This window comes from Bacillus cereus (genome assembly GCF_002561295.1).
Lineage (GTDB): Bacteria > Bacillota > Bacilli > Bacillales > Bacillaceae_G > Bacillus_A > Bacillus_A cereus_S.
In genome coordinates, this window is the sequence record NZ_NTUG01000010.1 from 1 (window position 1) to 216,463 (window position 216,463).

Genomic DNA, 216,463 nt, shown 5'->3' on the forward strand with positions numbered 1-216,463 from the left:
TTAAGTTGATGGATGTGTGGAAAAACCCCTATAAGAACACATTTATAGAAAGTACTACATTACAAGTAAGATGGAGAAATGGAGATTGTAGTTGTAGCAATAACGATGAGAGAATTGGAAAAGTTACTTATATTCCGCAAATGTATATCAATTCCTTATCAGAAGATACAGCAAATGATGTTCTTCAAGCTAAAATAAGAGAAATCTTATTACAAAATAGTGAGAGTAGGAATTTTTGGGATAGCAAGAAAAATGAAGATAGCAGATTAAAGAGCGGATTAAGTAGTAAAGTATCGAAGTTTTTCGAGCATATACGGAAATTTGAAGAATTAGAGAATCAGATAATTGATATAGGTAATCTAGATTCTATTATAAAAGAAAAAGACAAACTTCATTCGCAAATCGAAGAAAAAATTAAAGCAGCAAACCTTACACAAGAAGATGAAGAAGCCATAAATATAAAAGAAGAAACTAAAGAACAAATCAATCAGCGAATAGATATTACGAATAGACGTAAAGAGAAGGCGGATGAATTATCGGGAAATTTATCAGTAGCATTTGAATTAGTTAATGATAAATTGAAAGGGACAAGTAGTAATGATGATGATTTCGCACAAATAATTGAAGAACTTAGGTTAGCAATTAGTAATGCTTTTGTAAATGCACAAAATCTAATCACTGAAAAAGCACAGCAATATAGTGTAGAAATAGGACAACAGAATGGAATGTTGAATCAGGTCAATGAAGAATTAACGCCGTTATTGGAAAAGCTAAGAGGAGCTACAGAGATACAGGGGCTTAGAGATAAGATGGAAGAACAGGAAAGCTACATAAAACAGATTGCGACAATTGAAGAAGAGAAAAAAGTATTATGTGTAGAACTGTCATCAATACAAGAAGAAATTGTGCATGATATTTCTAAAATGTTTGAATTGAAGAGAGAGATAGCAAGATACTTTAATTCTAGGCCTTATTTTCAGGATATAAAACTTAATGCATATATAACATTTGATTATGTAGGCTTCGAAGAAAGATTTTTATCTATGTTTAATAGACGAGGAAAGTTAACAAAAATATTCCCTGGTTGTGACGAACATGAGATTTTTGATGAAGATTCACAGTTTATTTTTAAGGAAGAGAGTTATATACAAAAATTAATATTTTTATTCGAAACTTTATTGGCTCAAGATGAAAATAAATTAAGACGGAGTTATGCCAAACAACAGGCGGTAGAATATCTACTAAGTACATATACAAATGTAGTTTTTGATTTGGAACGAGATGGAGATACATTAACCAAAATGTCACCTGGAAAAAGAGGTTTAGTGCTATTAGAGTTATTTTTAGATATGAGTAATGAAAAACATCCAATTTTAATAGATCAACCAGAAGATAACCTTGATAATAGGACTATTTCAACAGACTTAGTAAAATTTATTAAGAAAAAAAGCCCTCAAAGGCAAATTATTGTTGTAACACATAACGCAAATTTGGTGGTTTTAACGGATAGTGAAAATGTTATTGTAGCTAATCAAGACGTACAATTAAATGAGAATGAATCATATCGCTTTGAATATATAACTGGTGCGTTGGAATGTGATTTTCTAGAAGAAGGTAGTAAGAAGCTAATCTGCAAAGGAATAAAATCGCATGCTTGTGAAATTTTAGAAGGTGGCAGAGAAGCTTTTGAAATGAGGGAGAAAAAATACGGATTTTAATTTGTGTGTTCTACTTGGGGGTGTTTAACATCTCCGAGTAGAACTTGTCTTTTTTCATCCTAGTAATGACCCAACAACAGGCCGTGAAAATATTGAAGTAACAAAACATCTGGAAGAATCAGGGGGAATATTGATGTTGAATTGTTAGACCATGTTATAGTTTGCTCTGATAGTTTTGTTTCTTTAAAAGAAAAGGGATATATCTAAATTATATGGAAAAGGAGGGAATAATTAATTTTATTCTCTCTGAATTTTATTTTACTCTATCTAATATTACGGTGAATGGTATCATAAATAACGGCAAACCAAATTGATCCAGGTAGATGATTTATTATCTGCCTGGATCAATTTGGTTGTTTGCATTCGATGTCCACTGTATTCCTGCTTTTTCATATGCATGGATTAGCGACTGATTATATTTTTCTGCTTTTTTATTTATATCATCAATAGATTTGGAAAATTTATTACCACTGTTTACATCCTCGTTGTTTATAGCTAATTTAGAATACTCAGCAGCTTCATTTAATTTATTAAAAATTTCAAGTAATAATGCTTGTGGCTCGTTCATATTAGGGTTAAATTCTTTCTTAGAAATCTCATTAATAATTTTTTGAACATTGTCTTCATTTTGTTCTATATTGATCAAAAATCGTTCTTTTTCTGCCTTGTTTGATATCCCTTGATTATAGTTGTTTATTAATTCATTCATAAGAGGATAAATGTTCTTATATTTTCCATTAAACCAATTCACATCATTAATAAGTTCTGTTGTATTAGTATCTGACGCCTTAGTTACTTTTCTTACAATTGTATGATTTTCTTGATAAATAATGTATCCACACAAGATTACAAGGGAGACTATAATAGGAGCGAGATAAATTGTTGCAATCTTTCTTGATTTTATTAATAAGGTGGATAGAAAAAAACCTGTAATCAAGCCTCCGAAATGCGCGGGTATACTAATATTTTCCCCAGTAAAAGTATAAATCACATTTATGGTTGTTACGACAAAAATATACTTTTTTGTCGTATTATCAATATATGCATTTCTTTTATAAATTAAAGCTAAAAATGTTCCTAGCATACCATAACCTGCACCAGAAGCTCCACCTACTACGACTTCAGGAGTAAAGTATATTACAAATAGTCCACCAACTATACCTGATAATAGAAAAATAATGCCTTGACGGAAACTCCCAATAATCCGTTCTAGGGGAGGAGAAAGAATTAAGATAAATGAAATATTGCATAAGAAATGAGGAACTCCTCCAACATGCGGAAATAAATATGTAACTAATCTAAAGTATTCGCCATTTGAGAAAAGCGGTTGAGATAGTCCTCCATATTTAATTACAGTATGGATATTGGTGGATCCTCCGTCTATGCACGTGAAAATAAATATTAGTGTGGTAATAAAAACAATAATAGATGTAACTGGATATCTTTTTATAAAGGTGATTAAATTTTCATTCCGTACAAAAATCGACATAATTACCTCCTTTTCAATTATTTAAAAAGCTGATGATAAAAAAGTAGATTGGTACAATATTCCTACTCGTATTATGATACTTATTTACTGGATTTTTTACAATACTGTTCTAATGCACTAACGTAAGGATCTTGCAATTAATCTTCAACACTTAGACATACTGATACCATTACTCTAGAAGAGGGATATGATCAGTATGGAATAGCAACATTTGTTCAAATTAAAACATTATCAGCCTAATATTATTTTATTAATGGTGAGATGGTATCTAGCATACATTCTTACTTTTCATGATTTAGTGGAAATGGTTGGAGGGGGAGGTGTCGATAGTTCATATAACAATTATGCGTGAGATTTATCAACATAGATTTGAATTGTATAAAAAATCACCTAAAAAAGACATGAAAGATGAAACGCTTTAAGTGTAGGACAAGTTATTATTATACAGAAGATAACAAGTGTACGGTAAACTCCAACTTAATAAATATATATTATTTATATGAATTAATACAAGAGGGGTTGCTTTTCAGATGAAGAGCAGCCCTTTTTCTTATGATTGGAGGAATAAAAAATGGTATATCGTGAAATTAGGACAGGGAAGCAAGGTGTATTAGAGTCACCTGTTGGGATGAATCAACCAGCAAAACGAGTCGACATCGTAAAATTAAAAATGGTCAAAGAGAGTAGTCTTCTTTACAAAGAAAGAAGAGTAAAATCACCAGAAGATGCAAGTTTGTTGTTTAAGCAATTTCTAGATGGGGCTGATCGAGAGTATTTTATTGTACTCTGTCTGGATATAAAAAATCAGCCTACTGCTATCAATGTTTGTCATATTGGTAGTTTGAATTCTAGTATTGTACATCCACGTGAAGTTCTGAAACCAGCAATAATTTCAAACGCAGCTTCAATTATTGTTTTCCATATAGGTAAACTATATATGGGGCGTAATTAAACTTTGTTGTAATGATGGGCATATATATATTTCGCCCATTTTTTGATGAGCGAAATTAAGAGCTGTATACAAATGTATATCTTCTTAATTATAAATAGGCTAATTTTTTTCCTCTTGAAATAAACTAAATTCTTTAATCAATTCATTTAAGACAAAATCTATCGATTGTATTTGTCTTAATAAATTGTCTCTAATACATGAAAATTCATTTTTATTTATTTGACTTTTAAATCCTAGTTTTAATACATTAGCAGCAGCACCGTATTATTCTGCAAAATCAACTTTTACTTATGCTAATGGAGGAATTTCTACTTCAGACGCGTATACTAGTAGTAGTAAGACCAGTAAAAAGCAAATTAATTACATTTACGCTAAAGCAAAAGTATATGTAAATGGTGTCTATAAAAAGTCAGCAAGCGAAGGGAATTATAATTCTTCACACGCTGGGGCTCAAACTTTTGCAGGTGAAACTTGGTTTGAAGACGGTGAGACATACGGAAATCACAAGTTCCAACATAGTGGTTACCAGACTTGGGAGCCAGAAACATACGGAACTTGAAAATAATTTCCCAGAGCAAATTAGGAATGTTTATCTAATTTGCTCTTCCTATTTTATTAATTAAAAAGGGGGGGATTTAGTGAAAAGGAAGATTCTTTTTTTTACAATGTTATTAATCGTTATGTTAATTAGTGGTTGTACTCAAGGGAACGAAAAAGTGGGGAATTCAAAAAATAGTAATATTAAATTGGAAAATACAAGCTTTAGCTCAAAAATTGAAAGTACTGCCGATAGAGATAAATTACCAAACGCAACTAGTGGTGGAATTAGTTTAGGGTTGTATAACTCAAATGGAGAAATTGAGACAAAATATAACTTTGATATTGAGGAAAATCAAAGTATAAAAAAATTTCTTTCACTTGGTAATCTAATTGAGAATGACAGAGTATACAAGTTAATGTTATTTATTGATTATAAACAAGCGGACTTTAAAGTAGATAATAGGGAGGCTAGTAAAGAGTTCACCTTTAAAATGAAGGCAGGACAAACCTTAGAAATACCATTTGAAATCGCACCTCAAAAAAAGGGATTACATGATATGTTATTTGTAATTGCTAAGTATCCAGATAATAAAAGTCTTGATGAAGATTTTAGAAAGAAAACAGATTTATCAAATCTTTTATTTTTTAGGTTTAGTACAGTGGTTGGAGGAGATGAATCATTACCAGAAAACATTAAGTTTAATGAATATGGTGAAGTAAAAGCTTCTGACGATTTGGATGGAGTATTCATGTCTAAAACTGGCGATTTTAAGCGTTGGTTAACAGAAGATGTTTCCAAAAACGAAACATTATCATTCCATACAAAAGTCGGGAACAACAGTAATCAAAAAAGTACTTATGCATTAATTACACTTATGGATTGGAAGGCAGTTAATATTGTAGGAGACAAATCAACGGTATTTTTCGAATTACCTACAAATACAATTGTGGATCTTAAAACTGAAATTCCAATAAATAAAGAACCAGGAGTATATGATTTAACCCCAATTTTAGTACATAATCCTTTTCAAAAGTCAGATGTGACTAATGGACAAGTAGAGACTGCGATAAGAGTAGGAGTTAATGTGCAGAAATAATAATAGCGAAGTATATTAATTCCCAGTAAATTTATTACAAAATGAGCTTGTTCAAATTAAATAAGAGCATGTTTTGATTAAGTTTTTTCAAAACATGCTCTTTCTATTTGTTATTATATCAGGGTTATTAGTGTTAATTTGAAAAAACTTTATTTAAAAGTTACATTTAACGCCATTTTAGATTCCGAAATGCTTGTGGATAGGGATCAGGAATTTGATCTAAGGATAGGAGAGGTGGTACACGGCCATTATGATTATTCGTTCGGGATATCACTTGTTCTAGGGTGATGATTTCAGGATGATTAGCAGAAAGAATTGCTTCGATATATCTAGAAAAGGGTAATATTATTCCCTGACACTTTGGCCGGGGATAATTAATTTCTTTCTGTAATGTCACCCAATATATAATATGTTTTAATTGTTCAAGTGTAACCGTAGTGCCATTGAGAGTCAGACTGTTAAGGTTCATGGACATATTGTGGTTTGTGCGCAGGCTATAATGATAGATTTCGTATAAGAACTTTAGAATTATTCGCTCAGAGTTTTGTTTTGATACGTAAACGTATAATTCCCTGGGATACCACGAACAGAATATTGCGCATGTGCAATATTATAATTCAAATATTCGTTAGATTCGACTGCCTTGTCATATTCTTTAACAAGTCCATCCATAACCTCATTAATATTGGAGTTTTTGGATTTGTATGTCATTGTTATATTTTCTTCTTGATTATTAATATGCACTTTTATTTCCTTTTGAAATGCATCTAACAGCTGTCCATCAGGTCGTGAACTATTATTTGTGGATTTAGCATTTGGATTCCAAACACCATTACTTTCCAAGTAGTACTTTTTACCATTATCTTGGATCCAGTCTGTTTGCATCACTCTGCTTCCGTTGAAGTAATACCATGCTCCGTTTATCTGTTGCCAGCCTGTTTGTTTCACACCTTTTACATTATAATAACTCCATACTGAGCCCGTTTGTTTCCAACCTGTATCAGCACTAACATAAGTAGCTACTGTCGATCCCATAACTGTTAGACGGACTGCCATAGCTAAAACTTTTATATTCTGTTTCATAAATCCAATATTCCCCTTCTCTTGATCTATTTATCTATCAAACAGTAACACTAGGGGCGTTGCAAAACTAAAATAAATATTCATAATTATAAGTCGCTCAATTATTATAGACAATAAAACGAGATTTGAAGTCTATAATTATGTTATTATAACAAAAATGATTGGAAAGAAAATAGCTTTTATCCCGCATTAACGGGCTGTAATACTCCCACCTCAAAACTTAAGAAAATGCGAAGAAATTTAGGTGGGAGATAAACAGCCCATAAAAGCCCGATTGGTTCAACTAACAATCAGTGGTGGATGGAAAAACCCCCACTGATTGAAGTTTCACTTTATCATTCCCTTGTGTGTCAATGAATTAACTATCTAAACTAATTAACTGGATTGTTTTTTTCTTATCTTTTTCCCTCACTGTCATCTATATCCCAAACTTTCTCTGCATATTGCTCCTGGTGAATTTCTGAAGGAGGAATAATCGTTATAATATCTAGCAACACTCCATTGGGATCACTTGTGATAAAGTGGCGTTGACCGAATTCTTCATTTCGCAGTGGAAGGTGCAGGGGAAGTTTTTCCTGGATGATTAATCTCTCGTACCATTTATCAACATCGTCAACTTCAAAGTTGAGAATCAGCCCATTTACAAGTTTGCGAGAATTTGAGGGGATTGTTTCATGGAAAGCGTTCAGTATTGCAAGCTCAAACGGAATCTCATTTTCCGTTTTTCGCAAACTAACATACCAATCGGATTCAAATACCGCTTCAAATCCAAAGTGACGTTTGTAAAAACTTGCACTTTTCGCAACGTGATCCGTCGTTATTACAGGGTAAAAGCTATTAACCTTCATTTAAAGCCCCTCCTTTTAATGGTGAATTCTTAATTTTCTAAATATCATCATACATATTATATGAGTAAACGTCAAATAATACCAAAATATACAATAAAAGTTGATTTTAGTGTTATTTGACGTTTATCACATCACAATCAAGCTAAGAAAAGCAAATACCCCAAAACGATAAAATTGGCATCTCCCGGTGAAAATATACAATTTTTTGTTTTGGGGACGTTATAGAATTCTTAAGTTGATGGGCATGGGGCTATTTCAGAATCTTAGGTCGATGGGTATGGACGTTTACTTAGATAAGGAAGAAGATGCTGATAAAATACAACAACTTCGTGATAGAAGGTTTATTTTTACAGAGGAAGACAGAGAAGTACATCTTGTTGACAATGATACGAATAAGCGATTATTGGTACAACTTTTGGAAGAGAGATTTCCAAGTATACAAATTACAGGAATGGAAACTTGGAGTGGGAGAAGAAACAGGGAAGCGCACATTCGATATGTTACAGCCTATATTGGCGAATTACATGAAATTTAAACAAAAAGGCTATTTGAATAAAGGCTAGTGAACCAGTTTTTAACACTCACTGAAATTAAGAATCATAACATACTTTGTAATAACTTATATGGAAGTGAGTTGAATAATAATGTTTTATTCATATTTTGATACCCAAGCTAGAATGCGTCCGTATGGTACGGCGGGTATTACGTATAGCGGAGCACAAAGTACAATTCAAGCTGTTCAACAAGCGTTGCAAATGCAACAAATGCAACAAGGTATACAACCGTACTATTCATCCACGGAGTATTATTACCCGATGCATCATATTACGCCATATGAAATGTCTTTTTCAACGATCCCATATGGAACTGTATACAATTTATAAAAAAATATGTAGGGAATGAGGTTAAGTATTTAAATAAGGGCGCAAGGAAATAGCGCCCTTCTAATAAATTTATATTAAATATATAGTTTTTAATTTTAAATGTGTGATGAGGATAGAAAGTTAGCCACTAAGATTAGAAAAGAAGCTATGAAGCAATGCGGATTAAAAGATAAGTAATTTAAACAAAATGATCCTTTTAATAGAAAGTGAGGAATAACAATGGCATTAGGAAACCGAGGAATGCATTTTGAGAAGCTTATCAATCTATCAAATGAAATGTACCAACGTGAGGGAGTGGCGCTTATAAACAAGCGTCCGACTCCTGTGAAGGTAATCAAAAGTAGAGGGGGCCAGGTAACAAATGGATTCTATGAAGCTAAAAGCACAATAGACTATGATGGCGTGTATAAAGAACGAGCTGTCGCATTTGAGGCAAAATCAACTAAGAGCCTTACACGATTTGATTTAAGTAACATTGCGCAGCACCAGTTAGATTACCTGGAGAAAGCAGGGAAGATGGGAGCGGTGTGTTTCTTCCTTATAGAATTCAGTAAGGACCATACAATATTCTTGGTGCCTGCATCAGTGATTCAATCTTATGTAAGGATGTCTCATCAACCGAATGGCAAGAAGTCTATATCAAGAGTAGATTTTGATATTTATGGATACTTAGTGGATCAGACAGAACGGGCACCAGTTGATTACTTACAATACATTGATGAAGCAATAACCCCAGTTATGTTTGATGGCATGATTCAATTTGATCAGGATCATAAGAGAGTAACAGATAACATAGAAGCGGCAAAAGAGAAGATGGCCAACAAGAAACGTAAATTATTAAAGGCTTAATGGATAGCGGAACAATGCGCAATAGTGTAGTGGGGGCTATGTTAATGCGCACTGTTCCCTTATTCAGAAGATAGGTATTTAAATTTCACATACCTAATAGAAAGTAAAAAATAACAAAATTGAAATAGGGGGATTCGGACATGGGGCAATTATCATTCTTTCCAGAAATCACAAATGAGGAATACCCTTATGGTCAAGTGAACCGTGGAATAAAAAGTGTAGGACGGGACCCCAGGAAAGGGCAAAAACTAAGAGTGTTATCTCAATCAAAAATGAGAGCAAAACGCTATAAATAAAGAAGATATTGAATCATAAATCAATATCTTCTTTACTTTCAAAAGGACCTGCTCAATTAATACGTAAAAGCATAAAGTAAAGTGAACCCGTTAAAATACATGAGTGACACCCCTTGTTTCCCCTCTTATCAAAAGGAGGAATTATCATGGGCTTTGGTGGTAGTTGTGGCCACGGCGGCTTTGCAGGAGGATTTGCTTTATTAGTTGTATTGTTTATTTTATTAATCATAGTTGGGGCTGCTTGCTTCTGCTAAAAAAACTATCAGAAAAGACACTCTTATAAGAGTGTCTTTTTTTTATGGGGTAGCACCACACATCCATCAACTTAAGGTTTTGAATTATCTCCATAACGAGAATTTTATACATCGCTGACTTTTTTAAAATTGTGTTAGTTAATTTAAAGATAATTAAGAAAGCCACCCCTATAGCTAAGAATGGCTCTTATATATAAAACTTAATGAATTGGTATATACTTCTTGAAACCCTTACTTATAGTTCCATTATAACCATTTTTAGCAAAGAATTTATGTGCTTCTATTCTAGTTGTACTACTTAATAAAATAATTCTTGTGGATCCTCTTGCAATTGATAGCTGTTCTACATGTTTTAGTAATTTTTCACCTATCCCATTACCTCGAAAATCTTCATTTACAATCACATACTCTAAAACGGTATATGGCCTAAATTGATATCCAGGATCAAGGCAAAAAGTCATAAATATACTTCCTTTAACCTTACAATCTTCCTCATATACAAATAAAAAATTATTAGAATCATTCCTTATCTGCTCAATTCTTTCTGGTAAAACCTTAATGTTTTTACTATGTGGTGCTAATTTTTTATATAGATTTTCAATTACATTACTATCTTTTGGTTCAGCTTCACGAATCATATAATTACCCCCGCTATTAATATTGATACATCAATGGTTCGAGCTATTCTAATATTACATCTTTTGACTCCATTGTATCCTAGAACAATACTTTTTTGGTGCAATTTAGATAATAAGAGGGTTAAAAAAGAGAATAGGAGGTATGGCGTTTTTTAATTTTATGGATACAATTTCTCTTAAGTTGATGGGTATGGACGTTTACCAACAAAAAGTAAACTAATAACAAACTTATTCTTCATAATGTATTCTCCATAATGAATTTGTAAAAATCACTCCCTTTTATATTCTGATAATAAAGAAAAATAACAACATTATAAATAATAGCTTGTATATGACATATTTGTAAGTTATTATAAAGTGAATGTAATATTTATACGAAGAGTAGGGTATTAGTTCTAGGTGAATAATTTCAAAAATGGGGGAATAAGTATGAAAAAGTTACATGCATTAGCATTATCAATGGGTTTAATGATTTCAGTTGCTGTTGTACCTACTGCTACCTCTGCAGAAAATACAAATTTACCTTATTTGAATGAAATTAAGAAAATGCAACCTGACTTAAGTACATCGGAAATAATTTCAAGTATTAATGAAATGGCAAAAAATACAGGGAATACAAATGAAGCGATAGCTAAACAGATTTTTAAGGAACTTAAAGCAGATGAAGAGCAAGGTAAAAAAGATGCAAGTAAAAAAGTAAATACATTAGGAGGAAGTGGTGGCACCGTTCCAGTAGGGAATAGTAGTACAGGTAATTTCTTTTACACTGGTTCATATACTGCATATTTGAACCATGGACATGTTGGTATGTACTATAGCTCAAGTCAAATTGTAGAGTCGGTACCGCGTTCTGGAGTACGTACAATTAGTACAAAGTCCCGTTTAGTTGATAAAGGTGACGCTGTTGTAAAATCTGTAAAAACCACTTCACTAAATAAATCCAAAGCTGCAGGGTGGGTGAAGAGTCGAGTAGGTAAAGATGGATATTCCTATAATTTTGCTACAAATAGATATACATCTCATTATGGAGATAAAAATTGTTCAAAACTTATTTGGTCAGCGTATAAACTTAATGGTGGTTTAGATTTGGATAAAAATGGTGGTGCTGGTGTATATCCGAGAGATGTTCGTGATGCAAAACAAACTTCAGTAGTTCGTTATATTTAATAAAAAGAAGTGCAACGAACCAACTTGTTGCACTTCTTTTTGTAAGAAAGGAATAATAATTTTATGAAAAAGGGCTTATTTATTATTTTAAGTTTAGGCTTGATCGCAATTTTAATTTATTTTTTCTTTTTTCGTAACGCTAATATAAACTCTATATCCCAAAAGGAGATTCAACAAACAGATTTTTTGAAGGATAAACAGGCTGTAGTATATCTATCTTCTACAGCTGATCAAGATATGGATGGTCAAGGGATTAGTTACGCAATATTTATCGATAAAAAAGGAAGAGCAAGTGGTTATAAAATGAATGGCTTAGAACTTGGCGGTATAAGTGTTTCCGGAAATAAAAAAGAAATTTTGTTAGAGAGTAAAAATAAACTAAGGGTTATAGGAGAGAATTTTAAAGAATTTGAAATGAAATACCAACATACAGGTGAACAGAGAGGCTATTTAGATAAAGAAAACTTATTTGTAAATATTTATAATTCGGGTGTTAATGTTGATACTGGAGGATATAATTCAAATGTTGTATATCTTAATCAACAAGGTATTCATACAGGGAACATCCCACATTATCTTATGAGTTCTGGAATGGTTGAAGACGCTGCGTTAGTTATAACTGCAGACTTAGATGAAAAACAATATAGTTTAAAAAAGATAACTTTTAATAATTTAAAAATGGAAATTGAAGATGTTAGCTCGATTGAATTGAATAAAAACAAGGAATATTCGAGTTATTCATCCGTTTTAAGTGATTCAAAGTATTATTACAATGTTTTAGTTGAAAGTGATGGTGCAAATAATGATAAAATTTACCTTTTACGTATTGATAAAACAACATTAAAACAAGAGTTAATTTTATTGTCTCCTAAAGCAGACCCAACAGCTTCCATACCGTTTACAAAGAACAACTCTACACATCTATATAATAATGAACTCTATTTTATAAATGGATTAGGGGAAGTTACTACGTTTCATACACAAACTAATTTGATAAAGACTAAATTTAAGATTGATTACCATGTAACTGATGGTGTTAGATACAATGAACAAACATATTTCAAAGACGATCAGTTATATGTATTACGCTATGATGAAAATAAAACAAACAAATATTATTTAGAAATTTATTCTTTGAAAAGCGGTAAAAAAATGAAAGAAATTGAAGTTACAGGAATGAATGAAATTATCAATTCTGTTCGAGGAGGAAAAAAAATTTACGCTTATGATTTTAAAATGCTATCTTCAACAAATTAAATCAATAATCTAACACACATTATTTTTCATCATGTTACTTGTAGGTGTACGGCAAAATGCCCATCAACTTAAGAATTTTCATTACCCCAAGTACAAAAAACGTTATTCTTTCTAAACAATCTAAATTAGAAAGAGTGACGTTTTTTATCGTTTCAAAAGGTAAGTCTTTATATTTGTTTTGATACTAACATATTTTATGACATATCAGAAAGAGTTAACAGCTGAAAACTTCAGAGATTGAACTACCCCCACTTAGCTACGCTTAAAGTGTGGGATTCCTACGAATACCAGCGTAACCGCTAGTTATTTAGAAGGCAATTCCTGTAGTCCCTACGGTTGATACGAAATTCGTATGGTCTTTCAGTCTTGTTTTCAGTTTGACACTTGGTTTTCGTGTCATAAGTTTGATGCTTTTTTTCTTTTTGCGACTCTTGAATGTTATAAGCAAACGACAGCCAACAGACGAATTCTATTTACAAAACTAGCACCACAATAGAATTCGTTCAAAGATAATTTATTGAAAATATACAAAAACACTTAGTTTTTCCATTTCACCTATACATACTTAAAATAGCAACTTCTTGTTTTGGAAATCTTTCAATAGACCATCATTGAAGAAAGGGGATATTTCATGGATGTTAAAACCTTTGAAAAGCTTCAGACATTACGTAGATATAAAGAGCCGATACCAGCAGTACTGCGGACAGTAAAGCGAACTGATAAGGATAATCCTGATACTGAATATGCGGAGTTTGCACTTGAGAGTGGGAAAATTATAGGGATTTGTAAAAAAGAAAATTTTTCAGATCATGCGTTTAAAAGTATTACCCAGTTTACAGGTCATATCTTTCCTGTCATTATTACACAAATGTCTGATGAGATAGACGTAAATAAAGTACAAGTTTCTGTAAAAGAGGCAAACCGAAGAGCTGCGGATTCCTTTATTCGTGAATTAATCGAATTAGAAGGAAATGATAAGCTACAGGAACCAACCTTTGAAGCTGAGGTTACTGGATATAACATGAACGCACAAGTACCAACAATCTTCTTGCGTATCAATGGAGCAGAGTGCTTCATGAAATTGCATGAATTAAATTATGGGAGAGTTTATAAAAATGAGGTAGAACGCTATGCGCAAATTGGAGAACGTATACCTGTTAAAGTGCTGCAATACAATCCACAGCAGCGTCTCATTCATGTTTCGAGAAAAGCAGCAGTAGAAAATCCATATCAACTCTTAGCAGATTTATCGGAAGGCGACACAATCGTTGGACGTGTTGCAAATGTAGATCCAAGGTTCGGCGTTTTTGTAGAACTAGATCAAGGCTGCACCATTAAAGGAATTGTCCCTAAAAATATAGAACAACCAATCCTAGGTGACGTGGTTAGTTTGAGAATTGTTAACGTAGATATTGAAAAGGAGAGAGGGTCGGGTGTTATCTTTAAATTCCCATTTGGGCGTAAAAAAGTTAACGATCCAACGGCCTTTTTATTTTCCTAATGAATCCTCCTCAAGTAGCTGTACAAGGAAATGGCAAGGCAATTCAATATTGGCTGAATAGGGACAATACGTTATCGCTTTGGGATGACCCATCCTTACGGGGAGGGCCTATCCTACCGAATAAATTCAAACCATTAACTGACTTAAGGAGTATTTATGACCGATTAAACTCTGGATTTATTAATGAAAAAGATAATTTAATACTAAAGTTAATTTGGGATAGTTTGGCGATTACGGAAGCACAAATTAAAAATTTTGTGGAATCTAAAATAAGTCGCAACCAAGTATCAGAATCTCTAAAAAAATTAGTTCTATATGGATTTGTGAGCCGCTGGGAAGTGCGTTCGGAATTATTCCCAGATCAACCGAAACCATCTGCACCTATTACATTAAATACAGCAGGTCACTTAATGATGTGGGCTTACCATAATCGGAATACGAATTATTCTTTAAAGCCTGAACAATGGATGAAATTAGGTGTTGCAGGTGTGCAGCGATTTGTTTCATTAAATCAAATCAAATATGAATTCGCGGTTGGTCAAAGGCTATTAAGTAGTTGGCATTGGTATCCGAAGCTAAAAGCAAATACGAAAGGGTACAATCCAATCGCTGTTGGAGCAGTAAAGACACCAGTTGGCGAACAAAATTTTATATTTGAACGTGTACAACAAGGACAACAATACGTAAAGCATATAAAGTCACGATTAAATATTTGGGAAGAACAGATAGGATCTGAGGGTCTATTACATTTTGAAAATATCAATACAATCCCTGGAGTTTTTATATTATCTATATCAAATCTTGCTTTAGCAGAACATGTTCGAAAAGAGCTTATGTTAGATTTACGTAGAATTCCCATCATGCTTTTAATCGATGAGTGTATGCAAAATGAAGGGTTTGCTAAAGCGTTCTATATTGCAACGCAAAACGGCATACAACAAGCACCTTTACCATTTTTGAAATAAGATAAGCTGTATTTGGTGACTTTGCCAGAGCAGCTTATCGCATTTTATCTCTATTTGCAAGGCAATAAGTTATTCGAAAAATTATACGGATTTTTTATATTAGATTTAATATTTTATTTATTTCAATTGTTTTAATGTGGTAATATCATCTAAAGTAGTATGAATTTACCAAAAAAACTTATCGATATTATCATAGGGGGATACATATGAAAAAAAGAGTTGTTTCAATTATTTTATCAACTTCATTATAACCATCCGCAATGAAGGCTTGCTTTTGTTCTTCTGATAACTCTTCAAATGTCACTCTTTCAGAATTACCTTTTGTTATAAACAACTCTTCTGTTTGCTCTTCTGCTTTAGATGTTGTAGCAAACAATCCTCCAGTTGATACTAACAATACGACAGACAGTAATAGCTTTAACAATTTTTTATTTAAATCTCTCCTTCACTGATAACATGTTAAAACCTCTTATCTATTAGAATGTTAATAGTATAACATTGAAGATAGGGAGATATTGGTATGTTTTTCATTTCACAAATGATAAAATATGAAATGTTATATTTAGGTTTCAAAATATTGAGTGGAGAGTGATTATAATTTGTACATTTAATATAGCAATTTATGAATCATATAGAATGGGGTACTTGAAATGAAAAATCATTTTAAGAGGGATGATGAAAGAGAGAAAAATAGTTTTGAAAAAACACTAATTGTTATCATAATCGTCCTTATAGGAATAGCGATTTTTGGTACGATGACTTATTACACAATCGGGGAGGATAAAAAGAAAGAGAAAAGTACTAAGAATGTAGATGATAATACGATAAAGATATCAACAACCGAATCAAACATAGCCTTTATTGGAAGAGACATTTTTTATCAGTATGTATCAAAAATGTCTAACAAAGAAGATGAAACTGGGAGCTGGCAAGGTACAGCTCAAGTAATGGATCAAATGGTAGTAGGCGAAGAAAATTACTATTCTGTAGCCATTAAATTTAATGTTGATTCCTTACAAGAAAAAAATAAATACCATGCAGAGTGGGATGCGACTGATAATGATGGGAAAATTACAGATAATCAATGGATTATCAAATTTAATAAAGAAGATCCATATACTTATACATTTTTAAGTAAAGAGAAGGCACCAGCCAATTTAAAATGGGAGAACGGTCTCGAGGATAGTCAAATAGAAAATGTAAAGATAAAGAAACATGATAAAAATTATGTGATGGAGAATTCCATTTTAAAGGTGACATATGATGAGAAGAAAACGTTTAAAAATGTTCCAATTACTATTGATCAATTTATGCGTGAAGATGGCCGAGTAAATGAAGAAGAATTACAAGAAGGAAGTTACTACATTAGTAAGGAAAAAACTGCTTTTGTACATGGTGGTCATCATAGTCCAGTAAAAGTGACTATGTCTGATGATGAAGGAAAGACATGGAAGACTGTAACAGTGGGGGATGATATTGATAATCGAAGGCTTAGTTTTATCGGGTTCACATCACAAGAGAATGGTTACATCGTTATAACGGGTGATAGAACGATGAGCTTTGAAACGAACGTTGTATATCAAACGAATGATGGCGGGAAAATGTGGACGAAAATGGGAAGTACATATGACCTTACACAATTTCTTGCGACAGGAGTAAGTTTTGCTACCGATCAAATTGGATTTATTACGTTTAAGACTACAAATGGAGATCCTGACGTTTATCGTACAGAAGATGGCGGGAAAACATGGGCGAAGCTAGATATTAAATTGCCAAATAAATATCATAGTGTTTTTACATCTGTAATGCCTCCTTTTTTTGATGGGGCAAGAGGTACGTTACTTGTATCGCAAGACGAGGGCGGGATGGATCGAGAAGGAAAGATGGCAAGGCTTGTATCAGAAGATTTTGGAGCTACATGGACATTTGAAAAAATAGTTAACATTTCAAATGAAAAATAAATCGAAGTAAGGAGAACATTACATTGTGTTAATCATGATATTTCTATTTCTGCTGGGAACGCACTCCAAAATGTCATAAAATCATTCGTGATTTTTACGATAAATATGGCTATCCAATTAGTAAACATATCAACACAAAGTGGTCAGCAGATTTCATCTATATCATAATGAAGCCGTTAGAATGGTTTTTCTTACTCGTATTGTATACAGTAGATAAAAAACCTGAAAATAGAATCTATATTCAGTATAGTGAACTGAGGAAATAATCATTTTATTTATATACATAAAGTAGATCCCTCACTCTAAGAGTGAGGGATTTTATAATTATTTCGCTATTATAGTAGTTTTGCTAGAAGGGATACTCTCGTTATGCAACCGATCCAAAGCAGTCACCGCATACGTATACGTCTCACCAGACACAGCTGTCTTATCTACATAAATTTCCCCAGGTTTTGTTTTTCGTACAGTAGTAAGTAAGTTTTCAGCTTTTTGAATGTCAACGTCATTCTTTTCATCTACTCGATAGATTGCATAATACGTAGAATCATTGTTTCTATTATCGATGATTCCTAAGGCAATACCATCATTTCTTGCAATGGCACCTTTTAAAGTAGGTTGTTTAGGTGGATCTTGATCTAGCCAAGGCATTGGTGGAATTAATGCAGGGTGTTTATAAATATCTTTTTGTAGTCGATCTTTTATTCCCAATGGATTGTTATTAATATCTTTTAAACTAAAGTGCATGCTACCTTTTATTTGTGAAAATTGATGATTTAATGTGATTTGTCTTGGATATTCTTCAGGGTCTGACCAAGCAGGGACTGAGTTATTATTAATTTTGTATGCAGCTTGTCCAATGTATAAGTGAATTGGTTTGTTTTCTGTTTCTTTTACCCACCAATCTAGTAAAACGTCATATGCTGCAGGTGTAAAACCGATATTCCAATAGATTTGCGGTGTAATATAGTCAATATATCCTTTTTGGATCCATTCTCGTGTGTCAGCATATAGGTCATCGTAATTTCTTTGTCCAGCAGTTGTATTAGAACCGGTTGGGTCATCAGCTATATTCCTCCATACACCAAATGGACTAATTCCAAATTTGACATAAGATTTTTCTTGTTTAATAGCGGTATTTAATCCACTTACAAGTTGGTTGACATTATCGCGACGCCAATCTCCAATATTAGAGAATTTTCCATTATTGTAAGTCTTATAGGTGTTCTGATCTGGGAATTCTTCTCCGGTTACCTTATAAGGATAAAAATAATCATCCATGTGAACGGCATCAATGTCGTAATTTTGTACGACTTCTAATATTCCTTCGGTTATAAAGTTTTTCACTTCTGGAATACCGGGATTATAGTATAGTTTTCCTCCATAAGATACAACCCAATCGGGATGTTGCTTAGCGGGGTGATTTTCTGCTAATTGATTTAAATTAGTGTGGTTCATGGTTATTCGATAGGGATTAAACCATGCGTGAAATTCAAGGTTTCTTTTATGGGCTTCTTCAACCATAAATGCAAGCGGATCATAGCCAGGGTCTTTACCTTGCACGCCTGTAAGGTATTCGGACCAAGGACCATATTGTGAAGGGTAAAAAGCGTCTGCGGTTGGTTTAATTTGCATAACAACTGCGTTCATACCTACATTTTTAACATCGTCTAATAGTTTGATAAATTCTTGCTTCTGCTTTTCGATAGATAATCCTGGCTTAGAGGGCCAATCAATGTTGAGCACAGATGCAACCCATGCGGCGCGTAACTCATGTTTTTGATACGTAGTAGGTACTTCAGCTTGTGTGGACCTAGAGGTTATGAACAGGAAGGGAATAATCAAGATGACGCTACAACAACTCATTAATAATTTTTTGAAAATCATCGTACGCCTCCTTACATATTCTATTATTGAGACTACTATATCACGTGAATATAAGGTTCACAATTGAGAAAGTAGAGCGCTGAAACTTTTATTTCAAATAAAAAATATTTTCACTGAAATTTCATTTCGTCAGAACTAATTTGTCTACATTCTTCATATGATTTTTAATAACGTGAAACTTCTTTTTGTTGGCTGTTTGACAGTCCTTGAAAAAGGCTGGAAATTACTTAAAGCATATAGGAGGATTATGAAATGAAAGTTCTGTTTGTATGTTCTGGAGGAATGTCCAGTTCAATTGTTGTAAACGCTTTAAAAAAAGAAGCGGAGAAAAAGGGGATTAGTGTGGATGTACACGCAATTGGAACAAGCGAAGTGGAAGAAGAGGTGAAAAATGGTTGGGATGTAGTAATGGTTGCTCCGCAAGTAAGGCATAGATTTAATGCAGTGAAAAAAATAGCAGATGAGCAGTCTGTTCCTTGTGGTGTGATTCCGCCACAGGCTTATACACCACTTGGTGGTCCGACGTTATTAAAAACAATGCAAGAACTCATTCATTAGGGGGGAGAGTAGTATGAATAAGTTTATCTCGTTTCTTGAGAATAACTTATCTAGCCCGATGGCGAGGCTTTCTGAGCAAAGGCATTTACAAGCAATTCGTGATGGGGTAATTTCAGCATTACCGTTTATTATTGTAGGAAGTTTCTTTCTAATAGTAGCGTTTCCGCCTCTTCCAAAGGATAGTTTTATTTCACTATGGGCAGCCAAGCATATAATGAGTATTTTAATACCATATCGATTAACGATGTTTATTATGTCGCTTTATATCGCCTTTGGTATTGGATATAATTTAGCGAAAAGTTATAAATTAGATGCCTTATCAGGAGCGCAGCTTGCAGTTTGTTCCTTGCTTCTTACATTGACGCCCGAATTAATTGATAAAAAAGGGTTTATGCTCCCAATGACAAACCTTGGGGGACATGGGTTATTTGTTACAATGATTGTTTCCATTTTATCGGTTGAGATTTTAAGATTCTGTAAGACGAAAAATGTGATGATTAAGATGCCAGAACAAGTACCGCAGTCTGTATCGCGTTCTTTTGAAGCACTTATACCTGCTGCTTTCGTTATTATTATTATGAGTATTATTACTGTTGTTTTTAGCATTGATTTACACCATTTAGTTGATAAGCTAGCTGCGCCATTGGTAAAAGCTGGTGATAGTTATTTTGGAGTTATTATACCTGTGTTTCTCATTACATTCTTCTGGTCATTTGGTATACATGGTGTTTCTGTTGTTGGGACGGTTGCTCGTCCTTTATGGGAAGTGTATCTTGGGAACAACTCTGCTGCAGTTGCAGATGGAGCGAGCAGTATACCATTTATTGCACCAGAACCATTATACCAATGGTTTATATGGATTGGTGGTTCCGGAGCTACACTAGGGCTTGTATTAGCCATGATTATTTTCGGTAGATCAAAATATTCTAAAGCGCTGTCGAGAACGTGTATAGTACCTGGTATCTTTAATATTAATGAGCCAGTTATATTTGGGCTTCCAATTGTATTAAACCCAATCTTAATTATTCCTTTTATTATTACACCACTTGTAACCGCAACCATTGCTTATACCGCAACCGCTATGGGACTTGTTACAGCGACTTATATTATGCCGCCGTGGACATTGCCAGCTCCAATTGGTGCATATTTAGCGACGGGTGGAGATTGGAGAGCTGTTGTATTAGTCTTCATTAATATAGCAATCTCATTCCTTATTTATCTGCCATTCTTTAAAATGTACGATAAAAATATGATTGAAATCGAAAAGAGTGGTGATGGCGAGCAAGGTTCTGTGAATGTGTAAGAATGAGAAATACGAAGCAATTATACAGATAGGTATTTGAGTGATAGGCAATGAGTCTATCACTTCTTTCATGATTAAAGATGAAACTAATTCATTTTATTAATAGAAGAGGGTGAAACAAAATGGGGATAAAATTCAGTTATAAAGGTGTGTTTTTACTTCTATTTGTAGTGATTTGTTCAAACCTTCTGTTTACACCTTTTTTAAGAATGTTAGACGTATCACAAATGCATAGTATATGGATTGTGACGAGCATTTCGGCAAGTATGATGCTGACAATTGTTGTATCTTTTATAGATGGTACGTATTCATCAAAAGTACAACTAATTGTTAGATTCGTATTCTTTCTAGTTGGTTGTACGTTGCTTACACATATGATTGTCTTTTAAAGAAGTATAGAGGTGATACTATGTATATTGTTGGCTTAATGTCTGGTACATTTTTAGATGGTATAGATGCTGCTCTTATGCATATTGAAGGGGGGGCGAGAGGATACAGAATTAAAACTACTTCACTTTATTACAGAACCATTTTCAAAAGAAATAAAAAATGAAATTCAGCAAGCATTATCGATAGAAGCTTCTATTGTAAAGCCTCTATGTAGTTTGAATTTTAAGCTCGGATTATGTTTTGCAAATGCAGTGAAAACCGTCTGCCAAAAAACTAATTTTCCGATAGAACAATTAGTTTTTTGGGGTTGGCATGGTCAAACTGTTTTTCATCATCCTATCCAAGAGGGAATGGTGGGATTTTGTGCTCTGTACCAGAAATATACGCTGAATTTAAGAGAGGTTGTGAAAAGAATATGAATAAAATAAATTTTATTCATATGGAAATTTCATCAACAAAAGGAGCTTATTTTTTAGCTACAAAAAAATCTACTATATTTTAAACATAGTTTTCAATATAGTAGTCTCGTTTTAAAAGTGAACATTTGGTATTATTTACAAAAAAGGAGGTGTTATATGAATTTTGGGATTAGAATATGGATTTTTTTATTTAGAACTTTATTTCCGATCTTCTTGCTTATCGTATGTATGAACATTATAGCTATTATAGGAATCGATAAAGTTCCGGTACATAAAACGCAAGTTATAATAATTGTAAGTTTGTTTATAGCTTGGTCAATAGGATATATTTTACAATATATTAAATCTGTACGTGTTATTGCATGGAATTTGATAGGGTTTACAACGGTAGCAGGCTTTATATTTTATTGCATTGTTTACTTCTTTGCTACTTACACTTAAAAATAGTAATTAGAAAGCGAATGATTATATGATTTATATCAACCAGTTTCTGTACGTAATAGGAGCTTATATGGTGGGGAATATATTAACGGCATATATCATTATAAAATGGAAATACGGGATGGATATTCGCGAGGTTGGTAGTGGAAACCCTGGTGCACGGAATATGGGGCGTTTATATGGAAAAGGATATTTTATCGCTACATTTTTAGGGGATGCGTTAAAAGGAGCAGTTGTTGTTTATATAGCAAGAATTTTATTTGGAGAGTCTATATTTTTATTAATATCTTTACTAGCAGTTGTAGTAGGTCATATATATCCAATTTTCTTTAAATATAAAGGTGGAAAGGGAATTTCGACCTTTATTGGGGGCCTCATTGTATTCAATTATTCGATAGCACTTACTCTAGTGTTTGTATTTATTTTGTTTTATTTCATTTTTAAGAGTTTTACAAAGGCAGGCTTAATTACAATCGCTTGCTTACCACTTTGTATGATTGCATACTCGTATTCTATGATAGCGATTTTATTAAGTGTTTGTATAATTCTATTGATTTTGTACGCACATAGAAAATAAAGGGGATTAAAACATGGGGTTAATGTATAAAATTGCTAATCAAACTTGGGAATTTGAAAGTATTCATAAATTAAATTATAAAACATTCGTAGAAGAGATTCCGCAGCATGAACAAACAGAAGAGCACAAACGTATAGATTTGTTCCATGAAGAAAATACGTATTTAATCTGTTTAGATGGTCAAAGATTAGTAGGAATGGTTGCGGTGCGAGGGACAAGGCCATTCTCCTTAGATAATAAAGTACCTCATTTAGATGAGCGGTTACCAGAACGTGGTGATCGTGTATATGAAATTCGTTTATTAGCTGTGGAGCAAGAATATCGAAGCGGAAGGGCTTTACTAGGATTGATTCGATTTCTACATCGTTATTTGCTTCTAAATGGATATGATTCAGCGCTCATTTCAGCAACAACACGTGAACTATCACTTTATGAACAAATGGGCTTTCGGCCTTTTTATACATTAGTTGGGACAGAGCAAGCTGCATTCAAGCCGATGTATATCACTCCAAATATGTTTGAACAATCTAGTATTATAAATGTAGTAAAAAAAGAATATACTTTTTTACCAGGACCTGTTGAGATTAGTGAAAATGTCCAGCAAGCATTTGCTTCTAATCCAATTTCGCATCGTTCCAACCAATTTAAAGCTGTGATGGAGAATGTGAAAAGACGACTTTTGCAAATGACAAAAGCTAAGCATGTACAAATCATGCTTGGGACAGGTACATTAGCAAATGATTCAATCGCTTTACAGCTGAAGTTATTACGGGGACATGGATTAATTTTAACAAATGGTGAGTTTGGGAATTGTTTAATCAAGCAGGCAAACCGAGTAAACTTATCATTTGATACATATGAACGAGAAATGGGAACACCATTTTTATACAATGAAATAGAGGAGGTAGTGAAACATCAAGAGTATGATTGGATATGGTTTGTTCATCATGAAACGTCCACCAGTATGTTAAATGATTTAGAAGTGTTAATTGGAATTGGTAAAAGGTACGGTATTAAATTATGTGTAGACTGTATTAGTTCTATTGGAGCAATCCAATTCTCTCTAGAAGATGTGTATTTTGCCAGCGGAGTTAGTGGAAAAGCGATTGGAGCATACACGGGGCTTTCTTTTGTACTTTACAATCATATTGTGAATGCAAATGAAGCATTACCTGCGTACATGGATATAGGAATGTATGATGATAACGGAAGTGTACCGTACTCTCAGTCTTGGAATTTAATGTGCGCCTTACAAGAGGCATTAAAGAATTTTGAAGATGAAGACAAATATAAGAAAATATATGAGACGTATACCTTTATTGAAGAAACTGTTACCAATATGGGATTACAACTTGTATCTCCAAAAGAGCATACCTCATCTATCATTCTTACAATTGCATTAGATAAAGAACTTTCTTCTAAGGAAATAGGAGATTCATTAGCTTTACAAGGGTTTATTATTCATTATGAATCATCCTATTTACAACAAAATAACTGGATTCAAATCGCTTGCCTAAATCATTATAAAAAACGTGAAATAAAAAGGATGCTAGATTGCTTACAAATGCATGTAGAACAAGTGTATAGTTAACAGAAAAGACGGTTATGAGGGCCGTCTTTTCTGTTTTTTTCCTATGTATGTGCTGTTCTAAATAAGGATTCCATCTTCGCTTTTCCCTTTTTTCGAATTTCTGCATCTGTATGTACCATGATGTATCTATGTGCCCAAGCAATTGCGATAACGTCATCTAACAAGCCAATTCCGATGAAAGCTGCTAAATCCGGGATGAAATCGATTGACCATACATAATAGGACAGTGCAGCTAATGTAATTATCTTGGCTTTAGCGGGTAATTCGTCCTTTTTTAAGGTGTAATATAAAATAATACTTTCATACACACCAGATTTCCCTAATTTTATTGCGCCTTTTTTAAATTTTTTCCATAGTTTCTGTTTCTCCATATAATTACTCCTTATTTCGTTTTGATATTCATTTTATAAAAGTTATGTCAATGCGCTTAAAAATATAGATTTTTTAAAAGGATAGACAAACAATCGACAAAATAACCCTTTTTATCATTTCTTTCTTGTTGTTCATCCTCATATGAATAGAAAAGAAGAAGATTGGGGGAGAAAACATGTGGCTTTTGTTGGATATAATAGTTGATATTATTCTGTTTTATCCGAGGAATGACGCGAAATTAAAATATCATATTGCGCAGTTAAGTGAACAAGAATGGTTCCAAGAGGTACATGAAGATACAAGATATATAGAGATCATTTGGAATAATCGGAAAATCAAGAGGCTGATTTTGTCACCTTCAAATATGAAATTGCTAATAAAATCAAAAGAGAAACAGAAAGAACTACTCGAAATCATTCATAGTGAGTATGAAAAAAGGAGATAAGAATTATTTTATTTTTCATATTTAGCGTAACAAATGGTACAATGAGAGCTTAATGTGAAAAATAAGGAAAAGAAGTGATCTGTTTGAAAAATTTTTTAGAGTTAGGAATTAGTGAAACATTTAATCATACATTACGTGAGAACGGAATTGCTGAAGCAACACCAATTCAAGAGCAAGCAATCCCTGTTGTTATGGCTGGAAAAGATATAATTGGGCAAGCAAAAACTGGTACAGGTAAGACGCTTGCATTTGTTTTGCCGATTTTAGAAAAAATTGACCCCGAGTCGAGTGATGTCCAAGCTTTAATTGTTGCGCCAACTAGAGAATTAGCACTGCAAATTACAACTGAAATTGAAAAAATGCTTGTTCATAAAGAAGATATCAATGTTCTTGCGATATACGGTGGTCAAGATGTTGCACAGCAAATGAGAAAGTTAAAAGGAAATACACATATTGTTGTAGCAACACCAGGACGTTTATTAGACCATTTACGCCGTGAAACGATTGTATTATCCAATGTTTCTATGCTTGTATTAGATGAAGCGGATCAAATGCTTCATTTCGGCTTTTTATACGATATAGAAGACATTTTAGAAGAAACACCTGAGAGTAAACAAACAATGTTATTCTCAGCGACGATGCCAAAAGATATTAAAAAGCTTGCGAAGCGTTACATGAAAGAGCCTGAGATGATTCGGATTCAAAGTGAAGAAGTAACGGTGAATAATATTAAGCAACGTGTGATTGAAACGACAGACCGTGCAAAACAAGATGCGCTGCGCCATGTGATGGACCGTGATCAGCCATTTTTAGCTGTTATTTTTTGCCGCACAAAGCGTAGAGCTAGTAAGTTATATGATGATTTAAAAGGGTACGGCTATAATTGTGATGAGCTTCATGGTGATTTATCGCAAGGGAAACGTGAGCGAGTAATGAAGAGTTTCCGCGAGGCGAAAATTCAATACTTAATCGCAACAGACGTTGCTGCTCGTGGGTTAGATGTAGAAGGTGTAACACACGTATTTAACTATGATATTCCTGAAGATGTAGAGAGTTATATACACCGAATCGGGCGAACTGGACGTGCTGGTGGATCAGGACTTGCCATTACATTTGTTGCACCAAAAGATGAAATGCATTTAAAAGAGATTGAAAAAGGTATTGGTACAACATTGCAGAGACAAGAGTTAGAACTACCTGCGCACCAAGTAAATGCAAAAAATGAACAAAATAAAAAAGAACATACAAAGAAACCAAAGAAAACAGGTCAATATCGTCAAAGAGATAATCGCGAAGGATCCCAAAACGGCAAACAGCGATCATTTCATAAACCAAGTAAAAAGAAAAGTAGTACAAAGCAAGGACAGCAAAGACGAGGGCGTTAATGCAGAGTATATGTTAAGAATGAAAAGTCGTTATTCTTTCTAGGAAGGCTAACGACTTTTTTATTTTTATGATTCAAAGCGGCAGGATAATGTAATTAGGATGTTGTATACATTAGGTTAAGGAGGAACTGTTTCTGGTGTGCAATAAATTATAGCAGTAAGAATGAAACTTTTTAAAGGAGACACATATACTTATATTAGACCGACAGTCGGTCTAGATGAAAGGAGTTTCTTTATGAGGATTGTAAAAGAATACGAAGAACGTAGAAATGAAATTTTGGATATAGCAGAACAACTATTTATTTCTAAAGGATATACGAAAACAACTATAAATGATATTTTACGAGAAATCGGTATCGCTAAAGGAACTTTTTATCACTATTTTAAATCAAAGGAGGAAGTAATGGATGCTATTATCATGAGGATTGTAACTTCTGATGTAGCGGCAGCAAAAAAGATTGCTTCAAATTCAAAGATTCCAGTAGTTGATAAATTATTTCAAATTTTAATGGTGCAAGCACCAAAATCTGGTGGGAATAAAGAAAAAATGATCGAGCAATTTCACAAGCCAAATAATGCAGAAATGCATCAAAAAAGCTTAGTGCAAGCTATTTTACATTTAGCGCCTGTTTTAACGGAGGTAATTGAACAAGGAATTGATGAGAAAATTTTTGCGACTGCATATCCAAGGGAAACAATAGAAATTTTAATTGCTTCAGCACAAGTTATATTTGATGAAGGATTGTTTCAATGGCAGCCTCATGAAGCAATGCAAAGAGCAAAAGCGTTTATCAATATGATGGAAACGACGCTTGGAGCAAAAAAAGGAACATTTAATTATATGTTAGACATTTTGAAGAAACAGTCGTAGCATAATTTTTTTAGAATTAATTAGACCGACAGTCGGTCTAATATTCTGCTGAAAGGTGTGTATACAATGAAAAACAATGCAAGTATAAAATCTTTCCCTAAAGATTTTATACTTATGGTAATTGGGCAAATTGTATCAATCTTAGGAGCTACTCTCTTACGTTTTGCTTTATCACTCTATGTGCTAGATATAACGGGACGTGCAGATGTTTTTGCCACCTTATATGCCATATCGAGCATACCTCTTTTGTTGTCACCTCTTGGCGGAGCTATTGCTGATAGATTTAACAGGCGTAATTTGATGGTAATCTATGATTTGATAAGTAGTGCTGTTATATTGTGTTTTATTTTTGTGTTATCGATTGGAAACGTTTCTGTAATACTCATTGGTGTTGTTATGATTTTGCTAGCATTTATTAGTTCGATGTATTCTCCCGTTGTTATGGCAAGTATTCCGCTGCTCGTTGCGGAAAAGAAATTGGAACAGGCAAATGGTATTGTGAATGGTGTGCAAGCATTGTCAAGTGTAGCAGCTCCTGTTTTAGGCGGAGTGCTATATGGTATTGTAGGCTTGAAAATCCTTGTTGTGATGAGTTGTATTACCTTTTTCTTATCAGCTATATTAGAGATGTTTATTCAAATTCCATTTGTGAAAAGGAAGCAGGAGGGTCATATTGTACCGACAATAATAAAAGATATGAAAGACGGGTTTACTTATGTTGTCAGAGCACCTTATATTTTGAAATCTATGATCCTTGCAGCATTGCTTAACTTAATTCTTACACCAATTTTTGTTGTGGGAGGCCCCATTATTTTACGGGTAACGATGCAAAGTAGTGATACGCTGTATGGCATAGGGATGGGGCTAATAGATTTTGCTACAATTTTAGGGGCTTTGTCTATTGGCTTCTTTGCGAAAAAGATGAAAATGAGCACAATATATCAGTGGCTACTTATGATTGCTCTTTTAGTTGTCCCAATGGCTGTCTCTATTATGCCTTTTGTGCTTAAATTTGGATATTACCCATCATTTATTCTCTTTATCTTATGTGCAATTCTGATCGCAATGGTAATGACGATTATCTCTATCTTTGTCATTACAGTTGTGCAAAAGAAAACGTCAAACGAAAATTTAGGGAAAGTCATGGCAATTATTACAGCAGTTGCGCAATGTATGGCACCGATAGGGCAGGTTATATATGGATTCATGTTTGAAATCTTTAGTGTAAAAGTCTACTTACCTATATTATTTGTAAGTTTCATAATGATAGTAATAGCGGTTGTAACAAAGCGAATATTGAGAAATGAGGGGGAAACTGCGTGATATGATTGGGAGAATGCTTAAAAGAGACCTTTTACGAAATCGAATGATATCGTTCATCTTATTTATATTTATTATGTTGTCGTCTGTATTGATTGCTAGTGCTGCTGGTATTCTAGTCGATTTATTTGGTTCGATGGATCGACTATTTAAAAATTCCAATGCACCTCACTTTGTACAAATACATGCCGGAGAAATCGATCAGAGAGCCATTGATACTTTTGTATTTCGAAATAAACTTGTTAAAAAGCAACAAACAGTAGAGATGATTACAATTCATGGCTCTAATGTTTTTATAAATGATAGAAAGCATGCGGAAAATAACAGTGTGATGGACATGAGCTTTGTGAAACAAAACCGTTCCTTTGATTTTTTACTAGACTTAGAAAATCAAGTAATAGATGTTTCACGAGGGGAAGTAGGAGTTCCAATTTATTATATGAAAGAAAAAGATTTAAAGATTGGAGATAAAATATGGATTATAAATGATCATTTTAAAAAGGAATTTAAGATAAAGGCATTTGTCCGAGATGTTCAAATGAACCCCTCTATTGTCAGTTCGAAGCGATTTGTCATTCATGATGCAGATTGGAATTTATTAAAGTCGAACCTTGGAGAAAGCGAGTATCTTATAGAATTTCAGTTACATGATTTAGAAAAAGTAAATGAGTTTCAGGATATGTACCAGGCATCGAATTTACCTCAAAAAGGAACCACAATTACGTATTCCCTCTTTAAGACTTTGAATGCTTTAAGTGACGGCGTCGTGGCCGTTGTTATTATTTTCATTAGCTTGTTATTAATCGTCATAGCACTTCTTTGTATTCGATTTACAATGATTACGACTATGGAAGAAGAGTATCGAGAAATCGGTGTCATGAAAGCAATTGGCATTCGCAGTAAGGATATTCAGAAGCTGTATCTAACAAAAGATTTTGTCCTGGCAGTGGTCGCCAGTATATGTGGATATATTCTTTCGCTATTTATTGGAGAGTTATTTACGGACAACATCGCTCTATACATGGGGGCAGCTGAAAAAAATTAGTACATTATGTTGTGCCATTAATCGGTACGACATCGGTCTTTATAATCGTTGTCTTTTTCTGCCAGTTCGTGTTGAGAAAATTCCGGCGAATTAGTGTTGTTGAAGCAATTAGGAAAGGGAATTTAGCGGGTAATGTACGAAATAGGCGGACATTTATACTTTATAAAAGTCGACTTCTACATGTAAATATATTTTTAGGTATAAAAGATGTGTTCAGCCGCATGAAAATATATAGTGTGTTATGTTTTGTTTTTATAATCTCGTCATTCCTTATGATTGTCCCAGTAAACTTTCTAAATACAATGCAGTCTCCGGATTTTGTTACTTATATGGGAGCTGGTAAGAGTGATATAAGAATAGATTTGCAGCAATCTAGTGATGTAAAGGAAAGATTTAATAAAATGATATCCTATATTCAAAGGGATAGCGATGTAGAAAAACATACAGCACTCATAACTAGCACGTTTAAGGTGTTAAATCGTGATGGTGCTTTTCAAAATATGAATGTAGAGATTGGGGATTTCACAGCTTTTCCTTTGGAGTATTTAAAGGGAGGAGCACCAAGATATGAGAATGAAATTGCTCTTTCTTATTTGAACGCAAAAGAAATGAAGAAAACGATTGGTGATGACCTGGTTCTTATCGTAAATGGGGAAAAGAAGGAATTAACTATATGTGGGATATATCAGGATGTCACCAATGGCGGAAAAACTGCTAAAGCTCTTTTACCGTATGATGTTGATCAGATATTATGGCATGTAGTGAACTTAGATATGAAATCGGATGTCGATATGGAAAGAAAAATAGAAGAATATAAGAATGTATTTTATCCCGCAAAAGTTACAGACATGGATGAATATTTGTCGCAGACATTAGGGACGACTATCGAACAGTTAAAGTTTATTACAGTATTAGCAATAGGTATTGCAATAGTTGTATCGGTATTGATTACATCTATGTTTTTTAAGATGTTACTGGCAAAAGATTCTTCTCATATTGCTACTTTAAGAAGCCTCGGGTTTTCTTATAAGGATATTCAGGTTCAGTATATGACCCGGTCAATTTTTGTTTTATTAATAGGCATTATAGTCGGAACATGTATGGCTAGTACTCTAGGGCAAGGGGTAATTAGCGGATTAGGTTCATTGATGGGTGCTTCACATATTGAGTTTGTTGTCGATCCTTTTGTTTCTTATTTTATTTGTCCACTTTTGTTCATGATTGCAGTGACAGTTACCACATTTATAAATAGCACACTGATAAAAAATATAAGAGATTTAAAACAATAAGGTGGGAACAGAATGAAAAATATTTTAGAAGTGGAGCGTTTAAATAAATTCTATTCATTGGGAAAAACAGCAAAACATCATGTATTGAAGGATATTAACTTAAGAATTGAGATGGGTGAATTTGTATCTGTTATGGGTCCATCTGGATCAGGTAAGTCTACGCTACTTTATACTGTGAGCGGGATGGATAAAATGACTTCAGGAAGCGTGAAACTCGCTGGCAAAGAAATTGCGGACCTGTCTGAGGAAGAGCTAACGAAACTACGTTTATATAAAATGGGTTTTGTTTTTCAGAAAAGTACTTTGATTAGAAATCTGAATATTTTTGATAATGTTATTTTATCTGCTTATTTAGCTAAAACTGACAATCGGCAAAAAATAAATAAACGAGCGAGTGAACTGATGAAACGAACAGGAATTGCGGATTTATCAGATCGTGATATAACTCAAGTATCAGGGGGACAGTTGCAGAGAGTGTCTATATGCCGAGCACTTATTAACAATCCAGATATTATATTTGGTGACGAGCCGACAGGAGCGTTAAATTCACAAGCAACAAATGAGGTAATGGACATTTTATCGAATATCAATCAATCGGGAACAACGATTTTGCTAGTTACTCATGACGTAAAAGTGGCTGCAAAGACTGGGCGAGTACTTTTTATGTTAGATGGAAGGATTAGTTGTGAAAAAAATCTAGGTAAATATCAGAAAGAAAAAGATGACATTAGAGCAAGGGAAGAAGAGTTATTACGTTGGCTGTCCCAAATAGGGTTTTAACAATAAATATTTAATTGAAAATGGAGTGGGTAAAAGAAATACAAAAGAGCAGCTAGCAAAAGCTAACTGCTCTTTTCTAAGGTGGATTCAGGAGAAAGTAACTTAATGGGGATCTACATTATTGATGGAATGTTGAGTTTTATTCAGAGGGATGTTTGTTAGGAAGTCACACTAAAATCCTTGTTATTAACCAAGTAGCTCCTATAAGCACTAAAAATTCAAAGAATATCAGAAATACGCTTTTCTGTGGCTTTTTAAATTCTCTTATTAAAGCAAAAAACGCACTAATTCCTGCAAGAATAAAAATAATGAGTTTCAATGTATCTGGCATGTTCAACGCTCCTAAAATTTAGTTAATTCAATTATACAGTAGATGTTTTTTATATTAATAAATATTATTTAGAATTAAGAGGAATTTAAGCCCGATTTAAACAAAATAATCCTTTGCATATAGTCTGGATAGAAAATTAGAAGACACCAAATCATTAGAGTGGTATGAACTATGAATGGTGTTCTTTTTATTTTAATAAAAGGACATGCGTGGAATGAAAGCATGAACAGATTAATTAGGTAAATGGAAAAAGTAAAGCAATCAAGTAAAATAGAAGAAATGAGAAGTTAAGCGCATGGAATATCGAGAATTTGAGATAGAGTATTCTAAAATTGAAGGGAAATCTAAATGGAAATTTTTATCTCACTACAATTATTTATAACCATTCAGCTCATTTTTTTGTTTAGGGGTTAATTTTTTTGAGTTGATGGTAATGGGCAATACCCCTATATGGATAAAAGGTAAAAAAGTAGCGAGATAAGCGACTAAAATAGCAGTACCACCACTATAAATGTGTTGGTACTGCTATATAGAGTAACAAGTTTTATATTAATTTAGAACGTACTTGCTACTTTAGTAGCTTTTTCAAGTCCTGTAGCAATAATTTCTTCTGCTTTATCAGGGAATTGGTTGTGACCTTCAATCACTACTTTTTCTATATCTGATACACCAAAGAAGCCCATCATACTTGCTACATATTTAACAGCCATTTCCATCTCAGCTTTTGGTCCTTCAGAATATACACCGCCACTTGCGTTTAATAATGCAATTTTCTTATTTCCAAGAAGACCTACTGGACCTTCTGGCGTATACTTAAATGTTTTACCAGCACGGTTTAAGTAATCGATATATGTGTGTAGTACAGCTGGGATTGTCAGATTCCATAATGGGAAACCAAACACAACTTTATCAGCTGCAAGGAATTGATTTAAATAATTATCAGCAACAGATACTGATTTTGCTTCTTCTACTGTTAAATCAAGTCCTCTACTAACCTTAAATGTACCGTTGATCATATCTAATCCTACATATGGCAATTCTTCATTGTATAAATCAAGCTCTACCACTGTATCATTTGGGTGCGATTCTTTATAGCTTGCTAAAAAAGCCTCATATAATTTCACACTAACTGCCTGATCTGCTGGACGATTGTTTGCTTTTACAAATAAAACTGTTGTCATGTTTTTTCCTCCTGTTACTCGCTATTACGTTGTTATATATTCACTCAAAACGGCGTTATATTGCCTTTACAATATTTTTTTAAAACTATACTCCATTTCTCCACCTAGAGCTTCAGCTGTATCACCAGTTTCTCTGAAATCATGTGTATGAATTTCTTCGAACGGACCAAAATCTGTTTGTTTATAAAGTTCATAGCAAGGGAATCCGTCATGTGTACCTTCAATATCAATAGTACCATCTTTTTTAACATGTACAGTTAATAGGTAGTCAGCGGGAGGTGCATATACATTTAATGGGTTACTAGCACTTGCACTCATTTGAAACTTGACGTCATCAGAACTCCATACAATATTCGTACACAAAATATTTTCTGTACTCGCTTTTCCTGTTCTTTTATGAACGGAACCATCTGGAGTTGTGATTCTTTCTGTTGTTAAGCCCGTATTCGCATATGTGAAAATTTCTTTTTTGTAAAAATCTACAACTACTTCTTGTTCAATTCTGGAACGCATAGCATTTACAGCATAAGGTGTAAATTCACGTGAATCACCCTCGAATTCAATTACGTTTCCTGTTTGAATATCTTTCTTAGGTTCAGTCCAAGACATTGGAATAAATGCACTTGCTCTAATTTTAACGATACTAGTCATGAGGACCCTCCATAATTTATTAATTTTTGTTTCGGTAAATTTTATTACTTTTTAAATTAAAATATAGTCAATTTGATTGACTATATCCCGTATAGTACAATAGGATTGAATTGTAGTCAACCCAGTTGACTTCATTTGAGGAGGTTTTATGTATGAAGCATCAAGTATTTAGTGAATTAGATCTTACATCGCTTTTATCATTATCTTTTAGTGCATCCATTAATGAATTACATGAAAAATTAAATGAATTGGGATTTGGAGATATTAGACCTGTACATGGTTTTATGTTTAAATGTATCACTCCTAATGGAGCAACAGGTATAGAACTAGCCGAATATTTAGGAATTACGAAGCAGGCTGTGAGTAAAATGGTGGATTATCTTGAGAAAAGTGGTTATGTAATGCGCAAAGCTCATCCTACTGATAAGAGAGGGAAAATTATTGTTTTGACTGAACGAGGTTGGTTAGTTGTAAAAGCAAAAGAGAAGATACTAGCTGAGATTGAACAACGTTGGATTACAAATATAGGTACCGAACGAATGCAAATGCTCAAAGAGGATTTAACAAAATTAGTTTATGAAGCTAATGAAGGTAATTTATCACCCAGGTTAAGACCTGTTTGGTAAATATTGATATTAAAAGGTGGACTAGCAGTACGCCAATTAACTTAAAAAGTATATAATCCCCATAATAATGAAAAAGTACGCTATTCTTTCTGTAGAATTATAGGAAAGGATGGCGTTTTGTATGTCAATTTCTGTGATTCTCCTTTTTAAGTTGAATAGACGATTTAATATTCCTGAGATAGATTGTGGTATAATTTACATATAGGGGGAAAGTAGATGACACAACATAAAGAAGAACAAATGAACCAAGCGCTTGCATTGTTTTATTTTGCATATAAAACATTTACAGAAAAACCAGATGAAATTATTAAAGAATATGGTATACAGCGCGTGCATCATCGAATTTTATTTTTTATCGCTCGATTTCCAGAGCTTAGTATAAATGAATTGTTATCTCTGTTAGAAATAAGTAAACAAGCTCTTCACGGACCACTTCGTCAACTTCTTGAAAAGGGGCTTATTGAAAGCAAGGAAGCAGAACATGATCGCCGTGTGAAACAGCTTGTCCTAACGAAAGAAGGGGCAGAGTTAGAGAGAAAACTAAGCGATGTGCAAAGAGAACAAATGGGAAGTATTTTTTCAAAATTTGGTGAAACATGTGAAGAACATTGGCATCAGGTGATGACGGAACTAGCAAATAGCCGTTTAGGTTTTGATGCATGGTTATCAAAGCGTGAAGAACCAGCTGATCAAAAATAAGGAAATGATTCATTTCTCTGTTTTTAGAGTTTGAAAGAGAATTGGTTGGATCTCTGTATTTTGGCAAGTATGGGTGAACCATAGAAATACATGAATAAAAAATGGATAGTACCAGATACTTTATGACGTGTACGTATTACAAAACTTAAAGTGTTATTTCCGAAAGGGGAATTATGATGATAAAACTTGTACTTATTCGTCACGGACAAAGTTTATGGAATCTTGAAAATCGCTTTACAGGATGGACGGATGTAGATTTATCGAAAAATGGATTAAACGAAGCACGAGAAGCAGGTGCGATATTAAAAAACAATGGATATACATTTGATGTTGCGTATACTTCTGTTTTAAAGCGCGCAATTCGAACACTCTGGATTATTCTTCATGAAATGGATTTAGCTTGGGTTCCCATACATAAATCATGGAAGTTAAATGAGAGACATTATGGAGCATTACAAGGTTTAAATAAAGATGAGACAGCAAAGAAATATGGAGATGAACAAGTTCATATTTGGAGACGAAGCATGAATGTAAGGCCGCCAGCTCTTACTAAAGACGATCCAAGGTATGACATGACTGATCCAAGGTATAAACTTCTTAAAAAAGAGGAATTTCCTTTAACAGAATGCCTAGAAGATACAGAAAAAAGAGTGCTGGACTTTTGGCATAAGGAAATTGTACCAACGTTACAATCTGATCAAAAAGTAATTATTTCATCACATGGGAATACAATTCGTTCTCTCGTGCAATATTTAGATAATTTATCGAACGATGGTGTTGTATCATTGAATATTCCAACGAGTATACCACTTGTATATGAATTAGATGAGAATTTACAGCCTATTCGTCATTATTATTTAAGCATGGATGGAGAAGTACCTAAAGGTGTAATTCCAAAGCATATGTCTTTGTAAAAAAATATTTTTGAAAATTTGAAATGCAGGCTTGTCTACATATACAATGTAGATTCATTGTAAAAGACGTGGTTTCCTTCTCATGTATATGCAGCATAACTTACTTTAGAAGGTTGTCCATGTCTTTTGTCATAATGAGAGAAAATTGAGCATGTAATGATATCGTGGGAAGTTTTTGAATGGAGGGTGATGTGATTGACAGTCTCTAACATTCGAATTGGTTTGTTTTTTCTCGTACTAGTCTTTCTATTTCTTATTTTCTTTTATTGGAGAAATGAAGAATTGTACGAAGAGAAAAAGCAACTTATTCGAAAAACATGGTATGGCGTGTTTATTACTTCAGTCACAATTTATTTCATGATTGAAGGTATTGATTTAACCCTCTGGAAAAACATTTTAATGTTTGTTGCGATGGTGGTATTTGTTGATATTGCATTTATTTTAACTCCAAATATTTCAGAAATATGGGGTGCGAAATTTAGTGATATCGGAAAGACCGTCCAATCTATTAAACGCTCATTAATTGCTTCAAAAGCACGAGGAGAGATTTATACTACCATCATTCAAAATGTAAATCCTGCAGCATTTGGTACGATGGAGTGGAGGACAGAGGCAGAGTATGCACAAAGTTTAAATGCATTCCTTGATACGTATGCCGAAAAAATCGGGGCAAAAATCGTTGTATTTGTGACAGCGGATGAATTAAATACAAATTTCCGTGGTATTCGCTCTCAATTTAGTATTACAGTACCTTTAGAACATATAGAGCAATTAAATGAACAAAAAGCTGTTCAAGTAGAAAATGTTGGTATCATACCAGCGAAAATAGTAAAAGATGTTTGTATTGTTATTGATGGTCAAAAAAACAATCTTCAAGATCGAGATTTTGAAAATGTATATAATTTAACGATTCAGCATAGTTATTTTAATAAGTAAGGACAGAATATAAATTCTGTCCTTTTCTCCTATACATAATTTGGTGCAAATTATGAGGAAATTGGACGAAAAATGAATAAAATTGGACAATCATCCCTACACTAGCAGGTAGAGGTGATTGTAGTGGAAAAAGAATATAACAATGAATTTTTCAAAGAAGAAACTGAGGATACAACAGATTTCTCTTTAATAAAAGGAGATACAATGCAGCAAGTAGAAGAGTTAGAAGAAGAATTAAAAAGAAAAGGATAACGTCTGGTTTATATTTGAGATATAATGAAGAGAGAAAGATTGTATCTTTTTTATAAAGGGGGAGGAAAAAATGCAAGAAATGAAACAACAAAAACTTGCTTTTTTTAAAGAAAAAAAAGAAGCACCGAATACAGATTTCTCTCTTGTGAAAGGTGCATTAACAGAAAATATTAATCGACTAGAAAAGCTCATGCATGGTGATGCATCAAAATATATACAAGGGAAAAAATTAAAAGAAAATGTATAAAAGCATTTTCTTTTTTTATGTCTTCTTCATTTCTGCTCCGAATTCCTCAAAATCTAGTAACTTACGAAGTAAATAAAGGAGCTTTGATCTGAAGGGCTTTGTTATCTAGTAAAAAACGAAAAGCGTTTTGTATCGTTTTTCGCTTTTTTGTATTAAAATTAAGTTGTCTTAAAATTAGTATTTTACAGATTACTAAAAATAGTATAATGAATGCAATCACATTTTAGAAAGAAGGTATTCCCTTGAAAAAGATTTACGTTATTCATGAAAACACAGAATGGACAAGACATCTAACGAGAAGATTGGAAGAACTCGGTCTTCCGTATGAAGAATGGCATTTAGACAAAGGGAATGTGGATCTTTCGTCTGTTCCGCCGCAGGGCATATTTTATAACCGTATGAGCGCTTCTTCTCATACAAGAAATCACCGATTTGCACCAGAGTTTACGGGTGCTGTCCTTGCTTGGTTAGAGAGGCATAATCGAAAAGTGTTCAATGGAAGCAGAGCATTGCAGCTTGAAGTAAGTAAAGTCGGGCAATATATGGCACTGAATGCACAAGGAATTCGGACACCTAAGACAATTGCGACTGTTGGTAAGGATTATATTATAGAAGCGGCAGCGCAATTTGAAGGACAGCCATTCATTACGAAGCATAACCGTGCTGGAAAAGGATTAGGCGTTCAACTGTTTCAGTCTGTTGTTTCTTTACAAGAATACGTAGAAAGTACAGCATTTGAAGAGCCAGTAGATGGTATTACATTAATTCAAGAATACATTCAATCTCCTGAGCCCTACATTACACGTTGTGAGTTTGTAGGCGGGAAATTTGTATATGCAGTTCAAGTCGATACATCGAAAGGCTTTGAATTATGCCCAGCCGATGCTTGTCAAATTGGTGATTTGTTCTGTCCTGTTGGAGAGAAAGTCCCGGAAAAACCGAAGTTTCAAATTATTGAGGGCTTTGAGGATCCCATTATTCAAAAATATGAGGCAGTTTTGGCTGCAAATGATATCGCAATTGCTGGCATTGAGTTTATTCGAAATGCCGATGGTGAAATTTTCACTTATGATATTAATACAAACACAAACTACAATGCTGATGCGGAAGCAGTTGTTGGAAAATACGGTATGCTAGAGATTGCGAAGTTTCTTGGTAGTGAATTAGAGAAGATATAATAGATGGGAAGAAAGCTGCTGATGAAGCAGCTTTCTTTGCTAAATTCCATTCGAATAAAAAGTAAAATGATGAAGCGTGGTATAATGATAACGAATAGAATGATTTAAAATTCAAAGATTTATTTAAGAGAGGAGCTTCACAATGTATTCTAATTTAGAACAATTAACAAAGCACCCGGTATTTTACCATTTTGCAGAAATTTCAAAGATTCCAAGAGGATCTGGAAATGAAAAAGAAATTAGTGATTTCCTAGTGAAATTTGCAAAAGATCGTAATTTAGAAGTAATGCAAGATGAAGCTTTAAACGTAATTATTAAAAAGCCAGCAACTGACGGTTATGAAAATGTTCCAGCAATTATTATCCAAGGTCATATGGATATGGTTTGTGAGAAGAATCAGGCAACAGTTCATGATTTTGAAAAGGACCCGATTGAGTTACGAATCGTTGGGGACATGCTGTATGCAAATCAAACGACTTTAGGTGCTGATAATGGCATTGCAGTTGCATATGCATTAGCACTATTAGATTCGTCTGATATTCCGCATCCAGCTCTTGAGGTTGTAATTACAACTGAGGAAGAGACAACGATGGGTGGAGCTTTTGCTGTTGATGCGAGTCACTTTGATGGGAAAATATTTATTAATATTGATTCTGAAGAAGATCATAAATTATTAGTGAGCAGTGCAGGCGGAGCGAAAGCAGTTGAAACCATTTCTGTTGATTGGGAAGAGGCACCTGCTGAACTAGAAGCATACCGTCTATATGTTGGTGGGCTAAAAGGTGGCCATTCTGGTATGGAAATTGATAAACAACGAGGAAATGCCAATAAAGTATTAGGACGCGTTCTTCATGATTTATCAAAAGAAATCTCATTTAACATAAGTGAAATTCATGGCGGATTAAAAACAAATGCGATTCCACGTGAAAGTGTTGCAACAATTTTATTATCTGTAAATGATGTACACAAGGTAGAAGAGAAAGTAGCACAATGGACACGTATTTTCCAAGAAGAGCTACGTGCTGTAGATCCTGATGTATATGTTTCTCTTACAAAATTAGAAGAAAAAATAGAAAAAGTATTTGCTAAAACAACACAGAGCCAACTTATTTCTTCTTTATTCTTAATTCCAAATGGTATCCAAAGTATGAGCATGGATATTAAAGGGCTTGTAGAAAGTTCAACAAATTTAGGTGTTATTGAAACATTACATAATGAAATTAAATTACGAAACGAAGTAAGAAGTTCTGTAAGTAGTTTAAAACAGCACATTACAAATGAGATTAAACATATCGCAGAGTTAGTTGGTGCAACGTTCGAGAAGGAATCAGAGTATCCAGAATGGCCATACAGTCCGAATTCACCAATTCGTGATTTATTTGAAAACGTGCATAAAGAAAAATATAACAAGGATATTGAAATCTTTGCAGTACATGCTGGTATTGAATGTAGTGTATTTGTTCAAAAAATGCCTGAATTAGATGCGATTTCATTTGGACCAGATATTTTCAACGTTCACACACCAGATGAGCATATTAGTATTTCATCAGTTATCAATAACTGGGGATTCTTTGTTGATGTAATGAAAGAAACGAAGTCTTTAGCATAAATAAGAATGAGCTGAACCGCCTAAGGAAAATCTTAGGCGGTTTTCTGTTGTATCTTTATAAAAAAAGATTGATCATTTTAAAAAAGGTGAAATAACGACTTTTGAAATAAATTTATTTGTTTACGAAGGTCGAATATAACTAACTGTAAAAATATGAAAAAAATCCCTTCATCAATATTGACAATGGAAACAAATTACAATAAAATTTGATTGATCAATCAATCATTTTTTGTGAAAGGAGTATCTAAATGGAACCTATACTTACTAATGATGAAAAAAAGAAAAGAAAAAGATCTGCTATCTTAAACGCCGCAATTAAATTATATAGTGAGAATGGTTTTGCAGAAACAAAAGTTGCCGAAATAGCAAAAGAAGCAGGAGTTAGCTTTGGTACCGTATTTACGTATTTTGATTCAAAAGAAGCACTTTACGAATCAGCGATTTTGGAGCCATTGGAGGAAATCAAACCATATTTTATTGAGATAGAAAAAAACTTTAAAGGTGATCCTCTTGAAGTTGTGAAGGAAATGATAGATTGCCATGTAAAACTCTTTTCAATGAGAAGTGAATACCTACGTCTAATTCAGCAGGTTCTTGCGAGACCTGATCGATTTCCAAAGCTTTTTAAAGAACTAGACGATTTCGTAAATACATTTATAGACTGTATTCATCCGATTATTGAAGCAGGGCAAAAGCTGGGTTACTTTTATGAAGAATCGCCTTCATTAATTACTGAGTCGTACTTATCTATCTTAAACGGAATGCGTTTAACGTTTATTGATGAATATACAAACTTGATGTGGAAGGATATAACGATACAAGCCCTGAGATTATTTGGACCTATCTCTAATAAATAAGGAGTGATTTATATGAAATTGAGGGATATTCATCCCAACATCAAACTTCGTCTGGTCATGCAATTTCTAGGCGGCCTTATTTCCATGGCTGTTATACCTTTTCTGGCAATCTATTTTGTTCAGAAAATCGGAGCTACTGAAACAGGTATTATTCTTATAATAATTGTGATTAGTGGGGTCATTGGAGGGTTTATCGGAGGGCATATCTCAGACAAAATAGGTCGGAGAAAAATAATGATTTATTCTGAACTTGGTATATTGTTTTCGTATCTGTTTATAGCACTTTGTAATTCTCCTTGGTTTAACCTTCCTTATATTACTGTAGCATTCTTTATCATCAATATGTTTTGTGGAGGAATGTTTCAGCCAGCGGCACAAGCTATGATTATTGATGTTACTAATTCTGAATCGAGAAAGCTAGTATTTACTATTAGCTACTGGTTGGGGAATTTAGCAACTGCTATTGGAGGAATCATTGGAGCATTTCTTTTTAAAAACTACTTGTTTGAGTTATTTATTGGGATTTCATTCATCTCTTTGTTATCTGTCTTCATGACCGTATTCTTCATCACAGAAACCTACACACCAGAACCTTCATCTAAGTCTTCTAATTATAAGAAAAAATTTTCAGCAATAGAGATGTTTCAAACTTATTCGACCGTTTTAAAAGATAAGCTGTTTATGTTTTATATTTTCGGAGCGATCTTGATCTTTTCCTTGGAACAGTCTTTAACAAACTATATTGGGATTCGTCTTGAAAAAGATATACCCCATCATTCAGCCTCATTGTTTGGAATAGATTTCATGCTTGATGGCACAAAGATGCTGGGTTTTCTCCGAACTGAGAATACAATTCTTGTAGTTCTCCTATCAAGTATTGTATTATTTTTATTTAAAAAGTTGAGTGATCGCTGGACCCTAGTTACGGGGATGTTGATTTTTTCTATATGTTTTAGTGTTTTTGCTTTTACAAATAGCGTGTTGTTACTTTTTATTGCCATGTTTATTGGAACAATTGGTGAACTGATGTATGTTCCTATTAAACAGGCGATGATAGGGGAACTTGCACCATCTAACGCTCGTAGCACCTATATGGCTTTTAATAGCTTGACTTTCTACGGAGCAATGATTGTATCTTCGTTGTTGATCATCGTTGGAGAGTGGATTCGTCCTATATATATGGGGGGATTGCTTCTTATTCTAGGGTTAACTGGTACATTTTTGTACTACATAATAACAAAAACGCTAGACTCTAAAGTTAGTGAAAAGAATGAAAAAAAAGTATCTGTTTCTTATTAAAGGGTTGTTTTTTCCCTAATGCATGAAAAAAACTAGCTGGAAAATGATTTTCCGCAATCAGGCGCGATTGTGAAGCAACATAGATAGGAAATGATTAAACTTTTTTATCAAAGAATGAACCAACTGAAAATAGTAAGAGCGTGTTTTGAACAATCTTTTTTTCAAAACACGCTCTTTTCTATGATCTTTTATCAAGGTTATTCGTATCAATTTGATCAAACTTTATTTTTAAGTAACATTTGTTGATGCGGTATAGATAAAATAAAAAAACTTACAGAGCGACAATACAGTTGGTATCTGTAAGTTTAGTTAAGGAGGAAGGAAACATAAGAAATTTCATATACCGTATTAAAAATAAAAAAATACAAAACAAAACATTTAATGAAGTGTACATAACATAGTTAAAAAGAAATGCTAAAAATATATTTAACAGAACTTTTATAAGGATTTTTAACAACCAAAAAATAGTAGTCGTGTAATTGAATTAAGTTGCACGACTCTTTTATTTATCTAATGTAACTATTTTGATAGAAAATAAAAACCAAAATATATTAGTAAAAGGAACTATTTGTATGAAAAATAGGTGTTTTTAAGTACAAGTATCCATTACAATTTTGTTAAATTTGTTCTACATTACATAAAATAACAAATTTTGACGTCCTTCCTTTGATATAGTGTAAATAATTAAAATACTCAGTTTTTAATTAGGTTAGAATGTTTATGGTTTGTGCATTTAAAAAACTTTTTGTAAAGGGGTGTACACATGCATAAGGAATTTGAAATTGAGGAATACACTGCAATTGAGGAGCAAATTCATTATTATAGTCAGAGCTTATTAGTGAATCATCCAGAGCAAATTGTAAAGTATTTAGAAAAGAGGTTAGAAAAATATACAGAAACATTGAAAAATGCACATTTATATCCTGAAAAAGCTATTTTGCCTGTACAACAATTAATCATCGAATATTCTTTAGATGTTGCTAGAATTAGAAAATATTTAAATCTAGAGACGTAGTTTGTAAATAATGATTTGCAATGAAACAGAGTCGGCAATGAGAAATTCATTCTATCGTCGACTCTGTTTCATTGTTTTATGCCGAAGTAAGTTGTTAGAAAGAAGAAAAATAATACTTATAAATAAAGTTTGACATATAATACCCTAAGAGTAAAATAAAAGTGAGTACTCACTCATTTTGAAGGAGGAGGAGATTTTATTGCAACAACCTTCTATTATTTTACGAAATGTATCAAAAAGCTTTGGTAAAAAAGAAGTACTGCACAATATTTCATTATCTGTAGCAGATACAGAAATATTTGGTTTAGTAGGTCCCTCGGGATCTGGGAAAACAACGCTTATTAAAATGATTGCTGGTATTAGTGAAGCAACGACTGGTGATGTAATAGCTGTAGGAATGAAAATGCCTAACTTAAATGGAATGAAGCAAATAGGGTATATGGCACAGGCTGATGCGCTATATGAGGAGTTATCAGCTTATGAAAATGCAGATTTTATTGCGACGATGTATGGATTAAAAGGAAAGCGAAAGAAAGAGAGAATTGAAGAAGTATTTACATTAGTTCAATTATCACAGCATGCAAAAAAACAGGTACAACATTTTTCGGGGGGGATGAAGAAGCGGTTATCCCTAGCTATGGCACTTTTACATGAACCAAAGCTTTTAATTTTAGATGAGCCAACGGTTGGTATTGATCCGGTTCTTCGTAAATCAATTTGGGAAAAGTTTTACGAGCTGAAAAAACAAGGAACAACGATTATTGTGACAACACATATTATGGACGAAGCTGAATTTTGTGAACGCCTTGGGCTAATTAGAGATGGGAAGCTAATTGCGACGGGAACCCCAAATGACTTAAAAAATCGAACGTCATCTGGACGCATAGAAGACGTTTTTCTATTGGAAGGAGCGGTTGAATCATGAGAGTTCGTGGTGTAATTATACGGATTATTCGTCAGTTTTTCCGAGATAAACGATCACTTGCAATGATGTTTGGAGCCCCGATGTTACTACTGTGGTTATTATCTCTTGTATTTACACAAAAGGATTATACACCCCATATTGCATTAGTAAATGTTCCAACACCTGTAGTCGAATCTATGAAAAAACAAGATGCTACTATTTATGAGTATAATGAAAAAAAAGCAAATACTAAGCTAGAAAATCAAGAAATAGATGCCATTATAACTTTAGAGAATGGAAAAGTGAATGTGTTGTTAGAAGGTAGCGATTCTTCAAAAAATCGAGCCGTGCTACAAGTGTTACAAAAAACCAATGAAAAAAATAATATACCTGATATGAAACCAGTAATTGATTTTTTACATGGTTCCGCAGATTTTACGATGTTTGATGGACTCGGACCGGTATTAATTGGCTTTTTCACATTTTTCTTTGTCTTTATTTTATCAGGAGTTTCTTTTGTAAGGGAACGTTTAAGTGGGACGCTGGAAAGACTGTTATCTACTCCAGTACGCCGCTGGGAAATTGTTGTTGGTTATATAGTTGGATTTGGTATTTTCGCGTTTATACAATCCGTTATTATTGTAAGTTTTTCTGTTTATATTCTTGATTTATATGTAGCAGGATCCCCTTGGCTTACGTTATTGATTACGTGTATGCTGTCACTAACAGCATTAACACTAGGTACTTTTTTATCGGCGTACGCCAATAATGAATTTCAAATGATTCAGTTTATCCCACTTGTCATTGTGCCACAAATCTTCTTTTTGGGATTGTTTCCAATGGAATCAATGAATAAGTGGCTGCAAATGCTTGGGAAATTATTCCCACTCACATATGGTGCTGATGCGATGAGACAAGTGATGATTCGTAATCAAGGATTTACTGAAATTGCAGGAGATCTTGGTGTGTTACTTTTATTTGCGCTATTATTTGCAGTAGGGAATGTATATGCTTTGAAGAAACATCGCAGCATTTAATTTTTATATAAAGGGGCATGATGAATGAAAAAAGATTGGTTGGAAGAATTAATCGCAAGTGCAGATACAGATAAGCGTAATGAACGACAACTACGTATATTAGAAGCTGCGGTTGATATGTTTGGAGAAAAGGGATATGCATCCACTTCAACAAGTGAGATTGCAAAACGTGCGGGTGTAGCGGAAGGAACAATCTTTCGCTACTATAAAACGAAAAAAGATCTACTATTAGCAGTTGTCATGCCAACTTTAACAAAGTTTGCTGCTCCATTTTTCATACAGGCCTTTGCAAAAGAAATATTGGAGAAGACGTATGAAACATATGAAGAATTTTTAAGAAAAGCCATTCGAAATCGATTTGAATTTGCTAAAAAACATTTTCCAATGTTAAAAATCTTAATACAAGAAGTACCATTTCAACCAGAATTAAAAAATGAAATACAACAATTAGTAGAGAAGGAACTTTTTTCTCGCTTTAAAAAAATAATTGTACATTTCCAGGAACAAGGACAAATTATTGAAATGCCAACCCCTTCAGTTATCCGTTTTACTCTATCAGCTATAATGGGGTTAATTTTAACTCGATTTTTATTATTACCTGAAGAAAAATGGGATGATGAAGCAGAAATTGAGAATACAATTCAATTTATATTGTATGGATTAACACGACAAAGGTAATAAAATTCGACAAACTATCGCATTTTAGCATTCGTGAACATTTCTGTATGTAACAGTTTACAATCACATATGATTTTGGCGATTGTTTACAATGCAATTTAAAATAAAAAAGACTCATCTTTTAATGAATTGTCTGTTCCCGTTAATAATTACTTTTTATCGGATCTTTTCTATTTAACATTTGTAATGCATCAAACATTTTTTATGTGTTTTGTATGATAGAGGATTATTTACATAGAAAATAGGGTTTTTGTTCTCTCGCATACTACTAAGTGATGATTTGAAAAGAAGCTGTTTTTATAAAAATAGCTTCTTTTTTAAGGAGAATAGAAGAGTTTTTAAATTTTTTTACATAATTCGACATGATTATTCCTATGTTGTTGTAGAACAATGTAGGAATTTTTTTGTGCATGAGTACAGATTCTGTTTTAAAATTAAATTATGACAGAATTATAACAATTATCTAACTACTGATCTTGTCTTTTAAAAGCAATGTTTGTAGCACAGACTCGCACGCTGTCGAAACTCAATATTCGATAAGGGGTGTGTAGCGGAATGGAATTTACTCTAACTCGCGAAAAACAAATGATTAAAGAAATGGTACGTGACTTTGCTGAAAAGGAAATTGCACCAAAAGCTGTATATTATGACAAAACAGCTGAATTTCCATACGAAACGTTTCAAAAAATGGGCGAACTAGGATTATTAGGAATCCCATTCCCAGAAGAGTATGGAGGTTCTGGCGGCGATACTTTATCGTATGCGTTAGCTGTTGAAGAAATTGGACGCGCTTGTGGCGGTACAGGTTTAAGCTATGCTGCAACAATTTCATTAGGTGCTTCCCCAATCTATTACTTTGGCACAGAAGAACAAAAACAGAAGTACTTAGTTCCAATGGCATCAGGTAAAACACTAGGTGCTTTTGGGTTAACAGAACCGAATGCTGGATCTGATGCAGGTGGCACACAAACAAAAGCATTTTTAGATGGCGATGAATATGTGATTAGTGGCGAAAAGTGCTGGATTACAAATGCTGAGTATGCAAATACAATTATTGTAACCGCTATCAACGGTGTTGAAGAAAATGGTAAAAAACGTATTTCTGCATTTATTGTGCCGACAAATAGTGAAGGTTTAACGATTTCAAGTCCATACGATAAGATGGGTGTTCGTGCTTCGAATACTTGTGAAATCGTACTTGATAGCGTTCGTGTACCGAAAGAAAATATCCTTGGTGATGTGAATAAAGGATTTAAGCAATTTTTATATACACTTGATGGAGGTCGTATTTCCATTGCAGCATTGGCTGTAGGGATTGCACAGTCTGCTTTTGAACGTGCACTTCAATATGCAAAAGAGCGCCAACAATTCGGAAAAACGATTTCGAATTTCCAAGCGATTCAATTTAAACTAGCAGATATGGCTACTGAAGTGGAATTGGCGCGTAATTTAGTACATAAAGCAGCTTGGTTAAAAGATCATGATAAACCTTTCGGTAAAGAAGCGGCTATGGCAAAGTTATTTGCATCTGAAGCAGCAAGTCGTATTGCGAATCAAGCAGTGCAAATTCACGGTGGATATGGTTATATGCGTGAATATGAAGTAGAGCGTCATATTCGTGATGCAAAACTTTTAGAAATTGGTGAAGGAACTTCTGAAATTCAACGTCTCGTAATCGCAAGACATTTAGGGTGTAGATAAAAGGAGGACTCACTATGTTTCAAAAAATATTAATTGCTAATCGCGGGGAAATCGCAGTTCGAATTATTAAAACTTGTCAAAAACTTGGAATTCGTACAGTTGCTATTTATTCCGAGGCAGATGAAAATGCACTTCATGTAAAACTCGCAAATGAAGCTTATTTAGTTGGTGGCCCGCGTGTTCAAGAGAGTTATTTAAACCTCGAAAAAATTATAGAAATTGCGAAGAAAACAAAAGCTGAAGCAATTCACCCAGGATATGGATTGTTATCAGAAAATCCTTCCTTCGCGATCCGCTGTAAAGAAGAAGGAATTGTATTTATTGGTCCTTCTGAAGAAATCATTGCTAAGATGGGAAGTAAAATTGAATCACGTCTGGCAATGCAAGAAGCGAATGTTCCAGTTGTACCAGGTATCACAACAGATATTGAAACTGCCGAGGAAGCGATTGAAATCGCAAAACAAATCGGTTATCCATTAATGTTGAAGGCATCCGCGGGCGGCGGAGGCATTGGAATGCAGTTGATGGAAACTGAGCAAACGCTCACCAAGGCATTTGAAAGCAATAAAACACGCGCTCAGAACTTTTTTGGTAATGGTGAAATGTACTTAGAACGATATATTGCAGACGCACATCATATCGAAATTCAGCTTTTAGCTGATACTCATGGAAATACAGTGTACTTATGGGAAAGAGAGTGTTCAGTGCAACGCCGAAATCAAAAAGTAATTGAAGAAGCACCATCTCCATTTTTAGATGAGGCAACGCGTAAAGCAATGGGAGAAGTTGCTGTACAAGCAGCAAAGGCTCTTGGCTATACAAATGCAGGTACTGTTGAATTTCTTGTAGATGATCAGAAAAACTTCTATTTCTTAGAGATGAATACGAGATTACAAGTAGAGCATCCTGTAACAGAAGAAATTACTGGTCTAGACCTTGTGGAACAACAATTACTCATTGCATCTGGTGAAAAACTTTTCTTTACACAGGAAGATATAAAGCGTAGTGGTCATGCCATTGAAGCGCGTATTTATGCGGAAGATCCAAAAACATTTTTCCCATCACCTGGGAAGATTACGGATCTAACGTTACCAGAAACAGTACGTATTGATCACTTTTTAGAAAATAATGTGACAATCACACCGTTTTATGATCCGATGATTGCAAAAGTGATTGCTCATGGTGAAACACGTCAAGAAGCTATTGAAAAACTACAAGATGCACTTCAACACTTGAAAGTAGAAGGGATTAAAACAAATACATCCATGCTACTCCAAGTGCTAGAAGATGAAGTTTTCCAAAGTGGTATTTATACAACAGGTTTTGTAACAAAACAACTTGTAAAAAAATAAGGTTCATGAATATTAAAGGGGGAAAAAATGATGACAAAAGTGTATGCATCGATGGCAGGTAATGTTTGGAAAATTGTTGTGGGAGTAGGAGATACAGTAGAAGAAGAACAGGATGTCGTCATTTTGGAATCTATGAAAATGGAAATTCCAATCGTTTCAGAAGAAGCTGGCACAGTCATGAAAATTAATGTGCAAGAGGGCGATTTTGTAAATGAAGGAGATGTATTAGTAGAGATTGAATAGGGAGAAGAAAGGGTGAAATGTATTGAAGCTACCTACTTTTGCTGTCATTAAAGAAGTGGGACCACGTGATGGTTTGCAAAATGAAAAGAAAATTGTTGGCACAAAAGATAAAGTGAAATGGATTCAATTACTTTCAGAAGCTGGATTACCATATATTGAAGTTTCCTCTTTCGTTCACCCAAAATGGGTTCCTGCTTTAGCTGATGCGGGTGATGTATTTGCAGAGTTAAAGCGGAATTCAGATGTTACATATGCTGCGCTTGTTCCAAATCAAAATGGTTTGGAACGAGCTCTTTTGCAAAATGTAGATGAGGTGAATGTTTTTTTATCAGCAAGTGAGTCACATAATAAGAGCAATATTAATAAGTCGATTAAAGAAGCGTTATCTGTCGTGCAAGATATTACAAAGCAAGCACAATTTGCAGGTAAAAGAGTGCGAGGTTATGTTTCTACTGTATTTGGTTGTCCTTACGAAGGAGACGTGAGCATTGATGCTGTAGACGAGTTATGTAATCAACTCTTCTCATATGGTATTTATGAAGTCTCTCTTGGGGATACGATTGGTGTAGCAAATCCATTGCAAGTAGAGCGTGTATTAGAACATCTACTTAAAAGGTATGATTCTTCTCAATTTGCAATGCATTTCCATAATACGTACGGGATGGCACTTGCAAGTGTTGTTCAGTCATTGGAATACGGTGTTACGACGTTTGATAGTTCTTGCGGCGGTCTCGGTGGTTGTCCTTATGCACCAGGAGCCTCAGGAAATGTCGCGACAGATGATTTAGTACATATGCTCCATAAAATGGGCGTACAAACAAATATAAATGAAGAAAAGTTATTAAAAGCTAGTCAATTCATTCAAGGTAAGCTGAATATTCAATTACCAAGTCATGTGTATAAAGCATTGCAACATAAAACAATAAGTAGGTGATAAAATGCTACAATTACAAAACATTTCAGTAGATTATGTAACACCGCACATTGTAAAAATAACATTAAATCGCCAGCGCCAAGCAAACTCGTTATCTCTTGCTTTATTAGAAGAATTGCAGTCTACATTAAGCGATTTAAACGAAAGGGCCGATGTTCGCGTCATCATCTTAACAGGATCTGGTGAAAAAGCATTTTGTGCTGGAGCTGATTTAAAAGAACGTGCCAATATGAATGAGGAGCAAGTACGTCATGCAGTTGGAATGATTCGTTCTACAATGGATATGGTCGAGCAATTATCGCAACCGGTTATTGCCGCAATAAATGGAATTGCACTTGGTGGTGGTACGGAATTAAGTTTGGCGTGTGATTTTAGAATTGCAGCAGAAACAGCAAGTCTTGGACTCACTGAAACATCTCTAGCTATTATCCCAGGAGCTGGTGGTACGCAGCGTTTGCCAAGACTAATTGGCACTGGTAGAGCAAAGGAATTAATTTATACAGCGAGACGTATTTCAGCGCATGAAGCGAAGGAATATGGAATGGTAGAGTTTGTGGTACCAGCTAACTTACTAGAAGAAAAAGCAATTGAAATTGCAGAGCGTATTGCTAGTAATGGCCCAATTGCCGTTCGATTAGCAAAACAGGCAATCTCAAATGGTATACAAGTAGATTTGCATACCGGATTACAAATGGAAAAGCAAGCATATGAAGGGGTAATTCATACGAAAGATCGATTAGAAGGATTGCAAGCATTTCAGGAAAAACGTAAACCAATGTATAAGGGGGAGTAAATGTGCTAGAACAAAAACAACAATCTCATTCGTTTGCAGAGCGTGTTGAAACAATTAAGCAAGGCGGAGCACCGAAATATCATGAACAAAATAAAGAAAAAGGAAAAATCTTTGTTCGAGATCGTTTAGCTCTTCTATTTGATAATGGCGAGTATGTAGAAGATGCTCTATTTGCAAATTGTGAGCAAACAGGCTTACCAGCGGATGGCGTTGTAACAGCAACAGGAAAAATACATGGTCGTACTGTATGTGTGATGGCAAATGATTCAACCGTTAAGGCAGGATCATGGGGGTCTCGTACTGTTGAAAAGATTTTACGTATACAAGAAACAGCCGAAAAATTACGTGTACCACTTTTCTATCTAGTTGATTCTGCAGGTGCACGTATTACTGACCAAGTTGAAATGTTCCCAGGCCGCCGCGGCGCGGGACGTATTTTTTATAACCAGGTGAAGCTATCAGGTAAAGTACCACAAATTTGTTTATTATTTGGTCCTTCAGCAGCTGGAGGCGCTTATATCCCTGCTTTCTGTGATGTTGTCATGATGGTGGAAGGAAATGCTTCTATGTATTTAGGCTCTCCGCGTATGGCCGAGATGGTCATTGGTGAAAAAGTAACACTAGAGGAAATGGGCGGCGCTCGCATGCATTGTTCCGTATCAGGGTGCGGTGATGTGTTATGTAAGACAGAAGAAGATGCAATCGCTCAAGCAAGACAATATATTTCATATTTTCCAAGTAACTATCAAGAAAATGCTCCTACGACTATACCTCAAGAACCAAAGCAGTTCGAAAAAACGTTAGAACAAATCATTCCAGAAAATCAAAATGCACCTTTTAACATGAAAGATCTTATTAATCGTATTATCGATGAGGGCTCTTTCTTTGAAGTGAAAAAATTATTTGCGCAAGAACTGATTACAGGATTAGGACGAATCGATGGAAAACCTGTCGGGATTGTTGCAAACCAACCACGTATGAAAGGTGGCGTATTATTCCACGATTCTGCTGATAAAGCAGCGAAGTTTATTAATTTATGTGACGCGTATCATATTCCATTATTATTCCTTGCTGATGTACCTGGATTTATGATTGGAACAAAAGTTGAGCGAGCTGGTATTATTCGCCACGGTGCGAAAATGATTTCTGCAATGAGTGAAGCAACAGTACCGAAAATTTCAATTGTTGTTCGTAAAGCATATGGCGCTGGTCTATATGCAATGGCAGGCCCAGCTTTCGAGCCTGATTGCTGCCTTGCATTGCCGACAGCTTCTATTGCTGTAATGGGACCAGAAGCTGCCGTTAACGCGGTATATGCAAACAAAATTGCTGCGTTGCCAGAAGAGGAACGAGCAAGCTTTATTGCTGAGAAGCGTGAAGAATATAAACAAGATATTGATATTTACCGCCTAGCATCAGAAATGGTGATTGACGGTATTGTTCATCCGAATGATTTACGTGAAGAATTAAAGAAACGCTTTGATATGTACATGAGTAAATATCAAGTGTTTACAGATCGAAAACATCCAGTTTATCCAGTATAAAAGCCCTATTTAGGGCTTTCTTGTTCGAAAAATGAGGAGGGGAAAACATTGAAGCAAGCCGTTTGGTTTCCAACAGAAGAATATAAAGACAAAACACGTTTATACGGATGGATGAAATCGCTTGGTTACGAAGATTATGAAGCATTTTATGATAAGTCAATTGAAGAAACTGCATGGTTTTGGGGAGAAGCAGAACGTGCAGTTGGCTACCAATGGATGAAGCCATACACAGAAGTGTTAGATTTAGCAAACGGCACACCATTTGCTCAGTGGTATAAAGATGGGACGTGCAATGTAGTCGAATCTGTGTTATCTCGTTGGCTTGCAGATGAAGAAACAAAAAAACAACCTGCCCTTATGTATGAGGGGGAAAATGGAACAACAAAATCATTTACATATGAAGAGCTCGATAACTGGGTAAGTCGTGTTGCCAATGGACTCAAGCATTCTGGAATTGAGAAAGGTGATCGTGTAACGATTTATATGCCGATGATTCCAGAAACAGTTGTTGCTATGCTAGCAGTAATGAAAATTGGTGCAATTATTTCTCCAATCTTTTCTGGTTTTGCAGCTGATGCAGTTATGACACGCGTACAAGCAGCAGGGTCAAAAATGATTATTACAGCTGATGGATTCTCACGCCGTGGTAAAAGTGTTTCATTAAAAGATGAGGTTGATAAAGCGTGTGCACAATGTCCATCTGTTGAGAAAGTTGTCATTGTCCGTCATGCTGGAAATGATTTTACACCTCATCATTATGACATTTCATGGAGTGTTTTAGAAAAGGAAAAGCCATTTATCCATGCTGAAGAAATGAAAAGTGATGATCCACTCATGCTTATTTATACATCGGGCACGACAGGTAAGCCAAAAGGAACTGTACACACCCATGCTGGATTTCCACTAAAATCGGCATTTGATGCAGGATTTGGTATGAATATAAAGCAAGGTGACCGTGTATTATGGGTGACTGATATGGGCTGGATGATGGGGCCATTTTTATTATTTGGTTCTCTTATTAATGGGGCAACAATGGTGATGTATGAAGGTGTTCCAGATTATCCAGAGGCAGATCGATTATGGGCAACTGTTGATCGATATCAAATTACTCATCTTGGTATTTCGCCAACATTGATTCGAGCATTGATGGCAAAAGGTGATGAGCATGTAGTAAAACATTCTTTAGCAAGTTTAGAAGTTTTTGCATCGACGGGTGAACCGTGGAATCCAGATCCTTGGATGTGGCTCTTTGAAACGGTTGGAAAAGGAAAAGTGCCGATTTGTAATTATTCAGGTGGAACAGAAATTTCTGGTGGAATATTTGGGAATGTTTTAGTTAAACCAATTGCACCGATTAGTTTTAATGCAGCTTTACCTGGGATGGCAGCAGTTGTATTAGATGAACAAGGAAATCCAATTCTTGATGAAGTTGGCGAATTATGTTTAGAAAAACCATGGGTTGGAATGACAAAAAGCTTCTGGGAAGATGACGAGCGCTACGTGAATACGTATTGGTCACGTTTTGAAAATAAGTGGGTACATGGTGATTGGGTAATTTATGACGGAGAGCAATATATTATTACAGGGCGTTCTGATGATACGTTAAATATTGCTGGAAAACGCATTGGACCAGCTGAGTACGAGTCAATTCTTGTAAAACATCATGATGTAATCGAAGCAGCCGCAATCGGTGTACCAGATGAAGTAAAAGGCGAAGTTTGTCATTGCTTCATCGTTTTACGAGAAGGAACAATATTTACCCATGAATTAAAAAAGGAACTATTAAATTTAGTAAACTCTCACATTGGAAAAGCATTATGTCCAAAAGATATTCATGTTGTAGAAGACTTGCCAAAAACACGGAATTCTAAAGTAATGAGGCGAGTAATTAAAGCTGCCTACTTAGGAAGAGAACTAGGGGATTTATCTTCGCTAGTGAATCCAAAGGTTGTCTCATATATTCAAGGCTTACAATCTAAACAAATATAACGACAAGAGATGGGCTCTTTATAAAAAGGGCTCATTTTTTTATTGTTTTATATGAAATAGAGTATAGGACAACCGTTTGTTTTCTTTCATCTATGTAGTTGTCCCTATCATTTTGTTCATTTTTACATACTGTATAGTAAAAGAACAAAGGGGTGAAATTATGAGTTGTCGTGAAGATTGGTCTAGCAAAAAACATTCTAAATGTTGGGATCACAAAGGTGACGAGTGTTGGAAGGAGTTTAAAGAGTGCAAAAAAGATCATAAAGAAAAATGTGATTGTTGTTGCACAACTGGTATTTTCCAAACTCTGAGAGCATTAAGAGGTCGAGCAGTCATTATCGGTGTTAGAGGTCTGGCTAGTACAATTACTGGTACGATTGTATCAGTAAACTGTGATGTTGTTACATTAACTGTAACAGGAAATGCAACACTTACACTATCTATTTGTGATATTTTTGCAGTACTTGCAGCACCACCAACTACTGTGAGTGACATTCCAGAAGAGCTTTTAAATATTTTTAAAGGCTAATAAATAGTTTGTTCTATATAGAAAGAGGTTGTTTACGTGGTAAATGGCCTCTTTTTATATGAATTTCTAAGTGGTGAAGTGGAAGTCTTATAGCCCTTTAATGCGAGATGAAATTATTAGTTACTATATGAGTGAGATACATATTTTACTTATTCTTATAATTGTACAAGCATTTTTCATCTTTTTACATATGGTATTAAATAGAGTTCATTCTTTTAATGGATTCTATGACAGTTTCACCCCTTGACACGTGATTTACCTTAGTTATATCATCAAATTCTTTTATGTATGACTAATGGTAAGAAGTAAAACTCGCAACCTTGTAGTATAAGGGAGCGAGTTTTCTTCTGTATATTGGAATCAATTTTTGGGATGAAAGCTTCAATTTATAAGAAATGCGTTACATATTTGTTGTTCTCCTAAAATGAAGACGGTACAACAAATGCTTCAGGTAACCATATTATTTTAGGTGTTGAACTTGAAGGGAATTCAAGTGAGAATCTTGAAAGGAATAGAGGGTGTGTTATTAATTTACTTTCCTTTCCTCATCGCAGTGGAAACATGTAGAAAAAGTTGCGTCTTATACAGGGAGGGAGAGTTACTACTTCTGCAAAAGGAATGATAACAGATGATATTGGTACATAATTGCTATTTGCGACCACCTCAAGATTCAGAGGGAAACAAGGGAGATAGGGGATGTTAATGAGAAAAATAGTATTATATAGTGATCAGATACAGGAAGATAGAAAATTGGACTATGAACTTTTAAGGTTATTGAATAAAGAAAATCCTTCAATAGCATATCTTCGTTCATCTTCAGATATAACAGGAAAGTATTTTAATTATGTGGTTAAATACTATGGAGAAATAGGGATTAGTAATGTGAAATATTTTAATTTAGATAAAGAATACGATGAAAGAAAAATTAATGACATATTTAATTATGATGCTATACATCTTTCGGGTGGAAATACATTTCACTTTTTAAATTCCTTAAGAAAAAGAAATTTAGTGCATTCGTTAAAGTCTTATTTAGAAAAGGGGAGGATTTTGATTGGGGTTAGTGCAGGTAGTATAATAACAACTCAAAGTATTGATACAGCTCAATTTATAGACGAGGATATTATAGGGATAGAGGATAGAAGTTCATTAGGTTTTGTAGATTTTGATTTTATGCCTCATTGGAGTGAGAAACTAAGTGAAGAATATTTAGATTTGTTAAAGGATTATTCCAAATTGAACCATAGGACAGTTTATGGTTGTAAAGATGGTGATGGAATAGTTATTGAAGGAGAAGATATTAAACTGATTGGAAATATTATAAAAATCTAATTCGGTTTCTTCTAGGTTTTAGGTGTAAAAATCTGATCATCTTTAAAGTGAATATTCTGTTGGTATGTTTTTAGATAGTGCCGTTATAGAGAATAGCATCATTAAGTAAAAGAATTTCCTGTGTAAGTAATATCACGGTATTAATTGGGTACATATACAAAAGGAAATGTCTTAGTAAGAAAATGAATATGAGTAAAGAGAAGCATATTATAAATAATTTATATATGAAGGCGCGTATGTAGAGTTTATGTGTAGATTAGATGAGACAGATCTTCATTGTAAATCAATAGGAAATATTCCACTTATTATAGTTGCTAGTGGGAAAGAAGCATTTTATTCTCCTGACAATCAAGTGAAGTGGTTATAAATGTAAAAAGAATTATTGCAATTATCAAACGACAATGAATGGATTATTGCACCCAATAGCGGTCTTATATTCAAAGAACTGAGCCTGAGTATGTGATAGAGGCCGTAAGATGGGTATTAACTCATATGTAAAAGGAGCGAAGTTGATTGAAAACTTTATTTCGATACAATTGGCAAGTTAGAGAGCAATGGTTTGAATGGTGTAAACAAATTTCAGAAGATGATTTACTCTGTAAACGTGTTGGAGGAGTAGGGAGTATTTTGGAAACTTTGTTTCATATTGTTGATGTAGAATATAGCTGGATACGTGCTCTTCAAGGAGTAGAAGATGATTTAAATCTGCAATTTCAAGACTATCAATCACTTGAAAAAATGAAGGATCTTTCGGACTCTTTTAAAAAAGAAATGGAAAACTTTTTGCAAACATGGTCGATTGATTTAGAGAATAAAATATTAACAGCCTCGTGGACTGATGAAACATTTAAATATGGTGAGATAGTACGTCATGTAATTGCACATGAGATTCATCATATTGGTCAATTATCTATTTGGGCAAGGGAATTAGGCCTTCAACCTGTGTCAGCAAACTTGATTAGAAGAGGTTTAATGTAAGTAACTAGAAAAATATGACATTGTATAAAGTGGAGGTTGTTTTGAAAAGTATTTTACCTAATAAAATTTATAGCCATTGGTTCTGTGGGAAGTGGAAAAACAACCTTAGCAAGCAGATTGTCATCTCATTTAAATATTCCTTTGAGTTATATGATGAAAAAGAAGACAAACCGACCTGCGTTTTCAAAACAGGTCGGTTTGTTTGTAAAAGGGATAGTTTTTAGTTGAAAATCCTTTGAATCTTTCTTTCTTGTATGTACGAATAGTAAAATAGCGATAATGAGAAGGATAATTATTGTTTGTAAAAAAAAATTTTTAAACTGAAGTAGGGATATCCAAGATTTGATATAATCTTTAACAGATTGAAAGGAAGGAGGATGCGTAGGTTCAGAACCATAAGTAAACAGTTTTTTCGTTTCGATAAATGTACTATTTTCTCCGTTTGTCCCCATTACAATGGAAATAAATCTTTCGTTTCCTTGTAGTTCTTCATTATTAATATAATAACAAACATTTAGGTATTTTGGAGTCAAGATTATGAGTGAAATTTCATGTAACGTATTGAAAAGGATTTAAAAAACATATCACGAATAAAAATAATAGGATGTTTTCTTCCTTATGGTAAATAGAATATAAGTTTTATTAGGAGAGAAAATGAATGGCTTCCATGTTATGAAAAGGAAAATATTGATGAATGATTCAAATGAAAATAGGAGGAAGTGAAAAGTGTAATGAAACGTATTGCAATTGTATCTGCATGGGAACCAGAGCTTACATATCTGCATCAACATTATCCAAGTCATCGTGTAGAAAAACGAGCAGCTTGGGAATTTCATTTTCATTCTATAGATGAGTTAGAAGTAATATCTGTAATTACGGGCGTTGGAAAAGTAAACTGTGCGAGTTGCGTACAGTTACTAATAAGTGAATTTCAACCTGAACAGTTATTTATGACAGGCATTTGTGGAAGTTTATCCGAAAAAGTAAAAAATGGTCAAATTGTTGTTGCACTTAATACTCTACAGCATGATGTAACTGCTGCGGGAACAGGATCCGATAGTTTTGACTTATATACTGGTAGAACAGCTCCTATTGAAACAACGAAATATCTCGTAAGACAAATAAAAAAAGTACGTTCTTATGACCCGGTACATTTCGGAACCTTCATATCCGGAGATCAGCGTATTCGTAGTACGGAAATGAGGTATTTATTACATACTGTATATGGTGCAATAGCTGTCGATCAAGAAATCGCAGCTTTTGCATACGTATGTCATGTGAATAAAAAGCCTTTTCTCTGTTTAAAAGCAGCCTCAGATCAAGCGAATGATAGAACAGTAGAAGAACAAAAGATTTTTAAAATGTTCGCTTGTGAAAGAGCATGTGAATATTTACTTACATTTTTACGTGTATATGAAGTAACGACAGCTCGTCAATAAATTAATATGCTATTAAGGGAGCCTAACTTTAGCCATGCAAAGAATAAATAAAATAGCAATAATCGGTGCAAACGGAAAAGCTGGTAAATATTTTGTAACTCAAGCACTACAAGAAGGATATTTTGTCCGTATTCTTACACGAAACCCACAAAAGTTTAAAATCTCACATAAACTTTTGGAAGTTGTACAAGGAGATGCTCGCGATATTTCTGCAATACGTCAGTTACTGCAAGGGTGCAATGCTGTTATTAATGCAGTGGGTCAACCTAAAAAAGAGTCATATATATTTAGTACAGTTACAAATCATATTTTAGAAGTAATGGAAGAATACAGGATCAAGCGATATATTCTTATTTCTGGTGGATCCATGGATGTACAAGGAGACGTTAAGAGTATATTAAATAAAATAGGGGCGATGTTATTTCGTCTGTTTCTTTCAGATATGATGAAAGATAAGTATAAAGAATTACAACTAGTGCGAGATAGTGGTGTAAATTGGACGATTGTACGATTACCTTTTGTTATAGACGGGGAAGGTATCGGTAAAATAAAAGAGAGTCTCAGAGATTTACCAGGAATTACAATTCAAAATGGAGATATTGCGCCGTTTGTTATAAAACAAATTCAAGATGAAATGCATATTGGAAAATGTCCCTTTATTTCAAATTAGTAGGAAAGGTAGATGAAAGTCTTACTATGATTCATTATAAAAAATGTAGTGAAGTAAATATAGATTTCATATACGAAGCTTTTCGAGATGGTTTTTCTGATTATATTATAAAGATGGAAGTTTCGAAAGAAGACTTTATAAAAAGATTTTTCGGTCCGGAAGGAAATAAACTTGAACACTCACATCTAGCACTAGATGAAAACAAGCCAATTGGAGTTATACTTGGTGGAATCAAAGACTATGAAAGTATAAAAACAATGCGATGTGGAACATTAGCGATTCATCCGAGCTTTCGTGGAACTGGTGTTAGTCATACATTATTTGAACTTCATAAAGAAGAAGCGATAAAAAATGGATGTCAGCAGCTTTTTCTTGAAGTCATTGTCGGTAATGATAGGGCGATTCAATTTTATAAGAAGTTAGGTTATGAAAAAGTATATAATCTGTCTTACTATAATTTGAAGGACCTTTCTAATTTGACAAGTAAGAGCCTACCAAATATAGAAATAAAGCAAATTAAGTTTGCCGAATTTCAAAATGGAATACAAAAATGGTTAAACTTCCATATAAATTGGCAAAATGATATCGATTATATAGAAAGAACTGAAAATAATACGTATTATGGGGCTTATATTAATAATGATTTAAAAGGATGTATATGTATTAGTGATAATGGTAAAATTAGTTTTTTATTTGTGGATAAAGAGTATAGAGGCGTCGGAATGGCTACAAGTCTATTACAAACAGTAAACAAAGAATTACAGCTTGCCAGTCTTTCTATTGGATTTCCTAATAATGGTTTACTTGAAGGGTTTGTAAAAAAGTGTGGATTCGAAAAAAGTTCGTTAGCTCAGTATGAAATGTATTATACATTATAACTGTTAGAGGAAAATTTGTGATTTTAAATGGAGGTATGACAATGTTAGCTTTAATAGAAAAAATAGATAATGAATATGTAGCTCAATTTAATCGTCCGTTACATTATTCAGTAGAGCAAGTTTGGGCTGTATTAACAGAGAATGAGAAGCTAGCTAGATGGATGCCAAACCTTCACATAGAGGACTTGCGAAAGGGAGGCATGATAAAATTTGATATGATGGATGGTTCTGGAAAATTTATTAATATTGATATTTTAGAATGTCAAATGAATTCTGTATTGGAATTTACTTGGGGCGAAGATCGTGTTCGATTTGAAGTACATAAAAATCCAGATGGCTGTCTATTAATTTTAAAGGAGTTTATTCACGAAATAAATGATCACACGCCAAAAGACTTAGCTGGATGGCATATATGTTTAGAAATGTTTTCTTCTGTAATAGATGGACATAATATGGAGTTTCCAAAAAGTGAATGGGAAAAATGGTATGAAAGATATAAATTAGTGGTTAGTAAAATTGGAGATAATAATGTGGAATGATTGTATTATTGTGTAATAATTACAGGTTAAAAATGTGTTTTAAGTGAAATTTTTGTGATATAAGTTGCTCTGTATATTCGCTTAATTCTCATTTCTGTATTGCTTGGCAACAAACTGGAGGGTATTATTTTGTTCTTTTCGAAAGTTATAGATTTATGCGCCTTATACGATATGCATAGGAAGAGAAGTAAAGAATTTCAATACAATTCAAATTCAGTGGTTATATTGAATGAGGATATAAAGAGTTTTTATAAGATAAATGTAAATGATGTTGATATTGAATTTGATATGGCTCGTTCAGAAGATAAACATTATGAAGTTGGTAAGTTTAAATATAAAAGTTCAATTCAATTGGACGATCAAAGTAATGATATAGTGACAGGAGAAGTATTTATACATAATAGAGAATCGCCAAATATAATCTTTGTTCATGGCTGGCGAATGGATTCTAATGAGCGTGTAAAAAAAATATTTCACGATAAAATGCTAGATTTAACGTGGAACATGTATTATTTTACACTTCCTTATCATTTTGAAAGGGAACCAAAGAATTCATTGTACAGTGGTGAATTTATGGTAAGTGCTAATATTGAAAGGACCATAAAATGTACACAGCAAGCAGTAGTTGATTTGAGGGTTTTAATACAATGGATTAAGGAAAATAAAAAAGGACCAGTTATTCTAATTGGTGTAAGTTTAGGTGGATTTATTACCAATTTAACATCGTTGGTTGAATCAGAAATTGACGGATTGGTATCTGTATTTTATGCAAATAGACTTTCTTATTCAATTTGGAATACAGTTCCAGGAAAATATATTAGAAAAGATTTAGAACATCATGGAGTTACATATGAAGAATTAAAACAATTTTGGAAGATTACAGAACCTAGTCAAGCGTTACCAGTGACTGATAAAGAACATATTTTATTGATTTCTGGAAAACATGACCAATATGTTTTAGGTGAAGATACTGATTATTTATGGGAAACATGGGGAAAACCAACCAGATATATATATAACTGTGGACATGCAGGTATCGTTCTTAAAAGAAATAAAATCGTGTATGATACGATCCAATTCATCAGAAAACGGATATTGGAGATTTAATTGATAGTGTAGGTGCTTTTGTTGAGGATGATCACTGCATGCTTCTACAAACTGTTGTCGAGCATTAAAATTTACTTGATGAGAGTGAACAGGATATTACGATAATTACATTATGTAAACTTATAATAATCTCAGACCCTAATTATAAAATTAGAGTCTGAGGATTAATGCAGTGCAATGTAGTCTTAATTGCTTATTTTTTTAGTAAGTCTAATTCTTCTTCTACAAAACACATTACTTCTCTTATCGTTTCACCAGAAAAGTCAAATCGAATGCCAGCTGCCTCATATACTTCTTTTACAGATTTAGAACTACCTAAGGATAACGCTTTTTTATAGTTTTGCAATACTTGCTGAGGATTTTCTTTATATTGTTTATACATTTGTAAAGCACCAATTTGTGCAATTGCGTATTCAATATAATAGAAGGGTACTTCGAAAATATGAAGAACAGATAACCATTTTGTGGCGATTAAACTTGTATAGCCATCTGTATTTACTATACTTGAATTATATTGGGAATAAAGTTCTAAAAACTTAGTATTCCTTTCTTCGACAGTATGAGTTGGATTTTCATATAACCAGTGTTGAAATTGATCAATGATGAGTGTAATTGGTAAATACTCTACAATCTGTGTTAATTGCTCTTGCATAGCTTGTTTTAAATCTTCTTTGTTACTATAAAAAACATTCCAGTTATCCATTGTGAATAACTCCATTGTCATGCTTGCTAGTTCAGCAGTCTCCATTGGTAAATGTTGATATTGATGTATCAAAATATCTTTCATTAAATCATGATGAATACAGTGACCCATCTCATGTAAGAAAATAACAATATCATCTTGTGTTTTTGTTAAATTCATAAAAATAAATGATAACTTAGAAGCAGGCAAATATTCACAAAATCCGCCTGGTGCCTTTCCTGTTCTGTTTTCTAAATCTAGATGATTATACATTTTTTCTAAAAGAACTGAAAAGCTTGAATCAATCCTAGAAAAGATTGTTTTACTTTTCTCTATTAATTCCATTTCATTTTCTACAGGTTGTAACAGTTTATGGTCTGCAGATGCAGCATGTATATCCCAAGGACGTAATGAATCAACCTGAAGTTTTTTCTGTAATGCTTTATGCATTTTTTCTTGAAGCGGCACAAAGTATTTACGAATAGATTCAGCGAATTGATTACATTGCTCAGCAGTGTAATCAAAACGTTCGTATTTTTTAAACATATAGTCACGATAATTCGCTAAATTAACATTCCTAGCTTTGTTTGTTCGAAGAATTATTAACTGATTTAAGATTTCTTGAATTTCATTTTCTACGGATAAAAATTTTTCAGAGATAGCAGTCATCGCTTTTTGACGAACATTGCGATCTCGATCCTGTAGATAAACATTTAATTCAGAAAGATTTACTTCTTCACCATCCCACATAAAAGAGAGGTTACCAGTGATTTCAAAATATCTTGTAATTAACTCATCTTCTGTAATTTCTAAACTAATATTTTCTTCACTAAAGAGTTCTCTAGTGTTTTCAATTTTTTTATCTAAGAATCCAAACCGAGAAGGGTTTAACTGTAAGCGATAAGGTGATTCATAATATTTTTGATCAAATAGATTTTTATAACGCTTTAATATAGGTTGTACGTGTTTTTGATTAAAGTCAAAGGTGTTTTTTGCCTCTATATCATTCGTATTGCGTTGAAAGGCGATATAATGTTTCATAAGTTGTTCATTAATAGAATTTAAAGTTTTTGATTGTTTTACTAACCAATTTTCAAGTTCTTGACTAGATGATATGGATTCGTTTAATAGTACATCCAATTCTTTTACTAATTCATCTATGTTACTAATACTGATAGGCGTTGTCTGCTGCATGAAATATCCCTCACTTATTATTTACTACTAGAGGTATTCTTTTCTTTTGCATGAATTCCTTTTTTACCTAAGAAATTAGTGCCTACTATACCAAAGATAATCATCATGGCTCCAACGATATGATAGTGTGCGATTTGTTCATGTAAAAATAATACACCTGCAATAATCGTGATAAGTGTAGATAGATTACTAAAGACACTCATCTTAGCTGCTTCTATATAAGACAATGAGTAATTAAGTAGAAACGCTGTTAGTAAGGAAGAAAATAATCCTAAATATAAAATAGATATAAGGAATGTTCCGTTTGTAAAAGGTATAAAATATTCATTTACTGTACCTGTATTTATATGATTAATGATGGCGATTAAATTGAAGCTAAGAAATCCAATGGCTGTCATTATATACGTTAAGTCATGCAGCTTGAATTTTTTTGTCATTTTCCTAGCTAATACATTGTAGCAAGCAGAGGATAATGCTGATAACAGAATAAGGGTAATTCCAATAAAGCTAATTTCATGAGTTTCTATGCCATTCATTGCAAATATATAAATGACACCAATGACAGAAATGAGTACAGATATTTTTTGCCATGTATTTGAATGCTCTTTTAAAAAGTAAGAAGCTAAAATCATTGTAAATATAGGTATGGTAGCTTGGATAATTCCGGCTTCAGATGAGCTTGTATACACTAAACCAAATGTCTGGAAAGCAAAAAATAGTGCAGGGTAAAATATTGCTAATGGCAAAAGTGTAAGTATATTTTTTAATGAAATATTTAATTTTACAAACCCAAAAAGGACTGGGATAGTTGCTATTAAGAAAGCTACAGTAAAACGATGAGCAAGTGTATCAAGCGGAGTTGTAACTGTTAATGCTAATTTCACAAACATAAATGAAAAACCGATAATAAAAGAATATACGAATGCTGCTGTATATGCTTTAGTTGTATTTTTCATAATTTCACCTCAAATAGTTGATTTGTTACTGGCCAGTATATGTACATGGTAATCTTTCTGAGTCAGTGCTACAATGTTAACAAATCTAAACTGTACCGGTACAAAATGGATATGAGGTGTAATCGTGTATAAATATTTAAATGTATTAAATGATTTAGAAAGCATGATTCAAAAAGGAGAGATAAAAGAAGGGAAGAAATTACCGTCTATACGTTCACTTGTATCACAATATGAGTGCAACAAAGCAACAATTATACGTGCGCTTCATGAATTAGAGAAGCGTCATATTATTTATTCCGTACCTCAAAGTGGGTACTATGTGGTGAAAAGAATGGGGAATCATGAAGAAGATGAAGCAGAGAAAATTGATTTTGCATCTTCAGCTCCAGATCCAGATGTATTTCCGTATTTAGATTTTCAACATTGTATTAATAAGGCCATTGATACGTATAAGAATGATTTGTTTATATACGGTACACCTAAAGGATTACCATCTCTAATTTCAGTTGTGCAAAAACAACTAGCAAACTATCAAGTTTTTACAAAAGAAGAAAACATCTTCATCACCTCGGGAGTTCAGCAAGCTCTCGCTATATTAACTTCTATACCCTTTCCAAATCAAAATGAAACGATACTTATTGAGCAACCGAGTTATCACTTATTTATTGAATATATAGAAACAAATCGTATTCCTGTAATTGGAATAAAACGAACTGTTGAAGGTATTGATTTAATTGAGTTAGAAAAGATATTTCGAACGGGAAAGATAAAATTCTTTTATACCATTCCAAGACTCCATCACCCACTAGGTACTTCATATTCTAAGAAAGAAAAAGAAAAGATTATTTCCCTCGCGAAGAAATATAATGTATTTATAGTAGAAGATGATTATTTAGCAGATTTAGAACAAAATCCAAAGGTGGATCCACTATATAGTTACGATGATTCTTCACATATAATCTATCTAAAAAGTTATTCAAAGATTATTTTCCCTGGGTTACGTGTAGGTTTGGCAGTTATTCCTTCTTCTATTGCAGAAGCGTTTCATAAATATAAAAAACTATTAGATATTGATAGTTCAATGATTTCCCAAGCTGCGTTAGAAATTTACATAAAAAGTGGGATGTTTGAACGACACAAACAAAAAATCCAATTGTCATATTACATTAGATCTAAAGTGTTATCTGAGGTATTAGAAGAGGCTTATAAAGAAAATCAACATCTGTTTTATAAAACAGAAAACAATATAGGAATACATACGTGCTTATCATTACATAAAAATATTATGGTGGAAACGCTTATTCACAACTTAAGGCAAAATCAAATATTTATAGAGACTGTGGATAAAAATTATTTATCTTTTTTTCATAAAGAAAAACTTTTAAAACTAAATGTATCAAATGTGAAAGAAGAAAAAATCCGGGTAGGAATTCATAGAGTAATCGAGGAAATGAAACACGTAAGTCGTGCAGATTTCCATTTTAAGAAAGATTAACAATTTATAGCTCCCGCTTAATATTGTGACAATGATTGATACCAAAAAGGGGTAGAGTCAGGCTTATGCGGATTTACAACGTTAATCGGAAAACCTAACGGGGCAAGTTAAGTTAGTAAGAGGATGAGATAAAACTGTGCCGAATATATTTTATTTGGTGAAATTGAAGTATTGGAGGATACATTTTGAAGAAATATGAGATTAAAAATAACATTCCAACATTGGAAGAATACAAATATTTGTGTGATTCTGTGGGATGGACTAATTATATGAATTTTGAAGTAGTGGAAACATCACTTCAAAATTCTATTTACTGCATCACAGTCAATGATAATGATCAAATTGTGGGTATGGGGAGAATTGTGGGCGATGGAGCTATCTATTTCTATATTCAAGATATAGTGGTTCATCCAGATTATCAAAAGAATGGCATTGGAAAGGAAATAATGAGTATTTTGGTTGAATACTTAAATCGGAATGCCCCAGATAAAGCGTTTATTGGTTTGTTTGCATCACAAGGTAAAAAATCATTCTATGAAAAATATGATTTTAAAGATTACTCACCCAACATGACGGGGATGTTTACTGTGATTTCAAAAAAATAGACATCATACATTAAAAATTTTAGAAGAAGAAATTAATCAACATAAAAGCCATTATTCTTCTAGTAACCTTTTTTCTTATTAAGCTAACGGGGGCTTTAGTTCGATAAGCATACATAAAAAAGTCGATTTTCGGGTTAAGAAGTCGACTTTTTTTATGGGTTGAAACTTCCTTAGCGTGCTACCCCATATAAGATAGTTTAAAGAGTATACAATATTTTTTGTAAATGAATAAGCACGCAAAAAGAAAGACTTTTTCTTGATTGAACAAAATCCAAAGAAAAGAGGTCTTTCTGTGAATCAGCTTACATTAGAAATCATCAAAGCAATAATCAAAAAAATAAGAACAAAATAGTTGTAAAATTCAGTTTATTCAGTATAATTAACTTGTAACTGGAATAACATTTTTAGTTACAAGGGTTATATCGCTTGATTTTAAAGGGAAGATTCCCAGTAAATCAAGTAATAGAAAAAATTTGTACACCTTTGTATTTCGTATTCTCCACTAAAATGGTTCTTTCAAATGAACAGGAAGAAGGAAGTGAAAAGATGAATCAAATGAATACACTTTCTCTATGGTCATCGACTGCAAATAGCTATAAGAAAGGAAAAACTCTAGAAGGAAATGAAGAGGCGGATGTTGTCGTTATTGGCGCTGGTTTCACAGGTCTCTCCTCTGCTTATCATTTGCAAAAGTTAGGAAAGAATGTCATTGTCCTAGAGCAAGAAACAATTGGATACGGCGCCAGCGGGCGTAACGGTGGGATGGTATTGCCCGGCTATAAGCCAACAATGCAGCAACTTGCCAAAAAGTATGGCCCCGAAGAGGCTAGACAGCTAAACGATCTCTCTTTATTTAGTATTGAACTGGTAAAAAACATGATTGACGAACATCAAATTAACTGTGACTTTAGGAATACAGGTCACATTGTAGCGGCTTACAAAGCTAAGCATTTTGAAGAATTGAAACTTGAAAGCGCATACTTAAACGAAAACTTCGGATACGAATCAAGAATGCTCGATCGAAGTCAATTGCATCAAGAGATTGATTCTCCGTTTTATCATGGTTGCTTAGTCGACGACTTAAGTTACTCATTCCATCCACTGAATTATGCAATTGGTTTGGGAGAAGCAGCTAAATCGATCGGTGCTAGAATTTTTGAGCATTCTAAAGTATTATCCATCGAGTACGGTCGAAATAGTGTGAAAGTGAAAACAAAAAAAGGTTCTGCTATTGCGAAAGATATTATTGTGGCGACGGATGGTTACTCGGGAAAAATTATAAATGAACTGAATAAAGGAGTACTGCCAATTTCGGCACGTATTATTGCAACTGAACCACTGCCAGAGTCATTATTGAATACTGTCATTCCTAAAAATCGCATGGTTTTTGATACCAGTAGTTTTCTGTACTATTTCCGTCGTACACCAGATAATCGAATCGTATTTGGCGGTGGCGACATTCGTCCAAACTTAGATGATGGCGTGTATCAAAAAGTTTACGATGCGATGGTAAATTTGATGCCAAAACTGGCAGGAAGCAAAATTGAATACCGTTGGGGTGGATTTATCGGAGTTACAATTGATACATTTCCGGTTATCGGCCGATCCAAAGAAGGCGCATATTTTGCAACAGGTTATACGGGACACGGCGCTTCTCTCTCAACATTGTTTGGAAAGTTATTGGCACAATGGATTGTTACAGGGAATGCAGGCGGGTATCGATTTGAAAAAGAACGCCTAAAATCATTCCCGTTCCATAATCAGAAAAATATGCTTGTAAATCTAGCGCATATTGGTTTCAAATTGCATGATATTTTTGCCTAAAGGAGAGATGCCTTGTGAAAATTAACATGTTCATTGATGGGAAATGGGTAGAAGCGTTATCTGGAGCTAGAAAAAACGTTATAAATCCTGCAACTGGAGAGGTGATTGCATCATCTGCTGATGGATCAGCAGATGATGCAAAGGTGGCAGTAAAGGTGGCTCGCAAAGCGTTCGACAGCGGGATTTGGTCAGATTTATCGGCTGATGAAAGAGCTGAATATCTTTATAAGATTGCAGATCGTCTTGAAGAGAAGGCGGATGAAATTGCACGTTTGGAAACTGCAAATAACGGTAAGGTTATACGTGCAACAACCTATGCGGATATTCCGGTGTCGATTCAATGCTTCCGCTATTACGCTGACTTAATTAAAGATATGAAAAAAGAATCTTACACTCGTGCTGATTCTTCAGAAACAATTATTATACAGGAGCCGGTTGGTGTTTGTGGGCTTATTGTCCCTTGGAACTTCCCTCTTATGTTAGCTGTTTGGCAAATTGCCCCTGCACTCGCTGCTGGAAATACAATTGTAATTAAGCCTGCGGAAATCACTCCTGTAAGCGTATTCAAATTATTTGAAATTATTGAAGAAGTCGGGCTTCCAGCCGGAGTGGCAAACTTAGTATTGGGACCAGGATCAAAAGTTGGGAATGAGCTTGCTAAGAGTCATGATGTTGATAAGGTTGCTTTTACTGGCGGAACAAAAACAGGCCAAAGTATTATGCGCGCAGCTGCGGAAAATATGAAAAAAATCACACTTGAACTGGGAGGTAAATCTCCATTTATTGTGTTCGACGATGTAGATTTTGAAACTGCAGTTGAGAATGCTATGTTCGGTATTTTCCATAATGCTGGGCAAGTTTGTTCAGCTGCATCCCGCCTGCTTGTACAAGAGACAATTTATGATAAGTTTGTTGAAAGACTGGCCGAGCGTGCAAATAAAATTGTAGTTGGCAACGGAGAAAGTGAGACCATTGAAATGGGGGCCATCACAAGTGAGGCTCATATGAATGACATTTTAGATTACATTAAGAGTGGAGTCGAAGAAGGTGCAAAATTAGTTTGTGGTGGTAGGCGCTTAACAGAAAATGAGCTTGATCGAGGATTTTTTATTGCACCAACGATCTTTGCTGATGCTAATGCGAATATGCGTATTGTTAAGGAAGAGATTTTTGGCCCTGTCCTTGTTGTCCAGAAATTTAAAGATGAGGAAGATGCTATTCAAAAAGCGAATGATTCCATTTATGGATTAGCTGGTGCTGTATTTACTGAAGACATGGAACGGGCAAAACGTGTTGTTAGTAAATTGCGTGCGGGAATTACTTGGATTAATAGTTATCACCTCGCCTATGTTGAAGGGCCTTGGGGCGGATATAAGCAAAGTGGAATTGGCCGAGCGTTAGGTGCTGTTGGACTAGAACACTTTATGGAAATGAAGCAAATCAACATCCACCAGCATGCCAAGCCCGTAGGCTGGTATGCAAATTAATTTGGCTTAACTTGCTGTATAAATTATTTTTAGGAGGATATGGTCATGGAAATAGGAAACCGTCCCTCATCAAAGTCAGAACAAATAGAAATAATGAATAAGTCAGCAAATGCTTCATTGCTAGGAAGCAAAAGTATTCCGTTGCTATATTTACGGTTTGCTTTGGCAGGAATTATGGCTAATGCGGTTTTTGGAGTGGTAGCGGTTGTTGATGGCTATTTCGTAAGCTACTTTCAGGAGGTGGAGGTGGAAGGAATCGGAATTGGATTTACGGTTATGGTTATTACCCGTATGCTTGGCGTACTTTTTGGTATAGGAGCCGGAGCGGTCATTTCACTTCGACTTGGAAAGGGGAAAATCGAAGAAGCTAGGAGTATTATGGGACAAACATTATGGTTTACTCTTTTTTTCTCTATTTTGCTAGCTGTACTTGGATTGGTCTTTGAAAATCAAATTATGATTTTCTTCGGAGCAAGTCATGATGCACTTCCATATGCGGTACAATACAGTCGACTATTGTGGCTTACATTGCCAATAACGATATTGGCGGTTGTACTAAGCATTTTAACGAATATCGATGAAAAACCTGTATTATCAATGAGTAGTTGGTTAGTGGCAGCAGGTGTTGCCGCGATTACGGAATGGATTATGATAACGAAGTATAACATGGGGTTGATTGGCTCCTCATGGGCGAATACGATTGCACAATCTATTCCTATTTTACTAATCTTTTATTTTTGGTTTGGTAAAACAAAACTCAAACCAAAAATAAAAGATATGATGATTAATCTTAAGACAATTGGTGAGGTAGCTTGGACAGGCTTTGCATCTTTTTCGAGCCAGTTTATGATGTTTTTTGCCATTATTATCTTCAACAATTTACTGCAAAGCTATGGTGGTGGGCTGCACGTTGCTGCTTTCACGATTCAAAATGGGTATATTACAAATCTGCTCGCCTTAGCGGCAATCGGTGGGATGACGGGACTTCAACCGATCATTAGTTACAATTACGGTGCAGGTAACTTTGATCGTGTTAAACAAGCAATAAAGATAGGACTCATTTTTACGGTTGTCTTCTTTATGATTATGACAATCATACTAATTATTTTTGCAGATCCAATTGTATCATTCTTTTCCATGGGTAATCCTGAATTGCAGAAACTGGGCATTTGGACGACAGTTGTATTCAACTCTTTATTTATGCTTAATGCAGTCAGCTTACTTATATCCGGTTATTTCGAATCTCAAGAGAGAAATTGGATCGCAACGTTTATTAATGTTAGTAAAATGCTGTTGTTCTTGTTCCCGTTTCTATTTATTTTCCCAAAATTTTGGGGTGTGGAAGGTATATGGTACGCAGGTCCTGCTGCAGAAATTCCAGGTGTTCTCATTGCACTATACTTTATGAGAAAAGAGTTTAAACGTTTAAAAGATCCGAATGTTAAGGCAGTAGGTGTATAGAAACTGTTCCTTTAAAATTATTTACAAGAAAGAGAGAGGATTATCATGTTTGTTGCGAAAAAAATCACAGCAGAAGAAGCACAACAATTAGGTGTTGATACTTGGGAAGAAGGGGTAGGTGAACCGAATAAAGGAACTTGGCATGTAGAAGAGCAGGAAGTTTTCTATGTGACAGATGGTGAAGTGTTTATTACTGTTGATAGAGAAAAATACCATATTACAAAGGGGTGGATTGTTTCCTTGGCAAAAGACCTTGTTTGTGAATGGGATTGTCCAGTATTTTTGACAAAGAATTATAAAATGAACTATGAGATCAATTTGAAATAATGTAAAATTAGGGGCAGCATTCGCTTATTACAACCGTATACTTTACTGAAATATTTGCGTTTCATAGTACACAGCATCGTTATCCGATTGTTACCTTACTTTATACAAATTAAATTCAGAATATTCAAAATAATTGTTATTTACTAATCTTAATGATAGTTGATGGACTATCATTTTTCAGGATAATACAGAAGGCGAGAAGGTCTAATAAAAAAACGGGTGGAACGAAGGTTCCTTTACCCGTTTTTTTATTAGACCATTATTATGATTTGCTTTTGACTAAGCCGAACAATAATACGTCTACGATAGATGAGAGTGCTTCTGGTAAAGTAATATTATTTTCCATATAAAAACGTTGATCAAAGACAGAATTTGTAGCATCTATGATCAATTTTACAGCGAGTGTTGAATTGATTTCATTGAGGTCACCTTGCCGTATACCTTCTTCAATTAACAAGCGTAGCGCTTCCCACTCATTCAAAGCGTCATTCACTTTTTTCCATTGCTCTGGATAATAGCGCTTCATTTGTTCCAATACTTTGTAGTCGTAAAATTCGAAATTAGGTAACACAGTACAAATCTGTTTAATTTTTTCAATCAGGCTTAAAGATGTATTATTCATAATTTGTTCTGTTTTTTCATCAAATTCCGACAATGATTGATCGATAATTAATTCTAAAATTTCAACTTTTGAAGAAAAATGTTGATAAAGGTATCGTTTGTTTATACCAATGCGTTTCGCTAAATCATCCATTGTAAACTTCATGCCTTTATCATGAATCTCTTCAATAAAAGCGCTTATAATACGTTCTCTCATGCCTAATACCCCTTAAATTAGAAATTTGTTGAAGTTGTGTTAGTTCCTTTATTAACATATAACATCTTTCTTTTTAGCGGACTGGAAGCAACTAAACTTCCAATTACAAACAGAGCGGTACATATCTTCCATCATACAGCACAATTCTTTGTCCGAAAAGGTATTTACATAGCACAGGATCTTTTTGAGCCAACATAGACACTGCATACGTTCGAGAATGCAGTGTCTATTAAGTCATCTTAGTAGGTGCGCGATACTATTAATCGGATCAAACACAACACGCTGGTCACGTTCCTCAAAGGTCTCTCGTGTAAATGGGAAATTCCGCATTACAGCATTGGTAATTAAAGAGCGAAAGAGTAAACTGCTGCTCATATTCATATGGGAATAAAGGTGGAAAACTGTCTGGTTGTTACATGTCTTTTTGGAGCAACAACGCTTGGTAGTAGTGTCGATAGAGATGTGACAACAAGAATGATTGCAGAAAATAATTTTGTCGATCCTTTTATAAGGAATGTTTTTATTAGAACTAGTGGGAAAGAAAGGAAACGGTGTGCTTATGTAAATGTTCATACAGAAAACCATTCAAAAGGAGACATACGGGGGCGAATAAAAGGTTGATAGGTAGTTTGGACAGATTATAATTCTATATTTTTTATGACTAAAGGTTTTGGTTGTGGGGAAATGTATACAAAACCAACAATTTTAATTTTATGGGAGGTAAATTTCATGGAATATAATAAAAAATCAATCCTCGCTTTTATCGTATTAGTTTTAGGTTTAGTGTTCTTTGTTGGAGGTATGGTTTATAGCTTGTGGGGGCCATTTTAAATTTGTTCGTGACTAACTGCCCCTTAGATTATCCATTCCTAAACTGCTTTTTATTTATTAGGTGATTGGTTTCTGTATATTTCTGAAAATAAAGGAGAACGTTCATAATGAATTATATACTATTTAAAGCGATTAATCGTCTCGCTGGACGAGGAAATACTATGGATACAATAATGGTTTTTATCTCACAGAAGACCCGATATTTATACCTTTTCATATTGCTATGTATGTGGTTTAGAAACAATTTCTACAAAAAAATTATTTTGTACGCAGGAATATCAGCAGGAATCACTTTATTTATAAACCGTATCATCCAATTTTTTTATTTTAAACCTCGTCCTTTTATTGTCCATCGAATTCATTTGCTTATTCCATCAAAGAATAATTCTTCATTCCCAAGTAAACATACTGCTTTAGCTTTTGCTGTAGCAACTTCCATTTTGCTTCGTGAACGTCTTATTGGATCTATTATGTGGGTATTAGCAGTTTTGACAGGTTTTTCACGTATTTGGGTCGGGCATCATTATCCATTTGACATCATATGGAGTGCGGTTATAGGTAGTCTAACAAGCATAGTTATTGATAAAAATACATATGCATTTCAATCTTTTATTACTTGGATTATAAATATATATTCATCGTTTACAAAATTATTTAAATGAAAAAACATAGATCTATTATGCCATTTTGGGGAATCAGAAATTTTATCAAATTAAAACATTCACCTTTTTGTCATTATCTACTATAACGATAAATCATTATTCAAGGAATGGATTGTAGATGAATATTTTTTTTGAAAGCATAATTCTAATTATTACAGGCATCCTTGTTTTAAAATTAACCGGGAGTAAATCAGTTAGTCAGATGACAAGAGCTGAGATTATTATTGTTGTTTCCATTGGGCGTATTATTGTAGAGCCGGTATTAAGTAGAAAAGTAGTTCCGTCGATCCTTGCTGCTTGTATATTTTCAGGTGTTTTACTTATTATTCATTATTTAGAAATGAATTCACGAGGAATTGAAGAGTTTTTAAATGGTAATAGCATTGTTATTATTGAAAACGGAAAAATTTTAAATAATAATTTGAGGCGGGCAAAAATGACTGAACAGCAATTGCTTATGTGCTTAAGGGAACAAGGAATTCATGATATTAAAACATTACAACAAGTAACGGTAGAACCGAACGGTCGCGTTGGTTATCAACTAACAGCTGGAGCACAACCAGTTACTTGTGAAATGTTAGAAAAGATATTACACCAACACATGTTGAAAAAATAGTTAATATGGAGAGATGTTAACTATTTTTTGCTGTTTTAGGAAATTCAGTAATACGCTATGCAGTCTTGTTAATCTGATTAACATGTCTTCCTCATTCAACATGGAATAGTTAATTCGTATATAGCTATAGTCTGATTCCTGATTCAAAATATAGGCTGTTCCCGGTAGGAAACATTCATAAGTAACAAAAAACGAATTATTAGGAAGAATTAGAATTATTATATGTTATAATTATATATCATTTTAATAAAAGAGCCCTATATATGATAGGGCTCTTTTGAGTTATGAAATAGACGATAATACATATTAAGGGGCAATGGGAATTTCAATTCAGCAAACGGATTGGAGAGATATATGTGAAACAAGCATTAGTCGTTGTCGATTTGCAAGAAATCTTTTTTTCAGAAGAAAAGAATTACTTATATCATCATGAACAGTTGCTTAAAAATGTGAATACAGTCATTAACTGGGCAAAAGTAAAGGAAATACCAGTGATTTTCATTCAGCATACAGACCAAGATCCATCAGATGAAATGGCGAAAGGGAAATACGCCTGGGAATTACATAAAGGATTGTGCCGAGAAAGTAATGATATTGTTATGGAAAAAATCACATGGGATGCCTTCTATAAAACTACTTTAGAAGAAATGTTAAAAAAATTAGGCGTAGAGCAATTGGTTTTTGTAGGCGCTCAAACTGAATTTTGCTTAGATACGACTATACGAATTGCCTATAGTAAAGGATATCAACATAATTTGCTAGTAAAAGGCGCGCATAGTACTTTAAATAGCAATCAACTTAGCGCAGAGCAAATTATAGAGCATCATGAATCTATATGGAATAATCGTTTTGTACAAGTACAGCCACTTGATTTATATAAGTTATAAGAGGAATCACGAAGTTTTTCCAATTTCATTAAAACAATTTGAATATATTGCTTAGGAAGGGGATTTTTATGGAGATAAAAATAGATGATTTAACCGGTACTGAAGTAGAAAAATTATTGATGGATCATCTGCAAAGCATGGCATTACATTCTCCTCCAGAAAGCAGACATGCTCTAGATTTAGATGGATTGCGGAAAGAAGATATTACATTTTTGAGTGCATGGGAAGGGAAAGATTTAGTTGGATGCTGTGCACTTAAGGAACTCAATAGTCAACATGGAGAAATAAAATCAATGAAAACATCTTCAACGCATTTAAGAAAAGGTGTTGCCAAGCGGCTTCTTCAACATATAATTGAAGAAGCAAAGCGACGTGGCTATCAGAGGCTAAGTTTAGAAACAGGATCTATGGGTGTGTTCATACCGGCTAGAAGTTTGTATACAAGCATGGGGTTTCAATATTGCAAACCGTTCTCGGAATATAAAGAAGATCCAAATAGTGTGTTTATGACACTGGAATTTAAATAGTTTCTTATATGTATATTGTTGTTTTTCAAAGTTATATAAATTAAATATTAGTTTAAAATAAGTTTCAACTGTTTATAAAAAACGTACCGAAAATACCCCTTTGGATAAAATTATCTAAAGGGGTATTTTCGGTAACAAAGGTATTTAGTTATATTTACAGCAGATCATCCCATGAACTTTGACCATTATAGGATATACCATGCTGCTCTTGCGCCATTTTCATAGGGTCCTCGTGAGAAAGAGTAAATACCATTTTAGGTTTCTCATCTTTCATGTACAAGATGTAAATAGTATCATGGATTAGATCTACTGGTTGACCCGGTATTTTTTCAAGGCGCATCGTACCCTTTGTTTTCACCATCGTATAGTAAGGATTGAGGGGGATTTCTTCTACTGGGGTCGTTTTGACGAATTGAAAACCCAAGGAATGTAAGTATTCCTGACTTTTTTCAGTCCCTGCCAGATAATCTTCTTTCGAGACTATTTGAAGAGCGCCACTAGGATCGGCACCCACAAGGGGATTACTCACATGAGGAGCCAGAAGGTCTGGCTCAAACGCATTATGTGCCCGATTGAACTCCTCAAAGTATGTTCGGATTTTATCACTTACTTGATTCATGGCTTTTCACCAATCCTTTCTTGATCACTAAAGTCTTCTTTTACCTATTTTTATCCAATCCTCTCTTTTTCCTAATCATTCGATTTGAGAGAGGGGGTGGTTGAGAACTTTATATGTGTATTCTATTTTTGTAAGGTTTAGATTATGTAACAATATCGAAATTCAATATATCTACGAATCTTTAAAAATCAAAAATGGATTTTTAAATTTATAAAAAATTTTGATTGGGCTTTATTTAAAAATATGTGATCTGTAACTATTAATCTTTTTTTAAAAAGAAAACAAATCCTTTCCGATAACTCAATATTCATATAGTTAACCTATTTTTTAGAGCAATATGAAAAACCCTCTCGTATATAACGAGAGGGTTTCATTATGCCTAGTTTGTATGTATAAAGCGTTAGTTTACTTTTTTTATAAATCCTTTGTAATGACGTTTTACAAGCTGACTTTCTAACGTTTTCATTGTTTCTAATGCTACTCCTACGATGATGAGTAAGCTCGTACCACCAATTTGAGCAGAAGGTGGTAAAGTAGCAACCTTTGTGAAAACAAGTGGTAAAATTGAAATAGCACCTAAGAAGAGAGCGCCAATAAATGTTAAGCGATACAAAATCTTTGTTACATATTGCTCTGTTGATTTTCCTGGTCGGATACCTGGAACATATCCATTTTGCTTTTTCAAGTTTTCTGCCATTTGTTCAGGATTTACTTGAATAAATGAATAGAAGTATGTGAAAGCAATAATGAGACCAACGTAAAGTGTCATGCCAATTGGATGGGCGAAATCTAGATTTGTACTTAACCATTTGGAAACACTAGAATCCGGGAAGAGCTGTGCGATTGTCCGCGGTGTCATAAGAAATGCTGAAGCAAAGATTACTGGGATTACACCAGCACTATTTACCTTTAAAGGTAAATGCGTATTTTTTGCTCCTTGATATTGATTGTTTCCTTTGACAGCTTTTGCATATTGAATCGGTATTTTTCGAATTGCCTGTTGAATATAAATAACGCCGACAACGATTGCTAAAATAACTAATCCAATCAATACAATTTTTATAATATGCATAAAGAGTTGATCTCCAGCATTTTGGAATTGCTGTAAATAAATTTGATTTACGACATTTGGAATTGCTGCAACAAGCCCCGCAAAGATAAGCATTGAAATTCCGTTCCCTACGCCGTTTGCAGTAATTTGTTCACCTAACCAAAGTAAAAATGCAGTACCGGCAGTTAATACTGTAGCAATAAATAAATATGTAGTCCATCCTGGATTAGAAATTAATTGCCCGCCTGCTATATTGTTAAAGCCAATAGACATTCCTATAGCTTGAATGAATGCGAGAATGATTGTAAAGTATCGGGTAAATTGAGCTGACTTTTTGCGGCCCATTTCTCCTTGCTTTGCCCACTCTGTAAATTTTGGTACAACATCCATCTGTAATAACTGTACAATGATGGAAGCTGTAATGTATGGTGTGATACCTACAGCAAAGATTGAGAAGTTTTGCAGTGCTCCTCCGCCAAATACATTAAGCATACCTAAAACATTGGCTTGATCTTGTACTTTTAATACCTCTGCGTTAGTATGAGGAACTGGTATAAACGTGCCAATTCGAAAAACAATTAACATCGCAAGTGTAAAAAGGATCTTCCTTCTTATCTCAGCTACTCTCATAAAGTTTGAAATCGTACGAAACATCATGTCGCCTCCTGTATTTTTATCAGCTACCTAAAAGGAAAAACTGAACATTATATCCTGATGAATAAACCACAAACCTCCTTCCCTGTCGAATTCATTTGACAAATGAACATTCAAAAATTTTGTAGTTTTATCATGGATATAAGAAATACAAGTATTTATATAAGCGATAGATGGATAATTGTAATCATTCAATAACCATAATATATCTAATAAATAAAAAAATGTACATAGATAAGACTGAAAAGAATGAAAAATTAACGGGAATGTTGAAGATTTCCCTGTTTTTCATAAATAGTTGCTTATATAAATTGGTAATTGTTATAATTTTCTTAATAATAAAAAGGAGGTGAGTAGATTCCATGATGCATTTACTCAGTAAACGTGTGGAAATAAGCCTGGATCTTTCTCACTCATATAGCTGGTGTGATAATTCATTTTAAAAAATACAATCTACATGAGATAGATACATTTCCACATCGTTTATGTGAAAAATAAAATGAGGTGGATTGTATGATGAAATTGAGTTCTATGCTAAAGGTAGTAGAAACTGTTGATGATGAATGGAGAAGCCCGTTAGCAGAGAGAATTCTAGAAAACTGGGAATATGATAAGAAGTCATTATATTATTTTCGTTCAAGTGCAAATTTCATATTTGTATTCAAAAAGGATGAAGAACGTTATTTTCTTAGGTTTGTAGAAAAACAGGAAAGAAGTATAGAAACGATTACAGCTGAAATTAATATTTTGCAGTATATATTTAATCATTCTGTAGAAGTCGCAGTGCCAATTCTGTCCAAAAATAAGCGATATATTGAAGAAGTTGAGACGGAAGTAGGAACTTTTTATGCAGTTGTTTTTAAGGGACTTGATGGTAGGCAATGCGAGATTGAAGAGTTATGTGCAGAGCAATTTTTATTATGGGGAAGAGCTTTAGGTAAGCTTCATCAAACTTTGAAACATATGCCGAAAGATTTATATCAAAATCGCGCAACCTGGAAAGATCATCTTCATTTTGTAAGAAAGATATTGCCTGAAAGTGAGCGGGCTGCCTATAAAGAATTAGAGCGCATTTCTACTTGGGCAAATGAGCTACCTATTACAAGTGATAACTTTGGAATCGTTCATTATGATTTTGAATTAGATAATCTTTTTATAAATACAGACAAAGTTGGAATTATTGATTTTGACGATTGTGCTAACTATTGGTACGCTGCGGATATTGCATTTGCTTTACGAGACATATTTCATGAGAAAGTGGATATCAATCATCCGTCTTATCAAGTTTTTCTGCAGGGATATACAATAGAAACATCAATTGATGAACAAGTTTTAAAAAATTTACCATTGTTTATGAGAATGCATCAATTAATGATGTTTACGAAAATACTTCAAACGGTGGATATTCCAGAATTAGAGGAATATCCGAAATGGTTAAAGAATTTACGAAAGAAGCTTGTAAACTATATACAAAAAACGAGAACGGAATTTGAAAAATTACACTCTTAAATTGTTATAAAAAGCGTGCTGAAAATTTGTCAGTATGCTTTTTTATGTATGGCTGTATAGCTATTTTTATTATAGTGACGATACTCAGATGGAGGAAGAATATGAGCAACGATTTCTTTTTGAAGAAAGTGAAATTACTAGTACAGATGCATTCTGAAGGATTGCTTGGTGGTGAAGTAATGCCTGAGGACGTTTTAATCGGAATTGTACCAACTCATGATTTACCAAACGTGTTGACATTAGGAATGTTATTAAACTATCAAAGAGATTCATATAAGTTGTGGCAGTCGATTGTACAAGCCTATCTTGATGAGGGTTCTCCGTGGGTTTTTCATATAAATACCGTATCTAAGTGTAATTTAGATGAGTTACGAAACGTGTTGGTACATTATAGGGTAGCATTACAACCTAATCGTCATCCTGAAATTTGGAAACGGGTAGCAACGGGGCTTACTCACTCTTCTTCTAATGGAGATGTTATGGGGTTAATTGAGTCTGTACAATTTGATATTTCCTTATTAAAAAATATAATGCAAAAAACGAGAAAATCAGAATTTCCTTATCTTTCTGGACCGAAAATCTTTAATTATTGGTTATACGTGATGGAGAGTTACACAGAAATAGAATGGAAATCTCGTGAACTTATTACAGTAGCTCCGGATACACATATTTTAAAAGCTACTGTCAAATTAGGATTATGTTCAGAGGCGGTATTAAATGGTACAGCTGATAGTCGTCAAACTGTAGCTCATGCATGGGAAAGAGCTTTATCTGGTAGCGGGATTGCTCCGATTGATATCCATACACCTTTATGGTTGTGGAGTAGAGCGGGATTTCCTGAACTTGTAATATCAAACTAAAGATAAAAAACGAAGGGAGAATCGTATAGAAATCATACTAAAATCACTTCGTTTTTTAATTGAAATTATTTATTTGGCATCGTTGCTATATATTTTTTTACTACTTCATAAACGTATTCTTGATTTGCCGCTGCTGTATTTGGATTGTATTTCCCATTATTTGTTTTATTATTTGATAGTACTCGAATGCCTAAGAAGGGAACGTCATAGGCTTGTGCAATTTGTGCGGCTGCAGCGCCTTCCATTTCTTCTACAGATGTTCCGTATTTTGTATGGAACCACTTAATTCTATCCACTTCGTTATTCCATAGATCTGCTGAACCGATTGTTCCTTCTACTACTTTACCTTTTGTATATTTATCTTTTACTGCATTCGCTGCTGCGAGTAAATCCTTATCACCCTCGTAGTATCTAATCTTTTCGGCATTTGGATCTTCTCCTGCACTTCCTTCAGAAGCCATTAAATCCATCGATATCCATTTCGATGGATCCATCCCTTGGTTTTCATTCATATTTGTTGTTTTAAGAGAGCCGATGTTAGCAACTTGTTTTCCTAAAACGATATCAAATACATTTAAATTCGGATCATGTCCACCTGATGTCCCTTGATTGATAATTGCCTTAGGCTTATATTTTTCAATAGCAATTGCTGTAGCACCTGCTGTATTTTCCATTCCTTTACCTGTTTTTGCAACGATTACAGGATAGTTATCTACCGTTCCTTTATAAAATACAAAAGTTCCTGATTTTTCTTCTTTCACATCTTTTAATCTTTTTGCAAATTTTTCAGCTTCTATTGGCATAGGCCCTTGAATTAAAATAGGCTTTTGAGTTTCTTTTGATTTTGCCTCGCTTTTCGAAGGTGAGCTACATCCTGCAAGTGCCGATAATAACAGTACACTCGTAGTCGCTAAAACAGAGCATTTTTTAACGATTTTGTTCTTCATAAAATAATCTCTCCCTTTTCTCTTGGTGTCTGTATTTCGTATACTCGGTATTTTGGTCCAAAGAAAAAAGTTCTAGAACATGTAGAGTGTTTTCTACTTTCTAGAACTACGGAAGTCAAAGTATCGTTAATTAAGCAAGAATGTTCATGCAAAATTATAAAACGGTAGTGGTAAAATAAATCGCACAACCGATTACTTTAACCCGTAGTCTAGTTCTTTCATTGGGAACTAGGTAGAAACGCTCGGACCATATTACCGAGTATATACGAGTAATGATATTTAAGATGATTACATTTATAATATAGCAAACTTATAATAGGTATTCAACAAAAACTGAACTTTATTTTATGAAAAAATAAAAAAGTTCGGTTTTTTATGGTTTTTAAAGTAAAAAACGGTTAGTTTTTAGGAGTTTAACAATAAAACAATGATATCTAATTTGGAATACAGTATAGCGAAAGTATATTTCTAACACTTTTGTACCGGTACAGTTTTGTTAAATGTACATTGTTTATAAGTCATTTGATTTTTAGAATGAGTATATAGTAAAGAAGGATATTAGATCATGATTCTATTTTACTCAATACCCTTTAAGGTGAGATGGTACTCTCATTTTTTCTTGATAATGAGCAAGTTCTAAAAATACATATTCATAGTACAAAAAATTGTAGAGGAAGTGTTTTATATGACAGAATTACAGAAATTATTCTTTTCAAGATTGAATCTTGAGGAACAAAAAACACTTGAAATTGAAGACTTAAATATAATAATGCAGGCAATGGCTTACGAAATTCCCTTTGAGAATTTGGATATTGTAAAAGGTGATACAAAAGAAATTTCAAAAGAAAATTTACAAGAAAAAATATTAATAAATTCCCGTGGTGGACTTTGTTATGAGCTGAATTCAATTATGTATTACTTTTTAAAAGATTGTGGTTTCGATGCTAAATTAGCATTAGGTACTGTTTATGATAGAGAAGCAGAAATTTGGGCTCTTGAGGAAGGGCATGTTACAACCATTTTAAATTATAATCATGCATTATATCTAATTGAAGTAGGGCTTGCTTCTGTTGTGCCTTTGGTGCTTGTTCCATTCACTGGTGAGGTTGTTAAGTCAATAAATGGTGAATATCGTGTTAGGAGAAAAAATACGGATAAAGGGTCCTACGTTTTAGAGAGGAGAGACGTTAATATATTACCTGAATCAGATGAGAAGAGAGAATGGAAATTATGTCATGCTTTTCATACAGATACTATTGATGAAAGGACCTTAAATCGAGTGCAAAAGAAAGTGGTAGAAGATGGAAATTCCCGCTTTAATAAAGGAGCAATTGTTGTGAAACTTATGGATTCTGGCTACATTTCTTTAACAAAGGAAAGTTTAACTCAAACAATAAATGGTCAGAAAGATAAAAAGTTACTTACAGAACAACAATATACAGAGATATTACAGGATAAATTTAATATTAAACTGTAAAAACAATGTAATTGAGAACAAAGAAATGCTTAAGTTGATGGTGTTACACGATCCTCAACTTAAGCATTTCGGCTATTTTTAAAGTTGAAAGTACATTACTATTCTTTTACATTAACGAGAAATAGTGACGTACTTTTTATGAATAATTTTAGTTTACACAATGACATCATTTTTTACATTAGAGTCAAATTAATTACTGGCGCGCGAAATTAATGTCCACTTTCTTTATTATTACAAGTTAATAATGGCTCGTACATCATTATAGCGTGATTCTCCGTTACATATTGATCTTCTATAAACTGTTTCTGTTGGCTATATACTCTACGTTGAATAACATTATGTCGTATATAACCACCCCAGTATGCAGGTTGAATTGAGTGTTCTTTTTCGTAAACTTCATATTGATAAAGCTGCGGATAGGTTGTTCTCCATTCGCCAACTAAATGTGTATCTGTGATATAAAGGTGAAGTTGATACGATTGGTTCGTTTCATTTTTAATTTGTAAGTCCAAATAGTTATAGGAACAAGTTGCTCCGCTTCCAAATGGTTGGGTCCGCTTGGAATCAGGAAAGACATCAAAGCTATGACGATAGCGCTCTGTTACTGTAAGTGGTGTATGTAAGGTCATCCAATATATTAAATTTGAGAGTTGACAAAGTCCTCCTCCAATGCCTGCTTGAAAAGACCCATAGTGTAGTATCATACCTTCTACATACCCTTTTCTCTTCGTAGGCTTACCTATTAAACGCCAGTAAGAGAATGTTTCTCCCGGTCTAATAATGATACCATCTAGCTGTTTAATGGCAACCTTTAAATTAACAACTTTATTCTGTTGATACCACATATCTACATCCTTGAGCTTACGAAGTAATATCGTTCGGTGCTGAATAGCTGTGCAGGGTAATTTTTCTTGTTGTAAAGTCTTTGCGTATGTTTTTTCATCTGTTAACCACTGGATGTACCTCTTTGTAGAGTAATACCATGTTCCTAGCATAATACGATACTTAGATCGCTGTTTAGGACGTAAGTTCACTATATTCATTTTATTTCCTCTCTCTGACATGTTATAAAATACATTTGTATCATAAAAACAAGAAAACCGTATATTATAATATTTTTGATAAAATAAAAAGAAAGCATTTGGCTCTCTTATTACATGTTTAAATAGGGTTTACAGATTGCTCTACAACAAGAATTATACCTTATCCTTTGTGGAAAATATACAATTGCACGGTTTGAAGGGTGCTCTATGTCCGAGACAGAGCGTGAGTTTCGGGAGTTTTTCGTCCAGAATTTTACTAGATTACCAAAGCGATGGACCTTTAATATCGATTCGAACTTTATGAGTCTGTAACTATAAGGAACTGGCAGTAAACATATTCGATTTACCGCCGATATCGCTTATAGTAATATTGTACTATAAAAACAACAATGAATTAAAAAAGAAGGAGTTAGCAATGACAATTATCGCTAAATTAAATCTAAATAAGTATACAAATATGGTAGTAGTCAACCAGCCAAATGATTATGATATTTTTACTGAACAAGCAACTACACTTTCTACAGACCATGATGCTATTTTCATTTTTGTAGAAACAATTGATGAGATGGTAAAGCACACACAACTTATTCTTAATAAACAGCTATTACTCGAAAAAGGCTATTTATTTTTTGCTTATCCGAAAAAAGGTAACACGCGTTATGAAACTTTTATTCATAGAGATGAAATATTTCCAGCAATGAACGTTGGAGAAGATGGATATGTAGGTAATAGCGATATTAAATTTGCACGAATGGTAAGTATGGACGATGTCTTTACTGTCGTTGGTTTGAAACGTGAACAAAAGAAAGCTAAGAAGACATCAGCTGCTAGTCAATGCGTTTCGGATTATGTAGAAAACATTAAAGATGTAGAAATGTTATTAGCGGATCATCCTAACGAACTTCAATTTTATCAAGATTTAACACCAGGATATCAAAAGGATTGGGCGCGTCACATATTTTCAGCAAAACAGCAAAAAACACGTGATAAACGTGTTCAACAAATGGTGGAAATACTTTCGCAAGGATATAAAACAATCGATTTATTCCGCAGAAAAAAGAAATAAAAGAGTTTCAAAAACACATCTTTGTTATATAAGGATGTGTTTTTTATGTGAAATTTACGATGGAAATGTATAAGAATAGCATAAATAATAGAATGAAAAAGTTGAAAAAGCGTCTCCGTCAAGTATACTGAATATGGTTCATCATTTATGAAATTTGCTATTTTGACTAAAAATAGCGATGGTATGTATATAAAACTTATTAGAAAGAAAAAGAAAAGGTGTTTGAAATGAAATCGTATATTGTAGTTGGATCTGGAATTTTAGGGGCATCTACTGCTTATCATCTGGCAAAAGAAGGGGCGAATGTTACTTTAGTTGACCGCCAAGATTTAGGGCAAGCAACGGATGCGGCGGCTGGAATTGTATGTCCGTGGCTTTCGCAGCGACGCAACAAAGCTTGGTATAAAATTGCAAAAGGTGGAGCGCGCTATTACGCTTCTTTAATTCAGCAATTAGAAGATGATGGCGAAACGGATACAGGTTATAACCGAGTAGGTGCCATTAGCTTACATACAGATGATAAAAAGTTAGATCAAATGGAAGAGCGAGCATATAAAAGGCGCGAGGATGCACCCGAAATTGGTGAAATTACTCGTCTATCGCCAGAGGAAACGAAAAAATTATTCCCAGCGTTATCTGAGGAATATGGATCTGTACATATAAGTGGTGCTGCCAGGGTAAATGGACGAGCACTTCGTGAGGCGCTTGTAAACGCTGCGAAAAAACATGGTGCTACTTTTATAAAAGGAGATGCGGTTTTAATTCATGAAAATAATGAGGTGAAAGGTGTTCATGTAAATCATGAAACACTTATGGCAGATCAAGTCATTGTCACTGGAGGAGCGTGGGCAAATGAATTGCTAAAACCTCTTGGTGTTAACTTTCTTGTGACTTTCCAAAAAGCGCAAATTGTTCATTTACATATGCCAAACATGGATACTGAAAATTGGCCAGTTGTGATGCCGCCAAACGATCAATATATTTTAACTTTTGAAGATGGCCGTATAGTTATAGGGGCAACACATGAAAATGATACTGGTCTTGATTATCGCGTTACAGCTGGTGGCTTACATGAAGTATTTGATAAAGCATTGTCTGTGGCACCAGGATTAGAAAATAGTACAATGCTTGAAACAAGAGTTGGTTTTAGACCATTTACACCAGGTTTTCTTCCAGTCATTGGTCCGTTACCTCATTTTAAAGGCATACTCGTTGCGAATGGCTTAGGAGCTTCTGGATTAACAGCAGGTCCATATTTAGGTGCTGAACTTGCGAAACTTGCTTTAGGACAACAAATTGAATTAGATTTAAGTCATTACGATGTAGCTGGTGCAATTGAATAGTTATTAGATATAGAAACAAAAAGATTAGGGTGTTATTCCTAATCTTTTTTTGTTTCTTTGTACATTGTACGCAGTGAGTTCCTTTTGTAAAGCTTCAGTCATGTTATTCCACTAAAGGACCATTTTCTTGAATGAAAGAAGGGACTATTCGTAAGTAAATCGAAGTTAATCAAAGGAATGAATGTTCAAAGCACTTTTGAAAACATATTCATTTCCACTGACATACTGTTGTCAGCATTAGACGTTTACAATAGCTATAAGAACAGCAACTAGAAAATTACTCGGCGACTCTAAATATTGATTATAATTACTTACTCAACATTGAGGAGGAAATCGATTATGAGTGACACAAAGACATTACGAGGACTCACTACCGTCAGTTTTTGGGCGGCTGATCTAATGGCGGCAAAGAAGTGGTACGCTGAACTATTGGGCATCTCTCCATACTTTGAGCGCCCAGGATATGCCGAGTTTCGCCTCGGCGACTACCAGCACGAGTTGGGCCTGATCGATAGCCGCTATGCGCCCGGTGGTTCGACGACCGGACAAGCCGGTGGTGCTGTCGTGTACTGGCATGTCGACGATGTAACAACAACTTTCGAGAAGCTGCTGTCTATGGGAGCGAAAGAATATGAAGCACCCACAGTTCGCGGTCAAGGGTTCATTACTGCCTCCGTGATTGATCCTTTTGGAAACATCCTAGGCATTATGTACAATCAGCACTACTTGGAAGTTCTGGGCTCGACTAGGAAAGAGTGACCCGTGCTGTTGGCATGCAGCTTAACCTATGTTCAGTACATACCATTCTTAATCGTTGTAGAGAAGAAATCTATATTGATTGTACTTTTGAAATTTAGAGAATGAAGGAGTTGCCTGAGGTGGATGATATTGAAATAAGAAGACCAATCATTGGTGATTATGAAGAGTTAAATCATTTTTTTCATGCAGTTATTATTGATACGTTTGCTAAAGAGGGCTTATCGGAGTTGACTGATGACATAGAAAATGAAATTGAAATAAAAAAGCAGTATTTGAAATGCGATTTTGATAGCAATGGGAAAAATCGATATTTTTTGATAGCTGTAGATAAACGGTGTAATAAAATTATCGGTACGATTGAATTTGGTCCATCAAGTAAGCTGATTCATACGTGCACAGAGGGCGCATTAAAAGGCTTGTATGAGATAGGTACTGTATTTGTACTTCCGAATTATCAAAAACGCGGCATAAGTAATTTACTTTTAAATGCAATTTTCCTTACTTTATTGGGTAAGGGGATAAACGAATTTTGTTTGGATAGCGGATATACGAACGCACAGAAAATATGGAAGAAAAAGTTTGGAGAGCCTAGCTTTTTGCTAAAGGATTATTGGGGCAAAGCGTATGATCATATGATTTGGAGAAAATACATAAATGATATAGTTATAACATTTAGGATATAGCAAAAAACAATATTTTTACGTAACACGAATAGCTTTTCTTACCTACATGTGCTATTATTTACCTTTACAATAAAAGAGGACGTGAAGTAACTTGATTAAAATTGATTTACCTGCAGTTGATGTTTCTATCACAGAAAGAAAACAAGTAATAAAAGGCGATGAGCCAAGAATCACTCCAATTCATGGATTTATTGATTTTCACCTATTCCCAAGAGATAAAGGCGGCATTTTTATGTTTTATAACATTAATGACGAACTTCTTTTTGTTGGGAAAGCACGTAAAGTAAGACAACGTATTAAAAAGCATTTTGAAGATAATGTATCACCAATTAAAAATCATCGTGATGAAGTGTATCGTATTGATGTATGTATTGTAGAAGATCCGATGGAAAGAGAAATTTACGAAACATATGTGATTAACGAATTTCAAGCGAAGTATAATGTGGATAAAGTATTTTATAAATAAAATCAATGTAAAACATGATCTTGGTACTACATCAAGATCATGTTTTTTTATATGTAATAAAAACATCGGATTATTCTTAATCATTCGACAAAATGTAACAATCTGAGATCGTGTTTTTTGCTATGATAAGTAGGAAATTTGTATATCGTGTTATTGGGGGATAAAAAGAGATGTTGAAAAAATTTACTACATGTATTTTAGGTGGCACTCTATTATTCAATTTATCTGGTTGCGGCAATACATCTGACAAAACTTCTTCAGAATCTAAAGAAGCCAATTCTAAACAAGAAGAAAAGAAAGTGCAAACAACTGATGAGGCGAAAACGAAAGAGAATACAAAGCAGAAAAATACAGAACAAACAAAAGAGAAATCAAAAGTAAAAGAAAAAGAGTATGTTGTAAACAAGGATTTTCAGACACCTAAATTTGATGTAACTGTAAAAAGAGTTGTAGAAAGAGATAAGGTTGGTAAAGAAAGTATAGGGATCCAAGAACCTGAAGATGGACATGTCTTTATTGTTTTAGAAGTAGAAGGGAAAAACATCACAAACGAATCGATGAAATTATCCGTTTTACCATCAGTGGATTTAGTGGATGAAAATGATAATGCTTACCAAAGTGATGTGTGGGCAACTAGTAGTTATGAGGTTGAAAAAGGCGAGACTTCTACTATTAATAAGGAATTAAAACCTGGAGATGTAAAGAGAGAAAATAAAGTTTATGTGATTAATAAAGAAAAATTCGATACAGGAAAATGGTATGTACTTGTTAACCATGAGTATAAGGAACAAATTAAATAGTGTTTATATATTAAGAGGAGATGACTCCTCTTTTTTTGTTGTCAAAAAAATCTTTTAAACTTTGAATATCTAGTTCTTTTCCTCATAACAACTAAAAACAAACATATACTGGTACAAGCAAACAAGAAAGGAGACAATCATGAACTGGTTAGAAGCTTTTATATTAGGGATTATCCAAGGGTTAACCGAATTCTTACCTATAAGTAGCACGGGTCATTTGTATTTAGGAAGGCATTTATTTAACTTAGATGAAGCAGGGCTTTTCTTGGATACGATGCTTCATATCGGTACCCTACTAGCAGTGTTTATTTATTATAAAAAAGAATTTATTTATTTAATAAAAAATCCCTTTTCAAAGCTTACGTTTTTACTCATTGTTGGCACAATTCCAGCCGTTATAATCGGTCTATTATTTAAAGATTTCTTTGAAGAGATTTCAAAGACAGGTGTAACAATCGGATGGGAGTTTTTAGTGACAGGTTTGTTTTTATATATGGCAGAGAAACAAAAAAATGGGCGTAAGAAAATGGATGATATTACATATCAAGATGCCTTTATTATTGGTTCGTTTCAAGCGTTTGCTATCTTTCCGGCAATCTCGCGTTCTGGTATGACAATTGTCGCTGCACTTTGGAGGAAACTAGATCGGGAAACAGCCGCATATTTTTCATTTTTGTTATCTACGCCCGCTATCGTTGGAGCTATCGTTTTACAGTCTGTAGACGTATTTCAAGGAAAAGCTGAAACGATTTCAAGCACATCATTAATCATTGGTACTTTATCTGCTGCATTTTTTGGATATATTGCAGTATCTTGGATGATTCAATATTTAAAACATCACTCTCTTAAAGTATTTGCCTATTACGTATGGGCTTTAGGCATTTTTATTTTAGCGTTACAATTCACTGGTGTATTTTAAGGGAAAATCCGTAAAATACAATCAAGTAGTAAGTGAATTTGTGGATATTATTAGATAAACCTAACACCGCTATTTTTTTCTACAATTAATTAAATCATCTTACTATGTCTTATTAAACAAGCAAGGCCCGATTGGCCCTGCTTGTTATTTGACTATTACTTGTCCATCCATTCCTTTCTGGAAATGGTACCGACATATGAGTTCGTATGTACCGGGCTTGTTAGGTTTCACGGTAATGTTTTTTTCTTTTCCCGGCTGGACTTCGACGTCAATTCCGAGCTTTTCCACTGTGAAGGTGTGCTCTTTCTTACCTTGGTTTTTCAATATCAACGTTGTCTTTCTTCCAATCGGAATAGTGATGACTTTCGGATTAAAGTAATCATCGTTCAACTCGACCTCAATCACTTTCTCTGACTCAATAGGCTGTGTTACGACGCCGGATTCGGCAAATATACTGAGTGAGCCTAGCGTTGTCACAACCACAATCATTGCAAGCAAAATGACCAATCCAGTTAACCACTTTTTCACAGACATTCGCAATCCCTCCTTTCCTAAGCACTATTGTTTTCCAATTTGTAAAATATTATCACTACAAATAGGATTCCAACGTGCTTCAAATAATAACTCTTTTATCTGAAACAATGACAAAGAAAAAAGATCGACTCTAATAACGACCTTCCGGAATCCATTCTTCTTCAATTAACCTGCACTATTAGTTTAAGTGTAATACTTCACATTCAAACAAAATATTTTCATTATCTTCAAATTGATCTCCCATAATTTTGACCTATTGTTGAACAAAGGAATGCTCTACAAAAAAGATCTTTTTATCAATCTTTATTTTTATAAATTATTGAATTTTATTTTAAATTCATAGAAATATCTATCAGGAGGTAAAAGAATGTTAGAAAAAGCAATCGTTATTGGTGGAAGTATAGCTGGAAAACTAGCAGCAAAAGCTTTATCTGATTTTTTTCAAGAAGTAATGATTTTAGAAGCAGGCGAAGAGTGGAATGAAAAAAGCCCTCGAAAAAGAGTCCCTCAAAGCCATCATCCTCATGTGTTATTAAAAGGTGGTGAAAGAGCAATAGAGAAATTATTCCCGGCAATTATGAGCCAATTAAAAGAAGATGGTGGTATTGTAAATAACTTTACGGGAGATTTGAAATGGCATCATTTTAGTTTATGGAAACAACCATTTATTGGAGAGTTGAATGCGGTTCAACAGAGTCGTCCTATGCTTGAGTCGCATATACAAAAAAGAATGAGTGAAGTAACTAATATTACGACGAAATATGAAACAGTAGTTGAACAATTGATAATCGATCCACTCCGTAACAAAATCTCTGGTGTGAAAACAAAGTGTTTAATAACAGGAATGAAAAAAGATCTTCACGCAGGCATAGTTGTTGATACGAGCGGATTTGGTTCGAAAAATATAGAGTGGTTAAAAGCACAGGGCATAGAAATAAAAGAAGAAAAAGTATGGATTCAATTGTTTTACGCGACTAGGATATTCCGTCTAAAACAGAATGAGCGTCCTGATTGGTGTAATTTACTTATTTCCCCTAGTTTTCCCGAAAACCCTTATGGTGCCTTTATTCAAACGATTGAAGACAATCAATATTTCGTGACTTTTAGCGGGTATGCCAATGAAAAGGCACCAAAAACAGATGAAGAGTTCCTTGCATTTGCTCATAAGTTGCCCGCCCCAGACGTCATTTATTTTCTTGAACAAGCAGAACCGATTACAGATATAAAAGTACATAAGATCCCTTACCAAGTTCGTCGGCGTTTCGATTTAGTGAAAAATATGCCAGAAGGATTTTTAGTAATTGGAGATGCTCATTGTCGCTTTGATCCGGTTTTTGGACAAGGAATGTCTGTCGCTGCTATGGAAGCTGAAGAATTACAAATGTGTTTAAAGGAGGGGAAAGCATTAGAGAAAGGATTTACTCGTGGCTTCTATAAGCGAATTTCGAAAATTATTAAAATGCCGTGGGAAATGGCTACTACAGAGGCATTCCGTCATCCTAAAATAAAAGGAGATAAGTCTTTTATACAACCATTTCAACAATGGTATACGAAAAAAATATACCAGCTTTCTGCGAATAATCCAGACATTTATATTCGTTTAGTTAGAGTAATGAATCTTATGCGTAGTCCTCTACATCTTTTTCATCCTAAGGTATGGTTTGCTATTCTTACAACTCGACAAAAATAAAGAAGGTTAATGCTATTACTTTATAGTAGGAAATTAACTACTAAATGGCGAATTTATAATAGTTAATTGAATACAAAAGGAATGAATTATGAATGGAAATATACATAGAAAAAATAAAGAAACAAGATGCAGAAGAATTATTTGCTTTTGAGTGTTATAATAGAACCTTTTTTGAAAAAACGGTACCTAGTCGCGGAGAAGATTACTACGTTTATGATACTTTCCTGTATAAACTTGATGAATTGCTCCAGGAACAAAATGAAGGGATTTCTCACTTTTATCTTATACGAAATACTGAGAAACAAATTGTAGGTCGGATAAATTTAATAGACATAAAAACAGAAAAGCAATTAGGTTACCTTGGTTATCGAGTAGGAGAAAAATGGATCGGAAAAGGAATTGCAAGTCATGCCGTTCGATTATTATTAGGCAAAGCAGAAAACTATCATATTCATGAAGTTTATGCCAAAACGACAAATAACAATATCGCTTCACGAATCGTATTAGAAAGAAATCATTTTTCTCGTATTAAAACGGATCAAGAAACGATAGAATTAAATGGGCAGAAAAGCAATTTCGTTCATTACGTTTGGAAACATAAGTAAGAATTTAAAGTAGAAGGGAAAATATGCTATGAAAGATTTACAATATCCAATTGGACAATTCACTTATGAAGAAAATATTACAGAGGAAATGATAGAAAAATGGATTCGAGACATAGAAAATCTCCCTGCAGAACTAACAAGGGCAATTAAAGATTTAGATAAAGAGCAATTAGATACACCATATCGAAAAGGTGGATGGACAGTACGACAAGTTGTTCATCATGTAGTTGATAGTCATATGAATAGCTATATTCGTTTTAAGTTAGCTCTTACAGAAAATAATCCAACTATTAAACCATATATGGAAGAGAAGTGGGCAGAACTCCCTGATTCAAAATTACCTGTAGATGTTTCTCTTGTATTATTAGATTCATTACATAAAAGATGGGTAAATTTATTAAATTCTTTAGAACAGGAAGATCTTGAAAAAACTTTTAATCATCCAGAATCAGGTGAAACAAAGCTAGAGGCAGCAATCGGCTTATATGCGTGGCATGGTCGTCACCATACTGCACATATTACTTCTTTAAGGGCACGATTAGGTTGGTGAAATGTATGAATATTACGCTTGAAAAAGCGACAAATGTTGATGCAGCATCTATTTTTGAAATCCAATTACAAGCATTCAAACCATTAATAGAAAAATATAAGGACTACAATACAAATCCTGCTAATGAAACGATGGATAAACTAATCGCAAGAATAAACAATCCTTTTGGTGGAATGTATAAAATACTTGTTGATCATATTCTCGTAGGAGCGATTTGTGTATTTCAGAAAGAAAAGACGATGCAATTTTGGATTAGTCCTATGTTTCTCTTGCCTAGTTATCAAGGAAAAGGAATTGCTCAGCATACAATCAATTTAATAGAAAAGATGTTTCCAGAAGCAACGAGTTGGGAACTAGCTACAATTTTGGAGGAAGAACGTAATTGTTATCTATATGAAAAAGTAGGTTATATTAAGACAGGTGTAACAAAGAAGTTAAATGAACATACAACACTTGTTTACTATAAGAAAACTTTATAAAAATAAATCTAAAGGGATAGACAAAACAGAAATAAGTCTGCGGAGTCTATCCCTTTATTCTATCTAAAGCGTATTTTTAAACGAAAATATTGAATGTTGTTCCAAAATATACGGGGTTTATACTTTCAGGAATGCATAAAAATACAAATTACTTATTTTGCTGTGTATTTTACTAATGCTTTTTGAACACTTAAAATGCTATCGTCACCCTTGAATTCTTTTATGATTGGATCATGCATACCAGATATCCAAATTTTAAGTTCTGCATCCAAATCAAAATGACCTGCTGTTTCGATACTAAATTGTGTAATACTTTTATAAGGAATAGAATGATATTCTGTTTTTTTACCAGTTACGCCTTGTTTATCTACTAAAATCATTCTTCGATTTGTAAATACAAATAAATCTCGAATTAATTTATATGCATACTCAACTTGTTCATCATCCAGCATAATCTTTTCTAAGTCACGCTCAACATTTTCTACACTCGTATCAGATGCATTCCCTAAAATGCCACTAAATAAACCCATATAAAATTCCTCCTTTATCATCTTTGGAATGAGTTTCTTTTATTGTATCACGTTATAGGCAACAAGATTCTGACAATGCAGCAATAGCTTTTTGGACGGAATGCAATGAATTTATTAATACTTTGTCCTAATATCTTATGCTAAAATATAAGTGCTTATAGAATATAGAAATACACGTAGAGGGAGTATACATGAAAAATATCGGTCTAGTATTAGAAGGTGGAGGTATGAAAGGTCTATATACGGCAGGTGTACTCGAATACTTTATGGAAAATGATTTGTTTTTTCCGTATGTAGTTGGAGTATCAGCTGGAGCATGTATGGGAGCAACTTATGTATCTCGGCAAAAAGGAAGAAATAAAAAAGTAAATACGGAATTAGTATCTGATCATCGGTATATATCTTACCGAAACTTCATACGAAAACGAGAATTGTTTGGAATGGACTTTTTATTTGATGAGGTACCTAACAAAATTGTACCATTTGATTTTCAAACTTTTTTACATGCAAACGAGCAGTTTGTAATTGGTACAACAGATTGCGAGGCAGGCCAAGCTGTTTACTATAATAAAAAAGAACACGGGGATGATATTTTAAAAATCATTCGTGCCTCAAGCTCTGTACCATTTATCGCTCCAACTGTGGATTATGATGGTAAAAAGCTTTTAGACGGAGGGATTATTGATCCAATTCCTGTTCGAAAAGCGCAAATGGACGGGTTTCAAAAAAATGTTGTCATTATGACAAAACCAGAAGGATACGTGAAAAAACGGAATAAGTTTTCATCTATGGCAAAATATTTATACAGAAGATACCCGAAAGTCTCTGAGCTCTTAGTAGATCATTATCGATTTTATAACGAAACCATTTCCTATATGTCATCAGATCTACAAAAAGAAAACTTTTTCGTCATTCAACCAAGTGTACCACTGCCTATTAGTGGGATTGAACGAAATAAAGAAAAGCTAGTAAATTTATATAATCTTGGATATGCGGATGCTAAGAATCAGTATGAGCAGCTAGTAAAATGGACAAAGAAATAATTACTATAGGAAACGCACAGACTCTATTGTTTGTGTGTTTTTTGTTCATAAAATATACAACATTGGCACTTTCTTTATATAGGAATTTACTCAAAAATACAGAAGTGCTTAATAGAATGTAGCAAAGGAGGTAGGAGACGGAAATGAATTCAATTATAAGTCCTAAGATAACCAAACTGCTGAATCAATTAAATAACGGAAATGCAGAGGTGCTACAAACATTTTTACATGAACTTAAAACAAATGCGGCGCCACTTATAGAAACATGCCCAATGAATGAACAATATAATCTTATTACGTACATTTGGCTAGGTGATGCAGATACAGAAAATGTATATGTATTTGGTAGTTACCCTGGCTGGGATCTTAATTCTAATCAATTAGAACGACTTTTAGACACGAATATATGGTACAAAACATTTAGAACGAATAAAAAATTTGTTTCCACTTATCATTTTTCGGTTAATGATCATTTTGAACACGATTGGATAGCGCGTAGTAAACAGTATCAGTTAGATCCATTTAACAATACTATATTTGGAAAAGAAACAGATAAAGCAGCTGTATTAGAAATGGGAATGAACATACAGTATGATAAAAAGTTTCCTCAAAATGATGATTTCCAAGGAGAAATTGAAACATATTCTTTTTATAGTTCTATTTTAGGTAATACACGAAAAATATACGTTTATACACCTTGTAATTATTCTTACAACTCCAGTCCTCAAGACCTTCTGATTGCATTTGATGGAAATACGTTTATGCAAAATCTTTCAGCGCCAATGACACTCGATTATTTCATTCGTAAACAAGAAATCCCTTCGTGTATTGCTGTTGGAATCGATCAAGTAGATCGGTTAGCTGAACTTACCTATAACGATAATATGAACGCATTTTTAACAGAAGAGCTTCTACCTTGGATGCAAACAAAATACCATGTTCATAAAGAGCCTTCACATGTAACAATTGCCGGTTTAAGTCTCGGTGGCCTTGCAGCGTTTTATGCAGCACTTCATAACCCTCATGTTTTCGGGAATGTACTATCATTATCAGGATCTGTGCATTGGAAAAAGGATGGATACGAAGACGATCTTCCTTGGACAGAGAAACAATTTTTATCGCTTCATCACGTATTACGATTACGTATGTATATGGCAGCTGGCACGCTTGAAAATGAACCGCTTTTAAAGGCTAATAGAAGCCTTTCTAAGACATTTAGAGAAAAAGAGTATCAGATTACCTATAATGAGTTTCAAGGTGGTCATGACGAAATTTGGTGGCGAGAACAGTTTGTAGAGGGGATACTAGCTCTAACTCATTCAAAAGCAACACTTTAAAAAGAAGGAGAGGAAGAAATTATGAATGAAAAGGATATAGATAAAGCGTTGAAAAAGCAAGAGATTTTAGTAAAGGATGAGAAAGTTTGGTCTTATACATATGAAGATCATATTAGTTCTATCATTAAACGTGCAGAAAAAGCAGGGGCTTTCGATGATTTACCTGGCAAGGGAAAGCCACTTCACATTGATAAAAACCTTTCTTATAATCCTGAAAAGCAACTTTATAAAACGTTGAAAGATAACCACGTTTTACCTAGATGGATTGAGCTTTCGAAGGAAATTGATCATTTAAAAGAGAAACTGAAAGAGATTACAGATTCTGTAGAAGCAGAGCAGTTAATTGAAACGATTAATAAAAAGGTAACGGAACATAACCTTTTGTGTCCAACAACTGCACAAAAAATGAGAGTGAAAACGGATTTTTAGCGTTTTTCTAAAAACCTTTCGCTCATTGTATAATTGAGATAGGCTTATTTTACTTATTATGTAAGGGGGAAATAGAGAATGACAAAGCTACATCATTTACAAATACCAAAGCAGTTAGAGCCGTATAGAAATATAATAGAGAAAAGTGTAAAACCTTATATTAAAGTTACAGGGGAACTAGGTGAAACAACACTATTTCAAAGTAAATTTGGTGGGCATCCATATTTACCTCTTCATCATGATCATCCAAAAGATTCAAACGGGAAACCAATGATATTACTAGCCCAGTTAAATTTTGAAGAAATCCCACAAAATGAGTATATGCCTACAAAAGGAATGTTGCAGTTTTTTGTAAATGGTGAAGATGACATTGTTGGTGCTAATTTTGATTGTCCAACAGAACAAAAAGATTTTCGAATCATTTATCATTCTGAAGTAATGTATGACGAATCGCAGCTTGTAACAGATTTTAGTTATTTACATGCTCTAGATTTAGAGTATTTCGTTATACCGAAAGCAGCAAAATTAACCTTTCAACAAGCTTATCAACCTATAACACTAGGAGATTATCGTTTTGAATCGCTTTTCCAAGATGTAGTTGATATAGAAGATATCATTGATCACGAAGAAGAAAAAGAATTCGGTGAACTGTATGAGGAATCTTTTGGAGGTCAAGGACATCAAATAGGTGGATATCCGTTCTTTACACAAACCGATCCAAGAGACTGGCAAGAATCTTATCGAGAACACAACATTTTATTGTTACAAATTGATACAGATAATTCGTTAGAGATTATGTGGGGAGATTGCGGTGTTGCAAATTTCTTCATTAGAAAAGAAGACTTAATCAAATTAGATTTTACAAATGTACTTTATAATTGGGATTGCTGTTAGGGGAAAATGTAGGGCCACTTTCTGTATATTTATATAGAGGTGGCTATATTATTCGTTTAAAAAGGATTATTCCATCTAAATTAAAGTTATTTTTATAATAAATGTATAATAGCTCAAAAATATTCGTTCTAAATGGATTTTGTATGTATTGCAAGTGTATAATAAATTATATAAACATAAAGGAAGGAAGTGAGAGATATGCATTCACAATTTGTTGTGCAGAATATGAATCAATATATCGAGGCGGAAGGACTGAAAAGAAAGCGTTTAGCTAAGAGGCTAGGTATGTCTGAATCAAACTTCTCGGATTATCTAAACGGAAAAAGAACGAGCGGAATTTACGATTTTGCTGCAAACTTAGCTGATTGTTTAGGGCATGAACATACATTTTTTATGAAAGAGGATTTTCATCATATTGTTACAGATCAAACAGATTATGCTTTTCTATTTTCAGCAGGTGAAAGGCTATCAGATAGTGGGGAAGAGGGGCTACGGCAATTAACGAAACTTTGTGACCTTATTGAAATTTATAATAGGGGGCAATCGCATGCCTGAACTTCATTTTGTAGACCTTCCTCAAGTTATGGAAGAAAATAAAGAGAATAAATTAGAAGTAGAAAACTTAATGAGAAAATATTTGCAACATTACCATCCAAAAGGCTGGACAATGATTGAAGGTGCTAAAAAATACATTGCAACGCAACATTTTTTGATTGAGGCACCAATTCAAGATCAGTCTTTGGGTGGTTTTATTCGTTCTACCGATACAGAGAGATATATTTGTTATGTGAATACGTATCAACCTAGAAATTATCAAAATTTTAGTCTGTTTCATGAATTATATCATTTGATTTCACTTCAAGAGCGAAATCAAAAATTGCACATTGTACATGCAGGGCTTGATAAGAGTCAAACTGAAAGAAAAGCAGATTATTTTGCGTCATTGCTACTCATTGATCAACATGAATTAATGAACTTTTACACTAGTTTTGAAACGAATGATGAAACAGCATTAAATAAGATTTTTTTATGCATGAGTCGTTTTAAAGCACCATTTAAGGCGATATTAATTCGTTTATATGAACTACAACTAATTGATTACACTACAATTGAAAAATATTTTGATCAGGAGTTTGACTATCATAAAGAATTTGAAGCACTAGGAATTGATCCATATATGATAGAGCATAGCAATGTGATTAATTTAGGGAAAATAGAAAAAATGATGCAGCAGTATGAATTACCAGAAGCAGCACAACAAGCAAATAAACAAGTCTTTGAAGAGATTACACGATACTTTCATCAATTGAAGGGAGATGCAATTGGTTGACATCTCCAAATTTAAAAAGTTACATACAACAATACACACACTTTATCACGGATTTAGAAGAAATAGTGGATATTATTATTGAAAAGCAACACGTTTACTTTTATGATACATCCGCTATATCCAGTCATGAAAAAGCGTATTTTCATCATAACAAAACGCTATTTTTGGATTTTATTAAAGATGTTCCTATTGTAATTACGGATGTAATTGTACGGGAGATGCGTTTGCTAGAAGATGAGGACAGGCGCTATTTAAATTATTTATTGCAATTTCAAACGGTTTTATATGTTGAAGAACAACAATTATATGAATTGCTAAAAATTGAATTTAATTCTAAACAAGCGAAACAAAAATTCTTAATCGCATGTGAACATGCATTCTCATGTATACAACCATTAAAAGAATCTGTCAGAAATGCTAGGTCCTCATTTGCGAATGCTGAGAATATCATTTTTGATGATTATATAAGCTTTTTTGTAGCTAATCATCAAAAAAATCATGGTGAAATGTCATTATTATGGACATCTTGTATCATCAATCAATTGCGCTGCAAACTAACTGTTACATTTATGGGAATTGATCGTGATCTATTTTCATATGTAGAGAGTAGCTATTTTTTAGGAAAAAAGAAAGCTGATAACATATATATGATAAGTAATGAAACATTGTTGCAAAGCGATTATATACAGCATCAAAACGAGAAAATAATGTATCAACTTGTAGAGATTTATCGAAATGAAAAACGTAAAGTCATATATTATGATAAAAAACAAAATATATTACAGCTAACAAGGCAAAGCAATAAGCTGTCCAATGATGAAATAATAGCAAAAATTATTTCAAATCAAATACAAATCATTTATTAAAAAATTCTTCCTAAAATATTAGGGAGGATTTTTTAATAAATATAAAAATATTATGTTAACTGAAATAGAGATTTCAAGTTTACAGCAAAGGATAAGTAGGTTAAGAAAAATATATAGTGAAGCAAAAAAATCATTTTATATTCAATAAATAAGATATATATAAAGATTAAGACATAGAGAAAATTTATAAATGGATTGATCAATTAAAATTGTAATTTGTTTATATTTTTTTGTTCGTACATTATCATGAATGCATCAATAAAATTTCAGCGGAGTTTGCTGTAACAAATCTAATCGAAAATTTCCAGCAAAAACTTAGTGAAATCTACAAAGATTATAACGAGATGAAAATCTTACTAAAATCTTCACTTCATCTCAATATGTATAGTTTACTTGGGTTTTGATACAGATAAACTGTTTGTTTATATAACTGCCGATAATATATATTATGTTAACTGTAAAAATTAAAGTAACTTACTATTTCTTTCATATTATTCAACATGTCTTCCCCTGTCTAGCTTATGTATATAATACATTCAACTAGATTTTAAATCAGATCGGTAAAGAATCAAAAAAGANNTAATCTTTTTTGATTCTTTATTTTAAACTAAATTTCTCGAATTGCTTTTTAAATTCTAAATCTGTTTTTAGCCACTTTTTGAAAGTTGAATTTTTAATGCTAATATATTTGCAAGATGTATCGATACATTTATGTTGTTGATAATGATTGAGAAAACCTCTTTTTCTTTGGGCTACTGCGTTTTTTGTTCTTTTTAATTTTCGATCTTGTAATTCTTCTAAACTAAGTGTTTCTTTTTGAAATACATTATATTTTCTTTGCAAAAATATTTCCTTATCTTTATAAATCCAATTCGCAAAAAGTTGAATAGTTCTTCGTCCACTCAATATTACACGATAATATGATTTTTTGTTCACCAAACTTGATTTTAAATTTTGTTCTTGTAAAATTCTGTTTAAAGAGTTCATAAAACTAGATGACCCACCGACAAAACTAACAGTATAAGTGGGATAGTTTATATAACCATCACCATCAAAATACCCCCTAATAAAATGATGTAAATATTCTTTTGGGACATACGGGAATTGTACATCGTATGATTTGCAAGGCGTGATTCCGTGTATGTTTATCAAATCGTTTTTCATAATTTTGCTATTTAAATTCAACATATAAACGCCGGTATGTTTGTTTTGATATAATGGTTGATTCGAAGTTAATTCTGTTTTTATAGCATCTAAAATTTCGGAGTCCTTTTGAGAAATACTTACTGTTTGATTATCTTTCGGAATGACACCATCTGCAATGAAAAAGCCTAAGATATATGCCATATTATTAGACCAGTACTTAAAATAGTTTTCGTTTAAATGATACTTTCGCTTCCAGCTGCCCCTCGTCCTTGTTTCAACGTTGTTATCTGCTAAAATCATGCGAATGTATCTAGCAGAGACATTTGCTAATTTCGCGATATTCGATGTGCTCTCTCCTTTTAAATAAAGCTTAATGATTTCCGACTTTTCTAATGTACATTTATAGTGCCGTTTACTCTCTTCTAACATTTTTATCGCCCCCTTTTAATCAATCTCCCCCCTTCCTTTTTATTCTATCACACTAAAAGAACGTATGTTTGTGTTTTGTTTTTTATAGTTATTGATTGCGCATACTTATATATTCATTCAAAATGACCATACTTGGATCTATTTGCTGCTGGCCTATAGTGAATGGAAAGTCAATTTGTATCGTTCCACAGAGAAGTCCTAACATTTTTGTCGCAAGTTTAGTGAAGTGGCACCGACAAAAATTCTGCTGACGCATACTGCATGGGCATTCCTACGGTCAGGAGCTAATAAATCTCATTCATAAGTGAGCTACTTGATTAAATTCATTGATTCTCCATTGTTTTTGATTATATTGAATCCGACTTATACAAGCTGTCATTAGTTTTGTTTTTCCTGAACCAATCTTACCGTTTGATAAATGAGCAAGTATAGCATTTATGACCGCACCGTGAGCAACTAAAATAACTTTATTATTAGGATGTTTTCTCTGTATTGTATCCAGACCACTTATAACTCTTTTTGTAAGTAATTCTCTTGGCTCTTGATTTTTGTAGTCTCGCTTTGGAAATAATTTTTCTCGTTCATCTACAGTTAATCCTGAAGCTTCACCATAATCGCGTTCTATAAAATTCTTCATTTCGATAAAATTCTGAATAGGTACATGTGTGTTTATAATTTTAGCTGTCTGTTTCGCTCGTTTAAGAGGGCTTGTAATAATAATGTCCCAGTTTTCTTCTTTTAAATATACACCACAATTCCTGGCTTGTAGTTTCCCATTTTCGTTTAATTCAATATCTTCTCGTCCTTGTAGTCTTCCCTCGACATTCCAATCTGTTTCGCCATGTCTAACTAAACATACTACAGTCATATTAACTCCCCCTGTTCATTTCGAGTTACATAATTATTTCTTTAAATATTGTATACCTCTTCCCTACTTACATTGATAAATGTTTTTTATATCACGATTTCATCATGTGTTACTTTGAGGATTAAGTATCTTACAAGGTGTTTTTTATCGATAGTCGTAATTTTGTGTTTAACCCTTTCATAACACTTTTTTCCTGATAAAAATACATTTAATCCTCTTTCTTTACACCATTTTTTTTGGACCTGGATTTGTTGCATAGTCCGTTCATAGTTTAAGTGTTGAGGAAGCACTTCATTTTCTTATTTTACTTCTATGACCTCTTCCCCCATCTTGTTTTTGGAGCCACATATCAAAAACAGATTGACGAATTTCACCTTGAAAACTATATGTTGTTTGCAAAAGCGAAGAACATCTGCGTCTGTTTTTACAGACAACTAGTGATCGTATTATAAGTTACTAAATAAACGAACATTTCTTTTTAATTTTGAACTGTGTGCCATCCAATGATTACTACCGTATTTTCGTCCTCTAGGCCTGGGTATTGGAAAGTACATCTTTCATCACTCCAGCTTATTAGCATTATCTTTATAGCTTGCAAGAATGTTCTGTTAAGGTGTGGAAATTTATCCAAAAAACTTCGAATTGGTTTTTTTTAACAATAGCAGGATTTCAAAATTTTGAATCGAAGACATTAATTAATTACATATTGATTGGAGTGATAACAATGATGAATATTAACAACACTTTCACATTGAAAACAGAGGTAGATAATTTATAAAGAGAGGAATAATATTTGCTTCGTACGTCTGAAACTACACAAAAACTTTTTGATGATTGGGCGCGAACATATGATGAAAGTTTAGAGAATCCAAATGGACCACTTTTTGGATACAATCATAGTTTGCTTGAAGCTAAGCAAATGCTTAATGCTAGCGATAAACATGTAATTCTTGATATTGGAATTGGTACAGGTGCTTTCGTATCTTTAGTTAGTAAGAATGACTATAATATTTGGGGAATTGACTTGTCAGAAAAAATGTTAGAACAATGTAAAAATAAGTATCCTAATTATCATTTAAGTACTGGTACATTTACGAATACAGGACAAAAAAGTGAGAAGTTTGATGCTGTTATTTCAAGTTTTTGTTTTCATGAGGTTTTACCTGAGGAAAGAGAAAAGGCTTGCAAGGAAGTGTATCGTATCCTTAAACCCGATGGGAAACTTCTCTTATTAGACATTATGTTTGCATCAAAATTAGCTATGGAGGATGCGAAACAACGAATAGGAAAAAGGTGGGATCCTACAGAGGATTATCCGAAAGTAAATGACCTTGATACAATGTTACGAATGAGCGGTTTTTCTAGCGTAACTTGGAGACAAACAGCTCCATGCCACTAGTCTGCGTTAGCATATAAGTAAGTTGCAGATTGAAAAGGTGTTTTCTATATATGAAAACACCTTTATTTACTATAAATACACTTATCAACTATGCATAAATCTATAAAAGAAACTTTTTAATAGTCATCGCGTAAGCTTCTGTTTCTTCCATGTCTGGAAAATGAGCGCTATGTTCAAAGAGTGCAAAGGTAGCATTTGGCATATTGCTAGCAAGCTCTTTTGTCATTTCTATCCCTGTATTACGATCATGCATTCCGACAAGGAATAGAGATGGAATAGTAATTTCGTAGGTACGCTCTTTCAAAGGAATAGATGGAGGAGATTGAAATAAAGCTTTCGCCATCAATCCTGGGTTGATTAATCCACTTTCTTCCCAAAGTGAACGATTGTATTTCGCATATTTTTCATCCTGAAAAAGCAAACGATCGACTGTTGCTGTGTCTACAATATTCCATACCATATCGTACCGTTCTTTTAAAGATACAGGAAGTTGTAGAATGTGTTGAATTTGTTGTTTTATGTCTTTTTGAGCAACCTTTTCGAATCCAGTAAGCTGAACGTGATACGAATGTTCAGAGTCACCTGAAGATGGAGCTTGCAGAAGTAAAGTTGCTACTCGCTCTGGGTAAGCTAACGTATATTCTAAACTAAGCTGCCCGCCAAAAGAATAACCGAGTAAGTGGAACTTCGGAATTTGTAGTTCTTCTCGTAGTTTTTCAAGATCATCCACTAGGGTAGGAATGGAGTAATCATTTTTGTTCTCAGGAGCATCAGAACGTCCACAGCCGCGCTGTTCATAATATATGACAGTTGTAAATTCTTCTAGCCTTTGACCAATTGTCCGTTCAAATACATAATGATTTCCACCTGGACCACCGTGAACAACAACAATTGGTATTGTTTTATGCTTTGTACCAGCAATTTTGCACCAATGACGTATGTGATTGACTGTTATGTAAGTAATTCCATTTTGAAGCATTATATTTGTTCGCTTCCTTTCTTTCTACGTTAACAATACACGCAAACTTCCCTACAAAAAAGTAGCTAATGTGTATTTTCTACAAAGAAAAAGTATTCTCCTTTATTAACTATTTTTATAGTAAAGTCCCTTTTGTTTTTTCTTCTCATAGCAACATATCAGCATGGGAGATATTTTTTGAATGAATGTAAGTATGAGATTGGTAAACTCTCTGCGTCTTCTTTATTAAAAGTAATTAATGTATTACGCATATCGTGCACAAGACAGGCTATCCTCTTAGCACTTTCTCTTTCTTCTCTCATTACAATAATTTCATGGATTTTTAGGCGAAGAATAGTTTCTTGTGGGGTTTTCTCTTTGTTCAATGAGGGTGACTTTTGATCTATGTCAAGCTTAGATCCTACAGAATAAAACATGTCACGCTCCATGTCCCAATATACCCCACTATTTTTGGATACATTCCAGCCGCCTTTTTCCCAGGATAGAGTATCTCCCTCTAGTATCTCACCTTCGTGATTTTAACAGGCTTTTTTGAAATATTTGTAGAATAGGTATATATAACGAAAGAAAAAATAGTATGCAGAAGGAGTTAATCAAATGTTAGGATTACCTCGTGGGGAAGTTTTTTTAGTACCTTGGACTAAAGAATGGGAAATCGAATTTTTAAAAGAGAAGCAATTAATTGAATCTCAAATTGGAGAATATATTTTTGCAATACACCATATTGGAAGTACTTCAGTTCCATATTTGAGTGCAAAACCAATTATTGATATTGCTATCGAACTAAAGAATTTTGATGATGGTTTGAAATGCATTGCGGAGTTAGAAAAGTTAAATTATAGATATAGATATAGAGATAGAGTATTACCTGAAAGATACTATTTCAATAAAGGTGAACCGAGAACACATCAGATTCATATGTATGAAAAAAAGCATAAATATTTAATTGAACAATTGAGTTTTCGGGATTACTTAAAAAATAATGATGCAGCTCGGATAGAGTATGAACAGTTAAAAATTCAGTTATCTAATGCGAATCCAAATAATAAACATAAATATGCTGATGATAAAACGCACTTTGTAAAAGAAATACTGACTAACATTAATTTTTAAATGAGATTATTAATTATTTGCTATTCGAATATGCTTTTTAATTTTGGCGCTGTTAAATTTTAATGTTGATTCAAATTAAAATTCAAGGAAACTCAATATTATGGGTTTCCTCTATTCTTGTTGAACATATAGTATTTAATTCTCTAAAAGACCTAAATCAATATATGTTTTATTTAAAAGCCTGTGGGTTATAGTTTATCGTTTTAGAAATCCCATGATTCATATCACTTAGCAATCCTTTGTACATTTCTTCATCGATTTGACCATTTTTTAATGCCAAATCCATTTGTTTTTGTTGTTGAATTGCAAAATAATGAATTAACTTTGACTCACTTATTCCTTTTTTAGATGCGAACTCAGCTAAAGTTACTCCTTTTTGCATCGCATTCGTATATTCCTGGGAAGTTGCATTTAAAAAATGCAATAGTGCTGGTTGATCTACAATAAATGTAAAGACTTGTCCTTCTTCCGCATAAATTACAGGGGATTTAATATGACAATAAGTGATTAAAAAACAAAAACTTAATAACCAAACTATTTTCTTCATAAAATCATCTCACCTTCCTTTGATTTAAATGGATAATATAGTTTTATCCCCTATTATAGAAAATACTCTATATTTTCCCTTCATGGTTTATATTTGTCGATTTTATAAATAGTAAATCATAAAATGTGCAATATAAAACGTTATAATATAAACTCAGAAGACTAAAGTGAAAATCTATATATTTCTAAGGAGAACCAATGAAAAAGAAATATCAAAATCAAATTCCTACTGATGTCAGTTTTCATACGAAAGATATTATCGGTTTAATGACGGATTATTTTAAGATGAAAACTAAACTACGTCCTATAAAACAATTACCCATTGTTTTACCGCATAAAGATAATAATTATTTAGAAAGTATTACATGGTTTGGTCATTCTGCTTCTCTTATAAAAATAGAGGGTAAAAATCTTTTATTAGACCCAATGTTTGGTGAGGCCTCTTCCCCGTTTCCTATCTTTAATAGCAAACGTTACAGTGGCGCTTTTTCTTTAGAACGTGAAGACCTTCAAGAAATTGATGCGATTATCATTTCTCATAATCACTATGATCATTTAAATCACAAAAGTATTATGCAGTTAAAAGATCGTGCAAAGCATTTTTATGTTCCAACTGGAGTTGCGCGTTATCTTATTAATTGGGGTGTTTTACCTAGTAAAATTAGCGAACATAACTGGTGGGATGAAATTATGTTTGATAATATTAAGTTAGTTTGTACACCTGCAAGACATTTCTCAGGACGAAGTATAACAGATAGAGATCGTTCGTTATGGTGTTCATGGGTTATCCTTGGCCAAGAAACGAAAATCTTTTTTAGTGGTGATAGTGGATATGCTGCTCACTTTAAAGAAATTGGTGATCAATACGGGCCGTTTCACCTTACTTTAATGGAGTGTGGACAATATGATACGAGATGGTCTGCTATTCATATGTTGCCAGAAGAAACTGTGCAAGCTCATATCGATGTTAAAGGAGAATTGCTTGTCCCTATTCATTGGGGAGCTTTTACATTAGCATTGCATGAATGGAGTGATCCGATTGAACGAGTTATAAAAGAAGCAAATCGTTTAAGGATTAAAATTGCAACGCCGCAAATTGGAGAATCTATTATGTTAAAATCTAAAGATTATCCTACATCTTCTTGGTGGCAAGAAATTTAATTATAGTAAAAAGCGAACTGCTCTTAAATAGAGGGTTCGCTTTTTACTATAATATCTATATGAGTTGTCCATATAAATGGCACTCTAAGCGTTCTTTTTTAAATTCCTTGCACTTTTTGGTTTGATGGATTAAGCTACTTTTTGATATGGATTTTGTGTTGTTTTCTTTTTATCCTTGCTTGGTGGTCGAATGAAAATAGCAATAATAAAGGAAACGATACATAGTATACCGATTGTATTGAAAGTTGGCTGGAATCCGCCTAATAGTGCTCCAATAAATGAACCTGCAAGCGCTCCAAGGCCAAAACCTTGATATACGATTCCGTAATTTGTACTATGATTTTTTAAACCGAAGAAATCACCCACGATTGCCGGGAATATCGTAATATTGCCTCCGAAGCAAAATGCTACACTTGCAACACAAGTAAAATAAATGGCATAGTTTAGATCCATAAAACTCAGTGTGAAAACAGATAAGCCAATTACGACAAAAGTTGCGGATACAATTTTCAATCGTCCTATTTTATCCGATAATGTCCCGAGAATAATTCGGCCAATAGTATTAAAAATTGCAATCATCGCAACAGCGTTAGCAGCGGTAGCGGCGCTAAGTCCTACAAGTTGAACGCCAATATCTTTTACCATACCGATTAAATATAAGCCGCTCATACATGATGTAAATAACATAAAAAACAATAAATAAACTTGTTTTGTACGTAACATTTCTTTCGTTGAGTAATCATTACTTACTGTTTCAGATACTGTTTCATGCGTAATAGCTTCACGTAAGAAGAAAGATCCTGTGAGTATGATAATTAAAACGATTATACCCCAATATAAAAAAGCTTCTGATACACCTACCGTATCAATGAGCTTTCCATTTACGTATTTAAAAATTAAACTACCCATTCCATATGCTGAGACTGATATCCCAGAAATGAGACCTTTCCGCTTTGGAAACCATTTAATTAAATTTGATAATGATGTGATATAAGCTGTTCCATCTGCATAACCTACCACGACGCCAGCTAGTAAATACAGCAATGGTAATGAGGAAACTTGTGAGCTAAGTATTAATCCAATCCCAAGAATGATACCTGCCGTTGCGATAAGTTTACGAAGCCCCAACTTTTTCTGCAATTTACCTGCAAATAAAGTTGAAAATGATAAAGAAAAGCTTGTAATTGAGAAAGTTATCGCCACAGCATTAAGTTCCCAGCCAAATTTACTTACTAAAGGTTGATTAAATAAACTCCATGTATAAATGGTTCCAAGACCAATTTGCACAATGACTGTACCTAGAACAATCAGTAATGGATTTATAGATGTTTGTTTCACGCGAACTGTCCCTCTCTTATCATGACATTACTTATCACAATTTAGTATATCCGCACTGAAATACAAGATACTGTTTTAAAATTGGAAATTACTATCTTGTATTAAATAAACAAAAAGACGCTTCTTTAAGAAACGTCTTTTTGTCGATTAGATTATATACGGATGTATTGTAACGAAGCTGTGTTAAGATAAGCCATTTTCAAATGCTTATATACACATAGTATCAAATATTAACTTTATTTTTATGGGGCTTAAGATGTATTTTTTTTCATAAAAAAGTCTTATAAAGAGAAAAATCAATATTCGATTTCCTCATAATCTTTTGGCTGCGGAACAGTTTGCATATTTGCAGCGTCTTTTGGATCACTATATATAGCATTTTGCTCCGTGTTCGTATCTTGGGTGTTTTGCTTTTTAATTTTATTTGTCTGCTTTTTCATAAGGGATCACTCCTTTTCTTTATAAAAGTAGTTATACCCTAATTTAAATGTTTTTACTGGTATGTAAAAGAGGATGTCGAGAATGTATCGGCGACTAAATTGCTAAATTCTCGTAAATAATACAGATAGTTATCTCCTCCATAGTTATATCTTTTATTGTACATTTTGGCCACGACAACATTATATTTTGGGATAACTAAAATAGTTGGTCCTGTAATGCCTAAAATTTGATAGGAACCTTTAGGTACCCTTTCTCCAAGCTCACTTTGTAATGCGGGTGTGTTTTGAACAAACCAAAAACATCCGTTTTGCGGTAGGTCCATGTTTTCATATTTTGGGCTTTGAAAACTTGTTGCAATTTTAATGACCTCTTTCGGTACGATCTGTTTTCCGTTTATAACTCCTTCATTTAAATGCAAATTTCCCCAATAGGCAAATTCTCTAGCGGAAACAAAAAGATTTTTTTCTGTTCCATCATCTAATATACCAGTGCTACATATTGCTTCTTCATAAGGATTTACGATTACCTTTACTAAATTCTCATAATCCGTCTTTCTCCACCCGGTTTCTTTAAATCCACCTGGTATGAAGATGCGTTCATTTAATAACGCAGGAAAAGGTTTATCGTATAGCTGATAAATAAGGTGTGTCATCATACGTACGTTAATATCCCTGTATGCCCACCCTTGCCCAGGTTCAAATTCCCGATAAATTGTTCCGTCTTCTTTTTCATTTAAACCATGTGAATGCGTTACTAAATGTCTTAAGGTTGTTTTACCAAGTAAATGCTCATCATAATCATTGAAATAATCTACTGCATAATCATCAAGATGTTTTATCTTCCCTTCATATAGTGCATAAGCAACTGCTAAGCCTAAGTAACTCTTTCTAGCGGAGGCGACATTAAATTGTGAAGACGCTGTTATAGGAGCGCTATTTTCAGCATTAGAATGATTCCCGCTATAATGTTCAAGTACGACTTTATTATTTTTCATCATAAAAAGTGCTGCTGCAGAACTATGATTCTGTTCTTTTATATTTTCTACCCATGAAATTAATTTTTGGTATGCATGCAATGTCTCATTCACCTCTGTATGAAATTCTATATCAAATAGTAATTTCGATGAAAATAGAAGATATCCTTTTCATTATTTACTCTACAAAATGAAAGAAAAGTGTCTCTACAATATAAACATGTATATACACTTTTCTTTCATATAATAAATTTATTTATGCTAAAGTGTTAAATGAACCACCAGCTCCAACAACTAAAGCAGCTAAAGCATCTGAAACATCCGCCACCACAACCGCCGCATCCGAAGCAGCGTCCACCGCATCCACCACAACGTCCGCAACCGCCACAACCACCGCAGCGACGAGCATCTTCTTGTGCATAATAATATGGATATTGATTTTGATTATCCCAGTACACAACATTTCCAGAATGATAATCATTTAAGTTCAATGATTGCAGTTCTTGTTGAAATTCATTCATTTTTATAACCTCCGTTTATAAATTAGAGCTTCTACCCAGCACAATTTATCGCCGTTTTTCTATATTTATTTCTATACTAAACGGTGATAAATATAGAAACTATAAATCAACTTCAATACGTACAACAACAAAATATGAATTTTTACTGGGTGATGTACCTTGTTCGGTTGCCTATTTTTAGAAGGCTGATATATTGGATTTAATTTTATAAACGGAGCACTGTCTGAGGTTTAAATCTTCTGTACAATAAAGGTGAATTTATTATTTTATTTGAAGGGGATGAAACTTTCTAATGTTTATTAAGGATAAGTTGGGTACTATGCCTTATTATTAACACTTAAGTACCCAATACTCTTCAGCAATACTTTATAAATTGCTAATCCAACAATCTGATAAATCTTCTTTTTGTACTTTTTCTATTAACTTTTGAACAGAGGGTTCAGGCATTATTTTATATGTAATTAGATTTTCATGATTAAGAATAATCCAATGAAATTCCAAATGAGATTCTTTAGAAATCGGTGTTATATCACTATGTAAGTCTTTACTATAGACTTCGAAAACATGATTAATTTCATAATGAAGAGTTTCGCTATCTTGCCACTCGTTTTCAATCACCCCTAAAAAACGCTTAACTTCACACTCTATACCTATTTCTTCTTTAAGTTCACGAATTAATGCACATTCTGCAGGCTCTCCTAATTCTACATGACCACCTGGTAGAAAAGAATGATGCCCTTTATAATTTGCTATTAAAAGCTTGTTATCTTTTATAATGACGCCTCTTACAATATGATGAAATTTTGTTTTCAATTGGGTTCCACCTCTTTATGTATTTTTCAAATTAAAGTTAAACGATATACTTGTTCTCCATCATAAACATGCCCAAGATCAACAAAGCCATAGTTTTCATATAACCTTTTTGCCCGAATGTTCTCTTTATGAACAGTTAGACGAATCTCTTTGCATTGAGGAAAATGGCTGGTAATCCATTTAATCATTTCTATTAACGCTGATTTTCCGCATCCTCTTCCCTGATATTTTTCATCGATCATAAAGCCATTAATCCAATACATGTTTACTGTATTTCTATCGAAAGCATGCATAATAAATCCGACCATAACATTATTATCGTATATAGCAAACGGTATATATTCTACATTTTCGCCATCTGGTTTGATATATACTTTTGCAAGCGATACAGCTACAGCGGGGACAAACTGATTTTGCTCCTTGGATACTTGTAATTTTAATGCCTCTTCCCAGTTTTCTCTTGTTACGATTTTCAATTGTATGTTTACCATATTTAACTCCTTTTGAAACATTATATTGATCAGGAAGATATTTTTTTAAACGGTTGATTTAAGTCAATGAACTGTCATGATTTTCCTATTAAAATGAAACCAACATTGTATTAGGAGGGGATATTATGGTTATCTCAATAAAAAAACAATCATTTCAACGAAAATCGGCTTTGATTGCTGGCACATCACTTCTCATCATGGCCCTTGCTGCATTTTTCTCCTATGGCTTTGCACACGGAAGTCTTGTAGTACAAGGAGATGCCAGCGCCACTTTTCATAACATTAAGTCATCGAATCTGCTTTTCAAAGCTGAAATTTTAGGCTGGGTCATCATTTTGATTACTGACATTGTGGTTGCGTGGGCTTTCTATGTTTTTCTGAAGTCAATTAATAAAAACCTTTCATTACTTGGGGCATGGTTCCACCTTACTTATGTGACGATATTAGGCATTGCTATACTGAATTTGATCTTTGTATTATTTCTTACGCAAAGTACAGACTATTTATCATCATTTAAAACCGATCAACTTCAGGCACAGATGCTGCTTTTTCTTGAAGCGTTTGAATGTATGTGGTCTATAGGATTGATAATTTTCGGCGGACATCTCATGATTGTAGGTTATTTGGTTTTCAAGTCACATAAAATACCTAAAATCATTAGCGCCTTGTTATTGCTTGCTTCAATAGGCTATATTGTTATTAATGTATTAAACACGATTTTTTCACAATATGATGTATTAATTTCAATTCTTGAAATTGGATTTAATATACCAATGATTCTAGGAGAATTAGGTTTTGGCATTTGGCTGCTATTCAGAGGAGGAAAAGTATAACATCTACTTAAAATTTATCTTCTTTGATTCGTTTCTTGATTCTACTTAATGATTCCGGGGTGATACCAAGATAACTCGCCAATTGATGTTGAGGTACACGATCGACTAAATAAGGTCGTTTTCGTAACAGTGCTTTGTAGCGTCCCTCTGGAGTTGATGCAAGAAATGAGGCCAATTCATCTTGTACCTCACCAAAATTAAGCTCAATCATCGTGCGTGTCATTGTTTCCAATTGTGAGTATTTATTATACATGTCCTTTTCGAACCCCAAATCACCAACGACTAGTACACAGTTTTCTAGACAAATTAAAGAGCACGTGGATGATTTATCCTGTCTATGATGATTAAAATTCGAAATTGCTTGTTCTTCAGTATAAAAATTGGATGTGATTTCTTTTCCTGCTTCATCTATAGAATACTGTCTAACACATCCCTTCAATACAAAATAACATCTTGTTGGAACATCTCCTTGTCTAAGGAGTATTGTTCCTTTTTTATATTCTTCAATTTGTATTTCTTCAAGTATTGCCTGTTGTGCTTCTTCACTTAGTGTTGTAAATCTGGTCATATACTTCATTAATATTTTTTTCATTTCCCTCTGCATTTAGCTCCTTTAGTTAAGTCATTATGATCACCAACATCTTTGTATCACAAAACTAAGCTATTCAATATATTCGTCTTATACCATGAATCACCTCTTTCTCTTAAAAATTTGAAAACGAATTGAACGATTATTTTAGGTATAAAAATGTAAACAGATTATGGCTCTAGTTTTTTTATCATAAGGAGCTGCTGTAAAGTGGTTATCTAGTAGTTTATATCAGGAGCATATAGAATCCACGAGAGTTCACAGACTCATAGTAAAAAATCCTCTTCTTTAAAAGAAGAGGAAACTTCCATTATGTTCTTCGCTTAACCTTGAGTTTTTAGCTGGGAGTTTACTGTTTGTTAATGCAGGGTAAATTGAATTCTACAAAAACACCATAATGATCACTTGGAACAATTTGCGCTCTAGTAGTGGGCTTATTTCCAAAAATCTTTACATTTCGTATTTGTAAATTTAGTAGTTTGTATGTTTTTAGCAATATCCAATCATAGCGACTTGGTATTTCGGAGTTATGTAAGTAAGGATTATTTTTAAAATCTAAAGTCGGTTGCACCTTCATGTTACATTGCTTTTCTTTAAATTGTGCGATATCTAACCAATCATGATGAGTTAAGAAATGATGTATACTGGATTCAGGATTGTCATTAAAATCTCCACAAAGGATTTCATATTGTCTGTTTATATTTTCTTCTAAAATCCAGTCATGTACGGCTTTCATTTGTTGTTCTCTAATTTCGTAGGACTTCCAGTTTAGATGAACGTTCGTTACACCAAATTCAAATCTTTTATACTGAAAAGTAATTCTAATAGCGCAGTAGTTTGTTTCTTCAATATTTGCATCCCAAATGACGGATTTTTTAGAAATAGGGATTTTACTTAAAAAGGCAAGCCCTTCATCTGGAGAATCCGGATAGTTTTCAAAAATACAATATGGATAATTCGTTTGATTCGCAATGAATTGTGCCACATTTATATTTTTTTCTGCATCTATTTGGGTTCTGACTTCTTGTAAGGCAAGAATATCTGCGTTAATTGTCCTTACTTCTTCACAAATAGCTCTAAGCCGTTCTTTCCATAACGTTTGCTTATTCCAAATATTAAAAGTAGCAATTCTCATGTTTATTCCCTTCTAATTTTTATAAAGTGTTTTCTCTAAAGTCCTTTTTATAAAATTTGTTTTCCCTTCACAATATCGATCAATATCATATCGATAGTTTTCAGCTAATCTATATTTCAATTCTTCATATTCTTGACGTGCAGCCTGATTTGACGATAAATAATCACGTAAAGCAATATGCTCCAAATAGCCTTTACTATTCATTGGACAAACATAAAGATGATATTTCATGAAATCATCTTTATAGGTTCTTTGAAAAGCTTCACGTCCTTCAATTCCTAAATTTCCTTGGTGTTGATAGCCTTCCTTTTCTAATCGTTGTATGATATTAGGCAAAATATCATAACTCTCTATAACCACATCAATATCAATAATTGGTTTCGCGGCTAAGCCTTCAACAGAGGTACTTCCTACATGCTCAATTCGTAAAGTTAAATCACCGATATAACCTTCAAGCATCATTTTTATTTTCTTGAATTCTGTTTTCCATTCAGGATTATAAGGCATAATTTCTATCGTTCTCGTTTTTTCAGCCATTATGGTTTCCTCCTTATCGGCATTTCTTTCCCTTACGCAATAAAAAGAATCCATTGAGATAAAAGATCGCTCAAAATGGATTTTAGCATTCACATTTTAAATACAAATACAAGTGGTCGTAAATAGCTTGGTGATACTTGACATAAGTAATGGTGTATCTATATTTTTCCCTTCATACCCATTACTGTATAAAAAGTTTCCGTTTGTATTTTCTACAATCTTTTCATCCACTTCAGTTAAAAAAATCCAATTATATCCATTATAATTTCGAATTAATGTTATTGGCAATAAAGAGCATGGTTTGAAAAAAACTGTTCAAGACGTGCTCTTATTTCATATAATCGATTCATTTCATTATAAAATGGTTCTTCCCATACAAGACTTTCTTTGGATTTATAGCAATTATTAAAACAGCTACGACTAAATAAAAAATGGCATTATACATGATTAAATCGATTAAGTTTCCGTTTATGATACCAATAAAAAAATTGAAAAATTGATGAATGATGATTGGGATGATTAAATTTTGATTTAAGTTATAAAATGCTGTCATGACGATCTTTATGGTTATGATTGAAATCATAAAGAATAGAATATATTTGATTAAATCAATGCCTGTATATCCTGTAGTAAACCATATGGGGAGATGCCATATCCCCCACCAAAAACCTATGATTATTGAAGATTTTAGTGGAGAATACTTCTTTTGGAGTTCAATTTGAGCGAAACCTCTCCACCCTATTTCTTCTCCTAATGGTCCAGCAAGAAAGTTTTTAATAAAGAAATAGCTTAACATTCCCCATGAAGATATGTTAAAAATAGAATCTGCTCCATCATTATCGGATACAAGAAACAAAGTTATCAAAAATATGAAGATTTGAATCATACCTGCAGTAAGAATTACAGAAAACTGAAGTTTATTCTTGAACTTATCTTTAACAAAGTGTATAAAATACTGCTCAGGATAAATTTTTTTAAATAGTGCTATAAAAGCAAATGTTGAGGACCAAGATGATATACAGAACATGATATCAAAGACCCATGCAGGAAATCCTAACATACTTATAGCTCCTACAAGAAAGAAAAGTGGCAAAAAAATGATATTGGTTAGTAGAATAAAACTTACTACTGGTTTTTTTAGTTTCTTTTCGCTATTCATGCGTAATCCCCTTTTTAAACGAAGTATTTCGTAAATGTAATAACTTCTATACTTACGAATACCTTCAGCTTAAACCTGAGGGTTACTCACAGGTCAATACATGTATGGATTATTTTATAGGGGCATAGATTTCTAAAAATATACGTTCAAGTCCATCTTCATAAGTGGTAAGTAATAGATTTATATAAACTAACCCTAAAAGTTCATAACCTTTTTCTATTGCTACTGTTCTTAAACTAGCTTCCACGTTATGATCGATACTTTTCCCACCAGTTGACCATCTTCCGTCTTCAATAACTGTATAAATACATTTTGGGTGAGAGAGAATTTCACCTTCTATTTCTTTATCAGAGTCTTCTATTTTCCTTACAATTACAAACTTCTCTTCTACAACACCTTCTTCATTGAAACTTATGATTCTTCTTAAAGATGTTAGAGTGACTGCCTTTTTTAAGTTGTCTGTATTCGTTTTTAGAGTTTCATATTCATCATACGCAGTAAAATGTTCTATCTCACCTTTTATTTCTAAAGGCTTCATTTCTTTTACTGTGTATCTTCCTAAAAATTGTCTAATTTTTTCACAATCTTCTTTTACAATTTGAAGCTTTTTTAAAAGAAGCTTTTTATATTCTATTTCCTTTAATACATCCCGTTCTTTCTCTTCAAATAATGTTTTAATCTCTTCTATCTCTTTCCCTTTTCTTAATTCTTGAATTTTTTTAATTTCAATATCAATTTCTCTATAGAAATTGACTGTTGTTATGTCATATATATCAAAGTGGTTATATTTTCTATATCCATTCTCAATATTTTGTTTAGGCTTTACTAATTCTTTTTCTTCATAAAATTTCAAAGTATCTCTAGATACACCTAAAAATTTAGCAACTTGTCCAATTGTGTACATGATATTCTCCTTTATCATTGCTACATATTCTTTCTCATAGTTCATATTAGAAGTACAGCGAAAAATAATTATAAAGGGTGTGTTATACGAACTAAGTTAGGCATCAAAAAATAATCTAATCTTTTTTGTAAAGCTACACTTACTTATAAACTGTTGAAATTACATGCTGCAAACGATCTGGATAATTTGTAAACATTCCATCTACGCCCCATTTAATCAGTTTTTTCATATCCTGCTCGTTATCCACTGTAAATGGATGAACTGCTAATCCTTGTTTTTGTATGTTTTGGACATCAGTAGCAGTTAGAGACTTATAGTTCATACCTAATCCTACACAATACGTTTTATACTCCTCTAAGTCTTCGTCAGTTACATACTTTGCTTTTTTGTATGTTAATAATTGAACTAGAGGAATATTAGCATTTAGACCATGAATCTTTTTTAAGCTTTCTTTACTAAAGGATTGAATGATGACTTTTTCCTTTGCAAAAGTTGGATCGTTTCGTTCGTATCGACTCAGTATTTCTAGTAGTTTCTCTTCCATTCCTGGATAATCTTCTGGTGATTTTGTTTCGATATAATAACGGGCATCATGACCAAACGTTTCAATAATTTCCTCAAGTGTTGGTACTTTTACATTTTGAAATTCTTCTTTTACTAGATTGGGATGCTTTTTATTAAAGGAGCCGCTAGCATCAAGCCTTTTTATTTCTTCTAAGGTATGATCTTTAACAAGTCCTGATCCATTTGTCGTTCGATTCAATGTATCATCATGCATAGCAATTAAGTGCCCGTCCTTTGTCATTTGAAGGTCAATTTCGATATAATCGCCTTTTAATTGTTGGCCAAGTTTATAAGCCGGTATTGTATGTTCTGGGGCGTAGGCAGATGCTCCTCTATGGGCAATTGTTATGATGTGATTGGATTGATTCTTAGCTTTTATAGATTTCGTTTCGTTTATTTGCTGTAAAATAGCAATTCCTAATAAGAGACAAATAGTAGTCGTAATAATTCCTTTTTTCATAATGATGTTTCGACTCCTCGATATATACTCTATTAATATATTACACGACACAATCGAAGCAGTATAAATAAGTTTATTAAATTTTTGCATATGTCATCTGTTTTATGAATTACTACGTAACAAAATAACCATTCTTTAAGGCCTGACAATACCTTAAAGAATGGTTTGTTTAATTGAGTTTATCGGATCCTTCTCCAATACCTTTAATCGGTAGACAAGTCCCGATTAGTGCAATTACAGCACATCCCATGAACATAATAGATAGTCCGTATACAGCAAGTAAAGATAATACACTGAAAATAAGTAAATCCAGTACAGAATCAAGAACCGATAACAATGAAATTGTTGTTGCACGTACATGTGATGGAATTATATCGTTACTCAGCTGTGAATAAATTGGATATCTTATCGCTCTTACAAATCGCAAAATGATAAATGCTCCTAAAACGATCCCTAATGTATTTCCAAAACAAGCTGCTAATAGTAATCCACCAACAGCAAGTGCACCTGAAAGATTTAATAGTAATATACGAGAAAACTTTTTGGTTAACCACCCTATAGAAATAGATGCAAAGTAACCACCTATTGCAGCGAATGCATATAATATCCCAATTGCAAATACCGGAACGCCTGCATTTTTTAAAAGTAACTGATCATAGTTGTCAAAAACTGCACTTGCCGGAATAAATACAAGAGATATATTTAAGAACATGATAAGTAATTGAGGCGCTTTTTGAATCACTTGTATCCCTTCAATCACTTGTGAATACGATGATTCATTATATTCAAATCTCACCGCTGGATTTTTGATAAATAGAAGTAAAATCAATTCTACGACATGAAGTAGTAGCCCGAGTGTAATTAAAATTAGGAATTGCTCTTCCTTTAAATCTCTTGCAAAATACGACCCGAAAACAACAGCAATCAACATTGAGATAAAACTCGCGGATTGTATTTTCCCCATCGCTTTATCCATCAAATGTTGTTCATCCGTTTCTTTTAAAGATTCATATAGTAAGGCTTCATCAGCACCTGAAAAGAAAGTCACTGATAAACCATTCAATACGCTATATAAACAAAAAAGCCATATGTTATCAGCAAAGAACAATATAGAAATACTTATAATCTTTATACAAGCGCCTGTTATAAAAGAGAATTTTAAACCGAATCGATCTGCAAATACACCTGCTGGTACTTCACCTATTAGAACAGCTCCGCTCCAACACATTAACACGATAAAAATATTTGAAGGAGTTAAACCTCTCTCTACATAAAACAGCGTCATGACTGCTTGTAAAAAGCTAATTGTCCCAAAGAATTGGGCCCAAAATAAAATAGAAATATTGTGAGATGCAATCGTATGCTTTTTCAAATCTTCTCCTACTTTCCGATTATTTGTATGATTTTAGGAAGTAGGAGTGCAAAACTAGCTTAAATGCTATTCACTCCTCTTCCTCCATTTAAGAATGTTTTTAAAGTTTTTGACATGTTAATTCCTCCTTACATATAGTTAATTTAATTATAACGAATATTCTCTCTATTAACAAAATAAACTTATGAGGTTGATAAGATTGTCGGAATGAACAAAGTGGTATATAATAAGCAGTAACATTACTAGTAATTATTTTAGGTATTCCTAGAATAAAGGAGCGATACATATGAAAATTACTATTTATTTCGGAAGTCATGAAGATCAAGATGTACGTACAATGGATTGTCATTTAGATGTAGACGATGCAGAAGAGCTTGTCTCTGTTTCATAATATAAATTACAAATTAAGTGGGGCGAAACCTCTTCCCTATCACGTTTAAGACACCTTTTAAAGGTGTCTTTTTTATTGTTTTTTGGCGAAAATCTCTTTACTTTGGAGCAATTAAATAGTAAAATATAAATACACGAACAAACGTTCTTTTATTTTAATCGTACTTGAAGGGATGATTTTTACAATGGCTCAAAGCAAGCGCAGAGGAAGAAAAAAGCATACACCTACTATCTCAAATACAGGCTTTATCGGCTCTGTGTTTATTGATACATTGGAACTACAAAAAAAATCCTATTATTTTGCCCGTAAAAGGTTGCAAATTGTCCATTATGTATTAGATGGGCTTGCAGGAGCAACGAGTTCGTTATTTAAAGAACATAATATATCTGCACATATGTCTTGTGTATATTTACATAAACAAAAGAAAATTGGTTTCGTTCTTTCAACAAAACCTTTTGAAGAAGTTGATGGTGTTGCTTATTTTAAAAATTACTTAATCGAAAAAAACTTTTATGATAATCAAGATGCAGAATTTCAAGAAGTATTTAATACAGGCTTTATTGGTGTTGTATTTGCTGACCTATCTAGTATTGATCGCTTTAACTTTGATTTTGAAATGAGCATGCTATCAAAACTAATGAAAGATATGATTATTCCTGTTAAGGAGCTATTCTTACGTCATAATACCCCTGCTTATATCTCTACTTCTCATTTAGAGGAACAAAACAAATTAGGATTTGTTTTATCTGTAAAACCTTATGATGAACGTGCAGAAGCAGATTTATATTTTGAAACATACTTAAAAGAACGTGGCTTATATATTGGTGATGAAGAAGATGATATTGATAAAATTGTGATTCGAAAAAAAGTAGAGTTGATATAGAAAAAAGTGCAGGATTGCAATATATCCTGCACTTTTTATTTGAAAGTTTCATTTTCTAAAATAACGACAGGATCATCAGTCAGTCTTCCAGCCTCTTTTGTATAACTAACAAGTCGTTGTATATTATCACAACATAATTTCGCTCCCCATACGAGTAATGGTACACCAATGAAATCGATATGCAACCTTCTTGAAAACAAACCTCCAAATGTCATGGGAAGCGGAACTGTTGGTGATGTATTCGAGAAAATGATTTTTTCTTTGTTTTGATATTGCTGTTGAAGAATCTCTGCTAAGTTCTTCATAGCTGGAACGACTAGCTTTTCTGTTCCATGTCCGATTGTGTAAACCGGATTTCCGCCCTCGTCTCGCCCTCGCAAAATTATTTTCCCCATATCTGAAGTTTTAAGTTTATTGAAATACTCTACATTTAAAATCTCTTCTTTTGTTAGTATGCGATCAGTTGGTAACTTATTTAAATGATATGCTGCTGCAAGTGAAGTTGTATGGGTTCCGCCAAAATCAGTATAAATAAAAATCATAGTCTCATTCCTTTGTTATTTACATTCAATAGTTATTAGTATCGCCACTTTATCATTTACTAATCAAGGGATACTTTGATTTTACAACCTACTTAGGGTACCGCCACATCACAATCAAGCTAAGAAAAGCAAATATCCCAAAACGATAAAATTGGCATCTCCCGGTGAAAATGTACAATTTTTTATTTTAGGGTGTTATAAAATTCTTAAATTTAGGGGCATGTGGTATCGTCAGGAAAATGAGGATTTACAACACTAAGGAAATGTCACTTATTAAAAAAGCCGATTTCCATCTCAAGAAATCGACTTTTTTAGTTATTCTTAATGAACTAACGCATGCGTTAGTTGCATAAGTAAGAGGTTTGAAAAAATAGCCTGTATATATTTGAACGATGAATAACTTATCTATTTTTTTGTGTTTGTTTGCACCATATATAGAAAATTAGGGAAAACGCAACCAAAAACGTAACATATTATTTATCTGTTTGTTTTTGCTTCTTTTTCAAATACTCCGCACGCAATTTTTCAATTTGCTGTTTTTTATCAAATTTGGCAGGCGTTTGTTTTTCATGAAACTTTGCCACAGCTACCTGACCTTTGTAATCCAATTGATATTTCCCCACTTTGTTCACCTACTTTTCTTGTCTTTAAAGAGAATCTATTCAACAAATATAATATACCTTATTTTACTGAAATAAACCAATTTTGTATGAATCTATCATAAACATCTACATAATCAAAATTTCCATTTAGGGGGTACTTTAAAAGCTTAGCTTGACGGCAATATGGCGGTACCCCTACTCGTAATGCAATAATAATGACATCTATATTCCCCTCTCAGTCTAGATGGGATATAATAATATCTTACTGAAAGGATGGTGTATTTCCTTTGAATATTCTTGAAACGGAACGTCTTACGCTTCGCCTACAAACAACCGATGATGCAGCTTTTATCCTTGAACTTTTGAATGACCCTTCTTGGTTGCGATTTATAGGCGATCGTGGTGTGGAAACGTTAGAAGATGCAAGGAGCTATATTTTGAATGGACCGATTCGCATGTATGAGCAATTTGGTTTTTGTCTTTTTTTAGTAGAACGAAAGACTGATCATCTTCCAATTGGAATTTGTGGTTTGGTGAAAAGAGATACTTTAGAGGATGTAGATATTGGATTTGCCTTTCTTCCTAAATACTGGGGAAAAGGATATGCTTATGAAGCAGCTTCTGCAGTGATGGCACATGGAAAAGATACGTTAGGATTAAATCGTATTGTGGGGATTACAACTCAAGACAATTACGCTTCAGCTAAGCTTCTTAAAAAAGTAGGACTGCAGTTTGAACGATTGATTCAGTTTCCCAATGATCCTGAAGAACTTAACTTATTTGTATTTGATAAACAAAAAGAAAACTAAATAAAAAGTAATCACTAAAATAAAAAGACGCTTCTAAGTGGAGAGTCTTTTATCTTTAAAAAATAATTTCGTTGCACTTTCACCTAGTACTTGTTTTATTCGTTCACTGTCATAGCGCTTTTTGTTTAACGGGCTTTTCTTTTTAATTGAATTCTAGGTGATTGTGTGTAAATTTTTTAGAATGGTTTATTTCATGTGTTTTTTCTTTCCAATACGGTAAGTGAAATTGCCTACTCTGCAAGAATTTTAAATTCGTGTTTTCCATTCTCTTTACATATATTTGTAAAGAGAATGGAGGGATATTCATGCGAATCACGTACACAGAAACTGATGTGGACTTGTTAGCTCGCCTAATAAGAGCAGAAGCAGAAGGCGAAGGACAACAAGGAATGCTGGATGTTGGAAATGTTGGTGTGAACAGAGTGATGTGCAATTGTCTAGACTTTAAAGGGATTACAAATATTCAACAAATGGTGTATCAACAACAAGGCGGAAGTTATTCATTTGAAGCTGTAACAAAAGGGTATTTTTATCAACGTGCAAGAGAAACTGATAAGGAACTGGCAAGAAAATGTCTGGAGTATTGGCGAGGACATCCCGCAACCAATTCTCTCTGGTTTTTTAATCCTACAGGGAATTGTCCGCCTGTTTGGTGGAATCAGACATTAGCTGGCCAATTCAAGGAACATTGCTTCTATCAACCAACCGTAACAGAATGTCCAAAAGTATATGCTGGAAAATAAGTGTTTCAATTTTTTCGTATCGATTTTTCAAATGTAATGTAAAGACAAAACAATCCCTACTTTTTAGTTAAAAGTAGGGATTGTTTTGTTGTTTACGAATTATTTATAGTTTCCTAAAAAGAATTACCGTCTAAATCCTCTTCCATTAATCCATGATTCATGTTTTTCCCGTAAAATATTTCATCCATCTCTGTTTTTAATTTTTTTGTAATTTCCTCTTGTTCTTTTACAGATAATTTTTCTTGTGTATATCCAAATAGATAGTTATTCAAGTCAAATTCCTTTAGTTTACATTTTGTATGAAAGATATGCTCTTGATATACATTGACATCAATCATATCATAGAGATTTTTCACGTTATTTGGAATGTAATTTTGGATAGAACTTATTTCGTGATCGATAAATAACTTATTACCTGTTATATCTCTTGTAAATCCTCTAACACGGTAATCAATGGTCATAATATCTGTATCGAATGAATGGATAAGATAATTTAATGCTTTAAGAGGTGAAATTTCACCGCATGTAGCTACATCAATATCCGCTCTAAACGTGCTAATCCCCTCATCAGGATGATATTCAGGATACGTATGCACCGTTATATGACTTTTATCTAACTGCATAACAACTGAATCAGGGAGCGGTCCAGGTGATTCGCTGAATGATTCAGTCGGTACCTCTACAACGGGTCCCTCTGATACTAATATAGTTACGCTGGCTCCTTGCGGTACATAATCTTGTTTAGCGATATTCAGTACATGTGCACCTATAATATCTGAGACGTTTTTTAAAATTTTAGTTAATCTGTCTGCATTATATTGTTCATCTATGTATTCTATATAGGCTTCTCGTTCTTCTTTTGTTTTTGTATAGCAAATATCATACATATTAAAGCTTAATGATTTCGTAAGGTTATTAAATCCATGCAGTTGAATACGTTGTTCTGGTGTTAGTTTCATGATAGAATTCCCCATTCTTTTTTCTAAATGATATTTTATACATCCTTTATGAAATAGGGTTCCATTCTATAATTTTTTCATGCATTTTCTTTTGAATTAGAATCTTTTGAAATCTGTCATCTTTACTACTAGTTATTAAATAAAGATATGTTTTTTGAAAATTTTAAAAATACGGTAAATGAAATTTAAAAGTAACAAACATGTATAACTTGAATCAAAAAATCATTGTAATTAGATTAATCAAAAGCGAAAAGATGTACAGGTTGACATGAACTTGTACATCTTTTCGCTTTTTCTATGATTTAGACTCATTAAATTCCAAATCAATACATTATTTATTTAAATCTTTTTTCGTTATTTCACTTCTAATATTCACATCTTTCGAGAATTCAGTATCTTTCATATTATTCAAATGTTGATCTTTATGCTTTCGGTTATCATTTCGATTCGTCATCGTTTATCCCCCCTTTTATAAATATTCGTACCTATTGTGTGTAAAAGAAACTATTTCATACTGATAATTTCATGAGTATAGTTCCGTTCAATTTGCGTAAATTTGTTTCAAAATTTATCGGTTTTAACACAACATATTCCATATATCCCCTAAATATTGGGACATGATAAAGAATGAGGTGACTGTAATGAAGAATGAAATATTAAAATTAGTGCCAGAAACGGTAAGAAATTTAATCCAGAAAGACGTTAAAGATAGAAACCAACGCATTATTGATTTAATTATTGAGGATGCAACTGCATATGAATTCGATTCGGAGCAAGTAGTCCCTTGTATTATGGCTGCTTATTATGCTCATCAGTCCACATATGATCCTAGTGAAATGGACGATGAATGGATTGGAACCTTAGTCTTCTACACGGCTATACGTTCCGCAATGAAGCTTTTATCTTACGGAAAATTTAAAGCAAAGCGATCAGAGAGTGGATGGATGAAATATACAGATTAGTGAAGAAGCATTATAAGTAAGAGATTTCCGTTAACAACTTACGGAAATCTCTTATTTGAGGATTATGTTTAAGTACTTTCATCTAATTTGCTATTTGCTAATGAAATAATCTTTTCAACATATGGAGATTTGCCATTTGTATATGATACTCGGTCAAATGGGTGCTTCATAGCAAGCTCTTGTTTTAATTGTTTATATTCCCTACGTGCCCATTCATGATTTCTCATTGTAAATAATTAATACATGAAGAATTTGCAATTTTTCTGTATAATACTTATTAGTATTGAAAACTACAATAATGAGGCATGCTAGATGAATTTTATATACATCAACCAAAACGTATTAAATAATTTACTTTACATTTTAAGTAGTGTCCTTGTTTTTTATTTTATATATGATAACGGAATGTTTTTCAAAAAATACAAAAAAACCCTTATTGTAACTTGTACGAGTATACCGTTAATTTTATGTATGAAATACCCTATATATATTGATGAGAATTGCGTTCATGATTTAAGACAAATCCCATTTCTCATAGGCACACTTTATGGCGGTTTACCCGTTGGGATCGCTTTATTAACTATCATGTTATTAATTCGGTTTGTTTTTTATGGTGTGAACTTTTTAACGGTTATAGTTTATATTATCATGCTAATTTTCACTGCCCTTTCCTCTTCTAAATTTAATCAATTAAATAGAAGAAAGAAACTAGTTATGTCAATGGTGTTACCTTTTTTTCTTGCTTTACTTACAACATTTGTAGCTGTAATTTTATCTGATTTTCCAATTACACAGCCATATATTACTTATTTTATAATATTGCCCCCTATCATCATGTTATTTGTTGTATATATGAATGAAGTTTTAAGGGATGCCATTATGATGAGATCTAAATTAGTAAAGATGGAAAAGATGGAGGTTGTGAGTCAACTCGCTGCGAGTATTTCACATGAAGTAAGAAATCCTCTTACCGTAGTAAAAGGATTTACCCAACTCTTAAAAACACCAGATTTATCACAAGAATCTCGAGAGCGATATATTGAACATATTCTTGGAGAGTTAAACCGTGCTCAAATTATCATTGATGATTACTTAACGTTTGCTAAACCTGCATCACCAAAAGTTGATAATATTACAATAGATCAAGAGTTAAAAAGAGTAATAAGTATGATGATGCCATTATGTAACATGAATTCTATTCATATTACTGAAGAATTAGTCACAGGTTCTATTATTGGAAATACACAACATTTTCAACAATGTTTTTTAAACTTGATAAAAAATAGCATTGAAGCAATGCCGAATGGCGGAAAACTTAGTGTGAAGTCATCCGTTTTTGAAAACAAGATTATTATTGTTATTAAAGATAGTGGAATTGGTATGACGCCGGAACAAATAAATCGATTTGGTGAACCCTATTTTAGCACAAAAACAAAAGGAACTGGGTTAGGTACAATGGTTGCAGTAAAGATCATCGAAACGATGAATGGTACTTTAAATATAAAGAGTATTGTTAATAGAGGAACAACTTTAACCATTACCTTTCCACAAACTAATGAGATTGATTAATAAGTACTGCTATTTTGATTTAAAGGGAGCTTCGATGCTCCTTTTTTATTTTCAATCGTTGTACCACCGCTTACTCGCCTACTCATTACTACGATACAAAAAGGATTTCAAAATGTTTTAGTAACGATAACTTGAGCACTTATTACTCTTTAACAGGTCAATCGCAAAAAAAGGAGCATGATAGCTCCTTTTGCACTTGAATTTTTAGCGCAACCAACGTATATAACTTCGAAATAAATCTATTTTTTTATGGGGAAGGAAAAAGTCTCATCTCAGTATGAATAAAAGCAAACTGCTGAATCAATTCATTTAAACATTTCGCTGCTTTTGTAGGAATTTGATGCTTTACGTTATCAATGAATTTTAATTCATTACATGGCAATTTTCCATGCAGTAATTTCGCATGACTATAAAATACTTTATCTTTCTCACCATATACCAACAAAACCGGAAGCTGAATATTTCTAAGCTGATTCGTACAATTATAATGTAAACTATAACAATAATACTGCCAGATATTTTTGGCATTCCCTTTTCGTGCTTCTTTAAACATCTTTCTGAACAATTTATGTGTATTTGAATTACTCCATGAAATAGACCATGCTAAAAATGAGACTGCCCCCACTTTCGCAAGCTTCACGCCAAGTGAAATCTTATTCTTTAGATATCCATCCCTCACTTCTGACATTCCCCCGATTAGAATCCCTCCTAACGCTTTTTCAGCAAAAGCCAATAAAAATTCTAATGCGACAGAACTTCCAGTCGAATATCCACATACAAATGCTTTTTTGATCTTCAAATGATCCAACAAACATCTAATGTCTTCAGCAATCAGTGGGTAGGTTATCGGTTGTTTTGAATACTCACTCCTTCCATGCCCTCTAATATCAAAAGCAATTACTTTAAAATTTTGAGATAATTCCTCTATTTGGTACTCAAAATTCTCACAAGTAAGTACAGGAGGATGAATAAAAACAATAGGAACCCCTTTTCCCTTAACGATATAATACAGGCTACTACCGTCCACATCCAACATTGGCATATATGTAATCACCTCAACAATCTAAGATCATCCCTAACTCGTTTTCAAGAAAAATATCTTTTAAAAATGAATTTAGTCGCTTCTCAAATTTTTATTTAGTCTTTTCACTTTTTTGTTATTATGTGGCACTTCTTTTTTTCTATTCTGGCAACTATTTAGAATAAATTACATAGAAAATGAATATCATTCCGTTTAATCTCATTGATTAAAAAACATTATGTAAATTCAACAAAATTTTTGAAGGTTAACTTTGTTATTCTGATAAAATTTCAATATGAAAAAGGAGCATGGCTGCTCCTTTTTCATATTAAATCTCACAGTGATACTCAAAAAAGTACCTTTAATAGTTTTTCTCATTACATAATGTTGTGACGAACGATTAAAAAATCATATGTTTTTTAATACCCTCCGCCCCAACAGCTGCATCCAACAATAATTAATAAAATAAATAACACAACTAATAGCGCAAAGCTACCTCCGAAACCACAAGAACCACCGAAACTCATATTTTTTCCTCCTTTAAGATAAAGAAAATGGGTAATTGATCGTTTATTAACGGGTTCGTATTATACATTATGTATCTATGCAGTTTTGGAGCATGTCTTGATAAAATTAAAAAGACACTCCGCTGAGTGCCTAAATTTTCTCCCAATAAGAACGTAACAGCTTATAATGGATACCAAAATCCTTTGAAAACATTCAATTTCAAATAAATAGAAAATAATAAAGTTATAATACTAATAATGAGCCCTATATAATCCTCTTGTTTTGCCTTCGTTGTAAAATACCATGTTCGTTTCTCTTTTTTTCCGAATCCTCGTAAATCCATTGCATTTGAAACTGTATCAATTCGCTCTAAAGATTGAATAATAAGTGGCCAAAAAATGAGTAATCGGTTTTTAAGACGTTCCCAAAAATTCGCCTCTCCTTTTTCAAATGGTACACCTCTTGCTTCTTGAGCGTGCTTAATCAATTTATATTCCGCTTGTATATTCGGTATGTAACGAAGCGCAATGTTTATCGCATAGGCAATTTTATACGGCAACCCAATTTTATATAGGCTGCTAGCGAATTCACTTGGATGTGTCGTGTATATAAAAATAAGTGTAAATGGTAATAGCGTAAAGTACTTTAATGAAAGTGTAAGAGCATAAAAGAGTGTTTCAAATGTAATCGTAGCATATCCAATATGCAAGAATGCTGTACTTGTCCCAGTTAACTCAGATCCATGGGCGGGTGTAATCAATAAAATCATCACTGAATTTAGCATACTAAATGTGAAAATGGCACTAAATATAATTACAACTTTTTTTACAGAGATTTTAGCAATCACTAATCCTAAACAACCAATGAAAAACACGCATAATAAAATACGAAAATCAAAAAATATAAATGTAAGAGTCATCCAAATTATAAATAAAAACAACTTAATTGCGCCGTCCATACGATGGAAATACGTATGATTATCTCTATAAAATAAATCTGATTTATTCATAATCCCCCCTCCTTTTTGCCTCCATATACTTTTGTACAAAAACTTCTGGAAAAGGGATTTTGCTCAATTTTGCTAATGTTGTTAGCGAACTTTCCTGCAAATTAGCTTGTTGTAATACTTTACTATTTGCTAATACGAACGGAATCCTATCATCAGCAAGTATTTTTCCTTTATGAAAGACAACCGCACGATCCGCGTATTCTAAGACTAAGTTCATATCATGTGTAATAAAGATAAATGATATTCCCTGTGTCGCTAATTCAATTATACAAGACATAAATTGTTTATAATGAAAATAATCTTGTCCTGCAGTTGGCTCATCTAATATGATAAGTTTCGGATTCGTTGTTAAAACTGATGCAATTGTAAGCCTCTTTTTTTGTCCGTAGCTTAACGCTTGAATTGGCCAATTTCGAAATGGATATAATCCACAAATTTGCAGCGCATCTTCCACTCGTTTATGTATTTCTGCTCTAGAAGCCTTCTGTAATTTTAATGAAAAAGCAATTTCATCCCAAACAGTAGATTGTGTAATCATGTGATTGGGATTTTGCATAACATAGGAAATCACTTCTCCCCGCTTCCGAATAGACCATAAAGTTATATTATCATTATCTAGTACAATGTTTCCTTTCTGTACTTTGTTCATTCCCGTTAATAAATGTGCAAATGTAGATTTACCTGCACCATTATGACCCAATAATGCTACAATTTCTCCCCTTTGTATGGAAAGTGTTATGTCCCTTAATGTAAAACCTTTGTGAGAATATGAAAATGAAATATTTTCTGCTTTACATAAGATTTCTTTTTTTTGTTGCTTTTTAGGCGTAGTAGCATGCAACACCCATTGCTTAACTGCATTATTCAACTTCTCATGATTTAAAGTTTCAATTGGATATAATTCTTCATCTAAAATATTCATTTTTATATTTTTTAATGCTTCAATATATACAGGTTCTCTTAACCCTATTTGTTGTAGCATGTTTGTTTGTAAAATCCTTTTTGGTGAATCGATTGCTACAATTTCCCCTTCATCTATTAATATGATTTTATCTAAATCTAACTTTAATATATCCTCTATTCTATGTTCAATAATAACAACTGTTTTATTAAATTGTTGATGTACATTTTGAATAAGTTCTACTGTTTTCAAGCTACTTATTGGGTCTAAATTTGCTAACGGTTCATCAAATAGTAATATGTCAGCATCGGTCGTTAGTAGACCAGCAAGAGAGACAGTTTGTTTTTGACCACCAGATAATTCATGGGGGCTTCGTGAATGAAATGTATGCATCTGTACTTTTTTTAAAGAGTCCATAACAACCACTTTCATTTTCCTCTGTTCGACACAATCATTTTCTAATGAAAAAGCAACATCTTCCCCTACAGTCAAACCAATAAACTGGGAATCTTGATCTTGTAAAATAGTTCCCACATGCTTACTCTGCTCAAAAATACTACCTTTTCGGGGATCCTTACCACATATTGAAATGTTCCCAGTACTTGAACCCTCATATGAAAAAGGGATTAGCCCATTTATACAATGGGCTAATGTAGATTTTCCTGATCCACTTCGACCGGCAATTAATACTTTTTCCCCTGGATAAATATGGAGTGTAATATTCTTTAAAGTAGGTTCGGTCACTTGTTGATATTGAAATGTAAATTGTTCAAAGGAAATAATCGGTTTCATTGTGACCTCCCTACTTTTCAATCTTCAAATGTGCATGTTTTTTATTTGCTTTCGCTAATCCAAGGGTGATTGGTAAACCAAGAATTAAAAATACAAGGATATCTGCAATCGTTGCACCAAATACTTGAATAACAATTTTATCTAAAGGTTCCCCCATGACGATAATATCGAAAGCACCAGCAAATAGAATTGCAATGACAATCCCAACTAAACCTGTTACAGCAAAGTATGCAATATCACGATTAAGGAATGTTCCATTTTTAATACTAAAATTTGTTCGTTTTTGGACAAGTCCCATCATAAATCCAATAATACCTGAACTAAGTACCCATCCCCACCATATCCCCCATCCAGCAATGGTATCTGTTACTGTATGACCGATAAGCCCAATCAAAAGCCCTGCAAATGGCCCGAAAACTGCAGCGAATATGGTTAATATAGCAAGGCCAGGCTTAATAAATGTGTTTGGAGCAATTGAAAATCCCCACAGACCTAATACACCATATAGTGCAGAACCGATTCCGATTGCTACGACTAATTTTGTAGATAATTTGTTCATATGAAGTCTCCTCTCATTCTAATTAGTTTCTATTAGTCCTATGTAAAAAAATATTGAATTATGAGCCTTCACTTCCTTTATTCTTAATAAAAAATGACCTTTGCTATAAGAGGCCATTTCCATATGAATATATGATCCTCTTATCTTTCAAAAGACTTGCGGAATTAGCACCTTCTTATTTGTAGTAAATAAGGGTTGCTGTGGTTTCATAGGGCCGTTCCCTACACCTCTCTAGATAAGTATTTGTTTGTAACTTGTATTATTGAAATACGGTAAATTACTTTCGATATTTTTCTCGCTATTTCAACTTTTATGTGAAATGAACAAATAAATCATTGTATTCTTATCGGAATTATGGAATAATTAATGTAATAAAACAAGTTCACGGGGGAATGAGACATGAAAGTAATTGGATTAATTGGTGGATTAAGCTGGGAATCAACATCGCTTTACTATAAACATATTAATACATTAACTTTATCTCAGTATAATCATAATGCAAAGCTTGTTTTATATAGTATGGATTTTGGTGAAGTAACAAATTTATTACAAAATCAACAATATGAGGAAGTGCAAAACCAACTCGTCCAAGTAGCAAAAAAAGTAGAACACTCCGGTGCAGATTGTATACTTATGTGTTCAAATACAGTACACCAGTTTGCGGAAGAAGTAGAAAAAGCAATTTCTATCCCACTTCTTCATATTGGTGATGTAAGCGCTGAAGAAATTATTGAAAAAGATGTGAAGCGAATTGGATTGCTCGGAACAAAACAAACAATGGAACAAGACTTTTATAAAACCAAACTAACTAATTATGGTATTGAAACAATTATTCCTGAAGAAAATGAACGGAATTTTATTCATCATGTTATTCTCCATGAATTAAGTAAAGGTATTATTTCGCATCAATCCAAAGAACATTTCTTACAAATCATTCAAAAACTCATTAAAAATGGCGCAGAGGGAATTTTATTAGGTTGTACAGAAATACCCCTGCTCATTTCACAAAAAGATCTTTCCATCCCTGTATTTGATACTGCTTTTTTACATGCTAAAACTGCAGTAGAATTCGCTGGATAATAAAAAAAAGAAGCTATCTTATTGATTATAAAATAGCTTCTTTTCTTTATTATAACTATCTATTACAAAACTCCTGTCATAGATGGCAGATCAGAATGAGAAGTCACCTGCTCACTTTGAAATATAGGTAAATAAATAGTAACTGATGTACCTCTCCCTACCTCACTCATAATACTAATTCTACCTTGATGACTTTCAATAATTTTATAACTGAGCATTAATCCAATACCAGTCCCTTTTTCTTTCGTACTATAAAAAGGTTCACCAAGCCTTTTTATTCTTTCTTCAGGAATTCCTACACCCTCATCTACTATATGAATAACAACTTCCTCACGCTCTGATTTTTTCATAGAAATAGAGATTGTCCCACCATTTGGCATTGCTTCAATGGAGTTTTGTAAAATATTAATAAAAACTTGTTTTAATTGATTTTCACAGCAATCAATCAGTAATTCTTTCGATTCTATATGCAAGTTAATTTGAATATTTGTCATAATTGCTTTTGTATTAATTAACGAAACAACATTTCTTAATATCGAACAAATATTTTTCTTTTCAATTGGAATAACATCAGTCTTTGCGATTGATAAAAATTCATGAAGTATAGATTCAATCCTTTCAATCTCTGATAACATAAGATCAAAATATTTATTTTGATCTTCCTGGTTAATTTGAAATAATTGAATAAACCCTTTGATTACGGTTAATGGATTTCTAACTTCATGTGCTACTCCAGCAGCTAACTGTCCAATTGCTGCAAGTGTATCTGATTTATTCAATAGCTCCTCAGTCTTTTTCCGCTCAGTAATGTCTCGAACGAGTATCATAATCTTATTTTGTAAAAGTGGTAAACATCTAGCTTCAAAAAAACTAACACTTCCTTTGAGTGTTAACGGGTATTCAACAATGACTGTCGACTCCTTTTGTTGTACTTGATGAATCGCTTCTTGAAATTGCTGTGCTACAGATGATGGCAAGACTTCATAAAATTTTTGCCTCATAAAAGATTCTGCAGGAACGTAAAACTTAGCTGTTGAACCAGCTTTATAATCTATAATTGTTCCATCGGCTTCCGTTAAAAAACATAAATCAGGTAATGCTTTAAAAATAAGCTCCAGCTCAGAAGTTTGCTGTTTTAATTGCTCTTCCATTCCTTTTCTATGAGTAATATCAACCCCCACTGCCCAATAGCTATAACCAGGTACTGGAAACTGTTCTGAAATGTTTGACCACATGATGGTTTTTACGTCCCCATTTTTGCATGTTAAATTCATTTCCCAATCTCGAAAACTTTTTCCGCGAATCGAAAATTTCTTTTGCATTTGCTTACGATAATTGCCATCAGGATATAGTAGTTCAAGTGCTTTTGGATTCCCAACGATTTCTTCTGCAGCATAACCTGTTACAAGCTCACATTCTCGGTTCCACAATATGAAATTTCCATCTTTATCAAGGGCATCGACTAAAATAGGCATATTTTGCAAGATTGTATGTAGCTGTTCTTCTTTTTGAGAAAGTAAATGTATATTTTTTGTTTCGTTTTGAAGTTTATTCATTGCACTATTTACAATGAGATTTGAAAGCATTTCGAAGTATTTTTGACAAGTACGGATGTCATTTTTTATTGAACAAGCAACAAATGATCCAAGGTGTTGCTTATGCAAAAAAATCGGAATTTCAATCTTTGTAAGTTGTATATTTTCTTCTTGACCCATACCGAATGAAAAAACACATTCCTTATTTTGATCAAGAAGTTGATGCGAAATGTTTGTTAATTTATAAAATTGTTCTGCCATGGTTTCTATTGTGTTCATATCAATGAGTTCCATTAGCCGAGCATTCATTTTCTTTCCACCTCTATATGTAAAATTAATACCATTTTTTCACGCCTCTCCATTATACGAATAATGTCCTCTTAGGTATATAGCAAGAGTATAATTATTCAAATAAATTTTATTTTTCAATAAAAAATCGTTCGAAATGGTATTTTTTTGTTATGTAGTTGAATCGTTCACAAAATATTCACAAAATTAAAGAAAAACATATACATTTCTTCCAATATATTCTATAAAATAAATGGTAATAAGGATTCTATGAATCTCATAGAATTTCTTACCCCTAATAAAAAATAAAAAAGAATCCCGCAAAGGATTCTTTTTTATTTTTTGACTATGACATATTGGTAAAGAGCGTGTGCAACGCCGTGCTCTTCATTCGATAGTGTTTCATAATGACAAATTTGTTTAATTTCGTCTACTGCATTACCCATTGCAATAGATATATTTGCCTTTTCCATCATAGAAATATCATTCAAACCGTCACCTATTGCAATCGTATTTCCAACTGGAATATTAAGATATTCCGCTAAAGTATATAAACCATTCCCCTTTTGAGCGTCACGATGATTAATCTCTACATTGTGCCAATATGAAGCAGTAATTGCTAGCCCTATATTATGTTCAAAATGCATTTTTAATTTTTGTAATTTCTCTATATCATAAGAAAACGGTAAAAGTTTATGCACATACACCTCTTCTTCTACTATTGATTTACAACTTTCTGCTACATGGAACGCTGTATGCTCAAGGTATAACGCTGCAATTCGATCAATCTCCTCTTGATTCATATCGCTGTTTTTCTTTTTTAACCATTCTACTTCATAGTTTACGCTCTCTTCACCATAAGCTGGGACATATACGCCCCTGTCTGTATACAGTTGATAATACATACGATTTCGTTCAAGATACTCAACAATTTCAAGTGCTTGTGCATTTGGAATTGGGTATCTCTTCATCATTTTTTGATCCGTATAAATAAGAGCACCGTTTTCTGCGATAATAGGACATTGTAAATTAGCTTCTAATAGTAGACGTTCAATATCTACGATAGAACGGCCTGTACAAATCGTCACTACATGTCCCTGCTCCTGACATTTTCGAATTGCTTCTGCATTTTCTTTACTAATTATTTTATTTCCTGAAAGAAGAGTTCCATCTAAATCAATTGCAATTAATTTCATTGGTTCGTCACCACTTTCTATAAATAAACCTGCTCATATAGAAAATATACAAACGAGGTATCGTTTCCATATTCACATCCTCAATCACAATTTAGTTATAATGTATGAAAAGCGTTTCAGGTCAAGTGCTATTTTTATTTATAATCGTTTATTTTACAAAAAAGACTATTCTTTTTATACGCATATATAAAAAGAATAGTCTTTAACATCAAATTTTTATATAAAGTGGATTGCATTCAATTACCCGTGAATATCCCGCTTATTATATCCGACAAAGCCTAAAACCATTAATACAATTGCAACAACTACTAGTATTGAAAATTTCACGAAATCTACCTCTTCAACAGGAAGTCTTGGAATATATCCAAATGGTGTTAAGTTACTCATCCATTTTGGAAGTTGAAATAAACCACCTAAATAAATGACAAAGAATGAATAAGTTAAATACATCCAAGTTAGTCCTGAAAATTTTGGTGCAAATCCAATAAAGAGGATGGCAACACCAATCATGATCCACATTGCAGGTAAATAAACGATCGCTGCACTATAAAAAGTACTAAAAGAAATTGTTTCCTTCATGACCGCGTTTCCAGCTAATGCTAAACCACTTGCCGCAAGTGATAACATGACAAAGCCGCTAATAATCGATACGATGAAATAGCTTCCCATTACCTGCGAACGAGAGATAGCACGGCTTAGCAAATGTTCTGTACGATTCTGTTTCTCTTCCCCTTTTAATTTAAACATAGCCATTAAAGGTGGAATGGTACACATCATTGCAATCACTTTCATCAATGTACTTAAAAATTGTTCTGTTAATGAAAATCCTTCTACTGGCGTTAACATTTTCACCATCATTTCATTATTGGCAAAAAAGGACTCTAAATCACCTAAAATAGAACCGTAAGATGCACCGAGAATAAATAGCCCAATGCCCCAAGCAATGATTCCAATGCGTTGCAGTCTTACTGCTAAGCCAAAAGGACTTTGTAAAAAATGAGATGCCTGTTTTCTCCCAGGTTTAGCCGGTATGAATCCCGCTTCTAAATCACGGATTGCATTTAAATAAAGGGAAATGATAACTAAAACAAATGCAACGCCAATGGTTAATACAATTGGCCACCAATAATTATTCACATATACTTCTGAACCTAACACCCATCCAAATGGTGAAAACCAAGACAGGGTTTCATTGCTAACATCTCCAATGGCACGAATCAAATATGAGATAAGTAATATAGTGATAGAAAAGCCAATCGTCCCTCGCGAACTCTCTGTAAGCTGCGCAAATAATGCCGTGATGGCTGTAAAAATAATACCTGTTGCTCCTAAAGCCGCTCCGTAAAGAAGCGAACTCCCTAAATCTATGCTTTCAATATTTAAAACAGACAATCCCAATCCAATTATTAACGCTAATATCACATTTATTCCAAATGAAACATAGATTGTCGCATTTAAATTAGATAAGCGTCCGACAGGTAAAGAGCGAATCATTTCAATGCGGCCGTCCTCTTCATCTGCTCGTGTATGGCGTGCCACAAATAAAATACTCATAATTCCAACAGCTATTGCTGTAAAAAGTAGCATTTGATTGGCCATCATTGCTCCTATTGTATAGTTTTTTAAACCATAGCCTTGCCCAAGCATCGCTACCATTGCAGGGTTTTTCATCGTTTCTGCAATAATTTGTCTTTCTTGCTGAGATGGATACATTTCGGTAAATGAAACCGCAACAATACATGTCAAAATAGATAAAGAGAGTAACCAAATAGGAGTGCGGATCCGCTCCCGCCGCATGATAAATGCAGCAAGTTTCCCTGTATGATTGTAGAGTTGCTTCGTCATTATAAAGCGCCTCCTTCATAATGACGCATAAATAAATCTTCTAATGTAGGTGGCGAACTTTCTAATTTTACAACTCCAAACTGACTTACATATTTAATAACATGATCTAGTTCCTCTGAATCTACCTGAAACGAAAGAGCTTGATGTTTCTTCTCGATATTATAAACACCTTTAACCTCATGTAGAGACACAAGTGGTTCTTTCGTTTCAATAAGTAGATTGGTTCTTGTTAAGTGGCGTAATTCATTTAATGTTCCTGTTTCAATGACTTTCCCTTGGCGAATAATCCCTACTTTATCACATAATCTTTCCACTTCCGATAAGATATGGCTGGAAAGTAATACGCTTTTCCCTTCTTTTTTCATATCCATAACACAATCTTGAAAAACTCTTTCCATCAATGGATCTAAACCTGACGTAGGTTCATCTAAAATGTAAAGATCGGCATCTGAGGAGAAAGCAGCGATAAGGGCAACTTTTTGTCTATTCCCTTTTGAATACGTTCTACATTTTTTAGAAGGGTCTAAATCAAATTTTTGAATAAGTTCTTCCCGTCTACTTTTATTATTTCCCCCACGTAACTTCACAAATAAATCAATAACTTCTCCACCCGTTAAATTGGGCCATAAATTTACATCACCTGGAACATATGCAATTCGTTTATGAATTTCAACAGCATCCTTCCATGCATCCATGCCAAAGATCTGTGCGGTTCCGCTAGTTGGTTTTAAAATACCAAGTAATAAACGGATTGTTGTTGATTTCCCAGCTCCATTTGGGCCAATAAATCCATAAACTTCCCCTTTATTCACTTCAATGTTCAAATCATTTAAAGCTGTAAACTTTCCAAATTTTTTTGTTAAATTCGTTGTTTTTAAGACAGACATATTCTTTCCTCCTCTTCCTCATCCAAATTTCAGCCACAATGTAAAGTGCATATATTACTGTTAGTTCTACATATCATCCTCTTTTTAAAAAAAGTTATGAAATAATTCAACCTATATGGTTCATAATATACAAAAGGTGTATCTTTTGACAATAGTTTATGAAATATTTTTATTGTTTTATTACATAAATTTAATTAAACTAACATGGAGGTGAAATAATGGACGGATTTCAACGAAGAAGAGAAAAAAAGAAAATAAATATATTAGAAGCTGCATTAACTTTATTCACAGAATACGGTGTACAAAAAATTTCAATTGCTGAAATAGCAAAAAAAGCAAACGTATCTCAGGTGACCATCTATAACTATTTTGAAAGCAAACATAATTTAACTCATGAAGTGTTTATGTATTCTGTTAATCAAGCATTTGAGGAGTTTGAACAAATACTAAATAGTGATGTTCCGTTTCCAGAAAAAATAAAGCAACTTATTTTTATGAAAAAAGAAGCTGTAAAACATATGCATCAGGATTTTTATGAGAATTTAATGAAGGAATATACTTCTAGTTCTAATTATCTTCAAGAGCTTTATGTGAAAGAGGCTCTTCCGCGTTTTGTAAGTTTATTTAATGAGGGAAAAGAACAAGGATATGTGGATCCAAGCTTATCTAACGAAGCCATTTTATTTTATATGCAGGCAATAAATGAATATATACAGCGGAAAGATGTTTACCAAAATATATTGCCACTAACCGAAGATATCATGAATATTTTATTTTACGGGATAATTGGAAAAGAGAAAACGGAATAAAAGTCAGCTTTATTCCGTTTTCTTGTTTCTTAAATTAACTGTATTCTTAAACACACTTTCATGAATAATGCATACAAAATACAAGAAAGTGGAAAAATAATGAATGAAAATGAAATTTATTATCAATACTATAATTAATAAAAGGGCAACCCGATACGGTTACCCTTTATCATTTACGCTTCAGGACTAAAAGTTTTGCAATCAGTTTCTTCCGTTGTAGATGCACGATTCCCTTTATGACTTACTACATAAATGGCGTCTGCATTACATTTATTTCCGTTACCCCAAAATTTACAGTTGTTTACTTCACATAAAACATCTTGTGCCATAAGTATCACACCTCCTTATTCTTTTTATCATTAACAAATTCGGGAGGTATGATACCATTTTGGTATTCATTTTTTTACCTTTTTCCGTATTTCTTTGTTTAGAGCAATCTTTCGTAAAGTTTCCATATCCCCACTTACAATCACATCAATATTTTTAGAAATAACCTTAATGTCCAAGTCCCACCATTTTATTTCTAACAATTCACTTATTACATCATTTGGAAATCTCTTTTTTATCTCAGTAGCAGGATTACCACCAACAATGGTATATGGTAGAACATCTTTCGTAACAACTGATTTAGCAGCAACGATTGCTCCGTCCCCTATCTTCACTCCAGGCATAATCGTCACATCCATACCCAACCATACATCATTTCCAATTATCGTATCTCCTTTAAAAGGTAAATCAGAAAGTGCAGGTGTGTATTTCTCCCAGCCATGACCAAAAATATTAAATGGATAAGCTGAGAACCCATCCATTCTATGGTTTGCACCATTCATAATAAATGTAACACCGGGTGCTATGCAGCAGAATTTCCCTATAACCAATCGGTCTCCAAAAAATTCATAATGGTATAGCACCTGATCTTCGAATGTTTCGCCATTTTTCGAATCATAATATGAATAATCTCCAACAATAATATTTGGTTTGGTTATTGTATTTTTAATAAAATGAACACTCTTGTTTCCTTCAATAGGAAATTTTACATTTGGATTAGGATTCATGCTGGACAGCACCACCTTCATTTGAAGTTTCTACTATTGGTTTCAAATTGTATATTGGCAAAATAAATAAGGACCCAATAATAAAGAGCACCGCTGTTCCTTCATACATTGTACTAAGTGAAAAGACTTCTTTTAATGAACCGGCTACACTCATCGTTAAGACCATTGAACCTGTAAATAATGGACTTAAAATCCCATTTACTCGTCCGATAAAGTCTGTATCAGAATTTTGAATGATAAGTGTATTTATCCCAATTTGGATGCAAGGGAGAGCTAGACCACTGAAAAATTGAGCGATAAGTGTGATCCATAAATTTGTCGAAAATCCAATGATACCAATGCCAATCGCCTGTGCTAACATTCCGAAAATTAACATCTTTTGCGGTGCAACATTTTTAGCAAATACCATCGCTAAAGCGCCGCCAATAATCATCCCAGCTCCATTTACAGTCAACAGCCATTGTAAGCTTTCTTTTGATAAACCTAATTGTTCTGTCACAATGAAAATACCGAGTGGCTGAATCAGACCAATCCCTAGTCCTGCTGCCATAAAACAAATACCGAGTAATGTTAATGCCTTCTTCGCTTTTACATATTTCACTCCATCTATCATTTCTTGCAATAGGCTAACTTTTTTCTTTTTTTCCTGTTCTTCAACATCTTTTGGTAAAAATAACAATACGAAAGCCGCAAGTAAAAACGCAATGCCGGTCACAATAATAGAAGTGTAAATTCCGAAGGCTTGAAATATAAACGTTCCAAGTATAGGACCTAATATCATGAAAATTGCAAAAATGGTTTGATATAATGACATGGCCAATTGCACTTCTTCTGTAGATAAATGTTGTTTAAATAGCTTCATACCTGAAGGCTGTGAAAATTGTGAAAGGATTGCTGAAATGAGTGTTACGAAAAACACAACTTTCCAACTTCCAAAAATCAATGTAAGTAATACTGCAAATACTGATAAAGAACTTAAAGTTTCACACCAAATCATCGTTCTTTTTGGTTTCCACCGATCCGCAAACGTCCCTCCTATAAATGAAAAAATAAAAATTGGCGCAAATTCTGCAACTGAAATCATCGAAATAGCAAAAGCATCCCCATTTGTCATTTCCATCACATAAAGTAGTACTGCAAAATTCCGAACCCAAATTCCAATCTGTAGAAATAATGCTGAAGCAATAATCGCTTGCACAAATCGATTTTTTAATACTACGGACATATTACTCTTTTGTTTCGCTTCTACATTCATTGACATAAAAAAGCCCCCTATTCTACATTCTAAATAGGAGGCAGCACAATCATATCATAAAAGACAGGTCTATTCGCAGCGCGAAAATACATCCCTTTTACATATAAAAATGTACAGACTAATCCTATTCAGAAGAATATTTCGTTTTATAACGAACATTTCTTAAAAAATAGAATTAGTTGATCATTGGGATGTCGTCACCCTTCCGTTTCGATTTAAAATCACACATACATACTCTATGTAAGTCACCAAACATGTATGCGTGTCTCCAATTATTTATTCTAGAAGGACAGCGAAAGTTCCTCCAACGAACGCATTAAATAATTACCTTGCCACTTCATTTTTTCTCGCCCGCCTTTTATTTGTATGTGAGGCATACGTTTTAACAATGTCGCAATTGCAATCTTTGCTTCTAAACGAGCAAGCGGTGCTCCTAAGCAAAAATGACTTCCATGCCCAAAGGCAATGTGTCGATTGTTTTCTCTCGTGATATCAAATACTTCTGGATTCACAAAGACTTTTTCATCCCGATTTGCTGATGCTAATGAAATAATCACCATATCTCCTTTTTGAACCTCTTGATTATGAATCATAAAAGGTTCCGCTGCCCAGCGCGCTGTTGTAACTTCAACAGGAGAATAATAACGTAAGCCTTCTTCAATCGCTGAATCAATGAGCTCAGGTTTTTCTTTTAATAATTGCATTTGATCGGGATTCTCTAATAATGCTAGAACTGTATTCGTGATAAGATTCACAGTCGTTTCATGTCCTGCTACAATAAGCAACATAATCATTGAATACAGCTCTGGTGCACTTAATTTACTCCCTTCGCTTTCCGCCTGAATTAATCCACTAACTAAATCTTCTTGTGGTTCTTTCCTTTTTACATCAACTAAGTATTGAAGATATGTAATGAATTCTGATAGCTTTTCTTCCGTTTCCTTTATTTCCTCTTGTGTTTCAGGTGAAGCAATAACCGCATGAGACCATACTCTAAATTTCTCTTGGTCCTCTTTTGGAATACCAAGCATTTCGCTAATCACATTGATTGGCAATGGAAATGCATAGTCATTAACAAGGTTGAACGAGCGTTTCAGTTCGACATGATCTAATAAAGTATCTGCGATATGTTGGATTTGTTCATCTAATTGTGAAATCATTTTAGGAGTAAATGCTTTTTGAACAAGTGCTCGTAAGCGATTATGATCAGGTGGATCTGAATTTAACATATGCTTCGTTAAATGGTCCCCATTTTCAATAGAAAGAAATGGGTTCAATCCTTCTTGAGAAAATACATTTTCAGGATTTTTTTTCAAACGAGAATCTTTTAAAAGCGGTAATGCATCTTCATATCTTGTAATAAGCCATTCTGTACCAAGTTCACTTTTAGATACGAACAAAATCGGTTGTGATTTGCGCGATTCTCTATAAATCTCATACGCATCTTCTTTAAATTCGGCAGAAGCTAAATGAATGCCATCTTCTACTTTGTAGCCAACCTTGTTTTTGAAAGACATTGTACTCCCTCGCTCTCTTCTATTTGTGGAAATCAATCAACATATGAATTATACCTTATAAGGAGAGAGAAAATTGTAAATATTTCGTTATAATATTACCTTATATATTGAAAAATAATTCATTTCAAAATACAAGCGATAAAGTGAAACTTTAATCAGTGGGGGTTTTCTTCATCCCCCACTGATTATTAGTTGAACCAATCGGGCTTTTACGGGCAGTTGACTCCCCACCTACCTTCTTTAGCCGCTAGAGCTGGACATTACTTTCTCTCTGAATCTTGGAATCGGGGTCTTACTGCCCGTTAATGCGGGATAAGAAGAGCTTTTCTTCTTATCGCTTGTTTGGTTACTACGCAAAGCACATGAAATTACTAATTTGTTGATATCGATAACTCACTTTTCGGCGTCGTCCAGCTTGCCATGTGTATCCTGATACTCCATTTCGTCTCACTTCAGTTGGGAAAAACCATAAATCTCTTCCGAAAGGGCCTGGGCGATGTAATCGCATATAGCCCCATCTTCCTAGACAATTACACATCCATGCTTTTATATTTCCACTTTGTGCAGGAGCAGCGAATGTTGATGGTACAGAAGGAGCTTGTGATGGCGGTGGTGACGTGGGTGCATCTTCCGCATCATCAGGTCGATATTCTTCAAGCTCCACATCTCTTAGTTCTTCAGTTGTTTCATAACCGGAAACTTGTGGGTTATAATATGCCATTTGATTGTAATCCACATATGGAAAATAGCCTTGTTGATTATACATAGAAAAAATCACCTCTTATGATTAATTACTTTATCCATTCATATGTTGTATTGCTTTTTTATGTAGCTTATTTATATAGCCCAAATAACACGAGGATTTTTAAATGATCAATCAACCGCTCTCTTCATCTTGAAGTAAAAGCGCCCCATAATCATCGAGCTAAAATTTTATAGTACCAAAAGAACAGAATGAAATGCCTTTATTAGTCCAACACAAATAAACCTCATGGATAATACGAGGCTTATTTGATCCGTAGTAAAACTACATTTTTGTACAAATCTTATTTCAAAGCTACCATTCGTCTTATTTTAAAATTCTCCTTTTCGTTGTCTTCATCGTATAAATGTATGACAAATACTCCAGCTATCGAATTTTATAATTATATATCACGGGACAATTTCAAAAATAGTACCTTGGTTAAAATCAGTCACTTTCATAGAGCCATAAACTCCTAAATATAATCTGGTTTGATCCAGATTCGTTCCAAAAGTAACATAATAAGCCGATTGAGACCCGAAATTATAATCAGTTTCAATAACACTAAAATCATTTGATTTATAATCTGTTCTTACCCTAGTGTAAGCTAAAACGCCTCTAACCGGAGGCCGAGATTCTTCATGCCGAGCAAGATCGGTAAATACAACGCTTCCTGTTAAATTCGGAATTTCATTCCCCATATATGGTTGGACTCCTGTAAGTGCAGTTCCCCCAAACTTATCGGGGCGGGAATCCTTATGGAAATAATTCGTTAGAGGTTGAAGACGTCTCACTGAAGTTTTTAAGGTTTCATTGTAATAAGCAATTGTTTTCTCATCCAAAGTCGGATCTGCAGAACATCCCCTTATAAACGAAGTAGGAAAATCACCTTCCCACCCTCGCCAACCGAAATTAATAAATCCTATTTGGTCAAGGTTAGATCTCATTAAAGAAGCTTGAACAAGCTGAGTAACCGGTATTGGTTTATAATGAACGAATGAAAAAATCGACTCTACCAAATCCTGTCCGACATTTCCAGCATATTTGATATACTGATTATAAAACTTTTGGAATGAAATGCCTGTTATATTGCGAACTCCTTTAACAATTACCGTAAGCGTTTCTTGAATAGATGAGGGAAGTTCATTAAAACGAGTGACTACGGGTGGATTATTGATAAATGTATTCTTCGCTACATCAATTTCAATTATTTTACCAGCTATCTCCATATCATCCTGACTTAAATTAAATGGATCATAGCCTGAACCACCATCTCCAGTTGTTAAAACAAGGTTTCCGGTTTCAGGTGAAAAGTTTAAGCTATTGACACCATTATGATTAAAAAATGGTCTTCTTAAGTTAAGTAAAGTCCGTCGTTTTTGAGGTTGACCATTCAATTGTAAAATCCATTCTTCAACTGTATCAATATGATCATACTGAGTTTCTCTATTTATCCACCTTAAGTTTAAAGTTTTGGGATCGCATGGATTAGGCTTAAAATGTTCAGAAAGAGCCCCTGGTCCTTGTGTTCTAGCGACTGAATAATGCAGATAAAATAAACCGTTATAATAGAATTTCGGATGAAATGCTAGCCCTAGCAATCCGCGTTCATCATAGCCACTACCAGAAACACCTTGTTCAGAATTACCTAATTTTATGACTCGTGGGCGAATATCTAAAAAAGGCTTTATAGCTCCGTCTCCTATGAAAAAGATCTCTCCTACCTGGGTAGCAATAAATAATCTTTCACTTGAGTCACCAGGAAGTATAGCTGTTTTCAAAACAGTGGGTAAATTTATCTTACTTACAACGGGGCGTAAACTAACCTTAACTTTTATCAATTAACTTTACACTCCTTCTTATTATCTTCCTTTATAAGAATATGATTAGAACTGTGCCATTATTATCAAATTAGGCTTGAGGAATTTCCTTTTAATTTTAGTAGGTTCTATGTGGGTATTACATTACTCAACTCAATTAAAGTGTACAATCTATTTTAAAACGACTTTATTGTTTCTGTACATCTCTATCAATCTACTCTCTAAGTTAGCGATTCATATTCTAATGAAATAAGACATCACCATACCTTCGTAGTAATGCCTTATACTTGTAGGTCATGTATTACATTCCTTACTTGCCCCAAGAGATTTTACTCAACTTCTAAAGTAATCTCTGACACAATCTATTCATAAGTATTCTACAAAGCTCCGCGAAGATCCAACAGTAAAGAAAACTCACTATAAATATGATTGCAATAACCTTTGAACCTATAGTTGTATCTACAACAGGGCCTAGCACTGGAAAACGGAAGACATATAGAGTCGTCATAATGCCCACAAGTAGACATAATGATGAAAAGGAAACAACCATAATTCTCCGCTTCAAATATAAAAAGGACACACCCATCGCTACACCTAATAAACCTGTTGTCAAGGGGAAGATAATGAGTTCACTTGGCTGAATAAACAATAAAAGAAAAATTGTAAGGATATAAGAGAGGATTCCCTGGCGGATTGAAAAGCAAGTAACTAAAAAAATTGGTAATGTCGCTAGACAACTAATTAGAAAGCCTATACCAGGCATAAAGCCTCCAGCTGATTGAAGCATAGTGGCAAGTGTACTCAATAAGGCTGTAATAACTAACTTGGTTGCAAAGGGTATCTTTCTTACATGAACATAGTCTGAAATTGTCTCTATCATCGATTGATACCAATAGCAAACAAACCGATTGATTAAAACACCCCCTAAAAATATCTAATTCATCACTTTCTATACTATTCATCCCCTTGCGCTTTATGATGTATCGTAGTGATACAATTAAAAGAATTTTAAAACTAGAAGATATCTTTTTCCATTGGGATATAAAATTGAAAGGTTTCAAGTAAGCAACTATGAACTCCCTTTCATGTTACTTCCTGTAGCGGAAATTGCTAAAATACATAATGAATTTCAAAATCTAACAAAAAAAGTGCCTATGCGCTATGACATAAGCACTTTTTTGCTATTAATTCTTGTAAATGACCTAATCTACATTTGAAACAATATCTAATGTTTGTTACTTTTTTAACCGAACACTATAATAACGCATTGCTTTCAAAGACCCCTTCATTTCGAATACACCTTGCTCAATTAATGTACGCAAGCGATATTCGAGAAATACATCCCCTACTGACTGTTCTATTTGACCAAGAACCTCTCCAATAAGCCTCGCTGATTTATAAAATTCTTCTTCTCTTTCTTTCTCCAAATTTTTTGCGCATTCAATAATAAAAGAATCAAAATAAGTTTCTTTCACAGATGAAATTTTATTCTCTTCCCAAATTCGTAATAAATCTTTCGTTTCAGAAAGTAAGTTCCATTCTTGCTCTAGCTGTTTTCGCGTCTCTTCAGTAAGTACTACACCCTTCTCATATTTCTCATAAATCGTTGCTAACTGCTCGGGCGCTAATGCACTCGTCCCGTGAACTCCATGAGTTTCATTTTCTTTTTGAAACAACTTTCTAAAAGCTTCCGATGTATGAATGATTCGAATGTTTTTCTTATCTTTTAAATGAAAAAGCGCAAAACATAATCCAACGTATTCATTTGCATTCTCTCCACTCCAAATTGTAATCGGCATATCACTTGGAATGGATTGTAGTTCTTGTAATGATTGGATAAACTTTGGTAAATATTCTTCTTCAAAATATGAATCTTCTAAATTTAAGTTTTTAGATAGCCATTGCTGCCTCAAATGCTGTCCAGCAGCTGTCTCCAACTGATTGATCGAGCCAATCGAAAAAAACTCTGAAAATGAAATAACATACTCTCGCTGCAATTTCTTTTTCTTTAACATGTATTTTAAACACCCTGCACTAGACTCACCAAAAGTAATATGAATATGTGTGCTCTCAGCTATATTTTTCTTATGCTCTGCATAATCTATCCATTCACTCGGAATGCTCGTTAAATATGTAAGTGAATCTGCATTATAATCATTTTTTAACAACTCTAACTGTATTAAAATACCTTGCAGCAACTGTTTTGCTTCATCTTCTTGCATTTCATTGACGACTTTTTTTATTTTCTCTATTTTTTCTATCATTTAATTCCCTCTATTCATAAAATGATGTAATGTTTAGTGTAACATATATACATAAGGTAATTTCTTTGTTTTTATATAATAATAGCCAAAAGGAATGAAAAAGATAAAAACGCACATAGTGGAATAAACAACATGCTATCCATTTTCGCAAAATACGTACCTGTTTTCTTTTTAAAGATGCCAAAATAATTAAATTCTCCAACCACTCTTAATCCAAATATAAACATGCAAATCCACGAACCAAAGTGAACGATCATACGTGGAATAAAAGAGAAGATAAGGTTTGCCTGTAACAACAAAACTAACGCCGCTACACATAGTAATAGTGCAACTAATAATGTCATACCCGTTCCAGGGATGAAGGCTTTTTCTCCTGACTCAGTTGGAATCGCTGCCTTTATTCCCCATCTTCCTCCGAATGCCCAGTAAACATGTAATAAACTAATACAAACTAAAAGACATGCTGATATAGTGATAATAATGAGCAATATTAACACCTCCGTCAATGTGATTCTTTTAAATTATGAATATTCAATAAAGAAATGATTAACAATCTAATTCTTTATTGTTCAAAATACTGTCATTTATAATTTCATTTTTGATATTCCGATACTGTATAAAAACAATTAAATATAAAGGCATTACGTTGACTTGTAATTAATGGGCGGATAGCTTTAATTGAAAAAAGATGTAATCCTGGTGAAAAACATAGAGAAAAGCGATTTTCTATTCAACACTGAACGAAACATCGCTTTTCCCATTTTTATATACTGTTATTTCTGATTATTCATTTCGAACACTTGCTGTACGTCTTTATCACCACGTCCAGATAAATTCACAATAATACTTTGATCATTTCGTAAAGTGGCTGCTAATTTTATAGCGTACGCCACTGCATGAGAACTTTCCAATGCAGGAATAATCCCTTCCACACGAGATAATTTATGAAACGCTTCTAATGCTTCGTTATCATTGATTGCTACATATTCTGCACGACCGGTTTCTTTATAATAACTATGCTCTGGCCCAACACCTTGGTAGTCCAGTCCCGCTGCGATAGAATGTGCCTCTGCAATTTCTCCATTTTCGTCTTTCATCATATAGCATTTAAATCCGTGGATGATACCAGGCTCTCCTGCTGTAAGAGGCGCCGCATGCATCCCTGTTTCAATTCCTTTACCACCTGGTTCAACACCTATCATTTTTACTTCCTTGTCATTATAAAAAGGGGCGAATAACCCAATCGCATTACTTCCTCCACCTACACAAGCAACCAAATAATCAGGTAGACGTTCTTCTTTTTCAATATGCTGCGCTCTTGCTTCTCTCCCAATTACAGCTTGGAAGTGGCGAACAATCGTTGGATACGGATGTGGTCCTAGTGCAGAACCTAATAAATAAAATGTACTTTCATAGTTTTGAGCGTAATCTTCAAGTGCTGCATCTACTGCTTCTTTAAGAGTACGCCCTCCTTCTTGAACAGCTACTACCTTCGCACCTAATAGTTCCATACGAAATACATTTAATTGTTGACGTTCTGTATCCATTCCTCCCATATAGATCGTGCAATCTATTCCGAACATCGCACAGGCAGTAGCGGTCGCAACCCCGTGTTGTCCTGCTCCAGTTTCTGCAATGATGCGTTTAACTCCCATTCTCTTCGCAAGCAAAATTTGTCCTAATACATTGTTAATTTTATGAGCTCCTGTATGATTAAGATCTTCTCTTTTTAAATAGATTTTTGCACCACCAATTTCTTCAGTCAAACGCTTCGCATAATACAGTGGATTCGGACGCCCTACATATTCTTTTAAGTAGTACTCATATTCTTCCATAAACTCTGGATCATCTTTATATTGATTAAATGCATCATCGAGATGAATTAAAGCTTCTTGAAGTTGCTCTGGTACAAAACTCCCTCCAAATTCTCCAAAATATCCATTTGTCGCTGCTAATAAATTCATGCTAATTCCTCCCTCTAATTTTTAGTTGTCGAATACGAAAAATCGCGTGTGAACGCAAAAAGCCCTCTACATGCATAAGGCATGTAGAGGGCGATATATACGATTATACCGTGGTGCCACCTCTTTTGATTCGTTGTCACATTGACTACGAATCCTCTCGTTTTTGGATACGGAAAAAATAGATTCGATATCCTCATCCTTGTAACGGCGGAACCCGGGTCGCATACTCCTAATGTTTCAGCGTACCTCTCCTAAGCCCATTCGGTATAATTTATCGTACTGGATCGCACCAATCCCAGCTCTCTGCAACGCATCAATTAAACGTACTCTTCTTAGTCAACGATTTTTATTATGTAATTTTTATTATGTGAATTTAATTATGATATTATCGAACTATTTTTAGTTTGTCAACAACAAATGATAGAAAATTTAATTATTAATAGGAACTAGAAAGAATGTTCAATAGTCTCATATCAATTGGTTAATAATATCAACACTTCCTGCAATGAAATGTTCTTCAATTTTTCACCACAATCAGAAATATGCATAAGTTCTTAACTGTAGCAATTTTTGCTAAGAACTTTAAGTTTTATTTTGTCAGTGTATGTTATATAAATACCCGCAACACCCAAAGGGCATTGCGGGTTCCTATATGTGTATAAAAACATTCTCTACGCATTATAACGACTTCTTCTTCGTTCCATCCTTGTTTGACCTTGCGTCGTTTCAACCTCGGTATGTTGTTGCTCTATTTGCGTTGTATGATACGTTGGTGCTTTTTCTTCACGCTTTGGTTCATACGCATGCGGTTTCTTCGGTTTAGAAGATTTTCTACCGAAGTTTACTTTTAATCTTGGTAGACTTGGAATACGTATCTTAACTTTCGGCATAATCCGTTTCTTTTTTTGTTTAAATAACTTTGTTTTTTCTTGTTTTTCATTGTTGCTACCACGTTTTAGCATGTTAGCAAGTAGCCCACCAAATATAAATCCGACTACTAATAAAAGTAGATACAGTCGTTCTGCAGTTAATAAGTTCATGATGCGCCCTAGAACTGCTAATGATTGCGTTTGTTTTATGTCCCACAATAAGCCACCCCATAACGCGAGTAATCCTAAAGTAATTGCATAGGTGCGGAATCGAAATATTAATGGGATTACCGCAATACATGCAGCAATTTTAGCATTTGCGAGTAACGAACTAGCTGTTACGTATTGATTCCAAATCCCCAGCAAGAGCGTGATAAATATCGTGTAAGCGAGCCAACTACATATTCGTGAATACATTCGTTTTGCATAATAGCTTCCAAAACTCGTAAAAAATAATAGTCCTCCTAAATAAAATGACAATTCAAGAGGAATTTGTTTCATAATACCTGCAATTGGGAACAGGAAGCTGAGTACCATTAACAGCACATCAAGTTTTTTCACAATTTTCCATTCCTTTCGGCTATTTATCTTCTATATCATAAAGCGATTTTAAGTGTTTTTCGCACATTCCTCATTTCGAACTATCATGTAATGGTTTCTAAAAAACATCTTAATCCTACTAATACTAAAAAGTAAACAAAAAGACACAGCTATAATTGACAATAGGTATATAGATTTACATAAAGAAATGACAAATCCCGCTCTTTGTAAATGAGCGGGATCTTGAAATTATCTTGCTGTATATGTAACGTACTCTTCCGGCTTCAAATATGTGATGGTCAAGAGCTCAACAACTTGAATATACCTCTTTCTTTGTTAGTATGATTATACTTCTCCCTCACAACGCAGCTACTTCACGAAATATAATTTACTATTTTTCACCTATCCCTAAAGCTCCACGTGCCATTTCCATATGTGCCTCTTCCTTTGTCTGTAGTGCAAATAATCCAATCATTACCGGATAAGCAGCACCAAGTTCAATAATATGTTCAAACATTCTCTGCCAAACTTTCCCTCCTGCTTTTTCATATTCATTTAATAGTACTTTCAAATTATCCTCTCCAAAGATTGTAAGATAGAGGGTGAAATCAGTAGCGGGATCTGTTATTTTCGCTTCTGTCCAATCTATCAGGCCTGTTACTTTCGTATTTTCATCAACTAAAATATGCGGTGGATGTAGGTCACCATGAACAAATGCAGAATGCTTCGGCCAATACGATTCATCCGCAAGCCATGTTTGCCAACGCTCCCATAGTTCATCTGACACACCAAGTTTTGATTTTATTTGATGCATTCTATCTATTAACAATTGCTTTGCTTCAGCAGGTTGAAGAACTTCGATGCCATACTTAGTCGCCTCATTATAATCAATTGAATGCAAAGCAACGAGCGATTCTGCTAAAGATCGAACAAATGTTATAGAAGGTGGATTATTTTGAATATGCCATACATAATTTTGTATTTCTAAATCAATCACTGCTGCAGGGTTCCCCTTTACTAATGGATAAGCAATTAATTCTGGTGTGTTGATTTTCCAATTTGGTACTGCAACAGGTACATATTTTTGAACAAGCTCAAGTATTTTCCCTTCTAATGCTCCTCTTTCAATGACGTCTAGTCTTCTTGGTTTGCGAAGAACCCATGAAGTGCCCTTTTCATCAGTAGCAAATACAACTTGAAAGTCCATTCCTGATTCATTTAATTCAGCGCTTTCTTTATTTAATTGTAAACCATTTTTTCCTGCAATCTTTAAAATTGCTTCTATACTTTTCTGTTCATTTTCATTTGTCATAGATAAACACTCCTCTGAAATTTTTCATATAAGTACAAAAAACACAGATTGGGTGCCCGTGTTTTTTGTACACGGAATGAGCTCTCACAAATATACTGTCCCTATTTTTATTTCGTTCGTTTTTGCAACCAATTAGCAATATCATTTATCACATACTCAGGAATATTAGCTGGTCTATAATATTCTTCTGGTTTACTTAACCCTCCATCTCCCTCTGTAAAGAAATGATTTAACTTTGGATAGAGTCGATAATCTACGTTATCTCGCTCTTTTAATTCTTCTTTCCAAATCGGAATTTCAATTTTTGATTGAACTTGATAGTCCCTTTCTCCTTGAATAATAAGAAGTGGTGTCTTTTGTTCTTTAGACATTTCAGCAGCCTTCATTTTACGGATGGAGTCCCAAAATACTGGTGATCCTAAATGAAAATCTTTATTCTTACTGGAGAAATTAGGATCGTTCAATAATTCAAATTGTGATTTGTAAAATTGATATTCTTCCAGTTTCATTGCTCCCATAGAGAAAAGATAGTCCAATTGATCTAAAACAACGTCCTGGATTGTACGAGCTGGTCCTCCCATTACAATTGCTCCAGCAATATTTTGATTTTCGTCTTTTTCGATCATTTTCGGAACCATCATTCCACCTTGACTATGACCAAGAATATAAATTTGTTTTTTGTCTATTTTCGGCTCGTTTTGAAGAAAGCGGGTTGCATAAAGTGCATCGTCTGTCGTTTCTTTATCAACTGTATAAAAAGGACTAAATTGTGTTTTTAAGCCATGTTCATACGTTCGTTTATTGTAACGAAGAACAGCAATTCCTTTTGAAGCAAGACCTTCAGCTAAGTCACGAAATGGCTTTAAAGCAAATGCTGTTTCATCCTGATCACTTGCTCCAGATCCTTGAACAAGAATAACTGTTGGAAACGGCCCTTCTCCCTTTGGTATAGTCAATGTTCCTGGTAATGGGAATGCACCACTTCCAACTACTACTTCTTTTTCAGTAAATGAATCCGGTTTACTATATGCCGGGCGCGGTGCAACAGAGCCCGATGTCATACTAAGCTGAAAATCATCTATTTTTCCAGATGGATCCAACCTAAATATGAAAGGTACAGTGAATTTTTCAAATACCAATCCAATTTCAATAGTTGTATGAACAGCATTTGATTCCTTCTGTTTTACTTCTCCTACTCCAACAAATGAACCCACTTGCAATTGGATCGGTAGCCCTTTCCAATAATTTTCTAACTCTTTTTCAGATAGCACTTTTTGTAAAGGTCGTGACGTTAAATGAAATGCAGATTTATAATCTTTCATTTGCATATGACGAATAAAATTTAAAGTAGTAGCTATAAAAGGATTTTCATCATTAATATTATTTATATCCCTAACATTTGTGTCTGTTTCTGCTAACGCCGGGCTAAACTGTCGGGTAAACAGGTTATTATACGAATTAGTAAATAACTCAGGATAAGAATTGACCTTGATTACATCTACATTTTCTGCACTATTTACAGCTGAACGAATGATGGGATTTTCTTCTGCTCCATATGTAACAGTTGGAATACTACATGCAAAAATTGTACTTGCAAGTAATAATTTAGTCCCACTTTGCTTTCGTTTCTTCATATTTCAAAATTCCTCCCACTATAAAATTTTATAACTTTCTATTAACCATATTGAAAACAGATATTACTTGTTTAGAGTACTTAAATATCTTTTATAGAAAAAGCACCTCAACTTTTCGAGGTGCTTTTTCTAGGAGATTCTATAACTTATAAATCTGCATACGATTCATGTTTATCTTTATCCAATTAGATAATTGTTTTATTTTATACGTTTTTAAAAAGTATTCTTGTGGCTTTTCTTTATTCTTTAATTGATGTTGACAGTTAACACTTCATCCTATTCTTGATTTCCTTACTCATTATATATCTATAAACCTTTTTCAAATCAATTGTTGGTAAGCGATCTCTTTCGTTTTTAATACCATTGCATGATACCAACCAACTATACACTATTTCCATAATATCACAAATTAATTTTATCAACATTTCCTAAAAGTTGATAAAATTACGATCGAATTTTCAGAATATTATAAGGTGCAATATAAGGGTAAGGTGCTAAACATCTCTTATTTTAAACCTTATTTCTAATTTTTAATATATAATTATTTCATATTAACTAACACATTTATCACTAATAAAATTGCATCTTACGACTGTGAATAAGAGAAAACCTGTATTGGACTACAGGTTTTTCGAGCAAATTTTTATAAATGTATCAATACGCAAAGTATTACTTGTTTTTATTGCAGGTGCATGTTCTATTATAAACTCATATCCTCAACTTGCTCTTTCACCGGCCACGTTTCTAACGTATAAGCCATCTCCCAAAATGAATATTCATATTGACTACTAATAACAAAATGCTGTTTCATTCGCTTACGATCAGCTTCTGTTACAGTTTCAGCAATGGCATCTAACCTAGCAATTTGCTCTTCTACTAAAGTTCGGAACCAGTCAGAACCATATGCAGAAATCCATTCTTGGTAAATTGGTTCTTCCGGCTTACATCCTTTTAAGCGCTCACCGATCTCATAATACAACCAATAACACGGTAAAATGGCTGCGATCACATCGCCAATATGACCTTCATATGCAGCACGATACATATGTGATGTATACGCATAAGCTGTCGGTGCAGGGATGAATGATTCTTTCTCTTCTTCCGTAATTCCTAGTTTTTTCGCAAAGTTCTCGTGCAGTGATAATTCAGCTTGATATGTATTTTGTGCATGATGCGCCATGCGTGCTGTCGTTTCTAACTCAATAGCTTTCGCTGCTCCTAGCGATTGCACTCTTGCGAAATGACTTAAATAATATGAGTCTTGCAGTACATAGTAGCGGAAGCTAGCTAAATCTAATGTTCCGTCTCCTAGTTTTGTTACAAATGGATGGTTAAAACTTGCTTCCCAAATTGAATTTACTTCTTTACGTAATAACTGTGAAAATGACATAATAATTCCTCCCATACATATTTCATGAACAATCTGTTTGCTGCGAGATTACTTAAAATGTGCGTACAAAATAAAAAAACTTTCTTTACGCACGTAAAGAAAGTGGATTGGACATCGTCAACATCTTACTAAATATGATTTTCCGTCACTTCCACTTCCCTACGCTGGCATCATCCAGATCAGGTTCTAAGGGTCTCAAATTTTGATCTCAGCCTATAAAGAGGCTCCCCTAGCGGACACATAATATTCACTTGGTACTTATCATAACATATTCTAAAATACTATCAAATATTTTTCACTATATATCTTTTCGATACAAATTAATTACATCTTTCAAAGCCGCCGCAGCTGCTCCTCTTGGACTCGAAGCTCCTCCAATTGAAGTTACTTTCCCCATCGTATCAGTATGAAAAGTAATTCCTTTTTCTGTACCATTTACATGAGCCAATGGATGCCCTTCCTCTATTTCACACGGACAAACTTCAAGTTTAAGATTACCTGAACAGTCTCTATATGCTGCTCCAATTAGTTTTAGAGATTTACCTTGTTCTTTTGCTGCTTCTATATCTTGCTTTTTAACGTTCTCTATCCCTTTTATACTTACATCATCAAGAGAGTATTCTGTCTGAAATAAGCTATTTGCTAACAGTAATAGTTTACAAGCACTATCCATTCCACTTATGTCTAATGATGGATTTGTTTCAGCTATCCCTTTCTGTTGCGCTTGCTGCAACGCTTCCTGGAATGTTACACCTTCTTCATACATCTTTGTAAGAATATAGTTTGTTGTTCCATTTAAAATGCCTTCTATACTTTCAATTTGACATCCCGCTAAACTGAATTGCCCAATATCTAGTGTAGGAAGAGCCGCTGCAGTTGCTCCGCTGTAGCGAATGCGTACATTTGAGAGTTTTGCTTTTTCTTTTATTTATTTCCACGCAGTAACTAGTGCTCCCTTTGAGATTGCTACTACATCCATATTGTTTTCAATCGCTGTCTCAATGTATGTTCTTCCAGGTTCACCAGTTTGAATGTTAGTTGGAGTAGATTCTATTAGCACATGACCATAAGGCGCTTTTTCACTTTTATCAAACGGATAGTTCTTACTATACTCCTCTAATGCATACGAACCAGTATCATAATTTAATAGTTCTTGAATATGTAATCCCTTTTCATTATAAAGGGTCATTGTACTTCCAATTATTCCAGTTAAGATGAGTTCGATTCCGTAACTTTCTTTTATATATGAGGATTTTTCAAATACTAATCTCACAAACTCTTTTCCAACAGTTCCATATCCAGACATCACCATATTAATTCTCATATTATCACCTCAAACTATTATGCTATTTTAATATTAACTCTATTATACTCTGAAAATATAATTTGATTCCCTCCTAAATAAACATGAGGGAGTTTTACACCTCAACATAATTATGAATCCGGTTATTTCGGTAAGTTCGATAACTTAGCAGCGATCTCTCTATAAAAAGCATTAATATTAGAAAATCCTCAAAATAATCTTTTCATTTTACATCCCCTTTTCTTTTTCTATACCCCTTAATAACACGCTCTCATTCTATTCCTTTCTTTATCTAATAGAAAAAAGATCCACAAAGATCTACCAGTGCAGCACGCAAAGGTTATATAGTGTGGATCTCCAATTCTCAATCACATATATTAACTTAAAGATAATGTGAACTATATCATCTAAATTGTCTATCTACTCAGAAGTATTACATAGTTGATAAAGTAGTTGCCCGTACAATAGAGAAGTCTGTGGTTATTTTCTTCCACTCAAAATCATTGCATTCCCTAATACTTTTTTATTCAATAAAATACTCGGTAACTTCATTTCTTCAGCAAGCTTGTAGCCATTTAATTCAGATACACCATGTTTCTTTAAGACATTTAAGAGTTCTTTTTCATCCCCAAATATTTTTTCATCCATAAACAAATCTAAGAAGATAAATTTACCACCAGGTTTTAACACTCTTAATGCCTCTTTAATAACTTCAATTTTATTTTCACTATCTTTTACTTCATGAAATGTTAGACAACTTACAATTATATCAAATTCGTCATCAGTAAAAGGTAGTTCTGCAGCACTAGCTTTCAGAAAATCAATCCGATTAAAGACCCCTTCTATTTCAGCATTCTGCTGGCATTGAGCTTTCGAATATTCCCAATTTCCGCCCCAATAATCAATTCCAGTTAAATAGGACTTAGGAAAAGTCTTTGCCAATTTAATAATTAAAGACCCACTCCCTGTTCCTATATCTAGTATTTTTCCTTCTCCATCCCAATTTACTTTAGCAACAATTAAATCATGTATTTTTGACTGATAATTCCCTCCAAATGCTGCGAATTGGTAAACTGAATAAGAAAGTATAAATGTTATATAAATAAAGGGCAATGCTAAAATTCCCGACAGAGCTCGCAAATATACATGAACAGGTAATAATGTCACCAAGAGAAGTATGAGTGAAATAACAAAGAAAATAAGTAGTTTGTAAATTCGTATCCAAGTTTGATATGTAGCTTTTGTTTTCAAGATATCAACCATCCTTAATTAATCTATCTTTTATTTGTTATAATTATATAATAAATAATCCTATCCTATAGTTTAACAATCCTCATCTATTTTAACATTAATATCCCATTATTTCAGAAGAGGTCCTCCACAATCAGACTTGATTACAAAATACAATCATTGGTATTTGTTTGAACAACTTTATTATTTTTTTATGACTTTATCGCAAATTAAACAATTTTATGCTCCCTCAACATAATGATGAATCAATGTTTTTAGGCACTTTCCTAAAGCGATCATATTCATCCCCTGAAAATATAAACCTTGTCTTTTTCCCTAAGTCTTGCAGTGCTCTTACTACAAAATAAGTTGTTACGATTTCTCGAAAGTTCTCTGTATGTAATCATTCTTAACTACTCTTCTCTTCATCGCCATCTTTTTACAAGTTGTTTTCCATAAATTACAAAGTTTCAATTGTAAAATTTTCCCTCAACAAAGGATTTTCAATCTTTTTTAGCGAATATATATTGGTTAGCCCTGCAGAAAGGAGAGGATACATTGCTAGGAAAATTAGAATTAGTTATCGATGCTAAAGCCAGCTTAGGTGAAGGTCCTTGTTGGGATGAAGAGAAACACCTACTATACTGGGTTGATATTTTAGAAAAAAAGTTGTTTATATATAATTCGATCACGAATACAAATCGTGAAATTTCATTTGACCAACAAATTGGGTGTATCGTTCCAGATGCATCTGGCAGGGTTATATTAGCAATGGAGTGCGGTTTCCATTCTTTTAATCTTGAAACTGAGGAACTAATGCTTATTCATGACCCAGAGCCTCATTTACTAGAAAACCGCTTTAACGATGGAAAATGTGACCCTGCTGGACGTTTTTGGGCAGGAACGACAGATTTATACGGGATTAATGAAGCTGGTTCTTTATATTTCTTAGATACGGATTATAGTGTGAAAAAACAACTAGAAAATGTAAACACATCCAATGGCTTAGCGTGGTCACCTGACCATCAATATCTTTACTTCATTGATACACCTACTAAAAAAGTTACTCGTTTTGATTACGATATACATACTGGAACAATTAATAACCCAATAGATATCATTACTATTCCTAATGATGATGGACTACCTGATGGCATGACAATTGATGAAGAAGGTTGTTTGTGGATTGCGCATTGGGGCGGAGCTAAAGTCACCAGATGGAATCCAATGACTGGAGAAAAAATTTTAACAGTGCCTGTCCCGGCATTGAATGTAACTTCCTGTATATTTGGAGGGCCAGACTTAACAGAATTATATATTACTACTGCCAGAACAAGAATGAGTCCAAAACAATTAGAAGTTTATCCAAATTCTGGTGGTGTATTTCGATTAAAAACAAGGGTGAAAGGCAGCCCAACATATCCTTTTAATTATAAAAAATCGCAGGTGAAAAAATGAATCGAATAGCGTACATTAGACAAGAAGAAAAAAAGTATCATGACCTTTGTTATGAGCAATACAAATTGTTCGAGGCTGGCTCTTGGCTTCACAAGCCAGTAAAAACAGTAATGGATATGATGAGTTATTTTGAAGAAAAAAAGCAAGTGAAAGTACTCGATCTCGGTTCTGGTGTCGGAAGAAATAGTATTCCAATCGCACAAAAGATATTCGATAATGGCGGGAAAGTTACATGTGTCGATTTACTAGACTCTGCATTAACAAAGTTAAAAGAAAATAGTAAAGAACACCATGTACTTGACGCAATCGAAATAATAAAAACAGAAATTGAAAATTATGATATTCATCCTGAAAGTTATGATTACATTGTTGCGGTGTCGAGTTTAGAACATGTTCAGACGAAAGAATCGTTTGAACATGTACTCTTATCAATGAAACATGGGACAAAGCATAACGGCATCAATTGTCTAATTGTAAATTCTAATGTTCAAGAAATCGATTTAGTAACAAATGAAGAATTAGACGCACTAATAGAAATAAATCTTTCTACCGAAATTATGCTGAATACACTTAAGAATATGTATAAGGGATGGAGAGAAATCCATGTGGAAGTTAAAAATTTAACATATAACATCATGCGTAACAATAAATCAATTCAGCTAAAAACAAATGCGGTAACTTTTGTTGTTCAAAACGTGTAACTTACAAAGTAAATAATATCCCCTCCACTTAACTCATATGTACAGTGGAGGGGGTTACACAGTCTTTCATATGTGTTAAAAAAAAGGACAATCTAATTCATCAGTTAATGCCCAAGGCTTATCTTCTACACTGCCAGTAGATTCTTTCTTTTTCATAGTTATGTTTCTAAAAGGATTTACTTCAATTTTAAACATAGAAGTAGGTTCAATGTAAACGGAAAAAACATGGCTGTTTGGTAATGTTTTTGATACATCAATATCTCCTACTTGTTTAAACAATTGCTGGACACCGTATAAAAAAAAGCTTGTTACATCAGATTGCTTGTTAATCCAAGTAATCATTTCAGGAGATACAGATTTATTTAAATTTATTTTTACCCGATCACCACATTTATACTTCTTACGCCGCATGTTCACACCAACTAACTAATTGTTAAATTCGTAAACCCTAATTCTTTTTGTTTATGTTCTCTATACCGCGGTGAACATGTGTAAACTAATAATCCACGTGCGTTAGTAAATAATGGATTATCTACAAATGTTACGTTTTTCAAACGGCCTTTCTGTTTTAAAATAAGTTGTAAACTATTTTTAATGATAACCGCTCCGCCACCATAGATAAATACATATGGATCATCTTTCATATCATCAATTTTATTAATAATGTCCGTTGCAACTCGTGCAGCTAATCCTAGAAATGCTTGTTGTGACTCTTCTACTAGCATTTCGTGCCTTGGATGTTTCTCATTTAAATAAATTTGATTAAACTCTGTAATGCTATCTATTGTTTTTGTTGGATGCTTCCGATTCCACCTTGTAATAATTTGCAATAAAGTTTCTTTTACCCCATAGGACAATCCTTTACTTAATTGCGGTCTAAAGTTCACTCCAAATGAAACGACTTCTTCCGTTGTACCAGCACCTATATCAAAAGATAATAATGTTTTATCAACAAAATCAATTTCAGTAGTTGTATCTTTTTCATTTTCGACTTTATGTTTTAAAACATTACCTTCTTCATCGTATACAATTCCCCACGTTCCAGATGCTCCTTCAGGTAAACATTTACAGTATTCAATGGATACATTTATCGTTACATCTCTTCCGTCTGGATAATGAAAAATAACTTTATGATTTCCCATATAACGTTTAGCGTTTTCCGCTGCTATTTCTTGCGTAATTGTTTGCATTGGAAGAGCAACTGATAAATCGTAACGAATATTAATCTCATCTAATTTCGGACTATGACGCATAGCACCAATTGCCAAACCCGATAAAATCGTTAGAACCATCAAATCATCAGTAGATTTATCAGATTTTTTCTCTACTTCTGTCCCTTTGAGTTGATCATTAATAACCTTTTGCCCAACAATGTAACGCACATTATTTAACATAAGTGAGGGCGAACTAATCGTTACATCAATATGATTTTCCACTTCAGATATTGGTACATCCTCTTCATCTAATAAGCCTGTCGTTTCTCCAATATACAGTGAATATATACTTGGAATATAAATCGGATTTTGACCTTTTACCATTAACTTTAAACCATTATTTCCAGCGTCTGCACCCGCTTTTAAAAGTATGGACATGTATACCCCCCTATTTTTCATCTGACATTCAAGACAAATATATGCAAGTTTTAACTTTGACATTCAAGACAAATCAAAAACTTTTTCCGTTTTGTTTGTTATATTTGTTCCTAAAACGAAAAACAAATTGTAAAGTTTTATAGGATTATCTATTTGTGTAAAATATGTTTGACATTAATCTCTACCATTTTTATACTATTAATTGTAAAGAGTTTTTTACAACTAACTGCAAAGGAGGAACTATATTGAATCAGAAGAAGTTTATTTTTCTAATCTCTCTACTATCATTACTTGGGGTATTCATACATGGGACATATAAATATGTAACTGGAGGTGCAATTTTAGGAGGGACTATTTTTGGCGGTTCTTTAATACTTAGCTATTTAATAAATCATATTACATGGGGAGATCCAAACGGCGTTTCAGAAGAAAGTCAAGATGAAATGGGACAACACATTACATATAAAAGTTTCAAAATTGGATATTTTGTATTAGTCATTATTATGTTTATTTTATTAATTTGGTCAGAAGGGTTTTCTTCCTTATATTCGCTTGATAACGTTCAAAATCTCCCTTTATTTATTGCACTTTGTTCTTCATTTATTGTTATTCCACTTGTGGAACTCATTATTTCAAGACGATTTCAATAACCATATATATCGAAAAAAGGCACTCTATTACATGAGAGTGCCTTTTTTATCTTCATACTTTTCACATACTCGTTCTAATTCCTCAAGCATGTCATGAATGGATAAAACTTCAAATAGAATAATTGATTCACTTGAAAAATGATGATGGTAGTCATGTGGTTTATGTTCCGTTAAATCACTTTTATGATTCCAAAATTGTTGATCTAATTCATCAACTAGCCGATAATGCTGATAACCAATTTTAGAACAGTTATTACGAAATATGGAGATCATTGATATAATAGTTTTTCTCAGTAATTCCTGTTCTTTTATAGACCATCTGCATTTTTCGGGATGAATACGTGTTAAATTTTCAAGATGATATATAACTTGCTGCAAGACATGTAGTTGTTTTTGAATCGATAGAAACCGGCGCATTTCCTTTTTCGTATGACGATGATATTTCCAATCCTTTTGCTCATATTGAACGAACTGCACAGCCTTATGCAATAGAACGGTTAATTTAGAAAGACTGCGAGCTGTTTCTTTCTTTATAGTCTCCCCGTGCATCACCTGATGCAACCATTCTTCCATAATATCCGCTGTTTTCAAATACAATTCATTTTTACAGCTGACAATTGTTTTCGTATAATGTGGTGGTAAAATAAAGAAATTGACTAATGTAGATACAATAATTCCTGTTGAAGTTGTCGCTAAACGAATTAAAAAAGCTGTAAAATAATGATCCGCTGTAATTGGAATCATCGCTACTGCTGTTAATGTTGCAACGAGTGTTCCAGCATGTAATTTCAGTTTTTGACATGTGACGATTGTAAACATAGCTGCTAATGCATATGAAATAGCTTGATGACCAAATAAAAATGTAAATGTCATCGCATATGCCGAACCAATTGTTGAAGCTGGAAAACGAATAAACCCTTTCTTTATCGAATCTGTTGCGGTCGGTTCAATTGTTACAATCGCAGTAATTACTGCAAAAATTGTTGGGATCTTAAAAAAATCACAAACTAGTACTGTAAGAAAAACCGCAATTCCAGTTTTTATGACTCGTCCCCCAATTAAATTCCATTTCTTAACTTGATGCATGCATTCATTCCTTCATTTCTTTTTCATTTTTATATTTAAAATAGATAATATCACGCTTTATATCATAACAAATAAAAAAGCTTACTGCGTGAAATATTTTTCAGCGTAAACTTTTTTACTATAGTTATTTACTTTTTTATTGGTAAATATAAAATAGGCTGTCTTCCAATCGGTTCCATTCTTCTTTGGCCTTAATCTTCAAATCCAAATTTTCGTTCCAATGGAAAGATTGTGAAACACCGCTCTAGTATCCACTGAAGCGGTGCTACAAGTTAAATATGATTATAATATCTCAATATACCCTTCTGTTCCATGTACCCGAATTCGTTGACCGTCTTTTATCAGTTTTGTAGCATTCTCTACCCCAACGACTGCTGGTAATCCATATTCACGTGCAATAACTGCTCCATGTGTCATTAGGCCACCAACTTCGGTGACTAACCCTTTTATAGACACAAACAATGGTGTCCAGCCAGGGTCCGTAAAGGAAGTAACTAATATATCTCCATCTTCTAAATTCGCATCTTCCATGTTTAAAATAACACGAGCTCTCCCTTCTATAACTCCTGAAGAAACAGGCAGGCCTACAATCGCTTCGGCCGGGAGATTTTCTCGTTTATATTTACCTATAATAATTTCACCATCAGACGTGATAACACGTGGCGGCGTTAGTTTTTCATAAAATTTGTACTCGTTTTTCCGTTTATTAATAACCGTGTAATCCAGTTTTTTTACACGGATGACTTCGTGAAGTTCTTCAAAAGTCAGATAGTATATATCTTTTATTTCATCAATAACACTATTTTGCACAAGTTGCTCAGCTTCTTTCAATAATGCCTGCTTATATATGAAATAACGATTAATCATTCCGTATTTGGGATATTCACGATAACCAATGAAATTCCGTACTAAACGAATCATTCGCTTCGTCTCTTCTACTTTTTCTTCCCCCTCCGGTACATGCTGCAATCGATCCAATAACTCTTCTTCTTTTTTCAAAGCCTCCTGCAGCCCTTCTTCAAATTTCCGCTTACCAGCACCAGATTCAAAGTCTCTCATATTATTTAAAATCATTTGAATAATTGTAGTTGGCTTTTCACTCCAGCGCGTTTTCGTAATGTCAATTTCTCCACTGCACCTTATTCCGTATTTATTCAGAAAAGTATAGATCGCATCTCGAGCTTTTTCCCCACCTTTAAACTTAACTAGTTCATCTAAAAAGCTATCATCTTCTGCATATTGTAAATACTTAATGACTGCTGGATACGGCCGAACCACATCTGCAACATCCAATAATGCTAGCCCCATTTCTGAAGTAATATTGTTTGGTACAGATTGAGAAAGTGTGTCTGCTACATTTTTTTCACCTAGCCATTGCTCCATTTTTTCATTGATCCACGATGAAGCATTTATAGCTGCTGTAATTACACCCAAACTTTGTGGGTCAAATAAAATTTTCTTTAATCTCTGGATATCTTCTAAAATAAACTCAAATAAATCTGATCCTGATTTCGTTTGGATATTTTGCTTTAACTCTTCTATCGATGTTTGACTACTCTTGATCAAATCAGTAACGATTGTCGGATCGTTTTCGATTTGTGCTTGAAACCCCGCAGACGACATACCTTTATTGCTTTTACCGGGATTCTGTTCTTTTTTATCATCTGGTGACGACTTTATAAAATTTTCTCGCTCTATTATAGTCATGAGTGCATCTTTTATAAGTGGATCGGATTGTCCCAATGTATCTATTATCATTTTTCTGCTGACAGGCGAAGCTAGATTATGTGTGATATCAACAAATAACCTTCCGCCAGCTTTAAATCTGGGTCCAAAAGATGTTAACTGAAATAAAGATAATCCCAATGGTTTCATTGCGTCGGTCATCATTTGTTGGTGACCGACAGATACATAGACGTGATTTTCTTGATCATTCGCTTCGGGGATGGGGTATAAAGTAGTAATTGGTCGACTTTGGACAATATAAAATATATCATCAACTAAACACCATTCAATATCTTGCGGACAACCAAAATAAGCTTCGATCTGTCTTCCGATACGTGCTAGCTGTAATATTTGTTGTTCAGACAGTGTTTGAATCTTTTGCTGAGTGGAATTGATCTGCTTTGTCTCTGTTCCGCCCTCTTTTAAGGCATAGATAGCCAATTTTTTAGTTGCGATCATCTTATCGACGATTTCGCCGTCTTTTACTTTATAATTATCGGCAGATACCACCCCTGATACTAATGCCTCACCAAGTCCAAAACTTGCATCAATTGATAGTACCTTTCTGTTAGAAGTAATCGGGTCAGCAGTAAATAAAATTCCCGAAGCCTGTGGGAAAACCATCCTTTGAACGATAACACATATAGAAACTTGATTATGTTCAAAACTGTTTTGTATTCGGTAAATGACTGCTCGCTCTGTAAATAAGGAAGCCCAGCACTTTCTTACATGCTGCAAAATTGATTCTTTTCCGATGATATTTAAATAAGTGTCTTGTTGACCAGCAAAAGAGGCATGTGGTAAATCTTCAGCGTTCGCGCTAGAACGCACTGCATAAGCATTTTCATCGCCAAACTGCGAGAGATCGTTAGCAACTGCTTCCGCAACATCAGAAGGGATTTCTGCTTCCATAATAATTTGTCGAATCTTCCTGCTGATTTCACCAATTTGATCACGATTGTCTATTTTTAGCATGGTTAGTTGCTTCAACAATTCTTGAAACGTTTCGTTTTGTTCGACGGCTTTTTGATATCCTACTGTTGTAATACAAAAACCTTCTGGTACTTGTATTCCTTGGACTTTTGATAATTCTCCTAAATTTAACCCTTTTCCACCAACGAGCAGAAGTTGTGTTTTTTCTATCTCCTGAAAACTAAGAACCAAAGAACCCATTCTACATCTCCCCTAACCATTCATGTTCTATTGATTTTAGCAGTAGTAAATGAGAATAAAAAGTCTATATTAACCATTTTTTACATGCTATAATTAGATTAGGAAGAGTTCAAAAAACAGCTAAAACCTTGCCATACAGTAGTTAAATGAAATTAGAATGATTCAAAATCAATTCATTTTAGACCTTATAAACAGATAACCCCATCCTAAAAGTAGGACAGGGTTAAAACTTGCCAATACATTCGTTTCGTACTAGGTTACTTCTGCACCATCTGAATAAAGTTACCACATGTATCGTCGAAGACAGCTATTGTAACTTCGCCCATTTTTGTCGGCTCCATCGTAAACTTCACGCCTTTTTCCAATAATCGTTCATACTCTTTATGAATATCCATAACGCCAAACATTGTTGCTGGGATACCTTCAGCAAATATTTTCTTTTGATACTCTTTTGCAGCAGGGTGTTCATTCGGTTCGAGTAAAAGCTCAGTACCACCTTGATCATCAGGAGAAACAAGTGTTATCCACCTAAATTTTCCGACGGGAACGTCCTCCTTTTTTACAAACCCTAACTTTTCTGAATAAAACTCCAGTGCCTTGTCTTGATCTTGTACGAATATACTAGTAACAACGATTTTCATATTGTTTTTGCCTCCCTTTTTATTTGTGTACTAACAGTCTAGTTTTGTAAAACAACCCACACATTCGTCACAAAGTCCTGTTACGATACTAAAAACTTACTCTATCCACCCTTCTAGTAAGTTTTTAAGTGGTTCATTGTTAAACATAAGTACTCGATATTTTCCCTTTCGTTTTGATTTTACGAGCCCTGCGCTTTCCAATATAGTAAGATGTTTAGCAATTGCCTGTCGCGAAATGGAAAGGTCGTGCTTCATAATAAGACGTGCTGTAAGTTCATACAACGTCAACTCGTTTCGTTCTGATAATTCATCTAATATAAGCCGCCGAGTCGAGTCGCCAAGTGCTTTGAATATATCATCTTTGTCCCAATTCATATATCAAATATAAGCAACTATATGGTTGCTGTCAATAATAAGCAACTTTAAAGTTGCATGATTGTAATTTTGAACTATTATAGAAATAAACAATGCCCCGTGCTTAGAGAACACGGGGCATTGTTTATCTTTGTAAATGATTATTCGATTGATCTTCTTGTTCTTTCTTTAATTCATTTTCTTCATTTTTTGGTAATTGCTTATCATTATCTTTAATCGGATTCGTTTCTTTATTTTCAATCATATCATTCGGTACTTGCGGCATAACCCGCCCAACAATGGCAGCAAGTTCATCAAGAATCCCTTCTCCTGCTTTTCCATGTTTAATTTGATCACCCATTCGCTTTAATCGCTCATACGTATCAACATCTGCTACAACGACTGCATTGGCACCATTTGGATCATGCTTTAAACTTTCAGCAACAGAATACTTAATTGAATCCACTCGAGAACGATCTAATTTCGCTTTTACATCTATTCCAACAACCGCGTATTTTCCTATTACTACTGCCGTTGCATCTCTTACACCTGGTATACTAGCAGCTAAAGAAGCTAAATGATCTGCTACTTTTTCATTTGGCTTCTTTTCATTCGCCTTATAATTCACGTTTTGCATAGACATGTTTTTTTGTTCTGGCTTTTCTTTTGCATTATCTTGCTTTCCGATGCTACACCCTGTAATCACAAAACAAATCATAAGCATATATATTAGGATTTTCATTATTCTCACCACTTCATCGATTGATGTTTAATCGTAAATTTTTTCTACAGTTTGCATCTTTTTCACTTTTTCTTCTGTTCCGTCATTTGCATTAATAAAAATTTGATACGTATCTTTCCCTAGTGTACCTACAAATTCGTAGCACAGCACTTCTTTATGAATATCATTTACTACAATCGCTTGACGTTCTTCCATTACTTTTACATCTGGATTGATTTTCTTTCTTGCTTCAGCAGCTGTTAATTTTGCAGTTGGAATTGTCCGGGTTTGATGAGATGCTAAATATTCTTTTGCTGAGAAACCAACGATCGATCCATCATCTAAAGCAATTTTCATTTGAATTGCTTCTGGATAAATTCGTACATTATCTTGATTAACAACGTACGTAAATACCCCAATATTATCGTATTGTGAACTATCATAAAGTTCCATATTCGTGAACTTATGATCTTTCAAGAAAGCCAATCCTTTATTTCCCGCATCATTTAAACTAATCTTTTGTTCTTTAATTTCACGGTTATTCATTACCCAAATTGGATATCCGCCTTTTCCGGTAATATCCATATAAAACTCATTCTTCGTTTCAGGGTCTTGAATCTTTACACTATAAAAAGATTCTTTCGCACCTTTTCCGCTTTTTTCAACTTCTACTTTTTCGTTCCCTTTTAAATTCAAAAATGATTTTGCAATTTTTGCTGCCTCATCTTCTGAAATTGCTTTCCCTGTTGCTTCAAATCCACCTTTTTTATCTTTTTGCATACTTGTAAAAGTCGGCCCAAAATTATTTGAAGAATAAGATGTAACATTCTTTTCAACTGTTTTAAGTCCATCGATAATTGTGTTATCTGCTGGATCTTTATTTGATGCAAGCGCAAGTTCTACATCCATCCAGCGCAAATTATTTTTCAAAACAAGATGTTGTACTTTTCGAAGTTCATCTTGAATATCAGCTGCATTTGAATATAAGTTTTGCAATGATTTATATTCTTGATCGTTTAAAGGTTCTTTCTCTAAATCACGAACTGCAGTGCGATAACTAAAATCACCAATATTCGCTAGAAATTCCTCCGTTTTATTAAAAGGCATTAATGTTAATGGAAGTTGCCCTACATCAGAACGCGCTTCTGATGTTAAACGCCATACATCCACTAATGCTGGTGATAAAGATGTGCGTGAATTCATCGCAAGTGTTGTTCCTATTTTATCGTGCAGTAAATCTACTTCATATGTTAAATCATGAAAGGCACGCTGATAGCTGTTTTCCGCTCGAATCAATACCGCGTTTTTTTCTTGATGTTCCTTATAGCCCCAATATCCTGTTCCAACTACACCGATTGTTAATAATACAATGACAATACCTCTTAACATGTCTTCACCTCCGCTCTATTTACAGAAAATATGTTTACCGATTTTTTTAATTTGTGGTCGAGTCCAAATCCATTTACTCGTTGCCGTATCTGGATTGAAGTAATAAAGTGCATTTCCTGTAGGGTCCCATCCGTTAATTGCATCTAACACAGCTTTTTTCGCCGTTTCATTTGGCGTTAAGTATATTTGCCCATCAGCAACTGCTGTAAATGCACGTGGTTCAAAAATTACCCCTGAAACTGTATTCGGGAATGACGCACTTGTCACACGATTCAAAATAACTGCTGCGACTGCTACTTGTCCTAAATATGGTTCACCACGAGATTCACCATATACTGCGTTTGCCATTAATTGAATATCATTTTGGGAATAACCATTTGGCACATTTGTACCTTTATTTTGAGTTGGCTTGCTAGCTTGTCCGCCACCTGTGTTCCCTTTATTTGCAGTTGATTTTTCATACTTTGTTGCTTTTACAAGCATCTGCTTTGTCTTAGATCCCGCTAAGCCGTCTACAGGTAAACCAAACTTTTGTTGAAAGTTTCTTAATGCCCAATATGTACCCCAGCCAAATACACCATCAACTTTTCCTGTATAAAAGCCATTATATTTCAATCGAGACTGTAATTCAATGACATCTTCTCCAGATGCACCTCTTTGAATCACTTGATTAGAAAAAGCTTGGACATTTCTCGTTTGTCCGCTACTAACAATTACAGATATACCGATTAACACAAACAAAATCAGTACTTTAACAATCGTTGTATGACGCATATGTAACCTCCTTATTCGCAGTAATGATTTCATGGTTATGTTTTGTAAATAAAGCGCTTTTATGTAAAGAAGACAAAAAAATCCACACTTATATGATGTAGACAGCTTGTACACAATAAAGAAAAAAGAGAAGGAGTTTATTATGAAGCGTATTTTTGCATGTTTCGTATTAGGAATGGTATTTCTTACAACATATTGCAATACATATACCCATCCATCTATCGTTTACGCCCAACCCCCATATGCAAAATGGGGTAAACTTGCAGTTGAAAAAACGAAAGAAAAATATCCAAAAGCGCAAATTATTGATTACCTTCATATAGGTAGAAAACCGAAGACAGTACACATAACAACTGAAAAATTCAAATTATGGCTACGTGAAAATGGAAAAGAATATGGAGTTTTTGTTGATGTGGAATTTGATACAAAAACGGAGAAGTTTTTGAAGATTACCTTTCAGAAAACTAGTAGGTAAAGTGAAACTTTAATNNTGAATCTTGAGGTGGGGATCTTACTGCCCGTTAATGCGGGATAAAACATTTTCCTTTCATCTGTAAAATAAAAAGTGCCCCTGTTTTCTCTGAAAAACAGAAGCACTTTTTATAAAATGCTATCTAATATTTATCCGTTATGACTCCAAGCGAAGTTGCTTTTATAAACGGTAAATCTTTAATTGCTCGTAAGTCTTCTTTTTCATTCGTTTTTATATCATGAAAATCAGCAAGCTCTTCTATGATTCTGTATCGTACAAAAAACGATAAAAATTGAAGCATTGTAATGGCTTCTCTTCTTCCTCACTTGGAATATAGTATTCTTGATTGCTATATGGTAACTCTAATTCACTCCATTCTTCTGCACGACCTAAACATTTTATATAAGTCGTATATCCTTCCCCGTTAGAAGTAAATGAATGATAACGTGCTTCCCCTTGTAATAGTGTACGATCAATCGCATTTCGTAATTGCAGTAATGATTCTCTATTTGCAATGATAACAGCATCATCGTGCCACATTTGCTGACTATACAAATGCTGTATTTGATCAAAAACTTCAACACGATTTTTCAAAACGGACTGAAATGCTTGAATCGCATTTTCGTGAGAAAAGGTATCAATCTTGACATCCATTTCATAGATTTGAGCAGGATTACCTAACATTTCTAAATACAACGCTACATATCGTGTTACATTCACGAATAAAATTTGTTTTTCTATAAAGTAATATGTATGGATTTCTTCCTCATTCTTCTTATAACAAACATACTGAACATCATTTCCGCACTGTTTTCGTTCTATTTGTTTAAATCCAAATTGTTTTTTGGTCTTATTCTTTTTGAAACACATCGTTTTTGAATCTAAAGCGATAAAAAAATATGGTGGATTCACTTCATACATTCCCCCTTTTATTACCATTTAACTTTACATCCATATAAAAAACAAGAGTTTATGAAAACTCTTGTTTATACTCTATAAATAATTTAAGTGGTACTAATCCACGCTTTGGCATTTGACTACTGATAACAGCAACGAGCTCTAGTTTTGGCACGATGATAATATATTGCCCACCGTATCCCATTGCAAAATATATACAATACGGTATGTGAAATCTTTCGTGATCCACTACCCACCAATGGTATCCATATGCGCCGACATGCTCATATGTCATAAAGTGAGCTTCGCTGGATTCTTCTATCCATCTTGATGAAATAATTCTCTCTCCATTCCAATATCCATTTTGTAAACATAACAGCCCGATTTTTAACAAATCTTCCGCCTTCATTTTCATACCAAATCCACCTACATAAATACCTTGTGGATCTTGTTGCCATTCATACTCAGTAATGTGCAAAGGATGAAATAAATGTTCTCTTGCAAATTGCTCTGTTGTCTTTCCAGTTGCTACTTGTAATATATAACTTAACAAATGTGATGAGCCTGAATTATAATTCATTTTTGTACCCATCTCTTCTATTAAAGGCTTCTGCAAAATATACTTTATCCAATCTTCAGATTCAACAAAGTCATTTGGGAATACAACGCCATTTCCAAACTCTTTCCATTCTTCACCGGTTGTCATTGTCAGCAAGTGATACAGCGTTAATTCTTTCTTTTCTTCCGGTACATTTGGGATCCAACTTGCTATAGATGTATGGATATCGCTTATATACCCTTTGTCAATCGCTATACCAATTAACATCGATACGATACTTTTCGTGATCGAGTTAATTTTGTATAAAGTGTGCGCGCATTCTGGTGTTTTATAATACTTAGTCGTTAATTCTCCATGCTGATATACAAGGAATGCCTTCACTTTCTTTTTCATAAACGTATGTTCTAACTTGTAAAAATCCAATATGTATTCCTCCAACCGTATACTAATCTTGTCTGTTTTTACTATTCTACTCAAATTACATAAATATTTCTATTGCTTTATATTTTCTACAAAAGACTTTAATTTTTCATAAAGCTATAGCGATTTTGGACATAAAAAAAGAAACTCTCTTGAGTCCCTTGTTCCATTTCATTTACAAAACTTTCGATAAACCTGTGTATGATGTAACGGTTTAAACCCTAAAGAAGTATACAAATTCTCTGCACTTTCATTTCCCTCTATAAAGCATATTCGAATTTCTTCATATCCTTTTTCTAACATCTCGTTCATACCGAATTGTAAAGCCTTACGCCCATATCCATTTCCTTGATAACTTGGATCCACCATTACATTCTCTAATATTCCTTCTCCAGTAGTAACTGATGCGACAATTTGTTCACCTTCTAGCAACAAATATACATTGTTTTTATTGTTTAATTTATATTTTTTCACACTGTCTTTTGGAGCAAGATAGGGCTTCATATCATACTTTTCATGCAACTCGTAATAACATTCCTGCACCATCTCTACAAACTGATCAAAAAATCTATCTTCGTATTTAATAAACTCCATGTCTACTTTAGGAAGAGTTCCTCCATTGTATACAAATTCAAGCGAGCCCCACCATTTTTCAAACCCCATTTTCTTAGCAAAACCAATGGATTTTGCTGATTCAGTCCTCATATAAGTACAAATATAATCTAGTTTTGTTTTATAAATTTCCTCTTCCATTGCTTTATATAATGTAGAACCAACTCCTTTTAAACGAGATTTTGGTTTTACATACACACTAATTTGAGCAATTGACCCTCCGGCACTATTTGTATAGATAGATGAATATGAGAAGCCTTCAATTCCATTTTGCTCATACACGAGAAACTGCATAGAATTCAAGGCAACCTCATCTAAAGAACTTATCTCTTCTTCTATCCCCATACTTTTTATTAGATTTGATATATTGACCTTATCTTTTTTTTCGCTATACGCACGTATCATTTAAATCATCCTCATTTCCGGGTGCAGTCACTTCATTCTAATTATTAATTTTTTATTTCTTTCTAAACGCCAGTATAGGATTTTTATCACTTAGTTCAACAAAGAAAGGAAAAATAAATAGAAAAGAAAGACCTAAAACCTCACTCGAAAAACGAAAAGTTTCTAATGATAAGTACTGCTTTTCATAACAATACGGGCAATCTTTACCATCATTTTGGAAATAAAGCGACCAAACGTCCTTTGCTTTCCATTTCTCTTTGCAATGCGTACAACGAGTCACAAAATCCCTCCTATTTTTTCAGAATATTGCTTCTTCATTATACATGATGCCAAAGAAAAAAGTACACCACACTTCAATAGGTGGTGTACTACTATCTCTATTTTATAATTTTGTTCGTACATTCCAAAGCTCTGGGAAAAATCGTTGATCCAGAACACGTTTTAAATAAGAAACGCCAGACGATCCGCCAGTTCCCATCTTATGTCCGATAATACGCTCTACTGTTTTCATATGACGGAAGCGCCACTGCTGGAGCCAATCTTCAATATCAATTAACTTTTCAGCAAGTTGGTATAAATCCCAATATTTCTTTACATCAGCATATACTTCTAACCATGCTGCTTCCACTGTCGCATCTTCTTCATAAGGTTGTGTAATATCACGATTTAATACATCTTTGCTAATTTGGAATCCTTCCTTTACAAGCGCCTGAATGGCAACATCATATAAACTTGGTGAATGAAGCGCTTTATGCAAGCGAGCATGTAATTCTGGATCTTTCTCATAAATTTTTAATGCATGAGGTGTTTTATAACCAAGTGCATATTCAATCATACGGTATTGATACGATTGAAACCCTGATGCTTGACCGAGTGAATCACGAAATTCAATGTATTCAGATGGTGTAAGCGTCGCAAGAATATCCCAAGATTGAATAATTTGCGATTGAATTTTAGAAACACGTGCAAGCATTTTAAACGCTGGAGCCAATTTGTCATTTTGGATTGACTCAATCGCTGCGCTGAGTTCATGTAAAATTAACTTCATCCAAAGTTCACTTGCTTGGTGAATAATAATAAACAACATTTCATCATGATGATCAGATAATCTTTTTTGGCTTCCTAACAAACTATCTAATTGTAAGTACTCACCGTACGTCATATTTTCTTTAAAATCTGTATGAATTCCCTTTTCCATAATTACTTTTTCATTTTCTTTCATAAAAACGAACACCCCTTTTATGCATCATCTGTTTATTCTTATAGTGGTCTTATGACAGCACGAACTGGACTCCCATCTGCATCCATTAGTGCAAGTGGCAAGGCAATCAGTTCATAATCTCCGTCTTGTACATGGTCTAATACAACATTTTCTAAAATATGAATACCGTGTTTAAATAATTGGTGATGCGCTGCCAATTCTTTATCATCGAGTGGATCTACAGAAGGTACATCCACTCCAATTAGTCGAATTCCCTTTTCCGAAAGAAACGGCGCAATATCAGCACGCAAATATGGTATTGTTCCTGGGAACTCCTGTGCATTTCCATGTGAAGCAGTCCGAAGTAATAGCCTTTCTACACCTTCTAACTTAAATTTTTCTAATTCTTTTGCACCAATGCTTTCCATACCTGATACATCAATGATTCGAGCTTTCCCAATATAGACATTAACATCTAAATCTAGTACTTTTTTTCCCTCGTTATCAAAATGAAATGGTGCGTCAATATGTGTGCCTGTATGGATACTCATCGTTATCTTTCCAACATTAACAGAGCCGCTCTGTTCTTTTGACCATGATACTTCATAGGAAAAAGGTGTATCTCCTGGCCAAGTCGCAATCTCATTATTTAATGGTTGTGAAATATCAATCCAGTCAGAACCTTTCATCGCTTAAGCCACAACCTCTCGTTTGTTCTCAAACTTTTTATATTCTTCGTCTTTCATAATCTTCTTCAAAATTTGTACAGACTTCCACACTTCTTCATACGTATTATATAAAGCCACTGGCGCAAGGCGAACTCCATTTGGTGCACGGAAATCAGGAATCACTCCATTTGCTTTTAACGCTTTACATATACGTGCAGCTTCTGGATGTTCTAAATAAATATGGCCTCCGCGTTTCTCATCTTCTAATGGATTTCCAATTGTAAAACCTGCATCTTGCAGTTCATGGTTAATTAAATCTAGCATATAGCGAGTAATATGTAATGATTTTTCTCGCAATCTTTCAATGCCAGCTTCTTTGAAAATCTCAAGTGAACCGATTAATGGCGCTATACTTAATACATGCGGGGTACCAATTTGATATGCCCCAGCATGATCTGCTGCTGTTAATGTATGCTCCATATCGAATTGCTTATCTTTTCTTGAGCTAAACCAACCAGAAAGCCCTGGAAGACGGTCAAAATGTTTCTTATTTACATATAACCCAGCGACACCACCAGGTCCTGCATTTAAATATTTATAATTACACCATACTGCGAAATCAACATCCCATCCTTTAAAATCATGCGGAATGGAACCGATCGAATGGCATAAATCAAAACCGATATGAATACCACGCTTATGCGCTTCAGCAGTTAAACGCTTCATATCAAGAATTTGCCCGCTTCGATATAAAACAGCCGGTAATAAAATTAATGCGATATCATCCGTCATTGCCTCAATAATATCTTCTTCTTGTAATGTTCTACCATCTCGACTCTTTACTCGTACAAGATGTTCATCTGGATCAAGCCCTTTTAACTGAATTTGACTTTGCAACGCATAAATATCTGACGGGAACGTTAATTCATCCGCGAGAATTTTTGTGCGAATTCCTTTCGGCTCATAAAACGTCGCAATAACTTGGTGAATATTCGTCGTCGTGGAACCGGTTACAATTACTTCTTCAGGCAAAGCACCAACAAGTGGAGCAGTTAATTCACCTAATCGTTCTGAAAGAAAGAACCAAGGATGTTCCCCTTCTGTCCATCCATCAATCCCATACTCTTTCCATGAATCTAACATAGTAAGTAAAGATTTTTCTGCTCTTTTTGAAAGTAATCCTAGTGAATTGCCATCTAAATATATTGTATTTTCTTTTTTATAAAATTCTTTTTGGAAATCAGCAAGTTCATCGTATTTATCACATTCCACCGCATACTCATAAGATGGTTCAAATGGTTCTTGATACATTCTTTCACCTTCTCTTAATTTTCTTTTTATTCTAACTAATTGAAATATAACATTATAACTGACACGACGTCAATGATATTATGTCAGTTGACTTTTGGCATTCGCTTCCACTAGAATAAAGTTATATTTTCAGATATTTCAGTATAAAAGAGGTGTTATTTGTGGAAAAAAGTCTTCTTTCAACAAGACAACAGCGATCTATTGAAACGAGAAATAAACTATTAAAGTCTGCCTACAATATTTTTTTAGAAAATGGCTTTCATAAAACAACAATCTCTCAAATTATTAAACATGCCGAAACTGGATACGGTACTGCATATGTTTATTTTAAAAATAAAGATGATCTCCTCATTGTTCTTATGGAAGATACTATGAATCGATTTTACAAAATTGCCGAGCGTTCCTTTTTGCCTAAAACAAAAAAAGAAGCTCACAATATGATACGAAATCAAACGCGATCTTTTTTACAAGTAACTGAAGAAGAAAGAAATATATTACAAGTCGTTGAAGAGGCTATCGGTGCATCAAAAGAAGTTCGCAAAAAGTGGAATGAGATCCAAGAACGTTTTATAAATCGAATTATGCAAGATATCACCTATTCTCAGGAAAATGGACTAGCCCGAAATGAATTAAACAAGGAAATTGTAGCGCGTGGTTGGTTCTCTATGAATGAGATGTTTTTATGGGAAATTGTTCGAAATGAGAAGGAAGTAAATTTAGAGGAGATTGTTTATACATTAACTGAGATGTATACAGCGGGGTTATATAAAAACAGATAACACACTTTCCCTTACATAAAGAAAGTGTGTTACTCTATCATTCTTATAAAAATAGTTCTTCAGGATATGGCAATGCTAACTTAGGTCTTTTATGCGCTGAAAAATATTGTAGCTTTAAAGACTCCCCATCTATCGCTTTCAATTCGCCTTCTATTACTTCACATTCAAATACAACAACGATATATTCCACTTGATCTTCATTTTCGTATGTATGACGAAAGTCTTTCCCACCAAATACACCTTTTATCTCTTTTATTTGCACTTGTAATCCTGTTTCTTCCCACACTTCTCGAATTACCGCTTCTTCTGGTGTTTCACCAAGCTCAATTGCTCCTGCCGGTAAACTCCAATATTCACCGCCAGGATATTGAAATAAGATTTCTCCTTGCTCATTTTTAATGATTGCCGCTACGCTTGGCATAAAAATAAGCTTAGATCCTACTTTTTCACGGATTTGTTTGTAGTATGTAGAAATTGGCATGTTCAGTCTCCTTGCGTGTCTTCTATTTGTCTTTTATAAACCTTTGTCATCAATTATTTAAAATATTTATACAGGGGAACAACTATACAAAAAATCGCTACCACAAAACAAACAATCCCTACAATCTTATTTTCATTCTCGTTTTTTCTATAAGTTTGTAGACCGATACCAATCACTATACACCCTAGTAGCAATTGTATAATCAACATGCTTTGTTTCGAATCATCACCCCAGCTATAAACGATGTAACCCATTAAGGCAATTGCTAATATAAAGGTCACAATTCTTATAAACACACAGACATCTCCTTTTCCCATTATTTTATTGCAATCTACTCACAACCCCAAAAATAAACTTATACTCACTTCGCTTCTTTTGTACTTTCTTAAACCCTTCTTTAGAATCTAAAATGAAACAAATTTTTCGGAACCAAACTCGTACATATAAAGATTCGAAATAAATAGGTTTCACGATTCCTTTTTGCTCAAACTCCGTTCCATCTTCTCGCTCTGTTTCCGTTCGAATAAACCACTTATTTCCGATACCGACTTCTATATACTTCACTTTTAACTCTCCTTTTGCATTACTTCTTGGAAATTTCATTTTAAACACTCTACTATTTCCCTGGTAAGCGCATGTTTTGACAAATTCCCCCTTGTAAAATAAAAAAGGAGAAAGTTTTATAACGACGAATAACTCAAAAATAAGTACTGATTTTCTTTAGAAAGGTATGGATATTATGAATAACCAATTTACTACTCTATTAAGTGAAATGATTTTTATAGAAAGACAAAATCAATTTCAAAATCCAGATGTAGTACTCTACCATCCTGGTCATTATGTTGAATTAAATGAATATATTATCAAGTTGTTTCATGAAGAAGGCTTTAAAACAATTATGATTCCAAGTGTACATAATGCGTTTTTAAATGCAAATGAGTTTATCTATCATAAAGAAATCTTAGTTAAATCTGGAATCCCTGAGGAACGAATCATTCCAATCATAGGAGAAGCTACTACCGCAAACGATGTTATCAAAAACGCAATGTTTTACCTACAGGACATAGCAGTACATAAAAATATTTTATTAGCAGGAAAAATATTTTTTATGAAGAGATTTTTGCTTATCGCAACAGCTTTTGCTACTGATGGCATGGTAATTGATGTTCTTCCTCTACAAGACCATAGAAATATTACGAAAGATACTTGGCATTTAACAGATACCGGTAAAAAAAGGGTGTTGAATGAATATCATATGATTTCCCAATTTCTTAAAGAAAATGCCCTTTCAAATGTATAGCAAGGGATTCAACCATATGATTTTACCCCCCCTCATCTCTATAGAAAGTATTCCTTTCTACTATTTCCCCGGTAAGCGCATATTCCGACAGAACGTGCACATATATAAAAGAAGCAGATTGATAGAAACCTGCTTCTTTTATAACTGAAATCGCTGCATTCGTTTATAAAATGTACTGCGCGGGACATCTAATAGCTTTGCCGCAAGCGAGACATTTCCCTTCGTTTTTTGAAGTGCTTCAATCATTCCATCCCGCTGTATTTTTTCACGGAACGTTAATGTATGTTCATGTTTCATAGCTTTTTGTTCTTTTAATTCCAAATTCTTTTGATTTACATTCATTGTTTGTAATAAGAAAGAAATTTGGTTTTCGCATATTTCTCGCCCTTGAGAAAGAATGTATATACGTTCTAATACATTTAGTAGTTCACGAATATTTCCTGCCCATTTATGATGTAGGAATTGCTCGTATACTTTTGCTGGAAATTGAATATTCCAATTTTTCCTTTTACAAAAATCTTGGATAAAGTATGGAATATCTTCTTTTCTTTCGCATAAAGAAGGTACATAAATTGGATATACATGTAAACGATAGTATAAATCTTGACGGAATTTCCCTTCTTCTACTAGTTGAAGTAAATCCCGATGCGTTGCAGTAATAACGCGAATATCCACTGGCACCTCTTTCGCACTTCCAATCGGTGTTACTTTACGCTCCTGTAAAACACGTAAAAGAGCTACTTGCATTTCAGGTGGAACTTCTCCTATTTCATCAAGAAAAATCGTTCCGCCATTCGCCTGTTCGAATTTCCCCTTATACCCTTGACGGCGAGCACCTGTAAAGGCTCCTTCCACATAACCAAACAATTCACTTTCCATTAATTCTTTCGGTAATGCTCCGCAGTTAACTGCAACAAACGGACCATTTTTTCTTGTACTATTCTCATGAATTGCTCTTGCGACATATTCTTTCCCGACTCCAGTTTCTCCGCAAACACAAACACTCGCATCAGCCTGCGAAACAAGTTTAATTTCTTCTAATGTACGCTGAAATGAATCACTCGTTCCAACAACTCCTGGGAAATGTACTTCCTTCTGCATTTGTACAGCGTGATACACTTTTTGAAATTGACTTTTTGATAGGTATATACACTTCCCTATCATCCTGTCATTATTATATACAGGTACTTCCATCTGACTTTGAAATCCGTACTGCAGTAAATCATTTACCTTCATGCGTGACCAATTAGAAATTTGTTCGCGAATCGGTTTACTTGCAGAAATGACAACTTGCCGATGATTGCAAATCACTACTGGCTCCTCACTGTCAATTACATCTAAAAAACGATGAATTAATTGTAATTCATGCTGGTGTACACGAATGCTACATTCACGCTCAATCGCATGCGCAATAGATGTTACCATCCCTAGCATATATGGATGTGAAAACTCGATAGGACATGAAAAATCAAGGACACCAATTAATTTCCCATCATCATTATGAATGGGTGTAGCTGCGCAGCTCCAGCTATGAGATGCGACAGAATAATGTTCTGTACCACTTATCATAATGGCTTCTTCAATTGCCAGTGCTGTCCCAATCGCATTCGTTCCTACAGCTGCTTCTGTCCATTTCACACCTTCAATAAAATTAATGTGCTTAGCTTGCTTTAACGTCCTATTATTTCCAGTTATAGAAATTGCATATCCATCAGGATCAATTAACAGTGCCATCATCTGTAATTCATCGATTGTTTTTTGCATATTTTGTAAATGTGGTAAAGCTATATCAAGGAAAATTTCGCTTTTCTGTTTTTGTTCATCAAATACACTTGAAGTTAAAATATTCTGACCTTTATTCATATGTGGATTCACATTCGCTTGCTTAGAACGATGCCACGATTCTGAAATTCTTTTATTTATTCTAGTAGAATCAAGAACACCTTCATCAACAAACTTTTTCCATGTATGTAAGTAAAACGGTGATGCTAACATTCTATCATCTCCCTTTTTATTATTTTGGAGATTCGTATTTAGGAGCTCTTGCGAAGAAAGATATTTTTATTATAAAACTCCTAAAAAACGCTTTCAACAAAAAGCAGACAGATGACACAAACATGTTAACAATTCGAATATTTTAATGGGCGCTTTTACACTTTCTAAATAACACTACGTTTTGTACAACAGAGCTCACCGTTATACAAACCCATAACCATTTCATTGAATGATCGTCCAGAAAAAAGATTGTACTTGCTATAATAAACAAAATAGTGGAAATGATACTTATATAAAATTTCATTCTAAATTGCAAGGTTCTTCCTCCTTTATATCTATATATAATTTTATAAACTATTCCCCGGTGAAACGCCCCATAAGGATTGTATTATAATATTGACCATCAGCAAGCCTTTTATCATTTTTTAATACCCCTTCAACTTCAAAACCTAACTTTTTATACAGTGTAATCGCTTTGTCGTTTGTTTCTAGCACATTCAAAGTAATTTTTTTAATCTTATTATTGTCAGCCCAATGTATAGATTCTTTCAAAAAGTTCTTACCAATTCCATATCCCCAAAAATCTTTTAGAATGCATACGCCAAACTCTACCTTATGGGAAAATCTTTTTAAATCGATTCCTTCACACCTTGAAAATCCAACAATTTGATTATGTACTACCGCAACCAAAAATAAGTTTCGTGGCTTTTCCGTGTCCTCTTGTATAATCCTCTCAAATCCTAATGTATCTATAAAACCTTCACCTTGTTCTCGATCTAAATTTTCAGTTTCTCCATCAATCTGTAATCTTAAATTAGACAAGTCTTTTGCATCTTTAGCCATTGCAGATCTAATAGTATAATTGAGTCCACTTACATCAAATTCTTGTTTATTAATAATCATAGTATACTCCTTTAGTATTGAGTTAATTTAGAAGAATCCGGCACCAAAATTCTTTTTAACCGAATCAAACAATTTGCCGAAATTTCCCACAATAGTAAATCTTAATAATTCCAGTCTATCATAGATGCATCCATTACAAATAAGAAGTCTTTGTATAATCATTTTTGTTTTCATAAAGTGAAACTTCAATCAGTGGGGGTTTTCTCCATCCCTACTGATTGTTAGTTGAACCAATCGGGCTTTTACGGGCTGTTTATCTCCCACCTAAACTTCCTCGCATTTTCTTAAGTTTTGAGGTCGGAGTATTACAGCCCGTTAATGCGGGATAAACTGATATATAAAGCTTCCTCATTTCGCATTAATAAAGTGAAGCTTTAATCAGTGGGGGTCTTACTGCCCGTTAATGCGGGATAAATAAGAAAAACACAAGTTCCATAGAAACTTGTGTTTTTCTATACCATTTCCTCACGCATGCACAGCATGTCCTATCGCTTGTAACAATGCTTCATGAATTGCTTCTGATAACGTCGGATGTGCTGCGATAAAATCTCTCATAATATCAGCTGTTACTTCTGTATGTAACATAACCGTTCCTTGTCCAATTAGTTCTGTTGCCCGAAGGCCCACAATCGAAATTCCAATGATTTCTTGATATTTCGGTTCGACAATGACTTTCACTTTGCCAATTTGTTCTCCTAAAATAAGTGCTTTTCCATTTGCGGTAAATGGAAACTCTCCAACGAGAATATCTCCATATTGATCACGCGCTCCCTTTTCCGTTAAACCAACACTTGCAATTTCTGGCGCTGTATAGATGCACCGCGGTACTGCGTGATAATTCACTTTTGCTTCTTCACCACATGCATGTAGTCCAGCTGTAGCTCCTTCATGAAAAGCGACATGAGCAAGCTGAATTCCACCAATAATATCACCTGCTGCGTAAATATGTGGAATATTCGTCTGCATGTGCTCATTTACAGGAATCCCTTTACTTGAAAATTCTATCCCAGCTGCTTCGAGTCCTAATTCATTCACACGTGGTTTTCTACCAACTGTCACAAGAACATATTCTGGATTTAACTGGTAGGAACCATCCTTATTTTCAACCAATGCTTCCTTCTTATGATTATTCAAACCTTTTAAACTTGTTTCAGTAAAAATTCGAACACCATCACTCTCTAATTTTCCTCTTAAAATATTTGCAATATCTTCATCTTCACCAGGCAAAATTTGCGATGCCATTTCTACAATTGTTACTTTCGTTCCAAGTCTACTGTAAATACTAGCAAACTCACATCCAATGACTCCGCCACCAATGATAAGTAATGACGCTGGAATGCTTTCAAGTGACATTGCATGACTACTATTCAAAATCCATTTTCCATCGAACGGTGCAAAGGGTAATTCGGTAGGTTCTGATCCAGATGCGATAATAAATTGATTTGCATCTACAGTTTCTTTTTTATCTCCTTGTATAATTTGCAAGCGATGATCCGTTTGAAAGCGTGCTTTTCCTTCTATCACTGTAATCTTATTTTTCTTCATTAAATATTGGATACCTTGTACAAGCTGTGTAACAACTTTCTTTTTTCGATTTTGCATTTGTTGCCAATCAATTACAACATCATCTTGAGGAAGCCTTACTCCAAATTCCTTCGCATGTTTCACAATATCATGCACTTCCGCACTTTCTAACAACGATTTCGTCGGCATACATCCTACATTTAAACACGTACCGCCAAGCGCATTTTCCTCCACGAGAATAACTTCTTTCCCATTTTGAGCCGCAGTAATTGCAGCGACATATCCCGCTGGTCCTCCGCCGATTACAACTAATTTGCTCATTCTCTCACCTTCTTCTTATAAAAGAATTGTTACTGGTTCTTCTAAGTATTGTTTAATCGTACGTAAAAACGCAGCAGCCGGTGCACCGTCTAATACACGATGATCAAATGTTAAGCTTAAAGGTAGAATGCTACCTTTTTGTAATTCTTCTCCCCTGTATACAGGTACATGTTCAATAGCTCCTACACCTAAGATTCCTGTCTCAGGTGTATTAAGTACCGGTGTGAAATATTCGATTCCGTATGCCCCTAAATTACTAATTGTGAATGTCGTTCCTTGCATATCATCACTATTTAATGTACCTTCCCTTGCTTTTGAGGCAGCTACTTTAATTTCTTTAGACAATTGTACAAGCGATAAATTGTTCGCAAAGCGAATAGCTGGTACAACTAAACCCTTTTCTAATGCTACTGCCATTCCTAAATGAACATGTTCAAATTGATGAATTGTATCATCAATACACGCACTATTCATACTTTTATGTTCCTGAAGAGCTAATATAACAGCACGAGAAACAAAATCTGTAATCGTTAATTTGTTTTCATAACGTTTTTGCACACTATGAGCTAGTTGCTTATGTAGAGCAACTAAATCTGTAACGTCTACTTTCATTGTTAATGTTAATTGCGCACTGTTTTGTAAGCTAGCGTGCATACGACTCGCAATTGCTTTTCGCATACCAGTTACAGGAATTTGTTTACTTTGTTCTTGCCCTATTACTTGTGGAATTGTAGCCTTTTCTTCCACCGCTTTTAGAACATCAATCTTCGTAATTCGTCCTCCAGGTCCTGTTCCTATTAATTTCGTAATATCAAGATTTTCAGTTTTCGCAATTTTTTTAGCTACTGGGGAAATTTTAATTCTTTGTGCCGTTCCTTCTTTTGCATATGGCTCTGGGTGCTGTATATTATCTGTAGGTATTTCTATTTTAAGTGCTGGATTTTCTGGAGTAGATTGTTCTTCATGCTGCGGCACCGCTTCGTTTGCTTTACCGATATAGCAAATAACAGTACCCGGCGGGACACCCTGATCCTCTCCTACAGCTATGTCTAAAACTGTTCCATCTGCTGGCGATTCAATTTCCATTTCAATTTTTTCAGAGTTGATACTTGCGAGTGATTCACCTTTTGTCACATGATCGCCCGTTTTTATATTCCAAGCAGTGACAATTCCTTCTTTCATTGCCATTCCTAATTTCGGCATTACAACTTCTACAGCCATTGTTCTCTCTCCCTTCTCATTGTTCTGTTATACATTTAGTAATGAACGGTCTCCAATCATTTCTGACACTGCTTCAATTACTTTTTCTGGTGTTGGTAAATATAACTTTTCAAGCGGTGGTGAGAACGGAACTGGTGTATGTGGTGCTGTAATACGCTTAATTGGTGCATCTAATAAATCAAATCCTTTATCTGCAACAATTGCCGCGATATCCGTTGCAATGCTGCATCTTGGATTCGCTTCATCAATTACAAGTAAGCGGTTCGTTTTTTCAACGGATGCTAAAATTGTATCTTCATCTAATGGTGATAAAGAACGAGGGTCAATTACTTCTACTTCTAATCCTTTTTTCGTTAACTGCTCTGCCGCTTCTAATGCTGTATGAACTTGTTTACCAATTGCCACAATTGTCACATCGGAACCTTTTCGCTTAATATCTGCTTTCCCTAATGGGATTGTATAGTATTCTTCCGGAACTTCACCTTTCATGTTGTACAATGTTTTATCTTCAAAGAAGATAACTGGATCATCATCTTCAATGGCTGCTAGTAATAAACCTTTTGCATCGTATGGCGTTGACGGAACGACAACTTTAATTCCAGGAATGCTTGTAAATAACGCGTATAAACTTTGAGAATGCTGTGCTGCTGCACTGAATCCAGCTCCGTGCATTGTCCGAATTGTAACAGGCACTTTCGCTTTTCCGCCAAACATATAACGGAATTTTGCCCCTTGGTTTAACACTTGATCTAAACAGCTACCAATAAAGTCATTAAACATTAGCTCAGCAATTGGACGTAATCCTGTGGCAGCAGCAGCCATCGCAGCTCCCATATATCCCGCTTCTGAAATTGGAGTATCTAAAATACGCTCGCGACCAAACTCTTGCACAAGCCCTTTCGTAACACCAAGCACACCGCCCCATGCTTCGTCATCTTGTAAGTGATCAACTTGTGCACCACCCGCAACGTCTTCCCCCATTAAAATGATATTCTCATCACGGCGCATCGCTAATTTCATCGCTTCATTAATTGCAGTTGACATACTCTCAGTTCTAGTCATTATTCTTCACTCTCCTCTTATTTATAAGAAACATACACATCCGTTAATAATTCTTCATCAGCTGGATATGGACTCTTCTCACTAAATTCAATTGCTTTTTGCACTGCCTCATCGACTGCTCTTTCCATATTTACAAGCTCAGTTTCTGTCAGCAAGCCTTTATTGATTAAATGTTTACGGAAATTCACGATCGCATCTTTCTCGTTTAAATGTTCTTCTTTTTCTTCCGCTGTTTTATATGTTTGTGCTTCTCCTTCGAAGTGACCATAATTTCGATATGTCATACATTCAATTAAAGTTGGTCCTTCTCCATTACGCGCACGTTCAACTGCTTCTTCCGCTGCTTTATATACTGCGAGAAGATCTTTTCCATCAACGCGAACACCTGGAATATTATAAGCCTTCGCACGATCTGCAATTGATTTACAGCTAGATGCATATTCAAATGGTGTCGCTTCACCATAACCATTATTTTCAGCAACAAAAATAACAGGTAACTTCCAAATTGCTGCTAAATTCACACCCTCGTGAAAAGTTCCCTCATTATTTGCACCGTCACCAAAAAAGCAAACGCTTACATCTTTTGTCCCTTTATATTTAGCTGTTAGTGCTGATCCACATGCAAGTGGAAAACCGCCTCCTACAATACCGTTTGCACCAAGCATTCCTTTATCTAAATCAGCAATATGCATCGATCCGCCTTTTCCTTTACATAAACCAGTTGCTTTTCCGAAAAGTTCAGCCATCATACCGTCTAACTCACAACCTTTTGCAATACAATGACCATGACCTCTATGTGTACTTGTAATACTATCGCTATCTGTTAAATGGGCGCACACACCAACTGCTACTGCCTCTTCCCCGGCATATAAATGAACGAAACCTGGTAACACACCTTGCGCGAACAATTCATGTACCTTATCTTCAAATTTACGAATCTCTAACATTTTTTCGTACATCCAACGAGCTTGTTCTTGTGTCATTTCATTCCCTTTACTTTCAGTTGTTTTTAACATGTTTCAGCCCTCCTATTTTCTTGTTCAACTTTTATATAGCAAGTACCGTGCCAATTTTAAAACGTTAGAATGATAGGATTTTTCTCTTTTTAAAAGAGAAAAAAGTGGACATAATGAGACAGTTGTCTCGTTATGTCCACTTTTATACACAGTGTTAGAAAACAATAAAAATAAACGAATGTAAATACTATTTCTCCAAACTGCCACATACTGCTCGTTCATAAAAGATAAAAACAGCCCCCTTCAATACTGAAGAGAGCTGTTTCATCCTTTATATAGTAAACTTTATTTTTTCCAATTAACGATTTTGATTACCACACAACAATTATTATTGTCGACACGTATTCTCATGATTGAGTATTGTACTTTTCGGATCCTAACCAACTTTTTATATAAAACCAAACTATTAACCTGTAAAATTCTCACTTACTTCTTCGGTACCAACTCTTTTGCAGCTTCCGAATATAAATGATTTGACCAATATGATGTGCGTTATGAGTTGTTACATTTGCCAGTACCTCCCACCACTTTGCAGACATAGGAAATCCATCTACATCACTTTCAACTTTTTCTTCAGTTAATAGATTTTGCCATTGTAACAGTACCTCTAGTAGCTGCTCTCTCAAATTATCAAATGTTTGATCATCCGGAAATATAAAGCTTTTACTATTATCCCCGATGGAAGGCACGGCATTAACATGTGATTTGTTATATCTAGTTTGCCATGTTGTATTCCAATAAAATAGATGCTGTACAATTTCAGCAATACTATTACAATCTTCATTAGGTTTCCAAAACGCTTCTTCCTCAGACAAATTCTTAACTGATTCTGAGAACGGAAGGTACCAACTAGGGTCATTGGCGTTTACTAACAATTGATCAGATAAAACATCCTTGGCATGAAACAACTTCCCACACTCCTTCATACACTGCTTTAGATTTATTGCAATGAAAATCTAATACCCACTTTAAACACCCTAAATCTATATATACCGAACGCGACATATATAATATTTATTTCATTTTTCTATTTCGTTACTAGACTGATACAACCCTCTTTTTAATTCAAAGTGAGGATGACCCGTTATTACTGAAATTAGTACCTTTATTATCATACAACACATAATATTTACTGTTTCACAGATACCGAATCTATATGACCTTCTTTTTTCAAACTAACCCCAATACATAAACTAATTAAGAAACCGAGAGCCCCTAACTCATATGCCGCCGCAAAGTTCACCTTTTCAATGAGCCAACCTGCAACCCCTGACCAACCATTTGTCCTATCGCATAAAATACAGATATAAAATCAATCGCCAGCGAAACATATTTCGGCGATACTTGCTTAAAGGCCGTAAATTGAATTAACAATAAAATCCCCCATTATATTTGATAATTATTTTCAAATATAACAAATGTATGTAGAGAAACAATATCTATGCTTGGCTATATAATGTAAGAGAATAATAGATTTTCCAAAGAGAAATCGTTATGATGAAAGAAAAAAGAAAGTGAGCAAAACATGAAAAAAACCGCAATTATTACAGGTGCATCTAGTGGTTTTGGTCTTTTAACCACCCTTGAGCTTGCGAAAAAAGGTTACTTTGTTATTGCTACAATGCGTAATCTTGATAAGCAAACCAAACTATTATCTCAGGCGAATTCCTTATCCTTACAAAAAAATATCAAAATACAGCAATTAGATGTTACGGATCAAAATTCTATCAATGCATTTCAACTATTCTTAAAAGAAGTAAACCAAGTAGATCTTCTCGTCAATAACGCAGGATACGCAAGTGGCGGATTTGTAGAGGAGGTACCAATAGAAGAATATAAAAAGCAATTTGAGACAAATGTATTTGGAGCTATCTCTATTACTCAAGTTGTATTACCTTATATGCGAAAACAAAAAAGCGGTAAAATCATTAATGTAAGCAGTATTAGTGGTCAAGTAGGATTTCCTGGTTTATCCCCCTACGTTTCTTCCAAATACGCATTAGAAGGTTGGAGTGAATCTCTTCGCCTAGAGGTAAAACCATTTGGGATTGACGTTTGCTTAATCGAGCCAGGTTCCTATAATACAAACATATGGGAAGTTGGACAAGAACTTGCTGAAAATTATTCAGAAACTACATCTCCCTATAAAGAGTATATGGATAAGATACAAAATCATATTAATCATAATGACACATTCGGCAATCCAATAGATGTCGCTCAAAAGATTGTCGCGATTGCTGAAACAAAAAGGGCAACATTACGATACCCAATTGGGAAAGGTGTAAAACTGATGATGGCTGCTAAAAAGGTTCTTCCGTGGAGATTGTGGGAGTTTCTTGTTCTTAGAAGCTTTAAGAAAATGAAATGATAAGTAAAAAAACAAGAGCAGTTACACACTACTCTTGTTTTCACTCTAAAATAAATACATTACAACACTAAATGAAATTGTTAAACATATAACCCCCAAAAAAGAAATTACATATTCCTTCGATTCTTTATCATATTTCCATTCCATAAATGTTCGAAAAACTTGTAATACTATTAAAAATGCAAAGATCAAGTAACCTATATTAATATAATCAAAATTCACTATCAAAATGAAGCTAGTAATTAAGTAAATAGTAAAAATACTAATTTCCCCCCATTTATGTGCATCATTTACAGTTTTATATATAAAGCTATTTTTCCTAGGTATATGTAATTTTTTTCTTAGCACATTCTCTAAAAGAAAAAGTATGACAATGATTATTACAACTATTAAAAGTTTCCACAACACAAAATCACCCCATCTCTTGATCACGTTCAGCACCATACGGATATATTAAGGTGAAAAATATAAAACAAAATAAACAAGAAAGAAATTACATATTCTTTTGATTCCCTACCATACTTCCATTCCATCCATATACGTCATATAGTAAGAAATCCAAAATAAGTAAATATCGCATAGCCAACATTAGCATTGTCTACACTGCAAATATATAGTTGTTCCTTAGTACTAGTGATTTTTATAAACAGTAACTCATAATAATTAATTCGCCTTTACGTCCCATCCTTCTAACCCCTTTATCAATAAAACCACATTTTTTATACAAAGATTGTGCAGCTAAATTTTTAACGTTTACTGCTAATATAATTTCATTAATCTCCAAGAAATTATTTCGAATAAACGTAGGTAATATTTCCAAGGTTTGTTTTGCATAACCTTTCCCTTGATGATGAAAATCTGTTGAAAAGGCTCTAATTAAAATAGATTTTTCATTATCTGTATATGGCTTAACCCCATCGTTTTTATGTAGAACAAAAAATGTTACAAGTTCATCGTCTTTCATAACCAATATTGAGTACCGATCTGAATCCTGACTTGATAGCTTTACGCACTCTTTTGGTATACCTGTGTAATAAAGTTGTTCTTCAGTCAATGTATATTGATTAATTGCTTTTTTGAATCCTGCATTGTAAAAATGTAGTTGCATATAAACATCGCCTCCCAAAAGAGCATACCTTTCCGTTTTATGAAGTCACCATTTAACTGGTGGTTTATCTGTGATTTAATCAATTTTAATCAAGTACACTTTTAAGTAACTTTATTATCATGAGATAATATTATTTGTAAACAATATAATGAAATCCTAATTCTCTATTTAAAGTAGAAGAGTTCTCGTGAATATAGTTATTATGAGAAAATACTTCTAGCAAACAGATAAATTCATACATTGGAATAAATAGAGGAAGTATATATACTTAAATCTTAGCAGTATACTTTATAAACACCGTAGGATTTGAGGTAGTTATCTCGATATACTCGTCCTCAAATATGTATACTTTTTTATCTTCACAATGAATAAAAATCACAATCCCTTTCTCATTACATGCTTCGGAATACGTGCCATCTACTGTTATTTTTTCAAAAGAAGACAAGGGAGAACTTGCTAATCGGTATTCGAACTGCTTCATTATTCGTTTTTCTTCCGATACATGAACGATTTTCGGATCATCATCGGATAAATACTCTAATCCGATTTTTTTCGGTGTAACGAGGATTAATAGGTGTAGCGGTCCCATTTCGTTATTTATGTAACCATGTATATGATTCTTCCATCCAAATACCATTTCTCCTTTAGATGCTCGTATTGTTTTTTTATTAGAAACGTAATAGTCTAAATGACCTGACAATACAATGGCACAATCTTCTCCAAATGGATGACTATGAGGTGGTATACCTTCCTTTGATTGAAAAATAACTTCATACATCCAATACTTTTCATCTTCTGTTTTATAAATAAGATCGTTCTTTGATTGATTAATAACTGTTTTGGATAAATCGAAAACTTTCATATTGATCCTCCTTATTAATCTTTATATAACCTGTATCCTTGTGTTATCAACCTCTCTATGTGTACGGACGGGTTCTAATGTAATTATCAGATAAATACAACCACTTTGACTTATACCCATCGAAAATTCATCTCCCACTTATCGTTGAGCTACACACTTCACACGATTGAAGTGAGAGAATTCTTTTCGGAAACCTAGTTACATACTTCAAATCATGTTAAGAATATATTTTTCGAACTAGGGAATGACTGGCATGACCCTGCTGCTCGAATAAAGAAATAACTCCCTCTGGATAAATTGCTTTATCCTTCAACTCTTGTACACTTTTCCATATAAGAATAATATTTTCATGTTCTTGATGAAATAACACTTCATGCACAGACGTTATAGGCTTACACCAATGAAACAATGTACAATGGTGATGCGATTTCCCTTCTATTTCAAATATGTGCTCATTTACAATCGCTAATGCTGCCACTTGAACTTGTAAATTATATTCCTCACGTAATTCTCGAACAATTGCTTCACATGCCGATTCTCCAAATTCAATCGATCCACCTGGAAAACGATAAAATGTTTCTTTGTCATCACATTGAACAAGAACCTTATTATTTTCCTCATTTACGATAATCGCTTCTGCACGCAATAACGGCCTGTTCATTTCCTCCCCCCCTATTTTACTAATTTGAAGTTCGTATTTTCTCCGGTTGATCGCTCGGATAAGTAGCATACACACGATTATCATAATCCCAACTAATTATTGTTGCACTATCTCGTCCAAGTTGATGATGAACATGCTCTAGCACATTTTGAATACATTCTGTTAATTCCGCTTTGTTTTCGTATATATCTCTATATAAATGAATTGGATTTTCATAACGACGTTCTCCGCACTCTAATACGCCATCTGTCACCATTACAATTCTATTACTTCCTGTACGTAGTTCTCGAATACCCGAAGAATAACATGGAACGGGTAAAGAAAATGTATTCACATTCCCAACCCATTCATAAAAATGGCGTTGATTTATTGCATGCTGCCCTAGTTTATGTAGCTCTTCATGCAATACGTAAACTAGAGTGTCCCCGATAGAAAGCCACCAAATATAATTTTCTTTTCGTACACAAATCAAACAAGCTGTTTCACCTTTTACTTGCTCGCACGCCTGTTTGAACGAATGCGATTGAAAAATTGTAAGAATATGATTTTCAACTGAACGAAATGCTGTTTCAATCGGTTCTTCTAATAATTTTTTTATATTTTCATATTCATTTTGTATTGTATGTACGACTAACGCGACACTTTCTGCACTATTATGTCCATCTAATATCATCGCAAATTCCCAATCTTTATTTGACCAAACGAGAGCGCCGTCTTCATTTTTCTTTGCGCCTGCACTTCTATTTCCGCCATATCTGCCAAGTACTATATCACCATACTGCTTAACTGAGATTTCCCCTAAACACATTTCATCGCTACCAACCCATGAATATTGTCTGTTATTTGTTATATGCATACTCGTTCACCATATACGTTCGTATTCTTTCACATAATTTTTGTATTTGTTCTGCTTGTCCATGAGGTGCACCTTCCCAACTTGCTATTTTAGCCGGAGACCAAAACTCTTGCGGTGTATTTGGATAACGGGGAATGAGGTGCATATGCATATGGTTTGCTCCATTACCAGAAACGAAAGCATATATATGCTCTGCGCCCTCGCATTCTTTTAGCGCTCGGCTCACCCTACTCATAATTAGGCCGAAACCTGTTGCCTCTTCTTCAGTTAACTCAGCCAACCCTGGTGTATGTCTTTTTATATCAATCATCAAATATCCAAGGTACGTTTTTTCTTCTTCCCAATAGACATGTCCCACATACACAAAGTCATCATCATAGATTGCTCCTCCTGGTACTTGAATATTCCCTTTATGTTTTTGACAAATGAAACAGTTTTCTTCATATCCACTTTGAATCGACATAAGCTCCCCCTCTTCCTTTAATTTACATTTTATAATATCATAAAAATATAATGATAAATACTAATTTTCTGAATTCCGAATAAAAGGAGCTAGTAAAATGGAGTTAAAAGAAAAATTACTGATCGCTTCAAAAGTTTATCAATCTATTCCTATTTAGTTCGCAACTATTTCGTACTTATTCCCCCTATTTTTCATAAGTCACCTTTACACGTATATAGGCATTTACTATAGAAAGTCATCTTTTATTGAAGGAGGAAGAAATTCCATGAATCCCTACATGCATTCACATTTCAATCATCCACCTATCCCTCATCAAAACCAAGCAGTACGAACTACCCCACCACTTTCTAACGACTCTTATTATATGATGCAACGAATGACGAATCTCGAAAGTCAATTAGCAAAATTAATCTCATTAATTGAGGAAAACAACCAATTGATCAAATCAATGGAACAACAGCAAAATCAAGTTTGCGCCCCAGGTGGCGGCTCGGTAATTGTTCGTATGTAAAATACAAACACGCATCGTATGTGAAAAGCTCCATTATGATGCGTGTTTGTATTTATCCCGCTATTTGCGGGCAGTAATATTCCCACCTCAAAATTCGGCGAAAGCAAAGAAGTTAGGTGGGAGATAAACTGCCCGTAAAGGCCCGATTGGTGCGGGCTGATAATCAGTGGGGGATAAAGCCCCCCACTGATTAAAGTTTCACTTTATCCTTTTCTTTTCCTATGAAACCCTTGCGTAATCCGATCTAATACAATCGCAATAACGACAATAGCTAGTCCAGCTTCAAATCCCATTCCAATATTTACTTGCGTTACAGAACGATATACATCTACTCCAAGACCTGGTGCTCCTACAAGTGAAGCTGTAACAACCATAGATAAGGACAGCATGATGCTTTGATTTACACCGGCCATTATCGTTCCCGTTGCAAGCGGTAACTGCACTTTAAATAACTTTTGCGATGTAGTTGAACCAAATGCATTTGCAGCCTCAATTAAATCTTCCGGCACTTGTCTTATCCCTAAGTCCGTAAAACGAATCGTCGGTGGCATCGCAAAAATAACCGATGCGATAATACCAGGAACAACACCTACTCCAAAGAATGTAATCGCTGGAATTAAGTATACAAAAGCTGGCATTGTTTGCATAAAATCTAATGTTGGCCTCAATATTTTTGAAAATCGCTCATTTTGGGATGCTAAAATGCCGATTGGAATCCCAACAATGATGGAAATAATGACTGATGTAAGAACAAGCGCTACTGTTTGCATCGTTTGTCCCCAATAATTAATATTTAGAATAAATAAAAAGCCGATTAACGCAAATACCACTAAAGATATTTTCCTTGTTGTGTACCAAACGAGAAAACATACGATTATAATCATTAAAAATGCTGGAATGAATGTTAAGAAATTTGTAAGTAAATCAACAAAACCGCCAATAACATATGAAAAACCTCTAAATAGCCCTTCAAAATTCGCATATAAACTTGCAACAAATGCATCAACCCATTCACCTAAAGGAATACGCGGAATGTTATTCATCGTCATTCACCTCTTCCTCAATATTCCCTGCAAGGGCTTGAATGACACTTTCTCGCTTTATAATGCCTCTTAACCTTTTCTTTTCATCAATGACAGGTAATGGAAACTTCATCTCTGCCATTTTTGTATATGTTTCTTCCAATAATGTATCTAAATAAACATGGGAAAGATCTTTTATTAACAAATCAGCAATCGGCCATTGCTTTTGAACAGCTTTACTCGCGTCATCCGCTGTTAATATCCCTAAAAACTCGTGTTTTTTATTTACAACATATACAGTAGATACACCCGCATTTCTCATAATTTGCAGAGCTACTCGAGGGCCACGATCAATCAATAATGTTTCTGGTCTTTTTAAAATCGATTCAGCTGTAATCACTTTCCCTAAGTTCACATCCGCAACGAATTTCTCTACGAATTCATTGGCTGGACTTATCATAATTTCTTCTGGCGTACCAATTTGCACAATTTCTCCGTCTTTCATTAATGCGATACGATCCCCAATTCGAAGCGCTTCATCTAAATCATGTGTAATGAAAATAATCGTTTTTTCCATCTTATCTTGCAACTCTAACAGTTCATCTTGCATTTCTTTACGGATAAGTGGATCTAATGCGCTAAATGACTCGTCCATGAGAAGAACATCTGGATCATTTGTAAGGGCTCTTGCAATTCCAACACGCTGCTGCATACCACCACTCAATTGTCCCGGAAAGCTATCTTTATGATGATCCAATCCGACTAATTTGAGTGACTCCAAAGCTTTCGCTTCTCTTTCTTCTACCGGTACTCCTTGTATCTCTAAACCGTAGGCAACGTTTTGTATAACGGTACGATGAGGAAATAACGCAAATTTTTGGAAGACCATACTCATCTTTGTTCTTCTCACTTTCCTAAGTGCCTCTTTCCCCATTGTTGCGATATCTTCCCCATCAATGTATATGTGGCCTGCTGTTGGCTTTATAAGCTGATTGAGCATTCGAACAAGGGTTGATTTCCCGCTCCCAGACAACCCCATAATGACAAAAATTTCTCCTGTATATACTTCAAACGTTGCTTTTTTCACCCCAACGTTCATTCCTGTTTCTTTTAATATTTCTGATTTACTTTTTCCTTCTTTTAATAAGGCGATTGCTCTTTGCGGGTTTTTCCCAAATACTTTTGTTACGTTTTCAACACGTACTTTTGTATTTTCCATGCAACTACTCCTTTTCTGCCTATCTATTCACATAGTGTAACGATTTTAAACAGAAATATTACATAAAGAGGCTTTTTTTAAAATTCTTGTTTCCGTTCATAATAAGAAGGTTCACTTATAGATTTATTCCTACTAACAACACAAGCTAACATGAAATACACATTTCTATTTATGAAACGGGAGGATTCAATGAAACGAAAAATATGGCTTATAAGCATTTTGCTATTTATCAGTATGATTATGACCTCTTGTAACGCAACTAATGCCAATACAAAAGGTAAAATTAAACTTGGTGTAACAAGTTGGAAAGAGAACATTGCGACCGCAAATATGTGGAAAGTCTTGTTGGAAGAACAAGGTTATAAAGTCGAACTCATGTATTTAGAAAAAGCAGCGATTTGGACCGGTGTTGCACGCGGAGATGTAGATGCAAATTTAGAAGTATGGCTTCCAGTTACCGATAAACCATTAAACAACCGATATAAAAACGACATTGTCTTAAAATCAAAATGGTACGAAGGAACTGGGCTTGGATTAGTCGTTCCTTCTTATATGAAAGATATTAACAGTATCGAGGATTTAAATGCTCATCAAAATGAATTTGATAATAAGATTGTTGGTATTGAGCCTGGTAGTAGCCTTATGAACTTAACCGATAAAGCAATGAAAGAATATAATATAAAGTTAAAACTTGTCCAATCTTCAGAAGCAGCAATGATGAGTGAATTAAAAAAGGCTTATACGCAAAAGAAACCAATCGCTGTAACGCTTTGGAATCCACACTGGGGATTTTCAGAATTTGATTTAAAATATTTAAAAGACCCTAAGAAAGTATATGGTGAAAAAGACGACATTTATTACTCTGTACGAAAAGGGTTTGAAAAAGATTATCCAGAGATTGTGAAATATTTTGATAGATGGAAAATGAATGATGAACAGCTTGGTACTTTAATGGTGATGTTAAATAAAACGAAGGATCCTGAAGAAGCTGCACGAAAATGGATTGAAAAGAACCAAGCTTTAGTAGATCAGTGGATAAAAGGTTAATGTACTTATCACAAAAACAAGCCAGAGAACATAATGTTCACTGGCTTGTTTTACATTATTTCTTTTCAATAACAGCATCAACAATACCATAAGCCTTTGCTTCTTCAGCCGTCATAAAGTAATCTCTTTCCGTATCCTCCGCTACTTTTTCAATCGGCTGACCTGTTCGATCTGATATGATTTTGTTAATATCGTGTTTTAACTTTAATATTCGTTTTGCGGTTATTTCAATCTCTGTTGCTTGCCCTTTCACTCCGCCAAGTGGCTGATGAATCATGATTTCACTATTTGGAAGAGCAAATCTTTTTCCTTTTGCTCCAGCGAGTAATAATAGTGCTCCAAATGAAGCCGCGAATCCCATGCAAAGTGTTTGGACGTCTGGCTTAATGAGGTTCATCGTATCTAAGATGGCAAACCCGGCTGTTGTTGATCCACCTGGGCTATTGATATAAAGAAAAATATCTTTTTCCGCATCTTCCGCTTCTAAAAATAATAACTGCGCCACGATACTACTTGCTACTTGATCATTAATTTCTGATCCAATCATGACAATACGATCTTTTAACAACCTTGAATATATATCATAGGAGCGTTCTCCTAATTTTGTTTGCTCTACAACATAAGGAATTGCATTCATAAAAAATCCCTCCATCTACTTTTTAAGCCGCACATAGCATATAACCGTAAGAAGAAGATTTTTTTGTATTGAATAATAGCGTAGGCTGTTTAGATGATAGTTGTGTAAAGTCAATTGTTGGAAGAAGTTTTGTTAACAATTGTGGTCTTTGTTCACGAATAGCTGTTACAATTACTTCAACATCGTCATTCTGCCCGACTAATTCAATCTCCTCTTCTTCGCTTACCGTTTTCAATCTATTTCTACTACGAAACAACGAAGCCTTCACTGCGCCTTCTGAGATTGAACATATTTCTGCAATATCAGATAGGCTGTATTGAAACACATCTTTTAATAAGAAGATAACGGATTGCTGTACATTTAATAAAGACAACACTTTCTCCACCATCTCATGCAAATCAGTAATGTTTTCATGTGGTTCTTCAAACGCCATATCCTGCTCTAGTTTCTTCTTAGCTGATTTTGCTTTCATTTGATCGAGCCATTGATTTCGAGCAATCTTATATAAAAGTGTAATACAAACCTCTTTATGTTCTGCACCTATATATTTTTGAAGTACTTTACAAACTGTTTCTTGGGCAAGGTCTTCACCATCCCATTTGCTTTTTGTTAAAAACGTACAGTACCTTTTTAACTCTGCATAATTTTCAATTAAAAAGTTTATATTTGAATGATTCATATCGATATGATTTCTTAACATTTGAGTTACTTTTGTGCACAAAATAACCACTCCTTTTCAGCGCTTACTTAATTAACGATTGAACCAATGAAAAAGTTACGGGGCAAATAAAAAAATTTAATGTTTATGTTTGTAATTGTGCGGTCATAAATATGTTATGTAGAATTTTACACGAGGAGGCTGTAATATGCCAAAATTAACTGTTCTAGGTAGTGGAACATTTGATGTAAAGACAGGAATAAAATTAGTACTAGCGCTTGAAGATAATGGTATTCATATTCTTCATCGCTGCGGCGGGAAAGCACGGTGCACTACTTGCCGCGTTGAAATTGTAGATGGAGATTTTTGCGAACCAACACATGTTGAAAAAAATGCGATTACTGAAAAAGGAATTGAAGATCATTTACGATTGTCATGTCAAATGCATGTACATACAGACCTCACTGTTCGTCCAATATTAACAGTTGAAAATTCCGGATTAGATGCGGGACCACGACCAGCGGAATGAAGAGGAAAAACGATGACAAATTTAAAACGCAAAGTTGGTGAATATGCTGCTGATTTTATAAAAGATGGGATGAAAATCGGCCTTGGAACGGGTTCCACTGTATATTGGACGATACAAAAATTAGGGCAGCTAATCAGCGAGGGTTTAACGATTCAAGCTGTAGCAACTTCAATAGAAACTGAGAAATTAGCAGAGCAACTTTCTATCCCTTTAATTTCTTTAAGTGACGTTGATTACCTTGATCTCACGATTGATGGTGCAGACGAAATCAATCCCGATTTACACGTAATTAAAGGAGGTGGCGGTGCTCTTCTACGTGAAAAAATAGTCGCTACTTCATCCAAAAAACTCATTATAATCGCAGATGAATCAAAACTTGTAAAAGATTTAGGTACCTTTCCTCTTCCAATTGAAATCGTACCGTTCGCTTGGGAGCAAACCGCAAAACGAATTCAATCATTAGGTTGCCAGACAATTTTACGTATCCAAAACAATCAAGCATTTATAACAGACAATGGCAATATGATCTTAGATTGTGTTTTCCAAAACCGAATAAAGAATCCAATCGACACTCATCAACAGCTAAAAATGCTAACAGGAGTAATAGAAACAGGTCTATTTATTAATATGGTAGATAAAGCGATTCTTGCCACTGAAAAAGGAATAAAGGAATTATGATTAAAAGGCTGACTTTCATTGCATATGTAACGTCAGCTTTTCTTTTTTGTATTGATAAGTTCGTTCTCTCTCTTGAAAAATAAATAAGAGAGACCATTGTCCCTCCTTTCTTTAAAAATATAATTGCCCTCATAACGTTCCTTTAATAATCAAACCTAATACTCCTGTTAAGACTGCACCTACAATAATCCGCAAAATCCAAGTTGTATTCATATTAATTCTTTCTAATTGTTTATTAATTGTAGCTATATCCTTCTCATTTATAATAACGCGTGTTTCTAAAATTCGAATATCTTTTGTCAGCTCTTTTACTGTTACTTTTAAATCATCCATTTCTTCATTCAAATCGTGAATCTCTTCATCTGAACTTTTCACACTCTCACATCCTTTAAATAAAGTGAAACTTTAATCAGTGGGGTTTTTCTTCAGCCCCACTGATTCTCAGCTCTCACCAATCGAACTTTTACGGGATAAAAATTTATCTCTATATAATATATGAGACAAATCTTTCAAAGTGAGTGTGTATACCGATACATTTCTATTAAAAATATTAGTAAATAATAAAGTAAGCTCCCCTTTATGAAATCCAAAGCCTTTTATATTTTTCGAAATGTTAATTCACAAAGCATACCAATCCCCACTCCAATTGTATACGCCAATACATCACTCCATAAAAAGCCATATCCTAACACAAGCCCACCTAAAGTCGTTGCCCGTATACTATCAATCCATTCCGCATGATATAATTGACTCATTTCAATTCCATAACAAAATAGTAGGCTCAGTAAAGCAACTTTTTTTGTCTCCATTTTATGAAAAAGGAATCCAAATCCAATGAAAACCATGAGTGCCCAAAGTGCATCTCCTAAATAGGAATTTAATAAATCTGGTAAAACATACGCGAATTTTCTTGACCCTAATCCTAAGATAATTACTGTCATCGTTAATACCGCATACAGCAGTCTATTTCGTCTATAACTCCTAACCCTATTACATACATTTTTCATAAATATGAAGCTCTCCTCCGCTAGTTAAAACATGGTTCCATGTTTCTAATACATCATCTCGTTTTTGACATTGATATGAATTGAACATCGTTTGTCCATTTTTATTAAATGCGATCTCATCACTTAACATGTAACATGCATGAACAGCTTGACCATTCATTTCCCACACAAGAATATTACTTCTATGTATATCAACTGTGCACTTTCTTTTATAGTTGTTTTTCTTTAGCTCCTTATAAAACTCTTCTGGAAGTACCCACTTATTCAAAAAATGTTCCGCAGCTAATGGTGCTTGCTGAATACTTGCTGCTACAGCTCCTAAGCAATTAGGACCGTTTACTCCTACAAAAGTATTAAAATATCGAGAAATATACGGATACTCTTTATGAAACGATTGATATTCTACCAATAATGATTCGTGATTCGTAAATTCTTCCGCAATACGAATTAATACCTTTATCCGCAGTGATTTAGGAAGTTTATCCCATATAAACCTTTGCAAGATAATATTTTCATGTTGATTTAATTTGTAAGGGGCAAGTAAATGTCGTAAACTCTCACCATGTAATTGCTCTAATTCAGTCAATGTAAAAATGAACCCTCTATTTACATAAACTTGCTCCAGCAATATTGCATTTCTAACTTTATCGTCTAACGTTTTAAATTCCTTATTTGAAATAACTGCTATATATCTTGCTTCTAGTACTACATTCCAGCTTAAAAATGCTGTTCGTTCATCTAACATTAATGGAACTTTTTCTCTTTTTTGAACGGGTAAATACGGAGGAATTTCTCTGAAATAAAAATAATCAGTATTTGGAACAAACTTTTCATCCCATTGCTGCAATGTATAATCTGTAATGCGATTATTTTTTACTTTGTACATATTTTCCCTTCTCTCCCTAGCTCAGCTATCCATATTGATCTCTATCCTAAAAATGGATATTCCTAGTAATCATAGCAATAGGGGATTGATTTTTCAATTCATTCAAACATATTCCCAATTACTAGAGCTGAACATAGAAATAACCCCCAAAATGAATACTTTTTAGAGGTCATTTTCTTATATATCATATAGATTCCTATAATACTTGAAAATCAGTAACAAGTGAAACGATTTCTCCCTTCTCATTCAATCCCCAATAAGAAGGATAAAAACCATCACCATAACCGGAACGGAACATAATCACATTACTTCCTGTTTCTTCACTAACTACACAGTTTCCCCAGTTATCATCATGTTCTGTTAGAATGTCATCAATTAAATCATCATACAAACTAATAAATTCGTCTCCTAGTTCTTCTTGTAGCCTATCCTCTATTTCTTCTAATTTATCAATGGCTTCCACATCTGCAAAACATCCTAGACCTGTATCGACCGGGTAACCAAAAATATATCCTTCCTCTAGCTCATCTACATTCTGCTCTGGTTTTGTTGCCATCTTCCACTCAGTCACTTTCGATTCCGTTAACTTCAATTCAGCGCCCACAATTAAGCCGTCATTCCACCAAGCAACAACTGAATATGTACCGGGCTGAATTGTATGCTCAAAAGGAGTATGATGAAAAATAAGAGGATCGCAAGCAACAACTTTCCCTGAAGTAACTTTTAAGTGCTCTAATACTTCAAGACGTAAAACCTCACTATTCGGTTTAGATAATTCATGTAATAGTTTTGACATCATATTTCTCTTCCTTTCACTCTCTTATTTATTTACGTTTTATTTCAACCAAGTTTGAATATAAGGACTAAAATATTTACCAATTTTCTCAACTTCAGTCATGATGCGACTGATTCCAATCTCAGTTGAAAACCAGTTTTCCTTTGTTATTCCATACCGGTCCACTACTGGTGCGACAAAGAATTCCGTTTCTTTAGGAAATTCGGCTTGATAACATAATAATGCCCGGCGAGAATGTCCTGCTTTACATACAATTATCACTTTGTTAGGATATACGCCTGTTTTATGTAAAACTTCCAACGATAAGCGTGCATTTTCCAATGTGTGTTGTGCTTTATCTTCTCTTAAAATTGCTGTTTCAGGCACTCCATGTTCAACGCCAATCTTTCTTAAAAAATCCCATTCAGTAGTTCCAACGTGGTGTTTGTATCCACCAGATGGAACTATGTATGGTGCTAAGCCCTGTTCATACAAAGAAGCAGCTTTTTCCATAAGTGGAGGATGATTAGCACCAGGGACTAGAATAACATCAGCTGGAGAAATTTCAGTTTCGACGAAAATAAAATCAGTAATGCAATCGAATGGGTAAGACATCGATTACCTCTCCCCTAAAATCTATCATTTTATTTTTTCTCTGTTAGCAAATAACATGAAAGTATTATCATTTGTCTAGGTAAGCTGATATATAAGTTCCCTAGAATTTAAGCCATGAACTCATCAATAATTTCTACCACTTCAATTTTTCCGTTAATCAAAAGCTCAGGAAGCTCGTTGTTCACATTACCTTTCCAATATTCTTTCGCTTGTTCAATTTTTAAAGAGAACGGTGCACCATCTTCTTTTGGTAAAAGGTTTCCGTAACCTTCAAAGGAACTTCCAACCACTCGAAGTTTAACAATCTGTAATACATTTCGATTGTAAGAATCAAATAACTCTTTCCATTTCAAAACATCTTCATAGCTTTTTGCTGCATATAAGCAAGACAACCTTGAAGGATAATTAGGATATTCTTGTAATCTAACCATTTCAACTATCACTTCTCTAATAGCTCGGATTGTTTGATCTACATACTTCATAGCTACTTCAGTATTTTCTTTATTCATGGTTAAACCTTCATTTGCATCATGACCTTGTAAAATCTGAAAAAAATCTTCACCTTTAGAATTCAATTGTTCGCTCTCAAAAAAGAAGTGATATAAAGTATTATTTTGGTTCTTGTCAAAGTTAATAATCTGACCAATACTCATTTTTTTCCTAGTAACGATATGATAAACATATAATTCGTTCTCTTTCATATTCTGGCTCCTATTGTTCTTAATCAAATTAACTTCTCCAACAGTTAATTTATATAATATAATTATAAAAAATTCATAAACATTTCTCTAAAAAGTGCTGACTATAGCCTTTCGGATGATCGTCCACTACCCCAAACTCCCTGTAGCCGTGCTTCTTATAAAATTCAGGTGCTTGAAAACTAAATGAGTCTAGTAGTATTAGTCTACACCCTTTCTCTTTCGCAATTCCTTCGATTTTATGTAACAATTGACTGCCATATCCCCCGTGACGTACTGACTGATCTACCCATAAGAAATCTATATGAAGGTGATGAAAATACATCGTTCCTGTAATGCCACCAAGTATTTTTTCCTCATCATCTCTTAATAGGAATTCTACATGTTCCATCGGTTGCTTTACTTCATCTGGTAAAATGGACATATTATATTGAATCACTTTATTTTTAATATACTCCCGTTCATTTTGCGTGCATTGCTTAGTAATTTTCATATGTAACGCCTCCATTGTACCTTTACATACATTTCATTTCTTCTCTAGCATACTCCTTATAAAGGCTTCTCAAAACTTCCATACAAAATTAATCTTTTCATACTATAGGTACACAAATTTCACATTGGTGATTATGAACCATTTCAACTACATACCTTTCGATGATTGGTCTCTCATCATCAAATTGATATCCTTGTCTTACTAGCGCTGGAAAAATATCTATCCATGCTTTCTGAACTGCTTCTGCCGTATGACTAATTTGAAAAACAGCGTATTTCCCTCCAACAATATTTCCTTTCCTTACATAGGAATCATTTACTGTATAGTCGTTTGAAACAACTATGCACGCATCATAACGACAGTTTTCCGGTTTAGTCGTTTCAGGATGATCCTGAGCAATTCCAATAATGATAGAATCATCCTGAAATAAATGATTACATGTTGCCCATTCTTTTAATTTTTCCATCGCCAGTACATTTTCCACCCCATAAGGACCAATCTGCCTTATATAAGCAATCTGATATGCTGGAACCGTTTCAATTCTAATATCCATGATTTGTTTGCCCCCTTTAAAGAATAATTAACTTGTTCATTACAAGACTACTACGATATAAAATAGAATTCACATCTTTTTTTAAAATTTTTGAATAAAATAAAAAACAAGAGAATTTTCCTGATTCATAGTTGGAAATCCTCTTGCAACATCTAATTATTTACTTTCATAAAACTCTTTTGATATTCCTTGAATTAACGGTGATGCTTCTCCAGAATAGAAAATGCGTAAGTCATGAAGTGATCTCGTACATCCAACATATAATAGTTTTGCATCATGCTTTGTTCCTTTATAATGCATAGCATCTACATCTATAAGTAATACAGCATCGAATTCTAAACCTTTTGCCAAATATACAGGTACAACTGAAATGCCACCTTCATATTTACTTTGATTTGCTTCAATCACATTAACAGTGATTCCTGCAGCCGTTAATTTTTCATATATGTTACGGCACTCATCATCTGTTCTACCTATTACAGCAATTGTCTTTACATTCTCATTTTGCATATCTTCTAGTGTTTTTATAATTTCCGTAAATTGATCATCTGTAGAAATGACTTTGACTTTCTCGCCACTTCGAAAAACTGGGGTCGCCAAACCTACTGGAACTTCAGCATTTTTAATGACTTCATTTGCAAATTCAATAATCTCTTTTGTAGAACGATAGCTTCTCGTCAATTCATAATAGCCCGTTTCTTGAAATACTTCTTTAAAGTCATTCCAGTCTTCAATCCCTTGATAATCGTATATCGCTTGTGATAAATCTCCTAAAATGGTAAAAGAATTACCCATTGTAATTTCTTTTAGAATATAGATTTGTAATGGTGAAAAATCCTGCGCTTCATCTATTACAACGTGGTGAAATTTTTGTCCTATTTCAATTCCTGCTAATTGATGATGAATATAAATAAGCGGTGCTAAATCTTCTGCGTATATTTCTTTTTTACGGCAATTTTTCTCTGTTTCTTGTACAAGTTCTTTAGGCAACACTTCTAATATTGCTTGTTGCTTCATGAGCGAACTGTACAATGATAACGGGGTCATTTTAGGCCAAAATTTCATATATGCACTTAATCTTTTTGTAGCTTCTTTTTTTAATTCCTTTTTCTTGTTCGTTCCTTCAAACTTCTTGAGTTCGATCTCAATCCAGCGCTTTATCCGGCCAACTAATCGCTCTCTACGCTTCGCTAATGGATAGTGCTTATATTCAACTTGTATCCATTTTCGAATTTCTTCTACTGTAATAACAGCTTGATCCCACGCTTCAAAATCTTCTACTGGTATTAAATTCTTTTCAAATTGATTAATACTTTCTTCAATAAATGACTTAAACTTCAGCGTTCCTTTTAATTTACCAAGCATAACCTTGCTGTCATCACGATTTATTGAAAAAGCTGCTGTTAACTTTTCTTCCGCATCTTTCAATTTCACCGCATCATCTAACGTACGCAGTGCCCAATCTTGAAATGTGGTTTGCTTAATATTTCCGACACCAAGTTCAGGAAGTACACTAGAAATATAATCTAAAAACAAACTGTTTGGAGCAAATACAATCATTCTCTCCGCCTCGAGTTGCTCACGATATTCATAAATTAAAAAAGCAAGGCGATGTAAAGCGATTGTTGTTTTCCCGCTCCCTGCAACCCCTTGAATCAATAGTGGCATGTTTTTCTCTGCACGAATAATATCATTTTGCTCCGATTGTATCGTCGAAACGATATCTTTTAATTTATTATCTTTATTTTCACCTAAGCGATATAGGAGAAAATCATCTGCAAGTGATACATCTTCACTTCCTTTTACATATGTATCCACAACACGTTCTAGCTCTCTTTTTCGAATAGCAATATTTCTTTTTAAATACACATCGCCTTCCACTAGCCCATCTGGTGAATGATAAAACGCCATTTCCTCCCCACCAGTAAATGAATAAAACATACTCGCAACAGGTGCACGCCAGTCAATAACAATTGGTTTCGTTGTTTCTTCATCCGACACACCTACTTTACCAATGTAAATTGGCATTGGCTCGTCTTTTCCATCTTCCTGAAAATCTAACCGCCCAAAGTATGGCTCTTGCACACCAATACGTAGGTTTTGTCTATTTGATTCCCTCATACTTTCAAGAATTTGCTCTTTAAAATCGCTTCCATAATAAACCGGGGTTTTTTCCAATTTATCTAGGTGCTTATCCATCGTAGACAAAGTTTCTTTCATTCGCTGTAATTCTTCTTGGAATATGTTGCTCATTATGATGATTCCCTCCTGTCCGTTCTAATTTTTCAGTCGAAATATAATTGTATAAAAAATCTATTTATAAAGTCAATAGTTCAATTATGAACTTTCTACAATTTCCAGTGCATAAGAAAAGGTTTAATCCTCAATGAATATAGAATTAGTCTCTTTGTTTACTGCGTATAAATTTAGATTATGTTAACTCCAGATGAATAAGGTATACATCAAGAAGTTTGTTAGATAAGTATACAAACAAAAAAATATTTGTTTAATAAAATATACTGTACTCTATTAAAAGAAAGGAGATGAAAATATTTGGAGTTAGAAAAATTTGTTGATTCTCTTCCGATCCCCTCCATAATCAAACCGAAAGGAACATGTCAAGGAAAGCCGCTTTATGATGTACGTATGATTGAAACATTACACAAGTTTCATAGAGATTTACCTAAAACGAAGGTATGGGGTTATAACGGATTAGTACCTGGTCCAACCTTTGATGTTCAAAAAAATCATCCTGTATATGTGAGATGGACAAATGATTTACCTAAAAAACATTTTTTACCTGTCGATAAAACCGTTCACGGAGCCCATGATACCCCAGAAGTACGAACTGTTGTACATCTACATGGGAACCCCAGTGAACCAGATAGTGATGGTCATCCTGAAGCATGGTTTACAAGAAACTTTCAACAAACAGGTCCTAGATTCGTGAAAGAGATTTATCATTATACGAATCTAGAACGAGCAACCGCTCTTTGGTATCATGACCATGCACTTGGAATTACCCGTCTGAATGTGTATGCAGGTCTTGCAGGCCTTTACTTGATTCGTGATAAGGAAGAACGGTCACTTCCGCTTCCTAAAGATAAATATGAAATACCGCTTATCGTTCAAGATAAATCCTTTAATCCAGATGGTTCTCTCTTTTACCCTGCTCAACCAGATAACCCATCCCCTAATTTACCATTTCCTTCTATTGTTCCTCTATTCTTAGGGAACACAATTACAGTTAACGGGAAAGTATGGCCATTTTTAAAAGTAGAGCCCCGCAAATACAGATTTCGTTTATTAAACGCTTCTAATACGCGAACATATAAGTTCCAATTCAGTGACCTTAGTTCATTCTTTTTAATCGGAACGGATGGCGGTCTTCTTAAACGGCCAATTCAAGTACAAAGTTTGGATGTTTCACCTTCTGAACGTGTTGATATCATTGTCGATTTCTCAAGTTTAGAGGGAAAAAAAGTAGTATTACAAAATGAAAGTGATTTAGAAAATCCAACTGGCGAGGTAATGGAGTTCCAAGTAACTAAGCCTTTATCTTGTCCTGATAAAAGCAAAATCCCATGTCTCTTAAGCAACATTGACTTTTTTCCAGTAAAACAAGTGAATGTAAGAAAAGTAAGACGGTTAACACTAAGTGACTCAGAAGATGAATTTGGGCGCCCTATGCTTTTACTAGATAATAAAGAATGGGATGATCCAGTGACAGAAACACCATTACTTGATTCTATCGAAATATGGGAGTTAGTGAATTTGACCGCTGGAATTCATCCTATTCATATACATCTTGTTAATTTTCGTGTCCTTGATCGCCACGATCTGAATGGAAAATTGTTACCTCCTCTCCCTGCTGATTTCGGTTTAAAAGATACCGTTCTAGTAGAGGGCGAACAAATCGTTCGAATTATAATGAAGTTTGAACCGTATTCTGGAGACTATGTATGGCATTGTCATCGTTTAGAGCATGAAGACCATGACATGATGAGACCATTAAAAATTATAAAGTGAAACTTTAATCAGTGGGGGTTTTCTTCATCCCCCNNCGTCCGAGGGAGCGAAACGGCTGGAGATTTTAGCCGCTAGAGCTAGACATCGTTTCTCTTTGAATCTTGGGACGGGGGGTCTTACTGCCCGTTAATGCGGGATAAAATTACCTTCTGACACCATGATTAAAGAGTAGTATCAAAAATATGGGCGTAAACAAAACCCGAATAGTGGACTCATTTCAAAGAATCCACTATTCGGGTTTTTTATTTATATTATTAAGAAACGCTCAAATGTTTAAAGCGCTATTTCGCTTTATTTCGGTACGCTACCCAATTACCAGAAATGATAGGTGTGAGCAGCATCCCTTCATTTTGTGCAATATACACATATGCATGTATAGTTTCATCATTAAAATAAATCGTTTGCGTAATACGATCATATAGATCTTGCTCTGGATTACCTGTATACTCTTCCAATTCGTCTAGCTTTTGTAAAACTTCATCATTTACTTCATATACTTCTCCATACACCTTAGTATCACTTGCAAAAATCATCGCCGGATAACCTTCATTTGTATCAAAGAGTTTTCCATAAGTCCATGCTTCTTCAGTTATACTTGTTGCCCCATGTAAATAATGCGCATTTTCCTGTTGTTTTCTTAATGTGCCATAAACAAAAACATAGTGCATTTTCCTATCCCCTTAGTACTACTCTATTTTCTTATTTGTAAATAAGCACGAATCATAAAGTAACTTACTTCATTCGGAAGCTGTTCTTTAATCGACTTCAATCCACCTTCTGCATGTTGTACTGCTGATTCAATAAGAGGTTCGTATTCTGCTGGAACGAAACTTGGCCAGTCCACTTCCATACCTTCTTCATAGCAGCGAATTAAGTGGTTTTCGACAGTTTGACTTGATAAATTTCGCTCTTTTGCAATCATACTTAATTCAGTTCCTTGTTTATACATTTCATACGTTTCTAAATGGGAATTTGCCGATGCTTTTCCAGATTTCTTACGTTCAGTAACAACCTCTGTTTTAATCGTATCCGCGTAATCTGGGTTTTGTTCAATAAAATGAATGACCGCTTGTAAAAATTGAGAACCATATTTCACAAGTTTATGTTCTCCAATCCCTTTTACTTGCAGTAATTCTGCATCATTTTGCGGCATTTTTGCGCACATATCTTTTAACGTTTGATCAGAGAAAATAACAAACGGTGGTACGCCTTCTCCTTGTGCAATTTCTTTTCGAACGTCACGAAGCACTTCAAATAACGGATGATCTTGTACGATTTGTCTCGTTTCTACTCTTTCTTTCCGTAACACATTCTCATTTCCAAGCAACACTTCTTTTCCTTTCGCTGTTACTTTCAATGTTGGATATGTCCCGTGCTCCACCGCAATTAACTCTTCTGAAATTAAAAACTCAATAAACTCACTTACTTCTTTTACGCTACGATTTGACAAAAGTCCGTATGTTGGTAACGTATGAAAATTAAATTCAATTACTTTTTTATTTTTTGACCCCGTTAACACTTGTGCAATCATTTGCTTTCCAAATCGCTGGTTTGTTCGAATCATACACGATAATACCATTTGTGATTCTCTCGTCACATCAACACTTTCACGTTCATCAATGCAATTCCCGCAACGTCCACAATCTTCTTTCGGTTCTTCTCCAAAATACTCTAAAATAAATGATTGTAAACATTGTTCCGTATGACAATAATCTGTCATATGTTGTAGTTTTTCCAGTTCATTTGAGAAACGTGATTCCCCGGTAGATTGATCAATTAAAAAGCGCTGCACTTGCACATCTTGAGACGAATACAGCAAAATACATTCACTATCTAATCCATCACGACCAGCACGTCCTGCTTCTTGATAATAGCTTTCCATATTTTTCGGAAGCTGATAATGAATCACATAACGTATATTTGATTTGTCAATCCCCATACCAAATGCTGATGTAGCGACCATCACACTTACTTCATCACGTAAAAATCGCTCTTGCTGTTCATTGCGATCATGATCATTCATTCCCGCATGATAACGCGCAACTGAAACACCTGATTTATATAAATCTTCATACAGTTGATCAACAACTTTCCTTGTCGCTGCATAAATAATTCCAGATTCCTTTTTATTTTGACGAATATAATCTGCTAAATAGGCATTTCGGTCCTGCCCTTTAATTACCGAAAACGATAAATTTTCCCGTTCGAAGGTTGTCATAATTGTATTCTCTTGATTAATTTCAAGAGCACGGCAAATATCTTCACGCACTTGAGGCGTTGCGGTCGCTGTCAATGCAAGTACCAGTGGTTTTTCTGGGAGATAATCTAGTATGCGGTGTATATGTAAATAACTTGGGCGGAAATCATGCCCCCACTGCGAAATACAGTGCGCTTCATCAATGGCAATCATCGGTATTTTCATATCCATTAATTGATCCACAAATTCCATGGAATCAAGACGCTCTGGCGCAACGTAAAGTAACTTGTAATGACCTTGTTTCGCTAATTGGATTCGTTGATTGGCTTCTGTTATTGAAATCGAACTATTAATATATGTAGCTGAGATTCCGTTTTGTACTAACGTATCTACTTGGTCCTTCATAAGTGAAATAAGTGGCGATATAACTAATGTTGTCCCCTCAAACACTAATGCCGGAATTTGATAACAAATTGATTTACCACCGCCTGTTGGCATAATACAAACGGTATCTTTTCCATCCAATACATTTTTAATTGTCTCATCTTGCCCTCTGCGGAATGATGAATAACCAAAATAGGACGCTAAAAGTTCTTGTGCTTTTGTAAACAAAAAAGATTCACCTGCTTTTCTTAGTCTTTCATCTACTAGTATTATATCATCACTTGATAATCATTGTACCACTGATTATCACACCTCACGGATCAGGATTTTATGGACAGTTAATGCGGGGTAAAAGGAAATTTCAATTCGATGACGAAAAGAAAAAGAATCTCAGCTAAATATGGAGCATAAAAATAACATATTGATCCTAATTATCGATAGTGGAAGTTTCACTTTATTTCTATCCTTATGTACACATTCAATTTAGGGAGGGTTATTTATGAAACGCAACAATAATTTAATCGATTTTCGTGCTTCAACTAAACAACTCAAAGTTCCTGATTATGCTGACTGGCAATATGAATCTCTTTATAAATACCGACCTTTATTTTCCTACAAAAAACTTTTTCGCATCTTTTTTAAAGAAACAAAGCGTTAATATCTTTTTTCTCAATACGTGACCGATGGACTTCATTCATCACAATCGATAACATTTAATTAATCTGTTGGATTAACCCCCTTCTTACGACTTGCTTTTTACTTGCAGGTCATTTTTCATTGTATAATTAGCATGCAAATTATACAAAACCTCAAAACAAAGAAACACGCTGCAAATACAGCTAACATCGGTTGCAATTTCATTTTTTTCTCAATACACAAAATACATTTCGTTTGTTACGATAAAAGTACTCCAGATGGGTTATTGCTCATCAACATTATCTAGCCAAAGGGGCCTACTGCGGGAAGTAGGTCTCTTTGACTTCGGTCAAAAGATTTCTTATTATAATCCGAGCTAGACCTCTATTCATTTGGACACATTTACCAGGTTTCTTTCCAAGAAATTCATGTTACGATTACTTTGTCGAGTTCGACATTCTCGACAATACCCTTACAAAGCCCTGCAACTTCCCTTGCAGGGCTTTACTTTATTTTATCATTTTAACCGAGAAGCCCCCTTCCTCTAAACGAAGTGAAGGTGGGATAGTTTAATCTTCTCTAAATCCAGCTCAGCCCTTTACATTTAGCATATCTCGATATATTTTAGTAATATCTTTGTTTATATTTATAGGAGGAAATGTATTGATTAACGCACTAGGTCTCGCTTTTATTCTTTCTAATAAGCCTGAAAAGAAGAAAAAAGTTTATCTTAATGATAGATTTGCACTCATAGATATTATTGAATCTAAAGATGTATATGATTCTGAAGGTAATCCACTAGTAGAACTAACATGTAAATACAGTATTTATTTAGATGAGAAATACTACTGTAAATCTCTTGATGACTACACTGGACAAATATTCCCTTTCCTAAGTGCAAAAATAGGAAAAGGTCTTGTTCGAAATTTAAATTATTATTCTTCGTATATTGATGTATACGATAAAAAACCACCTGTTAAAGAAATACGAAGCCTTATGCAGCAAGTAATAACTTATAAATGAAAGGGGGATTTCTGCAGCCCCCTTCTTTTCATGAACGAATTATTAATCTTCATCTTGATACGATAATTCTGCTAAAAATTCTTCTAGTGAATCGCTATGTAAGAGTGGCTCCCATGCGCCAGTCCCATGCTCGGCTGTATACACTGGGAATTTTTCATCTTTTACATCCACAAAAAAAGGATCTCCCATTAATTCTTCGTATCCAATAACAAACCAACTATCTTTCCAATCTCCTTCTGCGTTTCCTATAAGAGATTCATTGTCTATGCCCCCTACACGGTACCCGAGTTGCCCTTCTTCAAATTGCTCTCTTAAAAATATGTACACAGGTTGCATTTCGTCCGTAATATCTAAAATTTCCACTTTGTTTGTTTCTAATCGCTCAAGCATACATAATAATGCATCAATCTCATTTTTGTAGAGCATATAGCAATCTCCTTATCTGTTTTTCTTATAAGTCTATATTTTGGATCTCTTTATCCATTTCAACTGCTACTTTCAACCTCTGCAGCATATACCCAATCCCCGTGCAACCTTCCAACGGATAGGAAATCGTCTCTTCTGGATATAACTTTGTCACGACTTTCCTATGTTTCTTTCCTGCAAGTAAAACAATTTCATCAAATTTTAGTAATCCTTTATCCACCATCTGCTTTTTTAATTCGTCTATATGAATAATTTCATCGCTTTTTGAATCAAAAGCAAGATCATAGTTTTCTTGTACGATATCATCCGGTCGTAAAAAACCATGTTTTGCAGATAAAATAACCCGATGTGTAAAAAATCGAGACGCATATGCCTGACATGCTTTACCGAATGGACTAATGTATACATCTTTCGCCTCAGTCGGTCCTTTATTAGGATGCTTATCCCAAATTTTCTTTTTTCCACATGGAATAATACATAATCTTTTCATTGTTGTATTCTTACCTCTTTTCTACTTCATAATAAAATCATAGCATTTTTCATTCATAGATAAAAATATCAAGTTTTACTTTTCTTCCGACTCAAGTTCTGTTTTTTCCTAAATGTAATATGAAAAGAATAGACCTTAATATCCAAAATTTTATCCTTCCTAAAAACAAAAAAGAACAAGCAGTGAACTGCACCCCAATTG

At 34.0% G+C, this 216,463-nt stretch carries 225 protein-coding genes, 9 pseudogenes, 3 riboswitches and 1 other annotated feature; of the genes and pseudogenes, 115 read left to right on the forward strand and 119 right to left on the reverse strand.

What is annotated here, in order from left to right:
- A partial coding sequence (locus CN373_RS25510; RefSeq protein ID WP_346426377.1) for a coiled-coil domain-containing protein occupies nucleotides 1-1,718 on the forward strand: 1,718 nt, incomplete at its 5' end.
- A gap of 55 nt (nucleotides 1,719-1,773) precedes the next feature.
- Nucleotides 1,774-1,925, forward strand: a pseudogene (locus CN373_RS25820) (JAB domain-containing protein); the annotation flags it as partial.
- Between the two features lie 124 nt (nucleotides 1,926-2,049).
- Here the strand turns inward: CN373_RS25820 and CN373_RS08290 are convergent.
- A complete protein-coding gene (locus CN373_RS08290) occupies nucleotides 2,050-3,207 on the reverse strand; it encodes a rhomboid family intramembrane serine protease (RefSeq protein WP_098359070.1) in 1,158 nt (385 codons plus the stop codon).
- A 253-nt stretch (nucleotides 3,208-3,460) separates the two neighbouring features.
- Here CN373_RS08290 and CN373_RS25825 point away from each other — a divergent pair.
- The 3 genes and pseudogenes from CN373_RS25825 to CN373_RS08300 form a co-directional block, all read left to right on the forward strand.
- Nucleotides 3,461-3,593: pseudogene (locus CN373_RS25825) on the forward strand (IS6 family transposase); the annotation flags it as partial.
- Nucleotides 3,594-3,778: 185 nt separating this feature from the next.
- Nucleotides 3,779-4,129 (forward strand): annotated as a pseudogene (locus tag CN373_RS08295) (JAB domain-containing protein); the annotation flags it as partial.
- 668 nt (nucleotides 4,130-4,797) lie between these two features.
- On the forward strand, nucleotides 4,798-5,796 hold the full coding sequence (locus CN373_RS08300) for a hypothetical protein (protein ID WP_000823301.1): 999 nt from the start codon (nucleotides 4,798-4,800) through the stop codon (nucleotides 5,794-5,796).
- Between the two features lie 555 nt (nucleotides 5,797-6,351).
- Here CN373_RS08300 and CN373_RS26010 read toward each other — a convergent pair.
- Nucleotides 6,352-6,879: pseudogene (locus CN373_RS26010) on the reverse strand (transglutaminase domain-containing protein); the annotation flags it as partial.
- 395 nt (nucleotides 6,880-7,274) lie between these two features.
- Entirely contained in the window at nucleotides 7,275-7,727 is a 453-nt protein-coding gene (locus CN373_RS08310; protein WP_000867847.1) for a VOC family protein, read from the reverse strand.
- Nucleotides 7,728-8,004: 277 nt separating this feature from the next.
- Between CN373_RS08310 and CN373_RS08315 the strand changes: the two genes are divergently transcribed.
- The 5 genes from CN373_RS08315 to CN373_RS08330 all read left to right on the forward strand — a co-directional run bounded on the left by CN373_RS08315 (nucleotide 8,005) and on the right by CN373_RS08330 (nucleotide 10,010).
- A complete protein-coding gene (locus CN373_RS08315; RefSeq protein ID WP_232297292.1) occupies nucleotides 8,005-8,262 on the forward strand; it encodes a hypothetical protein in 258 nt (85 codons plus the stop codon).
- Nucleotides 8,263-8,371: 109 nt separating this feature from the next.
- Entirely contained in the window at nucleotides 8,372-8,611 is a 240-nt protein-coding gene (locus CN373_RS08320; protein ID WP_098359071.1) for a DUF3947 family protein, read from the forward strand.
- Between the two features lie 219 nt (nucleotides 8,612-8,830).
- Nucleotides 8,831-9,460 (forward strand): Holliday junction resolvase RecU, encoded by a 630-nt coding sequence (locus CN373_RS08325; RefSeq protein ID WP_098359072.1) that lies wholly within the window; start codon nucleotides 8,831-8,833, stop codon nucleotides 9,458-9,460.
- A gap of 140 nt (nucleotides 9,461-9,600) precedes the next feature.
- Nucleotides 9,601-9,756, forward strand: a complete 156-nt coding sequence (locus tag CN373_RS25515) for a hypothetical protein (protein ID WP_165770710.1) — start codon at nucleotides 9,601-9,603, stop codon at nucleotides 9,754-9,756.
- A 146-nt stretch (nucleotides 9,757-9,902) separates the two neighbouring features.
- Nucleotides 9,903-10,010: a YjcZ family sporulation protein gene (locus CN373_RS08330; protein ID WP_000505687.1), complete on the forward strand. Its 108-nt coding sequence runs from the start codon at nucleotides 9,903-9,905 to the stop codon at nucleotides 10,008-10,010.
- A gap of 200 nt (nucleotides 10,011-10,210) precedes the next feature.
- Here CN373_RS08330 and CN373_RS08335 read toward each other — a convergent pair whose 3' ends face one another.
- The gene (locus tag CN373_RS08335) at nucleotides 10,211-10,648 is read right to left on the reverse strand and encodes a GNAT family N-acetyltransferase (RefSeq protein ID WP_000617456.1); all 438 of its coding nucleotides are present in this window, start codon (nucleotides 10,646-10,648) and stop codon (nucleotides 10,211-10,213) included.
- 429 nt (nucleotides 10,649-11,077) lie between these two features.
- Between CN373_RS08335 and CN373_RS08340 the strand changes: the two genes are divergently transcribed.
- From CN373_RS08340 to CN373_RS08355, 4 genes are all read left to right on the forward strand, one after another.
- The gene (locus CN373_RS08340; RefSeq protein ID WP_000733099.1) at nucleotides 11,078-11,815 is read left to right on the forward strand and encodes a YiiX/YebB-like N1pC/P60 family cysteine hydrolase; all 738 of its coding nucleotides are present in this window, start codon (nucleotides 11,078-11,080) and stop codon (nucleotides 11,813-11,815) included.
- A gap of 63 nt (nucleotides 11,816-11,878) precedes the next feature.
- Nucleotides 11,879-13,072 (forward strand): hypothetical protein, encoded by a 1,194-nt coding sequence (locus CN373_RS08345; protein WP_000715528.1) that lies wholly within the window; start codon nucleotides 11,879-11,881, stop codon nucleotides 13,070-13,072.
- A gap of 631 nt (nucleotides 13,073-13,703) precedes the next feature.
- Nucleotides 13,704-14,573: an RNA-binding protein gene (locus tag CN373_RS08350; RefSeq protein WP_098359073.1), complete on the forward strand. Its 870-nt coding sequence runs from the start codon at nucleotides 13,704-13,706 to the stop codon at nucleotides 14,571-14,573.
- On the forward strand, nucleotides 14,573-15,538 hold the full coding sequence (locus tag CN373_RS08355) for a hypothetical protein (RefSeq protein WP_098359074.1): 966 nt from the start codon (nucleotides 14,573-14,575) through the stop codon (nucleotides 15,536-15,538). The genes CN373_RS08350 and CN373_RS08355 overlap by 1 nt, the downstream gene beginning before the upstream one ends.
- A 190-nt stretch (nucleotides 15,539-15,728) precedes the next feature.
- Here the strand turns inward: CN373_RS08355 and CN373_RS08360 are convergent, their stop codons facing one another.
- Nucleotides 15,729-15,962 carry a hypothetical protein gene (locus CN373_RS08360; protein WP_000916094.1) on the reverse strand — a complete coding sequence of 78 codons (234 nt, stop codon included), beginning with the start codon at nucleotides 15,960-15,962 and terminating at the stop codon, nucleotides 15,729-15,731.
- Between the two features lie 226 nt (nucleotides 15,963-16,188).
- Here CN373_RS08360 and CN373_RS08365 point away from each other — a divergent pair, with 226 nt between their 5' ends.
- Together CN373_RS08365 and CN373_RS26120 are read left to right on the forward strand one after the other, a co-directional pair.
- The gene (locus CN373_RS08365) at nucleotides 16,189-17,499 is read left to right on the forward strand and encodes a WD40/YVTN/BNR-like repeat-containing protein (protein WP_098359075.1); all 1,311 of its coding nucleotides are present in this window, start codon (nucleotides 16,189-16,191) and stop codon (nucleotides 17,497-17,499) included.
- A 56-nt stretch (nucleotides 17,500-17,555) separates the two neighbouring features.
- A pseudogene (locus CN373_RS26120) lies at nucleotides 17,556-17,765 on the forward strand (DUF6688 family protein); the annotation flags it as partial.
- 58 nt (nucleotides 17,766-17,823) lie between these two features.
- Here the strand turns inward: CN373_RS26120 and CN373_RS08375 are convergent.
- The gene (locus tag CN373_RS08375) at nucleotides 17,824-19,383 is read right to left on the reverse strand and encodes a glycoside hydrolase family 10 protein (protein ID WP_098359076.1); all 1,560 of its coding nucleotides are present in this window, start codon (nucleotides 19,381-19,383) and stop codon (nucleotides 17,824-17,826) included.
- Between the two features lie 252 nt (nucleotides 19,384-19,635).
- Here CN373_RS08375 and CN373_RS08380 point away from each other — a divergent pair, with 252 nt between their 5' ends.
- From CN373_RS08380 to CN373_RS08415, 7 genes and pseudogenes are all read left to right on the forward strand, one after another.
- The gene (locus CN373_RS08380; RefSeq protein ID WP_098359077.1) at nucleotides 19,636-19,941 is read left to right on the forward strand and encodes a PTS sugar transporter subunit IIB; all 306 of its coding nucleotides are present in this window, start codon (nucleotides 19,636-19,638) and stop codon (nucleotides 19,939-19,941) included.
- Nucleotides 19,942-19,954: 13 nt separating this feature from the next.
- Nucleotides 19,955-21,244, forward strand: a complete 1,290-nt coding sequence (locus CN373_RS08385; RefSeq protein ID WP_098359078.1) for a PTS sugar transporter subunit IIC — start codon at nucleotides 19,955-19,957, stop codon at nucleotides 21,242-21,244.
- A gap of 122 nt (nucleotides 21,245-21,366) precedes the next feature.
- Nucleotides 21,367-21,633 (forward strand): hypothetical protein, encoded by a 267-nt coding sequence (locus CN373_RS08390; RefSeq protein WP_000511498.1) that lies wholly within the window; start codon nucleotides 21,367-21,369, stop codon nucleotides 21,631-21,633.
- Nucleotides 21,634-21,653: 20 nt separating this feature from the next.
- Nucleotides 21,654-21,984: pseudogene (locus tag CN373_RS08395) on the forward strand (anhydro-N-acetylmuramic acid kinase); the annotation flags it as partial.
- 225 nt (nucleotides 21,985-22,209) lie between these two features.
- On the forward strand, nucleotides 22,210-22,494 hold the full coding sequence (locus CN373_RS08405; RefSeq protein ID WP_001009040.1) for a hypothetical protein: 285 nt from the start codon (nucleotides 22,210-22,212) through the stop codon (nucleotides 22,492-22,494).
- 28 nt (nucleotides 22,495-22,522) lie between these two features.
- Nucleotides 22,523-23,071 (forward strand): glycerol-3-phosphate 1-O-acyltransferase PlsY, encoded by a 549-nt coding sequence (gene plsY / locus CN373_RS08410; protein ID WP_033664097.1) that lies wholly within the window; start codon nucleotides 22,523-22,525, stop codon nucleotides 23,069-23,071.
- Nucleotides 23,072-23,084: 13 nt separating this feature from the next.
- The gene (locus CN373_RS08415; RefSeq protein WP_098359079.1) at nucleotides 23,085-24,662 is read left to right on the forward strand and encodes an aminotransferase class V-fold PLP-dependent enzyme; all 1,578 of its coding nucleotides are present in this window, start codon (nucleotides 23,085-23,087) and stop codon (nucleotides 24,660-24,662) included.
- Between the two features lie 41 nt (nucleotides 24,663-24,703).
- Here CN373_RS08415 and CN373_RS08420 read toward each other — a convergent pair whose 3' ends face one another.
- Nucleotides 24,704-25,033: a YkvA family protein gene (locus tag CN373_RS08420; protein ID WP_098359080.1), complete on the reverse strand. Its 330-nt coding sequence runs from the start codon at nucleotides 25,031-25,033 to the stop codon at nucleotides 24,704-24,706.
- A 176-nt stretch (nucleotides 25,034-25,209) separates the two neighbouring features.
- Between CN373_RS08420 and CN373_RS08425 the strand changes: the two genes are divergently transcribed.
- The 6 genes and pseudogenes from CN373_RS08425 (at nucleotide 25,210) to CN373_RS08450 (ending at nucleotide 32,169) form a co-directional block, all read left to right on the forward strand.
- On the forward strand, nucleotides 25,210-25,479 hold the full coding sequence (locus CN373_RS08425; RefSeq protein WP_098359081.1) for a hypothetical protein: 270 nt from the start codon (nucleotides 25,210-25,212) through the stop codon (nucleotides 25,477-25,479).
- Nucleotides 25,480-25,553: 74 nt separating this feature from the next.
- Nucleotides 25,554-26,864 carry a DEAD/DEAH box helicase gene (locus CN373_RS08430; protein WP_033664099.1) on the forward strand — a complete coding sequence of 437 codons (1,311 nt, stop codon included), beginning with the start codon at nucleotides 25,554-25,556 and terminating at the stop codon, nucleotides 26,862-26,864.
- Nucleotides 26,865-27,099: 235 nt separating this feature from the next.
- Nucleotides 27,100-27,735 (forward strand): TetR/AcrR family transcriptional regulator, encoded by a 636-nt coding sequence (locus CN373_RS08435; RefSeq protein WP_098359082.1) that lies wholly within the window; start codon nucleotides 27,100-27,102, stop codon nucleotides 27,733-27,735.
- 66 nt (nucleotides 27,736-27,801) lie between these two features.
- Entirely contained in the window at nucleotides 27,802-29,058 is a 1,257-nt protein-coding gene (locus CN373_RS08440) for an MFS transporter (RefSeq protein ID WP_113708524.1), read from the forward strand.
- Between the two features lies 1 nt (nucleotide 29,059).
- A pseudogene (locus tag CN373_RS08445) lies at nucleotides 29,060-31,389 on the forward strand (ABC transporter permease).
- A gap of 12 nt (nucleotides 31,390-31,401) precedes the next feature.
- Nucleotides 31,402-32,169, forward strand: a complete 768-nt coding sequence (locus tag CN373_RS08450) for an ABC transporter ATP-binding protein (protein WP_098359084.1) — start codon at nucleotides 31,402-31,404, stop codon at nucleotides 32,167-32,169.
- Between the two features lie 166 nt (nucleotides 32,170-32,335).
- Here CN373_RS08450 and CN373_RS25520 read toward each other — a convergent pair whose 3' ends face one another.
- The 3 genes from CN373_RS25520 to CN373_RS08465 form a co-directional block, all read right to left on the reverse strand.
- Nucleotides 32,336-32,500, reverse strand: coding sequence for a hypothetical protein (locus CN373_RS25520; protein WP_098359085.1), 165 nt, complete (start codon nucleotides 32,498-32,500; stop codon nucleotides 32,336-32,338).
- A gap of 554 nt (nucleotides 32,501-33,054) precedes the next feature.
- On the reverse strand, nucleotides 33,055-33,681 hold the full coding sequence (locus tag CN373_RS08460; RefSeq protein WP_000214299.1) for an FMN-dependent NADH-azoreductase: 627 nt from the start codon (nucleotides 33,679-33,681) through the stop codon (nucleotides 33,055-33,057).
- A gap of 66 nt (nucleotides 33,682-33,747) precedes the next feature.
- Nucleotides 33,748-34,332, reverse strand: coding sequence for a DUF3238 domain-containing protein (locus CN373_RS08465; RefSeq protein ID WP_098359086.1), 585 nt, complete (start codon nucleotides 34,330-34,332; stop codon nucleotides 33,748-33,750).
- A 152-nt stretch (nucleotides 34,333-34,484) separates the two neighbouring features.
- Here CN373_RS08465 and CN373_RS08470 point away from each other — a divergent pair, with 152 nt between their 5' ends.
- The 29 genes from CN373_RS08470 to CN373_RS08630 all read left to right on the forward strand — a co-directional run bounded on the left by CN373_RS08470 (nucleotide 34,485) and on the right by CN373_RS08630 (nucleotide 62,611).
- Nucleotides 34,485-34,958 (forward strand): MarR family winged helix-turn-helix transcriptional regulator, encoded by a 474-nt coding sequence (locus CN373_RS08470; RefSeq protein ID WP_098359087.1) that lies wholly within the window; start codon nucleotides 34,485-34,487, stop codon nucleotides 34,956-34,958.
- A gap of 216 nt (nucleotides 34,959-35,174) precedes the next feature.
- On the forward strand, nucleotides 35,175-35,657 hold the full coding sequence (locus CN373_RS08475) for a MarR family winged helix-turn-helix transcriptional regulator (RefSeq protein WP_098359088.1): 483 nt from the start codon (nucleotides 35,175-35,177) through the stop codon (nucleotides 35,655-35,657).
- A gap of 176 nt (nucleotides 35,658-35,833) precedes the next feature.
- Nucleotides 35,834-36,571: a 2,3-diphosphoglycerate-dependent phosphoglycerate mutase gene (gene gpmA / locus CN373_RS08480; RefSeq protein ID WP_098359089.1), complete on the forward strand. Its 738-nt coding sequence runs from the start codon at nucleotides 35,834-35,836 to the stop codon at nucleotides 36,569-36,571.
- 195 nt (nucleotides 36,572-36,766) lie between these two features.
- The gene (locus CN373_RS08490; RefSeq protein ID WP_000218768.1) at nucleotides 36,767-37,507 is read left to right on the forward strand and encodes a type II toxin-antitoxin system SpoIISA family toxin; all 741 of its coding nucleotides are present in this window, start codon (nucleotides 36,767-36,769) and stop codon (nucleotides 37,505-37,507) included.
- A gap of 123 nt (nucleotides 37,508-37,630) precedes the next feature.
- On the forward strand, nucleotides 37,631-37,759 hold the full coding sequence (locus CN373_RS08495) for a hypothetical protein (RefSeq protein WP_000410317.1): 129 nt from the start codon (nucleotides 37,631-37,633) through the stop codon (nucleotides 37,757-37,759).
- A gap of 70 nt (nucleotides 37,760-37,829) precedes the next feature.
- The gene (gene spoIISB, locus CN373_RS08500) at nucleotides 37,830-38,006 is read left to right on the forward strand and encodes a stage II sporulation protein SB (protein ID WP_001157103.1); all 177 of its coding nucleotides are present in this window, start codon (nucleotides 37,830-37,832) and stop codon (nucleotides 38,004-38,006) included.
- A 242-nt stretch (nucleotides 38,007-38,248) separates the two neighbouring features.
- The gene (locus CN373_RS08505; protein ID WP_098359090.1) at nucleotides 38,249-39,184 is read left to right on the forward strand and encodes an ATP-grasp domain-containing protein; all 936 of its coding nucleotides are present in this window, start codon (nucleotides 38,249-38,251) and stop codon (nucleotides 39,182-39,184) included.
- A 142-nt stretch (nucleotides 39,185-39,326) separates the two neighbouring features.
- Nucleotides 39,327-40,793 (forward strand): aminoacyl-histidine dipeptidase, encoded by a 1,467-nt coding sequence (locus CN373_RS08510; protein ID WP_098359091.1) that lies wholly within the window; start codon nucleotides 39,327-39,329, stop codon nucleotides 40,791-40,793.
- A 248-nt stretch (nucleotides 40,794-41,041) separates the two neighbouring features.
- A complete protein-coding gene (locus CN373_RS08515) occupies nucleotides 41,042-41,650 on the forward strand; it encodes a TetR/AcrR family transcriptional regulator (protein ID WP_000433369.1) in 609 nt (202 codons plus the stop codon).
- Nucleotides 41,651-41,662: 12 nt separating this feature from the next.
- Nucleotides 41,663-42,949: an MFS transporter gene (locus CN373_RS08520; protein WP_098359092.1), complete on the forward strand. Its 1,287-nt coding sequence runs from the start codon at nucleotides 41,663-41,665 to the stop codon at nucleotides 42,947-42,949.
- A 763-nt stretch (nucleotides 42,950-43,712) separates the two neighbouring features.
- Nucleotides 43,713-43,964, forward strand: coding sequence for a hypothetical protein (locus tag CN373_RS08525; protein WP_000548598.1), 252 nt, complete (start codon nucleotides 43,713-43,715; stop codon nucleotides 43,962-43,964).
- Between the two features lie 199 nt (nucleotides 43,965-44,163).
- Nucleotides 44,164-44,889: an ABC transporter ATP-binding protein gene (locus CN373_RS08530; RefSeq protein ID WP_098359093.1), complete on the forward strand. Its 726-nt coding sequence runs from the start codon at nucleotides 44,164-44,166 to the stop codon at nucleotides 44,887-44,889.
- Nucleotides 44,886-45,905 carry an ABC transporter permease gene (locus CN373_RS08535; protein WP_098359094.1) on the forward strand — a complete coding sequence of 340 codons (1,020 nt, stop codon included), beginning with the start codon at nucleotides 44,886-44,888 and terminating at the stop codon, nucleotides 45,903-45,905. The genes CN373_RS08530 and CN373_RS08535 overlap by 4 nt, the downstream gene beginning before the upstream one ends.
- 24 nt (nucleotides 45,906-45,929) lie before the next feature.
- Nucleotides 45,930-46,583 (forward strand): TetR/AcrR family transcriptional regulator, encoded by a 654-nt coding sequence (locus CN373_RS08540; protein WP_098359095.1) that lies wholly within the window; start codon nucleotides 45,930-45,932, stop codon nucleotides 46,581-46,583.
- 555 nt (nucleotides 46,584-47,138) lie between these two features.
- Complete coding sequence (locus CN373_RS08545) at nucleotides 47,139-48,284, forward strand: acyl-CoA dehydrogenase (protein WP_000397257.1); 1,146 nt, start codon at nucleotides 47,139-47,141, stop codon at nucleotides 48,282-48,284.
- 14 nt (nucleotides 48,285-48,298) lie between these two features.
- The gene (locus CN373_RS08550) at nucleotides 48,299-49,636 is read left to right on the forward strand and encodes an acetyl-CoA carboxylase biotin carboxylase subunit (RefSeq protein WP_098359096.1); all 1,338 of its coding nucleotides are present in this window, start codon (nucleotides 48,299-48,301) and stop codon (nucleotides 49,634-49,636) included.
- Nucleotides 49,637-49,663: 27 nt separating this feature from the next.
- Nucleotides 49,664-49,879 carry an acetyl-CoA carboxylase biotin carboxyl carrier protein subunit gene (locus CN373_RS08555; RefSeq protein WP_002056745.1) on the forward strand — a complete coding sequence of 72 codons (216 nt, stop codon included), beginning with the start codon at nucleotides 49,664-49,666 and terminating at the stop codon, nucleotides 49,877-49,879.
- 22 nt (nucleotides 49,880-49,901) lie between these two features.
- Nucleotides 49,902-50,813: a hydroxymethylglutaryl-CoA lyase gene (locus tag CN373_RS08560; RefSeq protein ID WP_000775482.1), complete on the forward strand. Its 912-nt coding sequence runs from the start codon at nucleotides 49,902-49,904 to the stop codon at nucleotides 50,811-50,813.
- A 4-nt stretch (nucleotides 50,814-50,817) separates the two neighbouring features.
- Nucleotides 50,818-51,606: an enoyl-CoA hydratase gene (locus CN373_RS08565; RefSeq protein WP_000939788.1), complete on the forward strand. Its 789-nt coding sequence runs from the start codon at nucleotides 50,818-50,820 to the stop codon at nucleotides 51,604-51,606.
- A gap of 2 nt (nucleotides 51,607-51,608) precedes the next feature.
- Complete coding sequence (locus CN373_RS08570; protein WP_000893091.1) at nucleotides 51,609-53,150, forward strand: acyl-CoA carboxylase subunit beta; 1,542 nt, start codon at nucleotides 51,609-51,611, stop codon at nucleotides 53,148-53,150.
- Nucleotides 53,151-53,198: 48 nt separating this feature from the next.
- Nucleotides 53,199-55,139, forward strand: coding sequence for an AMP-binding protein (locus CN373_RS08575; protein ID WP_098359097.1), 1,941 nt, complete (start codon nucleotides 53,199-53,201; stop codon nucleotides 55,137-55,139).
- 160 nt (nucleotides 55,140-55,299) lie between these two features.
- Complete coding sequence (locus CN373_RS08580; protein WP_001277843.1) at nucleotides 55,300-55,668, forward strand: hypothetical protein; 369 nt, start codon at nucleotides 55,300-55,302, stop codon at nucleotides 55,666-55,668.
- 696 nt (nucleotides 55,669-56,364) lie between these two features.
- Nucleotides 56,365-57,000, forward strand: coding sequence for a Type 1 glutamine amidotransferase-like domain-containing protein (locus CN373_RS08590; protein ID WP_235674867.1), 636 nt, complete (start codon nucleotides 56,365-56,367; stop codon nucleotides 56,998-57,000).
- A gap of 513 nt (nucleotides 57,001-57,513) precedes the next feature.
- A complete protein-coding gene (locus tag CN373_RS08600; RefSeq protein ID WP_000853617.1) occupies nucleotides 57,514-57,978 on the forward strand; it encodes a DinB family protein in 465 nt (154 codons plus the stop codon).
- 731 nt (nucleotides 57,979-58,709) lie between these two features.
- Nucleotides 58,710-59,417 carry a 5'-methylthioadenosine/S-adenosylhomocysteine nucleosidase gene (mtnN, locus tag CN373_RS08610; protein WP_000820813.1) on the forward strand — a complete coding sequence of 236 codons (708 nt, stop codon included), beginning with the start codon at nucleotides 58,710-58,712 and terminating at the stop codon, nucleotides 59,415-59,417.
- Between the two features lie 34 nt (nucleotides 59,418-59,451).
- Nucleotides 59,452-60,087, forward strand: a complete 636-nt coding sequence (locus CN373_RS08615) for an SDR family oxidoreductase (protein ID WP_098359099.1) — start codon at nucleotides 59,452-59,454, stop codon at nucleotides 60,085-60,087.
- A gap of 26 nt (nucleotides 60,088-60,113) precedes the next feature.
- Complete coding sequence (locus CN373_RS08620) at nucleotides 60,114-60,965, forward strand: GNAT family N-acetyltransferase (RefSeq protein WP_098359165.1); 852 nt, start codon at nucleotides 60,114-60,116, stop codon at nucleotides 60,963-60,965.
- Nucleotides 60,966-61,006: 41 nt separating this feature from the next.
- The gene (locus CN373_RS08625) at nucleotides 61,007-61,504 is read left to right on the forward strand and encodes an SRPBCC family protein (RefSeq protein WP_098359100.1); all 498 of its coding nucleotides are present in this window, start codon (nucleotides 61,007-61,009) and stop codon (nucleotides 61,502-61,504) included.
- A 129-nt stretch (nucleotides 61,505-61,633) separates the two neighbouring features.
- Nucleotides 61,634-62,611: an alpha/beta hydrolase gene (locus CN373_RS08630; RefSeq protein ID WP_098359101.1), complete on the forward strand. Its 978-nt coding sequence runs from the start codon at nucleotides 61,634-61,636 to the stop codon at nucleotides 62,609-62,611.
- Between the two features lie 193 nt (nucleotides 62,612-62,804).
- On the opposite strand, the gene CN373_RS08635 is transcribed toward CN373_RS08630, so the two are convergent.
- Both CN373_RS08635 and CN373_RS08640 read right to left on the reverse strand, forming a co-directional pair.
- Nucleotides 62,805-64,487 (reverse strand): M3 family oligoendopeptidase, encoded by a 1,683-nt coding sequence (locus CN373_RS08635; RefSeq protein ID WP_098359102.1) that lies wholly within the window; start codon nucleotides 64,485-64,487, stop codon nucleotides 62,805-62,807.
- Nucleotides 64,488-64,504: 17 nt separating this feature from the next.
- Nucleotides 64,505-65,443 carry a DMT family transporter gene (locus CN373_RS08640; RefSeq protein ID WP_000799579.1) on the reverse strand — a complete coding sequence of 313 codons (939 nt, stop codon included), beginning with the start codon at nucleotides 65,441-65,443 and terminating at the stop codon, nucleotides 64,505-64,507.
- Nucleotides 65,444-65,567: 124 nt separating this feature from the next.
- Here CN373_RS08640 and CN373_RS08645 point away from each other — a divergent pair, with 124 nt between their 5' ends.
- From CN373_RS08645 to CN373_RS08670, 6 genes are all read left to right on the forward strand, one after another.
- The gene (locus CN373_RS08645; protein WP_000280149.1) at nucleotides 65,568-66,938 is read left to right on the forward strand and encodes a PLP-dependent aminotransferase family protein; all 1,371 of its coding nucleotides are present in this window, start codon (nucleotides 65,568-65,570) and stop codon (nucleotides 66,936-66,938) included.
- Between the two features lie 185 nt (nucleotides 66,939-67,123).
- Nucleotides 67,124-67,543, forward strand: a complete 420-nt coding sequence (locus CN373_RS08650) for a GNAT family N-acetyltransferase (protein ID WP_000759741.1) — start codon at nucleotides 67,124-67,126, stop codon at nucleotides 67,541-67,543.
- 507 nt (nucleotides 67,544-68,050) lie between these two features.
- The gene (locus tag CN373_RS08655; RefSeq protein WP_053329716.1) at nucleotides 68,051-69,367 is read left to right on the forward strand and encodes an NAD(P)/FAD-dependent oxidoreductase; all 1,317 of its coding nucleotides are present in this window, start codon (nucleotides 68,051-68,053) and stop codon (nucleotides 69,365-69,367) included.
- Between the two features lie 14 nt (nucleotides 69,368-69,381).
- Nucleotides 69,382-70,854 (forward strand): aldehyde dehydrogenase family protein, encoded by a 1,473-nt coding sequence (locus tag CN373_RS08660; RefSeq protein ID WP_098359103.1) that lies wholly within the window; start codon nucleotides 69,382-69,384, stop codon nucleotides 70,852-70,854.
- A 45-nt stretch (nucleotides 70,855-70,899) separates the two neighbouring features.
- Nucleotides 70,900-72,315 carry an MATE family efflux transporter gene (locus CN373_RS08665; RefSeq protein ID WP_425290450.1) on the forward strand — a complete coding sequence of 472 codons (1,416 nt, stop codon included), beginning with the start codon at nucleotides 70,900-70,902 and terminating at the stop codon, nucleotides 72,313-72,315.
- 45 nt (nucleotides 72,316-72,360) lie between these two features.
- Nucleotides 72,361-72,642, forward strand: coding sequence for a cupin domain-containing protein (locus CN373_RS08670; protein ID WP_098359105.1), 282 nt, complete (start codon nucleotides 72,361-72,363; stop codon nucleotides 72,640-72,642).
- Between the two features lie 262 nt (nucleotides 72,643-72,904).
- On the opposite strand, the gene CN373_RS08675 is transcribed toward CN373_RS08670, so the two are convergent.
- A complete protein-coding gene (locus tag CN373_RS08675) occupies nucleotides 72,905-73,459 on the reverse strand; it encodes a TetR/AcrR family transcriptional regulator (protein WP_001209178.1) in 555 nt (184 codons plus the stop codon).
- A gap of 375 nt (nucleotides 73,460-73,834) precedes the next feature.
- Between CN373_RS08675 and CN373_RS26155 the strand changes: the two genes are divergently transcribed.
- The 5 genes from CN373_RS26155 (at nucleotide 73,835) to CN373_RS08710 (ending at nucleotide 76,982) form a co-directional block, all read left to right on the forward strand.
- Nucleotides 73,835-74,080 carry a CHRD domain-containing protein gene (locus CN373_RS26155; RefSeq protein WP_255266945.1) on the forward strand — a complete coding sequence of 82 codons (246 nt, stop codon included), beginning with the start codon at nucleotides 73,835-73,837 and terminating at the stop codon, nucleotides 74,078-74,080.
- A gap of 317 nt (nucleotides 74,081-74,397) precedes the next feature.
- Nucleotides 74,398-74,952, forward strand: a complete 555-nt coding sequence (locus tag CN373_RS08690; protein ID WP_001106702.1) for an undecaprenyl-diphosphatase — start codon at nucleotides 74,398-74,400, stop codon at nucleotides 74,950-74,952.
- Nucleotides 74,953-75,070: 118 nt separating this feature from the next.
- A complete protein-coding gene (locus CN373_RS08695; RefSeq protein WP_001019927.1) occupies nucleotides 75,071-75,568 on the forward strand; it encodes a DUF421 domain-containing protein in 498 nt (165 codons plus the stop codon).
- 356 nt (nucleotides 75,569-75,924) lie between these two features.
- On the forward strand, nucleotides 75,925-76,455 hold the full coding sequence (locus CN373_RS08705; protein ID WP_000806396.1) for an isochorismatase family protein: 531 nt from the start codon (nucleotides 75,925-75,927) through the stop codon (nucleotides 76,453-76,455).
- 68 nt (nucleotides 76,456-76,523) lie between these two features.
- Nucleotides 76,524-76,982, forward strand: a complete 459-nt coding sequence (locus tag CN373_RS08710; RefSeq protein ID WP_000403179.1) for a GNAT family N-acetyltransferase — start codon at nucleotides 76,524-76,526, stop codon at nucleotides 76,980-76,982.
- 154 nt (nucleotides 76,983-77,136) lie between these two features.
- Here CN373_RS08710 and CN373_RS08715 read toward each other — a convergent pair whose 3' ends face one another.
- Together CN373_RS08715 and secY are read right to left on the reverse strand one after the other, a co-directional pair.
- Nucleotides 77,137-77,601, reverse strand: coding sequence for a hypothetical protein (locus tag CN373_RS08715; protein ID WP_001077665.1), 465 nt, complete (start codon nucleotides 77,599-77,601; stop codon nucleotides 77,137-77,139).
- Nucleotides 77,602-78,001: 400 nt separating this feature from the next.
- The gene (gene secY / locus CN373_RS08720) at nucleotides 78,002-79,306 is read right to left on the reverse strand and encodes a preprotein translocase subunit SecY (protein WP_098359106.1); all 1,305 of its coding nucleotides are present in this window, start codon (nucleotides 79,304-79,306) and stop codon (nucleotides 78,002-78,004) included.
- 513 nt (nucleotides 79,307-79,819) lie between these two features.
- On the opposite strand from secY, the gene CN373_RS08725 reads away from it, so the two are divergent.
- Nucleotides 79,820-80,815, forward strand: coding sequence for a phosphotransferase enzyme family protein (locus CN373_RS08725; RefSeq protein ID WP_002056759.1), 996 nt, complete (start codon nucleotides 79,820-79,822; stop codon nucleotides 80,813-80,815).
- Nucleotides 80,816-80,916: 101 nt separating this feature from the next.
- Entirely contained in the window at nucleotides 80,917-81,675 is a 759-nt protein-coding gene (locus tag CN373_RS08730) for a hypothetical protein (protein WP_000063805.1), read from the forward strand.
- 65 nt (nucleotides 81,676-81,740) lie between these two features.
- Here the strand turns inward: CN373_RS08730 and CN373_RS08735 are convergent, their stop codons facing one another.
- The gene (locus CN373_RS08735; protein ID WP_098359108.1) at nucleotides 81,741-82,622 is read right to left on the reverse strand and encodes a 5'-methylthioadenosine/S-adenosylhomocysteine nucleosidase; all 882 of its coding nucleotides are present in this window, start codon (nucleotides 82,620-82,622) and stop codon (nucleotides 81,741-81,743) included.
- Between the two features lie 185 nt (nucleotides 82,623-82,807).
- Nucleotides 82,808-82,911, reverse strand: a riboswitch (purine riboswitch).
- A 396-nt stretch (nucleotides 82,912-83,307) separates the two neighbouring features.
- Between CN373_RS08735 and CN373_RS08740 the strand changes: the two genes are divergently transcribed.
- Nucleotides 83,308-84,099 (forward strand): arylamine N-acetyltransferase family protein, encoded by a 792-nt coding sequence (locus tag CN373_RS08740; protein WP_098359109.1) that lies wholly within the window; start codon nucleotides 83,308-83,310, stop codon nucleotides 84,097-84,099.
- Between the two features lie 209 nt (nucleotides 84,100-84,308).
- Here CN373_RS08740 and CN373_RS08745 read toward each other — a convergent pair whose 3' ends face one another.
- Nucleotides 84,309-85,142 carry a VanW family protein gene (locus CN373_RS08745; RefSeq protein ID WP_001028461.1) on the reverse strand — a complete coding sequence of 278 codons (834 nt, stop codon included), beginning with the start codon at nucleotides 85,140-85,142 and terminating at the stop codon, nucleotides 84,309-84,311.
- Between the two features lie 415 nt (nucleotides 85,143-85,557).
- Between CN373_RS08745 and CN373_RS08750 the strand changes: the two genes are divergently transcribed.
- The 7 genes from CN373_RS08750 to CN373_RS08780 all read left to right on the forward strand — a co-directional run bounded on the left by CN373_RS08750 (nucleotide 85,558) and on the right by CN373_RS08780 (nucleotide 91,178).
- On the forward strand, nucleotides 85,558-86,208 hold the full coding sequence (locus CN373_RS08750; protein ID WP_000152393.1) for a YdeI/OmpD-associated family protein: 651 nt from the start codon (nucleotides 85,558-85,560) through the stop codon (nucleotides 86,206-86,208).
- Nucleotides 86,209-86,435: 227 nt separating this feature from the next.
- Nucleotides 86,436-87,551, forward strand: coding sequence for an NAD(P)/FAD-dependent oxidoreductase (locus CN373_RS08755; protein WP_000844393.1), 1,116 nt, complete (start codon nucleotides 86,436-86,438; stop codon nucleotides 87,549-87,551).
- 339 nt (nucleotides 87,552-87,890) lie between these two features.
- Nucleotides 87,891-88,310 carry a VOC family protein gene (locus tag CN373_RS08760; protein WP_001285472.1) on the forward strand — a complete coding sequence of 140 codons (420 nt, stop codon included), beginning with the start codon at nucleotides 87,891-87,893 and terminating at the stop codon, nucleotides 88,308-88,310.
- Nucleotides 88,311-88,429: 119 nt separating this feature from the next.
- Nucleotides 88,430-88,993: a GNAT family N-acetyltransferase gene (locus CN373_RS08765; protein WP_000340938.1), complete on the forward strand. Its 564-nt coding sequence runs from the start codon at nucleotides 88,430-88,432 to the stop codon at nucleotides 88,991-88,993.
- Nucleotides 88,994-89,084: 91 nt separating this feature from the next.
- Nucleotides 89,085-89,459, forward strand: coding sequence for a nucleotide excision repair endonuclease (locus CN373_RS08770; RefSeq protein WP_000590035.1), 375 nt, complete (start codon nucleotides 89,085-89,087; stop codon nucleotides 89,457-89,459).
- 170 nt (nucleotides 89,460-89,629) lie between these two features.
- Entirely contained in the window at nucleotides 89,630-90,259 is a 630-nt protein-coding gene (locus CN373_RS08775) for a hypothetical protein (protein ID WP_000913422.1), read from the forward strand.
- A gap of 139 nt (nucleotides 90,260-90,398) precedes the next feature.
- Entirely contained in the window at nucleotides 90,399-91,178 is a 780-nt protein-coding gene (locus tag CN373_RS08780) for an undecaprenyl-diphosphate phosphatase (protein ID WP_001104256.1), read from the forward strand.
- Between the two features lie 144 nt (nucleotides 91,179-91,322).
- Here CN373_RS08780 and CN373_RS08785 read toward each other — a convergent pair whose 3' ends face one another.
- Nucleotides 91,323-91,712, reverse strand: a complete 390-nt coding sequence (locus CN373_RS08785) for a cupredoxin domain-containing protein (protein ID WP_000111971.1) — start codon at nucleotides 91,710-91,712, stop codon at nucleotides 91,323-91,325.
- A gap of 367 nt (nucleotides 91,713-92,079) precedes the next feature.
- On the opposite strand from CN373_RS08785, the gene CN373_RS08790 reads away from it, so the two are divergent.
- From CN373_RS08790 to CN373_RS08805, 4 genes are all read left to right on the forward strand, one after another.
- On the forward strand, nucleotides 92,080-93,402 hold the full coding sequence (locus CN373_RS08790) for a hypothetical protein (protein WP_000890160.1): 1,323 nt from the start codon (nucleotides 92,080-92,082) through the stop codon (nucleotides 93,400-93,402).
- Between the two features lie 92 nt (nucleotides 93,403-93,494).
- On the forward strand, nucleotides 93,495-94,007 hold the full coding sequence (locus tag CN373_RS08795) for a GNAT family N-acetyltransferase (RefSeq protein WP_000409224.1): 513 nt from the start codon (nucleotides 93,495-93,497) through the stop codon (nucleotides 94,005-94,007).
- A gap of 28 nt (nucleotides 94,008-94,035) precedes the next feature.
- Entirely contained in the window at nucleotides 94,036-94,557 is a 522-nt protein-coding gene (locus tag CN373_RS08800; protein WP_000654099.1) for a YfiT family bacillithiol transferase, read from the forward strand.
- Nucleotides 94,497-95,036, forward strand: coding sequence for a GNAT family N-acetyltransferase (locus CN373_RS08805; RefSeq protein ID WP_165770736.1), 540 nt, complete (start codon nucleotides 94,497-94,499; stop codon nucleotides 95,034-95,036). The genes CN373_RS08800 and CN373_RS08805 overlap by 61 nt, the downstream gene beginning before the upstream one ends.
- A gap of 152 nt (nucleotides 95,037-95,188) precedes the next feature.
- On the opposite strand, the gene CN373_RS08810 is transcribed toward CN373_RS08805, so the two are convergent.
- Entirely contained in the window at nucleotides 95,189-95,566 is a 378-nt protein-coding gene (locus CN373_RS08810) for a PH domain-containing protein (protein WP_000522460.1), read from the reverse strand.
- A gap of 191 nt (nucleotides 95,567-95,757) precedes the next feature.
- Here CN373_RS08810 and CN373_RS08815 point away from each other — a divergent pair, with 191 nt between their 5' ends.
- From CN373_RS08815 to CN373_RS08845, 7 genes are all read left to right on the forward strand, one after another.
- Entirely contained in the window at nucleotides 95,758-96,609 is an 852-nt protein-coding gene (locus CN373_RS08815; protein WP_000789297.1) for a patatin-like phospholipase family protein, read from the forward strand.
- A 143-nt stretch (nucleotides 96,610-96,752) separates the two neighbouring features.
- Nucleotides 96,753-97,946, forward strand: coding sequence for an alpha/beta hydrolase-fold protein (locus CN373_RS08820; RefSeq protein WP_001084495.1), 1,194 nt, complete (start codon nucleotides 96,753-96,755; stop codon nucleotides 97,944-97,946).
- A 21-nt stretch (nucleotides 97,947-97,967) separates the two neighbouring features.
- Nucleotides 97,968-98,375 carry a DUF1992 domain-containing protein gene (locus CN373_RS08825; RefSeq protein WP_001002976.1) on the forward strand — a complete coding sequence of 136 codons (408 nt, stop codon included), beginning with the start codon at nucleotides 97,968-97,970 and terminating at the stop codon, nucleotides 98,373-98,375.
- Between the two features lie 78 nt (nucleotides 98,376-98,453).
- On the forward strand, nucleotides 98,454-99,269 hold the full coding sequence (locus CN373_RS08830; RefSeq protein ID WP_000163647.1) for a YwqG family protein: 816 nt from the start codon (nucleotides 98,454-98,456) through the stop codon (nucleotides 99,267-99,269).
- A gap of 198 nt (nucleotides 99,270-99,467) precedes the next feature.
- Nucleotides 99,468-99,824, forward strand: a complete 357-nt coding sequence (locus CN373_RS08835; RefSeq protein ID WP_098359110.1) for a helix-turn-helix domain-containing protein — start codon at nucleotides 99,468-99,470, stop codon at nucleotides 99,822-99,824.
- Nucleotides 99,817-100,599, forward strand: a complete 783-nt coding sequence (locus tag CN373_RS08840) for an ImmA/IrrE family metallo-endopeptidase (RefSeq protein WP_098359111.1) — start codon at nucleotides 99,817-99,819, stop codon at nucleotides 100,597-100,599. Before CN373_RS08835 ends, CN373_RS08840 begins: the two co-directional genes overlap by 8 nt.
- On the forward strand, nucleotides 100,596-101,465 hold the full coding sequence (locus tag CN373_RS08845; protein WP_000203713.1) for a hypothetical protein: 870 nt from the start codon (nucleotides 100,596-100,598) through the stop codon (nucleotides 101,463-101,465). Before CN373_RS08840 ends, CN373_RS08845 begins: the two co-directional genes overlap by 4 nt.
- A 597-nt stretch (nucleotides 101,466-102,062) precedes the next feature.
- Here CN373_RS08845 and CN373_RS08850 read toward each other — a convergent pair.
- The gene (locus CN373_RS08850) at nucleotides 102,063-103,040 is read right to left on the reverse strand and encodes an LAGLIDADG family homing endonuclease (RefSeq protein ID WP_098359112.1); all 978 of its coding nucleotides are present in this window, start codon (nucleotides 103,038-103,040) and stop codon (nucleotides 102,063-102,065) included.
- A 298-nt stretch (nucleotides 103,041-103,338) separates the two neighbouring features.
- Entirely contained in the window at nucleotides 103,339-103,908 is a 570-nt protein-coding gene (locus CN373_RS08855) for a histidine phosphatase family protein (RefSeq protein ID WP_098359113.1), read from the reverse strand.
- Nucleotides 103,909-104,701: 793 nt separating this feature from the next.
- Here CN373_RS08855 and CN373_RS08865 point away from each other — a divergent pair.
- Nucleotides 104,702-105,307 carry a class I SAM-dependent methyltransferase gene (locus tag CN373_RS08865; protein WP_098359115.1) on the forward strand — a complete coding sequence of 202 codons (606 nt, stop codon included), beginning with the start codon at nucleotides 104,702-104,704 and terminating at the stop codon, nucleotides 105,305-105,307.
- 100 nt (nucleotides 105,308-105,407) lie between these two features.
- Here the strand turns inward: CN373_RS08865 and CN373_RS08870 are convergent, their stop codons facing one another.
- Nucleotides 105,408-106,286 carry an alpha/beta fold hydrolase gene (locus tag CN373_RS08870; RefSeq protein WP_098359116.1) on the reverse strand — a complete coding sequence of 293 codons (879 nt, stop codon included), beginning with the start codon at nucleotides 106,284-106,286 and terminating at the stop codon, nucleotides 105,408-105,410.
- 158 nt (nucleotides 106,287-106,444) lie between these two features.
- Nucleotides 106,445-106,714, reverse strand: coding sequence for a DUF3893 domain-containing protein (locus tag CN373_RS08875; RefSeq protein ID WP_098359117.1), 270 nt, complete (start codon nucleotides 106,712-106,714; stop codon nucleotides 106,445-106,447).
- Nucleotides 106,715-106,883: 169 nt separating this feature from the next.
- Between CN373_RS08875 and CN373_RS08880 the strand changes: the two genes are divergently transcribed.
- Nucleotides 106,884-107,399: a GrpB family protein gene (locus CN373_RS08880; RefSeq protein ID WP_098359118.1), complete on the forward strand. Its 516-nt coding sequence runs from the start codon at nucleotides 106,884-106,886 to the stop codon at nucleotides 107,397-107,399.
- A gap of 169 nt (nucleotides 107,400-107,568) precedes the next feature.
- Here CN373_RS08880 and CN373_RS08885 read toward each other — a convergent pair whose 3' ends face one another.
- Nucleotides 107,569-107,946 carry a hypothetical protein gene (locus tag CN373_RS08885; protein WP_000725318.1) on the reverse strand — a complete coding sequence of 126 codons (378 nt, stop codon included), beginning with the start codon at nucleotides 107,944-107,946 and terminating at the stop codon, nucleotides 107,569-107,571.
- A 197-nt stretch (nucleotides 107,947-108,143) separates the two neighbouring features.
- Between CN373_RS08885 and CN373_RS08890 the strand changes: the two genes are divergently transcribed.
- Nucleotides 108,144-109,106 (forward strand): MBL fold metallo-hydrolase, encoded by a 963-nt coding sequence (locus CN373_RS08890; protein ID WP_098359119.1) that lies wholly within the window; start codon nucleotides 108,144-108,146, stop codon nucleotides 109,104-109,106.
- 129 nt (nucleotides 109,107-109,235) lie between these two features.
- On the opposite strand, the gene CN373_RS08895 is transcribed toward CN373_RS08890, so the two are convergent.
- The 6 genes from CN373_RS08895 to CN373_RS08920 form a co-directional block, all read right to left on the reverse strand.
- Nucleotides 109,236-110,444 (reverse strand): L-lactate MFS transporter, encoded by a 1,209-nt coding sequence (locus CN373_RS08895; RefSeq protein WP_098359120.1) that lies wholly within the window; start codon nucleotides 110,442-110,444, stop codon nucleotides 109,236-109,238.
- A 296-nt stretch (nucleotides 110,445-110,740) separates the two neighbouring features.
- Entirely contained in the window at nucleotides 110,741-110,884 is a 144-nt protein-coding gene (locus CN373_RS25525; protein WP_000745035.1) for a hypothetical protein, read from the reverse strand.
- Nucleotides 110,885-110,937: 53 nt separating this feature from the next.
- A complete protein-coding gene (locus CN373_RS08905; protein WP_098359121.1) occupies nucleotides 110,938-111,960 on the reverse strand; it encodes a serine hydrolase domain-containing protein in 1,023 nt (340 codons plus the stop codon).
- 167 nt (nucleotides 111,961-112,127) lie between these two features.
- Entirely contained in the window at nucleotides 112,128-112,379 is a 252-nt protein-coding gene (locus tag CN373_RS08910; protein ID WP_033664103.1) for a heterocycloanthracin/sonorensin family bacteriocin, read from the reverse strand.
- Between the two features lie 366 nt (nucleotides 112,380-112,745).
- Complete coding sequence (locus CN373_RS08915) at nucleotides 112,746-113,192, reverse strand: NUDIX domain-containing protein (RefSeq protein ID WP_000850030.1); 447 nt, start codon at nucleotides 113,190-113,192, stop codon at nucleotides 112,746-112,748.
- A gap of 26 nt (nucleotides 113,193-113,218) precedes the next feature.
- Nucleotides 113,219-113,683 carry a GNAT family N-acetyltransferase gene (locus tag CN373_RS08920; RefSeq protein ID WP_111901903.1) on the reverse strand — a complete coding sequence of 155 codons (465 nt, stop codon included), beginning with the start codon at nucleotides 113,681-113,683 and terminating at the stop codon, nucleotides 113,219-113,221.
- 125 nt (nucleotides 113,684-113,808) lie between these two features.
- Here CN373_RS08920 and CN373_RS08925 point away from each other — a divergent pair, with 125 nt between their 5' ends.
- On the forward strand, nucleotides 113,809-114,516 hold the full coding sequence (locus tag CN373_RS08925; RefSeq protein ID WP_098359123.1) for a DUF4386 domain-containing protein: 708 nt from the start codon (nucleotides 113,809-113,811) through the stop codon (nucleotides 114,514-114,516).
- Nucleotides 114,517-114,523: 7 nt separating this feature from the next.
- On the opposite strand, the gene CN373_RS08930 is transcribed toward CN373_RS08925, so the two are convergent.
- The 7 genes from CN373_RS08930 to CN373_RS08960 all read right to left on the reverse strand — a co-directional run bounded on the left by CN373_RS08930 (nucleotide 114,524) and on the right by CN373_RS08960 (nucleotide 121,236).
- A complete protein-coding gene (locus tag CN373_RS08930; protein WP_098359166.1) occupies nucleotides 114,524-115,108 on the reverse strand; it encodes a Crp/Fnr family transcriptional regulator in 585 nt (194 codons plus the stop codon).
- 346 nt (nucleotides 115,109-115,454) lie between these two features.
- Nucleotides 115,455-116,240 (reverse strand): endonuclease/exonuclease/phosphatase family protein, encoded by a 786-nt coding sequence (locus CN373_RS08935; protein WP_098359124.1) that lies wholly within the window; start codon nucleotides 116,238-116,240, stop codon nucleotides 115,455-115,457.
- A 12-nt stretch (nucleotides 116,241-116,252) separates the two neighbouring features.
- A complete protein-coding gene (locus CN373_RS08940) occupies nucleotides 116,253-116,777 on the reverse strand; it encodes a GrpB family protein (protein ID WP_098359125.1) in 525 nt (174 codons plus the stop codon).
- Nucleotides 116,778-117,123: 346 nt separating this feature from the next.
- The gene (locus tag CN373_RS08945) at nucleotides 117,124-117,936 is read right to left on the reverse strand and encodes a CPBP family intramembrane glutamic endopeptidase (protein ID WP_098359126.1); all 813 of its coding nucleotides are present in this window, start codon (nucleotides 117,934-117,936) and stop codon (nucleotides 117,124-117,126) included.
- A gap of 109 nt (nucleotides 117,937-118,045) precedes the next feature.
- The gene (locus CN373_RS08950; RefSeq protein WP_098359127.1) at nucleotides 118,046-118,840 is read right to left on the reverse strand and encodes a MerR family transcriptional regulator; all 795 of its coding nucleotides are present in this window, start codon (nucleotides 118,838-118,840) and stop codon (nucleotides 118,046-118,048) included.
- A 139-nt stretch (nucleotides 118,841-118,979) separates the two neighbouring features.
- Nucleotides 118,980-119,864 (reverse strand): glycerophosphodiester phosphodiesterase, encoded by an 885-nt coding sequence (locus tag CN373_RS08955; RefSeq protein WP_098359128.1) that lies wholly within the window; start codon nucleotides 119,862-119,864, stop codon nucleotides 118,980-118,982.
- A 169-nt stretch (nucleotides 119,865-120,033) separates the two neighbouring features.
- On the reverse strand, nucleotides 120,034-121,236 hold the full coding sequence (locus tag CN373_RS08960) for an MFS transporter (RefSeq protein WP_098359129.1): 1,203 nt from the start codon (nucleotides 121,234-121,236) through the stop codon (nucleotides 120,034-120,036).
- Nucleotides 121,237-121,799: 563 nt separating this feature from the next.
- On the opposite strand from CN373_RS08960, the gene CN373_RS08970 reads away from it, so the two are divergent.
- On the forward strand, nucleotides 121,800-122,510 hold the full coding sequence (locus CN373_RS08970; protein ID WP_186324563.1) for a hypothetical protein: 711 nt from the start codon (nucleotides 121,800-121,802) through the stop codon (nucleotides 122,508-122,510).
- A gap of 35 nt (nucleotides 122,511-122,545) precedes the next feature.
- Here CN373_RS08970 and CN373_RS08975 read toward each other — a convergent pair whose 3' ends face one another.
- Nucleotides 122,546-123,052, reverse strand: a complete 507-nt coding sequence (locus tag CN373_RS08975; protein WP_000576341.1) for a DUF3189 family protein — start codon at nucleotides 123,050-123,052, stop codon at nucleotides 122,546-122,548.
- Between the two features lie 473 nt (nucleotides 123,053-123,525).
- Entirely contained in the window at nucleotides 123,526-123,675 is a 150-nt protein-coding gene (locus CN373_RS25530; protein ID WP_000521647.1) for a hypothetical protein, read from the reverse strand.
- A 266-nt stretch (nucleotides 123,676-123,941) separates the two neighbouring features.
- Here CN373_RS25530 and CN373_RS08985 point away from each other — a divergent pair, with 266 nt between their 5' ends.
- Nucleotides 123,942-124,463, forward strand: coding sequence for a GNAT family N-acetyltransferase (locus CN373_RS08985; protein WP_001022959.1), 522 nt, complete (start codon nucleotides 123,942-123,944; stop codon nucleotides 124,461-124,463).
- 305 nt (nucleotides 124,464-124,768) lie between these two features.
- Entirely contained in the window at nucleotides 124,769-125,206 is a 438-nt protein-coding gene (locus tag CN373_RS08990; RefSeq protein ID WP_001223410.1) for a cell wall hydrolase, read from the forward strand.
- A 113-nt stretch (nucleotides 125,207-125,319) separates the two neighbouring features.
- Here the strand turns inward: CN373_RS08990 and speD are convergent, their stop codons facing one another.
- Together speD and CN373_RS26015 are read right to left on the reverse strand one after the other, a co-directional pair.
- Complete coding sequence (gene speD, locus CN373_RS08995) at nucleotides 125,320-126,165, reverse strand: adenosylmethionine decarboxylase (protein WP_000779208.1); 846 nt, start codon at nucleotides 126,163-126,165, stop codon at nucleotides 125,320-125,322.
- Between the two features lie 331 nt (nucleotides 126,166-126,496).
- Entirely contained in the window at nucleotides 126,497-126,619 is a 123-nt protein-coding gene (locus CN373_RS26015) for a hypothetical protein (RefSeq protein WP_000184922.1), read from the reverse strand.
- Between the two features lie 187 nt (nucleotides 126,620-126,806).
- On the opposite strand from CN373_RS26015, the gene CN373_RS09000 reads away from it, so the two are divergent.
- Entirely contained in the window at nucleotides 126,807-127,127 is a 321-nt protein-coding gene (locus CN373_RS09000) for a hypothetical protein (RefSeq protein ID WP_098359131.1), read from the forward strand.
- Nucleotides 127,128-127,195: 68 nt separating this feature from the next.
- Here the strand turns inward: CN373_RS09000 and CN373_RS26020 are convergent, their stop codons facing one another.
- A complete protein-coding gene (locus CN373_RS26020) occupies nucleotides 127,196-127,354 on the reverse strand; it encodes a GrpB family protein (protein WP_272952040.1) in 159 nt (52 codons plus the stop codon).
- 85 nt (nucleotides 127,355-127,439) lie between these two features.
- Between CN373_RS26020 and CN373_RS09010 the strand changes: the two genes are divergently transcribed.
- The gene (locus CN373_RS09010; RefSeq protein WP_098359132.1) at nucleotides 127,440-128,696 is read left to right on the forward strand and encodes a sensor histidine kinase; all 1,257 of its coding nucleotides are present in this window, start codon (nucleotides 127,440-127,442) and stop codon (nucleotides 128,694-128,696) included.
- 247 nt (nucleotides 128,697-128,943) lie between these two features.
- Here the strand turns inward: CN373_RS09010 and CN373_RS09015 are convergent, their stop codons facing one another.
- From CN373_RS09015 to CN373_RS09035, 5 genes are all read right to left on the reverse strand, one after another.
- Nucleotides 128,944-129,738 (reverse strand): alpha/beta fold hydrolase, encoded by a 795-nt coding sequence (locus CN373_RS09015; protein ID WP_001132099.1) that lies wholly within the window; start codon nucleotides 129,736-129,738, stop codon nucleotides 128,944-128,946.
- Between the two features lie 398 nt (nucleotides 129,739-130,136).
- Entirely contained in the window at nucleotides 130,137-130,244 is a 108-nt protein-coding gene (locus tag CN373_RS09020) for a YjcZ family sporulation protein (RefSeq protein WP_000007809.1), read from the reverse strand.
- 161 nt (nucleotides 130,245-130,405) lie between these two features.
- Nucleotides 130,406-131,233 (reverse strand): energy-coupling factor transporter transmembrane component T family protein, encoded by an 828-nt coding sequence (locus CN373_RS09025; RefSeq protein WP_001042953.1) that lies wholly within the window; start codon nucleotides 131,231-131,233, stop codon nucleotides 130,406-130,408.
- Nucleotides 131,226-132,926: an ABC transporter ATP-binding protein gene (locus CN373_RS09030; RefSeq protein WP_000802561.1), complete on the reverse strand. Its 1,701-nt coding sequence runs from the start codon at nucleotides 132,924-132,926 to the stop codon at nucleotides 131,226-131,228. The genes CN373_RS09025 and CN373_RS09030 overlap by 8 nt, the downstream gene beginning before the upstream one ends.
- Nucleotides 132,927-132,936: 10 nt before the next feature.
- Nucleotides 132,937-133,485, reverse strand: a complete 549-nt coding sequence (locus CN373_RS09035; protein WP_001038225.1) for an ECF-type riboflavin transporter substrate-binding protein — start codon at nucleotides 133,483-133,485, stop codon at nucleotides 132,937-132,939.
- A gap of 137 nt (nucleotides 133,486-133,622) precedes the next feature.
- Nucleotides 133,623-133,727: riboswitch (SAM riboswitch) on the reverse strand.
- Nucleotides 133,728-133,884: 157 nt separating this feature from the next.
- Here CN373_RS09035 and CN373_RS09040 point away from each other — a divergent pair.
- Entirely contained in the window at nucleotides 133,885-134,565 is a 681-nt protein-coding gene (locus tag CN373_RS09040) for an aspartate/glutamate racemase family protein (protein ID WP_000864408.1), read from the forward strand.
- Between the two features lie 62 nt (nucleotides 134,566-134,627).
- On the opposite strand, the gene CN373_RS09045 is transcribed toward CN373_RS09040, so the two are convergent.
- The 4 genes from CN373_RS09045 to CN373_RS09065 form a co-directional block, all read right to left on the reverse strand.
- Nucleotides 134,628-136,409, reverse strand: a complete 1,782-nt coding sequence (locus CN373_RS09045) for a PAS domain-containing sensor histidine kinase (RefSeq protein ID WP_111901902.1) — start codon at nucleotides 136,407-136,409, stop codon at nucleotides 134,628-134,630.
- Nucleotides 136,410-136,723: 314 nt separating this feature from the next.
- Nucleotides 136,724-137,584, reverse strand: coding sequence for a Cof-type HAD-IIB family hydrolase (locus CN373_RS09055; RefSeq protein WP_098359133.1), 861 nt, complete (start codon nucleotides 137,582-137,584; stop codon nucleotides 136,724-136,726).
- Between the two features lie 240 nt (nucleotides 137,585-137,824).
- Nucleotides 137,825-139,429: an ABC transporter permease gene (locus CN373_RS09060; protein WP_098359134.1), complete on the reverse strand. Its 1,605-nt coding sequence runs from the start codon at nucleotides 139,427-139,429 to the stop codon at nucleotides 137,825-137,827.
- Nucleotides 139,429-140,316: an ABC transporter ATP-binding protein gene (locus CN373_RS09065; protein WP_098359135.1), complete on the reverse strand. Its 888-nt coding sequence runs from the start codon at nucleotides 140,314-140,316 to the stop codon at nucleotides 139,429-139,431. Before CN373_RS09065 ends, CN373_RS09060 begins: the two co-directional genes overlap by 1 nt.
- Before the next feature lie 218 nt (nucleotides 140,317-140,534).
- On the opposite strand from CN373_RS09065, the gene CN373_RS09070 reads away from it, so the two are divergent.
- On the forward strand, nucleotides 140,535-141,125 hold the full coding sequence (locus tag CN373_RS09070; RefSeq protein ID WP_000348619.1) for a TetR/AcrR family transcriptional regulator: 591 nt from the start codon (nucleotides 140,535-140,537) through the stop codon (nucleotides 141,123-141,125).
- Nucleotides 141,126-141,298: 173 nt separating this feature from the next.
- Here the strand turns inward: CN373_RS09070 and CN373_RS09075 are convergent, their stop codons facing one another.
- From CN373_RS09075 to CN373_RS09155, 17 genes and pseudogenes are all read right to left on the reverse strand, one after another.
- A complete protein-coding gene (locus tag CN373_RS09075; RefSeq protein ID WP_000046096.1) occupies nucleotides 141,299-141,454 on the reverse strand; it encodes a DUF1540 domain-containing protein in 156 nt (51 codons plus the stop codon).
- 66 nt (nucleotides 141,455-141,520) lie between these two features.
- Nucleotides 141,521-142,180 carry a Vat family streptogramin A O-acetyltransferase gene (locus CN373_RS09080; protein WP_001069211.1) on the reverse strand — a complete coding sequence of 220 codons (660 nt, stop codon included), beginning with the start codon at nucleotides 142,178-142,180 and terminating at the stop codon, nucleotides 141,521-141,523.
- A complete protein-coding gene (locus CN373_RS09085; protein ID WP_000062429.1) occupies nucleotides 142,170-143,441 on the reverse strand; it encodes an MFS transporter in 1,272 nt (423 codons plus the stop codon). Before CN373_RS09085 ends, CN373_RS09080 begins: the two co-directional genes overlap by 11 nt.
- Nucleotides 143,442-143,716: 275 nt before the next feature.
- Nucleotides 143,717-144,952, reverse strand: a complete 1,236-nt coding sequence (locus tag CN373_RS09090; RefSeq protein WP_098359136.1) for a cytochrome P450 family protein — start codon at nucleotides 144,950-144,952, stop codon at nucleotides 143,717-143,719.
- A gap of 349 nt (nucleotides 144,953-145,301) precedes the next feature.
- The gene (locus CN373_RS09095) at nucleotides 145,302-145,718 is read right to left on the reverse strand and encodes a hypothetical protein (RefSeq protein ID WP_000282676.1); all 417 of its coding nucleotides are present in this window, start codon (nucleotides 145,716-145,718) and stop codon (nucleotides 145,302-145,304) included.
- A gap of 386 nt (nucleotides 145,719-146,104) precedes the next feature.
- Nucleotides 146,105-147,535 carry a PQQ-dependent sugar dehydrogenase gene (locus CN373_RS09100; protein WP_098359137.1) on the reverse strand — a complete coding sequence of 477 codons (1,431 nt, stop codon included), beginning with the start codon at nucleotides 147,533-147,535 and terminating at the stop codon, nucleotides 146,105-146,107.
- Nucleotides 147,536-147,854: 319 nt separating this feature from the next.
- On the reverse strand, nucleotides 147,855-148,427 hold the full coding sequence (locus CN373_RS26125) for a hypothetical protein (RefSeq protein ID WP_098359138.1): 573 nt from the start codon (nucleotides 148,425-148,427) through the stop codon (nucleotides 147,855-147,857).
- Nucleotides 148,428-148,749: 322 nt separating this feature from the next.
- On the reverse strand, nucleotides 148,750-149,778 hold the full coding sequence (locus tag CN373_RS09110) for a DUF1835 domain-containing protein (protein WP_098359139.1): 1,029 nt from the start codon (nucleotides 149,776-149,778) through the stop codon (nucleotides 148,750-148,752).
- Nucleotides 149,779-149,849: 71 nt separating this feature from the next.
- Nucleotides 149,850-150,266 carry a DUF3995 domain-containing protein gene (locus CN373_RS09115; RefSeq protein ID WP_000905437.1) on the reverse strand — a complete coding sequence of 139 codons (417 nt, stop codon included), beginning with the start codon at nucleotides 150,264-150,266 and terminating at the stop codon, nucleotides 149,850-149,852.
- Nucleotides 150,267-150,551: 285 nt separating this feature from the next.
- On the reverse strand, nucleotides 150,552-151,742 hold the full coding sequence (trpB, locus tag CN373_RS09120) for a tryptophan synthase subunit beta (protein ID WP_098359140.1): 1,191 nt from the start codon (nucleotides 151,740-151,742) through the stop codon (nucleotides 150,552-150,554).
- Nucleotides 151,743-151,825: 83 nt separating this feature from the next.
- Nucleotides 151,826-152,091, reverse strand: a binding site (T-box leader).
- A gap of 322 nt (nucleotides 152,092-152,413) precedes the next feature.
- Nucleotides 152,414-153,172, reverse strand: a complete 759-nt coding sequence (locus tag CN373_RS09125) for a DUF3959 family protein (protein WP_098359141.1) — start codon at nucleotides 153,170-153,172, stop codon at nucleotides 152,414-152,416.
- Between the two features lie 370 nt (nucleotides 153,173-153,542).
- On the reverse strand, nucleotides 153,543-154,463 hold the full coding sequence (locus CN373_RS09130) for a macrolide 2'-phosphotransferase (protein WP_098359142.1): 921 nt from the start codon (nucleotides 154,461-154,463) through the stop codon (nucleotides 153,543-153,545).
- 107 nt (nucleotides 154,464-154,570) lie between these two features.
- Nucleotides 154,571-156,097, reverse strand: coding sequence for an alpha/beta hydrolase (locus CN373_RS09135; protein ID WP_113745324.1), 1,527 nt, complete (start codon nucleotides 156,095-156,097; stop codon nucleotides 154,571-154,573).
- Between the two features lie 700 nt (nucleotides 156,098-156,797).
- Entirely contained in the window at nucleotides 156,798-157,487 is a 690-nt protein-coding gene (tenA, locus tag CN373_RS09140; RefSeq protein ID WP_098359143.1) for a thiaminase II, read from the reverse strand.
- Nucleotides 157,488-157,626: 139 nt separating this feature from the next.
- Nucleotides 157,627-157,728: riboswitch (TPP riboswitch) on the reverse strand.
- Between the two features lie 57 nt (nucleotides 157,729-157,785).
- Nucleotides 157,786-158,811: pseudogene (locus CN373_RS09145) on the reverse strand (homoserine dehydrogenase).
- 459 nt (nucleotides 158,812-159,270) lie between these two features.
- Nucleotides 159,271-160,044, reverse strand: coding sequence for a class I SAM-dependent methyltransferase (locus CN373_RS09150; protein ID WP_098359169.1), 774 nt, complete (start codon nucleotides 160,042-160,044; stop codon nucleotides 159,271-159,273).
- Between the two features lie 235 nt (nucleotides 160,045-160,279).
- Nucleotides 160,280-160,423 (reverse strand): annotated as a pseudogene (locus tag CN373_RS09155) (lysine--tRNA ligase); the annotation flags it as partial.
- Between the two features lie 155 nt (nucleotides 160,424-160,578).
- On the opposite strand from CN373_RS09155, the gene CN373_RS09160 reads away from it, so the two are divergent.
- Together CN373_RS09160 and CN373_RS09165 are read left to right on the forward strand one after the other, a co-directional pair.
- A complete protein-coding gene (locus CN373_RS09160; protein WP_098359144.1) occupies nucleotides 160,579-161,478 on the forward strand; it encodes an SMP-30/gluconolactonase/LRE family protein in 900 nt (299 codons plus the stop codon).
- Nucleotides 161,475-162,179: a class I SAM-dependent methyltransferase gene (locus CN373_RS09165; protein WP_098359145.1), complete on the forward strand. Its 705-nt coding sequence runs from the start codon at nucleotides 161,475-161,477 to the stop codon at nucleotides 162,177-162,179. The genes CN373_RS09160 and CN373_RS09165 overlap by 4 nt, the downstream gene beginning before the upstream one ends.
- Nucleotides 162,180-162,254: 75 nt before the next feature.
- On the opposite strand, the gene CN373_RS09170 is transcribed toward CN373_RS09165, so the two are convergent.
- Together CN373_RS09170 and CN373_RS09175 are read right to left on the reverse strand one after the other, a co-directional pair.
- Entirely contained in the window at nucleotides 162,255-162,590 is a 336-nt protein-coding gene (locus CN373_RS09170) for a hypothetical protein (protein WP_001253147.1), read from the reverse strand.
- Between the two features lie 11 nt (nucleotides 162,591-162,601).
- On the reverse strand, nucleotides 162,602-163,771 hold the full coding sequence (locus tag CN373_RS09175; protein ID WP_000025631.1) for a ParM/StbA family protein: 1,170 nt from the start codon (nucleotides 163,769-163,771) through the stop codon (nucleotides 162,602-162,604).
- Between the two features lie 245 nt (nucleotides 163,772-164,016).
- Here CN373_RS09175 and CN373_RS09180 point away from each other — a divergent pair, with 245 nt between their 5' ends.
- Nucleotides 164,017-164,421 (forward strand): hypothetical protein, encoded by a 405-nt coding sequence (locus CN373_RS09180; RefSeq protein WP_001072152.1) that lies wholly within the window; start codon nucleotides 164,017-164,019, stop codon nucleotides 164,419-164,421.
- Nucleotides 164,422-164,448: 27 nt separating this feature from the next.
- Here CN373_RS09180 and CN373_RS09185 read toward each other — a convergent pair whose 3' ends face one another.
- The 7 genes from CN373_RS09185 to sleB all read right to left on the reverse strand — a co-directional run bounded on the left by CN373_RS09185 (nucleotide 164,449) and on the right by sleB (nucleotide 172,284).
- Nucleotides 164,449-165,507 (reverse strand): aromatic acid exporter family protein, encoded by a 1,059-nt coding sequence (locus tag CN373_RS09185; RefSeq protein WP_098359146.1) that lies wholly within the window; start codon nucleotides 165,505-165,507, stop codon nucleotides 164,449-164,451.
- Between the two features lie 282 nt (nucleotides 165,508-165,789).
- Complete coding sequence (gene ppsA / locus CN373_RS09190; protein WP_098359147.1) at nucleotides 165,790-168,405, reverse strand: phosphoenolpyruvate synthase; 2,616 nt, start codon at nucleotides 168,403-168,405, stop codon at nucleotides 165,790-165,792.
- 257 nt (nucleotides 168,406-168,662) lie between these two features.
- Nucleotides 168,663-169,046, reverse strand: a complete 384-nt coding sequence (locus CN373_RS09195; RefSeq protein WP_000707058.1) for a VOC family protein — start codon at nucleotides 169,044-169,046, stop codon at nucleotides 168,663-168,665.
- 96 nt (nucleotides 169,047-169,142) lie between these two features.
- Nucleotides 169,143-169,421, reverse strand: a complete 279-nt coding sequence (locus CN373_RS09200; RefSeq protein ID WP_001103919.1) for an ArsR/SmtB family transcription factor — start codon at nucleotides 169,419-169,421, stop codon at nucleotides 169,143-169,145.
- Nucleotides 169,422-169,545: 124 nt separating this feature from the next.
- Complete coding sequence (locus CN373_RS09205) at nucleotides 169,546-170,142, reverse strand: YhcN/YlaJ family sporulation lipoprotein (protein WP_098359148.1); 597 nt, start codon at nucleotides 170,140-170,142, stop codon at nucleotides 169,546-169,548.
- 27 nt (nucleotides 170,143-170,169) lie between these two features.
- Complete coding sequence (ypeB, locus tag CN373_RS09210; RefSeq protein WP_098359149.1) at nucleotides 170,170-171,510, reverse strand: germination protein YpeB; 1,341 nt, start codon at nucleotides 171,508-171,510, stop codon at nucleotides 170,170-170,172.
- A gap of 15 nt (nucleotides 171,511-171,525) precedes the next feature.
- On the reverse strand, nucleotides 171,526-172,284 hold the full coding sequence (sleB, locus tag CN373_RS09215) for a spore cortex-lytic enzyme (protein WP_001216604.1): 759 nt from the start codon (nucleotides 172,282-172,284) through the stop codon (nucleotides 171,526-171,528).
- Nucleotides 172,285-172,426: 142 nt separating this feature from the next.
- Here sleB and CN373_RS09220 point away from each other — a divergent pair, with 142 nt between their 5' ends.
- Nucleotides 172,427-172,759: a YqzG/YhdC family protein gene (locus tag CN373_RS09220; RefSeq protein WP_000821038.1), complete on the forward strand. Its 333-nt coding sequence runs from the start codon at nucleotides 172,427-172,429 to the stop codon at nucleotides 172,757-172,759.
- A 139-nt stretch (nucleotides 172,760-172,898) separates the two neighbouring features.
- On the opposite strand, the gene CN373_RS25535 is transcribed toward CN373_RS09220, so the two are convergent.
- The 8 genes from CN373_RS25535 to kynU form a co-directional block, all read right to left on the reverse strand.
- Entirely contained in the window at nucleotides 172,899-173,057 is a 159-nt protein-coding gene (locus CN373_RS25535; RefSeq protein WP_157632421.1) for a hypothetical protein, read from the reverse strand.
- Nucleotides 173,015-173,668, reverse strand: a complete 654-nt coding sequence (locus CN373_RS09225) for a hypothetical protein (RefSeq protein WP_133116035.1) — start codon at nucleotides 173,666-173,668, stop codon at nucleotides 173,015-173,017. The genes CN373_RS25535 and CN373_RS09225 overlap by 43 nt, the downstream gene beginning before the upstream one ends.
- A 58-nt stretch (nucleotides 173,669-173,726) precedes the next feature.
- Entirely contained in the window at nucleotides 173,727-174,635 is a 909-nt protein-coding gene (locus tag CN373_RS09230; RefSeq protein ID WP_098359151.1) for a serine hydrolase domain-containing protein, read from the reverse strand.
- A 168-nt stretch (nucleotides 174,636-174,803) separates the two neighbouring features.
- Nucleotides 174,804-175,649, reverse strand: coding sequence for a GNAT family N-acetyltransferase (locus CN373_RS09235; protein ID WP_098359152.1), 846 nt, complete (start codon nucleotides 175,647-175,649; stop codon nucleotides 174,804-174,806).
- A gap of 52 nt (nucleotides 175,650-175,701) precedes the next feature.
- Nucleotides 175,702-175,929 (reverse strand): hypothetical protein, encoded by a 228-nt coding sequence (locus tag CN373_RS09240; RefSeq protein WP_000196282.1) that lies wholly within the window; start codon nucleotides 175,927-175,929, stop codon nucleotides 175,702-175,704.
- Between the two features lie 102 nt (nucleotides 175,930-176,031).
- Nucleotides 176,032-176,871 (reverse strand): tryptophan 2,3-dioxygenase, encoded by an 840-nt coding sequence (gene kynA / locus CN373_RS09245; RefSeq protein WP_000661943.1) that lies wholly within the window; start codon nucleotides 176,869-176,871, stop codon nucleotides 176,032-176,034.
- A 38-nt stretch (nucleotides 176,872-176,909) separates the two neighbouring features.
- Nucleotides 176,910-177,539, reverse strand: coding sequence for an arylformamidase (kynB, locus tag CN373_RS09250; RefSeq protein WP_000678667.1), 630 nt, complete (start codon nucleotides 177,537-177,539; stop codon nucleotides 176,910-176,912).
- Nucleotides 177,540-177,542: 3 nt separating this feature from the next.
- A complete protein-coding gene (gene kynU / locus CN373_RS09255; protein ID WP_000284182.1) occupies nucleotides 177,543-178,829 on the reverse strand; it encodes a kynureninase in 1,287 nt (428 codons plus the stop codon).
- A gap of 161 nt (nucleotides 178,830-178,990) precedes the next feature.
- Between kynU and CN373_RS09260 the strand changes: the two genes are divergently transcribed.
- A complete protein-coding gene (locus tag CN373_RS09260) occupies nucleotides 178,991-179,608 on the forward strand; it encodes a TetR/AcrR family transcriptional regulator (RefSeq protein WP_000415730.1) in 618 nt (205 codons plus the stop codon).
- Between the two features lie 43 nt (nucleotides 179,609-179,651).
- On the opposite strand, the gene CN373_RS09265 is transcribed toward CN373_RS09260, so the two are convergent.
- The 3 genes from CN373_RS09265 to CN373_RS09275 are packed head-to-tail and all read right to left on the reverse strand — an operon-like array spanning nucleotide 179,652 to nucleotide 180,653.
- On the reverse strand, nucleotides 179,652-180,089 hold the full coding sequence (locus CN373_RS09265; RefSeq protein ID WP_098359153.1) for an NUDIX domain-containing protein: 438 nt from the start codon (nucleotides 180,087-180,089) through the stop codon (nucleotides 179,652-179,654).
- Nucleotides 180,090-180,142: 53 nt separating this feature from the next.
- On the reverse strand, nucleotides 180,143-180,406 hold the full coding sequence (locus CN373_RS09270; protein WP_002056812.1) for a DUF3953 domain-containing protein: 264 nt from the start codon (nucleotides 180,404-180,406) through the stop codon (nucleotides 180,143-180,145).
- A 4-nt stretch (nucleotides 180,407-180,410) separates the two neighbouring features.
- Nucleotides 180,411-180,653 carry a DUF3977 family protein gene (locus CN373_RS09275; protein WP_033664706.1) on the reverse strand — a complete coding sequence of 81 codons (243 nt, stop codon included), beginning with the start codon at nucleotides 180,651-180,653 and terminating at the stop codon, nucleotides 180,411-180,413.
- A gap of 175 nt (nucleotides 180,654-180,828) precedes the next feature.
- On the opposite strand from CN373_RS09275, the gene CN373_RS09280 reads away from it, so the two are divergent.
- Entirely contained in the window at nucleotides 180,829-181,389 is a 561-nt protein-coding gene (locus tag CN373_RS09280; protein ID WP_001064612.1) for a hypothetical protein, read from the forward strand.
- 138 nt (nucleotides 181,390-181,527) lie between these two features.
- Here the strand turns inward: CN373_RS09280 and CN373_RS09285 are convergent, their stop codons facing one another.
- From CN373_RS09285 to CN373_RS09320, 7 genes are all read right to left on the reverse strand, one after another.
- Nucleotides 181,528-183,384, reverse strand: a complete 1,857-nt coding sequence (locus CN373_RS09285; protein WP_098359154.1) for a sigma-54-dependent Fis family transcriptional regulator — start codon at nucleotides 183,382-183,384, stop codon at nucleotides 181,528-181,530.
- Between the two features lie 354 nt (nucleotides 183,385-183,738).
- Nucleotides 183,739-184,287, reverse strand: a complete 549-nt coding sequence (locus CN373_RS09295; protein ID WP_000586220.1) for a GNAT family N-acetyltransferase — start codon at nucleotides 184,285-184,287, stop codon at nucleotides 183,739-183,741.
- Between the two features lie 465 nt (nucleotides 184,288-184,752).
- Complete coding sequence (lpdA, locus tag CN373_RS09300; RefSeq protein ID WP_000041205.1) at nucleotides 184,753-186,132, reverse strand: dihydrolipoyl dehydrogenase; 1,380 nt, start codon at nucleotides 186,130-186,132, stop codon at nucleotides 184,753-184,755.
- Nucleotides 186,133-186,147: 15 nt separating this feature from the next.
- Nucleotides 186,148-187,353, reverse strand: coding sequence for a dihydrolipoamide acetyltransferase family protein (locus CN373_RS09305; protein WP_000257802.1), 1,206 nt, complete (start codon nucleotides 187,351-187,353; stop codon nucleotides 186,148-186,150).
- Between the two features lie 27 nt (nucleotides 187,354-187,380).
- On the reverse strand, nucleotides 187,381-188,415 hold the full coding sequence (gene acoB, locus CN373_RS09310) for an acetoin:2,6-dichlorophenolindophenol oxidoreductase subunit beta (protein WP_098359155.1): 1,035 nt from the start codon (nucleotides 188,413-188,415) through the stop codon (nucleotides 187,381-187,383).
- Between the two features lie 17 nt (nucleotides 188,416-188,432).
- Complete coding sequence (locus CN373_RS09315) at nucleotides 188,433-189,431, reverse strand: thiamine pyrophosphate-dependent dehydrogenase E1 component subunit alpha (RefSeq protein WP_098359156.1); 999 nt, start codon at nucleotides 189,429-189,431, stop codon at nucleotides 188,433-188,435.
- Between the two features lie 422 nt (nucleotides 189,432-189,853).
- Entirely contained in the window at nucleotides 189,854-190,339 is a 486-nt protein-coding gene (locus tag CN373_RS09320; protein WP_098359157.1) for a DinB family protein, read from the reverse strand.
- A 617-nt stretch (nucleotides 190,340-190,956) separates the two neighbouring features.
- Here CN373_RS09320 and CN373_RS09325 point away from each other — a divergent pair.
- On the forward strand, nucleotides 190,957-191,799 hold the full coding sequence (locus CN373_RS09325) for an oxidoreductase (protein ID WP_098359158.1): 843 nt from the start codon (nucleotides 190,957-190,959) through the stop codon (nucleotides 191,797-191,799).
- Nucleotides 191,800-191,844: 45 nt separating this feature from the next.
- Here the strand turns inward: CN373_RS09325 and CN373_RS09330 are convergent, their stop codons facing one another.
- The 7 genes from CN373_RS09330 to CN373_RS09355 form a co-directional block, all read right to left on the reverse strand.
- On the reverse strand, nucleotides 191,845-192,243 hold the full coding sequence (locus tag CN373_RS09330; RefSeq protein WP_235674868.1) for a DUF4181 domain-containing protein: 399 nt from the start codon (nucleotides 192,241-192,243) through the stop codon (nucleotides 191,845-191,847).
- Nucleotides 192,234-192,332 carry a DUF4181 domain-containing protein gene (locus tag CN373_RS26160; RefSeq protein ID WP_111901918.1) on the reverse strand — a complete coding sequence of 33 codons (99 nt, stop codon included), beginning with the start codon at nucleotides 192,330-192,332 and terminating at the stop codon, nucleotides 192,234-192,236. The genes CN373_RS09330 and CN373_RS26160 overlap by 10 nt, the downstream gene beginning before the upstream one ends.
- A gap of 107 nt (nucleotides 192,333-192,439) precedes the next feature.
- Nucleotides 192,440-192,907, reverse strand: coding sequence for a GNAT family N-acetyltransferase (locus CN373_RS09335; protein WP_001175940.1), 468 nt, complete (start codon nucleotides 192,905-192,907; stop codon nucleotides 192,440-192,442).
- A 268-nt stretch (nucleotides 192,908-193,175) separates the two neighbouring features.
- On the reverse strand, nucleotides 193,176-193,769 hold the full coding sequence (locus CN373_RS09340; RefSeq protein ID WP_000862190.1) for a cupin domain-containing protein: 594 nt from the start codon (nucleotides 193,767-193,769) through the stop codon (nucleotides 193,176-193,178).
- A 217-nt stretch (nucleotides 193,770-193,986) separates the two neighbouring features.
- Nucleotides 193,987-194,430 (reverse strand): NUDIX domain-containing protein, encoded by a 444-nt coding sequence (locus CN373_RS09345; protein ID WP_001081501.1) that lies wholly within the window; start codon nucleotides 194,428-194,430, stop codon nucleotides 193,987-193,989.
- Between the two features lie 19 nt (nucleotides 194,431-194,449).
- The gene (locus CN373_RS09350; RefSeq protein WP_098359159.1) at nucleotides 194,450-195,286 is read right to left on the reverse strand and encodes a PP2C family serine/threonine-protein phosphatase; all 837 of its coding nucleotides are present in this window, start codon (nucleotides 195,284-195,286) and stop codon (nucleotides 194,450-194,452) included.
- On the reverse strand, nucleotides 195,270-195,749 hold the full coding sequence (locus CN373_RS09355) for an HIT family protein (RefSeq protein WP_000027407.1): 480 nt from the start codon (nucleotides 195,747-195,749) through the stop codon (nucleotides 195,270-195,272). Before CN373_RS09355 ends, CN373_RS09350 begins: the two co-directional genes overlap by 17 nt.
- Before the next feature lie 277 nt (nucleotides 195,750-196,026).
- Between CN373_RS09355 and CN373_RS09360 the strand changes: the two genes are divergently transcribed.
- Complete coding sequence (locus CN373_RS09360) at nucleotides 196,027-196,260, forward strand: hypothetical protein (protein WP_033664708.1); 234 nt, start codon at nucleotides 196,027-196,029, stop codon at nucleotides 196,258-196,260.
- Between the two features lie 203 nt (nucleotides 196,261-196,463).
- On the opposite strand, the gene CN373_RS09365 is transcribed toward CN373_RS09360, so the two are convergent.
- Complete coding sequence (locus CN373_RS09365) at nucleotides 196,464-197,303, reverse strand: ABC transporter permease (protein WP_001059832.1); 840 nt, start codon at nucleotides 197,301-197,303, stop codon at nucleotides 196,464-196,466.
- The gene (locus CN373_RS09370) at nucleotides 197,296-198,501 is read right to left on the reverse strand and encodes a quaternary amine ABC transporter ATP-binding protein (RefSeq protein ID WP_000432152.1); all 1,206 of its coding nucleotides are present in this window, start codon (nucleotides 198,499-198,501) and stop codon (nucleotides 197,296-197,298) included. The genes CN373_RS09365 and CN373_RS09370 overlap by 8 nt, the downstream gene beginning before the upstream one ends.
- A 189-nt stretch (nucleotides 198,502-198,690) precedes the next feature.
- On the opposite strand from CN373_RS09370, the gene CN373_RS09375 reads away from it, so the two are divergent.
- Nucleotides 198,691-199,548 (forward strand): glycine betaine ABC transporter substrate-binding protein, encoded by an 858-nt coding sequence (locus CN373_RS09375; RefSeq protein WP_000823393.1) that lies wholly within the window; start codon nucleotides 198,691-198,693, stop codon nucleotides 199,546-199,548.
- A gap of 55 nt (nucleotides 199,549-199,603) precedes the next feature.
- Here CN373_RS09375 and clpP read toward each other — a convergent pair whose 3' ends face one another.
- Together clpP and CN373_RS09385 are read right to left on the reverse strand one after the other, a co-directional pair.
- Nucleotides 199,604-200,185 carry an ATP-dependent Clp endopeptidase proteolytic subunit ClpP gene (clpP, locus tag CN373_RS09380; RefSeq protein WP_000991630.1) on the reverse strand — a complete coding sequence of 194 codons (582 nt, stop codon included), beginning with the start codon at nucleotides 200,183-200,185 and terminating at the stop codon, nucleotides 199,604-199,606.
- A 22-nt stretch (nucleotides 200,186-200,207) separates the two neighbouring features.
- The gene (locus tag CN373_RS09385; protein WP_098359160.1) at nucleotides 200,208-200,906 is read right to left on the reverse strand and encodes an RNA polymerase subunit sigma-70; all 699 of its coding nucleotides are present in this window, start codon (nucleotides 200,904-200,906) and stop codon (nucleotides 200,208-200,210) included.
- A gap of 145 nt (nucleotides 200,907-201,051) precedes the next feature.
- On the opposite strand from CN373_RS09385, the gene CN373_RS09390 reads away from it, so the two are divergent.
- Complete coding sequence (locus CN373_RS09390) at nucleotides 201,052-201,372, forward strand: 2Fe-2S iron-sulfur cluster-binding protein (protein ID WP_001125406.1); 321 nt, start codon at nucleotides 201,052-201,054, stop codon at nucleotides 201,370-201,372.
- A gap of 12 nt (nucleotides 201,373-201,384) precedes the next feature.
- A complete protein-coding gene (rpiA, locus tag CN373_RS09395; protein WP_000183179.1) occupies nucleotides 201,385-202,050 on the forward strand; it encodes a ribose-5-phosphate isomerase RpiA in 666 nt (221 codons plus the stop codon).
- A gap of 129 nt (nucleotides 202,051-202,179) precedes the next feature.
- On the opposite strand, the gene CN373_RS09400 is transcribed toward rpiA, so the two are convergent.
- The 9 genes from CN373_RS09400 to CN373_RS09440 form a co-directional block, all read right to left on the reverse strand.
- Complete coding sequence (locus tag CN373_RS09400) at nucleotides 202,180-202,383, reverse strand: hemolysin XhlA family protein (protein WP_425290451.1); 204 nt, start codon at nucleotides 202,381-202,383, stop codon at nucleotides 202,180-202,182.
- A gap of 263 nt (nucleotides 202,384-202,646) precedes the next feature.
- A complete protein-coding gene (locus CN373_RS09405) occupies nucleotides 202,647-203,057 on the reverse strand; it encodes a DUF2809 domain-containing protein (RefSeq protein ID WP_000799853.1) in 411 nt (136 codons plus the stop codon).
- Nucleotides 203,041-203,943, reverse strand: coding sequence for a hypothetical protein (locus tag CN373_RS09410; protein WP_000278818.1), 903 nt, complete (start codon nucleotides 203,941-203,943; stop codon nucleotides 203,041-203,043). The genes CN373_RS09405 and CN373_RS09410 overlap by 17 nt, the downstream gene beginning before the upstream one ends.
- A 196-nt stretch (nucleotides 203,944-204,139) precedes the next feature.
- Nucleotides 204,140-204,739: a DUF4241 domain-containing protein gene (locus CN373_RS09415; RefSeq protein ID WP_098359161.1), complete on the reverse strand. Its 600-nt coding sequence runs from the start codon at nucleotides 204,737-204,739 to the stop codon at nucleotides 204,140-204,142.
- 39 nt (nucleotides 204,740-204,778) lie between these two features.
- Nucleotides 204,779-205,333 (reverse strand): YdcF family protein, encoded by a 555-nt coding sequence (locus tag CN373_RS09420; RefSeq protein WP_000121297.1) that lies wholly within the window; start codon nucleotides 205,331-205,333, stop codon nucleotides 204,779-204,781.
- A gap of 107 nt (nucleotides 205,334-205,440) precedes the next feature.
- Complete coding sequence (locus tag CN373_RS09425) at nucleotides 205,441-206,034, reverse strand: DUF2441 domain-containing protein (RefSeq protein WP_000661978.1); 594 nt, start codon at nucleotides 206,032-206,034, stop codon at nucleotides 205,441-205,443.
- A 73-nt stretch (nucleotides 206,035-206,107) separates the two neighbouring features.
- Nucleotides 206,108-206,524: a GNAT family N-acetyltransferase gene (locus CN373_RS09430; protein WP_000705122.1), complete on the reverse strand. Its 417-nt coding sequence runs from the start codon at nucleotides 206,522-206,524 to the stop codon at nucleotides 206,108-206,110.
- A gap of 97 nt (nucleotides 206,525-206,621) precedes the next feature.
- Nucleotides 206,622-207,077 (reverse strand): AraC family transcriptional regulator, encoded by a 456-nt coding sequence (locus CN373_RS09435; protein WP_000354602.1) that lies wholly within the window; start codon nucleotides 207,075-207,077, stop codon nucleotides 206,622-206,624.
- A 156-nt stretch (nucleotides 207,078-207,233) separates the two neighbouring features.
- Complete coding sequence (locus tag CN373_RS09440; RefSeq protein ID WP_000065197.1) at nucleotides 207,234-209,330, reverse strand: HelD family protein; 2,097 nt, start codon at nucleotides 209,328-209,330, stop codon at nucleotides 207,234-207,236.
- 300 nt (nucleotides 209,331-209,630) lie between these two features.
- Between CN373_RS09440 and CN373_RS09445 the strand changes: the two genes are divergently transcribed.
- The gene (locus tag CN373_RS09445) at nucleotides 209,631-211,106 is read left to right on the forward strand and encodes a multicopper oxidase family protein (protein WP_098359162.1); all 1,476 of its coding nucleotides are present in this window, start codon (nucleotides 209,631-209,633) and stop codon (nucleotides 211,104-211,106) included.
- Between the two features lie 281 nt (nucleotides 211,107-211,387).
- Here CN373_RS09445 and CN373_RS09450 read toward each other — a convergent pair whose 3' ends face one another.
- Nucleotides 211,388-211,774 (reverse strand): gamma-glutamylcyclotransferase family protein, encoded by a 387-nt coding sequence (locus CN373_RS09450; RefSeq protein ID WP_000559542.1) that lies wholly within the window; start codon nucleotides 211,772-211,774, stop codon nucleotides 211,388-211,390.
- Between the two features lie 23 nt (nucleotides 211,775-211,797).
- Complete coding sequence (gene recQ, locus CN373_RS09455; RefSeq protein ID WP_000494297.1) at nucleotides 211,798-213,915, reverse strand: DNA helicase RecQ; 2,118 nt, start codon at nucleotides 213,913-213,915, stop codon at nucleotides 211,798-211,800.
- Between the two features lie 271 nt (nucleotides 213,916-214,186).
- On the opposite strand from recQ, the gene CN373_RS25540 reads away from it, so the two are divergent.
- Both CN373_RS25540 and CN373_RS09460 read left to right on the forward strand, forming a co-directional pair.
- Nucleotides 214,187-214,345 carry a hypothetical protein gene (locus tag CN373_RS25540; RefSeq protein WP_165770730.1) on the forward strand — a complete coding sequence of 53 codons (159 nt, stop codon included), beginning with the start codon at nucleotides 214,187-214,189 and terminating at the stop codon, nucleotides 214,343-214,345.
- Between the two features lie 641 nt (nucleotides 214,346-214,986).
- Nucleotides 214,987-215,346 carry a hypothetical protein gene (locus CN373_RS09460; protein WP_000606251.1) on the forward strand — a complete coding sequence of 120 codons (360 nt, stop codon included), beginning with the start codon at nucleotides 214,987-214,989 and terminating at the stop codon, nucleotides 215,344-215,346.
- A gap of 42 nt (nucleotides 215,347-215,388) precedes the next feature.
- Here the strand turns inward: CN373_RS09460 and CN373_RS09465 are convergent, their stop codons facing one another.
- A complete protein-coding gene (locus CN373_RS09465) occupies nucleotides 215,389-215,772 on the reverse strand; it encodes a hypothetical protein (protein WP_000966041.1) in 384 nt (127 codons plus the stop codon).
- A gap of 25 nt (nucleotides 215,773-215,797) precedes the next feature.
- Nucleotides 215,798-216,262 (reverse strand): DUF6884 domain-containing protein, encoded by a 465-nt coding sequence (locus CN373_RS09470; RefSeq protein ID WP_098359163.1) that lies wholly within the window; start codon nucleotides 216,260-216,262, stop codon nucleotides 215,798-215,800.
- Nucleotides 216,263-216,463: the final 201 nt, after the last annotated feature.

What these genes read in the sequence shown, in the direction of transcription:
- CN373_RS08290 (WP_098359070.1), bottom strand. Translation starts at nt 3,207, where the DNA reads ATGTCGATTTTTGTACGGAATGAAAATTTAATCACCTTTATAAAAAGA.
- CN373_RS08310 (WP_000867847.1), bottom strand. Translation starts at nt 7,727, where the DNA reads ATGAAGGTTAATAGCTTTTACCCTGTAATAACGACGGATCACGTTGCG.
- CN373_RS08315 (WP_232297292.1), top strand. Translation starts at nt 8,005, where the DNA reads ATGGACGTTTACTTAGATAAGGAAGAAGATGCTGATAAAATACAACAA.
- CN373_RS08320 (WP_098359071.1), top strand. Translation starts at nt 8,372, where the DNA reads ATGTTTTATTCATATTTTGATACCCAAGCTAGAATGCGTCCGTATGGT.
- CN373_RS08325 (WP_098359072.1), top strand. Translation starts at nt 8,831, where the DNA reads ATGGCATTAGGAAACCGAGGAATGCATTTTGAGAAGCTTATCAATCTA.
- CN373_RS25515 (WP_165770710.1), top strand. Translation starts at nt 9,601, where the DNA reads ATGGGGCAATTATCATTCTTTCCAGAAATCACAAATGAGGAATACCCT.
- CN373_RS08330 (WP_000505687.1), top strand. Translation starts at nt 9,903, where the DNA reads ATGGGCTTTGGTGGTAGTTGTGGCCACGGCGGCTTTGCAGGAGGATTT.
- CN373_RS08335 (WP_000617456.1), bottom strand. Translation starts at nt 10,648, where the DNA reads ATGATTCGTGAAGCTGAACCAAAAGATAGTAATGTAATTGAAAATCTA.
- CN373_RS08340 (WP_000733099.1), top strand. Translation starts at nt 11,078, where the DNA reads ATGAAAAAGTTACATGCATTAGCATTATCAATGGGTTTAATGATTTCA.
- CN373_RS08345 (WP_000715528.1), top strand. Translation starts at nt 11,879, where the DNA reads ATGAAAAAGGGCTTATTTATTATTTTAAGTTTAGGCTTGATCGCAATT.
- CN373_RS08350 (WP_098359073.1), top strand. Translation starts at nt 13,704, where the DNA reads ATGGATGTTAAAACCTTTGAAAAGCTTCAGACATTACGTAGATATAAA.
- CN373_RS08355 (WP_098359074.1), top strand. Translation starts at nt 14,573, where the DNA reads ATGAATCCTCCTCAAGTAGCTGTACAAGGAAATGGCAAGGCAATTCAA.
- CN373_RS08365 (WP_098359075.1), top strand. Translation starts at nt 16,189, where the DNA reads ATGAAAAATCATTTTAAGAGGGATGATGAAAGAGAGAAAAATAGTTTT.
- CN373_RS08375 (WP_098359076.1), bottom strand. Translation starts at nt 19,383, where the DNA reads ATGATTTTCAAAAAATTATTAATGAGTTGTTGTAGCGTCATCTTGATT.
- CN373_RS08380 (WP_098359077.1), top strand. Translation starts at nt 19,636, where the DNA reads ATGAAAGTTCTGTTTGTATGTTCTGGAGGAATGTCCAGTTCAATTGTT.
- CN373_RS08385 (WP_098359078.1), top strand. Translation starts at nt 19,955, where the DNA reads ATGAATAAGTTTATCTCGTTTCTTGAGAATAACTTATCTAGCCCGATG.
- CN373_RS08390 (WP_000511498.1), top strand. Translation starts at nt 21,367, where the DNA reads ATGGGGATAAAATTCAGTTATAAAGGTGTGTTTTTACTTCTATTTGTA.
- CN373_RS08405 (WP_001009040.1), top strand. Translation starts at nt 22,210, where the DNA reads ATGAATTTTGGGATTAGAATATGGATTTTTTTATTTAGAACTTTATTT.
- plsY (WP_033664097.1), top strand. Translation starts at nt 22,523, where the DNA reads ATGATTTATATCAACCAGTTTCTGTACGTAATAGGAGCTTATATGGTG.
- CN373_RS08415 (WP_098359079.1), top strand. Translation starts at nt 23,085, where the DNA reads ATGGGGTTAATGTATAAAATTGCTAATCAAACTTGGGAATTTGAAAGT.
- CN373_RS08420 (WP_098359080.1), bottom strand. Translation starts at nt 25,033, where the DNA reads ATGGAGAAACAGAAACTATGGAAAAAATTTAAAAAAGGCGCAATAAAA.
- CN373_RS08425 (WP_098359081.1), top strand. Translation starts at nt 25,210, where the DNA reads ATGTGGCTTTTGTTGGATATAATAGTTGATATTATTCTGTTTTATCCG.
- CN373_RS08435 (WP_098359082.1), top strand. Translation starts at nt 27,100, where the DNA reads ATGAGGATTGTAAAAGAATACGAAGAACGTAGAAATGAAATTTTGGAT.
- CN373_RS08440 (WP_113708524.1), top strand. Translation starts at nt 27,802, where the DNA reads ATGAAAAACAATGCAAGTATAAAATCTTTCCCTAAAGATTTTATACTT.
- CN373_RS08450 (WP_098359084.1), top strand. Translation starts at nt 31,402, where the DNA reads ATGAAAAATATTTTAGAAGTGGAGCGTTTAAATAAATTCTATTCATTG.
- CN373_RS25520 (WP_098359085.1), bottom strand. Translation starts at nt 32,500, where the DNA reads ATGCCAGATACATTGAAACTCATTATTTTTATTCTTGCAGGAATTAGT.
- CN373_RS08460 (WP_000214299.1), bottom strand. Translation starts at nt 33,681, where the DNA reads ATGACAACAGTTTTATTTGTAAAAGCAAACAATCGTCCAGCAGATCAG.
- CN373_RS08465 (WP_098359086.1), bottom strand. Translation starts at nt 34,332, where the DNA reads ATGACTAGTATCGTTAAAATTAGAGCAAGTGCATTTATTCCAATGTCT.
- CN373_RS08470 (WP_098359087.1), top strand. Translation starts at nt 34,485, where the DNA reads ATGAAGCATCAAGTATTTAGTGAATTAGATCTTACATCGCTTTTATCA.
- CN373_RS08475 (WP_098359088.1), top strand. Translation starts at nt 35,175, where the DNA reads ATGACACAACATAAAGAAGAACAAATGAACCAAGCGCTTGCATTGTTT.
- gpmA (WP_098359089.1), top strand. Translation starts at nt 35,834, where the DNA reads ATGATAAAACTTGTACTTATTCGTCACGGACAAAGTTTATGGAATCTT.
- spoIISB (WP_001157103.1), top strand. Translation starts at nt 37,830, where the DNA reads ATGCAAGAAATGAAACAACAAAAACTTGCTTTTTTTAAAGAAAAAAAA.
- CN373_RS08510 (WP_098359091.1), top strand. Translation starts at nt 39,327, where the DNA reads ATGTATTCTAATTTAGAACAATTAACAAAGCACCCGGTATTTTACCAT.
- CN373_RS08515 (WP_000433369.1), top strand. Translation starts at nt 41,042, where the DNA reads ATGGAACCTATACTTACTAATGATGAAAAAAAGAAAAGAAAAAGATCT.
- CN373_RS08520 (WP_098359092.1), top strand. Translation starts at nt 41,663, where the DNA reads ATGAAATTGAGGGATATTCATCCCAACATCAAACTTCGTCTGGTCATG.
- CN373_RS08525 (WP_000548598.1), top strand. Translation starts at nt 43,713, where the DNA reads ATGCATAAGGAATTTGAAATTGAGGAATACACTGCAATTGAGGAGCAA.
- CN373_RS08535 (WP_098359094.1), top strand. Translation starts at nt 44,886, where the DNA reads ATGAGAGTTCGTGGTGTAATTATACGGATTATTCGTCAGTTTTTCCGA.
- CN373_RS08540 (WP_098359095.1), top strand. Translation starts at nt 45,930, where the DNA reads ATGAAAAAAGATTGGTTGGAAGAATTAATCGCAAGTGCAGATACAGAT.
- CN373_RS08545 (WP_000397257.1), top strand. Translation starts at nt 47,139, where the DNA reads ATGGAATTTACTCTAACTCGCGAAAAACAAATGATTAAAGAAATGGTA.
- CN373_RS08550 (WP_098359096.1), top strand. Translation starts at nt 48,299, where the DNA reads ATGTTTCAAAAAATATTAATTGCTAATCGCGGGGAAATCGCAGTTCGA.
- CN373_RS08555 (WP_002056745.1), top strand. Translation starts at nt 49,664, where the DNA reads ATGATGACAAAAGTGTATGCATCGATGGCAGGTAATGTTTGGAAAATT.
- CN373_RS08565 (WP_000939788.1), top strand. Translation starts at nt 50,818, where the DNA reads ATGCTACAATTACAAAACATTTCAGTAGATTATGTAACACCGCACATT.
- CN373_RS08580 (WP_001277843.1), top strand. Translation starts at nt 55,300, where the DNA reads ATGAGTTGTCGTGAAGATTGGTCTAGCAAAAAACATTCTAAATGTTGG.
- CN373_RS08590 (WP_235674867.1), top strand. Translation starts at nt 56,365, where the DNA reads ATGTTAATGAGAAAAATAGTATTATATAGTGATCAGATACAGGAAGAT.
- mtnN (WP_000820813.1), top strand. Translation starts at nt 58,710, where the DNA reads ATGAAACGTATTGCAATTGTATCTGCATGGGAACCAGAGCTTACATAT.
- CN373_RS08615 (WP_098359099.1), top strand. Translation starts at nt 59,452, where the DNA reads ATGCAAAGAATAAATAAAATAGCAATAATCGGTGCAAACGGAAAAGCT.
- CN373_RS08620 (WP_098359165.1), top strand. Translation starts at nt 60,114, where the DNA reads ATGATTCATTATAAAAAATGTAGTGAAGTAAATATAGATTTCATATAC.
- CN373_RS08625 (WP_098359100.1), top strand. Translation starts at nt 61,007, where the DNA reads ATGTTAGCTTTAATAGAAAAAATAGATAATGAATATGTAGCTCAATTT.
- CN373_RS08635 (WP_098359102.1), bottom strand. Translation starts at nt 64,487, where the DNA reads ATGCAGCAGACAACGCCTATCAGTATTAGTAACATAGATGAATTAGTA.
- CN373_RS08640 (WP_000799579.1), bottom strand. Translation starts at nt 65,443, where the DNA reads ATGAAAAATACAACTAAAGCATATACAGCAGCATTCGTATATTCTTTT.
- CN373_RS08655 (WP_053329716.1), top strand. Translation starts at nt 68,051, where the DNA reads ATGGTTCTTTCAAATGAACAGGAAGAAGGAAGTGAAAAGATGAATCAA.
- CN373_RS08665 (WP_425290450.1), top strand. Translation starts at nt 70,900, where the DNA reads ATGGAAATAGGAAACCGTCCCTCATCAAAGTCAGAACAAATAGAAATA.
- CN373_RS08670 (WP_098359105.1), top strand. Translation starts at nt 72,361, where the DNA reads ATGTTTGTTGCGAAAAAAATCACAGCAGAAGAAGCACAACAATTAGGT.
- CN373_RS08675 (WP_001209178.1), bottom strand. Translation starts at nt 73,459, where the DNA reads ATGAGAGAACGTATTATAAGCGCTTTTATTGAAGAGATTCATGATAAA.
- CN373_RS08690 (WP_001106702.1), top strand. Translation starts at nt 74,398, where the DNA reads ATGAATTATATACTATTTAAAGCGATTAATCGTCTCGCTGGACGAGGA.
- CN373_RS08695 (WP_001019927.1), top strand. Translation starts at nt 75,071, where the DNA reads ATGAATATTTTTTTTGAAAGCATAATTCTAATTATTACAGGCATCCTT.
- CN373_RS08710 (WP_000403179.1), top strand. Translation starts at nt 76,524, where the DNA reads ATGGAGATAAAAATAGATGATTTAACCGGTACTGAAGTAGAAAAATTA.
- CN373_RS08715 (WP_001077665.1), bottom strand. Translation starts at nt 77,601, where the DNA reads ATGAATCAAGTAAGTGATAAAATCCGAACATACTTTGAGGAGTTCAAT.
- secY (WP_098359106.1), bottom strand. Translation starts at nt 79,306, where the DNA reads ATGTTTCGTACGATTTCAAACTTTATGAGAGTAGCTGAGATAAGAAGG.
- CN373_RS08725 (WP_002056759.1), top strand. Translation starts at nt 79,820, where the DNA reads ATGATGAAATTGAGTTCTATGCTAAAGGTAGTAGAAACTGTTGATGAT.
- CN373_RS08730 (WP_000063805.1), top strand. Translation starts at nt 80,917, where the DNA reads ATGAGCAACGATTTCTTTTTGAAGAAAGTGAAATTACTAGTACAGATG.
- CN373_RS08735 (WP_098359108.1), bottom strand. Translation starts at nt 82,622, where the DNA reads ATGAAGAACAAAATCGTTAAAAAATGCTCTGTTTTAGCGACTACGAGT.
- CN373_RS08740 (WP_098359109.1), top strand. Translation starts at nt 83,308, where the DNA reads ATGACAGAATTACAGAAATTATTCTTTTCAAGATTGAATCTTGAGGAA.
- CN373_RS08745 (WP_001028461.1), bottom strand. Translation starts at nt 85,142, where the DNA reads ATGAATATAGTGAACTTACGTCCTAAACAGCGATCTAAGTATCGTATT.
- CN373_RS08750 (WP_000152393.1), top strand. Translation starts at nt 85,558, where the DNA reads ATGACAATTATCGCTAAATTAAATCTAAATAAGTATACAAATATGGTA.
- CN373_RS08755 (WP_000844393.1), top strand. Translation starts at nt 86,436, where the DNA reads ATGAAATCGTATATTGTAGTTGGATCTGGAATTTTAGGGGCATCTACT.
- CN373_RS08760 (WP_001285472.1), top strand. Translation starts at nt 87,891, where the DNA reads ATGAGTGACACAAAGACATTACGAGGACTCACTACCGTCAGTTTTTGG.
- CN373_RS08775 (WP_000913422.1), top strand. Translation starts at nt 89,630, where the DNA reads ATGTTGAAAAAATTTACTACATGTATTTTAGGTGGCACTCTATTATTC.
- CN373_RS08780 (WP_001104256.1), top strand. Translation starts at nt 90,399, where the DNA reads ATGAACTGGTTAGAAGCTTTTATATTAGGGATTATCCAAGGGTTAACC.
- CN373_RS08785 (WP_000111971.1), bottom strand. Translation starts at nt 91,712, where the DNA reads ATGTCTGTGAAAAAGTGGTTAACTGGATTGGTCATTTTGCTTGCAATG.
- CN373_RS08790 (WP_000890160.1), top strand. Translation starts at nt 92,080, where the DNA reads ATGTTAGAAAAAGCAATCGTTATTGGTGGAAGTATAGCTGGAAAACTA.
- CN373_RS08795 (WP_000409224.1), top strand. Translation starts at nt 93,495, where the DNA reads ATGGAAATATACATAGAAAAAATAAAGAAACAAGATGCAGAAGAATTA.
- CN373_RS08800 (WP_000654099.1), top strand. Translation starts at nt 94,036, where the DNA reads ATGAAAGATTTACAATATCCAATTGGACAATTCACTTATGAAGAAAAT.
- CN373_RS08810 (WP_000522460.1), bottom strand. Translation starts at nt 95,566, where the DNA reads ATGGGTTTATTTAGTGGCATTTTAGGGAATGCATCTGATACGAGTGTA.
- CN373_RS08815 (WP_000789297.1), top strand. Translation starts at nt 95,758, where the DNA reads ATGAAAAATATCGGTCTAGTATTAGAAGGTGGAGGTATGAAAGGTCTA.
- CN373_RS08820 (WP_001084495.1), top strand. Translation starts at nt 96,753, where the DNA reads ATGAATTCAATTATAAGTCCTAAGATAACCAAACTGCTGAATCAATTA.
- CN373_RS08825 (WP_001002976.1), top strand. Translation starts at nt 97,968, where the DNA reads ATGAATGAAAAGGATATAGATAAAGCGTTGAAAAAGCAAGAGATTTTA.
- CN373_RS08830 (WP_000163647.1), top strand. Translation starts at nt 98,454, where the DNA reads ATGACAAAGCTACATCATTTACAAATACCAAAGCAGTTAGAGCCGTAT.
- CN373_RS08835 (WP_098359110.1), top strand. Translation starts at nt 99,468, where the DNA reads ATGCATTCACAATTTGTTGTGCAGAATATGAATCAATATATCGAGGCG.
- CN373_RS08840 (WP_098359111.1), top strand. Translation starts at nt 99,817, where the DNA reads ATGCCTGAACTTCATTTTGTAGACCTTCCTCAAGTTATGGAAGAAAAT.
- CN373_RS08850 (WP_098359112.1), bottom strand. Translation starts at nt 103,040, where the DNA reads ATGTTAGAAGAGAGTAAACGGCACTATAAATGTACATTAGAAAAGTCG.
- CN373_RS08855 (WP_098359113.1), bottom strand. Translation starts at nt 103,908, where the DNA reads ATGACTGTAGTATGTTTAGTTAGACATGGCGAAACAGATTGGAATGTC.
- CN373_RS08870 (WP_098359116.1), bottom strand. Translation starts at nt 106,286, where the DNA reads ATGCTTCAAAATGGAATTACTTACATAACAGTCAATCACATACGTCAT.
- CN373_RS08875 (WP_098359117.1), bottom strand. Translation starts at nt 106,714, where the DNA reads ATGGAGCGTGACATGTTTTATTCTGTAGGATCTAAGCTTGACATAGAT.
- CN373_RS08880 (WP_098359118.1), top strand. Translation starts at nt 106,884, where the DNA reads ATGTTAGGATTACCTCGTGGGGAAGTTTTTTTAGTACCTTGGACTAAA.
- CN373_RS08885 (WP_000725318.1), bottom strand. Translation starts at nt 107,946, where the DNA reads ATGAAGAAAATAGTTTGGTTATTAAGTTTTTGTTTTTTAATCACTTAT.
- CN373_RS08890 (WP_098359119.1), top strand. Translation starts at nt 108,144, where the DNA reads ATGAAAAAGAAATATCAAAATCAAATTCCTACTGATGTCAGTTTTCAT.
- CN373_RS25525 (WP_000745035.1), bottom strand. Translation starts at nt 110,884, where the DNA reads ATGAAAAAGCAGACAAATAAAATTAAAAAGCAAAACACCCAAGATACG.
- CN373_RS08910 (WP_033664103.1), bottom strand. Translation starts at nt 112,379, where the DNA reads ATGAATGAATTTCAACAAGAACTGCAATCATTGAACTTAAATGATTAT.
- CN373_RS08920 (WP_111901903.1), bottom strand. Translation starts at nt 113,683, where the DNA reads ATGGTAAACATACAATTGAAAATCGTAACAAGAGAAAACTGGGAAGAG.
- CN373_RS08925 (WP_098359123.1), top strand. Translation starts at nt 113,809, where the DNA reads ATGGTTATCTCAATAAAAAAACAATCATTTCAACGAAAATCGGCTTTG.
- CN373_RS08930 (WP_098359166.1), bottom strand. Translation starts at nt 115,108, where the DNA reads ATGAAAAAAATATTAATGAAGTATATGACCAGATTTACAACACTAAGT.
- CN373_RS08935 (WP_098359124.1), bottom strand. Translation starts at nt 116,240, where the DNA reads ATGAGAATTGCTACTTTTAATATTTGGAATAAGCAAACGTTATGGAAA.
- CN373_RS08940 (WP_098359125.1), bottom strand. Translation starts at nt 116,777, where the DNA reads ATGGCTGAAAAAACGAGAACGATAGAAATTATGCCTTATAATCCTGAA.
- CN373_RS08945 (WP_098359126.1), bottom strand. Translation starts at nt 117,936, where the DNA reads ATGAATAGCGAAAAGAAACTAAAAAAACCAGTAGTAAGTTTTATTCTA.
- CN373_RS08950 (WP_098359127.1), bottom strand. Translation starts at nt 118,840, where the DNA reads ATGTACACAATTGGACAAGTTGCTAAATTTTTAGGTGTATCTAGAGAT.
- CN373_RS08955 (WP_098359128.1), bottom strand. Translation starts at nt 119,864, where the DNA reads ATGAAAAAAGGAATTATTACGACTACTATTTGTCTCTTATTAGGAATT.
- CN373_RS08970 (WP_186324563.1), top strand. Translation starts at nt 121,800, where the DNA reads ATGATTTTTACAATGGCTCAAAGCAAGCGCAGAGGAAGAAAAAAGCAT.
- CN373_RS08975 (WP_000576341.1), bottom strand. Translation starts at nt 123,052, where the DNA reads ATGATTTTTATTTATACTGATTTTGGCGGAACCCATACAACTTCACTT.
- CN373_RS08990 (WP_001223410.1), top strand. Translation starts at nt 124,769, where the DNA reads ATGCGAATCACGTACACAGAAACTGATGTGGACTTGTTAGCTCGCCTA.
- speD (WP_000779208.1), bottom strand. Translation starts at nt 126,165, where the DNA reads ATGAAACTAACACCAGAACAACGTATTCAACTGCATGGATTTAATAAC.
- CN373_RS26015 (WP_000184922.1), bottom strand. Translation starts at nt 126,619, where the DNA reads ATGACGAATCGAAATGATAACCGAAAGCATAAAGATCAACATTTGAAT.
- CN373_RS09000 (WP_098359131.1), top strand. Translation starts at nt 126,807, where the DNA reads ATGAAGAATGAAATATTAAAATTAGTGCCAGAAACGGTAAGAAATTTA.
- CN373_RS26020 (WP_272952040.1), bottom strand. Translation starts at nt 127,354, where the DNA reads ATGAGAAATCATGAATGGGCACGTAGGGAATATAAACAATTAAAACAA.
- CN373_RS09010 (WP_098359132.1), top strand. Translation starts at nt 127,440, where the DNA reads ATGAATTTTATATACATCAACCAAAACGTATTAAATAATTTACTTTAC.
- CN373_RS09015 (WP_001132099.1), bottom strand. Translation starts at nt 129,738, where the DNA reads ATGCCAATGTTGGATGTGGACGGTAGTAGCCTGTATTATATCGTTAAG.
- CN373_RS09020 (WP_000007809.1), bottom strand. Translation starts at nt 130,244, where the DNA reads ATGAGTTTCGGTGGTTCTTGTGGTTTCGGAGGTAGCTTTGCGCTATTA.
- CN373_RS09025 (WP_001042953.1), bottom strand. Translation starts at nt 131,233, where the DNA reads ATGAATAAATCAGATTTATTTTATAGAGATAATCATACGTATTTCCAT.
- CN373_RS09030 (WP_000802561.1), bottom strand. Translation starts at nt 132,926, where the DNA reads ATGAAACCGATTATTTCCTTTGAACAATTTACATTTCAATATCAACAA.
- CN373_RS09035 (WP_001038225.1), bottom strand. Translation starts at nt 133,485, where the DNA reads ATGAACAAATTATCTACAAAATTAGTCGTAGCAATCGGAATCGGTTCT.
- CN373_RS09040 (WP_000864408.1), top strand. Translation starts at nt 133,885, where the DNA reads ATGAAAGTAATTGGATTAATTGGTGGATTAAGCTGGGAATCAACATCG.
- CN373_RS09045 (WP_111901902.1), bottom strand. Translation starts at nt 136,409, where the DNA reads ATGAATGCTCGGCTAATGGAACTCATTGATATGAACACAATAGAAACC.
- CN373_RS09055 (WP_098359133.1), bottom strand. Translation starts at nt 137,584, where the DNA reads ATGAAATTAATTGCAATTGATTTAGATGGAACTCTTCTTTCAGGAAAT.
- CN373_RS09060 (WP_098359134.1), bottom strand. Translation starts at nt 139,429, where the DNA reads ATGACGAAGCAACTCTACAATCATACAGGGAAACTTGCTGCATTTATC.
- CN373_RS09065 (WP_098359135.1), bottom strand. Translation starts at nt 140,316, where the DNA reads ATGTCTGTCTTAAAAACAACGAATTTAACAAAAAAATTTGGAAAGTTT.
- CN373_RS09070 (WP_000348619.1), top strand. Translation starts at nt 140,535, where the DNA reads ATGGACGGATTTCAACGAAGAAGAGAAAAAAAGAAAATAAATATATTA.
- CN373_RS09075 (WP_000046096.1), bottom strand. Translation starts at nt 141,454, where the DNA reads ATGGCACAAGATGTTTTATGTGAAGTAAACAACTGTAAATTTTGGGGT.
- CN373_RS09080 (WP_001069211.1), bottom strand. Translation starts at nt 142,180, where the DNA reads ATGAATCCTAATCCAAATGTAAAATTTCCTATTGAAGGAAACAAGAGT.
- CN373_RS09085 (WP_000062429.1), bottom strand. Translation starts at nt 143,441, where the DNA reads ATGTCAATGAATGTAGAAGCGAAACAAAAGAGTAATATGTCCGTAGTA.
- CN373_RS09090 (WP_098359136.1), bottom strand. Translation starts at nt 144,952, where the DNA reads ATGTCTTTCAAAAACAAGGTTGGCTACAAAGTAGAAGATGGCATTCAT.
- CN373_RS09095 (WP_000282676.1), bottom strand. Translation starts at nt 145,718, where the DNA reads ATGTATAATCAACAAGGCTATTTTCCATATGTGGATTACAATCAAATG.
- CN373_RS09110 (WP_098359139.1), bottom strand. Translation starts at nt 149,778, where the DNA reads ATGATAGAAAAAATAGAGAAAATAAAAAAAGTCGTCAATGAAATGCAA.
- trpB (WP_098359140.1), bottom strand. Translation starts at nt 151,742, where the DNA reads ATGAATTTATTAGCAGCGACAAATGGATATTTTGGAGAATTTGGAGGG.
- CN373_RS09130 (WP_098359142.1), bottom strand. Translation starts at nt 154,463, where the DNA reads ATGACAAATGAAAATGAACAGAAAAGTATAGAAGCAATTTTAAAGATT.
- CN373_RS09135 (WP_113745324.1), bottom strand. Translation starts at nt 156,097, where the DNA reads ATGAAGAAACGAAAGCAAAGTGGGACTAAATTATTACTTGCAAGTACA.
- tenA (WP_098359143.1), bottom strand. Translation starts at nt 157,487, where the DNA reads ATGTCATTTTCACAGTTATTACGTAAAGAAGTAAATTCAATTTGGGAA.
- CN373_RS09165 (WP_098359145.1), top strand. Translation starts at nt 161,475, where the DNA reads ATGAATCGAATAGCGTACATTAGACAAGAAGAAAAAAAGTATCATGAC.
- CN373_RS09170 (WP_001253147.1), bottom strand. Translation starts at nt 162,590, where the DNA reads ATGCGGCGTAAGAAGTATAAATGTGGTGATCGGGTAAAAATAAATTTA.
- CN373_RS09175 (WP_000025631.1), bottom strand. Translation starts at nt 163,771, where the DNA reads ATGTCCATACTTTTAAAAGCGGGTGCAGACGCTGGAAATAATGGTTTA.
- CN373_RS09185 (WP_098359146.1), bottom strand. Translation starts at nt 165,507, where the DNA reads ATGCATCAAGTTAAGAAATGGAATTTAATTGGGGGACGAGTCATAAAA.
- ppsA (WP_098359147.1), bottom strand. Translation starts at nt 168,405, where the DNA reads ATGGGTTCTTTGGTTCTTAGTTTTCAGGAGATAGAAAAAACACAACTT.
- CN373_RS09195 (WP_000707058.1), bottom strand. Translation starts at nt 169,046, where the DNA reads ATGAAAATCGTTGTTACTAGTATATTCGTACAAGATCAAGACAAGGCA.
- CN373_RS09200 (WP_001103919.1), bottom strand. Translation starts at nt 169,421, where the DNA reads ATGAATTGGGACAAAGATGATATATTCAAAGCACTTGGCGACTCGACT.
- CN373_RS09205 (WP_098359148.1), bottom strand. Translation starts at nt 170,142, where the DNA reads ATGAAAATCCTAATATATATGCTTATGATTTGTTTTGTGATTACAGGG.
- ypeB (WP_098359149.1), bottom strand. Translation starts at nt 171,510, where the DNA reads ATGTTAAGAGGTATTGTCATTGTATTATTAACAATCGGTGTAGTTGGA.
- sleB (WP_001216604.1), bottom strand. Translation starts at nt 172,284, where the DNA reads ATGCGTCATACAACGATTGTTAAAGTACTGATTTTGTTTGTGTTAATC.
- CN373_RS09220 (WP_000821038.1), top strand. Translation starts at nt 172,427, where the DNA reads ATGAAGCGTATTTTTGCATGTTTCGTATTAGGAATGGTATTTCTTACA.
- CN373_RS25535 (WP_157632421.1), bottom strand. Translation starts at nt 173,057, where the DNA reads ATGCTTCAATTTTTATCGTTTTTTGTACGATACAGAATCATAGAAGAG.
- CN373_RS09235 (WP_098359152.1), bottom strand. Translation starts at nt 175,649, where the DNA reads ATGATACGTGCGTATAGCGAAAAAAAAGATAAGGTCAATATATCAAAT.
- kynA (WP_000661943.1), bottom strand. Translation starts at nt 176,871, where the DNA reads ATGAAAGAAAATGAAAAAGTAATTATGGAAAAGGGAATTCATACAGAT.
- kynB (WP_000678667.1), bottom strand. Translation starts at nt 177,539, where the DNA reads ATGAAAGGTTCTGACTGGATTGATATTTCACAACCATTAAATAATGAG.
- kynU (WP_000284182.1), bottom strand. Translation starts at nt 178,829, where the DNA reads ATGTATCAAGAACCATTTGAACCATCTTATGAGTATGCGGTGGAATGT.
- CN373_RS09265 (WP_098359153.1), bottom strand. Translation starts at nt 180,089, where the DNA reads ATGCCAATTTCTACATACTACAAACAAATCCGTGAAAAAGTAGGATCT.
- CN373_RS09270 (WP_002056812.1), bottom strand. Translation starts at nt 180,406, where the DNA reads ATGGGAAAAGGAGATGTCTGTGTGTTTATAAGAATTGTGACCTTTATA.
- CN373_RS09280 (WP_001064612.1), top strand. Translation starts at nt 180,829, where the DNA reads ATGAATAACCAATTTACTACTCTATTAAGTGAAATGATTTTTATAGAA.
- CN373_RS09285 (WP_098359154.1), bottom strand. Translation starts at nt 183,384, where the DNA reads ATGTTAGCATCACCGTTTTACTTACATACATGGAAAAAGTTTGTTGAT.
- CN373_RS09295 (WP_000586220.1), bottom strand. Translation starts at nt 184,287, where the DNA reads ATGATTATTAATAAACAAGAATTTGATGTAAGTGGACTCAATTATACT.
- lpdA (WP_000041205.1), bottom strand. Translation starts at nt 186,132, where the DNA reads ATGAGCAAATTAGTTGTAATCGGCGGAGGACCAGCGGGATATGTCGCT.
- CN373_RS09305 (WP_000257802.1), bottom strand. Translation starts at nt 187,353, where the DNA reads ATGGCTGTAGAAGTTGTAATGCCGAAATTAGGAATGGCAATGAAAGAA.
- acoB (WP_098359155.1), bottom strand. Translation starts at nt 188,415, where the DNA reads ATGACTAGAACTGAGAGTATGTCAACTGCAATTAATGAAGCGATGAAA.
- CN373_RS09315 (WP_098359156.1), bottom strand. Translation starts at nt 189,431, where the DNA reads ATGTTAAAAACAACTGAAAGTAAAGGGAATGAAATGACACAAGAACAA.
- CN373_RS09325 (WP_098359158.1), top strand. Translation starts at nt 190,957, where the DNA reads ATGAAAAAAACCGCAATTATTACAGGTGCATCTAGTGGTTTTGGTCTT.
- CN373_RS09330 (WP_235674868.1), bottom strand. Translation starts at nt 192,243, where the DNA reads ATGGTGCTGAACGTGATCAAGAGATGGGGTGATTTTGTGTTGTGGAAA.
- CN373_RS26160 (WP_111901918.1), bottom strand. Translation starts at nt 192,332, where the DNA reads ATGGAATGGAAGTATGGTAGGGAATCAAAAGAATATGTAATTTCTTTC.
- CN373_RS09335 (WP_001175940.1), bottom strand. Translation starts at nt 192,907, where the DNA reads ATGCAACTACATTTTTACAATGCAGGATTCAAAAAAGCAATTAATCAA.
- CN373_RS09340 (WP_000862190.1), bottom strand. Translation starts at nt 193,769, where the DNA reads ATGAAAGTTTTCGATTTATCCAAAACAGTTATTAATCAATCAAAGAAC.
- CN373_RS09345 (WP_001081501.1), bottom strand. Translation starts at nt 194,430, where the DNA reads ATGAACAGGCCGTTATTGCGTGCAGAAGCGATTATCGTAAATGAGGAA.
- CN373_RS09350 (WP_098359159.1), bottom strand. Translation starts at nt 195,286, where the DNA reads ATGCATATAACAAATAACAGACAATATTCATGGGTTGGTAGCGATGAA.
- CN373_RS09355 (WP_000027407.1), bottom strand. Translation starts at nt 195,749, where the DNA reads ATGTCGATTCAAAGTGGATATGAAGAAAACTGTTTCATTTGTCAAAAA.
- CN373_RS09360 (WP_033664708.1), top strand. Translation starts at nt 196,027, where the DNA reads ATGCATTCACATTTCAATCATCCACCTATCCCTCATCAAAACCAAGCA.
- CN373_RS09365 (WP_001059832.1), bottom strand. Translation starts at nt 197,303, where the DNA reads ATGAATAACATTCCGCGTATTCCTTTAGGTGAATGGGTTGATGCATTT.
- CN373_RS09370 (WP_000432152.1), bottom strand. Translation starts at nt 198,501, where the DNA reads ATGGAAAATACAAAAGTACGTGTTGAAAACGTAACAAAAGTATTTGGG.
- CN373_RS09375 (WP_000823393.1), top strand. Translation starts at nt 198,691, where the DNA reads ATGAAACGAAAAATATGGCTTATAAGCATTTTGCTATTTATCAGTATG.
- clpP (WP_000991630.1), bottom strand. Translation starts at nt 200,185, where the DNA reads ATGAATGCAATTCCTTATGTTGTAGAGCAAACAAAATTAGGAGAACGC.
- CN373_RS09390 (WP_001125406.1), top strand. Translation starts at nt 201,052, where the DNA reads ATGCCAAAATTAACTGTTCTAGGTAGTGGAACATTTGATGTAAAGACA.
- rpiA (WP_000183179.1), top strand. Translation starts at nt 201,385, where the DNA reads ATGACAAATTTAAAACGCAAAGTTGGTGAATATGCTGCTGATTTTATA.
- CN373_RS09400 (WP_425290451.1), bottom strand. Translation starts at nt 202,383, where the DNA reads ATGGATGATTTAAAAGTAACAGTAAAAGAGCTGACAAAAGATATTCGA.
- CN373_RS09405 (WP_000799853.1), bottom strand. Translation starts at nt 203,057, where the DNA reads ATGAAAAATGTATGTAATAGGGTTAGGAGTTATAGACGAAATAGACTG.
- CN373_RS09410 (WP_000278818.1), bottom strand. Translation starts at nt 203,943, where the DNA reads ATGTACAAAGTAAAAAATAATCGCATTACAGATTATACATTGCAGCAA.
- CN373_RS09415 (WP_098359161.1), bottom strand. Translation starts at nt 204,739, where the DNA reads ATGTCAAAACTATTACATGAATTATCTAAACCGAATAGTGAGGTTTTA.
- CN373_RS09420 (WP_000121297.1), bottom strand. Translation starts at nt 205,333, where the DNA reads ATGTCTTACCCATTCGATTGCATTACTGATTTTATTTTCGTCGAAACT.
- CN373_RS09425 (WP_000661978.1), bottom strand. Translation starts at nt 206,034, where the DNA reads ATGAAAGAGAACGAATTATATGTTTATCATATCGTTACTAGGAAAAAA.
- CN373_RS09430 (WP_000705122.1), bottom strand. Translation starts at nt 206,524, where the DNA reads ATGAAAATTACTAAGCAATGCACGCAAAATGAACGGGAGTATATTAAA.
- CN373_RS09435 (WP_000354602.1), bottom strand. Translation starts at nt 207,077, where the DNA reads ATGGATATTAGAATTGAAACGGTTCCAGCATATCAGATTGCTTATATA.
- CN373_RS09440 (WP_000065197.1), bottom strand. Translation starts at nt 209,330, where the DNA reads ATGAGCAACATATTCCAAGAAGAATTACAGCGAATGAAAGAAACTTTG.
- CN373_RS09450 (WP_000559542.1), bottom strand. Translation starts at nt 211,774, where the DNA reads ATGCACTATGTTTTTGTTTATGGCACATTAAGAAAACAACAGGAAAAT.
- CN373_RS25540 (WP_165770730.1), top strand. Translation starts at nt 214,187, where the DNA reads ATGAAACGCAACAATAATTTAATCGATTTTCGTGCTTCAACTAAACAA.
- CN373_RS09465 (WP_000966041.1), bottom strand. Translation starts at nt 215,772, where the DNA reads ATGCTCTACAAAAATGAGATTGATGCATTATTATGTATGCTTGAGCGA.
- CN373_RS09470 (WP_098359163.1), bottom strand. Translation starts at nt 216,262, where the DNA reads ATGAAAAGATTATGTATTATTCCATGTGGAAAAAAGAAAATTTGGGAT.